Annotated in this window: 186 protein-coding genes, 4 tRNA genes and 2 riboswitches (1 of these 192 cut by a window edge); of the genes, 77 read left to right on the plus strand and 113 right to left on the minus strand. The window is 35.5% G+C overall.

What is annotated here, in order from left to right; all coding sequences use genetic code 11:
- Positions 1 to 168 precede the first annotated feature (168 nt).
- The 3 genes from metH to J8281_RS09430 are packed head-to-tail and all read right to left on the minus strand — an operon-like array spanning position 169 to position 4277.
- Positions 169 to 2907 carry a methionine synthase gene (gene metH, locus J8281_RS09420; protein ID WP_210197579.1) on the minus strand — a complete coding sequence of 913 codons (2739 nt, stop codon included), beginning with the start codon at positions 2905 to 2907 and terminating at the stop codon, positions 169 to 171.
- Entirely contained in the window at positions 2894 to 3262 is a 369-nt protein-coding gene (locus J8281_RS09425; RefSeq protein WP_210197370.1) for a four helix bundle protein, read from the minus strand. The genes metH and J8281_RS09425 overlap by 14 nt, the downstream gene beginning before the upstream one ends.
- Before the next feature lie 10 nt (positions 3263 to 3272).
- The gene (locus tag J8281_RS09430) at positions 3273 to 4277 is read right to left on the minus strand and encodes a homocysteine S-methyltransferase family protein (RefSeq protein WP_210197371.1); all 1005 of its coding nucleotides are present in this window, start codon (positions 4275 to 4277) and stop codon (positions 3273 to 3275) included.
- A 146-nt stretch (positions 4278 to 4423) separates the two neighbouring features.
- Positions 4424 to 4550, minus strand: a riboswitch (SAM riboswitch).
- Positions 4551 to 4986: 436 nt separating this feature from the next.
- On the opposite strand from J8281_RS09430, the gene J8281_RS09435 reads away from it, so the two are divergent.
- Entirely contained in the window at positions 4987 to 5421 is a 435-nt protein-coding gene (locus tag J8281_RS09435) for a cytochrome c oxidase assembly factor Coa1 family protein (RefSeq protein WP_210197372.1), read from the plus strand.
- Here J8281_RS09435 and J8281_RS09440 read toward each other — a convergent pair.
- The 14 genes from J8281_RS09440 to J8281_RS09500 form a co-directional block, all read right to left on the minus strand.
- Positions 5418 to 5738, minus strand: a complete 321-nt coding sequence (locus tag J8281_RS09440; RefSeq protein ID WP_210197373.1) for a 2Fe-2S iron-sulfur cluster-binding protein — start codon at positions 5736 to 5738, stop codon at positions 5418 to 5420. The two genes, J8281_RS09435 and J8281_RS09440, sit on opposite strands and share 4 nt — an antisense overlap.
- Positions 5739 to 5823: 85 nt before the next feature.
- Entirely contained in the window at positions 5824 to 6879 is a 1056-nt protein-coding gene (locus tag J8281_RS09445) for an NAD(P)/FAD-dependent oxidoreductase (protein ID WP_210197374.1), read from the minus strand.
- Between the two features lie 2 nt (positions 6880 to 6881).
- A complete protein-coding gene (locus tag J8281_RS09450) occupies positions 6882 to 7478 on the minus strand; it encodes a bifunctional precorrin-2 dehydrogenase/sirohydrochlorin ferrochelatase (protein WP_210197580.1) in 597 nt (198 codons plus the stop codon).
- A 61-nt stretch (positions 7479 to 7539) separates the two neighbouring features.
- Positions 7540 to 8322 (minus strand): uroporphyrinogen-III C-methyltransferase, encoded by a 783-nt coding sequence (gene cobA / locus J8281_RS09455; RefSeq protein ID WP_210197375.1) that lies wholly within the window; start codon positions 8320 to 8322, stop codon positions 7540 to 7542.
- A gap of 79 nt (positions 8323 to 8401) precedes the next feature.
- Positions 8402 to 10492, minus strand: a complete 2091-nt coding sequence (locus J8281_RS09460; protein ID WP_210197376.1) for a HEPN domain-containing protein — start codon at positions 10490 to 10492, stop codon at positions 8402 to 8404.
- Positions 10493 to 10656: 164 nt separating this feature from the next.
- A complete protein-coding gene (locus J8281_RS09465) occupies positions 10657 to 11904 on the minus strand; it encodes a sulfate adenylyltransferase subunit 1 (protein ID WP_210197377.1) in 1248 nt (415 codons plus the stop codon).
- Positions 11905 to 12045: 141 nt separating this feature from the next.
- The gene (cysD, locus tag J8281_RS09470) at positions 12046 to 12993 is read right to left on the minus strand and encodes a sulfate adenylyltransferase subunit CysD (RefSeq protein WP_210197378.1); all 948 of its coding nucleotides are present in this window, start codon (positions 12991 to 12993) and stop codon (positions 12046 to 12048) included.
- A 15-nt stretch (positions 12994 to 13008) separates the two neighbouring features.
- Entirely contained in the window at positions 13009 to 13638 is a 630-nt protein-coding gene (locus J8281_RS09475; RefSeq protein WP_210197379.1) for a phosphoadenosine phosphosulfate reductase family protein, read from the minus strand.
- A 79-nt stretch (positions 13639 to 13717) separates the two neighbouring features.
- The gene (locus J8281_RS09480) at positions 13718 to 13984 is read right to left on the minus strand and encodes a DUF2061 domain-containing protein (protein WP_210197380.1); all 267 of its coding nucleotides are present in this window, start codon (positions 13982 to 13984) and stop codon (positions 13718 to 13720) included.
- Positions 13985 to 14174: 190 nt separating this feature from the next.
- Positions 14175 to 15353: a PLP-dependent aspartate aminotransferase family protein gene (locus tag J8281_RS09485; RefSeq protein WP_210197381.1), complete on the minus strand. Its 1179-nt coding sequence runs from the start codon at positions 15351 to 15353 to the stop codon at positions 14175 to 14177.
- On the minus strand, positions 15350 to 15775 hold the full coding sequence (locus tag J8281_RS09490) for an OsmC family protein (protein WP_210197382.1): 426 nt from the start codon (positions 15773 to 15775) through the stop codon (positions 15350 to 15352). Before J8281_RS09490 ends, J8281_RS09485 begins: the two co-directional genes overlap by 4 nt.
- Before the next feature lie 114 nt (positions 15776 to 15889).
- Complete coding sequence (gene thrA, locus J8281_RS09495) at positions 15890 to 18322, minus strand: bifunctional aspartate kinase/homoserine dehydrogenase I (RefSeq protein WP_246849060.1); 2433 nt, start codon at positions 18320 to 18322, stop codon at positions 15890 to 15892.
- 21 nt (positions 18323 to 18343) lie between these two features.
- Positions 18344 to 19306: an alpha/beta fold hydrolase gene (locus tag J8281_RS19675; protein ID WP_246849061.1), complete on the minus strand. Its 963-nt coding sequence runs from the start codon at positions 19304 to 19306 to the stop codon at positions 18344 to 18346.
- Positions 19307 to 19333: 27 nt separating this feature from the next.
- Complete coding sequence (locus J8281_RS09500) at positions 19334 to 20623, minus strand: O-acetylhomoserine aminocarboxypropyltransferase/cysteine synthase family protein (protein ID WP_210197383.1); 1290 nt, start codon at positions 20621 to 20623, stop codon at positions 19334 to 19336.
- Positions 20624 to 20793: 170 nt separating this feature from the next.
- Positions 20794 to 20909, minus strand: a riboswitch (SAM riboswitch).
- Between the two features lie 336 nt (positions 20910 to 21245).
- On the opposite strand from J8281_RS09500, the gene metK reads away from it, so the two are divergent.
- A complete protein-coding gene (metK, locus tag J8281_RS09505; protein WP_210197384.1) occupies positions 21246 to 22502 on the plus strand; it encodes a methionine adenosyltransferase in 1257 nt (418 codons plus the stop codon).
- A 387-nt stretch (positions 22503 to 22889) separates the two neighbouring features.
- Positions 22890 to 23258 carry a hypothetical protein gene (locus J8281_RS09510; protein ID WP_210197385.1) on the plus strand — a complete coding sequence of 123 codons (369 nt, stop codon included), beginning with the start codon at positions 22890 to 22892 and terminating at the stop codon, positions 23256 to 23258.
- 64 nt (positions 23259 to 23322) lie between these two features.
- Here J8281_RS09510 and J8281_RS09515 read toward each other — a convergent pair whose 3' ends face one another.
- Positions 23323 to 24513, minus strand: coding sequence for a heparan-alpha-glucosaminide N-acetyltransferase domain-containing protein (locus tag J8281_RS09515; protein ID WP_210197386.1), 1191 nt, complete (start codon positions 24511 to 24513; stop codon positions 23323 to 23325).
- Positions 24514 to 24765: 252 nt separating this feature from the next.
- On the opposite strand from J8281_RS09515, the gene J8281_RS09520 reads away from it, so the two are divergent.
- The 3 genes from J8281_RS09520 to J8281_RS09530 all read left to right on the plus strand — a co-directional run bounded on the left by J8281_RS09520 (position 24766) and on the right by J8281_RS09530 (position 26826).
- A complete protein-coding gene (locus J8281_RS09520; protein ID WP_210197387.1) occupies positions 24766 to 25176 on the plus strand; it encodes a DoxX family membrane protein in 411 nt (136 codons plus the stop codon).
- A gap of 262 nt (positions 25177 to 25438) precedes the next feature.
- Entirely contained in the window at positions 25439 to 26053 is a 615-nt protein-coding gene (locus tag J8281_RS09525) for a deoxynucleoside kinase (RefSeq protein ID WP_210197388.1), read from the plus strand.
- 116 nt (positions 26054 to 26169) lie between these two features.
- On the plus strand, positions 26170 to 26826 hold the full coding sequence (locus tag J8281_RS09530; RefSeq protein ID WP_210197389.1) for a DUF2461 domain-containing protein: 657 nt from the start codon (positions 26170 to 26172) through the stop codon (positions 26824 to 26826).
- A gap of 45 nt (positions 26827 to 26871) precedes the next feature.
- On the opposite strand, the gene J8281_RS09535 is transcribed toward J8281_RS09530, so the two are convergent.
- Positions 26872 to 28122 (minus strand): 3-deoxy-D-manno-octulosonic acid transferase, encoded by a 1251-nt coding sequence (locus tag J8281_RS09535; RefSeq protein ID WP_210197390.1) that lies wholly within the window; start codon positions 28120 to 28122, stop codon positions 26872 to 26874.
- A 108-nt stretch (positions 28123 to 28230) separates the two neighbouring features.
- Between J8281_RS09535 and J8281_RS09540 the strand changes: the two genes are divergently transcribed.
- From J8281_RS09540 to J8281_RS09550, 3 genes are all read left to right on the plus strand, one after another.
- Positions 28231 to 29403, plus strand: coding sequence for a DegT/DnrJ/EryC1/StrS aminotransferase family protein (locus J8281_RS09540; protein ID WP_210197391.1), 1173 nt, complete (start codon positions 28231 to 28233; stop codon positions 29401 to 29403).
- Positions 29404 to 29710: 307 nt separating this feature from the next.
- The gene (locus tag J8281_RS09545; protein WP_210197392.1) at positions 29711 to 32608 is read left to right on the plus strand and encodes a DEAD/DEAH box helicase; all 2898 of its coding nucleotides are present in this window, start codon (positions 29711 to 29713) and stop codon (positions 32606 to 32608) included.
- Positions 32609 to 32685: 77 nt separating this feature from the next.
- A complete protein-coding gene (locus tag J8281_RS09550; RefSeq protein WP_210197393.1) occupies positions 32686 to 33960 on the plus strand; it encodes an amidohydrolase family protein in 1275 nt (424 codons plus the stop codon).
- 281 nt (positions 33961 to 34241) lie between these two features.
- On the opposite strand, the gene fabD is transcribed toward J8281_RS09550, so the two are convergent.
- A complete protein-coding gene (gene fabD, locus J8281_RS09555; protein WP_210197394.1) occupies positions 34242 to 35123 on the minus strand; it encodes an ACP S-malonyltransferase in 882 nt (293 codons plus the stop codon).
- A gap of 172 nt (positions 35124 to 35295) precedes the next feature.
- Positions 35296 to 36234, minus strand: a complete 939-nt coding sequence (locus J8281_RS09560) for a dihydrofolate reductase (RefSeq protein ID WP_210197395.1) — start codon at positions 36232 to 36234, stop codon at positions 35296 to 35298.
- A gap of 65 nt (positions 36235 to 36299) precedes the next feature.
- Here J8281_RS09560 and J8281_RS09565 point away from each other — a divergent pair, with 65 nt between their 5' ends.
- On the plus strand, positions 36300 to 37382 hold the full coding sequence (locus tag J8281_RS09565; protein WP_210197396.1) for an aminotransferase class V-fold PLP-dependent enzyme: 1083 nt from the start codon (positions 36300 to 36302) through the stop codon (positions 37380 to 37382).
- Between the two features lie 23 nt (positions 37383 to 37405).
- On the opposite strand, the gene J8281_RS09570 is transcribed toward J8281_RS09565, so the two are convergent.
- From J8281_RS09570 to J8281_RS09610, 9 genes are all read right to left on the minus strand, one after another.
- A complete protein-coding gene (locus tag J8281_RS09570; protein WP_210197397.1) occupies positions 37406 to 37687 on the minus strand; it encodes a DUF427 domain-containing protein in 282 nt (93 codons plus the stop codon).
- An 11-nt stretch (positions 37688 to 37698) separates the two neighbouring features.
- Complete coding sequence (gene egtD, locus J8281_RS09575) at positions 37699 to 38676, minus strand: L-histidine N(alpha)-methyltransferase (protein WP_210197398.1); 978 nt, start codon at positions 38674 to 38676, stop codon at positions 37699 to 37701.
- Positions 38677 to 38689: 13 nt separating this feature from the next.
- A complete protein-coding gene (gene egtB / locus J8281_RS09580) occupies positions 38690 to 39856 on the minus strand; it encodes an ergothioneine biosynthesis protein EgtB (protein ID WP_210197581.1) in 1167 nt (388 codons plus the stop codon).
- A 101-nt stretch (positions 39857 to 39957) separates the two neighbouring features.
- Complete coding sequence (locus tag J8281_RS09585; RefSeq protein ID WP_210197399.1) at positions 39958 to 40386, minus strand: energy transducer TonB; 429 nt, start codon at positions 40384 to 40386, stop codon at positions 39958 to 39960.
- Between the two features lie 26 nt (positions 40387 to 40412).
- Positions 40413 to 41237 (minus strand): thymidylate synthase, encoded by an 825-nt coding sequence (locus J8281_RS09590; RefSeq protein WP_210197400.1) that lies wholly within the window; start codon positions 41235 to 41237, stop codon positions 40413 to 40415.
- 237 nt (positions 41238 to 41474) lie between these two features.
- Positions 41475 to 43268, minus strand: a complete 1794-nt coding sequence (locus J8281_RS09595) for a NupC/NupG family nucleoside CNT transporter (RefSeq protein WP_246849062.1) — start codon at positions 43266 to 43268, stop codon at positions 41475 to 41477.
- Positions 43269 to 43338: 70 nt separating this feature from the next.
- Positions 43339 to 43956 (minus strand): bifunctional nuclease family protein, encoded by a 618-nt coding sequence (locus J8281_RS09600; protein WP_210197401.1) that lies wholly within the window; start codon positions 43954 to 43956, stop codon positions 43339 to 43341.
- An 86-nt stretch (positions 43957 to 44042) separates the two neighbouring features.
- Positions 44043 to 45011, minus strand: coding sequence for an electron transfer flavoprotein subunit alpha/FixB family protein (locus J8281_RS09605; RefSeq protein WP_210197402.1), 969 nt, complete (start codon positions 45009 to 45011; stop codon positions 44043 to 44045).
- Between the two features lie 13 nt (positions 45012 to 45024).
- The gene (locus tag J8281_RS09610; RefSeq protein ID WP_210197403.1) at positions 45025 to 45771 is read right to left on the minus strand and encodes an electron transfer flavoprotein subunit beta/FixA family protein; all 747 of its coding nucleotides are present in this window, start codon (positions 45769 to 45771) and stop codon (positions 45025 to 45027) included.
- 163 nt (positions 45772 to 45934) lie between these two features.
- Between J8281_RS09610 and J8281_RS09615 the strand changes: the two genes are divergently transcribed.
- From J8281_RS09615 to J8281_RS09635, 5 genes are all read left to right on the plus strand, one after another.
- Entirely contained in the window at positions 45935 to 46912 is a 978-nt protein-coding gene (locus J8281_RS09615; RefSeq protein ID WP_210197404.1) for a pyruvate dehydrogenase complex E1 component subunit beta, read from the plus strand.
- Between the two features lie 113 nt (positions 46913 to 47025).
- Positions 47026 to 49521: a DUF5686 and carboxypeptidase-like regulatory domain-containing protein gene (locus J8281_RS09620; RefSeq protein ID WP_210197405.1), complete on the plus strand. Its 2496-nt coding sequence runs from the start codon at positions 47026 to 47028 to the stop codon at positions 49519 to 49521.
- A gap of 183 nt (positions 49522 to 49704) precedes the next feature.
- Positions 49705 to 50235 (plus strand): inorganic diphosphatase, encoded by a 531-nt coding sequence (locus tag J8281_RS09625; protein ID WP_210197406.1) that lies wholly within the window; start codon positions 49705 to 49707, stop codon positions 50233 to 50235.
- A 112-nt stretch (positions 50236 to 50347) separates the two neighbouring features.
- Positions 50348 to 52633: a sodium-translocating pyrophosphatase gene (locus J8281_RS09630; protein ID WP_210197407.1), complete on the plus strand. Its 2286-nt coding sequence runs from the start codon at positions 50348 to 50350 to the stop codon at positions 52631 to 52633.
- 319 nt (positions 52634 to 52952) lie between these two features.
- Entirely contained in the window at positions 52953 to 53954 is a 1002-nt protein-coding gene (locus J8281_RS09635; protein WP_210197408.1) for an App1 family protein, read from the plus strand.
- Here the strand turns inward: J8281_RS09635 and J8281_RS09640 are convergent.
- Positions 53951 to 54718 (minus strand): XRE family transcriptional regulator, encoded by a 768-nt coding sequence (locus tag J8281_RS09640; RefSeq protein ID WP_210197409.1) that lies wholly within the window; start codon positions 54716 to 54718, stop codon positions 53951 to 53953. The genes J8281_RS09635 and J8281_RS09640 overlap by 4 nt on opposite strands.
- A 212-nt stretch (positions 54719 to 54930) precedes the next feature.
- Between J8281_RS09640 and J8281_RS09645 the strand changes: the two genes are divergently transcribed.
- The 4 genes from J8281_RS09645 to J8281_RS09660 all read left to right on the plus strand — a co-directional run bounded on the left by J8281_RS09645 (position 54931) and on the right by J8281_RS09660 (position 57872).
- Positions 54931 to 55344: an endonuclease domain-containing protein gene (locus tag J8281_RS09645; protein WP_210197410.1), complete on the plus strand. Its 414-nt coding sequence runs from the start codon at positions 54931 to 54933 to the stop codon at positions 55342 to 55344.
- Positions 55334 to 56596, plus strand: coding sequence for a putative DNA modification/repair radical SAM protein (locus J8281_RS09650; RefSeq protein ID WP_210197411.1), 1263 nt, complete (start codon positions 55334 to 55336; stop codon positions 56594 to 56596). The genes J8281_RS09645 and J8281_RS09650 overlap by 11 nt, the downstream gene beginning before the upstream one ends.
- An 11-nt stretch (positions 56597 to 56607) precedes the next feature.
- Positions 56608 to 57381: a TIGR03915 family putative DNA repair protein gene (locus J8281_RS09655; protein ID WP_210197412.1), complete on the plus strand. Its 774-nt coding sequence runs from the start codon at positions 56608 to 56610 to the stop codon at positions 57379 to 57381.
- 158 nt (positions 57382 to 57539) lie between these two features.
- Complete coding sequence (locus J8281_RS09660; protein ID WP_210197413.1) at positions 57540 to 57872, plus strand: hypothetical protein; 333 nt, start codon at positions 57540 to 57542, stop codon at positions 57870 to 57872.
- A 90-nt stretch (positions 57873 to 57962) separates the two neighbouring features.
- Here the strand turns inward: J8281_RS09660 and J8281_RS09665 are convergent, their stop codons facing one another.
- The 8 genes from J8281_RS09665 to mutS all read right to left on the minus strand — a co-directional run bounded on the left by J8281_RS09665 (position 57963) and on the right by mutS (position 66772).
- Positions 57963 to 58541: a nitroreductase gene (locus J8281_RS09665; RefSeq protein ID WP_210197414.1), complete on the minus strand. Its 579-nt coding sequence runs from the start codon at positions 58539 to 58541 to the stop codon at positions 57963 to 57965.
- Positions 58542 to 58687: 146 nt separating this feature from the next.
- Complete coding sequence (locus tag J8281_RS19955; protein WP_210197415.1) at positions 58688 to 59809, minus strand: pentapeptide repeat-containing protein; 1122 nt, start codon at positions 59807 to 59809, stop codon at positions 58688 to 58690.
- A gap of 139 nt (positions 59810 to 59948) precedes the next feature.
- Positions 59949 to 60173: a hypothetical protein gene (locus J8281_RS09675; RefSeq protein WP_210197416.1), complete on the minus strand. Its 225-nt coding sequence runs from the start codon at positions 60171 to 60173 to the stop codon at positions 59949 to 59951.
- Positions 60174 to 60481: 308 nt separating this feature from the next.
- The gene (locus J8281_RS09680) at positions 60482 to 61927 is read right to left on the minus strand and encodes a BLUF domain-containing protein (RefSeq protein WP_210197417.1); all 1446 of its coding nucleotides are present in this window, start codon (positions 61925 to 61927) and stop codon (positions 60482 to 60484) included.
- A 266-nt stretch (positions 61928 to 62193) separates the two neighbouring features.
- Positions 62194 to 63642 carry a BLUF domain-containing protein gene (locus J8281_RS09685; RefSeq protein ID WP_210197418.1) on the minus strand — a complete coding sequence of 483 codons (1449 nt, stop codon included), beginning with the start codon at positions 63640 to 63642 and terminating at the stop codon, positions 62194 to 62196.
- Positions 63643 to 63852: 210 nt separating this feature from the next.
- Positions 63853 to 63937 (minus strand) — tRNA-Leu (locus J8281_RS09690).
- Between the two features lie 19 nt (positions 63938 to 63956).
- Positions 63957 to 64028: transfer RNA gene (locus J8281_RS09695), tRNA-Gly, on the minus strand.
- 116 nt (positions 64029 to 64144) lie between these two features.
- A complete protein-coding gene (mutS, locus tag J8281_RS09700; protein ID WP_210197419.1) occupies positions 64145 to 66772 on the minus strand; it encodes a DNA mismatch repair protein MutS in 2628 nt (875 codons plus the stop codon).
- Positions 66773 to 67011: 239 nt separating this feature from the next.
- Here mutS and J8281_RS09705 point away from each other — a divergent pair, with 239 nt between their 5' ends.
- Both J8281_RS09705 and J8281_RS09710 read left to right on the plus strand, forming a co-directional pair.
- Positions 67012 to 67545: an RNA methyltransferase gene (locus J8281_RS09705; protein ID WP_210197420.1), complete on the plus strand. Its 534-nt coding sequence runs from the start codon at positions 67012 to 67014 to the stop codon at positions 67543 to 67545.
- 135 nt (positions 67546 to 67680) lie between these two features.
- A complete protein-coding gene (locus J8281_RS09710; RefSeq protein ID WP_210197421.1) occupies positions 67681 to 69867 on the plus strand; it encodes a T9SS-dependent choice-of-anchor J family protein in 2187 nt (728 codons plus the stop codon).
- 155 nt (positions 69868 to 70022) lie between these two features.
- On the opposite strand, the gene folK is transcribed toward J8281_RS09710, so the two are convergent.
- Positions 70023 to 71156 (minus strand): 2-amino-4-hydroxy-6-hydroxymethyldihydropteridine diphosphokinase, encoded by a 1134-nt coding sequence (gene folK / locus J8281_RS09715; RefSeq protein ID WP_210197422.1) that lies wholly within the window; start codon positions 71154 to 71156, stop codon positions 70023 to 70025.
- 108 nt (positions 71157 to 71264) lie between these two features.
- Here folK and J8281_RS09720 point away from each other — a divergent pair, with 108 nt between their 5' ends.
- The 6 genes from J8281_RS09720 to J8281_RS09745 all read left to right on the plus strand — a co-directional run bounded on the left by J8281_RS09720 (position 71265) and on the right by J8281_RS09745 (position 80439).
- On the plus strand, positions 71265 to 71972 hold the full coding sequence (locus tag J8281_RS09720) for a queuosine precursor transporter (protein WP_246849063.1): 708 nt from the start codon (positions 71265 to 71267) through the stop codon (positions 71970 to 71972).
- A gap of 195 nt (positions 71973 to 72167) precedes the next feature.
- A complete protein-coding gene (locus J8281_RS09725; RefSeq protein WP_210197423.1) occupies positions 72168 to 74828 on the plus strand; it encodes an AsmA-like C-terminal region-containing protein in 2661 nt (886 codons plus the stop codon).
- A gap of 191 nt (positions 74829 to 75019) precedes the next feature.
- Positions 75020 to 76288, plus strand: a complete 1269-nt coding sequence (locus J8281_RS09730) for a hypothetical protein (protein ID WP_210197424.1) — start codon at positions 75020 to 75022, stop codon at positions 76286 to 76288.
- A gap of 697 nt (positions 76289 to 76985) precedes the next feature.
- Positions 76986 to 78266 (plus strand): hypothetical protein, encoded by a 1281-nt coding sequence (locus J8281_RS09735; RefSeq protein WP_210197425.1) that lies wholly within the window; start codon positions 76986 to 76988, stop codon positions 78264 to 78266.
- A gap of 78 nt (positions 78267 to 78344) precedes the next feature.
- Positions 78345 to 78785, plus strand: coding sequence for a hypothetical protein (locus tag J8281_RS09740; protein WP_210197426.1), 441 nt, complete (start codon positions 78345 to 78347; stop codon positions 78783 to 78785).
- 199 nt (positions 78786 to 78984) lie between these two features.
- Entirely contained in the window at positions 78985 to 80439 is a 1455-nt protein-coding gene (locus J8281_RS09745; RefSeq protein WP_210197427.1) for an aspartate aminotransferase family protein, read from the plus strand.
- An 18-nt stretch (positions 80440 to 80457) separates the two neighbouring features.
- Here the strand turns inward: J8281_RS09745 and J8281_RS09750 are convergent, their stop codons facing one another.
- Positions 80458 to 81252: a DUF2797 domain-containing protein gene (locus J8281_RS09750; protein ID WP_210197428.1), complete on the minus strand. Its 795-nt coding sequence runs from the start codon at positions 81250 to 81252 to the stop codon at positions 80458 to 80460.
- Positions 81253 to 81367: 115 nt separating this feature from the next.
- On the opposite strand from J8281_RS09750, the gene J8281_RS09755 reads away from it, so the two are divergent.
- Together J8281_RS09755 and J8281_RS09760 are read left to right on the plus strand one after the other, a co-directional pair.
- On the plus strand, positions 81368 to 82900 hold the full coding sequence (locus J8281_RS09755) for a GH3 auxin-responsive promoter family protein (protein WP_210197429.1): 1533 nt from the start codon (positions 81368 to 81370) through the stop codon (positions 82898 to 82900).
- 216 nt (positions 82901 to 83116) lie between these two features.
- On the plus strand, positions 83117 to 83443 hold the full coding sequence (locus J8281_RS09760; protein WP_210197430.1) for a hypothetical protein: 327 nt from the start codon (positions 83117 to 83119) through the stop codon (positions 83441 to 83443).
- A gap of 201 nt (positions 83444 to 83644) precedes the next feature.
- Here J8281_RS09760 and clpX read toward each other — a convergent pair whose 3' ends face one another.
- The 8 genes from clpX to J8281_RS09800 all read right to left on the minus strand — a co-directional run bounded on the left by clpX (position 83645) and on the right by J8281_RS09800 (position 92281).
- Positions 83645 to 84877, minus strand: a complete 1233-nt coding sequence (gene clpX / locus J8281_RS09765; protein WP_210197431.1) for an ATP-dependent Clp protease ATP-binding subunit ClpX — start codon at positions 84875 to 84877, stop codon at positions 83645 to 83647.
- A gap of 175 nt (positions 84878 to 85052) precedes the next feature.
- On the minus strand, positions 85053 to 85727 hold the full coding sequence (gene clpP / locus J8281_RS09770; RefSeq protein ID WP_210197432.1) for an ATP-dependent Clp endopeptidase proteolytic subunit ClpP: 675 nt from the start codon (positions 85725 to 85727) through the stop codon (positions 85053 to 85055).
- A gap of 103 nt (positions 85728 to 85830) precedes the next feature.
- The gene (gene tig, locus J8281_RS09775; protein ID WP_210197433.1) at positions 85831 to 87153 is read right to left on the minus strand and encodes a trigger factor; all 1323 of its coding nucleotides are present in this window, start codon (positions 87151 to 87153) and stop codon (positions 85831 to 85833) included.
- Positions 87154 to 87239: 86 nt separating this feature from the next.
- Positions 87240 to 87587: a phage holin family protein gene (locus J8281_RS09780; RefSeq protein ID WP_210197434.1), complete on the minus strand. Its 348-nt coding sequence runs from the start codon at positions 87585 to 87587 to the stop codon at positions 87240 to 87242.
- Positions 87588 to 87808: 221 nt separating this feature from the next.
- Entirely contained in the window at positions 87809 to 89338 is a 1530-nt protein-coding gene (locus tag J8281_RS09785; RefSeq protein WP_371812599.1) for a G-D-S-L family lipolytic protein, read from the minus strand.
- A gap of 3 nt (positions 89339 to 89341) precedes the next feature.
- Positions 89342 to 90592: an OmpP1/FadL family transporter gene (locus tag J8281_RS09790; protein ID WP_210197435.1), complete on the minus strand. Its 1251-nt coding sequence runs from the start codon at positions 90590 to 90592 to the stop codon at positions 89342 to 89344.
- 121 nt (positions 90593 to 90713) lie between these two features.
- Entirely contained in the window at positions 90714 to 91478 is a 765-nt protein-coding gene (locus J8281_RS09795; RefSeq protein ID WP_210197436.1) for an alpha/beta fold hydrolase, read from the minus strand.
- Positions 91479 to 91558: 80 nt separating this feature from the next.
- A complete protein-coding gene (locus J8281_RS09800; RefSeq protein WP_210197437.1) occupies positions 91559 to 92281 on the minus strand; it encodes a pyridoxine 5'-phosphate synthase in 723 nt (240 codons plus the stop codon).
- A 102-nt stretch (positions 92282 to 92383) separates the two neighbouring features.
- Here J8281_RS09800 and J8281_RS09805 point away from each other — a divergent pair, with 102 nt between their 5' ends.
- From J8281_RS09805 to murI, 8 genes are all read left to right on the plus strand, one after another.
- Positions 92384 to 93040: a CBS domain-containing protein gene (locus tag J8281_RS09805; RefSeq protein ID WP_210197438.1), complete on the plus strand. Its 657-nt coding sequence runs from the start codon at positions 92384 to 92386 to the stop codon at positions 93038 to 93040.
- A gap of 235 nt (positions 93041 to 93275) precedes the next feature.
- Entirely contained in the window at positions 93276 to 94160 is an 885-nt protein-coding gene (locus J8281_RS09810) for an NAD kinase (RefSeq protein ID WP_210197439.1), read from the plus strand.
- Between the two features lie 100 nt (positions 94161 to 94260).
- Positions 94261 to 94938 (plus strand): DUF6089 family protein, encoded by a 678-nt coding sequence (locus tag J8281_RS09815; RefSeq protein ID WP_210197440.1) that lies wholly within the window; start codon positions 94261 to 94263, stop codon positions 94936 to 94938.
- 2 nt (positions 94939 to 94940) lie between these two features.
- Positions 94941 to 95678, plus strand: a complete 738-nt coding sequence (locus J8281_RS09820; protein WP_210197441.1) for an isoprenyl transferase — start codon at positions 94941 to 94943, stop codon at positions 95676 to 95678.
- 4 nt (positions 95679 to 95682) lie between these two features.
- Complete coding sequence (locus tag J8281_RS09825) at positions 95683 to 98307, plus strand: outer membrane protein assembly factor (protein ID WP_246849064.1); 2625 nt, start codon at positions 95683 to 95685, stop codon at positions 98305 to 98307.
- Positions 98308 to 98343: 36 nt separating this feature from the next.
- A complete protein-coding gene (locus J8281_RS09830) occupies positions 98344 to 99216 on the plus strand; it encodes an OmpH family outer membrane protein (protein ID WP_210197443.1) in 873 nt (290 codons plus the stop codon).
- Positions 99217 to 99262: 46 nt separating this feature from the next.
- Positions 99263 to 99772, plus strand: a complete 510-nt coding sequence (locus J8281_RS09835; protein WP_210197444.1) for an OmpH family outer membrane protein — start codon at positions 99263 to 99265, stop codon at positions 99770 to 99772.
- 74 nt (positions 99773 to 99846) lie between these two features.
- Positions 99847 to 100635, plus strand: coding sequence for a glutamate racemase (gene murI / locus J8281_RS09840; protein ID WP_210197445.1), 789 nt, complete (start codon positions 99847 to 99849; stop codon positions 100633 to 100635).
- Between the two features lie 39 nt (positions 100636 to 100674).
- Here the strand turns inward: murI and J8281_RS09845 are convergent, their stop codons facing one another.
- Together J8281_RS09845 and J8281_RS09850 are read right to left on the minus strand one after the other, a co-directional pair.
- Positions 100675 to 101406: a LytTR family DNA-binding domain-containing protein gene (locus J8281_RS09845; RefSeq protein WP_210197446.1), complete on the minus strand. Its 732-nt coding sequence runs from the start codon at positions 101404 to 101406 to the stop codon at positions 100675 to 100677.
- Positions 101407 to 101418: 12 nt separating this feature from the next.
- The gene (locus tag J8281_RS09850; RefSeq protein WP_210197447.1) at positions 101419 to 103644 is read right to left on the minus strand and encodes a histidine kinase; all 2226 of its coding nucleotides are present in this window, start codon (positions 103642 to 103644) and stop codon (positions 101419 to 101421) included.
- Positions 103645 to 104027: 383 nt separating this feature from the next.
- On the opposite strand from J8281_RS09850, the gene J8281_RS09855 reads away from it, so the two are divergent.
- On the plus strand, positions 104028 to 105197 hold the full coding sequence (locus J8281_RS09855; protein WP_210197448.1) for a vWA domain-containing protein: 1170 nt from the start codon (positions 104028 to 104030) through the stop codon (positions 105195 to 105197).
- Between the two features lie 119 nt (positions 105198 to 105316).
- Here J8281_RS09855 and J8281_RS09860 read toward each other — a convergent pair whose 3' ends face one another.
- Positions 105317 to 106336 carry a type IX secretion system membrane protein PorP/SprF gene (locus J8281_RS09860; protein ID WP_210197449.1) on the minus strand — a complete coding sequence of 340 codons (1020 nt, stop codon included), beginning with the start codon at positions 106334 to 106336 and terminating at the stop codon, positions 105317 to 105319.
- Positions 106337 to 106586: 250 nt separating this feature from the next.
- Here J8281_RS09860 and J8281_RS09865 point away from each other — a divergent pair, with 250 nt between their 5' ends.
- From J8281_RS09865 to J8281_RS09880, 4 genes are all read left to right on the plus strand, one after another.
- Positions 106587 to 107492, plus strand: coding sequence for a NifU family protein (locus tag J8281_RS09865; protein WP_210197450.1), 906 nt, complete (start codon positions 106587 to 106589; stop codon positions 107490 to 107492).
- A 218-nt stretch (positions 107493 to 107710) separates the two neighbouring features.
- Positions 107711 to 107911, plus strand: a complete 201-nt coding sequence (locus J8281_RS09870; RefSeq protein WP_210197451.1) for a dodecin family protein — start codon at positions 107711 to 107713, stop codon at positions 107909 to 107911.
- 137 nt (positions 107912 to 108048) lie between these two features.
- On the plus strand, positions 108049 to 110154 hold the full coding sequence (locus tag J8281_RS09875; RefSeq protein ID WP_210197452.1) for a thioredoxin domain-containing protein: 2106 nt from the start codon (positions 108049 to 108051) through the stop codon (positions 110152 to 110154).
- 317 nt (positions 110155 to 110471) lie between these two features.
- The gene (locus J8281_RS09880; RefSeq protein ID WP_210197453.1) at positions 110472 to 111167 is read left to right on the plus strand and encodes a hypothetical protein; all 696 of its coding nucleotides are present in this window, start codon (positions 110472 to 110474) and stop codon (positions 111165 to 111167) included.
- Between the two features lie 141 nt (positions 111168 to 111308).
- Here J8281_RS09880 and tsaB read toward each other — a convergent pair whose 3' ends face one another.
- From tsaB to cyoE, 15 genes are all read right to left on the minus strand, one after another.
- Positions 111309 to 111974: a tRNA (adenosine(37)-N6)-threonylcarbamoyltransferase complex dimerization subunit type 1 TsaB gene (tsaB, locus tag J8281_RS09885; protein ID WP_210197454.1), complete on the minus strand. Its 666-nt coding sequence runs from the start codon at positions 111972 to 111974 to the stop codon at positions 111309 to 111311.
- 37 nt (positions 111975 to 112011) lie between these two features.
- On the minus strand, positions 112012 to 113280 hold the full coding sequence (locus J8281_RS09890; RefSeq protein WP_210197455.1) for an efflux RND transporter periplasmic adaptor subunit: 1269 nt from the start codon (positions 113278 to 113280) through the stop codon (positions 112012 to 112014).
- 81 nt (positions 113281 to 113361) lie between these two features.
- Entirely contained in the window at positions 113362 to 114696 is a 1335-nt protein-coding gene (locus J8281_RS09895) for a TolC family protein (RefSeq protein ID WP_210197456.1), read from the minus strand.
- A 155-nt stretch (positions 114697 to 114851) separates the two neighbouring features.
- Positions 114852 to 115961, minus strand: coding sequence for an efflux RND transporter periplasmic adaptor subunit (locus J8281_RS09900; RefSeq protein WP_210197457.1), 1110 nt, complete (start codon positions 115959 to 115961; stop codon positions 114852 to 114854).
- A gap of 66 nt (positions 115962 to 116027) precedes the next feature.
- Entirely contained in the window at positions 116028 to 117293 is a 1266-nt protein-coding gene (locus tag J8281_RS09905) for an ABC transporter permease (RefSeq protein WP_210197458.1), read from the minus strand.
- A gap of 1 nt (position 117294) precedes the next feature.
- On the minus strand, positions 117295 to 118545 hold the full coding sequence (locus J8281_RS09910; protein WP_210197459.1) for an ABC transporter permease: 1251 nt from the start codon (positions 118543 to 118545) through the stop codon (positions 117295 to 117297).
- Positions 118538 to 119239, minus strand: a complete 702-nt coding sequence (locus tag J8281_RS09915; RefSeq protein WP_210197460.1) for an ABC transporter ATP-binding protein — start codon at positions 119237 to 119239, stop codon at positions 118538 to 118540. The genes J8281_RS09910 and J8281_RS09915 overlap by 8 nt, the downstream gene beginning before the upstream one ends.
- A gap of 207 nt (positions 119240 to 119446) precedes the next feature.
- On the minus strand, positions 119447 to 119665 hold the full coding sequence (locus tag J8281_RS09920) for a hypothetical protein (RefSeq protein ID WP_210197461.1): 219 nt from the start codon (positions 119663 to 119665) through the stop codon (positions 119447 to 119449).
- Positions 119666 to 119713: 48 nt separating this feature from the next.
- Positions 119714 to 120256: a DUF420 domain-containing protein gene (locus J8281_RS09925; protein WP_210197462.1), complete on the minus strand. Its 543-nt coding sequence runs from the start codon at positions 120254 to 120256 to the stop codon at positions 119714 to 119716.
- Complete coding sequence (locus J8281_RS09930; RefSeq protein ID WP_210197463.1) at positions 120249 to 120983, minus strand: SCO family protein; 735 nt, start codon at positions 120981 to 120983, stop codon at positions 120249 to 120251. The genes J8281_RS09925 and J8281_RS09930 overlap by 8 nt, the downstream gene beginning before the upstream one ends.
- Before the next feature lie 292 nt (positions 120984 to 121275).
- Positions 121276 to 121941, minus strand: coding sequence for a hypothetical protein (locus tag J8281_RS09935; RefSeq protein WP_210197464.1), 666 nt, complete (start codon positions 121939 to 121941; stop codon positions 121276 to 121278).
- Between the two features lie 88 nt (positions 121942 to 122029).
- Entirely contained in the window at positions 122030 to 122389 is a 360-nt protein-coding gene (locus J8281_RS09940) for a cytochrome C oxidase subunit IV family protein (protein WP_210197465.1), read from the minus strand.
- 20 nt (positions 122390 to 122409) lie between these two features.
- Positions 122410 to 123390, minus strand: a complete 981-nt coding sequence (locus J8281_RS09945) for a cytochrome c oxidase subunit 3 (RefSeq protein WP_210197466.1) — start codon at positions 123388 to 123390, stop codon at positions 122410 to 122412.
- 139 nt (positions 123391 to 123529) lie between these two features.
- Positions 123530 to 124111, minus strand: a complete 582-nt coding sequence (locus J8281_RS09950; RefSeq protein ID WP_210197467.1) for a cytochrome c oxidase subunit 3 — start codon at positions 124109 to 124111, stop codon at positions 123530 to 123532.
- Entirely contained in the window at positions 124102 to 125004 is a 903-nt protein-coding gene (gene cyoE, locus J8281_RS09955) for a heme o synthase (RefSeq protein ID WP_210197468.1), read from the minus strand. Before cyoE ends, J8281_RS09950 begins: the two co-directional genes overlap by 10 nt.
- A 442-nt stretch (positions 125005 to 125446) precedes the next feature.
- On the opposite strand from cyoE, the gene J8281_RS09960 reads away from it, so the two are divergent.
- Positions 125447 to 125986, plus strand: coding sequence for a DUF421 domain-containing protein (locus J8281_RS09960; RefSeq protein ID WP_371812600.1), 540 nt, complete (start codon positions 125447 to 125449; stop codon positions 125984 to 125986).
- An 8-nt stretch (positions 125987 to 125994) separates the two neighbouring features.
- Positions 125995 to 126090: a deoxyribodipyrimidine photo-lyase gene (locus tag J8281_RS19960; RefSeq protein WP_210197469.1), complete on the plus strand. Its 96-nt coding sequence runs from the start codon at positions 125995 to 125997 to the stop codon at positions 126088 to 126090.
- Between the two features lie 261 nt (positions 126091 to 126351).
- Here J8281_RS19960 and J8281_RS09970 read toward each other — a convergent pair whose 3' ends face one another.
- From J8281_RS09970 to J8281_RS10065, 20 genes are all read right to left on the minus strand, one after another.
- On the minus strand, positions 126352 to 127092 hold the full coding sequence (locus J8281_RS09970; RefSeq protein ID WP_210197470.1) for an energy transducer TonB: 741 nt from the start codon (positions 127090 to 127092) through the stop codon (positions 126352 to 126354).
- A 108-nt stretch (positions 127093 to 127200) separates the two neighbouring features.
- A complete protein-coding gene (locus tag J8281_RS09975) occupies positions 127201 to 127926 on the minus strand; it encodes an energy transducer TonB (protein WP_210197471.1) in 726 nt (241 codons plus the stop codon).
- A gap of 142 nt (positions 127927 to 128068) precedes the next feature.
- Positions 128069 to 128491: a VanZ family protein gene (locus tag J8281_RS09980; RefSeq protein ID WP_210197472.1), complete on the minus strand. Its 423-nt coding sequence runs from the start codon at positions 128489 to 128491 to the stop codon at positions 128069 to 128071.
- Positions 128463 to 128843, minus strand: coding sequence for a glycine cleavage system protein GcvH (gene gcvH / locus J8281_RS09985; RefSeq protein WP_210197473.1), 381 nt, complete (start codon positions 128841 to 128843; stop codon positions 128463 to 128465). The genes J8281_RS09980 and gcvH overlap by 29 nt, the downstream gene beginning before the upstream one ends.
- Before the next feature lie 260 nt (positions 128844 to 129103).
- Positions 129104 to 136321: a cell surface protein SprA gene (sprA, locus tag J8281_RS09990; RefSeq protein ID WP_246849065.1), complete on the minus strand. Its 7218-nt coding sequence runs from the start codon at positions 136319 to 136321 to the stop codon at positions 129104 to 129106.
- A 5-nt stretch (positions 136322 to 136326) separates the two neighbouring features.
- Entirely contained in the window at positions 136327 to 136908 is a 582-nt protein-coding gene (ruvA, locus tag J8281_RS09995; RefSeq protein ID WP_210197474.1) for a Holliday junction branch migration protein RuvA, read from the minus strand.
- Between the two features lie 120 nt (positions 136909 to 137028).
- Positions 137029 to 139338 carry an NADP-dependent malic enzyme gene (locus J8281_RS10000; protein ID WP_210197475.1) on the minus strand — a complete coding sequence of 770 codons (2310 nt, stop codon included), beginning with the start codon at positions 139336 to 139338 and terminating at the stop codon, positions 137029 to 137031.
- A gap of 137 nt (positions 139339 to 139475) precedes the next feature.
- Positions 139476 to 141365, minus strand: a complete 1890-nt coding sequence (locus tag J8281_RS10005) for a trehalase family glycosidase (RefSeq protein WP_210197476.1) — start codon at positions 141363 to 141365, stop codon at positions 139476 to 139478.
- Positions 141366 to 141424: 59 nt separating this feature from the next.
- On the minus strand, positions 141425 to 143143 hold the full coding sequence (locus J8281_RS10010) for a sodium:solute symporter (RefSeq protein ID WP_210197477.1): 1719 nt from the start codon (positions 143141 to 143143) through the stop codon (positions 141425 to 141427).
- A 298-nt stretch (positions 143144 to 143441) separates the two neighbouring features.
- Positions 143442 to 144371 carry a tRNA epoxyqueuosine(34) reductase QueG gene (gene queG, locus J8281_RS10015; RefSeq protein ID WP_210197478.1) on the minus strand — a complete coding sequence of 310 codons (930 nt, stop codon included), beginning with the start codon at positions 144369 to 144371 and terminating at the stop codon, positions 143442 to 143444.
- 15 nt (positions 144372 to 144386) lie between these two features.
- Positions 144387 to 145718, minus strand: a complete 1332-nt coding sequence (locus J8281_RS10020) for a cytochrome P450 (protein WP_210197479.1) — start codon at positions 145716 to 145718, stop codon at positions 144387 to 144389.
- Between the two features lie 30 nt (positions 145719 to 145748).
- Positions 145749 to 146771 carry a Holliday junction branch migration DNA helicase RuvB gene (gene ruvB, locus J8281_RS10025; RefSeq protein ID WP_210197480.1) on the minus strand — a complete coding sequence of 341 codons (1023 nt, stop codon included), beginning with the start codon at positions 146769 to 146771 and terminating at the stop codon, positions 145749 to 145751.
- A gap of 174 nt (positions 146772 to 146945) precedes the next feature.
- On the minus strand, positions 146946 to 148763 hold the full coding sequence (locus tag J8281_RS10030; protein ID WP_210197481.1) for a cbb3-type cytochrome c oxidase subunit I: 1818 nt from the start codon (positions 148761 to 148763) through the stop codon (positions 146946 to 146948).
- 51 nt (positions 148764 to 148814) lie between these two features.
- On the minus strand, positions 148815 to 149891 hold the full coding sequence (locus J8281_RS10035) for a cytochrome c oxidase subunit II (protein ID WP_210197482.1): 1077 nt from the start codon (positions 149889 to 149891) through the stop codon (positions 148815 to 148817).
- A gap of 33 nt (positions 149892 to 149924) precedes the next feature.
- Positions 149925 to 151265 (minus strand): quinol:cytochrome C oxidoreductase, encoded by a 1341-nt coding sequence (locus J8281_RS10040; protein WP_210197483.1) that lies wholly within the window; start codon positions 151263 to 151265, stop codon positions 149925 to 149927.
- Between the two features lie 42 nt (positions 151266 to 151307).
- Positions 151308 to 151979, minus strand: a complete 672-nt coding sequence (locus J8281_RS10045) for a cytochrome c (RefSeq protein WP_210197484.1) — start codon at positions 151977 to 151979, stop codon at positions 151308 to 151310.
- Between the two features lie 5 nt (positions 151980 to 151984).
- Positions 151985 to 152524 (minus strand): DUF3341 domain-containing protein, encoded by a 540-nt coding sequence (locus J8281_RS10050; RefSeq protein ID WP_210197485.1) that lies wholly within the window; start codon positions 152522 to 152524, stop codon positions 151985 to 151987.
- A 5-nt stretch (positions 152525 to 152529) separates the two neighbouring features.
- On the minus strand, positions 152530 to 154269 hold the full coding sequence (gene nrfD, locus J8281_RS10055) for an NrfD/PsrC family molybdoenzyme membrane anchor subunit (protein ID WP_210197587.1): 1740 nt from the start codon (positions 154267 to 154269) through the stop codon (positions 152530 to 152532).
- Between the two features lie 35 nt (positions 154270 to 154304).
- Positions 154305 to 157439, minus strand: a complete 3135-nt coding sequence (locus J8281_RS10060; protein ID WP_210197486.1) for a TAT-variant-translocated molybdopterin oxidoreductase — start codon at positions 157437 to 157439, stop codon at positions 154305 to 154307.
- 50 nt (positions 157440 to 157489) lie between these two features.
- The gene (locus J8281_RS10065; RefSeq protein WP_210197487.1) at positions 157490 to 158815 is read right to left on the minus strand and encodes a c-type cytochrome; all 1326 of its coding nucleotides are present in this window, start codon (positions 158813 to 158815) and stop codon (positions 157490 to 157492) included.
- 223 nt (positions 158816 to 159038) lie between these two features.
- Between J8281_RS10065 and J8281_RS10070 the strand changes: the two genes are divergently transcribed.
- A complete protein-coding gene (locus J8281_RS10070) occupies positions 159039 to 159497 on the plus strand; it encodes an SPOR domain-containing protein (RefSeq protein WP_246849068.1) in 459 nt (152 codons plus the stop codon).
- Between the two features lie 317 nt (positions 159498 to 159814).
- Here the strand turns inward: J8281_RS10070 and infB are convergent, their stop codons facing one another.
- The 3 genes from infB to rimP are packed head-to-tail and all read right to left on the minus strand — an operon-like array spanning position 159815 to position 164334.
- Positions 159815 to 162580, minus strand: a complete 2766-nt coding sequence (gene infB / locus J8281_RS10075; protein ID WP_210197488.1) for a translation initiation factor IF-2 — start codon at positions 162578 to 162580, stop codon at positions 159815 to 159817.
- A 44-nt stretch (positions 162581 to 162624) separates the two neighbouring features.
- Complete coding sequence (gene nusA / locus J8281_RS10080; RefSeq protein ID WP_210197489.1) at positions 162625 to 163857, minus strand: transcription termination factor NusA; 1233 nt, start codon at positions 163855 to 163857, stop codon at positions 162625 to 162627.
- A gap of 12 nt (positions 163858 to 163869) precedes the next feature.
- Positions 163870 to 164334, minus strand: a complete 465-nt coding sequence (gene rimP, locus J8281_RS10085; protein WP_210197490.1) for a ribosome assembly cofactor RimP — start codon at positions 164332 to 164334, stop codon at positions 163870 to 163872.
- 343 nt (positions 164335 to 164677) lie between these two features.
- Between rimP and J8281_RS19835 the strand changes: the two genes are divergently transcribed.
- Positions 164678 to 166756 (plus strand): PKD domain-containing protein, encoded by a 2079-nt coding sequence (locus tag J8281_RS19835; protein WP_210197491.1) that lies wholly within the window; start codon positions 164678 to 164680, stop codon positions 166754 to 166756.
- A 55-nt stretch (positions 166757 to 166811) separates the two neighbouring features.
- Here the strand turns inward: J8281_RS19835 and J8281_RS10095 are convergent, their stop codons facing one another.
- Together J8281_RS10095 and J8281_RS10100 are read right to left on the minus strand one after the other, a co-directional pair.
- Positions 166812 to 166967, minus strand: coding sequence for a hypothetical protein (locus J8281_RS10095; protein ID WP_210197492.1), 156 nt, complete (start codon positions 166965 to 166967; stop codon positions 166812 to 166814).
- Between the two features lie 156 nt (positions 166968 to 167123).
- Positions 167124 to 167196: transfer RNA gene (locus J8281_RS10100), tRNA-Gln, on the minus strand.
- 205 nt (positions 167197 to 167401) lie between these two features.
- Here J8281_RS10100 and J8281_RS10105 point away from each other — a divergent pair.
- Together J8281_RS10105 and J8281_RS10110 are read left to right on the plus strand one after the other, a co-directional pair.
- Positions 167402 to 170719 (plus strand): DUF2723 domain-containing protein, encoded by a 3318-nt coding sequence (locus J8281_RS10105; RefSeq protein WP_210197493.1) that lies wholly within the window; start codon positions 167402 to 167404, stop codon positions 170717 to 170719.
- A 48-nt stretch (positions 170720 to 170767) separates the two neighbouring features.
- A complete protein-coding gene (locus tag J8281_RS10110) occupies positions 170768 to 171421 on the plus strand; it encodes a polysaccharide deacetylase family protein (RefSeq protein WP_210197494.1) in 654 nt (217 codons plus the stop codon).
- Here the strand turns inward: J8281_RS10110 and J8281_RS10115 are convergent.
- Both J8281_RS10115 and J8281_RS10120 read right to left on the minus strand, forming a co-directional pair.
- The gene (locus J8281_RS10115; RefSeq protein ID WP_210197495.1) at positions 171418 to 171714 is read right to left on the minus strand and encodes a co-chaperone YbbN; all 297 of its coding nucleotides are present in this window, start codon (positions 171712 to 171714) and stop codon (positions 171418 to 171420) included. The genes J8281_RS10110 and J8281_RS10115 overlap by 4 nt on opposite strands.
- Positions 171715 to 171792: 78 nt before the next feature.
- Positions 171793 to 173031, minus strand: a complete 1239-nt coding sequence (locus J8281_RS10120; protein ID WP_210197496.1) for a metallophosphoesterase — start codon at positions 173029 to 173031, stop codon at positions 171793 to 171795.
- A 394-nt stretch (positions 173032 to 173425) separates the two neighbouring features.
- Between J8281_RS10120 and polA the strand changes: the two genes are divergently transcribed.
- Positions 173426 to 176251, plus strand: coding sequence for a DNA polymerase I (polA, locus tag J8281_RS10125; protein WP_210197589.1), 2826 nt, complete (start codon positions 173426 to 173428; stop codon positions 176249 to 176251).
- A gap of 95 nt (positions 176252 to 176346) precedes the next feature.
- On the opposite strand, the gene J8281_RS10130 is transcribed toward polA, so the two are convergent.
- A complete protein-coding gene (locus J8281_RS10130; protein WP_210197497.1) occupies positions 176347 to 177204 on the minus strand; it encodes a DUF5694 domain-containing protein in 858 nt (285 codons plus the stop codon).
- A 611-nt stretch (positions 177205 to 177815) separates the two neighbouring features.
- Here J8281_RS10130 and J8281_RS10135 point away from each other — a divergent pair.
- Both J8281_RS10135 and J8281_RS10140 read left to right on the plus strand, forming a co-directional pair.
- A complete protein-coding gene (locus J8281_RS10135) occupies positions 177816 to 178424 on the plus strand; it encodes a sensor histidine kinase (RefSeq protein WP_210197498.1) in 609 nt (202 codons plus the stop codon).
- A 321-nt stretch (positions 178425 to 178745) separates the two neighbouring features.
- Positions 178746 to 179456 carry a LytTR family DNA-binding domain-containing protein gene (locus J8281_RS10140; RefSeq protein WP_210197499.1) on the plus strand — a complete coding sequence of 237 codons (711 nt, stop codon included), beginning with the start codon at positions 178746 to 178748 and terminating at the stop codon, positions 179454 to 179456.
- Between the two features lie 63 nt (positions 179457 to 179519).
- Here the strand turns inward: J8281_RS10140 and J8281_RS10145 are convergent, their stop codons facing one another.
- Positions 179520 to 180743 carry a serine hydrolase gene (locus tag J8281_RS10145; protein ID WP_210197500.1) on the minus strand — a complete coding sequence of 408 codons (1224 nt, stop codon included), beginning with the start codon at positions 180741 to 180743 and terminating at the stop codon, positions 179520 to 179522.
- A gap of 523 nt (positions 180744 to 181266) precedes the next feature.
- Here J8281_RS10145 and rplM point away from each other — a divergent pair.
- From rplM to J8281_RS10195, 10 genes are all read left to right on the plus strand, one after another.
- Positions 181267 to 181722 (plus strand): 50S ribosomal protein L13, encoded by a 456-nt coding sequence (rplM, locus tag J8281_RS10150; RefSeq protein ID WP_210197501.1) that lies wholly within the window; start codon positions 181267 to 181269, stop codon positions 181720 to 181722.
- Positions 181722 to 182108 (plus strand): 30S ribosomal protein S9, encoded by a 387-nt coding sequence (rpsI, locus tag J8281_RS10155; RefSeq protein WP_210197502.1) that lies wholly within the window; start codon positions 181722 to 181724, stop codon positions 182106 to 182108. The genes rplM and rpsI overlap by 1 nt, the downstream gene beginning before the upstream one ends.
- A 165-nt stretch (positions 182109 to 182273) precedes the next feature.
- Positions 182274 to 183113, plus strand: a complete 840-nt coding sequence (rpsB, locus tag J8281_RS10160) for a 30S ribosomal protein S2 (RefSeq protein ID WP_210197503.1) — start codon at positions 182274 to 182276, stop codon at positions 183111 to 183113.
- A 162-nt stretch (positions 183114 to 183275) separates the two neighbouring features.
- Positions 183276 to 184097 (plus strand): translation elongation factor Ts, encoded by an 822-nt coding sequence (tsf, locus tag J8281_RS10165; protein WP_210197504.1) that lies wholly within the window; start codon positions 183276 to 183278, stop codon positions 184095 to 184097.
- A 536-nt stretch (positions 184098 to 184633) separates the two neighbouring features.
- Complete coding sequence (gene pyrH, locus J8281_RS10170) at positions 184634 to 185341, plus strand: UMP kinase (RefSeq protein ID WP_210197505.1); 708 nt, start codon at positions 184634 to 184636, stop codon at positions 185339 to 185341.
- Positions 185342 to 185406: 65 nt separating this feature from the next.
- Positions 185407 to 185970, plus strand: coding sequence for a ribosome recycling factor (frr, locus tag J8281_RS10175; protein ID WP_210197506.1), 564 nt, complete (start codon positions 185407 to 185409; stop codon positions 185968 to 185970).
- Between the two features lie 89 nt (positions 185971 to 186059).
- On the plus strand, positions 186060 to 188501 hold the full coding sequence (locus J8281_RS10180) for a DUF5686 family protein (RefSeq protein ID WP_210197507.1): 2442 nt from the start codon (positions 186060 to 186062) through the stop codon (positions 188499 to 188501).
- 179 nt (positions 188502 to 188680) lie between these two features.
- The gene (locus tag J8281_RS10185; protein WP_210197508.1) at positions 188681 to 191080 is read left to right on the plus strand and encodes an RND family transporter; all 2400 of its coding nucleotides are present in this window, start codon (positions 188681 to 188683) and stop codon (positions 191078 to 191080) included.
- 785 nt (positions 191081 to 191865) lie between these two features.
- Positions 191866 to 193305, plus strand: coding sequence for an asparagine--tRNA ligase (gene asnS / locus J8281_RS10190; protein WP_210197509.1), 1440 nt, complete (start codon positions 191866 to 191868; stop codon positions 193303 to 193305).
- Between the two features lie 68 nt (positions 193306 to 193373).
- On the plus strand, positions 193374 to 195923 hold the full coding sequence (locus J8281_RS10195) for a DUF3857 domain-containing protein (protein ID WP_210197510.1): 2550 nt from the start codon (positions 193374 to 193376) through the stop codon (positions 195921 to 195923).
- Here J8281_RS10195 and J8281_RS10200 read toward each other — a convergent pair.
- From J8281_RS10200 to katG, 3 genes are all read right to left on the minus strand, one after another.
- Complete coding sequence (locus J8281_RS10200) at positions 195920 to 196501, minus strand: hypothetical protein (RefSeq protein ID WP_210197511.1); 582 nt, start codon at positions 196499 to 196501, stop codon at positions 195920 to 195922. The two genes, J8281_RS10195 and J8281_RS10200, sit on opposite strands and share 4 nt — an antisense overlap.
- Positions 196498 to 196965, minus strand: coding sequence for an ankyrin repeat domain-containing protein (locus J8281_RS10205; RefSeq protein ID WP_210197512.1), 468 nt, complete (start codon positions 196963 to 196965; stop codon positions 196498 to 196500). The genes J8281_RS10200 and J8281_RS10205 overlap by 4 nt, the downstream gene beginning before the upstream one ends.
- 327 nt (positions 196966 to 197292) lie before the next feature.
- Positions 197293 to 199542, minus strand: coding sequence for a catalase/peroxidase HPI (gene katG, locus J8281_RS10210; RefSeq protein ID WP_210197513.1), 2250 nt, complete (start codon positions 199540 to 199542; stop codon positions 197293 to 197295).
- Between the two features lie 451 nt (positions 199543 to 199993).
- Here katG and J8281_RS10215 point away from each other — a divergent pair, with 451 nt between their 5' ends.
- The 5 genes from J8281_RS10215 to J8281_RS10235 all read left to right on the plus strand — a co-directional run bounded on the left by J8281_RS10215 (position 199994) and on the right by J8281_RS10235 (position 204856).
- Entirely contained in the window at positions 199994 to 200482 is a 489-nt protein-coding gene (locus tag J8281_RS10215; protein ID WP_210197514.1) for a MarR family winged helix-turn-helix transcriptional regulator, read from the plus strand.
- A gap of 42 nt (positions 200483 to 200524) precedes the next feature.
- Positions 200525 to 201016, plus strand: coding sequence for a GNAT family N-acetyltransferase (locus J8281_RS10220; RefSeq protein WP_210197515.1), 492 nt, complete (start codon positions 200525 to 200527; stop codon positions 201014 to 201016).
- Positions 201017 to 201941: 925 nt separating this feature from the next.
- Complete coding sequence (locus J8281_RS10225; RefSeq protein WP_210197516.1) at positions 201942 to 202664, plus strand: hypothetical protein; 723 nt, start codon at positions 201942 to 201944, stop codon at positions 202662 to 202664.
- 765 nt (positions 202665 to 203429) lie between these two features.
- Positions 203430 to 204113, plus strand: coding sequence for a sensor histidine kinase (locus tag J8281_RS10230; RefSeq protein WP_246849072.1), 684 nt, complete (start codon positions 203430 to 203432; stop codon positions 204111 to 204113).
- 104 nt (positions 204114 to 204217) lie between these two features.
- A complete protein-coding gene (locus J8281_RS10235; protein WP_210197518.1) occupies positions 204218 to 204856 on the plus strand; it encodes a response regulator transcription factor in 639 nt (212 codons plus the stop codon).
- A 243-nt stretch (positions 204857 to 205099) separates the two neighbouring features.
- Here the strand turns inward: J8281_RS10235 and J8281_RS10240 are convergent, their stop codons facing one another.
- Together J8281_RS10240 and J8281_RS10245 are read right to left on the minus strand one after the other, a co-directional pair.
- Positions 205100 to 205513 (minus strand): PIN domain-containing protein, encoded by a 414-nt coding sequence (locus J8281_RS10240; protein WP_210197519.1) that lies wholly within the window; start codon positions 205511 to 205513, stop codon positions 205100 to 205102.
- Positions 205510 to 205755, minus strand: coding sequence for a DUF6364 family protein (locus tag J8281_RS10245; protein WP_210197520.1), 246 nt, complete (start codon positions 205753 to 205755; stop codon positions 205510 to 205512). Before J8281_RS10245 ends, J8281_RS10240 begins: the two co-directional genes overlap by 4 nt.
- 252 nt (positions 205756 to 206007) lie before the next feature.
- On the opposite strand from J8281_RS10245, the gene rpoN reads away from it, so the two are divergent.
- Together rpoN and J8281_RS10255 are read left to right on the plus strand one after the other, a co-directional pair.
- Positions 206008 to 207468 (plus strand): RNA polymerase factor sigma-54, encoded by a 1461-nt coding sequence (gene rpoN, locus J8281_RS10250; protein ID WP_210197521.1) that lies wholly within the window; start codon positions 206008 to 206010, stop codon positions 207466 to 207468.
- On the plus strand, positions 207468 to 208073 hold the full coding sequence (locus tag J8281_RS10255) for a hypothetical protein (RefSeq protein ID WP_210197522.1): 606 nt from the start codon (positions 207468 to 207470) through the stop codon (positions 208071 to 208073). Before rpoN ends, J8281_RS10255 begins: the two co-directional genes overlap by 1 nt.
- Here the strand turns inward: J8281_RS10255 and J8281_RS10260 are convergent.
- The 8 genes from J8281_RS10260 to J8281_RS10295 form a co-directional block, all read right to left on the minus strand.
- Complete coding sequence (locus J8281_RS10260) at positions 208068 to 208790, minus strand: porin family protein (protein WP_210197523.1); 723 nt, start codon at positions 208788 to 208790, stop codon at positions 208068 to 208070. The genes J8281_RS10255 and J8281_RS10260 overlap by 6 nt on opposite strands.
- 180 nt (positions 208791 to 208970) lie before the next feature.
- On the minus strand, positions 208971 to 209453 hold the full coding sequence (locus tag J8281_RS10265) for a biopolymer transporter ExbD (RefSeq protein WP_210197524.1): 483 nt from the start codon (positions 209451 to 209453) through the stop codon (positions 208971 to 208973).
- A gap of 23 nt (positions 209454 to 209476) precedes the next feature.
- Entirely contained in the window at positions 209477 to 210085 is a 609-nt protein-coding gene (locus tag J8281_RS10270) for a biopolymer transporter ExbD (protein ID WP_210197525.1), read from the minus strand.
- A gap of 5 nt (positions 210086 to 210090) precedes the next feature.
- Positions 210091 to 210564, minus strand: coding sequence for a hypothetical protein (locus tag J8281_RS10275; protein ID WP_210197526.1), 474 nt, complete (start codon positions 210562 to 210564; stop codon positions 210091 to 210093).
- Between the two features lie 114 nt (positions 210565 to 210678).
- A complete protein-coding gene (locus J8281_RS10280) occupies positions 210679 to 211482 on the minus strand; it encodes a MotA/TolQ/ExbB proton channel family protein (protein WP_210197527.1) in 804 nt (267 codons plus the stop codon).
- Between the two features lie 82 nt (positions 211483 to 211564).
- Positions 211565 to 211652 (minus strand) — tRNA-Ser (locus J8281_RS10285).
- 65 nt (positions 211653 to 211717) lie between these two features.
- On the minus strand, positions 211718 to 212752 hold the full coding sequence (locus tag J8281_RS10290) for an asparaginase (RefSeq protein WP_210197528.1): 1035 nt from the start codon (positions 212750 to 212752) through the stop codon (positions 211718 to 211720).
- 37 nt (positions 212753 to 212789) lie between these two features.
- Complete coding sequence (locus J8281_RS10295) at positions 212790 to 213575, minus strand: TatD family hydrolase (protein ID WP_210197529.1); 786 nt, start codon at positions 213573 to 213575, stop codon at positions 212790 to 212792.
- A 408-nt stretch (positions 213576 to 213983) separates the two neighbouring features.
- Here J8281_RS10295 and J8281_RS10300 point away from each other — a divergent pair, with 408 nt between their 5' ends.
- Positions 213984 to 214421: a TIGR02281 family clan AA aspartic protease gene (locus J8281_RS10300; RefSeq protein WP_210197530.1), complete on the plus strand. Its 438-nt coding sequence runs from the start codon at positions 213984 to 213986 to the stop codon at positions 214419 to 214421.
- A gap of 44 nt (positions 214422 to 214465) precedes the next feature.
- On the opposite strand, the gene J8281_RS10305 is transcribed toward J8281_RS10300, so the two are convergent.
- Positions 214466 to 215719, minus strand: a complete 1254-nt coding sequence (locus J8281_RS10305; RefSeq protein WP_210197531.1) for an ABC transporter permease — start codon at positions 215717 to 215719, stop codon at positions 214466 to 214468.
- Between the two features lie 571 nt (positions 215720 to 216290).
- On the opposite strand from J8281_RS10305, the gene purH reads away from it, so the two are divergent.
- The 6 genes from purH (at position 216291) to rodA (ending at position 223465) form a co-directional block, all read left to right on the plus strand.
- Positions 216291 to 217823 carry a bifunctional phosphoribosylaminoimidazolecarboxamide formyltransferase/IMP cyclohydrolase gene (gene purH, locus J8281_RS10310; RefSeq protein WP_210197532.1) on the plus strand — a complete coding sequence of 511 codons (1533 nt, stop codon included), beginning with the start codon at positions 216291 to 216293 and terminating at the stop codon, positions 217821 to 217823.
- Positions 217824 to 217866: 43 nt separating this feature from the next.
- Positions 217867 to 218895 (plus strand): rod shape-determining protein, encoded by a 1029-nt coding sequence (locus J8281_RS10315; RefSeq protein WP_210197533.1) that lies wholly within the window; start codon positions 217867 to 217869, stop codon positions 218893 to 218895.
- A gap of 127 nt (positions 218896 to 219022) precedes the next feature.
- Positions 219023 to 219841, plus strand: coding sequence for a rod shape-determining protein MreC (gene mreC / locus J8281_RS10320; protein WP_210197534.1), 819 nt, complete (start codon positions 219023 to 219025; stop codon positions 219839 to 219841).
- Positions 219838 to 220344 carry a rod shape-determining protein MreD gene (mreD, locus tag J8281_RS10325; RefSeq protein ID WP_210197535.1) on the plus strand — a complete coding sequence of 169 codons (507 nt, stop codon included), beginning with the start codon at positions 219838 to 219840 and terminating at the stop codon, positions 220342 to 220344. Before mreC ends, mreD begins: the two co-directional genes overlap by 4 nt.
- A complete protein-coding gene (gene mrdA, locus J8281_RS10330; RefSeq protein ID WP_210197536.1) occupies positions 220341 to 222212 on the plus strand; it encodes a penicillin-binding protein 2 in 1872 nt (623 codons plus the stop codon). The genes mreD and mrdA overlap by 4 nt, the downstream gene beginning before the upstream one ends.
- The gene (gene rodA / locus J8281_RS10335) at positions 222212 to 223465 is read left to right on the plus strand and encodes a rod shape-determining protein RodA (RefSeq protein WP_210197537.1); all 1254 of its coding nucleotides are present in this window, start codon (positions 222212 to 222214) and stop codon (positions 223463 to 223465) included. Before mrdA ends, rodA begins: the two co-directional genes overlap by 1 nt.
- Before the next feature lie 13 nt (positions 223466 to 223478).
- Here rodA and J8281_RS10340 read toward each other — a convergent pair whose 3' ends face one another.
- Positions 223479 to 224279 (minus strand): DNA/RNA non-specific endonuclease, encoded by an 801-nt coding sequence (locus tag J8281_RS10340; protein ID WP_210197538.1) that lies wholly within the window; start codon positions 224277 to 224279, stop codon positions 223479 to 223481.
- 913 nt (positions 224280 to 225192) lie between these two features.
- On the opposite strand from J8281_RS10340, the gene J8281_RS10345 reads away from it, so the two are divergent.
- The gene (locus tag J8281_RS10345; RefSeq protein ID WP_210197539.1) at positions 225193 to 226782 is read left to right on the plus strand and encodes a vitamin K epoxide reductase family protein; all 1590 of its coding nucleotides are present in this window, start codon (positions 225193 to 225195) and stop codon (positions 226780 to 226782) included.
- Positions 226783 to 226797: 15 nt separating this feature from the next.
- Here J8281_RS10345 and J8281_RS10350 read toward each other — a convergent pair whose 3' ends face one another.
- Together J8281_RS10350 and J8281_RS10355 are read right to left on the minus strand one after the other, a co-directional pair.
- The gene (locus J8281_RS10350; RefSeq protein WP_210197540.1) at positions 226798 to 227910 is read right to left on the minus strand and encodes an ABC transporter permease; all 1113 of its coding nucleotides are present in this window, start codon (positions 227908 to 227910) and stop codon (positions 226798 to 226800) included.
- A 4-nt stretch (positions 227911 to 227914) separates the two neighbouring features.
- Entirely contained in the window at positions 227915 to 230050 is a 2136-nt protein-coding gene (locus tag J8281_RS10355; RefSeq protein ID WP_210197541.1) for a carboxy terminal-processing peptidase, read from the minus strand.
- Between the two features lie 413 nt (positions 230051 to 230463).
- Here J8281_RS10355 and surE point away from each other — a divergent pair, with 413 nt between their 5' ends.
- A protein-coding gene (gene surE / locus J8281_RS10360) for a 5'/3'-nucleotidase SurE (protein ID WP_210197542.1) crosses the window boundary here: on the plus strand, positions 230464 to 230686 show its beginning. The gene runs 560 nt beyond the window's last position; only the first 223 of its 783 coding nucleotides appear in the window; its start codon is at positions 230464 to 230466; its stop codon lies beyond the right edge, outside the window.

The raw sequence follows: 230686 nt of genomic DNA on the forward strand, positions 1-230686 counted from the left end.
ACCGTCCCGCGCAGGTTTTGTACCGTCCCGCGCAGGTTTTGTACCGTCCCGCGCAGGTTTTGTACCGTCCCGCGCAGGTTTTGTACCGTCCCGCGCAGGTTTTGTACCGTCCCGCGCAGGTTTTGTACCGTCCCGCGCAGGTTTTGGATTTGCAAGCAAATCCAAAACCTAGTCCTCAGCTAAATTAGGTCCCAACCATTTCTTGGCATAGGCCAAATCTATGTTTTTCCGCTCTGCGAAATTCTTGACCTGATCTTCTTTTATTTTTCCTAATCCAAAATATCGGGCTTCCTGATTTCCAAAGTAATATCCCGATACCGAGGCAGCAGGCCACATGGCTAAACTCTCGGTAAGTTCTACTCCGATTTTTTCTTTCACCTGTAATACTTCCCAAATCGTTAGTTTTTCGAGATGATCGGGGCAAGCCGGATACCCTGGGGCCGGTCTAATTCCTTTATACGACTCTTTAATTAATTCTTCGTTGGATAGTGCCTCGGTAGTTGCGTATCCCCAATCCTGTTTACGAACTTTTTCATGCAAATATTCGGCAAAAGCCTCTGCCAGGCGATCTGCAAGTGCTTTAATCATAATCGAATTATAATCATCGTGATCTGCTTCGAAAGCTTTTGCCAGTGCTGCCGTTCCAAAACCTGTAGTTACGCAAAAACAACCCATATAATCCTGGATTTCGCTTTCTTTAGGAGCAATAAAGTCTGACAATGCAAAATTTGGTTTTCCTGCATGTTTTTTTAATTGCTGTCGTAAGGTGCGAAATTTATATTCACCCTGAGGTGTGTTAATAAGAATATCATCATAGTTAACCGTATTGGCTTCAAATAGACCATAAATTGCTTTGGCTTCTAATAGTTTTTCATCAATCACCTTGGCTAATAGTTCTTGAGCATCTGCAAATAAGGAAGTGGCTTGTTCACCAACCACCTCATCAGTCAAAATCGCCGGGTATTTACCATGTAAGTCCCACGACCTAAAAAATGGGGTCCAGTCTATATAGGGTTTTAGGAGAGCCAGGTCAAAATGTTCTATAATTTGTATCCCGAGATGATTGGGTTTTATGATTTCTGAAGCTTTCCAATTAATGCTATATCTATTTTTTCGAGCCGCTGCAATCGACAGGTATTCCTTTTTCTTAGTTCTTTTTAAAAATCCTTCTCTAAAAATGGAATAATCTTCTTTTAGTGCTCCTACATACTTCTGATTGCTTCTTTTATTCAACAAATCACCTACTACCGTAACTGCCCTAGATGCGTCGTTTACATGTACAACCGCATTTTTGTATTGTGGATCAATTTTAACTGCTGTATGGGCTTTAGAAGTGGTTGCCCCACCAATTAACAGCGGAATATTAAAGTTTTTACGCTCCATTTCTTTAGCGAGATATACCATTTCATCTAAAGATGGCGTAATCAAACCACTTAACCCAATAATATCAACCTGTTCATCGATTGCCGTCTGAATTATTTTTTCTGGAGGCACCATAACACCAAGATCTACGATTTCGTAGTTGTTACACCCTAATACCACAGAAACAATGTTTTTTCCGATATCATGAACATCACCTTTTACAGTGGCCATCAAAATTTTACCAGCCCCCCTTGCCCCTTGTTCTGTTGAGTGTTGGGGTGCTTTTTTCTTTTCTTCTTCAATATAAGGAAGCAAATAGGCTACAGCTTTTTTCATCACCCTGGCAGATTTTACAACTTGTGGCAAAAACATCTTACCAGAACCAAAAAGATCGCCTACTACGTTCATGCCTGTCATTAAATGTCCTTCGATCACTTCTATCGGCTGATTTGCTTTCTGCCTTGCTTCTTCAACATCTTCAATAATATACTGGTCAATTCCTTTTACAAGAGCCCTGGTAATTCTATCCTGAAGTGGTTCTGAGCGCCAGGAAAGATCTATAGTTTTCTCTTTGCTTGATCCTACCACTGTTTCGGCAAAATCTAATAGTCTCTCGGTAGCGTCTTCTCTTCTATCTAGAATAACATCTTCTACATAGTCTAAAAGATCTTTGGGGATATCATCGTACACTTCTAACATGGCAGGGTTTACGATACCTATATTCATCCCGGCTTTTATCGCATGAAATAAAAACACAGAGTGCATGGCTTCTCGAACCGCATTATTGCCTCGAAAAGAAAACGATACATTACTTACCCCACCACTCACACTGCAATGCGGTAGATTTTCTCGTACCCAGCGGGTGGCTTCAATAAAATCTATTGCATTTTTACGATGCTCTTCCATTCCCGTAGCCACAGGAAAAATATTTAAATCGAATATGATATCTTCTGGCGGAAACTTTACCTGATTGACCAAAATATCATACGATCGTTTTGAGATTTCTATTCGTCTTTCATAATTATCGGCCTGTCCTACCTCGTCGAACGCCATTACTATAACTGCTGCACCATATCGCTTAATGGCCCTAGCATGCTGAATGAATTCTTTTTCGCCTTCTTTTAAACTAATCGAATTTACAACACATTTTCCCTGCACTACCTGAAGCCCTGCTTCTATGATTTCCCATTTTGAACTATCGATCATGATTGGTACTCTGGCAATATCTGGCTCGGCCATGATCAGGTTTAGAAATTTCACCATGGCGTCTTTACCGTCGATCAACCCATCGTCCATATTAATATCGATGATCTGCGCACCTCCCTCTACCTGATGCCGGGCGATATCTAGAGCTTCATCGAATTTTTCTTCTTTGATTAATCGCAAAAACTTTCTCGAACCTGCTACATTAGTACGCTCTCCTACATTAACAAAATTAGATTCTGGCGTAATTATCAGGGGTTCTAAACCTGATAGTTTCATATATCTGCCAGTTGTTGGTTGATCGTTAATCGTTGAATGTTGTTCTGATTTATTTTCTATCATCTTTTCTTGTTTTGTAATAGTTAATAAATCCATTTAATAACATTTTACACTTTTTAATTTGTGTACGTAATTCTTGATTTTTTCTATCTGTTACGTAATTTTGGTCAACAGCTAAATACACTTGTGTTTCAAGCTCATACAAAGAACCCCGCGAAATATGCAGAAATCGAATAGTATCAGATGATGTTTTCCTCCCGCAACCTTCAGCTATATTTGAAGGTATAGAAATTGAACACCTCCTCATCTGTACTATTAAACCATATAATTCATCGCTAGGAAAAGCTTTGGTAATCTCATAAATAGTATTTACCAATTCTCTTGCTTCTTTCCATACCTCTAAATCCGTATACTCCATTACTTATCAACTAAAAACTTTCAACAAACAACTTTCTTGGTTTGTAATCTTTTACTAAATCGGCAATCGCTTTTATATGTTCTGGGGTGGTCCCACAGCATCCTCCTACTATATTGACCAAATTTTTATCTAAATATTCTTTAATCTGAGACGCCATCTGTGCTGGTGTTTCATCATATTCTCCAAAGGCATTAGGCAATCCTGCATTAGGATGGGCAGAAACAGCGAAAGGCGCTTTTTGAGATAATACTTCAAGATGTGGTGTTAGTTGATTAGCCCCAAGTGCACAATTAAAACCAACAGATAGTAGAGAAATGTGCGCTATAGAAATTAGGAAAGCTTCTGCTGTTTGTCCAGATAACGTTCTGCCGCTGGCATCGGTAATGGTTCCGCTTACCATTACGGGAACCTGGGTGTTTCGCTTCTCTTTTACTTCTTCTATAGCAAAAAGGGCAGCTTTAGCATTTAACGTATCAAAAACTGTTTCTACTAATAAAATATCGGCACCACCATCTAATAGCGCTTCGACTTGTTGCTTGTATGCTATTTTAAGCTCTTCAAAACTGATTGCTCTGTACCCGGGATCATTTACATCAGGAGACATGCTGGCAGTTTTATTAGTAGGCCCGATAGACCCTGCTACAAATCTAGGTTTATGAGGCTCTTTTGCAGTAAATTCGTCTGCCACTTCTTTAGCTATTTTTGCCGATTCATAATTCAATTCGTAGACCAAATCCTCCATTTCATAATCTGCCATCGCTATTGTTGTCCCCGAGAATGTATTGGTTTCAACAATATCGGCTCCAGCCTCAAAATATAATCGATGTACTTGTTTTATGGCTTCGGGTTGGGTAATGCTTAACACATCGTTGTTGCCTTGAATGGGAACAGGCCAATCCTTTAATCTTTCTCCTCTAAAATCTTCTTCAGAAAACTTATGGCGTTGTAACATGGTTCCCATTGCTCCATCAAGTACGAGAATTCTTTCTTCTAAAAGGGTCTTTATATTTTTCATAGCACATTTTATTCTTGTCAAAATTTAGCAAAACAGATACTCGACAATAGTATTTCCTGTCAGGAAAATTTCAGTTTATTATCATTGAACTGGTTTCAACCGGTTCATCAAGAAAACAATGGAAAATATAGTATTACTATGAATTTTCGTTATCTAAACCGTTTTTGACGGATAGAATGTAGCACCTTCTTTAGGATTCTGACAGGCATCAGGATAAATAAAGGGTTGCTAAGGTTTCACAGGGTCTATTCCCTCCACCTTTCTTGATAACAACTAAAAACTAATGAACTAAGTAGCTAAAACTACTAATGTAATTACAAAGAAAAGGCTTAGTGTTTTGTTATGCAAGTTTATTTTACGGTTTTATGAATTTATGGAAAAATCGAATTTTTTTTATCAAAAAAGTAAAGCAGATTTACTAAAAAAAGAGTTGCTTTTTGCAACATACATCTTTAAAAATGTGTCTTTTTTAAGAATCTCAGAAATATGAACTATCAACTAGTTGTGCATTTAGAACTAGTTTTGACCAAAATTTGTCAATTCGAGTACTTCGATCTAGGGAGAAGTGTATCGAGAATAGAATTTCGGATAGAAAAAGGCTATTCTCGATACATTTTGTCTCCGCTTTGCTATGACAAAATACTCGAATTGACGCTTTTTAATACTATTTTTCCTAAATGCACAACGGGTTAACGATAAACAAATAATAATGGAAAGATTACGGCATAAAAACTGGTTTAGTCAAAATCGGAAATGGGCTTTTCCTGTCGCAACAATTGTTCTTTTTATTACTATATTCTTTTATTTTACCGGGGATGCCACTTTTAGATATGGGGCAGTACACTTACAACCTGGATTGATTGAAGAAGCCCGGAATATGGCTAGTAAAAATGAAATGGTGATTGAAAAACTGGGCACTCTACGAAACTATAATTTTCTTCGATTAATTGAAGGCGAAGTTCGATATAGTGACGATGATAACACTGTGCATATTTCTGTCAACCTTTTAGGAAGTAAAAAGAAAGGCAAGCTAGATATCCTGGCGCATAAAAAACAAGGCTCATGGGAGTATCAAAACATTGCAGTGAGAATTAAAAAGCCGAAAAAAGAAACTATAGAAATTTTTGGGAAAGGAGATGACTAAGATTCCGGTGCCAACTCGACCTCCAGACCATCTAATTCTGGTGTAATTGGGATTTGACAACCTAATCTACTATTATCTTCTACATAAAACGCCTCGGCAAGCATCATATCTTCATCATAACTCATCTCTGGAAGTTGATGATCTGATAAAATATAACACTGACATGAAGCACACATAGCCATACCGCCACAGGTACCTTCTACCGGAAGCTCGTAAGCTTTACATACTTCCATAAGATTCATTGCCATATCTGTAGGTGCTTGCACTTCGTGTACTTTACCTTCTCGATCCTTTATTTTAATAGTAACATCTGACATAATTTTCACTTTCGGTTTACAAATATAATCAAAGACCTCACAGATTTTTAAAATCTATGAGGTCTAAACACTATTTTTTGTTTTTTTAAACGATAGCTTTTACGACTTCTTTTTTTGCTTCTTTTTTGGTTCCATCAAATCCTTCTACACCTCCTACGGTGGTATATTTCATTACATATTTCTTATCTGGAAAGATTCTTTGATACGCGCTTTGACACATAATTGCGGCTTCATGGAAACCAGATAGGATCAGTTTTAGCTTTCCTTTATACGTATTTACATCTCCAATCGCATAAATACCAGGAATATTGGTTTGATAATCGTATGAGTTATCTACTTTGATGGCATTTTTTTCGATTTCTAATCCCCAATCGGCAATAGGCCCTAACTTTGGAGATAGTCCGAACAATGGTATGAAATAATCGGTATCTAAATGAATATCACCTTTGGTTTTATGTTTAATACCTACTGCGGTAACATGATCATCTCCTTTGAGTTCTTTTACTTCGGCTTCGGTAATCAAATTTACTTTTCCAAGTTTTGATAACTCTGCCACTCTTTCTACTGAATCTAAAGCGCCTCTAAATTCATTTCTTCGGTGTACCAGGGTAACCTCGCTAGCGACATCAGCCAGGAAGATTGACCAATCTAGTGCAGAATCTCCACCTCCTGCAATAACCACTTTTTTATCCCTATATACTTCTGGGTCACGAATAATATAGGCCACACCTTTATCTTCAAAATCGGCAATATTAGGAATCGGCGGTTTACGCGGCTCAAACGACCCTAAACCACCTGCAATAGCAACGACCGGTGCATTGTGCTGAGTCCCTTTGTTGGTAGTTACCAAAAAGGTATCATCCTCTAATTTTTCTATGGTTTCTGCTCTTTCGCCTAGGGTAAAACCAGGATTAAAAGGTTTTATTTGCTCCATAAGATTATCTACCAGCTGACCTGCAAGAATCTCTGGAAATCCAGGGATATCATAAATTGGTTTTTTAGGATATATCTCTGAACATTGTCCGCCGGGTTGAGGCAACGCATCAATAAGATGTGTTTTCAATTTCAGTAATCCTGCTTCAAAAACAGTAAATAAACCTGTTGGTCCTGCTCCGATAATTAAAATATCAGTCTTTATCATGCTCAACTTCTTTTTTTAGCAATTAATCCTTTGGTGAATTCGTTGAGTGTTTCTACTTTTTCTTCAAAATCACCTTGTATTGTTTTTCTGTATTCGTTTAAATTTTTTACCAAATCGTCTATGTTTTCTGGTAATACTTCTTCAAAAAACTGACGTAGCCGTTTGGCGGTTGTGGGTGACTTTCCGTTAGTCGAAATAGCCACTTTCACATTACCTTTAGTAACGATTCCGCCCATATAAAAATCGCAATATGGAGGGTTATCTGCTACATTGACCAACTTGCTTCTTTTCCTACAATCTTTATACACCTGTATATTCACTTCTGGCACATCAGTAGTAGCTATTACAATATGTTTTCCTTTCAGAAAACGTCTGTGGTACTTTTTGGTAATCCTATCTACTCCAAACTTGTTTGCCAACGCTATGGTATCTTCTCTAAACATCGGCGAAACTATAGTAACCTTGGCATCTGGACTAGATTTTGTTAAGAACGTAAGTTTTTCTTCGGCTACATTTCCTCCCCCAACAATCAGGATTTGAAGGTTTCTAACTTTCAGAAAAACTGGATATAAATTGTTTCTCTGCCCCCCATCCCCCAAAGAGGGAGCGTTATTATCCAAGAGTTTATTTTCGTTATAGGTATTCAAAATACTAATTATTCTATTTATTCACTAGCGAATGACTTTCTTTTACCACTTTTGAAATTACCCTTTTGGGAGTTAGGGGGCATCTTTGGTTTACCACTTCGCCTATTACAATGATAGCGGGAGATGATAATTTTTTATCAGCAACTACCTGCTCTATGTTGTCGATAGTACCAAACCCAAATTGTTCATTATCAGTAGTTCCGTTTTGAATAATAGCTACTGGAATGTTTTGTTTGTTTTCGGCTGCAAAGATACTAACTATTTCACTTAACTTACTCATTCCCATCAAAATTGCAACGGTTGCATTTGATTTAGCCGCTAGGTAAACATCTTGCGACAATTTATGAGACTTTGTTGTACCGGTGATCACCCAAAAGCTTTCGGAAGCTCCTCTTTTCGTAAGAGGAATCCCTTGATATGCTGGAACTGCTAAAGGTGAAGAAATTCCCGGGACCATTTCGGTTTCTATATCGAATTGTTGAGCATAATCCATTTCTTCGGCCCCGCGACCAAAAATAAATGGATCACCTCCTTTTAGTCTCACTACATGTCCGTGGCTTTGGGCTCTACTGACAATCAATTCGTTGATTTGTTCTTGCCTGTACGCGTAACATCCTTTTCGTTTCCCTACGAAAATCTTTTCGGCATTCGGGGCATAATCTAACAAAACTTCATTAATGAGCGCATCATATAACACCACATCAGCCGACTTAAGCGCTTTAATTGCCTTGAGTGTAATCAAATCTGGGTCTCCTGGACCTGCTCCTACGACAGTTAATTTTGGTCTTTTATTCATTATCGGCTATGATTTAAATCATTTTACTTTGATTAATTTTTCTTTGGAATTCAATCAAAGTTATAGTATTAAAGACTTATTAAACGCTCTCTACCTCAGTCATTCTATATTTTTGCACTTTTTGTAAAAACTGGCCTGCTTTTTTGATATAATCTAAAGCAAAATCCTTGCTTGGCGCATTTTGCTGAAGCTGGTATATCAAATCAGCAAAGGTTCCGTCTAGTTCTATTTTTCCATTTACAACAAATTCTTCGTCAAATTGGCGAATAATTCCGGCGTGCGTATTTGTTTTCTTATTCTCTGCCAACAATAACGCTTTGGCCGAATTCACTAATGAACTATAGGCATGGTATACTGCATCAGAATACACTTCGCTTTCGAAAGATTGTTTCGCATTGTCGATCTTTTCTTCGCTTTCCAGGAATAATGTAGCTATCAAATCGATCACAACTCCCGCACATTCTCCAATTCCGATGGCTTTTACATATTCCTCTTTGTTCCCCCAATCAATAAAATCTTGAGGAGTTAAATTATCGACATTAGAAAGATCAGTTAGGAAGTCGTAGAAATACTTTTCACCTTTGTCTGCATAGTAGTCTACAAACTGCTTACCATTTGCATTAGCTTCAAAATCATTTAGTATTCTTCGCAATGCTTCCGGACCTCTTCTACTTGGTATTTTCACTACTTTATCAGCAAAACGACCTCTTCCGTCACCCAGGTTCCCTCCTCCTAGCAATACTTGTAGTGCGGGTGCAACAAGTTTATCTTTGGTACGAACAGACATTCCCTGGAATCCAATATTCGCCATATTGTGTTGCCCGCATGCATTCATACACCCACTTATTTTGATGACCAAACCTTCTTTTTCAAGGTATTGTGGGTATTCGGTTTTGATTACTCGCTCTAACTCTTCAGCAATACCTGTGCTACTGGCAATACCAAGATTACAAGTGTCGGTTCCTGGACAAGCAGTAATATCAACAGCTTTGTTATATCCAGCTTCGGTAAACCCTAGATTACCTAATTCCTGATAGAAAAACGGAACCAAATCTTCTTTTACAAATGGAATCAAAATATTTTGACGTAATGACAATCTTATTTCACCTGCGGCATATTTTTCTACTAAATCAGCCAACAATCTTGCTTTATCTGTATAAAAATCTCCTAACAATACTTTGATACCAATAGCCATAAACCCTTCTTGTTTTTGAGGAATCACATTGGTAGATTTCCATAAATCGAAAGCCTTTTGATCTTTAATCTCAACTATTGGAGTCTCTACCGTCACCGGAACCGAAGCTTTATAGGCCTCTGCATCAATCGGCACAGATTTTTGTACGATTGCCTTTTGCTCAGCCTCTACCAATGCTTTGAATGCTTCTAATCCAATATCTTTGATTAAGAATTTCATTCTGGCTTTAGCTCTACTTTTACGCTCACCATGACGATCAAAAATTCGAAGTACGCCTTCCATTAACGGAATTATTTTATCAGAAGGCAGAAAGCTATACAATTCATCAGCATGTCTGGGTTGAGATCCTAATCCACCACCTAACATTACTTTAAATCCGCGAACTCCATTTTCTATTTTGGCAATAAAACCAAGGTCGTGCATATACGATAATCCAGTATCTTCATCAGATCCAGAAAAAGAAACTTTAAATTTACGTCCCATTTCCTGACAAATTGGATTTCTTAGAAAGAAACGGAACAATGCATCGGCATATGGTGAAACGTCAAATGGTTCTTTTGGATCAATACCCGCTGTTTCTGATGCTGTGACATTACGAACCGTATTACCACACGCCTCTCTTAGCGTTACCTCATCTTTTTCAAGTGCTGCCCAAAGCTCTGGAGTACGATTTAAGTCTACATAATGAATCTGAATATCCTGACGTGTAGTGATATGAAGACGTCCTCTTGAATATTCATCAGACACTTCACAAATACGTCTTAATTGATTACTTAAAACTTTACCATATGGTAATTTAATACGAATCATCTGCACGCCTTCCTGACGTTGCCCGTATACACCACGTGCCAAACGCAGACTACGAAACTTTTCTTCATCAATCTTCCCCTTATGGAATTGCTCAATCTTATTGGCCAATTCGACAATGTCTTTTTCAACAACAGGGTTTTCTATTTCAGTTCTAAAACTTTGCATTCTGAAATTAGTATTAAGTATTGAGTAGTTAGTATTAAGTAGTCAATTTATATTAGGATTAAACTATCTAAATATTATTTACTCTTCTATTAAACATTAATTGGTAAATTTTTACTCTTTAGTTAGTATCAAAAAACTAAATACTTAATACTAACTACTACTATCTAAACTATAAAACCGACTCCCGATGTGTTATTGGTTTGTGAATCGATGAGTATAAAAGAACCTGAAGCCTTGTTATTGCTATAAGAATCAAAGGCCAGGGGTTTGCTTAGTTGTATTTGTACTTTTCCAACCTCGTTTAATTGCAATGCATTTTTGGAGGTATCCTCGCCAGAAAAATCTGTAGCAATAGTCCCACTTATACTTTTTACTTTGGCAAGAATTCGGTTACTGCCGCTTTGTACAAAATAATTAGTCCCCGGATTAAGAGCTGCGCTATCCATCCAACACACAGTTGCGGTGAGTTGTTTTTCTATTTTCGGTTTCTCTGATGATTTTACAATCATATCGCCACGACTTACATTTACATCATCTTCTAAGGTGATCGTGCATGAGCTTCCTCTACCTGCTTTGTCGAACTTTTGATCAAAGAAATAAATCTCTTTTACTTTTGATGTTGTTAATGAAGGTAAAACCGTTACCTCATCTCCAACAGCAAGATCTCCTCCGTACAATTTGCCAGCATATCCTCTAAAATCATGAAAATCGTCGGTCTTAGGACGAATTACTGTCTGAATCGGAAAACGTGCTTGTGATTTTTCATACACATCCTGTGCATCTAATTCTTCTAGATGTTCTAATAATGTCTGTCCGTTATACCAAGGCGTATGTTCAGATTTGTCTACCACATTATCTCCTTGTAAGGCACTTACCGGAATAAAAGTGATGTTTTGTGCAGCATAATCACTTTTTTCGATAAGTTTTTCAAAGTCTGCTTTGATCGCTTCAAATTTTTCTTGTGAAAAATCTACAAGATCCATTTTATTAACAGCTACAATTACATCTTTTACTCTCAACAAATTATTGATAAAGAAATGTCGATACGTTTGTTCTATAACCCCTTTTCGGGCATCCACCAAAATTATAGAAGCTTGTGAAGTCGAAGCGCCGGTTACCATATTTCGGGTGTATTCGATATGTCCCGGGGTATCTGCAATAATGTAACTTTTTGATTTTGTAGAGAAATAGATATGCGCAACATCAATGGTAATCCCTTGCTCTCTTTCTGCGACCAAACCATCTGTGACCAATGAAAAATCGAGATAGTCAAAACCATTCGCTTTGCTTTTGGCTTCTATGGCCTCTAATTTATCTGTGGTTAATGACTTTGTATCATACAAGATTCTACCGATCAAGGTACTTTTCCCGTCATCTACGCTTCCTGCTGTTGCTATTTTTAATACATCCATTTTATTAGTCATTCTTTTCGTCATCTAAACAAAATTACCCCCCTCCGCCTTCGGCACCTCCCCCTCAAAGGGTGAGGAGTTTCGATAATTTTAGATAACTTTTTACTATACTTCTAATTTCGTATTTCTATTTTCTTCATTTTAGAAATACCCTTGTTGTTTTCTTTTTTCCATGGCGGCTTCTGATCGTTTGTCATCGATTCGAGCGCCTCTTTCAGAAATCGTTGACGCTCTAATTTCTGCAACCACCTTATCGATAGTTACGGCATCTGAAAGTACAGCTGCGGTACATGACATATCACCTACGGTACGAAAACGAACCATTCGTTCTTCAACTAGCTCATCTTCTTCTCTATACACCACTTCATCCTGTGCAGACCAGATCATACCATCTCTGATAAATGTCTTGCGTTTATGCGCAAAATAGATCGATGGTATTTCAATTCCTTCTTTTTCGATATAACTCCAAACATCCAATTCTGTCCAATTACTTATCGGAAATACACGAACATTTTGACCTAAATCTATTTTGCCATTAAGGTGATCAAACAATTCTGGGCGTTGGTTTTTTTCGTCCCACTGTCCAAAATCATCTCGTACTGAGAATATTCTTTCTTTAGCTCTTGCTTTTTCTTCATCTCTACGTGCACCACCGATGGCAGCATCAAATTTGAATTCTTCTAAAGCATCTAAAAGTGTAGTCGTTTGTAAACTATTTCTACTCGCATATTTCCCTTTTTCTTCAACCACCTTTCCTTGATCAATAGCATCCTGAACATTACGAACAATCAGCTCTACACCTAGTTCTTCAACCAATCGATCTCTAAATTCGATAGTTTCAGGAAAATTATGCCCTGTATCAATATGTAATAATGGGAAAGGAATTTTACCCGGATAAAATGCTTTTTGAGCTAATCTCACCAAAGTAATAGAATCTTTACCTCCCGAAAAAAGTAACACGGGCTTCTCAAACTGAGCTACTACTTCTCTAAAAATATAAATAGCTTCGCTTTCAAGCGGATTCACTTGAAGAACGGAAGTATGCTCAGAACTATCACTTTGTTCAACTTTCTTTTCTAATATTTCCATATTATTTTTCGTCATTTATGAGTTGGTGTGCAACCCGCATTCTCTATTTTCTAAAACCTTGGTCGGGTCAAAATATTTAAATTCGTTAGGCAAATTGTTTTCAGATAGATAGACATCAAGTTCTGCATCTGAGTAATAGTAGAACGGACTCACTTTTAAAACTCCATCTTTACCCATACTTAAAATATCTAAAGAATCTCTAAGTGCCGTTTGCCCCTTTCTAAGATTGGTAAACCATACATCAGGAGTATACTCAACCATAGCCCTTTTAAAGGGTTCCAATTTTACTTGCTCGGTAAACACTTTATGCATAGGATCATCGATATCAGGAATACCCATGATTACATCTCTATGCGCTGTTGTTTGTTTTGGTACATATAGTTTAATATTCAGGTTTAATAATCCTATCACCTCTTCAGCATGTTTATACGTATTAGGCGTATTATATCCAGAATCACACCATATTACAGGAATATCTGACAATGCTTTTGAACATACATTCAAAATCGCGGCTTCATAAGGTCTGAAATTTGTTGTAACTACAGGTTTTTTAGCATTTAAAACTGCCCATTGAGCAATTTCTAAAGGACTTTTATCTTTTAGCGATGCATTTAAATCTTTAATTTCTTTTTCAGTTAAGACCACACTTATTTTTCTTTTTCTATTCGCAAATTTCTTCCCTTACTGATGAGATCCTGAAACAAATTCAGGAAGACATTATGTGTCATTTTCCCCACTTAATTCGATTCCAAATTCTTTCATGAAAGAAATAAAGAATCATTTTGGTTACAAAATCAATAGATGCTATTGAAGTAGCTAATACAATTTCGCCAGTAAGCAAATAAGAAACTACTAGTGTATCCAGCGTTCCTATTATCCTCCAGCTTATTGCCTTTGCTATACTACGCAAGGGTTTTTCAGAAGATTTATCGGTTGTATAAGATGTCTTCTGAGTCGCTACTTTATCTAATATCATTTGATCTACAATCATAATTTATAAATTCTATTACCCTATCGGATTAGTAGATTATTAAACAAATGTATGATTAATATCCGAAGTAATCCTATGATTCATAATAAAAACGCGTTTTTAAAACAAAAATTATGATATTATCAACAATTACCCTATTAACTTAGTAGATTATTAATGCCTATATAAAAACTCAACCGCTTTTCTTTTACTAAATACTTTTTAAAGCCTGATCAATATCTTTAATAATATCCTCAATATGTTCTAATCCTACAGAGCATCTCACCATTCCATTGGTAATTCCAACCGCTTGCTTATCCTTATCCACTAATTTGCTATGCGTCGTAGAAGCCGGGTGTGTTACGATTGTTCTTGTATCACCAAGATTGGCAGAAAGCGAGCACATTTTTATGCTATCAAAGAAGGTTTTTCCTGCTTCGACACCACCTTTTACTTCAAAAGCAACGATATTACCCCCTAACTTCATCTGTTTTTTGGCAACCTCATATTGTGGATGAGATTTTAAAAATGGGTATTTAACCCAATTTACTTTAGGGTGGGCTTCTAAAAAACTAGCAAGTTTTAGAGCGTTCTCACAATGACGGTCTACTCTTACTGCCAAGGTTTCCAAACTTTTTGACAACACCCAGGCGTTAAAAGAAGATAATGCTGGTCCTGTGTTACGGGAAAACAAATAAATCTCTCGAATCAATTCTTTTTTACCCACCGTTACCCCTCCTAAGACTCTTCCTTGACCATCGATTAATTTGGTTGCAGAATGAATCACCAAATCAGCTCCAAAGGTTATGGGGTTTTGTAGATATGGCGTTGCAAAACAATTATCTATCACCAAAAGCAGGTCGTGTTTTTTTGCAATTTCACCCAACAACTCAAGATCTAATACGTCAACTCCGGGATTTGTTGGAGATTCTGCATAAATTATTTTGGTACTAGGCCTAATTAAGCTTTCAATTTTTTCGACCTCATCTACTTTGAAATAACTGGTTTCAATATTCCATTTTGGAAAATACTTAGTAAACAAGGTATGTGTAGAGCCAAAGACAGATCGTGCAGAAACTATATGATCTCCCGCGTTTAAGAGTGCAGCAAAAGTCGAAAAAACCGCAGCCATTCCGGTAGCAAAAGCATAACCATCTTCTGCTCCTTCGAGCTTGCATATTTTATCCACAAACTCGGTAGTGTTTGGATTGCTAAACCGACTGTAAAGATTACGTTCTTTTTCTTCGGCAAAGGCTGCTCTCATCTCTTCGGCATCTTCAAAAACAAAACCCGACGTTAGATATAGGGGTGTCGAATGCTCTGAAAACTGTGTCTTTTCGGTTTGCGTTCTTACTGCATTCGTTTCGAAATGGTTATTCTGTTTGGTCATACTTCTTCATTATTTACCACCACTTTATAGCTAATTTGAGCGGTTGGTTCGAGTGTTTTAGAAACCGAACAATATTTTTCAAAAGACAATTGTGCTGCTCTTTTCGCTTTTTCAGGTGCAATATCTCCTTCTAAAAACACCGTGACATCAATTTCTTTAAAAGGTTTTGCGCCATCAATTTCGACTCTTGTACCATCAACTTCTGCCCGGTAATCTGTAATCTGTTGTTTCTGTTTTTTTAAAATTGAAATTACATCAATAGCACTGCAGCCTGCTACCCCCATCAACACATACTCCATCGGGCTCGGGGCTAAATCATGTCCGCCTACTTCTGCCTTGCTATCAATATGTGTAATATGGCCTCTTTCGTTTTTTAATTCAAAGTGAAAATCGTTGTCTATTCTTTTTAATTGTACTTTCATATGCCCTTACCCCCGGCTCCTCTCCCAAAAAAAGAGGAGAGCAACTAAACAGGGTTTATTTTAAATTAAACACTAGTTATAAATTATCATTATATCTCTTTACAAACAAGACCCCTATATGCTTCCTTTGGGAGTTAGGGGACTTGCCAATCGCAAAATATCACCAAAAACTCCTCTTGCGGTTACTGCTGCTCCAGCACCTGCACCCTGTATTACAATGGGTTGATCTCCATACGACTCGGTATAAATTTCGAAGATTGAGTCTGATCCTTTTACTTGTCCTAACGCGCTACTTTCGGGAACAGAAACCAACTTTACATCAAGATTTCCTTTCTCTTGTGATAAATCCCCCCAAAGATCGCCAATGTATCGTAAAACGTAACCCGGCTTTTGCGCTTCTTTACTTTTTTGATATGTCGTATCTAACTCTGATAATCGTTCTAAAAATAAAGCAGTTTGTCCCTCTCTTAAGTTTTCCGGAATTAAATTTTCAATAGTTACATCTTCAAACTCGTTACACAAATCTAACTCCCGAGCTAAAATTAATAATTTTCTAGCTACATCATTACCACAAAGGTCTTCTCTGGGATCTGGCTCTGTAAATCCGTTATCAATAGCTTCTTGCAATACTTCGCTAAATTGTCGTTCTTCAGCAGAAAATGTGTTAAACAAATAACTCAAAGATCCCGAAAAAATTCCTTTAATTCTAGTGATGTTTTCGCCAGACAAATGGAGTAATTTGATGGTATCGATTAAGGGTAAACCTGCTCCTACATTAGTTTCATATAGATATTGTTTTTGATTTTCATCTAGTTTTTGTCTTAGTTCTTTATAAAAATCAAAACGCAATGTATTGGCTACTTTGTTTGATGATACCAAATCAAATCCGTTTTCTATCAAATGGATGTAGTTTTGAGTAAAACTTTCACTAGCCGTATTATCAATGGCAATTAGGTTTTCCAGGTGATGATCAGTGGCAAACTGGATAATATCTTCGATTGTGTACGGTTTCCCTTGGTTTTTCATTTCTTCTTTCCAATCTATCCCCGGACTATCTTTTTGTAGCCATACTTTTTTTGAATTCGCAATAGCGAAGATATTCAGGCGAATTTTTTTTCTTTTCTCAATTTGTCGTGCCGACTGCAAAATTTGGTCTATAAGTGTTCCCCCAACCAATCCATGACCAAATATAGCCAGATTAATAGTTTTTGAAATCTCAAAAATTTCACCGTGTATTACATGTAAGGCCTTATGTAATTGTTTTTTCTTAATCACCAAGCTCACGTTTTTACCACTTACTGTATTATTGAATAATAGGGGAACGATTTGATTTCTGATCAATGCATTGTATGGCTTATGAAATGTACTTAATTCTTGCCCGATGATCGATAATACTGCTACATCCTGTTCGATAGAGATCGTACTCATATCCTGTTGATCGAAGTCAATAGCGAACTCTTGCTGTAAAACAGATTTTGCCTTGGTTGCTTTATCGACATCGACTATAAAACTGATACCTCTTTCTGAAGAACCTTGGGAGATGATGCTTATACTTATATTTTTATGAGCCAATGCACTAAAAATTCTGGCGTCTACACCTACTTTACCCAAAAGCCCTCGACCTTCTAGACTAATTAGAGCTATATTATCAAGAACGGAAAGTGACCGTATTCCCTTTTTACTTGCTTGCGAAGTGATTAAAGTACCTTGACCCGATGGATCAAACGTATTTAATATTCTAAGCGGAATATTTTTTTCTATCAGAGGGATGATGGTTTTAGCATGTAAAATATTCGCTCCAAAATGGGCTAATTCGTTAGCTTCACTGAAGGATAGTTTTTCAATTTTTCTGGCACCCGCCACAAGGTCTGGATCTGCGGTATAAATCCCATCAACATGCGTATAATTCTGAAGTTCTTCGGCATCTAAATAATTCGCAAGCAACGATGCAGTGTAATTACTTCCGTTTCTTCCCAAAGTAGTGGTTTCATTTTTGGTATTTGAAGCAATAAAGCCGGTAACGACATTCACAGTTACCCCATTATATTTTTGAAAATGCTGTATTACATTATCTTTTGATAGCGTATGTAGAGGTTGTGCGTTACCAAACTCTCCATCGGTCTTAATAAGCGTTCTGCTATCGGTATACTTCGCTGTAATATTTTGTTCCTGAAGCAACTGAGTTAATAATTTAGCTGAAATTACTTCTCCCTGGGATAGTACTTGATCTTTGATTCGTTTACTATAATCTCCTAATAGTGATACTCCTTCAAAAAGTTTTTCTAAGATTTGGTACTCCTCATCAAACTGTATATTAGGAAAATCTTGAGCTTGTGACTTTTTAAACGCTTCGAATACGTGAATAAAATCTTCGTTACTGCTCGCTTTTTCTAGAATCTCCTCCAATTGATTGGTAGTACTTCCTCGAGCAGAAAGCACAACGGCAAGTTGTTCGCCATTTTGCACTTTGTCTCGAATAATTTTTACGACCGTTTGCACAGCTTTGACATCTGCTAGTGATTTACCACCGAATTTTAAAATTTTCATCAAATTACTTTTAATTCACTTCTAAAAAACATCTTTTAGTAACCTATTCAATTGTTCATATTCAATTAAAAATGCATCATGCCCGTGAATGGAATCGATTATCCCATGGGTTACATTTTGCTTCACCTCCTTAAGTGTAGTGTATGTGATACGATCTTCGGTAAGCGTGAAGAATATATCAGAATTGACACTTATTAAATGTATGTTTGATGTTATGTTTTTGACAACGTCCAAAAAACCTCCACGTTTATAGGTTATATCAATATTAGCTAATATGTAATTAAGTTGTTTGTAAGCTGATAATTCGAATCGAGCATCCAGTTTTTCTCCATGATGTAGAAGCCAACTTTCAATATTAAACATATTTTGCTCATGGTTATAACTTCTCTTAAACCTGGCGCTAAACGACTCTGGAGATCTATATAGTATCATTGCATGTAATCTGGCATCATGTACGGGGTTTTTTGAGTTTAAAAGCAGTTGCTCTTGTATCAAACAATTGGCTTTTAACCAATCTGTAGCTTTCCAATCACAAGCTATCGGAATCAGATGTTCTATAAAATCAGGACGTAATGCTGCCAATTCCCAGGCAATTCCTCCTCCTAACGACCCTCCTATAACAGCGAACAGTTTTTTAATATTTAACGTTTCTAATCCTTTTAAAAAAATATGAGCTATATCTCGTGCTTTAAATATTTTATAATTCTCAAACACCTGTGTTTTAGCTTCGCCATATCCATTACCCGGTATATTAAATGCGAGAACGGTATATTGGTCTGTATCAATACATTTTTCTTTACCAATAAGACTATTCCACCATCCTCTTTCACCACAAACCTTAGAATTGCCAGTTAACGCATGATTTACCAATACAATTGGCGCTTCGAACAAAGGTTTTCCAAAGATTTCATAGGTTAAAGAAATATCTTCTACATGGGCACCTTCTATCGTCGTAAAGTTAGAAATAGATATACGTTGAAGCATAATGGCAGTTTCTATATTACTTTTGGATTACTTTACCGTTTCCCGAACCTTTGAAAAAGCCAATGCTAAATCGTTCTTAAGATCTTCTACATCTTCTAAGCCTACAGACAATCGAATTAAATCCTGGGTAACCCCTGTAGACACTTGCTGCTCGTCGGTAAGTTGTTGATGAGTCGTACTGGCCGGGTGTATAATCAATGATTTTGAATCTCCTATATTTGCCAATAATGAAAAAATAGCAGTTTCATTGGCTATGGTTTTTGCAGCATCAAATCCGCCCTTAACTCCAAATGTAATAATACCGCTTTGCCCTTTTGGCAAATACTCTTTAGCCAAAATGTGATACGTGTCATTTTCTAATCCGGGATACTTAACCCAGTTCACCTCATGTTGTTGTTCTAACCATTTTGCAAGTTCTAAGGCGTTTTCACTGTGCTTTTTGATTCTAATATCGAGTGTTTCTAACCCTTGTAAAATCTGAAATGCATTAAAAGGGCTCAACGCTGCCCCATGATCACGTAAACCTTCGATTCGCACTTTGGCAATAAAAGCCGCAGGACCCAAAGCCTCATGATACACCAGACCATGATACCCTGCCGAAGGCTCTGTAAACTCTGGAAACTTTCCACTTGACCAATCAAAAGTCCCTGCGTCGATAACTACTCCGCCTAAAGAAGTTCCGTTACCGCTAATGTATTTGGTAAGCGAATGGATTACAATGTTTGCCCCATATGTTATAGGATTTAGCAATGCTGGTGTTGCCACTGTATTATCTACAATTAAAGGAAGTTTGTGTGTCTTAGCTTCAGCAGCTATTGCTTTAAGATCTAGCACATCGAGTTTAGGGTTTCCTAAAGATTCAACAAAAAATACTCGAGTGTTTTCCTGTACTGCATTTTTAAAATTGGTGGCATTAGAAGGATCTACAAAAGTTGTTGTGATTCCAAACCTGGGCAATGTTACATTTAAAAGATTGTAGGTTCCGCCATAAAGACTACTTGATGCTACAATATGGTCTCCAGATTTTAATAATGTAAGCAATGTAGTATTGATCGCCGCCGTTCCCGAAGCAGTAACTACTGCGGCTATACCACCTTCCAAAGCTGCTAAACGTTGCTCTAATATATCGTTTGTTGGATTGTTTAGACGTGTGTAAATATAGCCTGTTTCTGATAGATTAAATAAGTTGGCTGCATGATCAGCGTCTTTAAAAACATAAGACGTAGTTTGATAAATCGGAATAGCTCGAGTTCCACCATTTGAGGAGACATCATGTCCCGCATGTAAAGCTTCAGTTGCAAATTTTTTAGTACTCATATTTCTCTTTTTAGGTTCTGGTTGCTTACAGCATACAGATTGATTTGAAATCTTAAGACAATGTCTCAAAATATTTAAAATTCAAATACATCAAACACTACGTTATCTATTTGTGTGCTCAGAAAATTAAAAAGAAAGAAAACTACAATTACGAGAAAGTAATTGCGTTGGAGTTATCTTTTCCCAGTATACCGGGATAGAATTTAGCACCTTCTTTAACTATAAAAACTATAAAGGGTTGCTAAGGTTTCATAGGGTCTACTCCCTCCACCTTTCTTAATAACTGTCCAAAATGTATAAGAAACTTGAAGCAAAACTACTATTATTTTTTGAACCACAATGTTTTTTGGGTAAAAAAATTAAGATGCTGATCTGCTCAATAATTTTTTAGATCTGTGTTTAGAGAATTAATCAAACGTTAAATCCTTTTGTGTATGCTCATTTTTTTTACCTTTGCCAAAATATTTTTTAGGGATAGATTTGACTGATTGCAACCCTGCTCTACTGTTATATTTGGAATAGTTACCAATACAACAAAAATGCTAAAGCAGTTCGATACAAAATACTTATCGAAAATCAACGTCGTCTTATCATTTCTTCCTGTATAACAAAACGATAAAGAATGGCATATTTATTTACTTCGGAAAGTGTTTCTGAAGGACACCCAGATAAAGTAGCAGATCAAATTAGTGATGCATTATTAGACAATTTCTTAGCTTTTGACCCCGACTCTAAAGTAGCCTGTGAAACACTGGTAACGACGGGGCAGGTTGTTCTGGCCGGAGAAGTAAAGTCTCAAACATATCTCGATGTTCAAAACATTGCTAGAGCTGTGATTAACAACATAGGATATACTGAAGGCTCTTATCAATTTAGTGGTGATTCTTGCGGAGTAATATCCTTAATTCACGAGCAATCCCAAGACATTAACCAGGGAGTAGATCGTGAAACAAAAGAAGAACAAGGGGCCGGGGATCAAGGAATGATGTTTGGATATGCCACTAAAGAAACAGCCAACTTTATGCCCTTGGCATTAGATATATCACACAAGATTCTTATCGAACTTGCCAAGTTGAGGCGCGAGGGCAAAGAAATCGAATACTTACGTCCTGATTCTAAAAGTCAGGTTACTATTGAGTATAGCGATGATAATATTCCACAACGAATAGTTGCCATAGTGGTGTCTACCCAACATGATGATTTTGATAGTAATGACGAAGTAATGTTAAGTAAAATCAAAAAAGATATTATTTCAATTTTAATCCCTAGGGTTGTTGCACAATTACCAGAATATGTTCAGCAATTATTTAATGAGGATATATTGTACCATATTAATCCTACTGGAAAATTTGTAATTGGAGGTCCACATGGTGACACTGGTCTTACCGGGAGAAAAATTATCGTAGATACGTATGGAGGAAAAGGTGCCCATGGCGGAGGAGCATTTTCAGGAAAAGACCCAAGTAAAGTAGATCGGTCGGCAGCGTATGCTTCTAGGCATATTGCAAAAAACCTGGTTGCAGCAGGTGTTGCGAACGAAGTGCTTGTTCAGGTTTCGTATGCTATAGGTGTTGTAGAACCTACTTCAATTTTTGTAGATACTTATGGTACCAGCTCACTTAATTTGACCGATGGTGAAATTGCTGAAAAAGTAGGCGAAATTTTTGATATGCGACCAGCAGCAATCGAAAAAAGGCTCAAATTACGGAATCCTATATATCTTGAAACTGCTGCTTACGGACATATGGGTAAGGAGCCGAAAACGATTACCAAAGTATTCGAGAGTCCGTACTCTGGAAAAATAGAAAAAGAAGTAGAGCTTTTCACTTGGGAAAAATTAGACTTTGTCGATAAAGTAAAAAGTGCTTTTAAACTTTAGAATTAAAGCATCGCTTATTGTGCTTTATCTTCAGTTTATCCGATATTATAAACTGTATGTCGATTTTTGAGGAATACCTCGAAAAAATGAGGTTTTTCCGTAGCTTCAAGTCATCTATTATCCTTATTTTTACAATACTAATATTCAGATACATAATGTATCTTATCGGGGAAACGTATTAGTGTTTTAAGAAACTGATTTGTTGTTTTTTACGAAATGAAAGTACTATTTTTTGCATAGTATTGTAAAGAGATCGAGTAAACTACCTTGGGGTAGCTTTAAAGGGTATTCGTTAAAAACAATTTTTCAATTTCGAGGCAAGCCTTGGGGTATTATACTCTTTGGCGGTGCCAATAAAATTGTACACATATCAAAAATTTTAGGGAAATGAAATTAGGTTTTTTATGTATAGTCTCGTTTTTATGTATGAGTAGTATTTCTTCTTTTGGTCAGGATTTTAAAAATGACCTTACTTCAGTAAAAACTATTGACGACAAAATTCAAAAAGAGAAATATAATTCTAATGAAGTCGCTACGGCTGACAGGTTAGTTTTAAGAACCTCTTTAGAAAACATATCAAAAAAAGACAAAGCATTTTTCAGCAAAAAAGAATGGAGAAAAATCAAAAGGCAACTTTCTAAAAACAAAAAAAGATTTACAAAAGTTGAAAATAGTATTCATACGTACAAAACGGTAGATACCATTTTCATTGATACGCCTATACAAACTACAAAATCACGTTTATCGAGTTGGTAATGTTCTATTTTTCTTGTGAACCGGTTGCAGATTTTTTCAATTAACTTGAAAATACTGGTATAAATTATCGTGATTTTTTTGCAGTTCTATACTTATGATATTTTTTAATCATCTGATTTTTAAGTTCAAAGCTTGTTTTTAATATGTGAGGTCGCATAACTTCTTGTAAAGAACCCAATCTTTTATATAATTTAGATTTTATTGATTTTTTGTACTGGTCATAATACAACACCAAAGTACAAATCGCAATCACGAATAGAATAGCACCAATTATAGTCTCTATCAAAGATAAATTGTGGTAGAAAAATCGACTAAGTCCTAATCCAAACCAACTACCGTATAATACAAAAAAATGCACGATATAAATGGAAAGTGTTTGGCTTCCTATCTTGGTTATTAAAGAATGTGAGATATGATTTCTAATACTAATAAAAAAAGCAAAAAGAATACATACATTCCCCAATCGAATGAATAAAAAGTTATTATAAGCTACAGATTTGAAAATTTGAAAACCTGTGGTGGTATGTAACATCATAAATACTTTGGATGAATAGAATATCAAGAATATACCCACCACCGAAAGTGCTAAAATTGCATAACGATACAATTTAGGGTGCTCTTTATATTTGAAAAACAACATCCCTATAAACCCTCCTAAACTTACATAACCAAACCATGGGAATAACGTAAAAATTGATCCATTTTTAGACGTAAAATAATTACTTATCGTTTGTGGTAAAAACGAAAGCATGAATTGATCATAGACTGGTTGTAAAATAAAAATAGCCAGCCCCAGTACTAATAATATATATTGAAATGACTGTATATGATAACGATGTATCATCAAATACAGGCCTATCAATAATAAAAGTGAAGTGCCTATACACTGCAAAACATCAACGTAGAAAAAAGAAGGATTTAATGTTCCTTCGAAAACCGCAAAGAAACTCAAGCGTAACAGATATCCCCAAAATATCACTTTTATTGCTCTTCGTATCCCCTTTAAAACTCTTGGATTTTCAAAACCAGAGTGTTGTTGTCTAACTAATAAATACGTAAAAACAAACCCGGTAATTGTAAAAAATAGCGGGGCCGTAACTCCTCTAAAATACGCCCAGATCGTATAAAAAGTATTACTCTCGACCCGAAAATTATCCCCTAAAAGTGCATGTACAAAATGACCTTGCAACATCATAATGATGGCAAACGCTCGTATAGCATCCAAAAAATACAGTCTTTTCACGGGCTTATTCATGATTATTAACATGTTATCATTCAAACGAATACAAAACTTCTATATTGCTCGTATGACCCGACAAAAGTAGTTTTTTTTAAACTATTTTTTATGGATTGTACATCAATTAGTGTATATCAATTTCTGTAAGATTTTACTTAAGAAATTATCCTTGTAACCCTTACTACTGTTAATTTATAAGGTTTTTACCTTCTAAATTTGATTTTTAATCCTTTTCGCTCTAACAATTTCTTAACTATTAAAACGTTACCTATGAAGTATAAACAACCTAAATATCAATCTATGAATCCGAAAGTTGTCTTGGGAATCAGAATAGTTTTTGGCTTGGCCATTCTATTCTTTGGATGCAATAAATTATTTTACTTTATGGATCCCCCTGCTCCTTCCACAAAAATTGCCGGAAGTTTTTTAAGAGTTTTAGTATCATCCAAAACTATGATGTTGGTCGCTATTGTTGAAATCTGTGCAGGAATAGCCTTACTTGCCAATAGGTTTGTTCCTTTAATGATGGTGATTTTAATGAGTGTATCTGTTAACGCATTTTTATATCACCTCAAACTAGATATCAAACACTGGTACATTGGTGTGGTATTTTTGGGACTCAATATTTTGATGCTTTATATTTACAAGGATCAATATAAGGATCTGCTCAAATCTCAATAGCAGTCACCAAAACGACAAAAAGATGCTCTAAACGGCATCTTTTTTTGTTTTTATTATTTTTATACTAATATCCGATCCGGTATTTAGGTGAATGGGGGCCCCAAGTCAGGACTGTAATATGTGGTTCGCACTTAATATTTATTTTAAGGCAAGCCTTGCAGCGTTTGAATCTTTCAAATTCTTACCAATCCTTTTCTAGTTCCTCATAAAATCCACTATATTTACTCCCTAACTTAAATTCCCCCCAAAAAAACAATCGAATATGCATGTAGCTATAGCTGGAAATATCGGTGCAGGAAAAACCACATTGACCCGATTGCTTGCTAAACATTACAAGTGGGAGGCACATTTTGAAGATGTACTGGAAAATCCTTATCTAGAAGATTTTTATAACAAAATGGAGCGCTGGTCGTTCAATCTTCAAATTTACTTTTTGAATAGTCGATTTAGACAAATTCTTGAGATTCGCAAAAGCGGAAAGGATATCATACAAGATAGAACCATTTATGAGGATGCCTACATTTTTGCACCCAATCTTCATGCTATGGGATTAATGACCAATCGGGATTTTGAAAATTATCGGTCACTTTTTGATCTTATGGAAGATGTAGTAGAAGGGCCTGATTTATTGATTTACCTTAGAAGTAGCATTCCTAACCTGGTGGCTCAAATCCATAAACGCGGACGAGAATATGAAAATACTATTAGTATTGATTATTTAAGCAGACTCAACGAACGCTATGAAGCCTGGGCTCATGATTATGACAAAGGTAATCTTCTTATTGTCGATGTAGACCATGTTAACTTTGTTGATCACCCAGAAGATCTCGGTACTATTATTAATCGCATTGATGCCGAGTTAAACGGACTTTTCTAGAAAATTGTAAGGCATATGTATATATATGTACATTCGTAACAATTGATAATCTTTTCATAAAACCATTCAATTTCACATCTGGTACTACAGAGTTGTAGTATTTTACAGCTAAAAAAATGAGCTTTTATAAACTATACGACTTTCTTAGAGATTTACAAAACAACAATCACAAAGAATGGATGGATACCCATCGAAAAAAATATCACGAAGTGAGAGATTGGTACATAGATTGGTTGGATAAAATGAATGCTCAACTCTCTGAAATAGATGCTGAATATCATGATACTCCCGGAAAAAAAGCAATTAATCGAATCAATAATAATCTTCTGTACCATCCCAATAAGCCCACGTATAAGGATCATTTTGGTGCGGGACTAGATCAAAAAAGTAAACAAGGGGATTTCTACATTCATTTGGGCACGAATGAATCTTTTATCGCAGGCGGATATTGGAAACCTAACTCTAAAATTCTAAACAGTATTCGAGATGCCATTGATTATAATGGTGAAGAATTACTAAAAATACTACATAAAAAGAGCTTCAAAAAAGTGTTTGGAAAACTAGTAGAAACCGACGAAAAACTTACAAATGCGCCAAAAGGATTTTCTGCAGATCATGAGCATATAGACCTATTGCGCCACAAAACTTTTGCAGTAGAACATCAACTTACCCAACGAGAAGTAATGCAAGATGATTTTGATCAAAAAGTGATCGAAATTTACAAAGAAATGCTTCCGTTTAGACGGTATTTAAATCAGGCCGTATCTGTTTGAGCCCTACAAAACAAGTAGCTAAATAGGTTAAACCCGGTTTTTGCATTAAAAATCGGTAAGAAAATTTGTTTCTAAATAATTAAGGATTTTTTGAGTAGCTCCTGTATTGCTGTTGATAAAATGTCCTGAGATCATTCCGGTTTTTTCTCTAAGCTTTTTATCCTCGACTAAGGTATTAAGTATTGCAGTAAATTCTTCAGCAGTAGACACTGAAAATAATCCCGCAAGCTTTTGCAGTTGCTGCGCTTCTCTAAACTTGTCAAAATTCTTTCCGATCACTATGGGAATTCCAAATGTTGCTGGTTCAAGAATATTGTGTAACCCCCCTGTACCCATAGCACCGCCTACATATGCAATGTCTCCGTAACTGTAAACACGCGACAAATAGCCCACAGTATTCATTACAAATACATCATAGTGTTGCAGGTTTTTTTTAGCCTTTTCAGAATACAATACTGTTTTTTTCTTAACTTTTTGTAGTAATGCCTGCATTGCACTACTCTTACATTCGTGGGGTGCGATAATAAAGCACACATGATCGGGTGCTGTATTGATAAACGACACAAAAATTTGTTCATCTTCTGGCCATGTGCTACCCAAGACCACACAAAGTCGATCGTTAACAAATTCTGAAATAAAATCCACTTGATTATCCATTTCAATTTGACGAGAAACGCGATCAAAACGCGTATCCCCACTTAAGGTTACATTGTTAAGTCCTAATAGTTCTGCTAGCTTTTTTGATTGTTCATCCTGCACAAAAAAGTGATGAACCGTCTTTAGTGCTTCACGCATAAACTCTCCATATCCTTTAAAAAAGACCTGATCCTCTCTAAACGATACCGAAATAAATATAGTAGGGATATAGTTAGCATCAAGGGTTTTTAAATAATTAGGCCAAAATTCATATTTTATAAAAATGGCGATTTCGGGTTGTACTACATCTATAAATCGCTCTACATTTTTCTTGGTATCCACGGGTAGATACACCATAACATCGGCGAGAGAACTATTCTTTTTCACCTCATATCCAGATGGTGAGAAAAAAGTAATTAGAATCTTATAGTGTGGATACTTCTCTTTTAAGGCTTCCATTACCGGAACACCCTGCTCGTACTCGCCTAAAGATGCGCAATGAAACCAAATATAGCGCTCATCAGAAATAATTTCGGTCTCTAATACAGAGAAACTATCCCTTCTTCCGTTTGCGAATAATTTTAGTTTTGGCGATATCCACTTGATCATTGGGAGAACGCGATCAAAAATTGAAATAATGCTATTGTATAGAAAATTCAAAGGCCATGATGTTTAAGAACTGCTAAAATACGTTTCTTTTGTTTAAAATTGCATTGACAGAAGTATCTATATTTCGTACTTTCGTGAAGTTACAACGAATGTACGTTTATGAAGAAAATACAAATGGTCGACCTTAAAGGTCAATATGAGCAAATAAAAGAACAAATAGATGCATCAATACTCGAGGTCATTCATTCTACCGCTTTCATTAACGGTCCCGAGGTACATAGCTTCCAAAAAGAATTAGAAGAATATCTAGATGTAAAGCATGTAATCCCTTGTGCCAATGGTACAGATGCGCTACAGATCGCTATGATGGGATTGGGTTTAAAACGCGGAGATGAAGTTATCACGGCTGATTTTACGTTTGCGGCTACAGTAGAAGTTATTGCGTTGTTACAATTGACTCCTGTATTAGTCGATGTTGAACTCGATTCGTTCAATATTGACCCAGAAGCCATAAAAAAAGCCATTACACCTAATACCAAAGCCATTGTACCTGTTCATTTATTTGGTCAAAGTGCCAATATGGATGCCATACTTGCGATTGCCGAAGAACACAATTTATATGTTATTGAAGATAATGCCCAGGGCATTGGGGCAAATTATCAGTTTAAGAATCAAAAAACACAAAAAACGGGTGCTATTGGTCATGTAGCTTCAACTTCATTTTTTCCTTCAAAAAACCTGGGATGTTATGGTGATGGCGGAGCTATATTCACCAATGATGATGATCTGGCTCACACAATTCGAGGCATTGTAAATCACGGTATGTATAAAAGATACCATCATGATGTAGTAGGTGTTAATTCACGTTTGGATGCCATCCAAGCTACTGTTTTGCGTGCAAAATTACCTAAACTCGATCAGTATAATAACGCCAGAAGAACGGCTGCCAGAAAATACAACAAAGCATTTCAAGGTATCGACCATATCATAACACCGCAAGTAAAAGGTAACCAATGCCGTACCGATAAAAGTACGATTTGCGAAACCTGTGATTGCCATGTATTTCATCAATATACTTTACGCGTTACCAATGGAAAACGTGATAATTTGGTGACTCACTTGAATAATCAGGGAATTCCTTGCGGAGTCTATTATCCCATTCCGCTACACAGTCAAAAAGCCTATACACATGATCGATATAATGAGGCTGACTTTTCGATTACCAATCAATTGGTACAAGAAGTAATTTCGCTACCTATGCATACAGAATTAGATGATGAACAAATCGAGTTTATTACCAATACTGTTATCGATTTTATAAAAGACGATTAATACTGCATACGAATATGCTTACCGTATGATGTTTGCTTAGCCGTAACTACCAAAATGTTAAGTGATGAAGAAAAGAGTTCATATAAAGGCATTTAATCTTCACTACTAAGATTTAAAAAGCAGTCATATACCATTTGCAAATTAGTTACGTTTCTAACCTTAGTAAACTACCTCGGGGGCAAGTCCACGAGGCTTTCGTGAAAATAATTTTTCAATTTTGTGGCAAGCCTTTGGGGCATTATACCCTTTTGGCGGTGCCAAAAAAAATATGCTGTAAACGCTGCAGAAATTAACTATTCTAACCATAATGAATTCGTACTGTATCTGTTACAATCTGTATCGGCATCAATTTTCAGAAATACCTCTCCTGCCAGAAGCGTTAATAGTTTCAAACACAGAAATAGGTTTAGGTTATATTCAAAAGCAAGCTATTCCTAATACTCTCAAAAGCTTTGAGATATCCATCGAAGATTCACCCCATCAAGAGCTTCTCGATATTTGTGCAATGTTAAGACCAAATGCGCTTGCACAACGATTTGTTATCAAAAAAGGAAAGTCTATAGATCTTTTAAGATTATTACAAGATCAACAAACAAAAAAGGTTATTTTATCTTTTATAAGTAAAAAATTAGCAACGTTTTATGCACTAATACGCACTCATGAATATCCAATAACCTATCTCGCTCAAAAAAAAGATCCTATCCAAGGCGCTCGGCTTGCTATCACTTATAAATTACTCGAACCCAAACTAGCGTTCACAAAGACAGCGGTAGGAATAGAATATGCTTTTACGTTGGATACTGAAAATAAAACTATTATTCCAAAAGAACATGAGATTGCCATCTTGCTTAATGAACCTTCTTGGATAATTTTGGATCAAACCTTATTTCAAATTAACCATTTAAATGCCAATAAATTAAAGCCCTTTTTTAATAAAGAAAAAATCACTATTCCGAAGAAACACATCAATACGTATTTGGAAAAAGTTATTATTCCGGTACTTAAAAATGTGAATGTAACTGCCAAGGGCTTCAAAATTAATACACATCAAACTATTACCGCATACTGTCTGGAAATTATTCACGATTTTACGCAGCAAAAGTATATTGCAAAAGTTAGCTTTAGCTATACTAATGTTATTTTTGATTATCACAGTCCTAAAACAACTTCTTCTACTATTGTTTATGAAAATGAAGATCAAATCGAGATCATTCAAACAAAACGTAATCCAAAAGCTGAAGAAGAAATTATTAATCTTTTGATCACCAAAGGTCTTCAGCTTACTCCTAGTCTGATGTTAGAAAAAGTAGCTACAGAAGATCCGTTTGAAATCTTTGAATGGCTTATAACTTATCAAGATCAACTACGTAACGAGAAGTTCGCCATCAAATTACCTCAACTCAATACTAAAAGTATCGACCTGTCACCGCATCAAATTACGATTCAAAATCGACAAGAAAACGACTGGTTCGATCTGCATGGAACTGTTACTATTGGTAGCAAAAAGATTCCCTTTTCAAAATTTGTCCCTTATATTAAAAGAAACGATCGACTTTTCCCATTAGGTAAGCAACGCGTTTTTATCATTCCGTTAGAATGGATGTCACGGTATAAAAAACTCGCCAATTTTGGTAAGGTTAAAGACTATAGTATTCTTCTCAACAAAAATAATTATACCTTATTAAAAGAGATCGTCTCTTCAGAAGAAATCCTTCCAGAAAATACAGTAAACACAACCTATACACCATCAACCCGGCTTAAGGCAACACTTCGACCCTATCAGATTGCAGGGGTACAATGGCTGGTACAACACTACAACAATCAACTTGGAGCCTGTTTGGCAGATGATATGGGATTAGGAAAAACGTTGCAAACCATAGCAATGTTGATATATGCTAAAGAACAGATTGAACAGGTTTCGAGTGAAACTCATACAATAGAGCTGGATTTGTTTAGTGATCCTTTGGCAGTAAAAACATGTCTTAAAGCACTAATAGTACTACCTTCTTCTTTGATATTTAACTGGGCGCAGGAAATTCTAAAATTTGCACCTCATTTTTCGGTAGTAAAGTACGTAGGTTCAGATCGAAAAAAGATTTCGGTGTATCTAGAATCGTATGATATTGTTTTAACCACGTATGCACTAGTATCTCGTGATATCTCAATCTTAAAAAAGATAAATTTTACATATTTGATCATAGATGAAAGTCAGCAGATTAAAAATAAAGATTCGAAGATTTTTCAATATATCAATGAAATAAATGCGGTACATAAAATATCACTTAGCGGTACACCTATAGAAAATTCATTGTCAGACTTATGGTCGCAGATGCAATTTATTAATCCTGGAATTCTAGGTAGTTTTTCATTTTTTAAAGAACATTTTAAAATTCCGATAGAAAAACATCAGAACGAAGAGCGCACAAAAGAGCTAAAAACCCTTATCGAACCTTTTATACTAAGGCGAACTAAAGAGCAGGTTGCCAAGGATCTACCCAAATTATCTGAGCAGATTGTGTATACAAAAATGCTTCCGGAGCAGGCAAAACTGTATGAAGCTGAAAAATCTGCTGCCAGAAATCTGCTTTTAGGCTTGGATAATGTCGGTACTAATAAAATTAAGATTATAAATACGCTTACTAAGCTTCGCCAACTAGCAAATCATCCTAAGCTAATAACCCCGGATACAGCAAATCATTCTGGAAAGTTTGAAGATGTGACTTTTTATCTCGAAACGCTTTTAAAATCAAATAAAAAAGTCTTACTGTTTAGTTCTTTCGTGTCGCATCTCAAATTATACGAACAATGGTGCACCACTAAAAAAGTGAATTTTGTATCCCTAACCGGACAAACAAAAAGTATAGATCGCGAGCAGATTGTAAATAGGTTTCAAGAAGATGATACAATTCCCCTATTTTTTATTTCTCTAAAAGCAGGTGGTGTTGGGTTAAATCTCACTAAGGCCTCGTATGTAATTTTATTAGATCCGTGGTGGAATCCCTTTGTTGAAAAACAGGCTATTGCCAGATCCCATCGTATTGGGCAAACACATCCAGTAACCGTAACTCGTTTTATTTCAAAAAATACCATCGAAGAAAAAATCATACAATTGCAAGAAAAGAAACAGGACCTGTCTGATGAAATAATCGACATAAACAAGATGCCAAAATATATAGAAAAAGATTTGACTACTTTACTTGGATAGTTAATAGCATCCTTTTTGGTAACTCGCCCAATTAAGCTATATTTAGCATACATAACTCATAATACTCAAATATTCAAATGAAATACATACTCGCTACCTTAGTAATGCTTTTTTGCAGTACTATGAATGCCCAAGATATCTTTTTACAATGCGGAAAACTAGTAGATACTAAATCCGGTAAAATTCTTACAGAAAAAACAGTCATAGTTTCAGAAAATAAAATTATCAAAATTCAGGATGGTTATGTTTCAGGCAAAAAAGATGATACTACTATCGACCTCAAAAACAAAACCGTAATGCCCGGTTTAATAGATATGCATGTACATCTTGAGAGCGAGACAAACCCTAAAGCTTATTTGCAACAATATACAGATAGTGAAGCTGATGTAGCCTTTGATGCTGTTGGATTTGCCGAAAAAACGTTAATGGCCGGTTTCACTACAGTTCGAGATCTTGGCGGAAGCGGAGTTAATATATCCTTAAAAAAAGCAATTGCAAAGGGGCGTATTATTGGCCCTCGTGTATTTACTGCAGGAAAAGCGCTCGCCACTACCGGTGGGCATGCAGACCCTACCAATGGCAGTAATAGAGAGTTGATCGGAGATCCCGGGCCTAAAGATGGAGTTGTAAATAGTATTGAAGATGCAAAAAAAGCAGTAAGGCAACGCTATAAAAATGGAGCCGATCTTATTAAAATAACTGCTACAGGTGGTGTTTTGAGCGTTGCCAAAAGCAGTTCTAACCCACAATTTACTGTAGAAGAAATCAAGGCTATTTGCGAAACTGCCAAGGATTATGGGTTTCATGTGGCGGCCCATGCGCATGGTGACGAGGGTATGCAGCGAGCCATTCTGGGCGGAGTGAAAACCATAGAACATGGCACCCTGATGAGTGAAAAAACAATGGAGATGATGAAACAATATGATGCATATCTGGTACCCACTATCACTGCCGGAAAAGAAGTGACTGAAAAAGCAGAAATAGATGGATACTATCCTGCTATTATAGTGCCCAAGGCTTTGGAGATCGGACCGAAAATTCAAAATACATTTAAAAAAGCCTATGATCGCGGTGTAGGTATTGCCTTTGGTACCGATGCAGGCGTATTTGAGCACGGGCAAAATGGCAAAGAATTTGGATATATGGTAGAAGCTGGAATGCCCGCTATGGCCGTGTTACAAAGTGCAACACTCACTAATGCTAAAATTTTGAAGATGGAAGATCAACTTGGACAAATTGCTAGCGGATTTCTTGCTGATATAATCGCTGTAAACGATGATCCCTTAAAAAATATTAAAACCATGGAAAACATAGTTTTTGTAATGAAAAATGGGAAGATCTTTAAGCAATAATAATCTAAATCCGTACGACAACTCGTAACCGAAGTGACAGAAGCTAAATCAGATACAAAATTTTGCACAAACATAGCTATTGCATATTCAATTATTTGAATATCCGCTATACATCATAACATTAACTTTAATGTCTGGTCGATCGCAGTAGAGGTCTGATTTATAGAATGTTGTATTTACTAACCTTTCGACTGCGCTCGAGGAGACAGTGTGATATGATTGATTACGGATATTCATTTTCAATTGATATAAAAACGACTCAACCTTTACTTAATTGTAAGTTATATTGAAGCCACAGCAGTTTCTGCAGATCGATCTATTTTCTTTACTAATCCAGACAAAACCTTTCCTGGTCCGACTTCAATAAATGAAGTAGCACCGTCTTTTATCATATGCTGTATACTCTGGGTCCATTTTACCGGCGCGGTAAGTTGCGCTATCACATTCTTTTTGATTTCTTCTGGATTGGTAACCGCAGTTGTAGAAACGTTTTGATAAACAGGACATTGTGGCGTATTAAAAACAGTTTCTTCGATTGCGGCTGCTAGTTCTTCTCTTACTGGCTCCATCAAAGGGGAATGAAACGCACCACCTACTGGTAAAACCAAAGCTCTACGCGCTCCTTTTTCTTTCATCCAATCACATGCTTCATGAACTGCATCTATCTCACCGGATATCACCAATTGACCGGGACAATTATAATTTGCGGCTACCACAATCCCTTCAGTCGCCTCACAACCTTCTTCTACGACATTATCTTCTAACCCTAAAACAGCTGCCATAGTCGACGGTTGCAACTCACATGCTTTCTGCATAGCCAATGCCCTTTTTGAAACCAATTGCAATGCATCCTCAAAATCAAGAGTTCCGTTAGCTACCAGAGCCGAAAACTCCCCCAGAGAATGTCCTGCAACCATATCGGGCTTGAAACGATCACCTAATACTTTACTCAAAATTACCGAATGTAAAAAAATCGCTGGTTGAGTAACTTTGGTCTGTTTCAGTTCGTCAGCCGTACCTTCAAACATAATTTTAGTAATTTCAAAACCTAAAATTTCGTTGGCTTTATGAAAAAGTGCTTTAGCCATTTCAGAGTTTTCATATAAATCGAGCCCCATACCAGAAAATTGAGCGCCTTGACCGGGGAATACGTATGCCTTCATATATAGTTTAATTATATTTTAAAACAAAAGTAAGGATTAAAATTAGTGTTTTCGTATTTAGATAATCGAAACTCATGTAAAACTACACAAGCTTTATTTTGAGATATGTACTGCTAAAATGAACAAGTATAGTAGCTTAAAATTTAAGTCAATTAAGCATTAAATAGAAATCCTATTTTCTTATATATGTTAAATACGTGAATGGATATTTATGCTTCTCATCGGTGTCATGAAACTCTTCCTTTTCTAACTTCCAAACATTCGTATCAATTTCAGGAAAAAATGCATCGGCTTCAAAATTATGATGCACCCTGGTGAGTTCTATACAATTGGCTTTTTCCATACCTATCGCATAAATTTCGCCACCACCAATAATAAAGGGTTGATTATCGCTTTTGGCGACTTGAAGCGCCTCTGCCATAGCATGAACTATAATAGCCCCATCGGCTTTATACTCTTTATTTCGAGTAATCACAACATGTGTACGATCGGGAAGTAATTTAGGAAAAGATTCAAAGGTTTTTCGTCCCATAATAATAAAATGACCCGTAGTAAGTTTTTTAAAACGCTTAAAATCATCGGGTAAATGCCATACCAAATCATTATCTTTTCCCAAAGCATTATTTTCGGCAGCAGCTGCTATCATTGTAATCATAGAATTTGTGTTTACAGTATCTTCTATCGTATCAGACGCCTTTCTAGTAATAAACGCCTCTTTCTTCTTTATTAATTCATCTTTAGGATACATGAGATCAATATCTCTTTGAATAAGTGCTATTTCTTCTTTTTGTTTGGTAATTAATCGCTCCATTTGTCGATCTGTCCATTCTTGACCCATAAAGGTGCTAAACACCCAAACATTACAAAAATGTAGCGCTAAAAAAAATGCCCAGGCCATACTACCAAAAACACACCAATATGCTCCTAGAAAGGTGATCTCTTCACCTAAGCCAAAAAGAATGTTAAGAATGATCATAAATAGTGATCCAACTGCAAAAATTATAAAATGCTGAAAAAGACGCTTTTTTTGTATAATCCTTTTGCGCGCATGTTCATAAAGTTCGCGTTGCTGTGGGTCGATTTGCGATGTTTCTTTCTTTTTTGAAAACATTTTAATGCTAACTTCGTATCGGCAAGTAAATATATAGTTTTTGCCAAAAACCCATAAAGTTACTTATGAAGAATTTAAGAAAAGAATTTCCTGTGGCTACCAGTACTACCTATATTAATACAGCAAGCTCGGGACTACTGTATCATTCGCTTGTAGAATATCGACAGCAACACGACCAGAACTTTTTAACCGGTGGTAGTACATTTAGAGCACAGCAGCAAAATTTTTTAAATACCGTACGAACCACTATTTCAGATTTTTTTGGGAATTCTAAGGGGATGACCGCACTGACGCCTAACTTTTCGCTGGGATTAAATACCATATTACATGGCTTGCATAAGAGTAAGAAAGTACTTGTACTCGAACATGACTATCCCTCGATTCATGTTGCAGTAACCAGTAAAAAATTTGAGGTATACTATGCTAAAGTTGACGGTCGTGTTGAAGAACATATCACAGAGGCGATAAAAAAGCACAAACCTGATATTTTCATATTCAGCCTTGTGCAATACAGCAGTGGTATTAGCGTTGATCTTGCCTATATTAAAGATTTAAAAGTACTCTATCCCGACATGCTCATTATTGCCGATGGTACCCAGTTTTGTGGTACTCGAGCCTTTAATTTTGCCACCTCTGGTATTGATATTCTTGGGTGTAGTGGTTATAAATGGTTATTAGGTGGTTATGGCAACGGTTTCTTTTTGTTTCAGGCTGATATATTGAAGCAGATTACTCCTGAAGCATACCTCGAAGCTTCAAAAAAAGCCGAGTACGATTCGTCATATACAAATCTTACTGCGCGCTTCGAATGCGGACATCTAGATACTTTCAATTTTGGAAGTTTACTTCATTCGCTACGATTTTTAAGCGAAATAGGAGTTTCAAATATCGAACAATACCTTGGTAAATTAGGAGAGTATACAAAAAACGAATTGAACCGTTTACACTTGTTAGACACTACCGTACTTCGTCGTAAAACACACAGTACCATATTTAACATAAAAGGAGATCAAAAATTATTTGAGTATTTGATGAAGCATCATATTATTACATCATTACGAGGTCCGGGAGTACGTATCAGTTTGCATTTCTTCAATACTTTTGAAGATGTAGATCGACTTATAAGTTGTTTATCTTCATACTCATAATGTGCAAAAGAAGTATGTTATAATTATTCTACAACCTCAACACCTTTCCAAAAAGCGACATGTCCTTTTATTTGTTTGGCAAGATCACTTGTTTCAGGGTAGTACCAAGCCGCGTCTTTATTTTCTTTTCCATCTACTTCAAGCGTGTAATATGAGGCAACTCCTTTCCAGGGGCAATTGGTATGTGTATCACTAGGTTTAAAAAACTCTTCTTTTATACTTTCTGGCGGAAAATAATGATTGTTTTCAACGACCTTGGTGTCTTTACTTTCAGCTAGTAGTTGTCCGTTCCAAATTGCTTTCATCGGTATTGATTTTAAATTGTTTTAGTCATTATATAATTTTTGTAATCCGAGTCTTTGTCTGTAAAGAAATCAAGAATTTGAAGGCCTGATTCTTCTGCAAGCCATTCTACGATATCATCGTCGTATTTTTGCGAAATTTCTGTATGAATACTCTCCCAACTCTTAAAATTGACTTGTAATGACAAATCATGTATATGCACCGTTTGCTCTTTTTTACTTACTAGGTAACTCTTGGCTGTTCCGGTCTCAGGGTCATATGTTTCCCAATGCATAAATTGATCAAGATCAAAGTTGGCATTAAATTCTTTATTAATTCGAGTCAACACATTTTTATTAAAAGCAGCAGTTACACCGGTTGGATCGTTGTATGCATCTAAAATTTTCTGAGGATGCTTTTTTTGATCAAAACCCATAAAAAGCAGATCATCTTCGTGCATCGCCTGCCTCAATTTTTGAAGAAATTGAATCGCCCTGGCATGTAGCAAGTTACCAATGTTTGATCCTAATACCATAATCACCTTTTTGCGGTCGCTCATATGGTGTAATCTATCCAAGACCTCAAAATATTCGCCAATTTGACCTTTCACAGCAATACCAGGCATTTCCTGATTCAAATTTTCTACAAGACCATCGATCGCGTTTTGACTAATATCTACTGGCATGTATGTAAAATCATAATGGCTATGTTGCAATTCGTGTAAAAGAATTTTCGTTTTTTTACCATCACCTGCGCCGAGTTCTATCAAATCAAACCCTTCCTGATTTTTATCAAAACTCTGAACAATGGCAGATGCGTTCGTTTTGAATATGTCGTACTCTGCTCGGGTAAGATAATATTCTGGTAACGCCATGATTTTTTGAAAGAGTGCGTCACCTATCTGATCATAAAAATATTTTGATGATAAATATTTGGGAGCGGCTGATAATCCTTGGCATACTTCTTTTCCGAAAGTAGAAATACTTACTTTTTGATCTTCTTTACAATTCATTAAAATAATAGATTTAGCTATCTTTCACCAATCGCAATCCGGTGAATTGCCATCTCAAATACGGGTGAAAAAAATTACGATATGTAGGTCTTGTATGATGTTGTGGTGTTGCTACAGAACCACCACGCAACACCTTTTGATTAACCATGAATTTCCCGTTGTATTCTCCTAAGGCTCCTGCGGCTTTTTTATAGTTAGGATAGGGAGCATAGGCACTTTCTGTCCATTCCCAACGATGTCCCCATTCGAAATGAGATTGAGCAACTTCCCATTCGAACTCTGTGGGTAAGCGCTCTCCTTTCCATTGAGAAAAAGCATAAGCTTCGTAATATGAAATATGAGTAACGGGAGCATTTAGATTTACTTTTTTTAATCCTTGCAATGTGTATTGATGATAGTGGCCTTCAATAAGATGCCAGTAGAGGGGTGTTTTAATTTGTTCTTTGCGCACCCAATCCCACGCTTCGGCATGCCAAAATAAACTATTATCATAGCCTCCATCCTCAATAAAACTAAGATATTCTTTATTAGAAACTAATTTATTCGAGATCGTATATTCTTCAAGATATACCTTATGCACTCCTAATTCATTATCATAACAAAAATCAATGCCTTTATGACCGATATCGTAAACCCCCTCTTCAATAGTTATGTATTTTTTTGGATGATCAGGAGTATGATTTTCAGTAAACGTCTCGTTGTATTTAGGCAATAGCGGATTGTTACCTAGGATGTATTTTATATCGGTAATGAGCAATTCTTGATGTTGTTTTTCATGATGAATACCAATCTCAACCAGTTCTTGTATTTTTTCATCCTCATTATCTTCTAGAAACGCCTGTAAATGCGAGGTTATATAATCTCTATATTCGTACACCTGACTTACGGTAGGTCTGGATAAGTTTCCTCTATCGGTTCGCACCACTCGTTTTCCTACACTTTCGTAGTAGCTATTAAAAACAAAAGCGTATTCGGGATGAAATCTTTGATAGTTAGCAGCGTATTTTGATAGTATAAATTCTTCAAAGAACCAGGTAGTATGACCTAAATGCCATTTTGGTGGTGATACATCTACTATAGGCTGGATTACATAATCTTCTATCTCAAGAGGAGCACAAATTTCTTCTGTATCAGATCGGGTTTTTAGAAAAAGTGTTAGTAAATTATCAGTAATAATCATAAAAAAATATATTCGATTTACGAATATTCTCAAATTTACTGATTTTTTATGGTATTATGCTTTCAGTAAGGTTAATGCAATGTTAAAATACAAAGAGTCCTTTATTTCTGTGGAGGTCTAAATGTAATAGGCACCTCATAAGCGATGGCAATAGGTTTGTTGCCCCATTTACCAGGTTGCATTTTAGGAATAGCTCGAATAATTCGTATGGCTTCTCTTTGCAAATATCGGTGAGCTCCTGTGACATCAATTACTTCTACCTTACCTTTTTTATTAATAATAAATTCTACAGTAACGGTACCTGAAAGTGCTTGATTTATTGCGACCTCTGGATATTCAAAAGTTGATATGATGTGATTTCTTAGTTTTTGATCAAAACATTGGGTTGGTGTCTGCCTGGATCTATCACACTTTGGCCATAAGGGAGTTATTCCTTTTTCGTTTGCATTTTCTTGAGACAATATAATAGCATCTTGAGAAAAAATAATTCCAGATGTTATTAACAGTAGTAATAGTAGTAGTTTTTTCATGTGTACTCATTTTAAATTTGGGGGCGTTAAACCGCGACCTTTCCCTTTATGTGTGGGTGTGGATCATAGCCAACTAATTTAAAATCATCAAAAACGAAGCCAAAAATATTTTTCACTTCAGGATTAATGATCATTTTAGGTAATTTGCGAGGTTCTCTAGATAGCTGAAGCTCTAGTTGTTCTATATGATTATTGTAGATATGAGCATCTCCAAAGGTATGTATAAATTCTCCTGCTTCATATCCACAAACTTGTGCGATCATCATCGTAAAAAGCGCATACGAAGCAATATTGAAAGGCACACCTAAAAAGATATCTGCGCTACGCTGATACAATTGGCAAGATAATTTTCCATTAGCAACATAAAATTGAAAAAATGCATGACAGGGTGGTAAGGCTGCTTTGCCATTGGCCACATTCTCTGAAAAAGGCACCGAAGTATCCGGTAGTACGCTTGGATTCCAAGCAGAAACTAGCATCCTCCTACTATCCGGATTATTTTTAAGGGAGGTGATAACCTCTTTTATTTGATCAATTTCATCACCATTCCAATTGCGCCATTGATATCCGTAAACTGGACCTAAATCGCCATTATCGTTTGCCCATTCATTCCAAATGCGAACCCCATTTTCCTTAAGGTATGCGATATTGGTATCTCCTTTTAGAAACCATAAAAGCTCATGAATGATGGATTTGAGATGCAATTTTTTAGTAGTGACCATAGGAAAACCTTCACTCAGGTCGAAACGCATTTGATAACCAAACACGCTTTTTGTTCCCGTTCCCGTTCGATCTTCCTTCGCATTCCCATTTTCTAAAACATGGCGTACGAGCTCATGATATTGCCTCATAGTATTCCTTACCGTTTGTGTTTATCTTTTAAGTTTGCTTAGTGAACTGATTTAAACTTAACTATTACTGTCACTTTAGAGCCCTTCCTGTTGGTGAAATACAAAAAGTCTAACGATGTTCAGTGCTTTCCAAATATACAAAAAATAGATTTCGACGTACATTTCCTACCAAAGAATGTAGCATCTCCTTTTATCGCTAACAAAAATTATCATATTACTAAAATATAGTCAAAAAAATTATCCAATTATCATTCCTGCAATCGTTGCAGATAATAATGAAGCTATAGTTCCTCCTAAAAGAGCTTTCATTCCAAATTCTGATAATGTTTTACGTTGACCCGGAGCTAAAGAACCAATGCCTCCTATTTGGATACCGATTGAAGCAAAATTTGCAAATCCGCATAACATGTAGGTAGCCATAATTATAGATTTACTATACGTAAGGTGAAGTGGATTTGCCGGATTTTTTAAATCTGCCAGTTGAATATACCCCACAAACTCACTAGCAGCTAATTTGATACCCAGTAATTGCCCCATAAGCATCATATCTTCTTTAGCAACACCAATCAACCACATTAACGGGGCAAATGTAGTCCCCAGAATAACTTCAAGAGAAAATGAATCATACGGTGTATGTTGAGCAATAAAAGAATTGATAGAAGTGATCGTGCCGAACCAGCCTAAAATACCGTTAAGCATTGCAATAAGTGCAACAAATACAAGTAGCATCGCCCCTACGTTGGCAGCTAATTTAAGCCCCTCGGTAGTACCATTTGCAATAGAATCCAGTACATTAGCTCCTATTTTATCTTGAGTTATCTCGATAGTAATATCAAACGCTTCGGTTTGTGGATATAGAATTTTTGAAATTACTACTGCACCGGGCGCAGCCATTACAGATGCGGCTAATAGATGTTTTGCAAAAATCAATTTTAAGGCTTCGTCATCTCCACCTAAAAATCCAATATAAGCAGCCAAAACACCACCAGCAACCGTTGCCATACCCCCAATCATTACTAGTAAAATTTCAGACCGATTCATACGTTCGAGATATGCCTTGATCATTAAAGGAGCTTCTGTTTGGCCCAGAAAAATATTTCCTGCAACGCTCAAACTTTCTGCTCCAGAAATTTTGAGTAATTTGGTAAGAATCCATGCCAACGCCTGAACTATCTTTTGAATCACCCCTAGATAAAATAACAAAGAAGTAAGCGCCGAAAAGAATATGATAGTTGGTAATACCTGAAAAATGAATATAAAACCATAAGAATTAACATCCATAATACCCCCAAGTAAAAACTCGCTTCCGGCCACAGTATAATCCAATATGGCGACAAAGAGGCCTCCAACAAATTCAAAAGCACTTTGTATAAAACTAATTTTAAGTACTCCTATGGCCAATAACAACTGAGCGCCAAGACCGATACCTACAGTTTTCCAGTTTACGTTTTTTCGATCACTGCTACATAGAAATGATATAATTAATAGAACAAGCATTCCTAAAATCCCTCTCCACAAACTATGAAACGAAAAACCCTGACTTGGGATAATAGTGCCTACTGAAGTTTCTAACTGAACGTAAGAAGGGTGGGCATTAGAGATTAAAGTGATGACTTCATTCCCTTTTTTGAGTTTTAATTCATTTGAAGTTTCCATCACAACTTCATAATAAACATCTACAACTTTGGGTACCTTCTGTTTGCAAACAATTAATTTATTATTTTGAAGCCAATACCCGCTGGTATATTTCTTATTTAGTAATGAACTGTATGAACCGTTTTCGTTCAACACTATGAAATCTTTCCCCAGATTAAATGCTTTGTTTTCTGAAATACTATCGGGGTATTTAAAGAAAGAAGTGTATTTTGCAACCTGCCAAAACGAAGATCTTAAAGGAATTTTAGCTGAAACATTTTCAGTTTTATGAGCTATGGTATCCATACGATAATCAACTTCTGAAGGTGAAGATTGGGCGTATGAGACTATAAGAATGAATGATGAAAATAGAAAAGTAAGTAATTCTTTCTTCATAAAAATTAAAAGCGGTTAGAAAAATAGATAGTAATTTTTTGAATCGTGTAACGACGATAACGATAGTATGTTAGGCACGTTTAGAAATTTCATCTCTAATTCGTGCAGCAAGTTCGTAATCTTCATTGTTTACTGCTTGTTCTAACATTTTATTAAGTTCTTCGAGAGATAAATCTTTATAACTGGTTTCTTTTCCTATCATTTCGACATCTTCAGATACCAACTCATCAACCAATAAACTTTCAGGATCCTCGTCATCATCTTTTTTCGGATTAACTTTAAGGTAAATCCCGGCTTGATCTAGGATATTTTTGTACGTAAATATAGGGGCTTGAAAACGTAATGCTAGTGCGATAGCGTCACTAGTTCGTGCATCTATAATCTCTTCAATTTTATCTCTTTCGCAAATCACGCTAGAATAAAACACGCCATCTACTAATTTATGAATGATAACCTGTTTTACTACAATATCAAATCTATCGGCAAAATTTTTGAAAAGATCATGTGTTAATGGTCTAGGAGGTTTGATCTCTTTCTCTAAAGCTATGGCAATGGACTGTGCTTCAAATGCACCAATAACTATCGGTAGCTTTCTCTCTCCATCAACTTCACTCAAAATTAGTGCGTATGCCCCGTTCTGGGTTTGACTGTACGATATTCCTTTTATATTCAGTCGAACTAAACTCATAATGCTCTCAATAAAAAAAGGCTGTTTGAACGCATGGACTTTTACCTAAGTTCAAACAGCCCTTAATTGGGCACAATTTATGAAAATTATGCGTTATTCGACTTAAATTCCTTTAATTTTTCGATAAGTGTAGGTACTACTTCAAAAGCGTCTCCTACGATTCCGTAATCTGCGGCTTTAAAGAATGGAGCCTCAGGATCATTATTGATAACCACCTTTACTTTGCTTGCATTAATACCTGCCAAGTGCTGTATAGCTCCCGAAACTCCGACAGCGATATATAAGTTAGAAGCAACAGGTTTCCCTGTTTGCCCAACGTGCTCCCCATGAGGTCTCCAACCCATATCACTTACAGGTTTTGAGCATGCGGTTGCTGCTCCTAGAACGTCTGCAAGATCCTCAATCATTCCCCAGTTTTCAGGACCTTTTAATCCACGACCACCGGATACTACGATTTCTGCATCTGCAATCGATACCTTATCGGTTGCCTTATCTACGGCAGTTACGTGTACTGCAAAATCTTCATCGTTTAACGAAGGCTCAAAGGCTTCGGCAGCAGCTGCGCCTTCATTTTCTTTTAGTCCAAATGCGTTATTCGATAATCCAATGATTTTACGATCTGTAGACATTTCGGTAATGGTAAACGCCTTATTTGTAAATGCAGTACGCTTTACCTTAAATGGTGAGGTACTTTCTGGCAAGGCTACGACATTTGACGCATACCCTGCATCAAGATGCACTGCCAAAAGAGGTGCCAGAAACTTACTATCGGCAGACGAACTTATGACTACTATGTTAGCCCCTTCTTTCTCTGCCGCTTGTTTTAACGTATCTGCGTATGCTTTTGCATTGAACGTAGTTAATTTATCATCGTTTACTTCTAATACCTTATCTACACCATATGCTGCTAGCGCACTTGCATCGCCACCATGAATGCTAACGGCGCTTACTGTAGTACCAAGCATGTTTGCTACTTCTTTGGCATAAGAAGCCACTTCGAAAGCCGCTTTTTTAAACTTCCCTCCTTCACTTTCTGTGTATACTAAAACTGACATATTATTTTCTTTTTTAAATAGCTTTTGCTTCGTTATGTAATAAATCTATAAGTTCCTGAACGTTATCGGGTGAAACTAACTTTACATCTCCTTTGGGAGCGGGTTTTTCAAATTCAACGGCTTTGGTCTCCTGATTGGCATCTACAGGTTCTACTACCGACAGCGGTTTTTTACGTGCCATCATAATTCCTCTCATGTTTGGGATACGAAGATCACTTTCTTCGACCAAGCCCTTTTGCCCGCCTACAACCAATGGTAATTTTGCCGTTGATGTTTCTTTACCTCCATCTATTTCGCGTATAGCAGTCGCAGTATCCCCTTCTATTTCTAAACCAATACATGTATTCACAAAATTAGCTCCTGTAAGTGCCGCAACCATACCAGGTACCATACCCCCGTTATAATCGATAGATTCTCGACCCCCAATAACCAAGTCATACCCTCCGTCTTGAACGACTTTTGCTAATTGCTTTGCCACAAAAAAACCATCGGTGGCTTCTGCATTTACGCGAATCGCATTATCTGCACCAATAGCAAGAGCCTTTCGCAATGTGGGTTCTGTTTCGGGACCCCCTACATTCACTACGTCTACAGAAGCACCTTGCTTCTCTTTGAACCACATGGCACGTGTTAAGCCAAACTCATCGTTAGGATTGATAACAAATTGAACTCCGTTAGTATCGAATTTTGTATCACCGTCTGTAAAATTAATTTTTGAAGTTGTGTCTGGCACATGGCTTATACAAACTAATATCTTCATTTTATATCGTTATTTTTTGAGAATTTAATAATAAATACGAAGGTACGAATAAAAAGTCTAATTTACTATGCGTGCATAATAAATTTTTTAGTATTCGTCCCTACTCAAAGGGTTTAAATTGCTACTTTTGCCTTTCGTGTAGCACAAAATAATACGTAAATTCATGAAAACGATACAATTTAGAGAAGCCATTTGCGAAGCAATGAGTGAAGAAATGCGACGTGACTCGTCTATTTATCTAATGGGAGAAGAAGTTGCAGAATACAACGGAGCTTACAAAGCAAGTAAAGGTATGTTAGACGAATTTGGTGCCGAACGCGTAATAGACACCCCTATCTCTGAGTTAGGTTTTGCAGGGATTGGTGTAGGAAGTGCCATGAATGGCAATCGACCTATTATAGAGTTTATGACTTTTAATTTCTCGTTGGTTGGAATCGATCAAATTATAAATAACGCGGCCAAGATGCGACAAATGAGTGGGGGTCAGTTTAATATTCCAATTGTGTTTAGAGGACCTACGGCTTCTGCCGGTCAGCTAGGAGCTACACATTCTCAAGCTTTTGAAAACTGGTTTGCCAATACTCCAGGATTAAAAGTTGTAATTCCATCAAACCCAAAAGATGCTAAAGGCTTATTGAAATCAGCTATTAGAGATGACGATCCTGTAATTTTCATGGAAAGTGAACAAATGTACGGCGATAAAGGAGAAGTGCCTGAAGGAGAATTTACAATACCTCTGGGAGTAGCTGAAACAAAAAGAGAAGGAAAGGATGTTACCATTGTTTCATTTGGTAAAATCATAAAAGAAGCTTATAAAGCAGCAGATGAATTATCTAAAGATGATATTTCTTGCGAAATTATAGATCTTAGAACTGTTCGGCCTTTGGATCTTGATGCTATCTTCGCATCGGTTAAAAAAACAAATCGCTTAGTTATTTTGGAAGAAGCATGGCCACTAGCCAACATAGCTTCAGAAATCACCTATCAGGTTCAATCTAATATCTTTGACTATCTTGATGCGCCTATCATCAAAATTAATACGGCAGATACTCCCGCTCCTTATTCACCGGTATTACTAAAAGAATGGCTACCTAATAGTAATGACGTCATTAATGCCGTAAAAAAAGTGATGTACAAATAAAATTAAGCTTTTCTTTTTACGTTGTATCAATTTTAATAGTACATCCTATTTTAACCAACCTAAATCGATATGATTTATGTGACCGCCTTACGTACTAATTTTAATATTTCTAAATGAGAGATCTAATTTTAGGAATATTACTTACACTATTTAGCTGTTCCTATAGTATCTCGCAAACCAAAGTAGGCGGGCAGGTATTTGATAATAACAACCAACCCATACCTTTTGCCAATGTAGTTTTCACAAATTCGACCGTGGGTACCATAACCGATGAAAATGGACGATTTTATATGGAGTCTGATGATAGTCACTCTGTTCTAAAAGTTTCGTTTATTGGTTTTGAAACAAAATCTATAGCGCTTACAAAGCGCGTAACATATGATATGAAAATCGTCCTTGAAGAAGAAGCTGCAGATCTTGATGCCGTATTCATTTTTAAAGGAAAAACCTCGAAAAAAAATAATCCTGCCATAGCTATTCTTCGCAAAATCTGGGATAATAGACGTGAAAACGGTGTAAAAAAATTCAAACAATATCAATACGATAAATACGAGAAACTTGAATTTGATCTAAATACCATAGACAGTGCGCTAATTAATAGCAGAATATTCAATGGTATGGAGTTTATTTTTGACGATGTTGATACTTCTAGAGTTACTGGTAAAACATATTTGCCTATTTTTTTAAACGAAGCCATTTCAAAAGTGTATGGTGATAATACCAACGACGAATTTAAAGAAATACTAAAAGGTAATAAAAATGCCGGATTTAGTGATAACCAGACGTTGATCGCTTTTGTTAAAGATCTATATTCAGATTATGATGTGTACGACAACTACTTAAAGTTTTTTGACAAAAGCTTTACCAGTCCGCTATCCCGAACAGGAATTAATGTATATAATTATGTGCTTACCGACAGTGCGTATATAGGAAACAAATGGTGTTATAATATCGTTTATTATCCTCGTCGAAAGAACGAACTCACTTTTAAAGGAGATTTTTGGGTAAATGATACGACTTGGGCAATTAAAGAAATCAATCTTAAGGTTACCAAAAGTGCAAATATCAACTGGGTAAAAGATCTGTATATCGAACAAGAATTTGATGTGCTCAATGATTCTATTTTTTTAATCACCAAAGATTACTTCCAATCTGATTTTGCATTAAGTAAAAAAGAAAGTTCTAGGGGTGTCTACGGAAAAAGAACCACACTTTTTGATCATTATAAATTTGATATAAAAAAGGACAAAAAGTTTTATCAAAGTCAGGTCGATCCTTATGATCAGGACATTTATCATCGCGAAGATTCTTTTTGGAAAAATGCCCGAATGGAAGAACTCAATAAAGATGAACAAAAAGTATATAAATTACTAGATACACTTCGCACAGTAAAAGCCTTTAAAAGACTCTACAATATAGGCACTATTCTTGCCACCGGTTATATTGAATTTGATGGTTTTGACTTTGGCCCCTTGTTTTCTACAGTTGGTTTTAATGAGATTGAAGGATGGAGGCTACGAGCGGGCGGTAGAACCTATTTTACCGCCAATGACAGATGGCGTATAGAAGGATACGGTGCATACGGTTTTAATGATGACAAGTTCAAATACGGTTTGTCGGGCAAATATCTGGTTGACCGAAAATCAAGACTTATCGTCTCTGCAGGAAACCGAAGAGATGTTGAACAACTGGGAGCCAGCTTAACAAATACAAACGATGTAGAAGGCAGAAGTCTTGCCTCGTCTGCCATCATCGCTACTGGAGATAATGATCGGTTAACTTCTATTAACTTATCAGCTTTATCTTTACAACTAGAGCCTAGAAAGAACTTTACTATTGGTATTACAGGCTCATTTAGAACGCTAAAACCCGCTGACCGTTCCCTATTTAGTCTGGACTATTTAGACCCTGAAACCAACGAGTTAAAAACAAAGATAAAACAAACCGAAATTGCTACTACTCTTGCCTATTTCCCCGGTCGAAAAACCACGGGATATGGAGTAGACAGAAATGTAATAAATGATGGTGATTTTGCGACATTGTTTCTAAACTATGGTGTAGGACTTCAAGATATTATCGAAAGTGATTTTGAATATCAAAAAATACAATTTTTATATCAACAACCCTGGAATATTGGTGGTTTTGGCAGACTCAATAGTACGTTAGAACTAGGTAAAACTTTTGGTGAAGTTCCACTGGGGTTATTAAGCGTTATACCGGGTAACCAAACACTCTTATCGATTTACAATACATTTCCGTTACTTAATTTCTACGAATTTGTTACCGATACATATGTTACCATGCATCTCGAACATAATTTTAACGGGCGAATATTTTCAAGAATACCTTTATTGCGAAAACTAAATCTTAGAGAGTTAGTAGGTTTACGAGGTGCCTGGGGTCAATTATCTGAAGAAAATCTTTTGTTAAGTGCTCCTTCAAATGAAAGTCTAATTGCGCCCGAAGATGAAATATATTGGGAATATAGTCTGGGCGTAGGTAATATTTTTAAGATCTTCAGGATTGATTTTCATTTTAGAGGAAATTATTTTGATAATCCCGACGCCCGTAAATTTGGAGTCACCGGTTCGTTTGGTTTCTATTTCTAGCAAAACCACATACCAACTTCGTTATCGCCTATAGGGCTTTTAAGATTTCCTTTCTACTGAAAACGTTATAGTTTATCTTAACATTAAGATTTGAAAAAAAAAAGAAATAATTTCTTCACATAAATTTTAACTAACCCCTTGTAATACCTATATTTGCCGCCCATTAAATAGAACATAAAAATTATGAGCGCAGCTACAAAGGACAGCTTTGACGTGTTAATTGAAATCCCAAAAGGAAGTCGTAACAAATATGAATACGACTTCGAAATAAAAAAAATACGATACGACCGCATGATATTTTCTTCGATGATGTATCCTGCAGACTATGGCTTTATTCCAGAAACCATGGCGCTAGATGGAGACCCTCTCGATGTTCTGGTACTCGTTACCGAGCCTACATTCCCGGGTTGTGTGATGGAGGTTAAACCCATTGGCGTATTTCATATGGCAGACGAGAAAGGACCTGATGAAAAAATCATATGTGTTCCGGTTTCTGATCCTATAGCCAGCAGATTAGCAGATTTGAAAGAGATGAACTCTCACCTAATTAAAGAAATCGAACATTTTTTTCAGGTATACAAAGATCTAGAAAAGAAAAAAGTTGATGTTGGAGGATGGGGTAATATCGAAGAAGCAAAACAAATTATTAAAGATTGTGTAAAACGTTTCGAAGAGCTCGAAGACAAGCCTAAAGGATTGTTCAGTATTTACTAAACCTAGAGCTAATACGCATAAAAAAGCGCAATGTTTACTATAAAATATTGCGCTTTTTCTATTTAGGGTATTTTTACTACTTTTAGCGACTAATTAACTTAAAATATATTTAATGGAATCAAATATGATCTTTGTGCCAATTGCATTGGCGATTTTGGGGTTACTTTTCATGTTTATCAAAATGGCTTGGGTAAAAAAACAAGCTCCGGGTAATGAAAAAATGCAAGAAATTTCAAAAAGCATTAAAGAAGGCGCCCTTGCCTTTCTTGCTGCAGAATATAGATTGCTCGTACTCTTCGTAATTATAGCATCGTTGGCTCTTTTTGGCATATCCATGTTTGTCCCTACAACGAGCTGGATGATTGTTCCGGCATTTATATTTGGTGCTATATTTTCTGCTCTTGCCGGTAATATAGGTATGCGCATAGCGACCGAGGCAAATGCGAGAACAGCAGAAGCTGCAAAAACCAGTCTTCCGCAGGCGCTTAAGGTATCTTTTGGAGGAGGAACAGTAATGGGGTTAGGTGTTGCCGGTCTTGCAGTATTAGGACTAAGCTTATTTTTTATGTTTTTTACTAGTCAGTTTATGGGCGCAGAAGGTTCTTTCTATACCAATATGACTATTGTATTAGAAGCACTTGCCGGATTTTCGCTAGGTGCAGAATCAATAGCGCTTTTTGCCCGTGTAGGCGGTGGTATTTATACTAAAGCCGCAGACGTAGGTGCAGATCTCGTAGGAAAAGTAGAAGCGGGTATCCCAGAAGATGATCCTCGTAACCCTGCGACTATTGCCGATAACGTGGGAGACAATGTTGGAGATGTAGCCGGGATGGGAGCAGATTTATTTGGTTCTTATGTAGCCACGGTGCTAGCCGCAATGGTACTAGGTAATTATTTGATTAGAGATATGTCGCAAAACACCCCTTTTACCGATGCCTTCGGAAATATGGGACCTATATTACTTCCTATCGTAATTGCTGGGGTTGGTATTTTGGCTTCAATTATAGGAACATTTTTGGTAGGGGTAAAAAATAATGATGCCAAAGAAGCTCAGGTGCAAAAAGCGTTAGATTTAGGAAACTGGGTTGCTATTATCCTAACTATTATAGCGAGTTACTTCCTAATTCAATACATGTTGCCTGAAACATTAATCATGAATTTCTTTGGAGAGGGCGCAAAAGAAGTAGCTGCTATGAACGTATTTTATGCATCTCTTATTGGTCTTGCTGTAGGGGCCCTTATTTCGGTAGTAACCGCATATTACACAAGCTTGGGTAAAAAACCTGTTCTTGATATTGTTCAAAATAGTTCTACCGGTGCGGCCACGAATATTATAGCTGGTCTCGCTGTAGGGATGAAATCTACTTTTTTATCTGTAATTCTTTTTGCTGCGGCTATTTATGGATCATACGAGCTTGCTGGATTTTATGGTGTTGCTTTGGCAGCTTCCGCAATGATGGCTACTACAGCTATGCAATTAGCAATCGACGCTTTTGGACCAATTGCCGACAATGCAGGAGGTGTAGCCGAAATGAGTGAATTAGAAGATCATGTGCGTGAACGTACAGACATTCTTGACTCAGTTGGAAACACTACCGCAGCAGTTGGTAAAGGATTCGCCATTGCTTCCGCAGCACTAACAGCATTAGCATTATTCGCAGCTTATGTTACGTTTACCGGGATCGATGGTATTAATATCTTTAAAGCCGATGTGTTGGCTATGTTATTTGTAGGCGGAATGATCCCTGTTATTTTTTCTGCCCTGGCTATGAAATCTGTGGGTAAAGCCGCTATGGAAATGGTGCAGGAAGTTCGTCGTCAATTTCGAGAAATTCCAGGAATTATGGAAGGTACAGGCACACCCGAATATGCAAAATGCGTTGATATTTCGACAAAAGCCGCTTTAAAAGAAATGATTCTACCCGGATTAATTACGATAATCACTCCCATTATCATAGGCTTGTTGTTTGGTGCAGAACCTCTTGGAGGATATATGGCTGGTGTTTGTGTATCTGGTGTAATGTGGGCGATTTTTCAAAATAATGCAGGAGGAGCTTGGGACAACGCTAAGAAATCGTTTGAAGCAGGGGTCGAAATCGATGGTGAGATGACCTACAAAGGGTCTGATGCGCATAAAGCCGCAGTAACCGGCGACACTGTTGGGGATCCTTTTAAAGATACTTCTGGACCATCTATGAATATTTTAATTAAACTTACCTGTTTGGTGGGCTTGGTGATCGCTCCAATCCTAGGTGGTCATACCGAAGAATCTGTAGCAAACGATCAAAATTTTGAAATTATCAATGGCGATAGTATAACTAAGGATGAAGGGGCTATCGAAATAGTAACTAGCCAACTACTAGAAGAAAAGAAAAATCAAAATCAAACTAAAAATTAAAAATTGAAAGAAGCTGATGCTTTAGTAATGGTATCTTAGTGTAATGTTTAAAATTTCATTACCGTAAAATCTCATAATTGACAACAAACAACCTCTTTCTTTTGATCGAGGTTGTTTATTTTTAACCCGCGCTTTGTGCATTAGAAAATCTATTACGGCTTTAAACTGCTGCAAAACCAAACACTACGTTGTATTTTTAAGTTTCAGCATAGCGATGCTATACTGAAACTTAAAAAACACTTGGTTTTATGGCATTTTCAACCCTCATAACGAAATTCTAATACCTAAAGCGGGTTTAACATAAAATCTGTCTTTACTCATGTTTAGAAAAAAAGCATTACGAATAAATACATACTTAGGATATGGTACTAAAGATAATTTTCATGCGAAAGGCAGAGCACTCGAAGATGAAAATGTAACGTTTGATCTCAATCAAAAGACTTTTAAAACGTTAAAAAACATTTACAAGCAACTAGAAAGTGATGAAATTCGAGATGCACACCTTACATTGAAGCTTTCGAATGGGGAGATTTATAAAACTGTAGGCGATAAAGAAGGATATTATCACTTCGATATTATCGAACAAGACCTAGATGAATTGACAAATGATGAAGGTTGGATACCTTATACCGTATCTTATCAAGAAAAGTATGAATCCCGTAACATTTCTAATAATAATATTTTCCCCGGTAATATGCTCATTCCTTCTAAAAAAGCGGAGTTCGGGGTGATTAGTGATATAGACGATACGATATTACATACTGGCGTAGCCTCATTGTTTAAATGGAGGGTGATTGCTAATACAATATTCAAAAATTTTGACAAAAGATTACCGATAGAGGGAACAGTTCACTTTTATCAAAAATTACGATTAGGAACAAACAATCTACCTGTTAATCCTTTCTTTTATGTGAGTAATAGTCCGTGGAATTTATATGACTACCTTACCGCTTTCTTTGAAAAACATCTTTTCCCACGCGGACCTATATTGTTACGAGATTTGAGAACCCCATTTGATAAAACTCCTAAACCTAAAATACCACATAAGCAATCTGAAATTCTGAATCTTTTACATATGTATTCCGAAATGAACTTTGTTTTAATAGGAGATAGTGGTGAAAAAGATGCCGATATTTATACCAAAATTGCCAAAGAATTTCCAACACGCATTTTAGCTATTTACTTAAGAAATGTAAACCATCGTAAAAAGGAAAGACGAATTAAAAAAATAATACAATCTTTTGATATTGCTCCCATAGTACTCGTTCATAGTTCTGAACAAGCAATCGAGCATGCAAAAAAACACGGATTTATAAACTAACTTTTCATATTTCTAACTTCAGAAGTAAGGGCCACCATAGCTTCTTGCAGTTGTTTAATACTCGCAGTATCAGAATTGGCATCAATATTAAAACTTAATTTACTATTTACTTCCCAAAGTTCAATAACCTGATGCGTTTGAATATTGTATGGTAAATACTCGGCATTTAATGAAATTAAAGTAAGTACCGAAGCATCTTCATTTTTCCTGATTTTTTTAACGACAACGCTATCTTCAAGAACAACAACACAAATTACGTGGTTACCAATTTCAGAAAGATTATTAACAGCTTTGCCAATCACCCATTCTTTAGGTTCTAAAAGAGGCATCATACTATCACCTTCTACTTGAAAACCACGATACGTAGCATTTCTATATTCTGGTAAAGGGATATCAAACGCCGGCAGTTGCTGATACCAATCTACATCCTGAACATTATGAGGATAGCCTGCTGCCGCTTTAATAGTAACCAAAACTATATTCTCGTTATTTTGAGAATCTATAGTGATCACTTTGGGGGATACATCCCCTTGGTACAATTGAATTTTTTTCTGGTTACTCTCACCAAACAACCAAAGCGGATTAACATTAAATTCTTGTAACAATTTGGCTACGACTTTACCAGAAATTTTCGTTTTTCCCCGTTCAATATCTGCAGTAGAATTTTTGATTTGCAGCACTTGGGCAAAATCAGATTGGGTATAATGATTTTCTTCGCGAATTTGTTTAAATCGCTTAATGGTTTGGTCAGTTATAGTATCCATACATTCAGGATTTTTAATTAGTATTTCACCTGTACTTTATTCTGTTCTGTAGTTTGTGCTACTATACTTATTTTTTTTATTCTAACAAGATCGACTTGCTATTTGACACAATTTAAGGATTTGGGATAATCAGTAACAAAGATAAAAGATTTTGGAATATTTCCAATTTTAACATAATTATATTTCAATATATATGGAAAATTTCCATAAATTTGGAAAAATTACAAGATACTTTGTTTCTTATGACCACACAAATACTCCCACTTTATCGTAAAAAACCCGAAGATCGTATAAAACACACTTTGGATAATACTATAAAATCCACCAACCTTCTTGCTACTAAGTTATATCAAAAGGGGTATGAATTTCAAAAAAATCATCATATTGATACTTACAACTTTGATTTTTATTGCCCAAAATTAAAAATAGCGATAGAAATAGATGGATATACTCATGAGTTTGAGGACATTTATAACCTAGATGCTACCAAAAAACTATACATCTCATTTTTGGATATTACTGTGCTTAGATTTTCAGATTATCAAATCCTTGTCGATATTGATCAAGTTCTTAGAACCATAAAGAATCAGGTGTTCATAGCCTCATTATCATCCTATGTCGTTTGACCGTATTAAAGAAAAACTCTCCATCTTAGCCGATGCGGCTAAGTATGATGTTTCATGCGCAAGTAGTGGTGGTAAGCGAGCAAATCATAACAAAGGTCTTGGCACCAATACTGGTATGGGCATCTGCCATAGTTACACAGAGGATGGGCGCTGTGTTTCTTTATTAAAAATCCTTCTTACCAATCATTGTATTTATGATTGCGCATACTGTATTACTCGTAAAAGTAATGACATTAAACGAGCTGCTTTCAAAATTCAAGAAGTTGTAGATCTTACCATTAATTTTTATAGAAGAAATTATATAGAAGGGCTATTTTTAAGTTCAGGTATTTTTAAAAATGCCGATTATACGATGGAACGCCTTGTTTCTGTTGCAAAAAAACTTCGGTTAGAAGAAAACTTTAATGGGTATATTCATCTTAAATCTATTCCAGGAGCTAGTGATGAATTAATGAGAGAAGCTGGGTTGTATGCAGATCGCTTAAGTGTTAATATAGAAATACCAACAGTATCAGGTCTTAAATTATTAGCTCCAGATAAAAAACATGAAGATTTTATCAAACCCATGAAAAAGGTTAAAGATGAAATTATTCAGTATAAAGCTGAAAAAAAAATCATAAAAAGCACACCTAGATTTGCTCCTGCCGGGCAAAGTACACAAATGATTATCGGAGCTACAGGAGAGAGTGATCGAGATATTATGTATTCTGCGTCGTACTACTACAAAGAATTTAATATGAAACGAGTCTACTATTCGGGCTACGTACCTGTACTCGCCGACGATAGATTACCATCATTAGGTACCGAAGTCCCGATCCTTAGGGAAAATAGACTTTATCAAACAGATTGGCTCCTTAGATTTTATGGATTCTCTGTTCATGAAATTTTGAATGAATCGAATAAGTATCTCGAACTTGACATAGATCCCAAATTGAGCTGGGCGCTTCGTAATCTAGATCTATTCCCTATTGATATCAACAAGGCCGATAAACGAATGATAGCACGCGTACCAGGTATAGGTTTGAAATCGGTACACAAAATAGTGCAAGCCAGAACATTTAGAAAATTAGATTGGTCGCATTTAAAAGCTATTGGTATCGCGTTAAATAGAGCCCAGTACTTTATCATATGCAATTCGAAAGATTTTTATAAAAAGGATCATTCTGAAACAATACTTAAAAGACTCATATTAAAAACATCAAACAGTAAATATAAAAAGCATTTTAACCAACAATTAAGCCTATTCTCATAAATTAAGAAGCTATGAATCCACAAACGATTTTACTTTATGATGGAACATTTGATGGATTTTTAACATGTGTTTTTACGGTATATGATCAAAATATTTCAGATGTGGTCATACAGCATTACCATCTTGATCACAATCAATTGTTTTCGGTCATTGAGGATGTGATTACTCAAAAACACCTAGCTCATCGCGTTTGGAAAGGTTTTAAAGAAAAAACGACAAAAAATGAACAAAATGACTTTTTTAAAGCGTTTTTGAGTGAAATTAAAGGTGTCGAGAATACATTATTGAGTTATATGAGATCCATTTTTAATAGAAAATCAATTAAAACTATCGATTTCAGCAATAAAGATATTCTTAAAATAAGTCAGGTAGCTCGCATGGTAGCAAGAGAAAAACATAGAATGGAGGCATTTGTAAGATTTCAACTAACCAAAGATGAAATCTATGTGGCTACCGTTGCTCCCGATTTTAATGTGCTACCCCTAATTATAAAGCATTTTAGGGATCGCTACGCCGATCAAAAGTGGCTTATATTTGATACTTCCAGAAACTATGGAATTTTTTACAACCTAAAAACTGTAGAAATGATACGTTTTGAAGATAAAAAAGGATTGGATCCCAAGTGTATTTCAAAAAACCATAATCTACAAGAATCCAATTTTCAGGAGTTATGGAATGTGTATTACAAAAACGTCAATATTTCATCTCGAAATAATAAAAAATTACATGAACAACATCTTCCTAAACGATATTGGAAATACCTTACTGAAAAAAATGGTATGTAATTACCCATCTCTTTACCATTATAAAAACGCGCTTTTGCAGTACCATATCCTAGCCTATCTCACTTAAAGTGTGGATTTTTTCCCCATTAAATTTTTTAATTAAACGAAATAAAGTCTTATGTTTGACGTTAATAACCAATTAACTATATCTATTTATTATGAAAAAAGTAATTTTAGGAGCTTTGGCTTTAACGTTTGCTATTTCTGTTTCCTCTTGTAGAGAAACTGCCAATAAAGCTGAAGAGGCTGCAGATAATGCTGAAAACGCAATCGAAAATGCAGCTCAAGAAACCGCAGAAGCTACAGAAAATGCTTTAGAAAAAGCTGGAGAAGCAATCAACGAAGCTGGAGAAGCGCTTGAAAACGCTGGCGAACAGGCAGGAGAAGCTGCTGAAAAAGCGGTAGACGAAGCTGACAAAGCTTTAGAAAAAGCAGGAGATGCTCTTGAGAAAGCAGGAAGAGATACCAAAGACGCTATCAAAAAAGATTGATAAATCTTTTTTTGTATAGTTCAAAATTTAAAGCCACTCTTTACGTACAAAGAGTGGCTTTTTTATAAAGTATTGCAGTAAGCCTTTTCTCTAATCTTCTAACCACTTAATTTTATCCTCTATTGATCCGCGTTTTGATGATAATTCTTCTTTTACATCATAATTCCCTAAATAGAAAAATCCTAAACATCGTTCACCTTCTTCAAAATCGAAAAAATCTCCCATATGTTCTATTAATTTAGGACTACTCCAATAACTTCCTACTCCGTGAGCGGTACACAACAACCACATATTTTGAACTGCCATTGCCGTTGCCGCCACTTCTTCCCATTCTGGCACTCTACTTTTGATATCACGTTGCATACAAATAGCAATAATAGCACTTACTGCCTTACAATTGTCTGTAATTTTTTTGTGTTTAAAAGGTGAAAAATCGGCATTAGATGTAATGTCGGTATACGTATCAGCTAAAAATTCTCCAAGTCTATTTTTCGCACCCCCTTGAATTATCTTAAAGCGCCATGGCTGTGTTAACCTATGCGTAGGAGCCCAGTTCGCATGTTCTATTAACAATTGAATAAATTCTTTAGACACAGGAATCGTATTGTATTGAGAAGGAAAAACAGATCTTCTGCTTTTAATAATTTCATGTATATCTGTATGAATCATTATGTTTTTTAACAAAGTTATTACTATTCTATATAAATGATGACAGCAATTATCATTTATTTAACCCATTTAAACCTTAGAAAAGGGATGATCCTTATACCAAATCTACCATAAAATAGCACAAATCTCCTTGTTCATTTTCCCTCCTACTTCTTTAAAACGAGCTTAAACTGCTGTTTTCCTTGTTTTTTAATCATGTAACGATCTCTAATATCATCTGCGCCCTCAAGACCTAATTCATCAATGTATGTTATCCAATCCTGACGGTCTACGATGGCATTATCTAATAGGACATCAGTTAGGATGGCATTGTCTAATTTGGTCGCCCATAATGTTGCTTCAGAAAGATCGGCTCCACTTAAATCTGCACCAAAAAGATTAGCGTTAGTAAGATCTGCACTCAGCAGTTCAGCCATTTTTAAATTGGCATTAGTAAGTCTTGCCCTCTTTAAAATAGCATCAGAGAGGTTGATGCCGCTCATTTGAGCTTCTTTAAGTTCTGCTCTTTCTAGGTTGGCTGCTGGCATTTGCGCTCGGGACAGATCAGAATAGTCTAGTCGGGCATATTTAAGGTTTACACCTCTGCCCAAATTTACTTTCCGAAGATCGGTATATGTAAAGTCTGCCGAGTTTAAGATGTCTCTTGAAGATTCGGTACCTAAATCACTTTGTAATAGACTAAACAAAAGTTGTCCACGTTCAGGACTAATCGGTTTTTCGATTAATGTATTGTTTTCTAAAAATCTATAAGGTTTCATGGCCATGCATAAACTGATAATTCTAGCTTGTAACGTTTTGCTTATGTTTCGACCTCCTGAACCTTTGTATTTTAATTCCTCGTTAAAATCAGACAATACATCACTCATTACAAAAACCAAGGATGATCTACGGTCTGCTTCTACCAGCCTGTTTTGATTTTCAATAAATCTATTTTGATTCATCAACAATTTGGTTTGAAACACTAAAACTGCTGCTGGAATTACTGCTACCAGAAAAGCAAATAACCCAATCCTGGTAAACCGCCAAATCACGCTTGAAGAAACATCTGAAACGGTATCTACAGAAACCGTTTTATATTCTTTATACTCATGAATTGCATTGCTTATGCTATTTTTAAGTTTCTTACCAAAAATCGGAACGCTGGATCTTTTCAATAACCACCATTTTAACCTTCTTTTTTTAAGTTTAGCGGCATTGATTTGATCTAACTTATCCTGAAGTAGTTTGTTCTCTTTTTTTAACCGTTCAATATACGCTTGCTCGTTCACTGTACTATTAGATTTGGATATTAAACGATGAAGATATAAAAATTATTGGGTCTTTAAATACATTAGATTTCTAATCTGGCAGGATATGGGTGTGGTAGCAGACATTCAAAAAATATAAAATAAACTGATCTTATACGGTCTAAATAAGTCCTTTTTTTGTGAGTATATATACTAAAGAAATCAATGTTTTTGCCTCAAAACGTTTTTTCAACGCATTGATTCTATGTTCTATCGATCGAAGACTGTAAGGCTCAATATTATGTTTTTTAAGATATTTCGAAATTTCTACCTGAGTAAAACCGTCTTTCAACTTATTTATTATAAGTCTTTCATATTCATCAAATAGGACATCTTCTTGCTTCATTTCAAATTGTTATTCAAAATGCAAAAATGACAAATTAATCCGTACCGATTTTATGGAAACCCGTAACTTCCTGAAGTTTTTAAAAGTGTCCCATAAAATTTGCTTGCTAATTGTTATATACCGCTGAAGATGAGCTCAAAAAGTGGAATTCAATTTCAATACTACTTAAGATGATATCATTAAACTCTAGTAAATTACCTCGGGGGTAAGCCCACGAAGTATGCGTTAAAAAAATTTTAGCTTCGAGGCAAGTCTAATAAGTAGTATATATAACCTTTGGCGATGCCAATAAAAGTTGTCAAAAATAATTAAGCAGCTAGTTTTAGAATAGTAAGCACCCTTCTCCACAAAATATCAGAAAATACTTCGTGATCCTCTGCTCCTTTCATAATTGGCTCAAGTTCGACAAACGATAAATCACCATCGATCTTTACTCCGGCAGAAATATTACTATTCCCCAGATAGGCCATAGACCAATCACCAAATGTACGTTTCAGTTTAAATCCGGTATAAATAAGGGTAACATCGTAATGACGATCATCATTTTCGATTTCTCTATATAAATCTAGAATGTCCTTTTTATTGCCTTCTACTAATTGAAAAAAACTTTTTTTGAAATATATCAGTGCTCCTGTAATTCCGTTCTTCTTATTCTTTTCTTTTGACGTGGTAAGAATTGCCTCTAAATCATCTCTCTTTAGATTAGGTGCGGCTTTTGAGTGATAGCTCAACTCAAAAATAAGTCCTTGCTTTTCCATATTGAGCCTAAAAATCGAAGGTAAAATACCAAAGTATTCTTGAAATACTTGAGAAAAATAACTTCGACTAATAATACCAATTTTATAACAAACCTCTGACACAGACATGTCTGTAGACTGTAAAAGTTGCCTCGCCCGTTCCATTCGTAAACGCTGTATAAGACCGTTTACAGATTCACCGTACAAAAAATTAAATCCTTCTTGAAGTTTTTTTGGATTTAAACCAGAAAAAGATGAAAGTTGATTGATAGTAATCTTTTTTTCTAAACGATCTTTAATGTAATCTCCTAATTCTATTATTTTATTTAAATCATGACTCGATAGCATTCTTACTCCTTTATTTGATTTAAATTTTTCGTGGTGATGTAGCTGAGAGGCTAACGTATTTAAGATAGCACCTTCAGTAATGATAATCCCCAAAGTATCTACGCGTTTATTTTCGATAAGCACTCTAGAATATTGAGCTGTACTAGGGTCTATTTCTCCAAAATACTTTTCTTTTTTATTCATCGAAAAATATTTTGATAAGTTGTTCATGGTAAGCTCAATACGCTTAGCTTTATCATCATTAACTGACTTTAGTTTTTCGGGACTGAGAAAGATAATACTAATCTTAAGATGCACTTCTGCAGGTAACACAATCTCGTGACCCTCATTAAAACCACCCGAAAGAATCACATTCTGGTTTTGATGAATCTTATGGTGTGCCGGATCTGACGTGAATTTGTGTAGATAGTGCCCTTCTACGCAATAAATAAAATAGGTAGGCGTAATGTCTGTTTCCTTTTTTGTGAATTTAAGCTCCTTTGCCAGGCACACATTATACGTTTTTGCCGTTAAACCAGGAAACATTTGATAGGTTGAAATATACCCCTTTCCATGTTTGTTATCAAAATCTAAACATGCTAAATTGAAATCTTCAATAAAATCAGCTTCAAAATATTTAGACATTTGGCGCAACTGCTCAATTTCATCATTCCTCTCGACGTGTAGCATAATTGTTACTAGTAATTTCGATTAAATTTTGGGATGAAATTAAGGTATTCCCTTAATACAATTAAGAACATTTTTAACACAAATAGAGAAACACTTTATTCGTGAAATGGGTAAAAACGACCTTGAGGTAGTTCACTCTTTTGAGGCACAAATAAATGTTGAAAATTTAAAGATGACTATTGTAATATTATAAGGCGTAATAGATTTTGTAATGCATAATCCAGGTTTAACAATCGCGAGATAATTCGAGTTTAATTCATTTTGTATTAAGCCGCAGGTGTATTTAACAGTGTAAGTATTCTTCTCCATAAAATATCAGACAATATTTCTTGATCCTCTAGACCATCCATGATACGATCAAGATGTGAAGTTGATAAACTACCAACAGCCCCATTAGGTGGTATTATATATTTATTGTCTAAATATGCCATTGACCAATCATTGAATATGCGAGAAGGTTTAAGTCCCGTATATACAAGTTTTACATCATAATGACGCTTATCTGCTCTTATTTTTTTGAATAGTTGGAGCACCACCTCTTTGTTACCTTCTAATAATTGAAAAAATTCTCCTTTAAAATGGATAAGAGCGCCTGTAATTTGATGTTGTGCATTATGATTTCTAGAAGTATCCAAGATAGCTTCTATATCGCTATTTTGCAATTGTGAATTAGCTTTAGAGCGATAACTTAGTTCAAATATCAAACTAGACGTATCTACATTTGCTCTATAATTTGAAGGTAATACCCCGTAATGCTCTTGAAATAATCTTGAAAAGTAACTAAGGCTACTAATCCCAACACTGTAACTAATTTCTGAAATAGAAAGCTCGGTAGATTGAAGAAGTTCTTTGGCTTTTTCCATCCTGAGCCTTTGAATTAAATTTGCTATTGATTCTCCAAATAATGCATTAAAACCTTTTTGAAGTTTTTTTGGATAGATCCCTGATTTTTCGGCTAACTCTTCGATTTTTATTTTTCTGTATATATGCTCCTTAATATATTCTCCAAGTTGTAAGATCTTATCCAAATTATCGTTAGACAATAGTGCTGAAGATTTTTCAGTTTTGCGCTTCTCGTGATTAGTAAGTTGAGAGCCAAGCGTATTTAAAATGGCGCCTTCCGTAATAATAACACCTAACGTATCCAAACGTTTATTTTCTATTAATAATCTCGAAAATTCTGCTGTTCCCGGGTCAATTTCTCCAAAATACTTTTCTTTTTTATCCAACGTAAAAACCTTAGCAAGATCTTGCATTGCAACCTCTATACGTTTTGCCTTTTTATGATGTACCTTTCTAAATTTTTCGGGACTCAAAAAAATAAGGCTGATTTGCAAATCAATCTCTGGAGGAAATACAATTTCGTGCCCCTTGTCTAAGCCCCCAGATAGTATCACATTCTGATTTGTATATATTTTTTTATAGGATTGTTCTCCATAAAACTTATGCATATAGTGACCTTTAACACAATAAATAAAGTATGTAGGTGCAATTCCTTTTTCTTTTTTTGTAAACTTAAACTCTCTTGTTAGTTTAACATTATATGTTTTTGCAACAAGACCAGGAAACATTTTATAGGTAGCGATATAGCCTTTGCCATGCTCATTGTCAAAATCCAAACGTGCCGAATTATACCTTTTATCAAATTTTGCATTGAAAAAATTAGACATTTGACGAAGTTGTTCTAATTCGTCTTTTCGTTCTACGTGAAGCATAACAATTTGATTGCTGTGATTAGAGTATACAATGTACAAAATTTATTGAATGTTATTGAAAAAAAGACGAACCTTAATGCGCACTATTAAATGCTATCATAAATGATCTTTTTAGACAAAATGATTACGAAGATGCTATGAATTTAATCTAAAAGCTCAAAGGTAATATGAATCAAAAAAACCCTCAAAATAAGTAATTTTGAGGGTTTGTACTGAAGGCGGGACTTGAACCCGCACGGCCTAAATGGCCATTGGATTTTAAGTCCAACGTGTCTACCAATTCCACCACTTCAGCGTGGTATGTTTTATCTCAGAGCGAAAGACGGGATTTGAACCCGCGACCCTCACCTTGGCAAGGTGATGCTCTACCCCTGAGCTACTTTCGCGTTATGTAAAGAACTTTGCAATTCTTAAATGCAAGACTAGCTTTTGGCTAGGCAGGTGCAAATTTAAAACAATTCTAATAATACCAAAGTGTTTTTTTAAAAAAGAATAGAAAATTTTACACTTGTGGAGCTTTCTTTCTGGTGAGCATACGCTTAATTTCATTCAGCTTCATTAATGCTTCTACAGGGGTTAATGTATCGATATCAATATCGAGAATTTCATCTTTAATCTCTTCAAGCAAAGGATCATCCAAATTAAAAAAACTGAGCTGCAATTCATCTTCTTCCTGCATTCCTTTGATTTTATCGGTTAATGCAGAGCTACTATGGGATTTTTCGAGCTTTTTAAGCATTTTATTAGCCCTGTGTAAAACTTGTTGAGGCATTCCCGCCATTTTTGCCACATGAATCCCAAAACTATGTTCACTACCACCAGGTATTAGTTTTCGTAAAAACAATACGTTATTCTTTAGCTCTTTTACTGATACATTATAATTTTTTATACGAGTAAAGGTCTCGCACATTTCATTTAGCTCATGATAATGTGTTGCAAAAAGAGTCTTGGGTTTTGCAGGATGTTCGTGCAAAAACTCGCTTATAGCCCAGGCAATCGAAATCCCATCGTACGTACTCGTACCACGACCTATTTCATCTAATAAAACCAAACTTCGATCTGAAATATTATTCAAAATACTAGCAGTTTCATTCATCTCTACCATAAAGGTAGATTCACCCATCGAAATATTATCACTAGCGCCTACTCTTGTAAATATTTTGTCGATTATCCCGATTTTGGCTTCTTCGGCAGGGACAAAACAACCCATCTGGGCTAATAAAACAATTAATGCTGTTTGCCGTAATATTGCCGATTTACCACTCATATTGGGCCCTGTAATCATAATCATCTGTTGATGATCTCTATGTAGTGAAACTGTATTAGCAATATAGTGTTCTCCAGGGGGTAATTGTTTTTCAATAACAGGATGACGCCCATTTTTGATCTCGAGATCAAAAGATTCATCGATCAAAGGTCGTACATATTGATGTTGTTTTGCTAATTGTGCAAAAGAACATAAACAATCCAATTGACCAATTAACGCTGCGTTAAGTTGCACTGGTTTAATATATTCATTCATCCAAAGAACAAGATCGCCAAATAGCTGCTGTTCTAAAGCCAGTATTTTTTCTTCGGCTCCCAAAATTTTGGCTTCATATTCTTTGAGTTCTTCTGTTATATATCGTTCTGCACTTACTAATGTCTGTTTTCTAATCCAGGTATCGGGTACCTTATCTTTATGCGTATTACGCACCTCAATATAATATCCAAAAACATTGTTTGATGCAATTTTTAAAGACGTAATCCCCGTAGCTTCAGTTTCGCGCTCTAGCATTTTGTCAAGATAATCCTTTCCAGAAAAAGCGATCGATCGCAACTCATCGAGCTCTTCTACATATCCATTGGCTATTGTATTCCCTTTTAGCACATTAACGGGTGCTTCTTCATGTAAGGTTTCTTTTATTTTATGACGAAGCACTTCACAATCGTGTAGCGTATCTCCTATAATTTTCAAAGCTTCATTTTGACTTTGAACTGCCAAAGATTTAATGGGTACAATAGCATCCAGAGAATTTTTTAGTTGAATAACCTCTCGCGGATTTACTTTTGCCGTAGCTACTTTAGAAATTAAACGTTCTATATCTCCTATTTGTTTAATTTGATGCTGAATTTTGTGGTGTAATTCTGAGTTATCCATAAAAAATTGAACTACCTCATGACGTTTCTCTATCGCTGAAATATGTTTTAACGGAAGTGCCAACCATCGTTTCAAAGTACGCCCACCCATAGGAGATATGGTTTTATCAATTACATCAAGTAATGTGACGGCATTCATAGCGCTAGACTGATACAGTTCTAAATTGCGAATGGTAAATCGATCCATCCAGATGTACTGATCTTGAGCAATACGCTGAATTGCTGTTATATGCTTTAGCTTATGATGTTGTGTTTCGTTGAGATAATGTAGAATCACCCCAGCTGCAATAATTCCTTCATGTAAATGATCTACACCAAATCCCTTTAGCGAAGCGGTACCAAAATGACTAGTTAAGGTTTCAATAGCGTAATCGATTTTAAAAATCCAGTCCTCGAGAAAGAAAACATGATGATCTTGACCAAAATCTTGGCAAAAAATTTGTTTTTTGGGTTTTGTGATGAGTATTTCGCTTGGATTAAAATTTTGTAGTAATTTATCCATATGAGAAACGTCTCCCTGTGCAGTTAAGAATTCGCCGGTAGAAACATCTAAAAAAGCGATTCCTATTTCTTTTTTGCCGTAATGCAGAGCGCAAAGAAAATTGTTGCTTTTGCTTTGTAGTACTTCATCATTTAATGCAACTCCAGGAGTTACCAACTCGGTCACCCCTCTTTTTACTATGGTTTTTGTTTGCTTGGGATCTTCTAGTTGGTCACAAATCGCTACCCGCTCTCCTGCTTTTACTAATTTTGGTAAATAGGTGTGTAAAGAATGATGAGGGAACCCTGCCAAAGCAGTCTCCATCTCGCTTCCGTTTCCTCTTTTGGTTAAAACGATATTTAAGATACCTGCTGTTTTAATAGCATCTTCGCCAAAAGTTTCATAAAAATCTCCTACTCTAAATAACAACAACGCATCAGGATATTTTGCCTTTATAGCGTTGTACTGTTTCATCAAAGGAGTTACTTTTTTTCCATTCTTTCCTGCCATTCGACATCATATTTAGTCATCTATGCTAAAATACCCAATCCCTCACTGTAATCGAAATATCCAACTAGTGAGTTATTCAATTTTATCCACAATTATTTACCGGGTAGCAGTTAGTGGGTAGTTTGGTAGTTGATATTTGTAAAAAAGTTTCATAAAAGTGTTATCCCCGCGTAGGCGAGAATTTATATTAATAGATTCTGGCCTACTACAGAATGACAATAAATAATACTTTTGCACCAATGGAAAAAAACAGAAAATTAAAAAACAGCGAACTTGATCGCAAAACTATTCACGAGTTTAAAGTTGCAAAGAAAACACCACTTATCATTATTCTTGACAATGTTAGAAGTTTAAACAACATAGGGTCGGTTTTTAGAACAGCAGATGCCTTTTTAATTGAAAAAATATATTTGTGTGGTATTACGGCTACACCGCCTCATAAGGATATTCAAAAAACGGCTCTAGGTGCTACTGACACCATTGCTTGGGAGTATCATGAAGACACGTTATCACTGATTCAAAGTCTAAAAGAACAGCGTATACAAACCCTCGCAATAGAACAGGCCGAAAATGCTATTATGCTTAATGATTTTGTTCCTGAAGCCTCCCAGAAATATGCCATAATTTTTGGTAACGAAGTTAAAGGTGTACAGCAAGAGGTAGTTTCTAAAAGTGACACAGTGATTGAAATTCCGCAATATGGAAGCAAACACTCGTTAAATATATCGGTAAGCGCAGGTATTGTAGTCTGGGATTTATTTAATAAATTATAAAAAAACCTTACAAAATCTCAATTTTTTAACATTATGATTATTTAAATTAATAAAAAAACTGTATTCATACTAGGGCATGTATGTGTTTTTTACGTCTATTTATATAACTACTATAAATAACTAAAAATCAAACTCATGAAATTAAACAAAAAACTTATTGTTTTATGTGCGGTACTATATATTACCGTTCATGAAGGGTTTGCGCAAACAGCAGAATGCGGTGCAGAACCACCAAAAGATTACGGTGCTTTTATGCTTAAAAGACTTGTTACTATCGCCAAGACCAAAAGCCTATCTTCACCAGTCTCATTGCCTGTACAGCATCACGTTTCACGAAACTCTAGCGGAAACAATCCAGCTGTATCTAGTGCAGAGATTCAAAATGTTATGGATGAACTTAATACGACTTATGCACCTATGAACATTTCGTTCTATGCAAATGGTCCTGTACGATTTATCGATAATAGTACGTGGAACTCTTCCTTTAATAAAAGTAATGACAGTGAGCTACGGCAATACGAAATAGCTGAAGCTATTAATATATTTTATTTTAGCCAAGTACGTTCTGGTAGCAGTAGTATCTGCGGATATGCAAAATTTCCTGGTACTGGTAATCGTGCTGTCCTTAAAGCATCTTGCTCTCAAAATGGATCCACTTCTGCTCATGAATTAGGACATTATTTTTCTATACTACACACACATTCTACCTCGAACGGCCGTGAACTCGTACGACGTACGAATTGTAATGGTGCCGGAGATTTTTTTTGTGACACCCCGGCAGATCCAAGACTTAGCAGTAGTTCGGTGAATTCGAGTTGTAACTATACTGGTTCGGCAACAGATACTAACGGAGATAGCTATCAACCTGATACAAGAAACGTAATGTCTTATACCCGTAAAAGCTGTCGTACAGGAGGATTTACAAGTCAGCAACAAAATGCTATTATAGCTTCTCTTCAATCAGACAGAGCTTACCTGCTCAACACAACTGATCCAACACCTTGCACAATCGTCGACAATTTTCCTTATCGACAAAGTTTTGAATCTGGTTTTGGATCATGGTCAAATGCAAGCGGAGATGATATTAATTGGTCAAACAATTCTGGCGGTACGCCATCTAGCGGTACAGGCCCTTCAAATGCAAAAGATGGCTCATCTTATCTCTATACCGAAGCTTCTACAAATGTCGATCCACCAGGAAGCCCAAACAAAACAGCCATTCTTAATAGTCCATGTATTGATCTGAGTTCTTCTTCGAATAAGTCGCTATCATTTGGATATCATATGTTGGGTGCGAATATGGGAACTTTGGAAGTATTGATAAGCACAAACGATGGTGATTCATTTACTTCGATATGGAGTAAAAACGGAGATCAAGGGGATACATGGAATGAAGCCATCGTAGACCTTTCTTCATATTCTGGAATAGTCAAATTTCAGTTTAAAGGAATAACAGGATCAAGCTGGAGAAGTGATATCGCAATTGATGATATTCGTATTAGTTCAGGGACCACCTCCCTTCCTAGTACGTGTGATGGTATTACTAGTTATCCCTATAGAGAAAGTTTCGAGCCTGGTTTTGGTTCATGGATTCAAGAAACCAGTGACGATATTGACTGGACTTTGGATAGTAATACAACTCCGTCTTCAAACACAGGACCTTCGGCACCTTCTAACGGCGATAATTACGCATTTACTGAAGCATCAGGTAATGGAACTGGTTTTCCTAATAAAATTGCATTACTCACCAGTCCCTGTATTGATCTAACTAACGATATAAACTCACAACTCACCTTCGATTATCATATGTATGGTTCAAATATGGGAAGTCTAGAGATACGAATCTCAACTAATGACGGCAATTCTTGGTCAACTATTTGGAGTCAAAACGGAGATCAAGGAGATAATTGGAACACACAAAATATTGATTTGTCGGCTTACAATGGTACCGTTGTTAAATTACAAATTAAAGGAACAACAGGATCTGGTTTTAGAAGTGACATGGCCATTGATAATTTAAATATTAGATCAGATAGTGCTGATAGTGATATCTATGATGCCGAAAGTACTACAGCTACTACTGTCGCGATATTTCCAAATCCAATAGCTTCTGGATTGTTAACTATTCAACATTCAAAAATTGCTAAAAACAATACTCCTGTACAAGTTACAATTACTGATTTTTCAGGAAAAAGAATAGACATTATATCCTCAACTAGAGGATTTACTACCTATGATACAAGCACGCTTAGTAATGGAGTATATTTTGTGATCATAGACAATGGAGATCGTAAAATAACCAAAAAACTCATAAAACAATAAATTTGCTTTTATTTTTTGTAACGCTGTCTAAAAAGTAGTCTTTTGTAATAAAATGAATAGAAGTAAGTTACCACTAGGGTATAGCACATTACTTCAAAATTAAATTTTTAATGACAATTTACGGCCTTTTAGACAGCTCTTTATGCACTACATAATTAAATTGATTCAACCATAGCATCTAAAATAGCGATATAATCGGCTCTGCTCTTTATAAAATCTTTATCAGTTACGTCAATAATACAACTATTAAATGCCGATTTTGATTTTATGAATTGCAAATAGCCCTTATTAATTTTATCAAGATAGGTAGGCGATATATTTTGTTCATATGATCGTCCTCTTTTTTGAATATTTTCCAGAAGACGCTCAGTACTTTGATACAGGTATACGTATAAACCCGGTTTTACGAGATGTTTATACATAATATCGAATACACGCTTATACAAGGTAAACTCCTCTTCTTGCAAGGTTACTTTGGCAAATATTAGGGATTTGAATACATCATAATCACTTATCACCAGATCTTTAAAAAGATCAAATTGCGCAATATCTTCCTGGATTCGCTGGTATCGATCGGCAAGAAAAGACATTTCGAGCGGAAAAGCATACCGTTCCATATCTTCATAAAATTTAGGCAAAAACGGATTATCGGCAAAACGTTCCAAAATCAATTTTCCATTAAACTCTTTTGAAAGTAGTTGGGCAAGACTCGTTTTTCCGGCTCCGATATTACCTTCGATAGTCAAATATTCAAATTGTGATACGTTATACGATGTTTTAGGAGGTGTTAGTGTGAGTTCGGTTTTTCTTATTTCAGAAGTATCAGACGTACGCTTTAGTAATTGGGATACTGTTTTTTTAAAGATGGGGTGTTCTTCAGTAGGTGCTATCTCTACCAGTGGGGTTAAAACAAACCTTCGATCGTGCATTGCAGGATGAGGAACTATTAAATTGGCTGTCTCTATGATTCCTTCCGAAGAAAAAATAATATCCAGATCAATAGTTCTATCCTGATATCCTTTACTATTGACTCTATTTCTTCCCAGATCCTGTTCTATCTGCATAAGTAGATCCAATACTTCTAAGGTGGTATAAAAAGTTTCTACCAAAATGCAAGAATTCAAAAAGTCGCTACTATCAAACCCCCAAGCAGGAGTTTCGTAAACTCCGGATATGAATCGCACATCTCCAATTGTTTTAAAAATTTTGGCAATAGCTTTTTCAATAAATTCAAGACGATTTCCTATATTACTTCCTAATGAAATATAGAGTAGATGCGCTGTTTTCAAAGTTGGATATTTATATTCTGACCAGAACTCCTTATTTTAGAAGCAAATTAAGCAAAACAAAATCACTTCACCTTATATTTTGATGAAGTATTATCAACGAATACTATTTTGAGTACACACCTATTGAATCTTAAAGATCAAAAAGTAGCATATCGAATTTATTTCATTTTAGGATCACTTTTTATATCCTCTTTAGTAGTCTCTAATTTAATTTTTCAGAAATTTTTTTACTGGGATTTTTTTGGCATCTATACGTTTGAAATCTCTGTAGGGATATTGCCCTATCCTATTACCTTTTTAATTACAGATATTATTAGTGAAGTGTATGGAAAAAGAAAAGCCAATCAAATTGTAACGGCAGGAATATTTGCTTCCTTTTTTTCGTTAATTATAGTAAGCGCTTCTGCTTGGGTTCCTGCTACATCGTGGTCGCCTATCGATGACCCTTTGTTCGATACTGTATTTGGGGCTACCGGTATTGCTGTTTTTGCGTCGATGTTGGCTTATCTTTTTGCCCAGTATATCGACATACAGATGTTTCACTTCTGGAAAAAATTAACACGCGGAAGATATCTATGGGTACGAAACAACTTCTCAACCTTCTCTTCACAATTTATAGATACTTTAACGGTTCTTCTGCTTTTATGCATATCTGGTCTTATAGAATGGGAACGTTTTGGTGTCTTATTGCTGAATGGCTTTTTATTTAAAGTTTTGGTGGCAGCTTTGGATACGCCGCTATTATATTTGGCAGTATACCTGTTTAGACGTCGCTTTGGTATGAAACAAAACGGTGAACTTGCTTTAGAAATATGATTGTAACAAATAGTTAACTCAAAAACATTAAAATCCTTTGTAATTTAATTGTTATTTTGCATGATAGCATTTCAATTTAGTAATCTATACGTGTTGCATAAATTCATACGAGAAATTGTGTTGACCATATGAGATGGATTATACATGTAGAGTACATTGAGATATCATTCTACGAGAATATTAAAAACCCTAACCATGAAAAAAGCACTGAAAATCTTCGGTATTATTGTTTTACTTCTTATCATCTCTTTAATTTCTATTCCTTTTTTATTTAAAGGGACTCTACAAGATAAAGTACGACACCTGGTAAATGAGCATGTAAATGCAAAGGTTGATTTCGCCGATATTCATATTAGTTTACTACGAAGTTTCCCTCAAGCGTCAGTTGTAATTGATGATTTGTCTATCATTAATTATGCGCCTTTCGAAGGTGATACCTTGGCGTATTCTAAAACGATTGCTCTGGATATGTCGGTGAACGAGCTTTTTAAAAGTGCTAATGAGGCGATTAGTGTTCAGAAAATAGTTATTGATCAGGCTGTTGTGCATATAAAAATAGACTCCCTTGGTAGTTCAAATTATGATATTACTAAAACATCTGAAACAACACCGCAAAGCAATTCGGTAAATGAAGAAAATGGGGATTTCACTTTTTCTTTAGAACACTATGAAATTAACGATAGTAACATAACCTATAAAGATGAGGGTACCCAAACCCTACTAGAAATGCAACATTTTAATCACAGTGGTGATGGTTCGGTATCTGGCGACAAGGTTATTTTAGATACCCATACAGATACTGATGCTTCTTTTGGATTTGACAATGTTAGGTATCTCGATAAAAACAAACTACAACTGGATGCACAATTAGAATTGGATCTTAAAAATCAAAAATATGCTTTTAAAGAGAATAAAGCTTTACTAAATAGGTTACCCTTACAATTTACCGGTTTTGTTCAGCTATTTGACCAATATACCGATGTTGATCTCAGCTTTGAAACACCCACCTCTGAGTTTAAGAATTTTTTAGCGGTTATTCCTGAGGCTTATGCCAAAAACCTTGACGGAGTGCAAACTACTGGTGATTTCTCTATAGCAGGTTCAATACAAGGGAAAACAGATGAAACTCGTATTCCTACGCTCGATATTGCAATTCAATCTCAAAATGCGTCCTTTAAATATCCCGATTTGCCTAAAGGTGTTTCAAATATTTTGATTGATGTATTCATTAAAAATGAAACCGGACTCGCCAATGATACGTTCATAGCTATAAATCATCTCAATTTTAATATCGGAGAAGATAATTTTGCAGCTCAAGGCACATTAAAAAATCTCATAGAAAACGTATTGGTCGATATGAGGCTTAAGGGACTACTACATCTGGAAAATCTAGAAAAGGCTTATCCTTTGGACCTGGATCAAGAGCTAAACGGCATTGTAACCGCCGATCTTACGTCCAACTTTGATATGCAGTCTTTAGAGAAAGAACGCTATCAAAATGTTAAGAGTAGTGGATCTGCTATGATAAAAGATTTCACATATGCCTCGCCAGAGTTACCCAATACACTTAATGTTTCTACTGCACAGATAAATTTTAAGCCCGGCACAATTTCTTTGGAACAACTAGAAGCTACTACAGGTACGTCTGACATTAGCGCTACAGGGACTATTGCCAACCTGATGGGGTTTTTATTTGCAAAACAAGATCTAAAAGGAAATTTTGATGTACAATCTAATGTCTTCTCTGTAAATGATTTCATGATTGCCGAAACAGAAACCGAACAACCTGAAAATCAAGAAAATAAAAGTAATCCTGCAACACCTGCAACAGCAGCAGATGAGACCATGAGAATCCCATCGTTTCTAGATGCTACCCTTAATTTTGATACTCAAAAAGTAGTTTATGATAATCTACAATTATCAAATACAAAAGGTACTGTTACAATAAAAGATGAAACTGCCTATTTACAAAATGTGACTTCTACCATATTTAATGGAGGTTTAGCATTTAATGGCGATGTATCTACTAAATCTAAGGTGCCTGTTTTTAATATGGCCTTAGATTTAAATCAGATTGATATTGTTCAATCCTTCAACAACCTCGAATTAGTAAAAGGGCTAGCGCCTATCGCCAGAGCGTTGACAGGTAATCTTACCACTCAAATTAATCTTAACGGGCGCCTGAATGAAAATTTAACACCCGTACTCACGTCACTTAAAGGAAAAGCACTTGCAGAAATTCTAAACGCGCAAGTTTCTACCACCAAAACACCTCTTTTATCCAAATTAGACAGTAGGCTTAACTTTATTGACTTAGACAAGTTGAACCTTGAAACTATCAAAACTAATTTGAGTTTTGATGATGGTAAAATCAACGTAACACCTTTTGATTTCGTGGTAAAAGGTATTAAAATTACAGCGGGAGGAAGCCATAGCTTTGATCAAAGTATGAATTATAATGTATCCTTGGATATACCTGCAAAATATTTGGGTAATGAAACTTCTGGATTAATTTCTCAGCTATCTGAACAAGAAGCCAATACGATGACAGTATCTTTGCCCATTGGTATTACCGGTAATTTTACGAACCCAAAAGTAGACCTTGAGCTTGGATCAGCCGTTAAAAATCTCACTCAGCAAATTATAGCTAAACAGAAAGACAAAGCAAAAGATAAAATTAAGGATAAGGGAGGCAAGGTGCTTTCTGATCTTTTAGGATCTTCGACAAAGAAAAACGATTCGGCAACCACTACAAAAACAAAACCCGAAGAAACCCTGAAGAACACAGCCAGGAATATTTTGGGTGGATTTTTGGGTAGGAAAAAGAAAAAAGATTCTACTAAAACCAAAAATTAGCGGTCATTATTTTGATACATATAGTTACGAGAGCACAAACCATGTAAGGCCTACCAAAAGAGTTTATAAATTACGAAAAACACATACAATAAAATAGATAAAGTTAGGTTATTCAAAGACTAACATATTAGTTATCAATAGAATAATTATAATTGATATTGTTAAACTAGTACAAAATAATATAGCTGGCTATGAAATCTAATGTGGTATATTTTATTGTAGTTTTACTAATTTCTGTTTCTTCATATTCGCAAGACGTTATAGATAATCCAGCGTTATGGCTTAAAGGGTGGACAAATTTTAATCCTATCGAAACAGAATATCCTGAACCTGAAAAAAAACTTCAGAATAGTATAGACAAAGACCTCTATTTAAGCAACGAATACACCTATTTATTATCAGGGAATGTATATATTACCAACAATGCCCAACTTACCATACAAGAAGGTACTATTATACGATGCGATACCAAGGGGATGACAAATTTAGTCATTACCAAAGGTGCTAAGTTGGTTGCTAAAGGCAGCAAAGCTTTTCCAATAGTCTTTACGTCAAATAATCGAGCAAAATCCAGAAAATCAGGAGACTGGGGTGGTATTGTCATCGCAGGATCAGGAAAAACCAATGCTTTGGCCGTTTATAAAGTTATCGAAGGGGATTTTTTACCACAATATGCGGTTTATGGCGGAACAGAGGAGAATGAAGCTACCACAGAATTATCATATGTTAGGATAGAATTTGCAGGAAAAAAAGTAAAAGAATCCAAAGGATATAATGCCCTATCACTATATGCTTTGGGAAAAAAGTCTATCCTTAATAATATTATGATAAGCTACTCAGAGAATGATTCTTTTACATGTTTTGGAGGTACGGTAGATCTACAAAATCTTATTTCATATAAAGCCAAAGGTGATGATTATGATTTTACTTTGGGTTATCGCGGTAAGTTAAGTACTATTATGGCAATTCGCCATCCCTATATAACAGACGCCAGCGGATCTTATGCCATAGAGATAGATGGATATACCAAGAATGAAGGGTTTATTTCTTCAGATTTCTTATCAAATGTGAGTATTCAACATGCTTCTTTAATCAATTTATCTACAAAAAGAAATTACATGCATACTACAGCGGCTATATTCACCAAAAACCAAGCTGCTCTTACTATTACTGATTCAAGAATTTCAGGTTTTGCAAATGTCGTAAAATTTGATGCCTCTTATACGTCATTTCAAGATTTAAAACATTATTTTTTATTAGAAAACAGTGTGTACAACGTGCATAATTCTGCCGTTTTAACACATCACCAATCTGCAATAGATAATACTTCACAATTACTACAGTATAATATGTACACCAATAATTTTAAAAATGCCGAAGATTGGTTTACAGACCCATTTAATACAAAAAAACCTAAATTCACGATTAAAGATTCTAATTCTTATACGGTTATGGAATAAATACTATGATCCCCAGTTCGATTATTATCTTGTAGAGTAGTATTCATTTCCTTTCGCAGGTTTGTCGAGCCCTTCGTTAGAGCTCAGGACCGGCTCAATTGATACTTGGTTGATGAACTTAAAAATAACCTTTCGACCTCGCACGAGATGACTGAAACAAAATGGGATTTCTGAACATCAATAGAGTAATAATCAAACTCAGGTCAATACTAACGACCAACTTAACTTCATATAATTACGTCGGGATGTATTGATTAAGCCTGCCCGACATTTTGCGTATTTTTGTTGCCATACACTCAGAATAGTTCAATAAAATTTATACGAATAGTTATCAAATTGACATTTTCAACAGTAATCCGACTTCGAACTTTAATGCAAAATGACGATAGGAAAGATAAAATTATAGGGGAATTCACCCCTTTTTTTGAAGTTTTAGTGAATTTTTAACTATTATGTTTATTCTTTTATACTTAACGATAAACAATACTTAAATTATTGATTATCAAATCATTGTTTTCTAATTTTGTAAGAAATTTACTCATAATTATATTATAATTTTAGTTAAAATATCGGTAAACGTACAAAGTTTACGGTAAAAGCGTAATTAATTTTAACAAAACTCTATTATCTTAGTAATCCCAAAAAAAAGAAACGAGAAATCATTTCTTTTAGAACTTTAACCCCAAAATACAAAACAATGCAAAAAAAACTTTTTGTAACTACTACCCTCATTTTACTTTTTTTACAATTTAACACTAGTCAAGCACAAAATTTTAGCGAAAAAGACAACAGATGGGTCAAAGGATGGACTAATTTTTCTCCTAATAAGACAGATTATCCAGAAGCCGAAGAAAAACTACCTCACATCATATCCAGTCATATGTATCTAAGAAATGATATCGTTTACTTTATGTCTGGTGATGTATATGTAACCAATGAGGCAACATTAACGATACAAGAAGGTACTGTTATACGTTGTGACCATAAAAATCCGGCTAATTTAATAGTAACCAAAGGAGCGAAGTTAATTGCTTTGGGATCAAAAGCCTACCCTATAGTTTTTACTTCTAATAAAGCTCCTAAATCCAGAAATAATGGAGATTGGGGAGGAATCATAATAGCAGGATCAGGTAAAGTCAATACGGTATCTGGTAATGGTTTGATCGATGGTAATTTCCAACCGCAATATGCTATCTACGGAGGCAATCAGTATAACGAAGAAACTACTATACTTAGTCATGTAAGAATAGAGTTTGCCGGTAATACTGTAAAAAGAAAAGAAGGAGCAAACGGTCTATCCCTTTACGGTATAGGATCATCTTCTGTAATTGATCATGTAATGATTAGTTATTCTGGTCAAGATTCGTTCAATTTTCATGGAGGAAGTAACAATATGCAAAATCTAATCTCTTTAAAAGCAAAAGAAAACGATTATAGTATGTCTGAAGGTTTTAAAGGAAACTTAAGCCATGTGATTGCTATACGCCATCCTCTGGTGTCTAGCCCAAAAGGTTCTTATGCCATAGAGATTGATGGGTATAATAAAGAAACGGGATATATAAGACCTGATGATGTAACCGATGTTACTTTTAGCAACGCAGATTTGATAAACCTATCCAATAAAAGTAACTATCAGCATACTACTGCTGCTATTTCTACAACGAATTCTGGATTAACCTATATTCATAACTCTAAAATATCTGGTTTTTCTGATGTAGTAAAATTTGATCGATCCTATACTTCTATAGCTTTAATAAAAAAGTCGTTTATGATGGATAATAGTTTCTTCAATATTCATAGTAAAGGTGTAGACATTGCCAATCAATCTTTATTAAAAGAATCTCTGGATATTCTAAAATACAATAGATTTACTGAAAGTTTTGTTGGCGTCGATGATCTCTTTAGTGATCCAAAAAACAATGTGATACCCAAATTTCAATTAAAAAAGTCTCTTAACACCTACATGGTGATGCAGTAATAGCGATCTGTTAGGGATTCGTATACCGTAAAACCAATTAAAATGATTAGAATATAAATTTAATTACAATAGAATACCATGCCCAAATTAATACTACATTTTATACTTCTTTTTACAATTCATATGGCTTTTGGTCAAAAAACGAATGAGGCTGTATTATTTACCCAGGATAAACAAATTAACAAGTTTCATACGATAGAAGATTTACAGAATTTGAAAAAAGGAGACCTTATCGGTCTTTATAAAGATAGGGTTAGAGAAATAATGACGGTGATTCCACTTTTATCACTTACCAATGAGGCCGGAGTTAAATTAAGCGATATTGGGATCAAAGAGGATTCTCGACATGTAAAAATTCTTAAAAACAACAAAGAAACCATAGAAAAGAGTCTAGTAACCACATACGAAGCTATTGAAGAGCTAGTCGCATATGCCGACACAGAAAAAATAATCTGGACTGTTCTTTATTTTGAAGAGATTATCAAAAAGATGAGAATAGGCGTAAACGGAAGTTTTTAAAAAATTGTAATTTGTATTATTGTTAAATTATCAAATTAACGAGGGTAGAAAGCGGCTAATACCGCTTTCTTTTTTTATGATGATAACAAATTGGTATGCTGCAGCCATACTGATACCATTTTTTAATTAAAATTTACAAGTAAATAACGCTGTTTGATCATTACATTTGTTCCGAAAAGAGAAAAAAAGGAATACCACCATGACGAATAGTAATCAGGATTCGAAATTATTGCTAACCAAAGAAGAAATGAAACAATATGGATACAAGATCATTGACCATATTGTAGCGCATTTTGAAACTCAAGATTCTAAGAAACCCGTTGCTCTTGCAACAAGAGAAGAAATGGATTCACTACTGGCAGAGGGGATTCCTGAGCATCCACAACCCCCTTATGAGGTCTTAGATTTTGTAATGAATCATATTATCCCCAATAGCAATATAGTAACGCATCCAAAGTCATTCTCCTTTGTACCCGGCCCAAGTAATTATATAAGCGTAATGGCCGATACGATTGCAACAGGCTTCAATATATTTTCAGGAGGATGGGCCTCGTCTCCTGCAGCTGCAGAGTTAGAGATTGTAACCATGAATTGGCTATTAGAAATGTTTGGATTTCCTAAGAAAGCAGGTGGCGGAATTTTTACCAGCGGCGGCTCTATGGCTAATCTTACCGCACTAGTTACCGCCCGAAGACTAAAATGTGGCAGTGATTTTTCTAAAGCTACGATCTATCTTTCAGATCAGGCGCATTCTTCTAATATCAAAGCTATAAAGGTAATTGGTTTCAAGAAAGAACAAATTAGAATCATACCCACAGATCTAGAGTTTAAAATAGCCATCAATAAGCTTAAAAATAGTATTGCCAGAGACCGCTTAGAAGGATTACAACCTTTTTGTATTATCGCTTCTGCGGGAACCACAAATACAGGAACGGTTGATCCCTTAGAAGAGATAGCATCGATATGCGAAACCGAAAATTTATGGTTTCATATAGATGGTGCTTATGGTGGAGCTGCCATACTTTCAGAAAAAGGAAAAAAACTATTAAAAGGCATAGAAAAGGCTGACTCGCTTACGGTGGATCCTCATAAATGGTTCTTCCAACCTTACGAAATGGGTTGTTTACTCGTTAAAAATCATAATTGGCTAAGTCATACCTTTACTGAAAAGCCTGAATATTTAAGAGATATTGAAGGAAACGAATCAGAAATTAATTTTTATGATCACGGTATCCAGCTGACACGGCGTTTTAGAGCATTAAAATTATACATGTCGCTTAAAACTTTTGGGTTAGAATCCTTTAAAAAAGCAATTACTTATGCTATTGATAGTACTGAAAAAACAGAAGAGCATTTAAGACAAAGTAAACTTTGGGAAATTACATCACCGGCAACACTAGCGATCATAAACTTCAGGTATAATCCCATAGATCAGCATCTTTCTGAAACACAACTGGATCAAATCAATCAAAGTATTTCTAAAAAGATCATAGATTCTAGAGACGCCTTGTTAGTGACTACCCTTTTAAATGATCAGGTGGTCATAAGAATGTGTCTTATCAATCCCAGAACCACTTTTGAAGATATCACAACCACCTTGAAACAGTGCGAAGGTTATGCAGAAGAAATACTTCTGGAACTAATACCACAATAAAAATATAGTCTAGAACGACTAATTAATAGTAAGCTCAACGACATAGCCCTCACTATTGCGCACATTAAAAACGGTGTGATCTTCAAAAATGAGATATTGTCCTTTTACTCCTTTTAAAATACCTGAAAACTCTGGCGTTTTATCGAGATTAAGGCTCTTTACTGAATTTGGATATTGTAATACCGGAAAATGCAGTGTAGTTTCTTTATTATCTTCAACAAAATAAGGTTTAACCTCTTCGGGAATGTGCGCTTTTAATTTATTTTTATAGACTACCAGATCCTCGTCTTTGATCTCATTTTTAAGCATCGTACGCCAATTCGTTTTATCGGCTACATGCGCTTTAAGAGCAACCTCTGTTATTCCGGCTAGATATCGATTAGGGACCTCAACTATCTCAATAGCTTCATGGGCACCTTGATCTATCCAGCGTGTGGGTACTTGTGATTTGCGGGTCACACCAACTTTTACATTGCTAGAATTTGCAAGATAAACGATATGAGGTTGTAATTGCACTCTTTTTTCAAAAGCCAAATCTCGGTCTTCGACACCAAGATGTGCGGTACTTAATTCTGGTCGCATAATCCAGTCCCCTACTTCTGGTCGGTTAAAAAAATCATCATAGCAGTATCCCTGCCGATATATTTTTTTGTTTTTACCACATGCCAGACATTGATACCCTACAAATCTAATTTGTACCTGTTTATTTAATAATTGATTGACATGTATAAAGTCTGATTCAAACACCAGATAATATTGGATAGGATCACCAATCTCGGTTTGCATTTTGGTAAGCACTCCTTGATACTGCATAAAATTTGGTTCGCTATTATTCTTGCAAAAAGAATGTAATTTTTTTACTATTTTAGTTGACAACAACCAAAAATAGTATGTTACGTACTATTTGAGCATAAAGATACATCAAAAAATGCCAATCCCTTTAGTTAATTCTATTGCCAGCTGGTTTTTAAAAAAACGATTTCATCAAATGGAACTTTTTTTAAAGTATCCTAATGAAGTGCAACACGAATTATTACATATGTTGTTGGAAACAGCAAAAAACACCGAATTTGGAAAAAGGTACGGCTTTGATACTATACATAATTACGAAACTTATAAAGAGCGCGTTCCTGTTCGATCTTATGAAGATTATGAAGCCATGATCGAAAGAAGCCGCCTGGGAGAACATCAAATTTTTTGGCCAACACCCATCAAATGGTTTGCCAAATCCAGTGGTACAACAAGTGCCAAAAGTAAGTTTATTCCGGTAAGTCAAGAATCCCTTGAGGATTGCCATTTTGCTGCGGGCAAAGATCTTTTGTGTATGTATCTTAACAATAACGAAAACTCTCAACTTTTTACGGGTAAAAGCCTTAGACTAGGAGGCAGCAAAGAACTGTATAAAGAAAATGGCACTTCTTTTGGAGACCTATCTGCTATCATTATCGATAATATGCCTTTTTGGGCCGATTTTAGTTCTACACCAAGTAGCGAAGTGTCATTAATGAGTGATTGGGAATTTAAGATGAGGGCTATTGTTAACGAAACGATTCAGGAGAATGTAACCAGCCTGGCTGGTGTTCCTTCGTGGATGTTAGTACTGCTAAATAAAGTACTCGAAACGACAGGCAAAGACCATCTTTTTGAGATATGGAATCATCTGGAAGTATATTTTCACGGGGGTGTCAACTTTGATCCCTATATCGATCAATACGCCAGAATTTTACCTCGAAATAAATTTAAGTATTACGAAATCTACAACGCTTCTGAAGGTTTCTTCGCCATACAAGATCATAATGACTCATCTGAGTTGTTGTTAATGTTAGACTACGGAATCTTTTATGAGTTCATCCCGATGCATACCTATAATACCGACCAAGAAAAAGTAATCCCTTTGAGTGAAGTCGAAGTTGGACAAAATTATGCCGTAATTATTACCACAAATGCCGGTTTATGGAGATATAAAATTGGAGACACCATTCGCTTTACCTCCATCCATCCCTATAGAATTAAAGTTTCTGGTAGAACAAAACATCATATCAACGTTTTTGGTGAAGAACTTATTATAGAAAATACGGAAGAAGCACTAAGAAAAACTGCAAAGATCACCGAAAGTGAAATAGTCGATTATACAGTTGCACCTATTTTTATGGAAGGAAAAGAAAAAGGCGCTCATGAATGGGTAATTGAATTCAAAAAAACACCAAAAGACTTAAATGCCTTTGCCCTAATTCTTGATCAAAATCTCCAAAATGTGAATAGTGATTATGAAGCAAAACGCTATAATGATACGACATTAACTATCCTTAAATTAAGAGTGGCTAGAAAAAATTTGTTCTATGACTGGCTTAAAATGAAAGATAAACTGGGAGGGCAACACAAAATCCCCCGATTATCAAATACGAGAGTATATCTAGAAGAATTACTTACACTTAATCAAGTTACCTCATTCCCTTCATAACAAATCCCAATATACAAGTAAAATAGCTTAAAATGTGCAAAAATTACGGTTTTACCATAAATAATGTATGTAAGAATTATATTTTTTAACAAAAAACAGCGTATTTCATCGTTTAAAAAAGGGGTTTAGTCTAAAAGTTTCCAAATCTCTTTTACGCTTATTTTTTTCATATTAAATTTGATAACAGATAGTTAGAAATTCTTAAAGTCCCAAAATATGAAAATTGTTACTACACTATTTATAACTTTATTTTTTGTCACTGTAACTCGTGCGCAAGACACTCAAGTTAATTCAGAAAACACACATCTCATTGCTGAAACAGAAGTAGTATCTCATCAGGATTCTGCATTGCATGTCTTACATTCGGTACTTTTGAAAGAAGATACTACATGCTATAGTGAAATTTCGAAAGTTACCTTTTACGAAGCACTTTTACGTCAAAATAATTTGGATATTGACCTGAAAGAGAGTGCAAATCTTGCTTTGAAAAATACAGAAGATATGATTCGAATTAACAAAGACCGAGTGTCATATTCTGATTAATAGTGCAAATCATTCTTTTTGGATGTATAAAAACACATTCAAGTATCGCCATTTTAATGTCTAGCTTACAAGACAATCTATAGCGCCAAATTTTTTAATTACGAAGCAAGTCGCAAAGAGTATCATCATATTTTATGATTGTGTTCCAAGAGTAGATCTCAAATCGCCATAACAAAATTAAAGTAATTTCGACTGTATCGATTAAGAAACTGCTTTTAACTTTTTAATCGTAGACTTATTCAATTTCTTCTCTGCATAATCTTTAGTTACTCTAAATTCGGCTTCATCGCTTTCTGGCAACTCGTACATAGCATCTGTAAGTATGGCTTCACAAAGTGATCTAAGTCCGCGAGCACCTAATTTATATTCCATAGCTTTTTCAACGATATACTCTAGCGCACCTTCTGTAATAGAAAATGCGATATTGTCCATTTCGAACAGCTTTTTATATTGCTTAATTATAGCGTTTTTAGGCGCAGTAAGAATGGATCTTAATGTTTCTGCATCCAAGGGATTCATATAAGACAATACAGGTAACCTTCCTATAATTTCCGGAATTAAACCAAAGTCTTTTAGATCTTTCGGAATGATATATTGAAGTAAGTTGTTTTTTTCTATAGCATCTTCAGTTTTAGAAGCACTGTACCCTACGGCTTGCATATTTAAGCGCTTTTGGATCATTTTTTCAATCCCATCAAAAGCACCTCCGGCTATAAACAATATATTTTCGGTATTGACTTCGATAAATTTTTGATCAGGATGTTTACGCCCCCCTTTTGGCGGCACATTCACTATGGTACCTTCTAATAATTTTAATAACGCTTGTTGTACTCCTTCTCCAGAAACATCTCTTGTGATGCTAGGATTATCACTTTTGCGGGCGATTTTATCTATTTCATCGATAAAAACAATACCGCGTTGTGCTTTTTCCAGATTATAGTCTGCCGCCTGGAGTAACCGTGTCAAAATACTTTCTACATCCTCTCCCACATATCCTGCTTCAGTAAGCACAGTTGCATCAACAATAGCCAAAGGCACATTAAGCATTTTTGCAATGGTTTTTGCTATTAAGGTTTTTCCGGTTCCCGTTTGCCCAACCATGATGATATTACTTTTTTGAATTTCTATATCATCTTCAGACTGGGGTTGTAATAATCTTTTATAATGATTGTATACGGCTACAGACATGATCTTTTTGGTAAACTCTTGCCCTATCACATATTCATCCAAAAATTTCTTAATTGCTTTTGGTTTTCGCAACATCAACTCACTGCTTAACTCGCCTGCTTCTTCATCTTTCGCCTCCTCTACTACGATTCCGTGTGCCTGGACGATACATCGATCACAAATATGCGCATCTAGTCCTGCAATAAGCAAGTTGGTTTCCGGCTTTTTTCTCCCACAAAAAGAGCATTCTAAATCTTCTTTGGCCATGATTGTTATTTAGTTTCAGTTTATTCTAATAGGGTTTATTTCAACATATCACCTTTAGAACGTGCATAGTTGATAAAACGAAATTCTTTGTATTTAATTATGTACTGGTAAAACATAATTCTTGTATATAACAAGTCAGAAACAAGAACTCCTCCTTACAAAAGTGTAACTATTATTATTCTCTTTTAAGAATTTCGTCTATCATTCCGTATTCTAGCGCCTTATCTGCTTTCATCCAATAGTCTCTATCACTATCTTCATAAACTTTCTCATAAGTCTGCCCAGAATGTTTTGCAATAATTTTATATAATTCTTCTTTTAAAATTAAAATCTCACGAGCTGTAATTTCAATATCACTTGCCTGTCCCTGAGCCCCTCCCAAAGGTTGATGAATCATAACACGGCTATGTGGTAGTCCAGATCGTTTTCCTTTTTGACCCGCACATAATAAAACTGCTCCCATAGATGCTGCCATCCCAGTACAAATTGTGGCCACGTCTGGTTTTATAAACTGCATGGTGTCATAAATACCAAGACCTGCATATACACTTCCCCCAGGCGAATTGATGTAAATCTGGATATCTTTAGAAGAATCTACACTTTCTAAAAATAGTAATTGTGCCTGAACGATATTTGCTACCTGATCATTAATACCTGTTCCCAGAAATATAATTCGATCCATCATTAATCTGGAAAAAACATCAAAAATCGCGATATTCATTTGCCGTTCTTCAATGATATTGGGTGTCATCCCCATAGGGTGCATACTACTTATAATTTGATCATAGTAATTACTATTGATACCATGATGTTTTGTAGCATATTTTTCAAATTCTTTACCGTAATCCATATTTCTTTTTCTGAAAAAATTATTTATAAAAAATGGCGTTAAACCCAGCTAAGTTTAACGCCTTAAATATAAGTATAAATTCGTTAGTAAATGGTCGCAATTACTATTTGTAAACTTCTTTTATAAATTCGTCAAAGCTCACCTCTTTTGTCTTCAATTTTGCGTTTTCTTTATAATAATTTAGCAATTTTTGACTCATTAATTGCTCAGACATCCTTTTTACCTCTTCCTGGTTAGAAAGTATTCTTGCCGCAATATCGTCAAGCTCTTTGTCTTCAGGAGAATTTTGTCCAAATTGCGCCATTTGCCCTTTGATTAATTCTTTTGCAAATGCCTTAAGTTCTTCAAAAGTAACTTGTAGATCATTATCACTAATAATCTTTCCTTCGATTAATTGATAGCGTAATCCTTTTTCACTTTTTTCAAACTCATCCTTTGCTTCATCTTCAGACAAATTTTGCTCTCCCGTAGCTTGAATCCATTTTTGTAAAAATTCTACAGGTAGATCAAACTTAGTATGTTCTAAAACATTTTCTGTGATGGAATTTAATAATTGTTGATCAGATTGCTGCTCAAACTGCTTTTCAGCATCTTGCTTTATCTTATCTCTAAGCTCAGTTACTGTCTTAATAGTACCTGGTCTATATAACTTATCAAATAACTCCTGATCCAGATCAGCTAATTCTTGCGAATTGATTTCAGAAACTGTAAAGGTAACTTCTATGTCGAGATCCTTAGCTGTATCGGCTTCTATTTTCAGGGCGCTTACCAGATCATGATCATCGGTAAACAAATTTTTCGTTTTTAACGTTATGCTATCTCCTACTTTGGCGCCGATAAACTTATCTAAATTTTTCTTTCCCTTAATTTTTTCAAGTGCTATTGTCGCCGTATTATTAATTTCTTTTTCTTCATTAACGAAAGTACCGGCAATCAAATCATCTTTTTCTGCAGTCTCCTTAGATACTAGTTTTCCATATTGTTTCTGAATGGTTTTGATTTGATTATCGACCATCTCATCATCGGCCACGATTTTATAGTGTGTTATAGCCTTTTTTCCGTTGAGCTTTATGTCAAATTTCGGAGCCAGTCCCAATTCGAATTCAAATGAATAATCATCGGCATCCCAATTAAAATTTTCTTGCTCTTTTGGCAATGGATTTCCTAAAACATCAAGTTTTTCTTCAGTAAGATATTTGTGTAATGCATCTTGTAAAAGCTTATTAACTTCATCTACGAGCACAGCTTTGCCATACTGTTTTTTAACGAGTCCCATAGGCACATGCCCTTTTCTGAAACCGGGTACGTTTGCGTTTTTACGATAATCTTTTAGAATTTTATCTACCTTTTCACTATAATCTTCTTTGGTGATATCAACCGTAACTACCGCATTTAAATCGTCTACTTGCTCTTTTGAAATATTCATGATCAACTACTTTTACTACTAAATTTTGGGTTGCAAAAGTACTACTTTTTTATGTTTGAACAAATTTTTAACTCCTTGAAAAACAGTTAGCTTTTATCTTTTAGTAAAACAGAATGTAATATGGATTGAAATACAGAGAGTAATACACTAAATATCAAAGCCCAAAACCATCCTTGTACCGAAAATCCTGACACAAAATAATCAGCCATTAAAATTATAGCTGCATTAATAATGAGTAAGAATAACCCCAGGGTGATTATCGTTACGGGTAGTGTTAAGATAACTAAAACAGGTTTAACGACGGCGTTCAAAACTGCGATAATAATGGCTACAACCAAAGCACTTACATAATTACTAACAAATGCACCGGGTAGTATTTCTGCCAGTATAATTACTGCGATAGCGTTAAGGACTAATTTCAAAATAAATTTCATACGTTTAAATCTTTTTAATTGTTTGAAAATGAAATAATTAAAAAATTGAGAACGTATGTAACCGCTACGCTCTCACATTAAAAATTTTAAATATCCCCTTTGGTGAAGCAATTTATAAAATTTATTACTGTTCGTTTCATCTGTTTATATTTTTCGAAAGATAAAAAACCTGCTAATCAGCGAATAGCAGGTTTCTCAATTCATACTATGTACTTATTTTTTTAATTTACTTCGTTACTAATGGTTACCGTACCATAATCTGCAACATTAACTTTTGGTACATTTACGCCGTATTTTACGCTAATTACATCAAGAATACCGTTGGTTACTAGCGCATGGCCTCTTGGCGTTGGATGTACTCCATCTAAAGAGAACCCTCCTCCTGCAACGAATTGAGAAGTAATCACTCCACCGTCAAAAGCAATACCTCCATTAGCAGCTTGCGATAAATCGGCAGCAACATCGTAAAAAGCAAGATTATTTGCTTCTGCAAGGGCTTTGATGGTGGCATTGAATGACAATCGTGCATTTTCTACAGCAGCTTGCTCTTGAGGAGTTAATACATATTGATCATCAAGCGGTACACCCACCCCAAGTACCGAAGTAGGATCAGAAGGGTCTACCAGGGTACCTATCAAGGCACTTGACGTTAATACTAATAAATCATCAGGCGTAGCCTGTCTAAAATTGGCCAAATTAGGATTAAGACCCGTTAAATCTGTAAGATCTTCATCTAAAATTACTACGGCATTTTGACCAGGTACAAAATTGATAGTACGCTTTGATGCTTCTTCTGCAGATATCGCTCCAAAAGCAACAGCTTGCTGTAGACCACCATTGTAAGCGGCGTATGCCATATTGGTTGCTCGTGCAGTCACCTCATCCAAAGGAATGGGATTATAAGGTACCGTAGTAAAAAACGGAAGCGAAGTCACATCTGGAAGATTTAGTAAAACTCCTTCAGTTCCTCCTTCAACAAGTTTAGTTACCAACTCAGTATAAGCTCCGGCAAAAACTAGGTTATTCGTAATATCATTTCCAGAATAGGTAGCAGGCACAACATTACCCGTTTCGTTATGATCGACACCTACACCCCCAGATGTGGCATATCCTAAAATATCATTATTACCTATCCAAAGACTAAAAAATGTAGGGTTTTGAGCGACAGCATCATCAATCACTGCGGCATTTGGTGAAGATGCCAATCGTACAAAATACGGATTGGCGACAGGTGGATCAGTTGCTAACCCGGCAGGATTACCATAACCCGCTGCTTCTGTTACCAAATGATATACTCTTGCTCCAGGAATACCCATATTATTGAATGAACCACCCAAATTAGCACCAAACGGTGTAGTAGCTGGCGCACCCGTGTATACCGATGGACCCGAAGGGGTACCATCTGCATTAAAAGCTAATACCAACCTACGCGGAAATCGTTGCTCAACAGCGGGGGTGCCATCAAAACCTCCTGCATTATCTGCCATTAGTGGTTGTGTAAACTCCCCGCCTCCGGCAAAAGCAAACCTGGTTGAAAGTATATTAGGATATGAATTTTCTTGCCCGGTTATGTATAGTGCTCCATCTGCAAATCCTGCTGTAAGAGAGTTCCCTAAGGCCACATAATTACTAAAATCAGCTTGACCACTGGTATACGTTCCTGCATCTTCAATCGGATTATCAAATTCTGGTTCACAAGCTAGTACTCCTAATGCCAGAACTGCTATATATTTTATATTCTTTATCATCATTAATTACATTTTATAAGTTAAACCAAGTCCAGGCGCGAATACGCTTGATTTATACGTACCACCAAAAGACTCCTGAGCCCCGGTAGAACCAGAACCGAAATCATAGGATGCATCAATTTCTTCAAATCTCAAATAGAAGAAGGAAGCATCGATTGCTAGCTTAGAAGTAACGGCAAAGCTAACTCCGCCAGTAAATCCGTCTGAATCATTCCGCGGTGTTTCGGGAGCAAAAAATCCTGGTTGTACAGGAGTTTCATCATGATAATATCCTGCTCTAAGTGCAATTTTTTCAGTAGCCTGATATTGCAATCCAAATCTGTAAGCCGAAGAATTTTTATAGTTACGCGGATTTACAGAAGAAGGTGCTCCGTTTTCAAAGGTAATATCCAGGGATTCGTAAACGTCCCAGAATTGTCTATTGTAATCAAAAGCAAATAACCATTTTTTGTAGGTATACGAAATTCCTACAGAAAGTTCTGCCGGTAACGGCAACTCTGCGTTAAAACCAGTGGTTTCGTTTGGTGGAGCCCCAGGTGAGTTAGGAAAATTGGCGAATGTGGCCGTACCATCTTCAGATTCGAGAATAATTTCACTTCGATAGTTAAACCCTAAATGTAAATCCTCTGTTAGATTTACCATAGCTCCAACACTCCAACCCCAATTGGTTACTCCAGAATCGTCTACGGTAATATTCGATCTATTTCCTTCTAGGTCTGTGGTTGTTCTGGTAGCATTACGATTAAAGTTTACAGAACCTGTAACAAAAATCGGCCCACCACCAATACTAAAATGATCAGAAAGCTTGAAAGACAAGACAGGTTGTATGTAAATAGAAGCCAGATCGATATTATTTACCAATTGTGAGCCTGCCCAATCTGTAGGCCAGCTTACTTCGCTACCATAGGGAGTATACACGCCTAGTCCTACCGACATCCAATCGGTAACTTGATAAGAAGCATAAATATTAAGAGGTGTCCCTACAGAATTGTCGGTTTCTGAAGAGATCCCTAATTCTTCATTTTGAAAAATTACATCGGTAAAAATACCGCTTACTCCAACGCTTACGTTCAGTTTATTTTCTAAATAGACAAGACCTGCCGGATTGAAAAAGACAAGCTCAGCACTATTCACTACCGCTACACCAGTATGCCCCATTGCTATTGCCCTTTGCCCTTGCACACTAACTCTATATCCACCTGCATATGTGACCATGGTCACCGCAATGAATAACACTACTAATAAAAGTTTTCTCATAATTAATTAGGATTGTTTGATTTTAAGGATTTTTAAAAAATAACATTTCAAATTTAGTAGAAAATACCAATTATACAACGAAATGAATAAAATATTATGCATACATAGCATTTTTTATTCATTATCTAACAAATTCTAAGACATTATTTAAAAACTCATCAGGATTTTCAGCATGCAGCCAATGTCCAGCTTTAGAAATTTCGGTAATTTTTGCCTTTGGAAATTGATCTTCAATTCTTACTTTATCTTCTTCAAGAATATAATTAGAGCGTTCTCCTTTTAAAAACAATGCTGCCCCTTCAAACTTTAATCCTTCAGGAAGTGCAGCACCAATTTCTGCAGCGTTTTTAACCAAAGCTTCAAGATTCATTCTAAACCCTAGTACCCCTTTTTCTTTCCAATATAAATTTTTCAACAAAAACATTCTTACCCCCAAATCTGGAACATACGAACTTAATGCCTTATCCACCGCCCCCCTGGATGTAGATATTTCAAAATCTATTGCACTCAAACCATCGAGAATATCCTGATGATGTAAAGGATAATACTTTGGACCAATATCGGCTACAATCAACTTGTGAATCCTGTTTTGATACTTTACAGCAAAAAGCATTGCGGTTTTACCTCCCATCGAATGCCCCAAGAGATACATCTTATCAAAACCTTGTTGATTGCAATACTGTAATACATCCTCGACCATTGTTTCATAATTGAAAAGATCACTATGAAAACTGCGACCGTGGTTGCGTTGATCCAGCAAATGAACTTGAAAACCTTGTTCGGCAATTTTTTTACCCAGGGTTTTCCAGTTATCGCCCATTCCTAAAAAACCGTGTAAGATCACAAAGGGATCTCCTTCTCCAAAAACATTGGCATGTAAATTCATATTTCTTTATACTAATTTGTAAGTAAGATTTTTGGCATACGCTTGCTATTGTATGCAAGAACCAGTTATTGAACGAATTATTATGCTACTGTTATAAGACGATGCAAATACATATTAATCACATTCTCTAATCCCAGATATAGGGATTCGCAGATTAAAGCATGACCGATCGAGACTTCTAATAAGCCAGGAATGTTTTCTTTAAAAAACTTGATGTTATCTAAAGAAAGATCATGACCTGCATTCACCCCGAGATTATAATCTATTGCCAATTGAGCACATTTAGCATAAGCGGTAATTATAGCTGAATTGCCTTTTGCAAATTCGGATGCAAACTCTTCAGTATATAACTCTATTCTATCGGTACCGGTTGTTGCAGCCCCTTCTATCATAGCAGGCACCGGATCTACAAAAATCGAAGTTCTAATGTTATTTCTTTTGAATTCGGTAATTACTTCTGTCAAAAATTCCTTATGTTTTTTGGTGTCCCATCCGGCATTACTCGTTATGGCATCAATAGCATCAGGGACCAATGTAACTTGTGTAGGTTTGATAGACAATACCATATCCACAAATTTAGGGATTGGATTTCCTTCAATATTATATTCGGTAACAACAACTGGTTTTAGATCGTAGGCATCTTGATACTTAATATGTCTCTCATCTGGTCTGGGGTGTATGGTAATTCCCTCGGCACCAAAATTTTGAATATCTCGTGCTACGTTAAGCACATCTGGTGTATTTCCTCCTCTCGAGTTTCTTAATGTCGCTATTTTATTTATGTTTACACTTAATTTTGTCATGGTTTTTGATGTCTTTGCTTAAAAAAGGTAAAAATACGAACTTGAGAATACCTCGATTGTATATTTTTTGATTAATTTGCATACTATTGCTCCATAAAATATATGAAAACAAATTTGTACATAGTCAACGACATAGCTCCGATAGAAATATCGATAAAGGTTAGAGATGCACAATTGCTATTTAATGAACTTACCTATACTCATTTCCCGGTAGTAAAGGATAAAGTGTATCTTGGATGCGTTTCTGAAGCCGATATTCGATGTTTTGAGACTGAAAAAACTTTGGAAGCCTATCAGTACGCGCTCGAAGGTTTTTTTGTGAGAAGAGAAAATAATTGGTTAGATATTTTAGAGGCATTTGCTCAAAAAAAATCAAATATTATGCCTGTACTTGATGATAATAACACGTATCAAGGTTTTTTTGAACTTGGAGATATTATGCATCAGTTTAATGAGACGCCGTTTTTGAGTGAGCCCGGAAATATCTTAATCGTTGAAAAAGGTATTTTAGATTATTCATTCAGCGAAATTGCTCAAATCATAGAATCAAATAATGCCAAAGTTTTGGGATTGTTTATCTCTAATATGGAAAACGATGTAGCGCAGATCACACTTAAAATTAGTGATAGCGACATCAACAATATTGTACAAACATTTAGAAGATATAGTTACAATATTGTATCCAAACACCACGAAGATACGTTTTTGAGTAACCTAAAAGAAAGATCTCGATACCTTGAAAAATACCTTAATATATAGTGAACTGGTTTCAACGTTTTTCAATTTGCTAAAAAAATGCTGTTTTGCGCATATATTTTATAATTTTTGACTTTCTTAGCGCTGCTATAAAGTACAAAAACACTTTAATTGATCGAGAAAATACATTGCCGTCGCGCCATTTGGCCCCTTCCATTCGGTCGGTCTTGCCTACATCGAAAAAGTTTAAATTAATTCAGTATATTTTTTTAATCAATAAACGACAAATCAATGTAACATGAAGATCGGTATATACGGTCAATTTTATCATGAAAACTCTGGAACTTACATTCAGCAGCTATTAGAAACTCTAAATAACAATGATGTAGAAGTAGTCATTGAGAAAAACTTTTTAGAACTTATCAACCTTCATGATCAAATTGATAAAACTTACTCTCATTTTAGTACTTTCGAAGAATTAGATACTACATATGACTTGTTTTTCAGCATCGGGGGCGACGGAACCATACTGAGAACTATTACTTATGTGAGAGATTTAGGAATTCCCATAGCAGGAATAAATACGGGTCGGCTTGGTTTTTTGGCTACCATTCAAAAAGAAGAAATCAAAGAAAGTATCTACCTAATTTTAAATAAGAAGTTTCATATTTCCCCCAGAAGTTTGGTAACCATTGATACCATTCCTGCTACGCAAGAATTTGGGGTACTCAACTTTGCCATGAATGAAATTGCCGTAAGTCGAAGAAATACAACGTCTATGGTGACTGTTCACACAAGTTTGAATGATGAATTTCTTACGTCATATTGGGCAGACGGCTTAATAGTTGCTACACCAACAGGTTCTACAGGGTATTCTCTAAGCTGCGGCGGCCCGGTGATGATGCCCGATGCAGAAAGCATGGTACTCACTCCTATAGCACCTCACAATTTAAACGCAAGACCCTTGGTAATCCCCGACAATCAAGAAATAAAGTTGCAAATTTCAGGTAGAGAAGATTCGTATTTGGTATCATTAGATTCTAGAGTACATACCTTACCTAATGAAACCACAATACATATAAAAAAGGCACCGTTCAAAATTAATATGGTGGTTTTACAGAACGATAGTTTTTTAAAAACATTGCGAAAAAAGATGCTTTGGGGAGAAGATAAACGTAATTAAACAATAAAATCTGCTAAAAAGTGTTTTTTAATTCATACTCTTTTACTCAAATTCTTGTGTAGTAAAGTTAATTGTTATATTTGCAAACTTTTGAAAATCTATGAGATACTTAACATCATTTGTAATCGTTCTGTTTTTTGTACAGTCAATAAAGTCACAAACTTACGAAGTAGGGTTGATGGCTGGGGGAGCCAACTATATAGGTGATGTAGGATCTACGTACTATATTGCGCCTAATGATTTTGCCATTGGTGCTATTGCAAAATGGAACAGAAGTAAACGACATGCTTTTAGGGCTTCTTTTTTATATGCACAAATTAATGCAGATGATCGTAATGGAGACGCCAGGAGAGAACAACGTGGCTTAAGTTTTGATAATTCTATAAAAGAATTATCGATAGGTATGGAGTATAATTTTTGGGACTGGTTTCTTTATGATGGTAAACCCCAATGGACTCCTTACATTTATACCGGGATAACAGGCTTTAATTATGGTGCGCAAGCTATAAATTCTAATAATCAGATCGAGGCCTATGCAGACAAATGGAATTTTGCCATCCCAATGGTAGTTGGAATTAAGAAAACACTTGGTAGAAACTTTGTAATCGGAGCAGAAATAGGAGCTCGATATACATTTACAGATAACCTTGATGGTAGCGATCCTGATCCGAGATTTGGTGAAGGATTTGGAAATTTAAATAACAATGACTGGTATATGTTTACAGGCATAACATTATCTTACACCTGGGGTAGGATACCATGTTATTGTGCGTTCTAAAAATGGTTGACAAAAAACAATTAAATTCTAATATTCCTAAACACGTTGCCATAATTATGGATGGTAACGGCAGGTGGGCCAAAAAACAAGGGCTTTTTAGAGCGATAGGGCATGAAAAAGGCACCAGAGCAGTACGAGAAGCTGTAGAAGGGAGTGCAGAAATGGGAGTAAAATATCTAACCTTATACGCCTTCTCTACAGAAAATTGGAACAGACCAAAATTAGAAGTAGATACACTTATGAAACTTCTGGTCAATTCGCTAAAAAAAGAAATTAAAACACTTCAAGATAATAATATCAAACTCAATGCCATAGGCAACCTTAAATCCTTACCGGAAAAAGCCAGAAAAGAGCTTCTTGAGGTGGTCGAAAAAACGAAAGCTAACAACCACATGACGCTTACATTGGCTCTTAGTTACGGAAGTCGGGAAGAGCTCATAAAAACTATAGAAGAAATAAGTATTAAAGTTAAAAATGGTGTAATTTCGCCACATCTTATAAATGAATCAGTCATTAATGAGCATTTGTATACCAAAAATTTGCCAGATGTAGACTTATTGATACGAACCAGTGGGGAACAACGTATCAGTAATTTCTTGTTGTGGCAAATTGCGTATGCAGAATTATATTTTACAGAGATATTATGGCCCGATTTTAAAAAAACAGATTTGATCGAAGCCGTATTAAATTATCAAAAAAGAGAAAGAAGATTTGGAAAAACTAGTGAGCAGCTCAGTTAAAGAATTGACAAAAAAATTACCCTTCAAGTATTTTACGTTAGTAATAGTATTTATCAACTCGTTATCACTTTCAGGACAAGGCTTACCCGGTGCCAACGGGAAAGAATATATCATAGGAGAAATTAAAGTAACCGGAACAACAAGTTATAATGAAAGTACCGTAGTAACGTTCACCGGTTTACGAAAAGGTGAGCGCATATTTCTACCCGGAGATAAGATTAGCCAGGTGATTAAAAAATTATGGGATCTCGAATTATTTAGTGATATTAACTTTTATATTACCGATATAAAAGGTGAAGTGGCAGATATCGAAATCAATATTCAAGAAGTGCCAGAACTTAATGATACCCGAATAGAAGGGGTTAAAAAGCGTAAAGCCGAAGAACTTATTAAAGATAATGGCCTTAAAAAAGGTGCCAAAGTCACCGAAAACCTAATTACTACAACACGAAATTTCATCTCAAATAAATACAAAAAAGACGGTTTTCTCAATACCAAAGTTGTAATAAACACTACACCGGTAAAAGATACAGTAGCCACTAATAAAGTAAATATGTTGGTTCGAATCGATAAAGGAGATCGCGTTAAAGTCGATGCGATAACCATTAATGGAAACGAACAATTATCAGACGCCAAGATTCGTGGTGCTATGAAAAATACCAAGAAGAAAAAGCCTTTTAGGTTTTGGAAACGGTCTAAATATATCAAGGCAGATTATCAAGAAGATAAAGAGAATATCATTAAAAAATACAAACAAAAAGGATACCGTGATGCTCGAATAGTTTCAGACACCTTGGTAGTAGAAAGTGACAATAGTGTATCTTTAAATCTTGATATTGAAGAAGGTAAACGTTACTATTTTGGAAATATCAACTTTCTAGGGAATAGTGTTTACACCGATCGGCAATTGGCGAGACAGCTGGTAATAAAAAAAGGAGATGTTTATAACGGTATTCTTCTGGAAAAACAAATTTCAGACAACACCAAGCCTGATGCGAATGATTTGACCAACTTATACCAAAACAATGGATACCTCTTTTCTAGTATCGATGCTGTTGAAACCAAGGTATACAATGATACTATCGATTTTGAAATACGCATACGCGAAGGGAAGCTTACCTATTTTGATCATATCACTGTCACCGGAAATGACAAAACTAACGATCATGTGGTGTACAGAATACTTAGAACCAAACCGGGGCAGCGATATAGTAAAGATCTAGTAGTACGAACGGTTCGTGAAATTGGTCAATTAGGTTTTTTCGATCCGGAACAGTTAGAACCTCAGTTTAAAAATGCAAATCCTCAAGCAGGGACTATTGATATAAACTATCCTGTGGTTGAACAAGGATCTAGTCAAATTGAACTTCAGGGAGGTTTTGGTGGAGGTGGTTTTGTCGGGACCTTAGGGCTCGCATTTAACAACTTTTCAATAAAAAACATCTTTAACGGTGAAGCTTACAGTCCTTTACCTATGGGTGACGGACAAACATTAAGACTGAGAGCGCAGGCCAGTAGATTTTTTCAAACATACAGCCTTTCGTTTATAGAACCTTGGTTAGGAGGTAAAAGACCTTACCAATTGTCTACTTCATTCTCGCATACCATACAGTTTTTATTCAATAATAGAAATCGTGATGTAGATAGAGATAGTAAATTCTTAATTACAGGAGGTTCTATAGGTATTGCCAAACGATTAAACTGGCCAGATAATTATTTCACACTATCTCAAGCCATAAGTATTAGAAATTATAACTTAAAAAATTATAATACACGACTATTTACGTTTGGAAATGGATCATCCAACGATTTATCCTACACCATTGGTTTAAATCGAAATAACACCACAGTGAATCCTATTTTTCCTATTGGTGGTTCAGAGTTTAATTTAGTTGCCAAATTGTCATTACCCTACTCATTGTGGGATGGTAATGATTATAGTGCATTAGATGAAGAGCGTAGAACTATCGAAGAAGAAAACCCTGGAATTATTAATAATCGAGGCACTTCTAATCCTGAAGCCTATGAGCGAATTGGTGAAATCGATCAAGAACGTTTTAGATGGCTCGAATATTACAAAATTAAATTCGACGGTACCTGGTATACGCGACTTGTCAATCTTGGCAAACAACCTTTGGTACTTAGAACAAGAGCAGAGTACGGTTTTCTGGGAGCCTATAATAGTGATAGAGGAAATATTCCTTTTGAACGATTTTTCTTGGGTGGAGATGGTTTAGGAGCAACTGCCCTTGATGGCAGAGAGGTTATTGCCTTAAGAGGATACCCAAATCAATCTATTATCCCTTTGAGCAGACCTAATAATCAAGATTTTGACGGTGACGGTGCAACAATTTATAACAAATACTCGTTAGAACTTCGTTATCCTGTTACACTAAAACCGTCGGCATCAATTTATATGCTAGGCTTTGTAGAAGGTGGAGCTTCTTATGACAGTTTTAGAGAATTTAATCCATTTCAATTAAATCGCTCTGCTGGGGTAGGAATACGTATCTTTATGCCAGCTTTTGGATTGTTAGGTGTAGATTGGGGATATGGATTTGATCCTATTCCTGGTACAAGCGAACCCAACGGTTCAGAAGTTCACTTTATTATAGGACAACAGTTTTAAGTTTTGGCACGATTATTTCAATAAATACACAAAATCATGAAAACGAAGGGTCTTTTATTTGTAGTAACCATTAGTTTATTATGTTTAACAAGCACAATACAGGCGCAAAAAGGAATTAGAATTGGCTACATTGATATGGATTATATTCTAGAAAATGTAGCAGAATATAATGAAGCTTCAGCAGATCTTGAAAAGAAGGTACAAAAATGGAAAGTAGAAATCGAAGCCGAACTTAAAAATGTAGATGAAATGCGAAAAGATCTTAATAATGAAAGGGTCTTGCTTACCAAAGAATTGATAGAAGAAAGAGAAGAAGATATTTTTTTTAAAGAAAAAGAAATTTTAGAATACCAGCAAAAACGTTTTGGCCCTAATGGAGATTTGTTCCTTCAGAAAAGAAGATTAGTGCAACCTGTACAGGATCAGGTTTTTGTTGCAGTTCAAGAAATTGCTAAAAACAAAAGATATGATTTTATTTTCGACAAATCGGCAGATATAGTGATGTTATACTCTGCAGATCGATACGATATTAGCGATCAAGTGTTGATGCGATTGAATCGAGCTTCGAAAAGAAAGCAACTTACAACAAAAAAAGAAAAAAAATCTTTAGAAAGAGCAGAACAGCGAAATGCTGAACAAGAAAAAGAAATTAGTGATAGAGAACGTGCCACACAGCAACGAATGACAGAAAGAGAAAGGCTTCTCGAAGAAAGAAAAGCAGAACGCGACTCGATACGTGCTGCTAAGAAAAAAGAATTTGAAGAAAGAAGAGCTCGATTATTAGAATTACAAAAAAGAAAGAAAGACTCTATTAATGCATTGAGGGAGCAAAAAGAAAAATTGAGAACAACCAATACTTCATCTGAGTCTGAAGAAAAGGATACTAAAAATGAAGCGTCAAAAAATTAGCAAAAACGAATAATAAATTTATAACACTTTTTAATATTAATTACAAATGAAACAATTTAGAACATTACTAATAGCTTTTGCACTTACTATAGGAACATCGAGTTTTGTGAATGCCCAATCAAAAGTAGCGCATGTTGCATCGCAAGAGTTAGTAGAATCTATGCCGGCATTTAAAGCTGCTAAAAGCGAAATTGAAAAATTAAATAAAACGTATGATGCCGAAATTAGAAATATGGTGCTAGAGTTACAAAATACGATCAAAAAATATTCTCAAGAAGCTGAAACCAAGACTGATGAAGAAAATCTGAAAAGACAACAAGAAATTCAAGCTACAGAAAAGAGCATCAACGACTATAGACAAAATGCACTTAAAGATCTTCAGAAAAAAGAAATCGAATTGATGAAGCCAATCTATGAGAAAGCACGTACTTCTATTCAAAAAGTGGCCAGAGCACAGGGTTTCCAATATGTACTAGACTCAACCACAGGTACGGGAGTAATTATGGCAGATGGTAAAGATCTTATGGCAGATGTAAAAAAAGATTTAGGAATCTAAGAGAATGCTACTAAAAACTTAAAAAGCAGTAAGAATTTGCTCTTACTGCTTTTTTTTATTTTTGAGTACTTATTATGCAAAAACAGCCTATTGGCATATTTGATTCTGGAGTTGGTGGCACTTCTATATGGCGAGAGATAACAGCTACGCTTCCTAATGAAGATACTATATATCTTGCCGATAGCAAGTATGCTCCATATGGAAAAAGGCCTGCATCTGAGATTATTGAACTTAGTAGTAAGAATACCGAAAAACTCATAGATTTTGGCTGTAAAATTATTGTCGTTGCTTGTAATACAGCTACAACAAATGCGATTAAAGCGTTACGTTTAAAATACAAACTTCCTTTTATCGGTATTGAACCTGCTATTAAACCCGCTGCTATTCGTACACAAACCAAAAAAGTAGGTGTTTTGGCTACCAAAGGTACGCTATCGAGTAAGCTGTTTGCCAAAACTTCAGATTTATATACTGGCAATATCGAGCTTATTGAAGTAATTGGCACAGGTCTAGTAGAATTAATTGAAGAAGGTAAAATCAACAGTCCCGAAATGCACAAACTGCTTTCACTTTACATACAACCTATGGTCAAAAAAAATATTGATTATCTGGTGTTGGGGTGTAGTCATTACCCCTATCTTATCCCTCTTTTACGACAAATGTTACCAAATCATGTTACTATTATAGACTCGGGACAGGCAGTAGCCAGACAAACTAAAGCGATATTACAAAAGTATACTCTTTTGAATCCTGACCGCAAACCAGGCACGCATACCCTTTTTACCAACGGTAATTTGTTTTCTCTACAAGAAATTTTAAAACCAAACTTGGTCGATTATTCTGTAAGTGGGTTACGTTTTTAGAATTTATTAGCCCCACCAAAGGGTTTAACCCAAGGCAGTTTACTTGAAAAAATCTAAAAGATTCCCTTTTTTAGAAGAAGAGACCGACAACTCTTTTCCCGAAGAAAGCAAGATACTCCCTCCTTTTCCTTTTCGGTATCGAACAATTTTATTAACGTTTACCAGATAACTTTTATGAATTCTTGCAAATCCGTTATCAGTTAATGCATCTTCAAAATACTTTAGTGTTTTACTTACTAATTTCTGCCCTTGATTAAGGTATATTTTGGTATAATTATCATCTGCCTGGCAATATAAAATTTCTGCAATCTCAAGCACTTCAAAACCATCTTGTTGTGGTATGGTAATCTTTCCTGTGACATTTTTGACTTTTGGCACCAATACAGCGTCCTGAAGTTCTTTTTCTCGTTGTTTAATATGTGCAACATGATCTACTGCTTTAATAAGGTGATCTATGGCAATAGGTTTTAGCAGATAGTAAGTCGCTTGTGCATTTAAGGCATCAACAGCGTAATGATCATATGCAGTTACAAAAACAATCTCAAAAGAACGATCAGGAAGTTGCTCCAAAAGATCAAAAGCATTGCCATAGGGCATCTCGACATCAAGAAATAGAACATCAGGCTTATTTGTTTCTAGGACTTTTAACGTCTCTTGTACACTCGCAGCCTCATCCATAACCTTTACAGAAGGACAATATTTACCCAAATAGTTTCTTAAGATGACTCTACTATTTGCCTCATCATCTACAATAATTGCAGTCAAACTCATAGGTTTTGATTTTTATGGTTTTTGCTCCTTTTTAAGAATTAGTGCAACTTGCGTTCCTTCATAATTCTCTTTTAGGTCAGAAATAACAACAGCTACTTTATCTTTATACATTTCATTAAGAATAGCAATTCTCTTTTTAATATTCCCCATACCCTTTGATTGTTGTCGTTTTTGATTTTCAGTCTTTAGCGACTTAGATTTTTTACGACCTATACCATCATCTGTGATTCGTATTTCGATATGATGGTCACCCTTACTTTTAAATGTAATTTCTAGCGTTCCTTTTTGTGACTTGTATCTCAAACCATGCCATACCGCATTTTCTACATAGGGCTGTAATAACATGGGCGGAATCATATAGTCTGAAATCTTAATCTCGGGATCAATATTGATAGCGTAGTCAAACTTATCCTGAAATCTAAAATGTTCTAATTGTACATACACCTTTAGCAATTCTATTTCTTTTTCTAACGGAATAAAATCCTGTTCGCTATTCTCTAAAACGGCTCTCATCAATGTAGAAAAATCAGTTAAATATCGATTTGCCGTACGCTCATCGCTAGTAGCTATAAAAGTGTTTACCGAATTTAATGCATTAAAAATAAAATGAGGATTCATTTGTGATCGTAAGGATTTCAAGGCCAGGAGATTATTTGCATATTGCTGTTGCTTCATATTGCGATACATAAGATAGGCCGCAAGTACTAGTAGCGCAGTAAGACCGATTAGAAAATAAATAATAATCTGTTGCCTGAGGCTTTGCTGATTTGCCAATAGCTGTGAGGCAGAGGCCAACTCATAACGAGTTTCGTTAAGTTCACGATCTTTTTCTAAGGTCGCTATACGGTTGGCACTGGTTGCCAATTCTCTTCTAAAACGGGCGGCTTGCGAAATCTCCTGATCTTTTTGTATATAGAGTTTGTCTATAATCACTTCGTACTCTTCGAATGTTTCTGATGCTTTTTTAAGCTCTCCCTTTTCTCTGTATACTTCTCCTAGTTTTCGGGTAGCGTCTTTTTGAACTATTAAATCATTTTGCGATGCAGCTTCTTTTATGCTTTCATCAAGATAAGTGATGGCCTCGTCATATTTCTCTTGCGCTGCGAACGCATTGGCAATCTTATAATTCTGAACTTGTGTTGAAATAGACTTGTCGTCTTCTGCAACACTTACCCCCTCTGTAGTTTTGGGTGCTTCTTTCAATGTTTCAATATCTTCTAATGCCTCTTTACGTAATTGAATTTCTTTATCAAAACTTCTGCTTTTATTATAAAAATCGGCTGCCCGAGTTCGCTGTATTGCTGCTGTTTTTATGTCTTTTCTATCGGCTAATTGCACAGAATTGTCCAGATATTCTTCGGCATCAGAAATATTTCCTTGTTGCTGTAGTAACTCTGCCAATTTTGAGTTTAATGAGATTACTTTATCCTCTAGACCTTTGCGCTCACTTAAAGATAAAGCCTTATTATAATAACTTATCGCCTGAGTATTATTTTGCAATCCCATATAGCAATCTCCCAAACCTTCATAAACCAAAACGCGTTGATTAATATCAAGTTTGGATCGTTGTAACTGATTGAATGTTTGTAATGCTCCCTTATAGTTCTTATCTCCTAGTTGCGCATTACCGAGTTTAATTTTCACATTAGTGGTATACCTATTGTTCAAACTTATCTGATAATTGGTTTCGCCAAGATCATACTGTTTCCAAAAAGCATAAATATCGGCAAGGGTTTCATAAAGTTCTGCTTTTTTAATATTGGCATTGTCATCATTGTCCCGAATAGTTTCGAGGGCCTTTGTAATATATGCTATACTTGTTGTTGCATCTTTTTGCAAAAACCGTTTTGCGGCGTTCAGGTTTTCTTCATAAGTAATTTGATTAGCTTTTTGCGTAGCGCCCCTTCGCTTAGAGATAACCGGCGCATCTTGTACTAATACCTCTATTCTTTGATTATCCTTAATAACGTAGTGCACGGTGGCAAAACTATGATGCTTGATAATCAATTCATCCCCCACCCTCGCCTCGATTTTAAAGTCTCCAAAAACATCGGTAGTTACCGTTTTACCCCCAAATATCGTCACGTCGGCACCTTGTACTGGCTTTCGGGTACTTTTATCTTTAACAGAACCCTTAATGACCATTCTAGAAGTTTGTGTAAAAGCAGGATTTTGTTGTGCGCAAACCAAAAATGGTAATGCACATACGACAACAATTATCAAACCTATCTTTTTCATTTACAGTAGCTATTTGACTCATTCCAACCTTTTTGATCGAGGCGGTACCGCTCAAAAGGAAGCAACCAGGGATGCAATCACAGAAATGTTTTTTATTAATGTAGCCATTTCTCTACACTAAAAAACATAAAAAAAATGAGTTACACCCTTTGGAAACAAACCAGAACGAGTTCATTATCATAGGTTAAACTTACTTTATTTAAGTGGGATAATAAAATAGGCTCGTTGTGATCCTCTTCATTATAGAGAGGATAAGAGCGTTTAAAAGGTACTTCGCTTAGTTATTAGCGACTTTCACTCATTCAAAATGTATTTTGCCTCATTTTTGATTTTTTCTATATAAAGTTGAACTTAATTTCATCCCGAATTAAAATACCGAAATAATGAAAAAAATTATGATTTACAGCATTTTAACTATGCTATCGTATACATCTTGTACTGCTAAAAATAAGTCTCAAAGCGAAGTTCTTTCTGCTCAAAAACGTACGCATACGATTCATACCACAAAAGCAGATCCGAATACACGTAACATTCAAGTTGCACTTTTACTAGATACCAGCAATAGTATGGATGGTTTGATCGATCAGGCAAAAGCGCAATTATGGGAAATAGTCAATGAACTTTCGTATGCAAAATGCGGAACAAATGACATTAAGCTACAAATAGCATTGTACGAATATGGAAACGATAGATTAACAGCAAGTGAAGGGTTTGTGCGCCAGGTATTGCCTTTTTCTGAAGACCTAGATGAGATATCCAAAGAACTTTTTGCATTAACAACGAATGGAGGAAACGAGTATTGTGGTAAAGTAATTCACACCTCGATCAACCAACTCGATTGGGAAAGAAATTACGACCACTTAAAACTTATTTTTATTGCAGGAAATGAACCGTTTACCCAAGGCCCTGTGAATTATACCGATGCTGCTACTGATGCACTCGAGAAGGACGTTACTATCAACACTATTTTTTGTGGTAATTATAACCAAGGGATCAACACTATGTGGAAACACGGTGCAGAAATTACAAAAGGTCAGTATAGTGCCATAGACCATAACAAGACTACTTTGCATATTGCCACACCCTACGATGACATTATTTTGGAACTTAATAATCAGCTAAACGATACATATATCTACTACGGAACCAAAGGTGCACAAAAAAGAGTGGTTCAAAAAGAACAAGATAAAAATGCAGCCTCATACAGTGCTGCCAATGCTGTAAGCCGAACGATAAGTAAAAGTTCTGGATTTTATAAAAATAAAAGCTGGGACCTTATTGACGCTGCCGAAGATGAATCGTTTGAGATTGACAAAGTAGCCAAAGATGATTTACCGCAAGAACTTAAAGAAAAATCTAAAGCAGCACTAAAACAGCATATCGCAGAAAAAAGCAAAAAAAGAAAAGAAATACAGCAAAAAATACAAGAACTTAATAAAAAGCGAGTAGCCTACATCAAAAATAATCGTAAGGTCGAAGCATCTAACCTAGAACAAGCTTTACTTAACGCTATTAAAAAACAAGGTCAAAAAAAGACGTTTACCTGGGAGTAAGATACGATATAATGTATAAGCGAACGTTGGGGCATTCTTATGCGGCTGTATTCAAGAAAACAACATTTTTGTAAAAAGCTCAATACAAAAGATAATCGTACAATACCGTATAACAGCCTCTAATGGGCATTCACCGCAGGGCATTTGCAGTTCCAACGTTCTTTAATTTTACCAAAGTCATACCCCAAAGTAAGCTGATGAAATCCACCATTGCTCAACACTACAGAATTAGATTGATGACTGTACGTGTATCCAACCAGCCATTTTTTATAATTGACTCCTAAAAATGGTGTAAAGTATTGCAATTGTTGATTTTCTACAGAAGTGCCGTCCTGCGAGAATTCGGCTCCGTCTAAACTACGCCTGTATGATAACCCACCCCATATTGTAGTTTTTTCGTTAAGTTCTCTATATACCTTTGCATTAGCATCAATACTACTCTCTTGTGTTTGATCTGTTGCCTGGTACAACAGCGAAGGCTCTAAGCTCCATTTATCATTAAACTCGAATAAACGACCAAACGAAGCCACATATCTACGCTGATTATTAGACTCTTGAATAGGTGTGTTATTGGCAAAAATATCTCTGGTAGTGGGTAAAATATTCTTCACAGTAAAGTGAGCATACCATTCTAGATAATTATACGATACCCCTACATCAATGTTATAATAAGCATCTTTCTGAATACGATCCAAAATAACCGGATCTGGATCTACGGGGTCATCAAGACCTCTTAAATCGACATCAGATTGGATAAATCCTCCACTAACCCCAAAAGAAAGCATATTTAAATCAGTTCTATCTCTCGAAAATAACAAGTGGTATGCAAACGTAACATAAACTCCTGTTTGCGAAAATCTACCATTTTCATCTTTAAAAATAATGCCTCCTAAACCGGTTTTATCGCCTATTCTAAAATTTAAATTTGCAGATTGTAAATTGGGTGCATTATCTACATCAAACCACTGTTTACGAGCAGTAAGTCGTATTTTATTTGCGTTTGCAGCTCCCGCCATCGCAGGATGTACCAGATATAAATTATCAGAAAGATAGTCTGCGTATACGGGGATACCTTCTTGCGCTAGAGCAATACGGGATAGCAACATCAAGAATAGTACATAAGTAGTTTTTAGGTTCATTTGGGCACTGTCTTTAATGGGGACAAACAGAGTTCGCGTATACAACTAAACTATTATAAATAGCCTATATTGTGGGGCTTCGCTATTAGTTTAACAATTTTTTTTGATTCTTTAGAATCTCAAAGATATAAATTTTTGTTAGAAACTAAGACTTTAAATCTATTAAGTAAGAGTTGTTAAAAATTGTTAGGAGCATACTTACAAGCCTAAATATCGCATCGCTTTTAGTAAATTTGTCAAAAATTTATTCATGAAAAAGAATTTTGAAATAAAAATAGAGCATACTTCTAATCCCAATATAGTCAAGTTTGAAGCCAATCATTTTTTAACACAGCACACCAGCTATGAGTTTGAAAATATTGATCAAGCCAAAAATTCACCATTAGCGCAACAACTGTTTTACTTGCCTTTTGTGAAGAGAGTATTCATTGCTCAAAATTTTGTAGCTATAGATAAATATGATATAGTGGAATGGAATGATGTTGAAGAAGAAGTTTCAGAACAAATTGAAAAATACCTCAATAGCGATCAACCTGTAGTTACAGAAACTGAAAACAATCAAAAAATACCTGTTACCATCTATGCCGAAAGCACACCCAACCCTGCTGTACTAAAATTCGTAGCCAACAAAAAACTAGTTACCGCCGGACACGAATTTAAAAACATTGATGATGCCAAAGAATCACCACTAGTGCAAGAACTATTTCATTTACCTTTTGTAAAAGAAGTTTACATTGACGAAAATTACATTTCTATCAGCAAATATGATATGGCCGATTGGAATGATATTACCATTGAAATTCGGGAGTTTTTAAGAAATTATCTAGAGCAAGGTAAAGAAGTATTATCGGCAAACGCAGTAGTGTCAAAAAAAGAAATAGAGAAGCAAGCAGACCTGGATTTTGAGAATCTCGATGATGTGTCAAAAGATATCGTTAATATCATCGAAGAATATATTAAACCAGCAGTCGCTAGTGATGGTGGAAACATCTTGTTCGACTCATATGACCCAAAGAGCAAAGGCGTGAAAGTTATTTTACAGGGAGCTTGTAGTGGCTGTCCCTCGTCTACTTTTACCTTAAAAAATGGAATCGAGAACATGCTGAAAGAGATGTTAAAAGATAAAGTCGAATACGTAGAAGCTTTGAATGGATAAGATAGAGACTCTAGAAACTAGACTTTAGATTTTAGATAGTGAATTACATTAAGGTAAACCCAAGAAGTATTCGTTGAGAACTAATTTTTATTCGAGGGAAACATTCCATGATCTTAAATATTGATTATTGATTGAAAGAATTCTTTTTTTACTTTTTAAAGAGCTTAGTATCTCGTATATTGATGGATATTTGAAAATTAACTTAAAATATTAAAAAAATGGCAATCATCAAGGTAATAGAGGTATTAGCAAATTCAGAAAAAAGTTGGGAAGATGCTACTAATAATGCTATAAAGCATGCAAGTAAAACTGTAAAAAATATCCGTTCTGCATATGTAGCAGAGCATAGTGTAACTGTAGATAATAACCAGGTTTCACAATATAGAGTTAATCTTAAAATTTCATTTCAAATTGATTGAAAATATCTCGTAATTCGTCACAAAAGGCATTCTGATTCAGGATGCTTTTTATATTTTTAAAATAAAGTTAGACCCGGATTATGCATTATAAAATCTATTACGGCTTGAACTACATAATCCGAGTTAAATTGACAATCATGAAATACTGGTTTGTAGTACTTATCATCTTACTCGTTTCCTGTACACGTCAAAAAAAATCTTTAATGGAAGAGCAACATCCCTTTACGAATGATCTAATTCATGAAACGAGTCCGTATTTACTACAGCATGCACATAATCCTGTAGACTGGAAGCCATGGAATCAAAAAGTGCTCGATCAAGCGAAGCAAAATGATCAACTTATCATCATAAGTGTGGGCTACGCTGCCTGCCACTGGTGTCACGTCATGGAGCATGAAAGTTTTGAAGACCCCGAAGTCGCAAAAATAATGAACGGCCAGTATATTTCTATTAAAGTAGACAGAGAAGAACGACCAGATATAGATCAGGTGTATATGAACGCTGTTCAATTAATGACCGGTAGTGGTGGTTGGCCATTAAATGTAGTTGCACTTCCAGATGGGCGACCCGTTTGGGGAGGAACCTATTTTCCAAAAGAAAATTGGATTGATGCACTTCAACAAATCTCAGACCTGTACAAAAAACAACCAGAAAAACTAATCGAATATGCAGAAAAATTAGAAGAAGGTATAAAGGCGGTTGATGTTATAACAGCTAATCCTGACCCAATGAAATTTGATAAAGAATTTCTAGAGGCTGCCGTAAAAAAGTGGAGTGAACAATTTGATCATACTAATGGAGGGACGAAAAGGGTTCCCAAATTTATGATGCCCAATAATTATCATTTCCTTTTGCGATATGCGCATCAAACTGAAAATAGTGAATTGTTATCTTTTGTGTACAAAACGCTTACTCAAATTTCATTTGGTGGTATTTACGATCATATAGGAGGCGGATTTTCTCGGTATGCTACAGATGCTAAATGGCATATCCCCCATTTCGAGAAAATGTTATACGATAATGCGCAACTTGTAAGTGTTTACTGCGATGCATATTTGGTAACCAAAGATGAGTGGTTCAAAACCGTAGTTTTTGAGACGCTAGCATTTGTATCTCGTGAGCTTACCAGCAAAGAGGGTGCATTTTATTCATCTTTGGATGCTGATAGCCTTGCAAAAAATGGCGAGTTAGAAGAAGGCGCTTTTTACATCTGGTCCAAAACAGAGCTTGAAACACTTTTGGGTGATGATTTTATGCTATTTTCGAAATACTATAACATCAATGATTACGGTTTATGGGAAAATCAACAGTATGTATTGATTAGAAGAGATCAGGATGCTAACTTCAGTTTACAGTATGCATTAGGTGATGAAATAGTGTCTGAAAAGGTGAAAGCCTGGAAAAAAAAGCTGTTTGACTATAGAGAACAACGACCAAAACCAAGATTGGATGATAAAACCTTAACTTCTTGGAACGCTTTAATGCTAAAAGCATATCTCGATGCTTACCGCGTTTTTGGAGATCAAAAATTTTTAGATATCGCCTATAAAAATGCTCATTTTATTGAAAAAAATCAATTACAGCGTGACGCTACACTTCTTCATAGCTATAAAAACGGTAAAAGCACAGTTAATGGCTATCTAGAGGACTACGCAACAGTAATTGAAGCATTTCTGCTGTTGTATCAAAATACGTTAGATACCAAATGGCTGGACAATTCAGAAAGATTAGCGGCTTATACGATACGTCACTTTTTCGATACAGAAAAAAATATATTTTATTTCACATCTAATCAAGACCCAAAACTTATTGCTAGAACTATTGAGTCAAGTGATAATGTCATTTCATCATCTAACTCTATCATGGCTAAAAACCTCTTTTTATTATCTCATTATTACGATAAGCCTGAGTATAAAGAAATTAGTCAAAATATGCTGCATACTATAAAGCCGCAGATACAATCATATCCCTCTGGGTATGCCAACTGGTTAGATGTAATGCTTAATTATACCTTTACTTATTATGAAACTGTAGTTGTAGGAGAAGATGCATTGCAAAAAATACAAGAATTACAAAAAAAGTACATTCCTAATCAATTATTAGCAGGTAGCACCGAAGATTCTAAAATGCCACTATTACACAACAGATTCACAAATGAAAAAACATTAATTTATATATGTGTTAATAATGCATGCAAATACCCCGTTGACAATATTGAAGAGGCTATTAAGCTTCTTAAATAATTAACTTTCTTTTAACTATTTCGTGGCGTACACAAGAAGCCGGTCAATTCATAAATCGCTTTATTTTAATCAAGATAATTTCACTTATTAGTTGAAAACTAATAATTTATAGACGTTTTCAACCTAAAAAAGTGAATAAATTACGGTTTTAACGTAAAAATATTATGTTAATTTGTTATTAAAAATGCAGTTTTGCAAATAATATTAAGGTGTTTTGGAATTAATATTGAATAATTCGTAAAAATTATGATAAAATTTAAAATTAATTGTAGGTAAACTTACTTTTTTTTAATTTTATTTCAACCAAATCCCTAAATATGAAAAAATTTTTACTTCTGCTATTTTTAGCAACTACCCCAACGTTATTCGCACAATTACCTAGAGATTTATTAACTTCTACAACAAGAGTTTCAAACTTCGACGATTACAATGGTTCGATTTATATGAAATTTAGCTATAAAGAATCTAGTGTGATTGATGAAAAATCAGGAACATATGATATTAAGTTAAAATATAATGTATTTTCTGATGCCTTAGAATATAAAGTAGACTCAGATTTATTTTCTATTGTAAAAAGACCTACGGTTCATGCTCGAATCGATGGTGATTATTTTTACTATTGTAATTTTAAAACCCAAAGAGGGCTAGAAAGAAATGGATATTTTGTTCTAGTTGAGTTGAACGATAAGTATCGCATCTATAAAAAATTCACACTAAAAATAACAGATCCTATAGATGGTACAGCTACTCAGCTAAAACAACCCGGTGAATTGAGAATGATCACTACATATTATATAGAAGAAGCAGGAATTATCATGGAACTTCCTATGAATAAGAAGGATATGTTAGCCGCATTTAATGATAAAGAAGGAGAACTGAAACAATACTTGAAAAAAGAGAAAATTCGTCTTAAAAAAGAGGAAGATTTGATTAGATTCGTGGCAAGATATAATGCCCTTAAGAGTTCAGGTTCAGAACCATCACAAAGCCTATTAAGCAATCGACGTAACTAAAAATCACTATACATGCTAAACATGAATTTAAGCTTAGCGCTATTTTGATCGAAAATTTAAAGTACTAAAAAGAAAAGGTTATTATTATTTTGGAAAAGTGTCATTTACTTTTGTAGATGACACTTTTCGTATATGCATAATTTAGGATGTGATAAAGTCCTTAAGGTAGAAAGGCTCAAAATAACCTACATCTTCAAAATCGGCCTGCCTAAATTTGAGAAAGCTAAGTTTTGCCATGTCTCTTGCTGAAGGAAATTTATTTTTTAAGAAAATGGCGTTTTGATGTTGAAGAAGAGTAGAAAACTTGTCTGCACCATTGCCCAAAAAATACACCTTTCTAGACGCTACATATTCTGAAAAGGAATGCTCTGTTAAAACCTCGGCTCTGATTTCTCTAACTTCTTCATGCAAATACGAATATACACCAGCATACACTTCCATCCTTCTAGCATCAAGCATTGGAACGATAAGGGCATCTTTATCTTCCAGTTGCACCTGTAAGGATAAAGATTGTAAAGTAGGCACTGATATTAATGGAATATCTAATGCATAGCATAACCCTTTAGCTGCAGAAACCCCAATCCTTAACCCTGTATAAGATCCTGGACCCTTGCTTATAGCCACAGCAGAAATATCTTTTAAACCTATAGTAGCATCATTGATGACTTTGTTAATAAAAACGTGCAATTGTTCTGCATGAGAGTATTGCTTACTTATATCTTCTTCGATCGCAATTACATCTTCATCGTTAGTAAGCGCTACAGAACAATTGGTGGTAGACGTTTCAATACAAAGAATAAAGGCCATTTTAAAAATTTTGGCAAAGATAACCTATTGACAGCTATTAATCAGTTTTTTTTGCTTCGGTGGTTACTTTATCACCTGTTTTGAGTATTTTGGTAACAACGTTATAAGGTCCTACGATAACTTCGTCGTCTATTTCAAGACCTTTTATGATTTCGATATTACTATCGTCTTGAATACCCGTTTCAATTACCTGAAGTTTTGCAACTTCACCCTTTTTAAGAAATACACATTCAAATCTTTTATCGGCATTAGCAAGCTTTTGTTTATTGCCATTTTCTGTAACATTTGAAGTATCACTTTTAATTACAATAGCACTTATAGGAACACCAATAACACTTTCTCTTTTATCGGTTATAACATCTACTGTAGCCGTCATCCCTGGTCGAAATGGAGAATAATTCTCTGGTTTACCTTCGATAATATCTTTGTAAGAATCTTCAAGTATACGAACTTTTACTTTAAAATTTGTTACTTGATCGGCACTTGTAGCACTTTCTGCAGAATTTGCAATTTCGGTAACAAGGCCTTTAAATTCTTTTTTTAGATACGCATCTACCGCTACAAGGGTTGAATCCCCTATGGATACTTTTACGATATCATTTTCATTCACATCTACCTCAACTTCCATATTGTTAAGATTTGCTACGCGAACTATTTCGGTTCCTGCCATTTGCTGCGTACCTACCACTCGTTCACCCAATTCTACAGATAATTTTGAAATAGTCCCACTCATGGGTGCATAAATAGTAGTTCTATTCAAATTGTCTTTGGCTTCGTTTACTGTGGCTTGTGCACTTTTAACATTGTAAAAAGCAGACTGTCTTGCAGCTTTGGCGACTTCGTACGCAGATACCGAGGCATCCCAATCTGCTTTTGAGATGACTCCGCGCTCAAATAATCCTTTATTACGATCATAGTTTAGTTGAGCCTCAGTCAAGCTTGCTTCTGCTTGTTGCAGACCTGCCTTTACGTTTTGTAACGCAGCTTGTGATCGATTTAAACCTGATTGGATAATATCAGGATTAATTCGTACCAAAAGATCTCCTTTTTGAACTTGCTGACCTTCTTTAATAGGAAGATCAATAATTTCTCCTGACACCTCTGACGAGAGTTTTACTTCTACTTCTGGCTGTATTTTACCAGTTGCAGCAACTGTTTCTACAATTCTAATTTTCTCTATGATGGTGGTAGTTACCTCCTCAAAATTTCCGCTATTGCCAAACCATCCTGATTTTTTTCCATAAATAAGCACTACGATGAGTACTATTGAAATAATTAGAAGAAAAAGTAGTTTTTTTCTATTCATAATTTGTATTAGCGTCACTTAGGATATATGAAATTACAATCTTTTTGACAATAGCCAAAAAAAATAGAAAAGCTATTTGATTTATAATTTTATATCTGCGATTTTAATTCCGAAGAAAAGCTCTAAAACCTTCAATTTAAAAATATAATCAAATTTATTCTGAACTTCTTGGCTTTGAGCATTTTCCAATCTAAATTTTGATTGACTAAAATCGAATGCATTGGTCAATCCCACGTCATATCGATCTTTTGCATACTCGTACGCCCGTTCTTGTGCTTTTACAGAAACCAATGAAGCCTCATAAGCCTCTGCAGCACCTCTTGCATCTAAGTAGGCTTGATAAACATTACTATCAAGATCTAATTGCGCCTGCTCTAACTGAAATTCTGCTCGCCTGGTACTCACTTTGCTTCTTTTTACATTAGCCCGTGTGGTAAAACCATTTAACAAGGGAACATTAAGTTGTAACCCATAAGAAAATCCATCGTTTTCATATAATTGTTCTGTAAAACCTCTGGAAAAAAAATCGTTATCAGCCCATCTTGTATTGTATCCAAAAAATGCATTTAAGGTGGGATAATATCCACCTCTGGCTAGTTGCAAATCTTTTTCTGCCAACAACTTATTCTGTTCAGCAATTTGAACTTCATACCTGGCCTCTCGGGCTTCTGTCATTACAACATCAACCGGTTTTTCTAAAATTTCTGCACTGGGCACTAAATATTCTTGTTTAGCAATATCAAAGCTTTCATAATCTTTAATCAGCAACGTTTGTGCTAAACTGATTAATGAGATTTGTACAGCATTTTCTGCTTGTACGATACGTGTTAGTTCATCGGCAGAAGTTGCTTCTATCTCTAATAAATCACCTTGAGGTAATACGCCTGCATCAACTAGATCTTTGGTTCTTTGCAGTTGTTCTAAGGTAATGTCATGTTGCTTTTCTATTACTTTCAAAGATTCTTTATTAAGTAACACTTGCAAATAACTATTCGCTATAAACAAGGAGATATCATCCTTTGATTTTCCTAGATTATACTGACTAAGCAACTTATTTAATTTCGCTCTTTGTAATTGTCGCAAATTACGCAAACCATCAAATAACGTAAGTCCTACATTAACACCTGTCGTGAACGATGTAAAGGTTGCTGTTTCAAAGGCGTTAGTAACCGGATTAATGTTTGCTCCTGTATTTGATGATAACGTTCCATTAGCACTCATACTAGGTATAAAATTGCCTAATGCCGTTAGTTTATCAATACTAGCAGATTCTATATCCAACTCAGATTGTTTTATAGTAATATTATTCTCTAGAGCATATGCCACACACTCGCGCAGTGTCCACTTTTTCTCTTGCGCCTTGGTTCCGAAAATGGATAAGAGTGTAAGTAATGCAATCAAAATTTTTATTCTCATAATGCCTATACGTATATAATTGATCGATGTTGTTACAAAAAAACTAATTTATTTTAAAAGTAAACTACCTCTGGACAACCCCACGACGCATTCGTAGGAAACTGAATTTTTACTTCGAAGCAAGCCTTAGGGTGTTAAACCCCTTGTGGTGCCCATTAATTTGTAAACTCAGGTTTCTTAATGATATTCCATACTTTAAGTTTATCTTCCTCGGTGATGCCGCTTTTAATTTCGACATTGATACCATCACTTATCCCCAGTTCTATATCTCTTTTTTCGAATTGTTGATCGCCAACCTCAATTTCTACAAACGGTTTTTGGGTATCGTCATATTGTATTAACGCTTCTTTTAATGCCATAACACTATCTGCTCGGGCTAGAATTATAGACGCATTGGCACTAAGACCCGCTCTTATAAACGTACTGTCATTTTTCTCTAAAGTTCCTTTGATCTCGAATTGTATAGCGCCATTCTCTTCATTTCCTTTGGGGGCGATATAATCTAAAACAGCATCAAATTTTTTGTTCTCGATTGCGCCAACAGTTATTTCTAAGGGAAGATTCTCCTTTATTTTACCTACTTCACTTTCGTCTACTTTACCTTCAAAAATCATTTCACCAATATCTGCTACTGTAGCAATGGTGGTTCCATCATTAAAATTATTGGCTTCTATTACCTGGTTTCCTGATTTTACAGGAACTTCTAACACCATTCCGGTCACAGTAGACCGTATTAACGTATTAGCTACACTACTTAAACCTCTTGCTGTACCTGTTCTTACTATTTGATAATTTTGTTGAGCAGACTCATACGATTGTTTGGCCTGTTTATAACTTACATCTACCCCGTCAAACTCGTTGGCAGAGATCACCCCTTTATCAAAAAGTTCTTTTTGTCGATTGTAAACTTTTTCTTGATTATTAAGCGCAATTTTTGCAGTTTCTACGGCATTTTGTGCGCTTTGCAATGAAGAAATATTGGGTACTACTCTAATTTTTGCAATAAGATCACCTGATTTAATTTGATCACCAGCTTCAATATAAATTTCTTCAATAATCCCAGAAATATTAGGTTTAATAAGAACTTCTTCCTTTGGCACAATACTTCCTGTAGCTACCGCTTTTTTTATAATTGTTGCTACCGTAGCCTTTTCGGTCTCATAGGTTATAGGATCTTCTTGATTTTTTTTATACAAGTAATACAGGGATCCTACAAATACAGCTGTGATGATAAGCAATATAATAATAGTTACAGTTTTTTTCATTTTTGATATCTAGATTTGTTATACTTTTCTATTTTGAAGAAAAGCTAAATTTGATTGATTAACTTGTTATTCTGATCGCAATGCATCAATTGGTTTCGTTTTGATCGCTACTTGTGCAGGAATCAAACCCGCCAGTAATCCACTGGTAATTAATATCACTAGCGCTACAACTATCACTGACAAATCTACGCTAGGATTGGCAAACATACTATCATCATCTGGGGGTGCCCCCTCTAAAACCTTATTGATAAGAAATATAATTCCTGTAGATACTGCAATACCTGCCATACCCGAAATAATCGTAAGAAATATAGATTCTAATAAGATTTGACCCCGTACTGCCCAAGGAGAAGCTCCTAAAGCTCTACGAATACCTATTTCATTGGTTCTTTCTTTCACTACAATTAACATGATATTACTAATACCAATAATGCCTGATAACAATACGAGAGTACCTACAAAATAGGCAACCCCTTTTAAAGCTAAGAACAGACCGTTAATTTTACTGAACTCGGCAAATAAATCAAAACTCCCTACAGCCCTATTATCTTCGGGGTGTATGCTGTGATTTGTTTTAACGACTTCAATAATATCCTCTTTAAGATTGGTAATCGATTGGTCATCTTGAGCGGTTATTGCCATCCAGCCCACGCGTTCACCATAGTTGAAAGCTTGAGAAAATGAAGTAAACGGCACGTAGATTTCTTTTTGCCCTTCTTCTCCATCACCATTGTTAGATTTTTTGGAATAGGTACCAATTACCATAAAATTGACACCTTGTATTTTGATGTATTCTCCTATAGGTTCTTCTTCTTCTGAAAAGAGTTCTTTTTGCACTCCGCTGCCTATTACAGCCACTTTCCTTCTATTGTCAATATCACCATAATTAATAAATCTTCCTGAAGTAATATTGATAGGATCTTGCTTAATAATTTCGGGATAATCTCCAAACACATTAAATGCCCCTGTATTAAGCCCTCTTACTACATTATTGGATCCTCGAAAGCCTCCTAGTCGATTACGCGGTGAGACATACAATAATCCGGGTACTTCTTCTCTAATTGAAGGAACGTCACCTATTTTAAAATCATATCTTCTTCCTTTTGGCAATCCTTTGTAAGGCTTTGATACGGTTTGAGTCCACATGAACATCGTATTGGTTGCAATATCGCCAAATCCTTGTTTCACACCATTTTCAAGACCTTTACCGGCAGCCAGGAGAATAACCAGAATAAAGATGCCCCAAAAAACACCAAAAGCAGTTAATAATGTTCTAAACCAATTGGCTGTTAATGCTTCGATTATTTCGCTCCAACTATCTTTGTTTATCATGTTATTCGTCTCTAAGTGCAACTATAGGTTTAATTTTAACCGCTCGCCATGCTGGAAAAAAGCCTGCCAAAGCCCCAGCAAAAATGAGAATGAACACTGTAGCAAGCGCCACATTAAAATTTACAGAAGGATTTGAGATAAATTCGGTTTGAATTAACGGTCCTGCCAGTTCTAATAAGGCAAGTCCAAGAATTAAGCCTGTAAAACCTGCTATAGCTGTCACAAAAATTGCTTCTTGCAGAATCATTCCTATAATCGACATGGGTTGTGCTCCCAAAGCTTTTCGAATTCCAATCTCTTTGGTTCGTTCTTTAACAATGATAAGCATGATATTACTCACCCCTACTACCCCAGCAATAATAGTACAAATGCCCACCCACCAAAAGAATGCTTTGATCATAAAGATCAAACTATAAAAGCGCTTGGCATTTTCTAATGTATTATTGACCCCTATTGCTCTATCATCATCTGGAGCGATGATATGCTTTTCTTTAAGGTAATCGGTCATATTTTCAACAAACTTTTCAGATTTTAAAACTGCTGTCTCAAAATTTTCTTCAGGTTTTAAGGTATATGCAAGTCCTTGTAGCTTTTGACCGGTATTAAACATTTGTTGTGCAATAGGAGAAGGTACAAATACTCTATTTTCTTCTCTTTCTTCAGATTTTTCAGCAAATACTCCTACGACTTTAAATAGCATATTATTAATCCTAATAAACTCTCCTATAGGATCTTTGTTTTTATCCTTGAATAAGTCCATTCGAACTTTATTTCCAATAACGGCTACTTTATTTCGTTCTTTGATATCCCTGATATTAATAAAACGTCCTGCAACCATCACCTCGTTTTCTACCATTTGAAACTCTGGAAAAACACCTTCGACGCCATAGCTTCCTGACTCGGTTCCATAATTTACGACTACTCCCCAATTTCTAGCCCGAGAAGACTTATATTCTATGAGGTCTTCGTTTTTTCTATTGATAAAATCATAATCTTGATTGGTCATTTCGATGGGTCTGCCCGGATTTAACCCTTTATATTCGACTGAAGTGCTTCGAGTCCAAACCCAGATACTATTTGAGGCATCACTCTCAAATTCTTGTGCTATTCCGTTCTGCATCCCCTGTCCTACCCCTAGTAGCAGCACTAGAATAAAAATTCCTGACGCTACTGAAACACTCGTTAGAAATGTTCTCAATTTATTTTTGGCAATAGTCTCAAACATCTCTTGCCATCGTTCTAAACTAAACATGGACATTTGCTTTTACCTGTTGTACTACTGTATCATCAATTATTAACCCATCTTTAAGATTAACTATACGTTTGGTCATATTGGCAATATCTGGCTCATGTGTTACAATAAGGATTGTTTTTCCTTCATCGTTAATCCCTTGTATAAGGTCCATGACATCATACGACGTTTTTGTATCCAGGGCTCCTGTGGGTTCGTCTGCCAATAATACTTTAGGTTCTGAAGCTAGCGCTCGAGCGATAGCTACTCGTTGTTTTTGCCCTCCTGATAACTCATTAGGAAGATGTGTAGACCATTCTGCCAATCCAACTTTTTCTAGATAATACATGGCCTTTTCTAACCTTTCTTTTCTCTTAATCCCTTGATAGTATAATGGTAAAGCTACATTATCAACAGCATTTTTGTAAGTAATTAAATTAAAGGACTGAAAAATAAAACCTAAAAACTTGTTTCGATATTGTGCTGCGATTTTTTCATTTAGATTTTTTATGGGTAACCCATCTAGAAAGTAGCTTCCGCTATCTGCTTCATCAAGCATTCCTAAAATGTTAAGCAAGGTAGATTTCCCAGATCCCGAAGATCCCATAATGGCTACCAACTCTCCTTCTTGTACATTAAAATTTATCCCTTTAAGAACGTGAAGCGAATTGCTACCCATTTGGTAGGATTTATGTAAGTCTTTTATTTCTATCATACAACATTAATAAAAATGTGACAGGTGTAAATTCACCTAAATACACTAGAGACTCACTAACAGAAATAATTCAATAATTTAGTTTTCCCCACGAAGACTTTAATAATTGGTTAGTGCCGTCTTTTACATAAGACTAGCTAATTACTGAATTTGTTACAAATAGAAATGTTATGAATATGTTAAATAATCAAGTAAAAGTAAGGCAAATTAACTTTTTGCTGTTGAAGATTTCTTTTTATTTCTATATATGAAATATCCTACTAGCCCGATTAGCAGGTACGGAATAATCATAAGATATACGATCCCATTATTAATGCCTTTGGCTGCTACTTGTCCTTCTTCACTTTCTAAAACAGCCCTGCACATCGCACATTGTGCTTCTGCAACTGAAGAAATTAAAAATAAGATATATACAATTCTTTTCATTACTTAAAAGACATTACGTAGTATTCAAATGTTAATATTTTCAAAATACTAACTATAGTAAGGAGATATCATTACATAAACAACGACACCCGTAATTGCAACATATAACCAAATCGGAAACGTTATTCGAGCTATTTTTTTATGTTTATCAAATCGTTGCGATAATGTACGAACGTAAGTTACCAAAACGAACGGAATTACTACTATAGATAATAGTATATGTGTGATTAAGATGAAATAATAGACATACCGTATAACACCCTCTCCCCCAAATTTGGTAGAATCACTTGTCATATGATAAGCTACATACATTATTAAAAAAAGTACAGAACAAAGGATAGCTATTTTCATCAGTCGTTCGTGTAACTTTATTTTTTTGTTTTTAATAGCCCATAAGGCAAAGATCAAAATAAGTGCAGTCAATCCATTAACTGTAGCATAAATAGGTGGTAAAAAAGTAAGGGGTTCTACATCAAACCCTAATTTTCTCAAATTAACACCAAACAACGCTGCTACCACGAGCGGGACTGCAATAGATAAAACAACAATCCACTTATTATATTTCTGCTCTAACACGGTTGAATTATTCATGGGAATCTAATAATTTTTTAATATCCTCTAATAAAATAGTAATCTGTTCTTCTTCTCCGTTCTTATCTACTTTTTCATCTATTCCTATGGTACCTCTATAATAAATAATTGGGTTGCCGGCAGCATCATATCGTGATCGGATGTATCCATCCTGATCGATTAACGCAAAAAAACCGTTGTGCTCAAAACCACCGGGAACATTAGGATTTTCTGCAGCATAAATATTAAAACCCGTGTTAGCCAGATCATAAATATCTTCGCGATCTCCTGTTAAGAAGTGCCAATCGGGATCTGTTACTTTATAATTTTCTGCATACGTTTTGAGTCTTCTTGGCGTGTCGAACTTAGGATTTATAGTAAACGAAGCTACTCCAAAGTCTGGATACTCTTGTAGTTGATTTTGAAGAAACACCAAATTTTTAGTCATTTTAGGACATATCGTAGGGCAACTGGTGAAAAAGAATTCGGCTACATATACTTTCCCGTTATAATCATGATTTGTAATCAAAATACTGTCTTGATTGAGAAATGCAAATTCTGGTACTTTTTTAGGTTTTCCGTTAATTTTTATATAGGAAAGTTTTTCGTTGGCAATAGGATTATTGGCACTCATCCTATCGTTCTTCACAACAGAAGTATCTTGTACTCGATTTACGATTCTTGGAATAAAGATAATCCCAAAAACGAGAACTATAAAAGAAATACCAACATATGAATATTTTTTCATCTAATTTTTTACACGTTTAGTTGCTGTATAAAATACTAAAAACATTTTTATGAATATCCGTAATTTAACCTAAACGGTTTGCGTCAAGCTGAATACTGAAACGAGTTCAGCACAGGCTCGTTTCAGCTTCTCATCTCAATGTACTGAAAATAAACTTAATGAGATCCTGAAATGAATTCAGGATGACTTCTCAGTTAAATTTTAGGTATAATAACAGACAATCAATGAACATTTTTAATTGATACGAAATTAATAATTAAGCCTATGTAATGGATGCACAACCGACATCTTGCTAATTACTTTTCGCTGTATTGGTACGATCAGCTTTGTATTTTTTGAGTGCCAGACGATATTCTGCCAAAATTACTTTTATATCATCATTCATTACGTTGGCTAGATCGGCTACAGAGCTAGCATCGTATCCATATACAATCGACTCATTTTCTTTAAGCTTACCATCTCTACCTCTTAAACCAACATTTTTATCAATGATGTACACATAGTTTGTACCAAGTCTTTCATCAAGCGTGTGAGGTGTTTTAAGACTATTGAATAATTCTTTTATACGTTCTGGTGTACCAAAAAGAAACTTCCACCCGGATACATTTGCGATAGTATCCAATTCATCCAAAAGTTCTTTTACCTCAGGTTCACTTCCAAAAGGTACTACCATCACAAACTGAAAATCTTGAAATTCATGATTTTTTTTATAAATCTTTTGATTGAGATTAAAAGCATTTCCTTCTTTTTGGTAAAGATCCTTCCCTAAAAAACCAAGAACTGTTATTTTATTTTTAAATGTAATTTGTGTACTATCAAGCGTTTCGAAGTTTTCAATACTTCCTATTGTACTGTTAAGTACAGGAAGCTTAGCAAAATTATGTACTCCTGATGCAAAAAAGAGATAAGCTACTAGTGGTAATATAAAAAGGACGCCTAAAACTAAAAATTTCTTCATAAAGTCATAACTCTAATATGGTACAAAAATAGAAAAAGACGGTCTAAAAAACCGTCTTTTTACAATGCTTTTAACGTATGTTTTAGCCCTAAAAGTCCCAGCTTTTGTAACCTGCTTTGAATACTTCATAGACATAATCTCCTTCTGTAAGCAATATAAAAATTAAATAGCAAACTAAAAATATACCCGTCCAAACTACAGACCTTCTTAAACCTTTTGTTTCACCATCCATGTGCATAAATGCCCAAGTGATGTAATAGGCTTTCCAAATAGTAAGGATAATAAAGATCCAATTCAGGAGCTTCATACTTACTAATGTTGTTTCAATTAGAAATGCTGGCTTAATAATTCCTAAAATAACTTCTACAATGGTAATTACAGATAATAAGAAAAATACTTTCCAAATTTTACCTGTATTTGATTCGTGATGTGCTGTATCGTGTGCCATAAAATGTTAGTCCTATTAATTTAAACCAGATAGAAAAATGTAAATACAAATACCCATACCAGATCTACAAAGTGCCAGTACAGTCCAACTTTTTCTACCATCTCATAATTTTTTCTTCGCTCGTAAGTGCCTAAGATCACATTAATAAAAATTATAATATTAATGATAACACCAGAAAAAACATGAAAACCGTGAAAACCAGTGATAAAGAAGAAAAAATTAGCGAATAGTGGTGTTCCATATTCGTTATGAATTAGGTTTGCACCTTCTACAATACCAATGGCATCTTCTTGAAGTCTCTGCAAAGACTCTTCTCTTGATAGTACAGTTTTCTTTCCGTCTTCGGTAAGTGTTTGTGTTCTGATCAATACATCATTTCTCTCGGCGAATCCCGATCTTATTTCGTCTATAGTATACGTTGGTAGCTCATCTTCTGCTTGATACCATACCCCGTTTTGTTCTAAATGCTGTCGTCTAACATCTGCCTGAGGATTAGCTATTTCATCAAGCCCTACTCTATGCCCTTCTGTATCGACAAACTGTAAAATTTGTCCGCCTTTTGTCTCAACAGCTCCATATTCTCCTTTAATAAAGTTTTTCCATTCCCAAGCCTGTGATCCAACAAAAACTAATCCCCCAATAATCGTCCAGAACATGTAGATGATTACCTTTTTCTGTTTCATTTGATGCCCGGCATCAACCGCCAATACCATAGTTACAGAAGAGAAAATAAGTATAAAGGTCATTAACGCAACATAATACATCGGCGCATCTACACCATGTAAAAACGGAAAGTGATTAAATACCTCATCTGCAATGGGCCATGAGTCGATAAACTTAAATCTTGAAAAGCCATATGCGGCAAGAAAACCTGAGAATGTAAGCGCATCTGATAAGATAAAAAACCACATCATCATTTTACCATAACTCACTTCAAGTGGTTTGTTACCACCACCCCAGAGCTTACCTTCGGTACCTGTTTTAGGAACAGCTGTTTCCATATATAGAATTTGGTATTGTTAAATTTCCCACAAAAATAATCAATTTTATTATTTCACTTGCTCAAATCAGCTTTTTAATTGCTTCAAAGATGAATCTTTTAACGAATCACTTTTTCATAAACCCATTCGTTTATTTTAGCTACCTGATGAAATATAAAAACAAAAAGAGATAAACCCACAGAAAATCAACAAAATGCCAATACATAGCACCTAGTTCTAATCCTAAGGTCTGACCCGATTTATACTTTTGTTTAAAATGATTATAAATTAATACAAAAAGCACCAGAATTCCTCCAACAATATGTGCTAAATGCGTGACCACAATTACAAACATAAAAGTAGAAACGATATTTGATGTTGGTCCGGTAAAATGATACCCCTGGTTAATAATGTCTTTAAAGCCTTCGAACTGCAAAACAATAAAAATGATTCCTAATACCAGAGTTGATAATAATAAACCCGTAGCCGCTTTTCTATTATCTTTTTCTATTGCCTTTTTAACAAAATGAAGTGTAAAACTACTTGCCAGTATGATAATGATACTATACATAAACGGCTCTGGAAAAATCAAATCGGTTTCCCAGTCTTTTCTTGATTTGCTTACCACATAAGCACTGGTAAGACCTGCAAATACCATGGCCATACTCACCATGGCGAACCACATCATGGTTTTTTTGGACCTATTTATTTTTTCTTGTGTAGAACCTTGTGTTAAATCCATATACGAATAAATTTATCTGCAACGTAAACAATCTGTAGTAGCGTTATATATAAAACACTTATTAACATTAGCTGTCTAGCTGTTTTAGCATCTCTCTTATAATACAATTGTATGGCAGATCGCAATAAAAATAATCCTAAAATTAAAACTATAATACCTGATACGGGTGTTAGATATAAATCCCCAGTAACGCCAAAAACAGGAATTATAGATGTGACTAAGGTCCAAACCGTATATAAAATTACCTGAATTGCCGTACCTTGATCTCGTTTACCTGTCGGAAGCATAAAAAAGCCTCCCTTTTTGTAGTCTTCAAACAAAAACCACCCTATGGCCCAAAAATGAGGAAACTGCCAAAAAAACTGAATCATAAAAAGTGTTCCTGGTTCTATTCCAAAATCATTGGTAGCAGCAACCCACCCTAACATAAAAGGTATTGCTCCTGGAATTGCGCCTACAAATACTGAAAGCGGTGTTTTCGTTTTTAGTGGGGTATATAGACTTACATAAATAAAAATTGAAATCGCGCCAAACATGGCCGTTTTTGGATTAATACTATAGAGAACACTAATCCCCATTAACGTAAAAAGAGTAGCAATGGCAAAGGCTGTATTAACAGACATTCTACCTGACGGGATAGGTCTGTTTTTAGTACGATCCATTAATTTATCAAGATCCCTTTCAATGATTTGATTAAAGGCATTAGACGCCCCAACCATACAGTAGCCTCCTATTACCAACAACAACAATGTACTAAAAGAAACTACTTCAACACCTAATAAATAACCAGCTACCGAAGAAAAAACAACGACTAGCGCCAAACGCATTTTTGTAATTTCTTTAAAATCCTGAATAACAGAAACCTTAACAGTTTTGATTTGGGTTACACTCAAATTTTGCACTTTTTCTTATAGCATTTTTAAAAGTGGTGCAAAGATAACCCTAAAATGGAATTTAGGCAACTTTCTATCGATGCATTATCAAGCTTTTAACAACTTCATCCCGTATTCAAAAATCATTTAATACATTTACTTTAACATAAACTGGTTTAAACTTTTTTCAATTTGCTAAACAATATTCAAATCAGTTCGACCCATGCAGTCTAGTTAATATAGTTTCAGTTTTTTCTTTTAAAGGCAAATTTATATCTAATCGTGCTCGTCATACTTAGAAAGCATGCTTACTTTCAGTTACAGAAATTTACGCTAGCTAGATGTAAGCTTTTAGGTTGATGAAGTGATCCCTTATGGTGATCTACAGTTATCTTTGATGCCATGCGCAAATAAATTACACTAACTAACATATATTTTCACGTGTTGAATGTGTTATAAAACTATGCAAATCTTAAAAATGGAAAATTGGATATTTACCTCTCTCGACACTTTAGTAAAAGTTGGTATTACTATCATTGCTATTTTTACGGTAATGATTATTATCACTAGAATTTCCGGATTACGAACATTTGCAAAAATGTCTAGTTTCGATTTTGCATCGACCATTGCCGTAGGGTCTGTTTTAGCGGCAATAGTTCTCAATACCGATCAATCCTTACTCAAAGGCTCGGTTGCATTAGGAGGCATCATACTTTTTCAAACACTCTTTTCTTTTGCTAAAAGAAGATGGAATTGGTTCGATAGTTTGTTCACCAATAAACCTATGTTATTAATGAAGGACGGAAAGTTTATTCATGATAATTTAAAAAAAACTAACGTAGATACTAATGACGTATATGCCAAACTTAGAGAAGCCAATATAAAAGATATGACTGAAGTTCTGGCTGTGGTTCTAGAAAGTACAGGAGATATTTCTGTGATTCATAAAAGTAAAGATGTATCCTTATCCAACGAACTTCTAACCGGAGTGAGAAAGAAATGACGGTGCAGATGAATATTTTCTGGTTCAAAAGAGATGTAAGAGTAGAAGATAATGAAGCACTAAGCCAAGCCTGTAAATCTTCAGAACTATTACTATTACTGTAAATTTTAGAACCATCACGAATTTCTTAGTTTATGATTATAAGATCAACTGGACTTGGGGTGCAGAACTACCGCTAATACAGAACCGTTGGGCTATCAGTATCAAGACCACTCTGCTCTAAGAATCAAGAAACTAGATTATTTTTTGTCTTGGCTCTTGGTGCTAAAAGTCGTAATGTCTATTCTCTACACCCAGTTATACTTAGATTACAAAGAAGCTAGAGAGATGGTCACTCTACCTAGCTTCTTCAAATATAATTGTTCCTAATCTTGAATTTTAAAGACAATAGGCAATTGATACCTAACCGATACCGGTGTATTTCTTTGTTTACCCGGAGTCATTTGAGGAAGTAAATTAATAACTCGTTTTGCCTCTTTTTCTAGTTTTGGATGAGGTGCTCTAATCAAAATATTAGTGATTAAGCCATTTGCATCTACATCAAACTGCGTATAAATCCGTTGTATCCCCGATAAGCCGTATTTTTCCCCTAATCCCGTATTGAATTTTCTAGAAACTATTTTTCCTATTTTTTCAGAGAAACAGGAAGCCCTTTCTTTGTTCGTTTGTAATTTTTCGCAACCAGGAAAAATAGGAACCCACTCTATTTTTGTAAATGGGTAGCTAATAGGTTCATCATCATCGGGATCATCAGGAAGCGCTTGGGGTTCTATGGCAGAAGTTTCAATGGGCTCATTTTTAAACACTTTATCCATATCTCGTATCACAGCATCATTATCTACAACTTCAAAATCCTGAGGATCCTTTACGGGTTGGCGCTGTGTTTTCTCGACAACTTTTTTCTCTGGCTCCTTATATTCGATAAACCGAACATCGGATATATAAGTTGTCGTATCATCTAGAGTTAGTGGTGATGAGGTTTGTATTACCGGTACTTCGGTATATATCTCAAATACTACATAGGTAAATAATAGACTTGCTATAAGTCCAATCTGAAAGTTCACCAATGTACTTTTTCGTACATTAGCATCATGCTTGTTACTCATACTATTTAGTTTTAACGTTACAATTAATCCTAAATCAACAAGCATACCAAAAAAGAATCCCGTTTACAATCTTGTAACGGGATTCTTGAATTTATAAAATACGTTATTTTAGTCTTGTACCTGAAAAACTATAGGTAATGAATACAATACCCCAACAGCTTTACCTCTTTGTTTACCTGGTGTCATTTTAGGCAACATTTTAACTACGCGTTGTGCCTCTTTTTCCAATCTTGGATGCGGTCCTCTTGCTTGTACACCTACAATATTACCACCTCTATCGATTTTAAATCGAACGTATATTCTATTAATTCCTGATAGCCCTAATTCATTACCAAGTTCTGTATTAAACTTACGGTTCACAAATTTCTTAACCTTATCACTCATACATTTCTTTTTGGCTGCATTATTTCCAGCGCCTTCACACCCAGGAAACACAGGTACGTTTTCGATAACTGCAAAAGGTACGTCAGCAATTTCTTCTTCTTCCTCTACGTCTTCTACCTCTTCTACTTCAACGATTTCTTCTTCTTGATTGGTTTCTGTAGATTCGATTATAGTTTCTTCTACTTCTTCTTCATCCTCGACAACATCGATAATCTCTGGAGCCGGTGGTGGCGGTGGTGGTGGCGGTGGTGTATTTAAGTTTTGTGTAATTGGAACGTCTTCTTCTTCTAATTCATCAAGGTTCACCTGGCCAATATCGATATTACTTCTATCATAGGTTTTCCACTCTATTCCTTGCCATGTGATAAAAAGCACTACGATAAGCCCTAACTGAAGGAATAAGGTGCTTCTCTTCGTTAAATCTGCTTTAGGATTTTTCTTCGGTTCCATACTTAATTTATGTTATAGGATTGCTAAAATAGCTAATTTCTTTTGTAATTTCCAAGTAAAGATTGAAATGTAAAACAAAAATTCTGTTTTTTAACTTTTATCAAGAGCATCGTTGCGATTAAAAATTGAACGAATTGCTTACTCATGACAGCGTATGTATTTTATGTTTCAGTACTAATAATTTGCGCTCAAAACCTTTTAGTAGCATAACAACAAAAACTATACCGCTTGTGTTGGCTATCACATCATACCAATCAGGACTTCGATAATTTGTTAAAAACATTTGCAACAATTCCATCAAAGCTCCAAAGAAAAAACATATCACAGAAGATGAAAGTAAGCTCTGTTTAAAATTCTTATTTTTAATTTCTGAAAAAAAGAAAAACAGAAACCAAAGCAGCGTAAATATAAAATATGCTACACAATGTCCGATTTTATCGCTACCCTGCACACCTACCTTAAAAGGAATGATCAATCTGGCCAAAGAGGCCCAAGTTATTATAATAGTATATAGAATTAATAAAGCTAAAAGTACCTTATGCCCCAATAATTTCTTTATAACCATCTGCAGATAATAAATTTTCTATTTGAGACGTATCAGATATTTTAAATTTTACCATCCAGCCTTTTCCATAAGGATCACTATTGACTAATTCTGGATCACTTTCAAGGCTTTCATTAAACTCAAGTATTTCTCCGGTTAAAGGAAGGAATAGGTCTGATACGGTTTTAACCGCTTCTACGGTTCCAAAAACCTCTTCTTGTTCGAGTTCTTCTCCAACGGTTTCAACCTCTACATAAACAATATCACCCAATTCGCCTTGAGCAAAATCGGTAATACCTACCGTAGCAATATCGCCATCAATTTTGATCCACTCGTGATCTTTGGTGTATTTTAATTCTGAAGGAATGTTCATCCGAAAAAAGTATTTTAATAGTTTATTACATTATGAAGGCGAAAATAATTCTATTTTACCAAATTTTGTAAAAACCATTGAAAAATTTACAAAAAAACCAGGTATTGCACTACTGCTATTGAATGTAAGTTGTCTTAACTACTATTGGAACCACGGTTATCTTGACTACGGAAACAGGCTCAAGCCGAGCTTATTTTAGTATTCAGTTTAACCCACTTTGGATAACTTGGTAGACATTCAATACTGCTACTCATCTTTTATTAATTTCCGAAATTATATCGTAATGTAAAGCCTCCTCGAATGGTGGTCTGCGGAAAGGCCGTAGAAATAGAGTATTCAGAAAATGTATGATCATAGAAGAATAATGCGGTTAAATTTTTACTTAGTGCATAATCTGCTGTTAATTTTAGTCCGTAAATATCCTGCCCAGCAGTTACCTGTGTATTCTCAAGATCTAAATATCTAATCAGCGTCTCATTTTGACGCAGGGATAAATCTGCTCTTAAATTAAGATCACTTTTGATAATTTGTTTTCTTCCGGCGATACGGGTGGCAAATGTTATTCCGGATAATCTATATCCCAATCCGATGATATATTCATTCCCCTGTATTTCTGTAAGTAAATTATTATCAAAACTTAATGACAGTGCTCGATCTTTTTTCCATTCGGCCAAAATTTTAATTGAATTCTTCATTTCCATATCAAATCGTACCAAAGGGCTAAACTGTTCGGTAAGATTGATATTTGAGTATAAGAAAGGATTTCTAAAGTTTCCTGATTGATCTACTTCATCTCTATTCGTAAACTCTAAGTTGGTTTGAAATTGATTGATGGTATAATTGGCACGATATCCATGCGCAACAGAAAAACGTTTAAAACGCTTTTTAAACCATTTAAGATTCATTAATCCTGTATACTTTACATCCCAATTGGGTAGCGGCACATCTCGAAACGCTCCTTTTTGAACGTTTTCTGCATCTGCCCCGGTATACGCTGCCAAGAAAGCCGGCAAAAGAACGGCTTGATTGGTTTTACCGAACCCTACAGGGTAACGATAGCCGTTTGGTTCGGCTTCGCTACTTCTAGGCACTTCTGAAGCAGGTAGGCCATAATGCTCTGCTGCCAGACGATCTGCAATGATTTGTCTATTATCTCTAAAGGTTTCAAAAGCTTCAGAACTAAATTCATCACTTTTCTTAAACGCTGTGTTAATGAGCAATGTAGAGATAGTGAAATTACCAAAGGTATTTGGAGTTAGCGACTGGTACTGCAAATCTTCGTCTATTCGATAATTTTCTGTATACGTTTCAGAATAGTTTCTGTTGGCACTAATATCAATTTTTAGATCTTTTAATAAGCCAATAGAAGTTTGTACATTAAGTTGTCGTCCTTCTACCTCTTGATATTGTTCATTAAAATCCTGATATAACGTAAGCCATCCATTGCGGGCAGCAATATCCCTTACTTCTGCCTGACTTCCGAAGGTAAAACCAGCGGTAGGCTTTAACGTTCCTATAAAACCGGGCTCTCGAACATATCCCGGTAAGAAAATCCCATTATCTTGTTGATAATTAATATTTACCTTTTTGATCGCAGTGACAAGACCTATTACGGTATTATATGCTTTGTCGCCAATACTTAGCTTACTTTTTCCTCGCTTTGCCGGAGCTTTTTGAGGTTTTTTACTATCGGTACCTGCCGTTGCATTTTTGTCGTTCTTATCTTTTGCGTCTTTATTTTTTTTGGTTTTTTTGGTTTTTCTTTTTCCAGGTCTTATTTTAGTCAGGCCTACATACTTATATAAGGTATTCATATCCAACGAACCATTTAATGTATGTACATTGGCATTTTGAATGGTGTTCCCCAGATCTGGAATATCGTCTAGAGTTTTTAAGGCTTCACTTCCTTTTACCCACTGAAAATCTGCATTGTACGAATAGGTAGCTCGCATAAATTTGAATAGCGGAATTTTATTAATAGGAAGTTCATAATTTACCTGAAGTTGCTGATTGTGCGTGTTGGCATCTCCAATATCAAAAAAACCACTCCAAAGATCAACGGTATTATCTACTTCGTTATTTTCGTCAATAAAATTCTTTACAATACGATTATTAGCCGACGTAAAACTGAAATTTAATGATTTGCTGAGATTATAATTGATCGCATATTGCCAATCAAACAGGAAATTACGTTGATATAGCGTGGGTAATCCCAAATCATTCTCTCCTAATGTTACATCCCGAAAAATTTGTTCGTTATATTGCCTGGTGATATTAGAACTAACCGCTATACTTGTGGGTAAGAGATTAAAATTAAAATCTTTAAGTAAATCGAAATATTTACTCTTTCCTAATAGTTTGGTTTTTTTAAAAGGTGCTATCTCTTTGGGTTGAAATGCGAAATCATAAGTCCCCCCCAGTCTTACATTTTGGTCTAAAGATTTTTCAATTTCAAAATCACGATGATCGGTTTGATTGTAGGTACCCGAAAAAGTAAAGTTTTCTATATCATAAAGCATAGGTTTTGATTCTCCTGTCCTTTCTTTTCGCAATCCTATTACATTAAAACTTTGTCTTTTGGTATACTCTGTCGACTGTTGCTCAATCCGTTCTCTTTCTTGTGGGTCTGCAATATTATCCAAACGATCTTGAAGTTCTACATCCTGAAACTCTGGATCATATTGCGGTGTAATCAACTCTTCTCCCCTACTGTAATTAAATGGAATCTGAACACCCCATTTTTTGGGTAAAAGCTGTCCCAAATTAACATTAGTTGTAAGATCGTATTGCCTGTGGTCTTCAAGACTACGCTCATTGGGTCCTTGTTCTATACCTCCAAATCCTATCGTACTTATTCTACCAGATGCGCTAAGGTTAGCAAAATCAGCAATATTTGCATCCATATTGGCTACGGCTGCCCAGCCCCCTTGATTTTTAAGATCACTTAGTCGCATTTCGTTAAACCAAACTGTTCCCGATTGACTGCTACCACTGTCATTTTTGATCCCTACCATCATGACTCTTACATCTCCCAGACTAGGGTTTCCTTTGATTCCTACTCTAAGATTGTTAGGACCGTCAAAAAAATTGAGATCAGAAGTACTCAATCCATTACCACTATTGACATCAACATCAATCAAACTAGCTTTGATCTCTTGTAAAAATGATAGAGGAATATTTAATCTATTAGCCTCAGGCCAAATATCACCTACTGCCCGATCACTAAGTGCTGAAACCTGTAGGGGGATCTCAATTTGATAAAAGTTATTGGTAAAATCGTTACCCATTCTTATAAAAGCCTTCAAATCTCCATCTTGAAGATCACCCTGATTAGGTAAGGGTTCGGCATGCAAAAACATTTGAAGATTTTCATATTGACGCATATCAACATTAAAATTTTTGTACACCCCACGAGCGTCACCCGATCGAAGGTTGGTAACACTTAAAGAAAGTGATCTTTCATCCTCCCGAATAATATTATTATTGTTATTAAGCTGTTCTCGAACCACACCCGGTGGTGTTACATAATTAGGTGTTTCTTCTTCACTTACCGAAGTTACAATCACTTCGTTGTCACCAAATACATTAAGACCGCTAGTAGGATCATTTGCTGTATTTCCTATTTGAATGTATCTTCTGTAATCTCCTCGTACGAGATCCAGATTTCCAAATCGCAGTAATACCTGATCATCAAAATCGGTAAGGTACAATCTCATAAATCGAATAGCTCTAAAATCGCTTATTTCTCGTATAGATCGCGTAGGTTCGTATATGGGTACTTTAAAACGCACCCACCTGTACTCAATAGTTCTGCCCGATACTACGGTTTCTTCCTCTCGTATATCGGTAATAAAATCTGTACCGTCATCGTTCCCAATACCCATCCCACTAAAAATCGGAATCTCATACTCAAAATAACTATCTATCGTATTCATGGTATTATCCCTGTTCACGTCTTCTGCGGTTGGGAATGTTGTATTCCCCCGATCATCGTTGGTTACTTCTGTAGGTGAGTTTCCTTCGGTACCGTTGTAGTTTAGATATCGTTCTAGTACTCCCCCTTCGGCCTGTAGGAAATATTGATAATTATCCCCAGAAGGATCATCTAAAGCACTAAACGCCGAAAATTCGGGCTTTGTTCTCTCGTCGGCATCACTTAGTCCATCAAATCCTACATCCTGTTCTGTTCTTGCCTGACCTTCAGAATCGAATGCATAAATTAAAGATTGGTTAACAGGTACCCTTGCAAAATCTGAAGTCGAGGTGTTGGTATTTTCCAAAGAGGTTGGTAAGCCATTTTCATATTGTTTTCTACCATCTTTCAACACGTCTTCACTTATATTCCCTAAATTAAAAACAATAGTACCACTCGTTGTAGTAGTTAAAGGTTCTTGTCCTCCTGTACTACCTCTGTAAAAGGGGTCTAACAGCCAGAACTCAATGAATTCTACGTTTGCCTGCTCAAAATTGGTAGAGGTTAACTGACGGGTGATTCCTGCAAAATTTTCAGTAGGATCAGGTGTATTCGTGCTATTTGATAAAAAAGCTGAATTGAAATTATATTGTCCACGGGTAGTAGGATCATAGTTTAAGTCCAAAGTAAAAAGCGCCAAACTTTGTCCCTGGGCAATATCAGTATCAGGAAAAACCTCGTCGATAAACACTCTTCGTGTAGCATTTGATGCTAAATCCTCGTCACTAATACCACTAGGTCGGTTATTACTATAAAAAATCGGATCAATCGTATACCATGCTAGTTTTGCTCTTTTGTAGCCATTAGACAATACGTCGTTATACCCTGCAGCATTATTAGCATTTTGAGGATTCGTATCAAAACCAATAGGAACACTCGACAGCTCCCAAGAAAGAGGTGAACTTACATCTATCCTAGTTTGTGCCCCCTCAAAATCATCGATATACGTAGTTACTTTACCATCAAAATCTGCTCCTTTTGGTGCTCCGGCAATAAGGTAAGCACCTTCTGCTCTTACTGAAATATTTGACGGCACATCGGTGTCTATATTTGGTAATTTGTTTACCATTCTGGTTAAAAAAGGCACCTCTGTTGCGTAGCTCGTATTTAACCCGAGGATGGTATTATTAATAGGTTCAAAGTCGTAGTTTGCTTTTTGTGTAATAGGTCGTTCATTCAAATTCAAAAATGTTCCGCCTACGATAAAATCATCACTAAATTTATGCTCTATATTTAAACCCGTAAAACGTTTTGTTTGTTGCCCAAAAACAGCATTATTTTCTGTAGACACCTGGATTGGCGTATTCGAAGCTTTTAAAGATTCATCCAGGATGGTTACTCGACCCAATTGATAATTAACCGTATAATCGACACCTTCTTGTAAGATCCTACCTCCTGCGGTTACAGTAACCGACCCTTGCGGAACATTAAATGCCCCCAAAGGAATACCATCTTGTCCAGAAGATTTGTATCGCCCTTTTAATTGAAAATAGTTTTTATCGGCAGATCTTTGCTCGGCAATTACTTTAGTTTGCGTATACAGATCTCTAAATACATATTGCGCCTGGTTAGGATTATAAGAATCGGGGTTGGTGTACGAAGCACCAGCAGGCCCATTATCTAACTCGTCAAAAAGATGCTCACCAAACGGTTCTATTGTAGTAAATATAATACGCCCGTTTTCTGAATCGATGGTAATTCCTGGCACATAATCGAAGAAACCATCTCCTCCCTGTACCGGGTCATTATTCGGATTAAGTCGGTCTAAATTAAATACCCGCAGTAATGGTGTTTGTTCTACATCCTCGGGCAGAGCCAAGTCAGATCCTTCTGCAGCGGTAATATAATTGATCGGCGACGGATTTGAGTATAGAATATTTAGCCTGAAATCATTTTGTTCTAATCTAAAAGCCCCGGTACTGTAGATGTTTTTCATCATCAAATCCCATATTGGGAGATTAACATTAAGTATCGGACTTTTCAACATTTTAACGACCAAGCTTTGACTTGATCCTACTTGTGCATCGTTTCCGGTGGTATCACCTACGGTAGCATCTACGCCGTCGTTGGCAAATTCCCCTACCTGATAAACTTGGCCACCTACAGTATATTGAAATGCTACCCCTAGTACCTCATCATTATTTAATCTTTGATTTAAAGAAATATACCCCAACTGCATGTTTAATGTATACTCGCTTGGGTTTAGCTGACGAGCATTTTCTAAAATAGCATAATCGAACCCTTCATTAAAGTTAGCAATCGGGCCGGTGAATCCTTGTTGTACCGTTGCAATCTCACGTACTGCTTCGGTAATAGGGCCTTCGGGTCCAATATCGAAAGGATCCAAATCATTATTAGTATTGGCAGGAAAAGCATTGGGAACGGTATTAAATAAACTTTCAGGAATTGTAAAATTTCCCTCGACCGGTGCTTCTCCCAAATCCTGTAATGCCACGATATTTCTGGCATCGGTTAAGGTTTGAGCACTTGTAGCCCGATTGGTCACCCAAATTTCGATTCTGGTGATTTGTATATTGTTATTGATAAAAGGATAGTTGGCGAGTGTTCTATCATAATTGTCTCTAAAATAATGTGAGAGAAAGTAATGTCGATTATCATCATAATCCAAAGCAAATAGTTCGAAATCTTCGACGGTTCCCCCTCCTTGAACATTTACAGATCTCGTTTCTGATCGTTGTTCAGAAAATACACCTGTTACTGTAGTTCTACCAAATTGCAATCCCATTTTAACACCGAATAAGCTTTGTGCTCCCTGGATAAGCGAACTGTTTAAAGGCATATTAACGTTACCCACCTCTATGCTTTGTATGATATCGTCTTCTGTAGGGGTATATTCTAATTTCAATTGGTTCTGAAAGTCAAAAGTCGATTCTGTATCGTAGTTGGCCGTTATTTGCAGTCGAGTTCCTATTTTTCCCAACAAACTCAAACTAATTCTTTGGTCAAAATCAAATGTAAAATTACTACGATTACGAGGAGAAAATGCGGGATTATCTTGCTTGGTAAATAACAAACCTAAATCCATCTCTACTGATCCCTGCGGAATGATTTCTATTTCATTACCCCCAAAGACAGATTCGAAAAATCCTGAATTTACATAAAAAATCGGGAGCAGATTTTTACGCTTTTCTTCGCTTCCGTCTTTTTTGCCACTAAATGCCTCTATTTTTTCTTTGAAATAGGCCCGTCTTTGTTCTTCTTCGACAAGGGCTTCAAATTCTTCTGGTGTGAGAAATAAAGGATATTTAACATTAAAATCTCCTAGCATTTCCCGATAAATATATCGATTGGTGATAGGATCGTATTCGTATTGAGTTACAATGCTGTTGGGGTTGGGTAAGGCAATCTTACCCATAGAAAATGTGGTACTTGTAGAATCACGAATAGTTTCGTTTTCTTGACTATACAATACTCCGCTAGAAAGTAGTATGAAGCATCCTATAATTTTATAAAAATTGAAGCGTAAGTAATTCGAAGAACCCAATGTTTTTATAAGTTTTTTAGTGCTTGTTTAATTATATCTTCAACAGTTTCTTTTGGGGATTGTTTCAAAACTCGATCTACAGCTTTTTCTGCTAACTTTCTGTTAAATCCTAGAGTTTCTAAAGCTGATAACGCTTCATCTTTGTTAGTATTGCTTTGTGAGACAGAAACTTCGTCTATATTGTAAACTTTAAGAATTTTATCTTTTAAATCAAGAATAACACGTTGAGCAGTTTTGGCACCAATACCTTTTATAGATTGGATGGTCGCAACATCATTAGAAGCAATAGCTTCTTTAATTTGATCAGGATGTAGTGAAGACAACATCGTTCTGGCCGTACTTGCTCCAATACCAGAAACCGAAATGAGGAGTCTAAAAATTTCGCGTTCAGATTTTTCTACAAAACCAAACAAGGTGTGAGCATCTTCTTTTACCTGAAGATGTGTAAATAACTGAAGTACTTCACCTTCTGGAAGTAGTGAATACGTATGTAGTGAAATGTGTAAAAGATACCCTACTCCGGCACAGTCAATAACAACATCGGTAGGATTTTTTTCAATAAGCCTCCCTTTGATATGTGTGATCATTAGTTAAGTTGATGTTAAAAGGATTCAAATGTAATAAAATTCTATTCAAAATAGATAAAAAAACACCCTTTAACATTGGCGTTTTAAAGGGTGTATCTTATAATTGTACTATAAATTTATTCAGACATTTTTGGATATCAATGACAACTGAGTATCTCTTTTTTCCTTTTCCTGAGCATCAATTACTGCTACGGCTGCCATATTGATCATTTCTTCAACACTGGCACCTAATTGAAGGATATGCACCGGTTTTGCCATACCCATCATAATCGGACCTATGGATTCTGCATTATTCAACTCACTTAACAGTTTGTAATTACTATTAGCAGAGTCAAGATTAGGAAATACCAATGTATTTACCTTTTGTTCATTCAACTTAGAAAACGGAAATTTATCTTTTCGTAATTTTCTATTTAATGCAAAATTCATTTGTAACTCTCCATCAACCACCATATCCGGGTAATAGCGGTGTAAATATGCCACAGCATCTCTTACCTTTCTGGCATTTGGATGCTTAGAAGAACCAAAATTACCATAAGAAACCATAGCTACTACAGGCTTGATCCCGAACATTTCTACGGTTTTGGCCGTCATTTGTGCGATTTTTGCCAGCTCTTTAGAAGATGGGTCGATATTAATAGATGAATCACTAATAAACAAAGGACCTTTGGTAGTCATCATAACATTTACGGTTGCGATTCGAGCTGCACCCTTAGCGAGACCAATAAGATCCATCATGGGTTTTACAACTGTAGGAAAGCTTCTGGAGTATCCTGATAGCAACGCATCTGCATCACCCTCGTTCACCATCATAGCCGCAAAATAATTGCGTTCTCTCAATAAACGTTCTGCATCATATAGCGTAATTCCCTTACGTTTATTGACCTCCCAATATTTTCTGGCATATTTGTTTTTACGATCACTTTCTTGATCTGCCTTAGGGTCTATAATAGTTACATCGTCGGGATCAAAATCAATTTCTTTCATCAATTCTAAAATGACGTCTCTTCTACCCAATAAAATCGGAATAGCTATACCTTCTTCCTTAACAGTTTGAGCTGCTTTTAATACGTCTAGATGATCTGCTTCGGCAAAGATTACTCTTTTAGGATTGGTACGCGCTCTATCTAGTAATAAACGCACCAATTTGTTATCGTTGCCCATTCTTTCTAACAATTCATCTTCATATTTTTTCCAATCGGTAATCGGCTCTGTGGCGACTCCGCTTTCTATGGCTGCTTTGGCAACTGCTGGTGGTACTTTAGCAATTAATCTTGGGTCAAAAGGCTTTGGGATGATATATTCTCTACCAAAGTTTAGTCGAGTTTCCCCATAAGCAATATTTACTTGTTCTGGCACAGGCTCTTTGGCGAGATCTGCCAATGCTTTTACTGCTGCCATTTTCATTTCTTCATTGATTCCGGTTGCTCTAACATCTAAAGCCCCACGAAAAATAAATGGGAATCCCAATACATTGTTTACTTGATTTGGATGATCGCTCCTACCTGTTGCCATGATTACGTCTTGACGTGTTTTTAAAGCGACATCATAGTTAATCTCGGGATCTGGATTGGCCATAGCAAAAACAATAGGATGCGCTGCCATGGATAACAACATTTCTGGGGAAACCAAATTAGCCATCGATAATCCTATGAATACATCTGCTTCGCGCATCGCATCTTCTAATTCATATACATCCCTACCCGTAGCAAATTCAGCCTTTTCTTTGGTAAGATTGTCTCTATCCTTTCTGATTACACCTTTACTATCGGTCATCACAATATTTTCGGCCTTGGCACCAAAAGCTTTGTAAAGACGAGTACATGAAACAGCAGCCGCTCCCGCGCCACTTACTACAATCTTTACATCTTCTATTTTTTTATCTGCAAGTTCTAATGCATTTAATAAGGCAGCGGCCGAAATTATTGCCGTACCATGTTGATCATCATGCATTACAGGAATATCGAGTTCCTCTTTTAAGCGTCGTTCGATTTCGAAGGCTTCCGGAGCTTTAATATCTTCGAGATTAATCCCTCCAAAAGTGGGTGCAATGTTTTTTACAGTTTCTATAAAGGCGTCGACGTCTTTGGTGTCTACTTCAATATCAAACACATCGATATCTGCAAATATTTTGAAAAGTAATCCTTTACCCTCCATCACAGGTTTAGAGGCTTCCGGACCGATATCCCCCAATCCTAGAACTGCAGTACCATTGGATATCACAGCGACCAAATTTCCTTTTGCAGTGTAACGATATACGTTGGACTTTTCTTTTTCAATTTCCAAACAAGGCTCTGCAACACCAGGAGAATAGGCCAACGACAAATCTCGCTGCGTAGCGTATTTCTTAGTAGGGATAACTTTAATTTTTCCAGGGGTGGGTTTTGCGTGATATATTAAAGCTTCACGTCTTTTACTTTCGATGCTCATACTAAATTAGAATAATTGTGCAATACAAAGGTACAAGTCTACATGAGATGCAGAAATTAATCGCTGGTAAACTTCAAAAAAATCAAAAAAGTCTTGCGAAACTTAGTTATTTCATTACTTTTTTGTTGATTTCATACCTATTTTGCCTTTTTTGCAAATAATTCGTCAGGATCGATCAATTGATTGAGTTTCTTCTTATACGTATTGGTTAATAAACTTAATCCTAATTGATAAGATGCATTCATCCATCCAAAACCACTCGGGGTGATGTAATCAAACTCGGTTCCTACATTTCCATATTCGGCATATACTTTATGAGTGCACTTTACGACATCATACTTTTCTGGAATTGTACCATTGTAATCTACAGCATTTTTGGTAATCATCCACAACCATCGATATATAAGCTCTTGTGCTTCATCATTATAGCCGTAATTTAGAAGACCTCTCCAAATCGTCATTTGATGAGGCGCCCAGCCATTAGGATAATCCCATTGTCGTTGTGGAGCCTCTGGACTGGTTTTATCGCTAATATCGGTAGTACCGGCTACTCCACCTTTTTGAACGAGGTTGGTGAATAAATTATCAATCATTCTTTTAGCCTGCTTATCAGAACTTATGCCTACCCAAAGTGGATAATAATTGGTAGCCGATTCAATTTTTTGAGGTTGTTTGGTTTTGAAATTATAGTCGTAGTATCCTCCCAGTTCATCATCCCACATAAGCCTGTTCATGAGATCTTTTCTCTTTTTTGCTTTAGATAGCCATTGTGCAGCATTTTGCCCATTAAAATCATTATTGAAAACTTTTTCTATTAAAAATGCAATGTCAACTTCGTATTTGTAGAGCAAACTGTTTAAACCCACCGTATTGAGATGAGCACATATCATATCCAATCGATTAGACGTATCATGTCCGCTCTCGCGCATAGAGCGATCATGGATAAAGTATTGATCTAATTGCGCATCCTGAATTTTACCATCCTGATACATTTTTTTAAAAGATTCGAAGTCTGGCTTATGCTTTTTTGCATACTTTTTTAATACGTAATCAAAATGTCCTTCTTCAGTTTCGGGTGGTATTTTAATGCCTTCTCCATAAAAACGATTCAATCCATTGTTTGTAAGCCTAACTCCTTTTTGCATCCAAACGGTTTCATATTCCTGTATCACCATCTCGAGATTGCTAGCTAACCATTCTCTAGACATATTAGGATGTTTTATATAAATTTCCTTTAGTAACGAACTAAAAAACGGAGGTTGTGTTCTGGTTAAATAGTAACTTCGGTTAGCGTTCAAAATCTTACCGTAATACTTGATTTGATAAGCAAAATTATCTGCCATAGCCATAGCTAAATCTTCACGATCGTCGATAAGTAAACCTACCGATTCAAAATAACTGTCCCAACCGTACATTTCATTAAATCTCCCCCCCGGAACCACGAAGGGTTTGCCAATGTATCGACCCTCTTTCTTATCGTGTGCCAAATTGAGAATTCCAGAACGGTTGTTTAGGGTTTTTACGTACACTGGTGTGATTTCCTTCGGAAGAACAACTACGTTTAAATTTGGAAAATCGGTTTCTAAAGATTGAAAATAGGATATGGCCTCTTTATCTTCATAAGGAACATACAATCTCAAAGTATCTGTAGTGGCTTTGGTATCACTTACTACTTTTGCCAATCCTTTTTTATCAATAGATCGTGTTAAATTGTCCCAATACCTTGTTTTTATCAATCTTGAAATTCTATCTGAAGGAGCCTCGGTGATGTTACCTATTGCTATAGTATCCTGATCATTGGCCATTGCCAGTTCTTGTAATAAATTTGACAAATGATACGTTCCCTCTACGAGATGACGCTTTCCTGTGGCGTTGGTAAACTCGAATTTTTTTGGCCCTTTATCTTCAATGGTGATTTTTTTATCGCCGTCGGTATCTTCTTGAGCGATCAATTTATCGAGTTCCTTCTTGATAGAGAAAACTTCTCTGGATTTTTCTTGACATCCTATGACAAGAAATAAACCCATAACGAAAAAAACGTATGAAAATCGAAGTTGATATTGTCTCATGATAGTTACAGTTGTTGTTACCAGAATAATCCCACGACGATAGCCGTAATACATAAAAGAATGACAGATAATGTTCTATAATTTTTATACCAGGGTACGCTGGATAATTCTTTAGATTCTTCAATAAACATTTCCTTCTTATAAGTATATTCTTTGATTTGTTGCTGGGATTGCGGTTTTGATGCTAAACTTACTAGTATATGAATAAGCACACAAATAACAAATAACCACGTTGCTTTTGCAAGAAAATGAAGTTCATTTATCGCTGGTATCCATTCAAAAGTTTGTGAAACTATCATGAGAACCGCTAATGAAAAACCAGTTAACAAACTAACTATCGAACCTGTACCATTAGCTCGTTTCCAAAATAAACCGAGTATAAAAGTGGAAACTGCGGGCGGACAAGTATAAGCAATAACCAATTGTAAATACGTCCATAAAGAATCACTTACGCTTTCGATAAACGGCACCCAAGAAATTGCTAAAACTACCAAAATTATGGTCGTGATCTGCCCTACACGCACCAATTGTTTACTCGTGAGATCAGGTCGAATTTGTTTAACAAAATCCATAGTAACCAATGTTGAAGCAGAATTAAATGTGGCCGAAACCGATGACATCATTGCTGCCATTAATCCAGCAACTACAAGTCCCAGTACTCCTACTGGCAGCAGTTGAAATAATAGTACCGGATACGTTAGGTTAGGACAATCTGATAGTTGGGTACATATTTCTCCATTTGTAAGTGTATAATGTAATGCGCCGATATCTAAGGTGCTAAATAGAAGCAATGCCAGTACACCAGGAACTACCATGATAAAAATTACTGGTAATTTTAAAAGTCCGGCAAAAAGTGCCCCCCATCTGCCGTGGTTCAAATTTTTGGCCCCAAGTACGCGTTGTACCATAAATTGATTATTTGCCCAGAAGTAAAAACCCAATAACGGCACCCCTGTTAATAATCCCCACCAGGGCATAAACTCATCATTACTTGGTCGTACCAAACTAAATACCTCGTCTGCATTTTGAGGGATAAATGCGCCTTTGGCAGCTCTGTCATCAAAGTTTATACTACCATTTGATAATAGGGTATCCAATTTTGCCATCATGCCAGACCATCCCCCTCCTAATTGGTCAAAGGCAAAATAGGTGAGTAAACAAGAGCCTACTATTAATAAAATTGCCTGAATAACTTCAGTTTGGATAACAGAATTTAACCCCCCGGGAATAGTATATGCTGCCGCCGCAACGGCAAGAATAATTAAGATGAATGTCGAATCTAATGCTGGAAACAAAAGCGTTAATACGATTTTACCCACATACAATCCTGCAGCTGTATCGACTAGAATATTGCCGACTACAGTAATAAAAGAAAAATAATATCTCGACCTGTTATCATATCGTCTTTCCAGAAACTCGGGCATGGTATATACGCCTGATCTAAGATAAAAGGGAAGAAAAAATACTGAAAAGAAGATCAATACTACTACTGCAAACCATTCGTAATTGTAAACATTAATATTGGTTTGATACGCATCTGATGCTAGCCCCACCAAAGTTGAACTCGAAATATTTGCTGAAAAAAGTGCAATACCAACGATCGGCCAGCTCATGGTTCGCCCACCTAGAAAATAATCTTCAGAGCTGCCTCTTTTTGATTTTGATATCCCGTAGATGATAATTCCTATTAAATAAACTACAATGACAATAATGTCGATATACGATAATTCGTTCATGTGTGAAGTATTAAACTAAACCAAAATTGATCGTTTTTTAAGCTCAAGGCGGAAGAAACCTAAAAAGTAAACTACCCAGGAACAAGTCCGCGAGACATTTGTTGGACACAATTGTTAAGTTTGAAGGCAAACCTAGGGATGTTCTACCTTTTGGTGGTGTCTATAAAAATCTCTATTTTTTGTTAAAAAACTTGTTGAATATACAAGATTTTGATAAAAATAGTATGTTTTTGTTATTAGAAATGTTTAGAATCCTAATGTAACCGTTTGTATTATTAATTTTTGATACTTCCTACGTTCAGTTATCTTCAAGGAATTGAATATTTCGTTGTAAACCGGAAAATTTTGTTCTTTTTACAGCAGACTTCTGAAAAATTTCTGAAAACACTTCTTTTGTAATTTCTTGCCATTCTTTTTTAGACATTTTCAAAAGTTGTGGCTTCGGATTAAAAAGAGGCTCATTATGTGGCTTCGAAAATCGATTCCAAGGGCATACATCCTGGCATATATCACAGCCAAACATCCAGTTCTCAAACTGTCCTTTAAAGCTTGTTGGTAATTCTTCTTTAAGTTCTATAGTGAAATACGAAATGCACTTACTTCCATCTACCACATATGGCTCAACGATCGCCTGGGTAGGACATGCATCAATACATGCAGTACATGTACCACAATGATCGGTAACGGGGGTGTCATACTCGAGATCCAAATCTACGATTAACTCTGCTATAAAATAAAACGAACCCACTTGTTGCGTAAGCAGGTTACTATTTTTACCTATCCATCCTAATCCGCTTTTTGCTGCCCAAGCTTTATCCAGTACCGGAGCTGAATCTACAAATGCCCGACCATGAACATCTCCGATTTCATTTTGTATAAAATACAATAATTCTTTAAGTTTACTTTTGATCACCCAGTGATAATCGGTACCATACGCATATTTTGAAATTTTTGGAGCGTCGGGATCTTCCTGGGTCTGTTCTGGATAATAATTAAGCAGTAAAGAAATCACACTTTTAGACCCCTCGACAAGCTTTGTAGGATCCAAACGTTTATCGAAATGATTTTCCATATAGTTCATTTCGCCGTGCATATTTTGTGTAAGCCAATTTTCTAATCGTGGTGCTTCTTCTTCAAGAAACGCTGCTTTGCTGATACCACACGATAAGAAACCAAGTCTTTTGGCTTCAGCTTTAATTTGTTGCGCATGTGTCGTTTTGGGTATCATACCAGTAAATAGCCCTTATCTTTTTTCAAATACCAATCGAGACGCTGCCGGTTTTAAAGTAATTAAAGGTTTAATTTCAATTTCTTTGGAAACTGCAGTTATTTTATAGTTTCTAACCAATTCACTAATCGCCAGAATCATTTCGTACATCGCAAAGTTATTACCAATGCACATTCTCGGACCGGCACCAAACGGAAAATAAATGTCTGCGTATGCTTTCTTATCTTTTTCTGGATGAAACCGATCAGGATTAAATTGTAATGGATTTTCCCATAAGTCTAGATGCCTATGTATTTCAAAAAATGAAATCAGGATTGTTGTTCCTTTTTTCAACGTAAAATCATTGTACTTGTCATTTTGAATAGCAACTCTATCTGAAAAATAAACGGGTGGGTACAAACGCATAGATTCTTCTATACATTGTTTGGTATATGTATACGCTGCTACTTCTTCTAGGGGTGTAGCGTTAACAACCTTAGGATTTGCAACTTCTTGATATACTTTTTCTTGTAGTTCTAGATGATTTGCTAATAATAATAAAGTAAATGTTAACGCATTCGATGTAGTTTCATGCCCTGCAGTAAATAGAATTAAGATTTCATCAATTAATTGCTCGTTATCCATTGCACTTCCATCTTCATAACGTGCTTCTAGTAGCATATCTAGCAAATCGTGATGGCGTTTGTTTGAATTTTTGCGATCATCAATAATGGTATTCAAAAGATCCCGAGCCTCTTGCGTTAATCGATGAGTGCGTCTTATTTTCCCGTTAAGATGAAACCACCAACGTTTATAAGGCTGTCTAATTTCTTTAATCAGAAATTGTTGAGCCGCTTGTGTAATATGCTGAAGACGTGCAATGGTATTATGAGTATCGGTGTAACTAAATAAAGATTTAGCCACTACTTTAAAAGCCAGATCGCTCATTAGAGGATAGACATCAAAGGGTTGCCCGAGTTGAACTTTACACGACTCTTCTACGATAACATTTTTGATCGTTTGAACGAGATCTTCTAGCTTTTTTTTATGAAAAGCAGGCTGAATAAGTCTTCGCTGTTTTAACCATTTATCTCCTTCTGCCGTTAATAATCCTTCACCGATGTACTTGGCTAAATCTTCTGTTTGCAGTGAGGATTTTTGATAATTTCTATGATTTTTCTGAAGTGTATGTTTAGCAAGACCTGCATCTCGAGTAAAAACGACACTATTGCCAAAACCTAATTCTACCCTAAAAAGATCTCCATGCCTTCTAAAGTTTTTATGATGAAAAGGAAGTGGATTTTTAAGAATACGATTTGCATTCTTAAGTACTTCAAAAAAAGACACGGTGGGGATGGTAGTACTCATAGTATTGCTATTTGAGAAATTTTAGATAAGTCAAAATAATCCTCCTTGTATTCCTCCTTTAATTCGACCCAAATGCTTATATGCTGCCTCGGTAACCTCTCTACCTCTGGGAGTACGCATGATAAATCCTTGCTGTATTAAAAAAGGTTCGTAAACTTCTTCTATGGTTTCTGCGCTTTCACTTACAGCTGTGGCCAGAGTTGTAATACCTACAGGACCACCTTTAAATTTATCAATCAAAGTAGTGAGAATTTTATTATCCATTTCATCAAGACCGTGAGCATCTACATTAAGGGCTTTTAATGCAAATTTAGAGATTTCGATATCTATCTTCCCGTTTCCTTTGATTTGAGCAAAATCGCGCACCCTTCGCAACAATGCATTAGCAATACGTGGGGTGCCCCTACTTCTACCGGCAATTTCTATGGCGGCCTCCATAGAGATTGGCACTTTTAAGATATATGCGCTTCGTTGTACTATAGTTGCTAGCAATTCTGTCGTATAATATTGTAATCGTGATTGTATCCCGAATCGCGCTCTCATAGGAGCGGTTAATAAGCCTGAACGGGTTGTAGCTCCAATTAAAGTAAATGAACTCAGGTTAATTTGAACAGTTCGTGCATTGGGTCCGCTTTCTATCATGATGTCAATTTTATAATCTTCCATAGCAGAGTATAAATACTCTTCTACTATCGGACTTAATCTATGAATTTCATCAATAAAAAGAACGTCTCTCTCTTCTAGATTTGTAAGTAATCCAGCCAAATCGCCTGGTTTATCTAACACAGGGCCCGATGTAACTTTAATACTTACTCCCAATTCGTTTGCTAAAATATGTGCTAGAGTAGTTTTACCCAATCCGGGCGGACCGTGAAAAAGGGTATGATCTAATGCATCTTCACGTAAATTGGCGGCTTGCACAAAGATCTTTAAATTTTCTAACACTTGATCCTGCCCTGCAAAATCTTCAAAATTGAGAGGCCTTAACGCTCTCTCGACATCAAGATCTTCGTTAGAAAAATTATCGTTTGTTGGATTTAGATTTTCATTCATAAATATGAAATACTATTACATCTGTTTTAATACCACTTTCACTTTAACATTGCTCAAATAAGAATTGAGATTGAAGATTGTACATCAAATTTCATATGTTTTAAACAAAGATACTAGAAAAAGAAAAAGCCTTTTCATAAAAACGAAAAGGCTTTTGATATTTTAAAAGAGTCTTTAATGATGTAATTCTTCTTCACCTTCTTGAAGAGGAGTAATCTGTGAAACAAAATCTTGCCCTGCAATTACATACTCACCATTTTCTTTGGTTTTACTATAGTCATAGGGCCATCTATATACATTAGGTATTGCACCTGGCCAATTTCCATGGATGTGTTCAACAGGTGTAGTCCATTCTAAAGTGTTAGACTTCCAGGGATTTTGAACAGCTTTTTTACCATAGAACATAGAAACCACAAAATTATACAAGAATACCAATTGTGCTGCTGCTGTTATTAATGCGAATACCGTGATTAATACATTAGTATCTGCCAAATCATCAAAATATGGAAAATTAGAATTCGTATAGTAACGACGTGGTAATCCAGCCATACCAATAAAATGCATAGGGAAGAAAACCCCATAGGCTCCTATTGCGGTAACCCAGAAATGCACATAGCCAAGATTCTTATTCATCATTTTACCAAACATTTTTGGAAACCAGTGATACACCCCGGCAAATAAACCATATAATGCTGAAATACCCATCACCAAATGGAAATGCGCTACTACGAAGTACGTATCATGTACATTAATGTCTAAGGTACTATCACCAAGAATTATTCCTGTTAGTCCACCAGTTATGAAAGTAGATACTAATCCTATCGAAAACAACATTGCAGGGTTAAGCTGTAAGTTACCCTTCCATAGCGTTGTGATATAATTAAAAGCTTTTACAGCTGAAGGAATCGCAATTAGAAGTGTTGTAAATGTAAATACAGATCCTAAAAATGGATTCATTCCAGAAACAAACATATGGTGTCCCCAAACGATTGTAGAAAGAAAAGCAATGGCTAAAATTGATGCTACCATAGCCCGATAACCAAATATAGGTTTACGCGCGTTTGTCGCAATAATTTCAGAGGTAATTCCTAATGCCGGTAATAATACGATGTATACTTCCGGATGTCCCAAAAACCAAAATAAGTGTTCGAACAGTACAGGAGATCCACCCTGGTTATGTAATACTTCACCCTGAATATAAATATCACTCAGATAAAATGAAGTACCAAAACTTCTATCCATTATCAATAAAAGAGCCGCAGATAACAAAACAGGAAATGATACAATACCTATAATTGCCGTAACAAAAAACGCCCAAATAGTTAGTGGCATTCTTGTCATCGACATTCCTTTGGTACGTAAATTAATTACCGTTACTACATAATTTAATGAACCAAGCAATGAAGATGCTATAAATATTGCCATAGAAACCAACCACAATGTCATACCCGTCCCCGAACCACCAATAGCCTGGGGTAGCGCACTTAATGGAGGATATATGGTCCATCCTGCAGATGCAGGACCTGCTTCGGCAAACAGCGACAATACCATGATCACACTACTAATAAAGAATAACCAATATGAGACCATGTTCAAAAACCCTGAAGCCATATCTCGTGCGCCTATTTGTAACGGAATAAGTAAATTACTAAATGTACCACTAAGACCGGCGGTAAGCACGAAAAATACCATTATGGTACCATGAATCGTCACTAGCGCCAAATAAATACTAGGATCCATTACTCCATCTTCACCAAACTTACCCAAGAATATTTCGTATACTGTAAATTTATGATCTGGCCATGCCAATTGCATTCTAAAAAGTAATGACATAGCAATACCAATAATACCCATAATCAGACCAGTAATCAAGTACTGTTTTGAAATCATTTTATGATCCTGACTAAAGATATACTTAGTAATAAACGTCTCCTTATGGTGATGGCCATGGTCATCGTGAGCATGATCATCTACGTGTGCTATTGCTGACATATCGCTATTTTTTTAGTAAATATTAATCTTTCTTTTTCTTTTTCTTCTTCTTTAATTGCTAGCCTGTGCAGATAATTGTTCGCTAAATGTCTGTTGCGTCTTTAACCATTCTTGGTATTCTTCTTCAGACTCAACGATAATTTTCATCTGCATATTATAGTGAGAGGCTCCACAAATCTTATTACATAACAAATAATAATCAAACTCGTAGGTCTCTAAAGCTTCGTCTCCTGCCGCTACAAGAGCCTTACTCTTTTCTTTTCTGATTTTATTAATCGTAGCCACCTTTTCTATCATAAACTCACTGTTTCTCATTTCTTCAGTGGTTTTGGTAGGTGTATATGCGAATTCAGTAATCATACCAGGTACGACATTCATCTGAGCTCTAAAGAAAGGCATGTATGCCGAGTGCAACACGTCTTGTGATCTCATTTTAAATATTACCTTTCGATTTACAGGCAAATGCAGCTCATTAGTGACTTTGTCATCTTTTGAATAGCCATCTGATGCATCGATTCCTAATGTATTAATACCTTCTATAAAACGTACGTTAGCTTTTCCTAATACATTATCTTCACCAGAATAACGTGCTCTCCAGTCAAATTGATAAGCGTATAATTCGATAATTAATGGATCACCTTCTTCTTCATCTATATTCATGATATCGGTCCAGGTGAATAATCCATAGATGATCAATCCTGCCAACACAATAACTGGTATGATTGTCCAAATAAATTCTAATTTATCATTATCAGCAAAGAATAAAGCCTTGTTTCCTTTTTTTCCTCGGTATTTGTAGGCAAAATAATGTAACAATCCTTGTGTAATAATCTGTACAAACATAATCAAGACCATAGAAATGAACATTAACTGATCATAATCTACACCATGTTCTGAAGCAGATTCTGGCAAGAAAAAGCTATGATATTGAACAAAACAAAATATAGTTAATAAGTAAATGAATATTACAAATCCAAGCATCAGCTTACCTTGCATATTATTATCCTTATCATTAGCTACTTGAGAATCATCTGCATTTTTGAGCTGTGACAATTTCAAAATCTTTGACATTTGCCATAATGTGATTCCAAAAAGTGCTATAATTACTATGGTTAAAAATACAGTCATTTTTATCTATCTTCTTTTTTACAATTCAATTTTTTAATAATGAAAGTGTTTACTTTCTTCTATAAAAGGATTTCCTTTAGCGAGTAAAGGAGCTTTGGTAAGTGCTCTAAACACGATGAACAAAAACAATCCTAAAAATAGTAAAACCGCACTTATTTCGCTAATACCAATTGACCAAGAGGCACCAACTGTAGCAGGCATTACCATATTATAAACATCAATATAATGACCACAAAGAATCACTACTCCAGCCATCACTACAAACCAATTTACTCTTTTAAAATCACTATTCATTAATACTAATAGTGGAAATATAAAGTTCATCACAAGCATTCCGAAGAAAGGTAACTTATAATCTTCTATTCGGGTGATGAAATATGTCACCTCTTCAGGAATATTAGAATACCATATTAACATAAACTGAGAGAACCATAAATACGTCCAAAAAATACTAATCCCGAACATGAATTTAGCCAAATCGTGAATATGGCTATCATTTACGAAATCCAAATAGCCTCTAGATTTAAGATAAATAGTCATTAATGCAATAGTAGTGATACCTGAGACAAATAAACTAGCAAAGACATACCACCCAAATAAGGTACTGAACCAATGTGGATCAAAACTCATGATCCAGTCCCAGGACATCATTGATTCGGTATATATAAAGAACACTAAAAAACCTGCGGCTATTTTAAAACTTTTCTTATACCACTTATTCCCTTGAGGCTCATCGTCTTGTTTTCTAGAATACTTAATTGCAAAATGTCTATATAAGAACCAACCCGCTAGAAATATAGCAGCTCTAATAATAAACCCAGTACCATTTAACCATCCTGATTTGCCTTGGATTAACTTATCGTGTGCTACTACTTCAGGATCTGCCCATACAAATAAGTGATTTACATGAAATCCCGATAAAGCCAATATGACAAAAAGAATGATTCCGCCCGGAACTAAATAGGCTGTAATGGCTTCCATCACTCGAAATAAAACCGGTGACCATCCTGCTTGTGCCGCAAACTGAATCGCATAAAAAGCTAATACCCCTAAAGCAATCATAAAAAAGAAAAATGCTGCCACATATAAAGATGCCCAGGGTTTATTTTGCAATTGATGTAAGATATGCAGGTAGTGGTCATCTCCACTATGTTTATCTTTATCCAGGTCATGCTCTGCATGTACTGTATTACCGCTATATGTTTCTGTGGTTTCATGACCATGATCTCCTCCATGAGCATCGTGCGCTGCCATCATTTCTTTTACATCTTCTATAGATCCCGGACTACTTGCAAAGCCAATTATAAGACCTACAAGACCCACAACCATAAAAATGATAGAAAATAATCTTAATCTATTGGATAGCGTATACATATCTTTATTATATCGTTGTTTCTTAACTTTTTAACTATGCACTTACTGTGCGTTATTTTGACTGTTGGTTGCTTGATATTCTTCTTCCTCTGGTCTTTGATTAACAGCAGGGATCAAGCTAGCCTGTGTATCACTTTCGGGATCTATTCTTGGTGTTTTTCCTTCGAGTTCTGCTTTCAATTTTTGTACATATTGTACAATCTGCCAGCGTTCATGTTCGCTTGTTTGAGATGCATAAGATCCCATAGAATTAATTCCGTAATACATTACGTGATATATACTTCCTTCAGTAATTGCTCTTCCTGCATCATCATAACTAGGCACACCCAGTATTTTTTCACGTTCTACCAAATACCCTTTTCCCTTTCCATTATCTCCGTGACAGATAGCGCAATATATGGTATATAGTTGCATTCCTGCCGCTTCATTCTCCTGTGTATACCTAATCGGATTTTTAAGCGAATCTTTAGCAAGTTGATATCCTTCATTGGAGTTTTCAAAATCATAAGGCATCCAACCTCTAGGAATTGACCCTTCTACAGGTAATTTAGCCTCTTGTTCGTTTTCAAAAATAGGATATTCTCCATAGGTTTCATAACCCACAGATTCATACATGTTGGGCATGTATTGATAGTTGGGTTTCGAATCTTTTTGACAAGACACCATACTAATCACAATGGCTAAAAAGGCTAATATTTTTATAGTATTCTTCATTATTACTAATGGTTATCTTCTTGCTTATCAATTATTTTAATTTCTACCGCTCCAGTATCTCCTAAGAAATTCGAGAGTTTTTCAACATCATGATTACCGGCATCAACTTCCATCAAAAAGTGGTCATCTGTAGTCCTTACATCAGGATTTTCGGCTTTTTTGAATGGCCACAATCTACTTCTCATATAGAAAGTAATCACCATAAGGTGTGCAGCAAAAAATACAGTAAGTTCGAACATAATAGGAACAAAAGCCGGCATATTTTCTATGTAACTGAAGCTGGGTTTCCCACCTATATCCTGTGGCCAGTCTTCTATCATAATATAGTTCATCATTAATATCGCAACGGTTAACCCTACACAACCGTAAAGAAACGATGTTATGGCCAAACGTGTATGAGGCATACCCATGGCTTTATCTAAACCGTGAACGGGAAATGGGCAAAACACCTCTTCTATATGATAATGTTCTGATCGAACTTTTTTTACTGCGTCCATAAGGACATCATCATCTGTATATAATGCATGTATAACTTTTGATGCCATACTTTCTAATTATTTTTAAGTTTTTCGGCCTGTCCTGCCCAGTCATCGCGCTGTGCTCTTCCTGGGAAAGATCCTGTAATATTATCTAGTAAATCATATTCGCGCTCTGTCATTCTACTTACCTGATCAAACGTAAAGATTCCTATTTCGTTTAATTTTTTCTCCATAACAGGACCTATACCGTTTACTTTTTTCAGATCATCGGCAGTTTGAGTAGCAGGATCAAAGGTTCCTAAATTTTCGAGTAAGTCATCTAGCTGCTCGCTGGTTGCGGTAATTACATTTGTAGTTTTTACATCCTTTTCTATAGTATCAGACGAAACTTTAACTCCAGCTTTTGGAAGTTGGTCTCTATGATCAATGCCCGCTTCTCTAAGTTTTTTATACTTTTCACCAGAAGACTTCAAAATGGTTTTTACCTCGGCCTGTGCAATTACCGGGAACGTTCGAGCATATAATAAAAATAGCACGAAAAAGAAACCAATAGTACCTATAAAAATCCCAATGTCTACAAAAGTTGGAGAGAACATCGTCCATGAAGATGGTAAGTAATCCCTATGTAATGAGGTAACAATGATAACAAAACGCTCAAACCACATTCCAATATTTACTACAATAGAGATGATAAAAGAGAACATGATACTTCTTCTTAATTTTGGAAACCACATAAATTGCGGAGAGAATACATTACAGCTCATCATCGCCCAATATGCCCACCAATAGGGACCCGTTGCTCTATTTAAAAATGCGTATTGTTCATATTCTACCCCAGAATACCATGCGATAAAAAGCTCGGTAATATAGGCAACCCCCACAATAGAACCTGTGATCATGATTACAATGTTCATTAATTCTATATGTTGGATCGTAATATAATTTTCGAGGTTAGAAACTTTCCTCATAATAATAAGCAATGTATTTACCATAGCAAATCCAGAGAAAATAGCACCTGCCACAAAATAAGGTGGGAAAATCGTGGTATGCCAACCAGGAATTACCGATGTCGCAAAGTCAAAAGATACGATAGTATGTACAGAAAGTACAAGTGGTGTAGCCAAACCTGCTAAAACCAGAGATACCTCTTCGAAACGCTGCCAATCTTTTGCTCTACCGCTCCAACCAAATGACAAAATACCATATATCTTTTTATTGAAAGGTGTAATAGCCCTATCTCTTATCATAGCAAAATCAGGTAACAAACCAGTCCACCAAAATACTAAGGATACAGAAAGATAAGTAGATATCGCAAATACATCCCAAAGTAAAGGAGAATTAAAGTTAACCCAAAGAGATCCAAACTGATTGGGTATAGGGAGCACCCAATAGGCTAACCAGGGACGCCCCATGTGAATAATAGGAAACAATCCCGCCTGGATAACCGAAAAGATAGTCATCGCCTCGGCAGATCGGTTAATCGCCATTCTCCACTTTTGGCGAAATAGTAATAATACAGCAGATATAAGTGTTCCTGCGTGTCCTATACCTACCCACCATACAAAGTTGGTAATATCCCAGGCCCAACCTACTGTTTTATTTAATCCCCAGGTACCTATACCCGTAGAAACTGTATATGTAATACAGCCTATTCCCCATAGAAAAGCAATAAGCGCGATAGAAAAAACAATCCACCATGATTTATTGGCTTTACCTTCAACCGGTGCAGCCACATCGATAGTTACATCGTGATATGTTTTATCCCCGGTTACTAAAGGTTTTCTAATAGGTGCTTCGTAATGAGACATAATCCTTTATATATTGAATTAATTCTTTATTTAGTTAATTAGGCTTCTGTAGTATTTCTTACTTTGGTTTGATACATTACATTGGGTTTTGTACCTACGTGCTCAAGTAAGTGATACATACGGTTATCTTCTTTAAGTTGTGCTACTTCACTGTCTTTATCATTAATATCTCCAAATACTATTGCACCCGAAGAACATGCAGAAGAACAAGCCGTTTTAAATTCGCCGTCTTTAATCACTCTACCTTCTCGCTTGGCATCCAAAATAGTCTTTTGAGTCATTTGAATACACATCGAACATTTTTCCATAACCCCTCTTGAACGCACTGTAACGTCAGGATTAATTACCATTCTGCCCAAATCATTATTCATATGGTAGTCGAACTCGTCATTATTATTGTATAAGAACCAGTTGAATCTACGAACTTTGTACGGACAGTTGTTTGCGCAGTATCTTGTTCCTACGCAACGATTGTATGCCATGTGATTTTGTCCCTGTCTACTGTGTGAAGAGGCTGCAACTGGGCATACTGTCTCACAAGGCGCATGATTACAATGCTGGCACATAACAGGCTGGAAGACAACTTGTGGATTATCAGCCGGAGTTTCCATTTTACCGAATTCTGATAATGAACTTCCTAATCCTGAAATATTATCTTTTTTATTATTGTCTGATTCAAAACTATCTTGTGAAGAATAGTAACGGTCGATACGCAACCAATGCATATCGCGCGATCTACGTATTTCAGTCTTACCTACTACCGGTACATTATTTTCTGCATGGCAGGCAATTACACAAGCGCCACACCCTGTACAAGCATTTAAATCTATAGAAAGATTGAAATGATGCCCTACAGAGCGATCAAATCCTTCCCAAAGATCTACTTCTGGAGAAGTAACTTCATATTCAATATGATTTTTACTTACTTCGGGAACTGCATTCCATTCGTGTTTATCTTTGGTATTAAAGATTTCTAATGTAGTCTCTTTTACGATATCACCACGACCCATTAATGTATTGTGCAACTGCACACAAGCAAATTCATGAACCCCTTCTACTGCAGCTACTGAAACATTTTGAATTGCGTTAAAGTTCTGATATAAAGGATAGGCATTCACACCTACAATCATTTCTTCTTTAAGGCCTTTTGATTTACCATATCCTAATGCTAAACCTACTGAACCTTTGGCCTGACCCGGTTGTATGATTACAGGAACTACTACTTCTTTATCACCTACCGTTACTTTAGCATAACTTCCATTTAACGCTCCGTTAGCTACATTTTCATTCATCAATCCTAAGACCTCTGCATCTGCTGCAGAAACAGTTAAATAATTGTCCCAGGATGTTCTAGTGATAGGATCTGGCATTTCTTGCAACCAGGGATTACTAGCTTGCTGCCCATCGCCTAAAGAGACTTTGGTATATAAACTTAATTCTAATCCATTTGTTTTTGCGATAGAAAGTCTTCTCGCTGCAGCTCCTACATTGGGTCTCACTACCGTATTTATAGCCGCAGGCTCTGCACTAGTAGCATCACCTTCTGGCGCTTCTATAGTTTCTTCTAATTCTTGTTTTGGAAATACAGGTTTCACTAACACTCCATCATGTAATGCCTGATTCCAAGAAGTCCCTCCTAGAACACTTGTCCATGTATTTTCTATATAATCATGATATGATGATGAATTATTCGTCCACTTTAATAAGGTTTCTTGAAACTGACGTGTATCAAATAGTGGTCTGATCGTGGGTTGCATCAAGCTATAACTTCCTTTTTTCAACTCTACATCTCCCCAGGATTCTAAGTAATGAGGTGTAGTCGCAACATATTGACATAAAGCCGAAGTTTCATCATCATGCATACTAAAAGCAACAGAAACTCCTGAACCGTTTATTTTGTCTAAGCCTGTTTTAAACTCTTCAGCATTTGGCAAAGAATACATAGGGTTTACACCTGCAATTAACAAACCACCAATGCGACCAGCATTCATATCTTTTACAAGTTGAGCAACAGCTTTGGCGTCTCCTTGTCTAATCATTCGAGGCGTGTCCTCGTTGAAGGCCTTACTTCTAATAGCTTTATTTATAGCAAGTACTACGAGTTGAGCATCTACATCCTGAATACCAGAAACAACTACCGCGTTACTACCTGCTTTTCTAATATGCTCTGAAGCTTTAATTACTTTTGCATCCAAATCTGCACCTAAAGAACTTTTAGATCCAGAACCGGTTACATATGCATACAAGGCCGCAAGTACTTGTTTCTGTTCTGATGGAGTAATTGCAATTCTGGTATCAGCATTAGCTCCGGTAAGGGACATATTAGATTCAAACTGTATATGCTTAGACATCTTTCCGTTTTTCGGAATACGTCCTTTTGCATAACCACTATCATAACCTCCACCTTGCCAATCTCCCAAAAAGTCTGCTCCTACACTTACAATAGTATTTACCTTAGAAAAATCGTAATCGGCTAAAGCTCGCTCTCCGTACATTTTCTCGTATGCATCTAACGCTTCGCTTTGTGAAACTGCATCATAAACAACGTGAGCTACATTTGAATACTTAGCTTTAAATTCATTAATCAATTTTGATGTAGAAGGGCTTGCAAATGTTTGCGTAAGTACTACTATTTTTTTCCCTCCTAGAGATCTGAGTTTTGCACCTACTTCTTTATCTAAGTCTTTCCAACTAATATCTTCGCCAGCTTTTTTCGGTCCTTGAAGACGAGAATTATCATACAAAGACAACACAGAAGCATGTACTCTTGCATTCGCATGACCATTAGAAGTAGCAAGATTATTGTTCTCTATCTTTATAGGCCTGCCCTCTCTTGTTCTAATTAGAACACTTGCAAAATCAAAACCATCAGCAATTGTAGTTGCGTAATAGTTTGCAACCCCAGGAATTATTCTTTCTGGCTGCACTACGTAAGGAATAGATTTTTTTACAGGTCCTTCACATGCAGCCAATGTGGCTGCTGCGGTACTAAAACCTACATATTTAAGAAAATCACGTCTGGAGGTTGAAGAACTCTCTAGCGATGATTTATTCCCTAAAAACTCATCTGTTGGAATTTCCTGAACAAATTCGTTTTGTTGTAGCGTCTCAACAATAGAGCTGTTATCGTTTAGCTCTTCAACACTTTTCCAGTATTTCTTGTTTGATGACATATATAATTGATATTAGCTTCTTACTAGTTTCCGAAATCGGATAATTGTTATTAATAGTGGCACTTACCACATTCTAAACCACCCATTTGAGCAGCAGTTAACTGGTCGACGCCGTATTTCTTTGAAAGTTCTTTATGAATTTTTTCATAATATTCATTACCAGCAACCTTGATATTTGTCTCTCTATGACAATTGATACACCATCCCATGGTTAGCGGAGCGTGTTGATACATAATTTCCATCTCTTCTACAGGACCATGACAGGTTTGACATGCTACTCCAGCCACACTAACATGTTGAGAATGGTTGAAATAAGCAAAGTCAGGTAAGTTATGAATTCGAACCCATTTTACTGGTTCTGTTTCTCCTGTATAGGACTGTGTATTTTGATCCCAACCTACTGCCTTATACAATTTTTGAATTTCACCATCGTAGAATTCTTTTGAATATTCTTCAGTCGCTGTTGATTCAGCAACCTCAGCAATAGCTTTATGACAGTTCATACAAACGTTTAAAGACGGTATCCCAGAATGTTTTGAAACTCTGGCAGAAGAGTGACAGTATTTACATTCTATTTTATTCGCTCCTGCGTGAATTTTGTGAGAGTAATGTATAGGTTGAATAGGAGCATATCCCTGATCAATACCAACCTGCATAAAATAACCATATACAAAATATCCACTGGCTAATAACAGCAATATCACTGTTACCAGTACCAAAAATTGATTCTGAACAAAAGCCTTCCAGATAGGCGTTCTAGGTTCTGGCTCTGGCAATACCACGTTATTAGCTGCTGCAAAACTTCTTAGTGTTTTATTCACTAAGAAAAGTACAACCATGAGCATCAAGAATACAAGTGCTAGTACTACTAAGATAACATCAATAGAAACACCACTACCTGAAGCACTTCCACCATCACCAGTTGTAGTAGTGGCTGCCGTTGCAGGAGGATCTGCTTTTGGCACCATCACATATGCCAATATATTATCAATATCGGTATTGGACAGCTGTGGAAAAGCATTCATAGCTGTTTTGTTATACTCTTCATAGATAGCCACTGCTCGAGGATCACCAGAGGCAATCATTGCTGCACTATTTTTTATCCAAGAATATAACCACTCTCTCTCATATTTATCTGCTACCCCAAATAATGCCGGACCAACAGCTCTTTTATAACGTTTATGACAAGCCGCGCAAAGTGATTTGAACAACTCTTCTCCTTTCGCAACATCTCCTCCAGATGAAGCCTCTTCTGCTACAGCAACCTCAGTTGTCGCTTCTTCCTGTCCAAAAACAGGAGTAAGTAGCGTAAATAAAAAAACAGTTCCTAGAAATAGGATTTTGAAGGCTGAATTTCGGTATTGAACCTGTTTCATATGATTACGTAGAATTATCGTCTTAACTTTGGTATGGTTTTTTCTATTTTTGTGAACTAAAAACATAAAAACCGACACTTTTAATTCGACAGCAAAAGTACTATAATAAGTCGATTTTAGAAATGCTACAGAAGCGTTAACAGGTAATTTATAATAATTCTAAATAATAATTTTTGATAATTTTGAGTTATTAAACTTTACCTTTACACCAAATTAATTTGTAATGAGAATGTTAAACATTAAATCTCTTATTTTTAGTACTATTTTTTACGCAACCGGCATTTTTTTTGTGGCTGCACAGAGTCCTTCAAATTCTTCTGATACATTACTTGACGGAAGCAATTTTACACCAATAACATACACCAAACAACCCGAGGCCTTTGTAACCGTTAATCAAGACCCTAGAATTAAAATATTGCTTAATCTGAAATCCAAGATGGATAAAGAGGGAGAATTTAGTGACCGCTATAAAATTCAACTCTATTATGGCAATTTGAAACAGGCTAATGAGATTATGACATCGTCTAAAGAGGCTTTTCCTCAATGGGATGCTACCATAAGATGGGAAACCCCTAATTACAAAGTCTGGATTGGAAATTACCGTACAAGACTAGAAGCAGATAGAGCTCTTAAAGAAATACATACGAAATTTCCCAGCGCTTTTATTTTCAAACCTGAATAACAAAACTGATTACATCATTTCTGGTTCAACGATTATTACGTCAATTTCAACTTTTCCTTATTGCTTCACTTGAGTTGTATTGTTAATCTATTAATTTTTAGAAATCTTGTTTTGTTTCAGTCATCTTATGCAAGGTTGAAGGATTATTTTTAGGTTCATGAGTCAAGTCTCAACTTCGCTCAACCACACTGTAGTACTATAATATCTTGTCTCGATAGGCAGCTAACTACTGACCTCTAATTCTTTAAATCAGTTCACCATTAATCCAAAAAAAGCCATGAAAATCAAGGCTTTTTTTGGATTGTGAAAAATTCTCACTATAGTTTTTTCTTAACAGCTACTTCTTGATAAGCTTCTACGATATCTCCTTCTTTAACGTCATTATAATTTTTGATTTGCAGACCACAATCATAACCTTTACTTACTTCCTTTACATCGTCTTTAAATCGCTTTAGAGAAGCTAATTCTCCTGTATAAACTACTACACCTTCTCTTATCAAACGAATTCCAGAATTTCTGAAAATCTTACCGGTTTGCACCATACATCCTGCTATTGTTCCTACTTTAGAAATCTTAAACGTTTCTCTAATTTCTGCAGTACCTGTAATCTCTTCTTTCATTTCTGGAGAAAGCATCCCCTCCATAGCATCTTTGAGATCATTAATAGCATCATAGATGATTGAGTATGTTCTGATGTCTATTTCTTCTTTATCAGCAACTTGTCTTGCGTTACCCGCAGGTCTAACATTAAATCCAATAATAATTGCATCAGATGCAGAAGCTAGTAAAACATCGCTTTCTGTAATGGCTCCAACAGCCTTATGAATAATATTAACATGTATCTCTTCTGTCGATAATTTTTGGAATGAGTCTGTTAACGCTTCTACAGAACCATCAACATCTCCTTTGAGAATAATATTTAATTCTTTAAAATCTCCTAAAGCAATTCTTCTACCGATCTCATCTAGCGTAATATGTCGTTGTGTACGAACAGACTGTTCTCTATGTAATTGTGCACGTTTGGATGCTATATCCTTGGCTTCACGCTCGTCTTCTAGCACATTAAACTTATCTCCTGCTTGAGGCGCCCCATCTAATCCCAGAATGGAAACTGGCGTCGACGGACCTGCTTCTTTTACGTCTTTTCCACGTTCGTCTTGCATTGCCTTTATCTTACCGCTATTTTTACCAGCCAGCACATAGTCTCCAATACGTAATGTCCCCGCTTGCACTAAGATAGTAGATACATATCCCCGACCTTTATCCAAAAAAGCCTCGACTACGGTACCCGTGGCTAAACGATCAGGGTTTGCCTTGAGCTCGAGGATTTCAGCTTCTAATAACACTTTTTCAAGTAATTCTTTCACCCCGGTTCCAGTTTTTGCGGATATATCATGAGACTGAATTTTTCCTCCCCAATCTTCTACAAGTAAATTCATAGAAGCTAACTTTTCCTTAATTTTTTCAGGATTTGCTTCTGGCCTATCTACTTTATTGATTGCAAATACAATAGGTACCCCTGCTGCTTGCGCATGACTAATGGCTTCTTTAGTTTGTGGCATTACATCATCATCTGCTGCGATAACAATTATCGCTAAATCTGTAACCTGAGCACCACGCGCTCGCATTGCGGTAAAGGCTTCGTGACCCGGTGTATCCAGAAATGCGATTTTTTGACCGCTATCTAGCTGTACTCCGTATGCGCCAATATGCTGAGTAATACCACCACTCTCTCCGGCAATAACATTTTCTTCTCTTATATAGTCAAGTAACGAAGTTTTACCATGATCTACATGACCCATTACAGTTACGATAGGCGCTCTAGAGACCATGTCTTCTGGATCATCGATAACCTCTTCTATAGATTCTTCGATATCTGCAGTAACAAAATTAACTTCGTATCCAAATTCTTCAGCTACGATAGATAATGTTTCTGCATCTAAACGCTGATTCATGGTTACCATGATGCCCAAAGACATACACGCAGATATTACCTCGGTTGTAGAAACACTCATCATTGTAGCTACTTCAGAAACTGTAACAAACTCTGTAACCTTAAGTACTTTACTTTCCTGTTCTTGCTGTGCTACATCATCTTCTGCTTTTTGACGGTGTTGATCTCTTTTATCCCTACGGTATTTGGCTGCTTTAGACTTGTTAGATTTACCCTGTAATTTCTCTAAAGTCTCTCTAACTTGTTTTTGTACTTCTTCTTCGCTTGGTTCTTCTTTTACGATAGGAGGTCTTTTTCCTTTTGCCGGTCCACGACCTCGACCACCTTGACCACGGTTTCCGCCCCCTGGTCTTCCGCCTCCGCCTTGAACTCCGCCGCTATCTTTACTAATTCTTCTGCGACGTTTCTTAGCATCAGTTCCTGCACCTGTCTTTTTATCAGACTTGTCGTCCTTCTTTTTTGACGGTTTTTTAAACTGTGTTAGATCTATTTTTTGACCAGTAAAGTTAGGGCCATCTAATTTCTTGTATTGTGTTTTTACGGTATCTGTTTCTGTAGCATCTTCTACCTTGGTAGCTTTTGGTTCTTCTTTTTTGGAAACAGTTTCAACCGGCTTTTCATGTTTTTCTTCCCTTGGAGGGGCTGGTTTGGTAATTTTGATTCCCTTTTTGACCGGTCGATTAGATATTGTCTCGGGTTGTTTATCTTTTACCACCTCTTTTTTAGCAGTCGCATCGATTTTTTCTTCGGGCTGTGATGCTTTTTCTGCTTTTTTCCTATTTAGCTCTATTTTTCCTACCTGCTTAGGACCACTTAATTGAGCTTTGGCTTTTACGACTTCACGAGCTTCGGCTTGCTTACGCTTCTCTTCCTGTTCATGCTCGATCTGCACACGTAGCGCTTCTTTCTCCTTTCTTTTCTCTTCTCCAACCTCTTTTGAAGCTACTTTTTTACTCTTGTCTGTTTGAAATTCATCGTACAGGAGCTGATAAATATCTTCAGAAATTTTTGTGGTAGGACGTGCATCAATATCATGACCTTTTGAACTCAAAAAGTCAACAGCCCGATCTAGCGAGATATTGAATTCACGTAATACCTTATTTAATCTCATTGTTTTTGCTTCAGCCATAAATGCCTTTTATTTTATGCTCAAATATAATTTAATTGAGTTTATTAATCCTCAAATTCTGATTTTAATATTTTGATTACTTCGCTTACAGTTTCTTCCTCTAAATCTGTTCTTTTTACCAAATCATCCAGATCTTGCTCTAAAATACTTTTGGCAGTATCTAATCCTATTTTAGAAAACTCCTCGATTATCCAAGAATCGATTTCATCTGTAAATTCAGTAAGTTCTACATCTTCTTCTACTCCTTCTCTAAACACATCTATCTCATAGCCAGTTAATTGACCGGCTAATCTAATATTATGACCTCCCCGACCTATTGCTTTTGACACTTCTTCAGGTCTCAACATTACTTCGGCACGACCACCCTCTTCATCCATCTTTATCGAGGTTACTTTTGCAGGACTTAGCGCTCTTGTAATATATAATTGTAAGTTATTGGTGTAATTGATTACATCAATATTTTCATTCCCTAATTCTCTTACGATACCATGTATACGCGAACCTTTCATCCCGACACAAGCTCCCACAGGATCAATTCTATCATCATAAGAATCTACTGCCACTTTTGCTTTTTCTCCCGGGATTCTAACCACCTTTTTAACGGTAATCAGCCCATCGAAGACTTCTGGTATTTCAGATTCGAACAATTTTTCTAAAAATAGAGGTGATGTTCTAGACATGATGATGGCAGGTTTATTCCCTTTAAGCTCAACAGATTCGATAACCCCTCTAACATTCTCTCCTTTACGAAAAAAATCTGAAGGGATCTGTCTGTCTTTTGGTAAAATAATCTCGTTTCCTTCATCATCCAACATAATGATTGCTCTATGCCTGATATGATGAACCTCTGCTGTGTAAATTTCTCCTTCTAATTCTTTAAATTGTTTATATATATTGGTGTTATCGTGCTCGTGAATCTTGGAAATCAGATTTTGACGCAGTGCTAAAATGGATCGTCTTCCCAGATCAATAAGTTTTACTTCTTCAGAAACATCTTCACCCACTTCAAAATCAGGCTCAATCTTGCGGGCGGCTGTTAATGAAATTTCCTGGTTGTCGTCCTCAACTTCACCATCTGCGACTACAACACGGTTTCTCCAAATTTCTAAATCCCCTTTATCGGGATTTATAATGATATCGAAATTATCATCACTACCAAATTTCTTTTTAAGAGCATTTCTAAATACATCTTCTAAGATAGACATCAACGTCACCCGATCTATAAACTTATCATCCTTAAATTCTGAAAATGATTCTATTAATGCGATATTTTCCATATCAATTTTGAATTAAAATGTTATCATAACTTTTGCTTCCACAATATTTTTATATGCAATTACAGCCTCTTTTGTGACTGTCACTTTACCTTTTCCAATGGGTTTGGGCTCTCTAGCCTTCCAGATTAAGGTAATATCTGTATCGGTGGCTGAAATTAATTCTCCTTCGATTGTTTCTTCGCCAGCTTTTACCTTAAGTTTCCTACCCGTATTTTTTTTATATTGACGAATATGCTTTAGACCTTCTGAAACTCCTGCAGACATTACTTGCAGCGAAAAGTCTTCTTCTTCTCTGTCCAAATTATGCTCAATAGCCCTACTTATAGCTATACAATCTTCAACCTTAACCCCCTGATCTCCGTCTATAATAACCTCGATACTATGATCTGGACTAATTTTATAATCAATTAAAAACAGAGAAGGATGCTGCTGCAGTGCTTCTTGTAACAATTTTTGAGCCTTATCTTTTAATGACATAAATAGATAAAAAGAGGGGACTTTTTGTCCCCTCCATCTGGTTTTTTAATTTCAACGGTGCAAAGATAGTAATAATATCTTTTATTAAAAAATATCGATCGTTAGGATTTTAACAAGCTATACATAAAATTGAATTTTAAAACACCTCTCGCTCTATTTCCCAATCTTTGTTCATTCCTTCAAAGATTGGAATTTGGATTTTTCTTATCTTTAAATAAGATACTTCGGCATAAGTTTTTGAGTTATAGAAACGAAAACAATACTTTCTTTTATAGTTTAAATTTGCTAGTAATAATTTTACTATCATTACGTTATTCATTATCTAACCCCTAAAATATATCCAATGAAATCGAAATTTATTTTTCCTTTATTATTTACGGTTCTTGTTTGTGGAACATTTTCTTGTTCTTCTGAAGATGATACTTCTGGAGATGATCCGAGCGCGACCAAGTCTTGCTTTGAAATTGTAAATCAAACCGACTATTCGGTTGGATTAGGAATTGCATTTGATTCCGGATGCTCTGCAAACGCAATCAGTTATTCTTGGGATTTTGGAGATGGAAACTTCTCTTCAGAAGAAAATCCATCTCATTCGTATCGCGAAGAAGGAACTTATGTCATTATACTTACCGTAAAAGATGAACTTCAAAATGAATATACTGCTCGAGAAACGATTACTATCGGACCCTCAAAATTTATTGAACATGCCGGGTATATTGATGACGATCAAATTTGGGAAAAAGGGCAACATCTTATTCGTGCCAATGTTACTATCAGGCATGGTTCGCTAACTATACAACCGGGTGCAGAAATTTTTGTCAATGCTGAGGAATCACTGATCATTGGACATAGAGATACTAATAAAGAGGGAGGAGCCCTTCTTACCGCTATTGGCACCAAGGAAGAGCCCATTCAATTTAAACCTGCTTCTGGAATAGAACAACCAGGAGAGTGGGGAAATATTATTTTTATGAATGAAGCTTCAGATGCTTCTATTTTGAAATATTGCAAGATAATGCATGGAGGTAAAGCCGATTCTTTTACCTATCCCGGTGTGAGTACATTTTTCAATTCGCATGGTTTTATTGATATTAATGAATCCAAAGTGGCGATAGAAGACTGTGAAATTCTGGGTGCTATCAATTGGGGAATACGAGTAACAGATAGAGCCAGATTCTCCTCTTTTACAAATAACAAAATAGATCAATTTAAGGAGTATCCACTTCATCTAGATATTGGTGCAGTACATACGATTGGTGAGGGAAATGATTTGGGAACTTCAGGAAAAGCTATAATCGTAACAAATAATTATATTGATAAAGAGGATCCAGATATTTTGTGGAGAAATATGGGGCTTCCCTATTGGTTTTCTTATGGAGGTGCGAGAATTTCTCTTTCGGGTAATTCAGGAGTCCTAAAAGTTACCATCGAACCGGGAACCACGTTGGCTTTTTTAAAAAATACTGACTTTTCATGTGGTGTTGATTGTACATTAATTGCAGAAGGTACTCCAGATAACCCCATAATTTTTACAAGCCAGGAAGAAGTAAAAGAGCCTGGACAATGGGGAGCCCTTAGAATAGGTGCTAATGATAGGGTTAAAAATTGTATTATAGAATATGGAGGTGTAGCAAGTACCACAGCAGCTGCCGTATATCTGTCTAGCGGGACAAATACTTTTTCTGATAATATTATTCGAGAATCTGAACGTGAAGGATTAAATATTGCTACAAACTACGAAACTAGCTTGTCTACAACTTTATTAGAAAACAATAAAATAATGAATTGTAAAGGATATGGTATTTCTGTATATAGTTATCATGCGCACTTAGTACCACTTTCAAATACGTTGGAGAATACACTTGGTTTTCATGTCTCAGATCAAGGAATACGAGGAGAAGTTACATGGCCAGTGAGACCTGATCCTTACATAGTTCGGAGTTTAATTATTAGAGATAATTCTTCGGTTAAGGCAAAACTTACCTTACCACCGGGAACCCGTATAGAATTTCCGTTTTATGGTTATATTGAGGTAGGATATAGTCTCAATTCGGCAGGTGTATTGATCGCTGAAGGAACTCCAGAAAATCCAATAGTGTTTACCAAGGCATCTTTTGCAACTTCTGAAGGGTTAGGCAATTGGGGAAGCATTCGATTTGGAGATAATGAAGGCGTCGAACCCTCTAAAATTACTAATTGTATTATAGAATACGGAGGGAACAACAAATTCAGTTCTAATTCTGATGCTATGGTAGTTTTTGGTTTTAGAACAGATCGACCTATGGCGAATCCCCCTGTATTTCAAAATAATACGATTAAAAATTCTGAAACTTTTGGAGTTTATGTGACCAATGATATCTATGATGTTTCCAATAATACGTTTGAAAATAATACCTTAGGTGATATAGATATCAAAAAATAATACATTATATCCCTATTCTTACAAACAAAACCAAATTATTGGCAATAAGGGCAATTTATTGCTTTGTTTTTAACCTGTTATAGTATCCGTCTTCATATGAATGGAGGCGGTTTTTGATGTTGATCTGTGCTACGGCAGAAAGGCTAGGGCTTTCTTCGACTTGTTCTTTGATCAACATAAACTTCTCGCCCATAAACAGATCTCTCTTCAAAAAAAAGGAACAACTTTAAAATTTGTTGTTCCTTCTTATGTTGGTCAACTAGGGCTCACTTCGACTATTGCTCAGCATAAACTTCTCCCCCCATTAAGCACATTTCTTTTCAAAATAAAAAAGGAACAACTTTAAAATTTGTTGTTCCTTCTTAAGTTGGTCTACTAGGGCTCGAACCTAGACTCTTCTGGACCAAAACCAGACGTGTTGCCAGTTACACCATAGACCAATGTTTCAATGCGGGTGCAAATTTAAAACTTTCTTTTGGGTATGCAAAGATTTTTTAAAAATTTCTTCTATTTACGAAGAAAAATAATATCGTACTTTACAAATAACAACGTATACGATAAACTTCTGTTAAGCGTTTGCTAAAAAAAACAAACTGAAAGTTTTTTTATTACTAAATTCGCCAAATGTTATAATCACACATATTTATGAACGCATTCAACTTTACCAAGTGGAATAAAATAACAGGATGGATTGTATTTGCAATAGCACTATGTGTTTACTCGATGACTGTAGAGCCAACTGCCAGTTTTTGGGATGCTGGTGAGTACATTGCTACATCGTCAAAATTACAAGTTGGACACCCTCCCGGGGCACCATTATTTCAAATGATAGGGGCATTTGCCTCTGTTTTTGCATCTGATCCTACACAAATTGCACTTATGGTAAATATGACCTCTGCATTTGCAAGCGCGTTTACCATACTATTTATGTTTTGGTCGATTACCATTCTTGTAAAAAAACTAATTACCAAAGATGAAGAATTTACTCAAAACAAAGCAGTTGCCATTCTTGGCAGTGGTATAGTTGGTTCACTGGCTTTTACGTTTACCGATAGTTTTTGGTTCAATGCCGTAGAAGCAGAGGTTTATGCCATGGCCACCTGCATACTAGCGGTGCTCTTTTACTTAGGACTGTTATGGGAACGTGATATGCACGAACCCAGAGGTAATAAATGGCTTATTCTCATTTCATTTGTCGTTGGATTATCATTTGGTGTTCATTTTATGGGGTTATTATCTATCCCGGCGATCGGACTTTTATACTATTTTAAGAATTATAAAGAAATTACGATTAGAAATTTTATAATAGCAAATATCACGGTTGTAGCGATATTGTTATTCATCTTTAAATTACTACTTCCTTCTACTCTTAAGTTTTTTGGATTTGCAGAAGTATTTTTTGTAAACTCCATAGGACTTCCTTTTAACTCGGGGACTATTATTGCAGGTTTAGCAATTATTGCAACGTTTTATTATGCAATTCGATACACTCGTAAAAAAGAATATGTACAAATTAATACCTTGCTTCTTTGTATCGTTTTTATTCTCGTAGGATTCTCGAGCTGGGTTATGCTACCTATTCGTGCTAATGCAGGAACTGTAATCAACGAAAATAATCCAAATAATGCAAGAGAGTTGCTTGCCTATTACAACCTAGAACAATATCCAGAAACTCATTTATTTTACGGCCCTCAGTTTACAGAAATTTATGCCGGTTTGGATCAGGATGATCCATATGAAGATGATAAACCCAAATATGAGAAAGACCTAAAATCGGGTAAGTATGTTATTGTGAACGATTGGGAGAACGCAAAACAAAACCTAGATGATGGGCATAAGGCATTGTTACCACGAATGTGGAGTACCGAGCACATCGCTAATTATATGGAGTTTACCGGACCTATAAGTTTTACCATAAAACCCGAGTATCAAAACGAACAAGAACTTTTAAATGCAGTTACTCAATTTAGAAGAGATTACGCTAGCGGAAAACTGGATAATAATGACTATCATAAATTTTTACAGTCATTTGGAAATTACATCGATGTAGAAAAGCCATCTTTTTGGGACAACGTATACTATATGTTTGATTATCAAATGGGCTACATGTATTGGAGGTATTTTATGTGGAATTTTGTAGGAAGACAAGATGATAATCAAGGAAACCTTACTGATCTAGAGGGAAATTGGCTTAGTGGCATCAAATTTATTGATGAAATGCGTTTGGGTTCACAAGATAACTTGCCTAGTGATGCTCTTCAAAACAAAGCTCGAAACACCTACTATTTTTTACCTTTACTTCTAGGTCTTATAGGGTTTGTATTCATGTTTCAAAAAGATAAAAAGAATTTCTGGGTTTTACTTATTTTTTTCTTATTTACGGGTCTCGCCTTAAAAATATATCTAAATGAACGCCCGTTTGAACCTAGAGAACGCGATTATGCCCTGGTTGGTTCTTTTTACGTATTTGCAATTTGGATTGGTTTTGGCGTGTATGCACTATTCGATTTGTTAAAGGAGTATATAAAACCAAAGCTGGTAGCACCTATAATCACCGCCATTTGCCTATTAGCTGTACCTGTGGTTCTGGCATCTCAAAACTGGGATGATCACGATCGATCAAATCGTTACACGGCACAGGCAATGGCCAAAATGTACTTGCAATCTTGCCAAGAAAATGCGATACTTTTTACTATAGGTGACAATGATACATTTGCATTATGGTATGCACAAGAAATTGAAGGCTATAGAACAGATGTTCGTACAGTAAATACAAGTCTTTTTGCCACAGATTGGTACATAGATCAAATGAAGAGAGCAGCTTATGATGGTAAACCTATCCCCTCGCAACTTACACATGACTTCTATAAATGGGGAAATAATGATGCTATTTATTTTAAGCCGGTAACCAAAGACACCATGTTAATCAAAAACTGGATGCGATGGATAGAAACTGATGACCCTCGAACTAAAGGTGATTTGCAAAGTGGTAAAAAGGTGAATACCTTTCCGTCGAAGCATATCAGGATTCCTGTAGACAAGGAAGCCGTGCTTAGAAATGGTATCGTAAAACCCGAAGATGCCGATCTCATCGTACCCTACATAGACATTCATCTTAAAGGTGATCTATTATTTAAAAATCGTTTGTTGATGCTTGATATTATTGCTAACAATAACTGGGAGAGACCCATTTATTTTACCGGAGGAAGCTATGGCGATGATGATTTTTTATGGATGAAAGATTATCTCCAACTAGATGGTGTTACTTACAAATTAGTACCTATTAAAACAAAAATGGATCCAAGAAATCCTTTTGAGATGGGTCGAATCGATTCTGACTTAATGTACAGAAATGTAACTAGTTGGGACTGGGGGAACAGCAATGATCCTAACATTTATCACGATCCAGAAACCAGAAAAAATGCAATTACGTATAGAAGCAATCTCGCCAGGTTAGTAGAAACGCTTATACAGGAAGATAAGAAAGATAAAGCCAAAGAAATTATCGATTTGGCTATGGATAAAATGCCTATAGAATACTACGAATACTACACTTTACTAGAACCCTATGTAACTGGTTATTATCAAGTAGGAGAAAAACAAAAAGCTAGAGAACTATGGAATAAAATTGCCAAAAAGTATCAGGAAAAACTAACCTATTTTGGTAGCTTAGAACTAAAAGAGCAGTATCGATATGCTGAAGAAATAGTGACCAATGTTGAACGTTATCGAAGCGTGGTTGATTTGCTTTTACGCAATCAGGATCGAGAGATGATTGAAGAAAAAGCAGAAGAATTCAATACATATATCGGATTGTTTACAAGATTATATAGTGAGGATGAAGGATATAGTGAAGAAGAGCTTCGCAAACAGGAAGAAGAGTTAATCAAAGAGTTTCAGGAGCAGGATACGCTCTCTAGGGACTCTTTGCAAACTGTTCTTAATGACACTGTAACACCATAATATTAATGAAATGAGTCCCTTTTATCAGGGCTCATTTCTCTTTTAACCATGTCGTATTTTATTCCGTCTAAAACTCCTCAAGTACTTAAGCAGTTTTTCACTACGTATACTTGGGATCTTCCTAGCAAACACGAGAAGAAAATATACCTTACCTTTGATGACGGTCCAACACCCGAAGTAACAGAATTTGTGCTAGGGCAACTGCACCAATTTGATGCAAAAGCCACATTTTTTTGTATTGGAAAGAATATTGAAAAACATCCCTCAATATTCAAAAAAATTATAAAAGGTAATCACGCTATTGGCAATCATACAATGAATCACCTTAAATCTTGGAAAAGCGATAGTGAGACGTATCTTAAAAACATAGAGGACTGCGAAAACATAATTTCAACATATGGCTATCAGACCTCTTCAAAAAAAATGTTTAGACCTCCGTACGGACAAATAAGTTATACCCGATTTAAAAAACTGCAAGAACAAAATTATGAAATCGTGCTATGGGATGTTTTATCCAAAGATTGGGAAATACAAATGTCTAAGGAAGAATGCTTAAAAAACGTCCTGAACCATACCGAACATGGCAGTATCGTAGTTTTTCATGATAGTGTAAAAGCTTTTAATAAATTGAGTTTTGCTTTACCTAGAGTGTTACACCATTTTTCGGCTTTGGGATTTGATTTTGATAAGATCAGACTCTAGACATATTCTTTCATAAGCCCTATAAGCGTATTAGCATCTTGTTCGCCACTCTGTCTCCACACCATTTCTCCTTCTTTGTAAATCATTAATGTAGGCAAGCCCTTTATACGCAATGCAGTAGCCAGTTCTTCATTTTTATCTACATCAATCTTTATGACTTTCCCTTTGTCCCCTAGTGCTGCGGCTACATCTTTCAAAACCGGATGCATTGCAATGGACGGTTCATTCCATTCTGTATAAAAATCTAGCAAAACCGGAATACCAGTACTAATTATATCTCCAAACTTTGACATTTCAACAACTTTTATAGTGCAGCTACTTTTACAGTTAATTCGCCGCTTATCTATTGTAAATATAATACTTTCTATAAATTATGCCGGTTTCGAACCTTTTCGTAATTCGATTACCGTAATCTCTGGCCAAATCCCAACTCTACCTGGAAAGGCATGAAATCCAAATCCGCGGTTCACATTAAGATAACGACCCATTTCATGATACATACCTGCCCATTGTTTGTACACATATTGTACCGGGCTCCACTTTAAAAACCCTGGAATTTCTATTCCGAATTGAAAGCCATGGGTATGACCGCTTAAAGTGAGATGAAAGTGATGATCATGATGTTTTACCTCATACTCCCAATGTGATGGATCATGACTAAGCAAAATTTTAAAATCTGCTTGGTCCACCTGTTGAGTAGCCTTGGTTAAATCTCCTGCTTTTTTAAAATTATGTCCCCAATTTTCAACCCCTATTATGGCTATCCTTTCTCCTTCCTTCTCGACAAAAACACTTTCATTAAGTAACAGATTAAAATCTATTTTATTATGAACATCTTTTATCGCTTGAAAATTCGCTTCTTTGGCCTCTTGACTTTCCCAGGTCACGTACTCTCCGTAGTCATGATTTCCCAAAACAGAATACTTGCCAAACACCGGAGTTTGTATTCTTTTAAATGTATCGATCCAATCATCCATTTCTTGGGCTACGGTATTTACAATATCACCAGTAAATATGATAAGATCGGTTTGTTGTTCATTAATTAAATCTATGGCGTATTCAATTTTTGCTGCATCATCAAAACTTCCAGAATGTATGTCTGAAATTTGAGTTAAACGAAATCCATCAAAGCCACTTGGTAAATCTTCATAGTAGAGCACATGGGTAATCACTTTAAAATTATACTTCCCTTTAAAAATACCATATAATAGCCCAGCAAAAGGAATAGCCGCTACCCCCAATGCTATTTGGCTTACAAACTTTCTTCGGTCTGGTAAATATTGAGTAGCCGTTCGCTCATAAATCGTATCGGTAAGATACGTATACCCAGCAATGCATATTCGAATAATATCTTCACCAAACATAAAAAGAACTACTATTAATTTAGGCACTATAGATAATAGCATCAGACCACTTGCTCGTAATGTGTATTTTGTTGGGCCTACACTGCGATCATAATTGGCAAAAATGTAAAGTACATAACTCAAAACCAAAATTGAAAGTACGATGTATCCAAGATGTATAATTTGATTTTTGGATAAGGTTTTTATAGCCTGAAATGCATAGAATTCAAGTAATAAGTATAAAATAATAGGAATTAACCAACGCATAATTGATTCTTACTTGTTAACATCGCAAAACTATCTCTCCTGTTTGATTTGTCGCTATTTTTAAGTAAAAATTAACGGTAATAAATACCAAAACACAAAAAGAGTTAAAAGGATGCCTTTTTAAAGATAGAAATCTTGTGAATTTCTTTTAGAACTAAAATTTTTATTTGTACCTTCGAGCAATAATTCCTAGGGATTTTCAGTTTTTATAAAAAAGAAGTAATATTCATAAATTTATACTACAATATTTATAGCAGTTGATACATTGTTATCAATTTTATTTTGGGGCGAAATGCCGTCAGATCTGACGGCATTTCTTTTTTTACGAATTCTAAAGTTTCCCAATTAATTGATCAATCTTATTTTTATATTGCATTGCTAAAATTTTTCTCGTATCATGTCACAAAAACGTCTTTTTCTATTAGATGCCTATGCCCTAATTTTTCGTGGATATTATGCACTTATTAAAAATCCTAGAATTAATTCAAAAGGTCAAGATACCTCTGCTATTATGGGCTTTGTCAACTCTCTATTTGATGTAATAAAAAGAGAAAAACCTGATCATTTGGCGGTGGCTTTTGACAAAGAAGGCAGCAAAGATCGCGTTGAGCTTTTTCCCGAATACAAAGCCAATCGAGATGAAACACCCGAGGCGATACGTATAGCGATACCTATTATTCAGGATATTTTGAAAGCCATGCATATTCCCATCATAGAAAGAGCAGGTGTTGAAGCCGATGACCTGATAGGCACCATAGCCAAACAAGCCGAAAAAGAAGGGTTTCAAACTTTTATGGTAACACCTGATAAAGACTATGCGCAATTGGTTTCTGAAAATATTTTCATGTACCGCCCCGCGAGAATGGGCAACGGTATCGAAATATGGGGCATTCCTGAAGTACAAAAGAGATTTGAAGTAGAAAAACCAGAACAAGTAATTGATTATCTGGGGATGATGGGGGATGCAGTTGATAATATCCCCGGATTACCAGGTGTAGGCGATAAAACAGCTAAAAAGTTTATCGCAGCATATGGCTCTATGGAGGGTCTATTAGCTAACATCGACCAGCTTAAAGGAAAAATGAAAGAAAAAGTAGCAGCGAATGCCGAACTAGGGTTACTATCAAAAAAATTAGCTACGATTATTGTAGATTGTGATGTTGCTTTTGATGCTTCAGATTATGAACTTTCTGAGCCTGATGCCCAAAAGGTGCAAGAAATTTTTGAAGAACTTGAATTTAGAAGATTAAAAGATCAGTTTATTAAAATTTTTTCTGGGGAAGATACCAATTCGACCCAGGTAACTAGCACTCCGACAGCAAAAAAACAAGCAAAACAAGCCGGTGCAGGACAGTTTTCTCTATTTGGAGGAGATCAGGAGAATGAAGTCGATTCATACTCTAGCAAAATGTCGATAGATACTACCGAACATTTTTATCAAAGTGTAGCTCCCGGAATGAGCATGAAACTGTTTTTACAAAACCTCTTGAAACAAGAATATGTGTGTTTTGATACCGAAACTACAGGTCTAGATCCTTTGGTTGCAGAATTGGTTGGTATTGCTTTTTCTTGGGAAGCCTCTAAAGGATTCTATATCCCCTTTCCCGAAGATCGCAATGAAGCACAAGAACTTATTGAACAACTTCGCCCTTTCTTTGAAGCCGAAAATAGTACTAAAATAGGTCAGAACCTAAAATATGATATCAAGGTTTTATCAAAATACGATATTGAAGTTAAAGGTAAGCTGTTTGATACGATGCTTGCCCATTATCTTATTAATCCGGATATGCGTCATAATATGGATGTTCTCGCAGAAACGTATCTCAATTATACTCCTGTTTCAATTACAGAACTTATTGGCAAAAAAGGAAAAAATCAGCTTTCTTTTAGACAAGTACCTGTTGAGAAACAAACGGAATATGCTGTCGAAGATGCAGATATTACATTTCAGTTAAAAGAACATTTTGAACCAGAATTAAAAGAGGCTAAAACCGTTTCGTTGTTTGAAGATATTGAGATCCCTTTGCTTAAGGTGCTGGCAGCTATGGAAATTGAAGGTATTAATTTGGATACTGCCTTTTTAACTTCATTATCCAAAGAATTAGATAACGATATTAAAACTCTTGAGCAAAAAATTTATACCGAAGCTGGTGAAAAATTTAATATTGCTTCGCCAAAACAACTGGGTGTTATTCTTTTTGAAAAATTACAATTAGTAGACAAACCCAAAAAGACCAAAACAGGCCAATATTCTACCGCCGAAGATGTTTTGTCATACTTGGCAAAAGATCATGAAATTATTCAGAATATTTTAGCGTATCGCGGCCTATCAAAATTAAAAAGTACATATGTTGATGCTTTACCTAATCAAGTAAACCAAGCTACAGGAAGAGTGCATACAGATTATATGCAAACCGTTGCGGCTACCGGGCGCCTAAGCTCTAATAACCCTAACTTACAAAACATCCCTATTAGAACCGAGCGCGGAAGACAGGTACGTAAAGCTTTTATTCCGAGAAGTAATGAGTATACCTTGCTTGCTGCCGATTATTCTCAAATAGAATTACGAATAATTGCTGCGTTAAGTGAAGAGGAAACCATGATCGAAGCTTTTAAGAATGGGGAAGATATTCATGCCGCTACCGCAGCAAGGGTTTTCAATATTCCTATTGAAGAAGTAAGCCGTGAACAACGTAGTAATGCCAAAACCGTAAATTTTGGTATTATTTACGGGGTTTCTGCTTTTGGATTAAGTAACCAAACGAGTCTTTCTCGAAGCGAAGCCAAAGAATTGATTGATACGTATTACAAAACATATCCTAAACTACGCAGTTATATGAGCGATCAGGTAGACTTTGCCAGAGAAAATGGGTATGTTCAAACTGTATTGGGCCGACGTCGATATTTAAAAGACATCAACTCGGCTAATGCAGTTGTACGTGGTGCGGCAGAACGAAATGCGGTAAATGCTCCTATACAAGGTAGTGCGGCAGATATCATTAAAATAGCAATGATTGCCATTCATCAAAAACTGAAACAGGGCAATTATAAAACCAAAATGCTATTGCAGGTACATGATGAATTGGTATTCGATGTCTTCAAACCAGAACTTGAAGACATCAAAACATTGATTAAAAACGAAATGGAAAACGCATATAAACTTACAGTACCTCTAGATGTTGATCTAGGATTAGGTGATAATTGGTTAGAGGCGCATTAAGTCATAAACGCTATCATTTCTATGTTTACAATAGATGCTATCGTGTTTTATTTTGAGTTGCATTCTAAATTCATAGTAATCGGTTAGTCATCAGACTATTTCATGATATCTTTTAATTCTACAGCTTGCCAATCGCGATTATAAGCAATTAAATTTTCAAAAACTGCTATGTGGCTCGCTCCCATTACCACCATAATTCGTTCATCGCTAGCATTTGTATATTTTTGCATCATGCTGTATGAATATATATTTCGCTTTACCCATTCTGAAGCCAAAAATGCTCCTACATGATTTTGGATATCTCCTGCCAGGGTAGCTTGGCTTATATACCAGCCCAAATCAAATTTTCTTCGCTCTTTATCATTCAAATAATATAAAATATCTTTAAGAGGTGTTTTGCTAGAAACAAAGGCATTATATTCGTTTTCATATTTTTGAATGTCTTTTTCAAATTCTGAAATTAAAGCCTCTTGTTTTGCAGCTTTCATTACAGTGATCAAACTATCAAAAGGAAACGAAGTTTTTCTATAATCTATACCGTATACCCGATCATGATTTAGTTTTTTGGCTACCTTAAATCCTAACTGTATGATTTCATTTCTCTTTTTCTTACCCCAATCTGAAGTTTTATATAACGTATAAATAGAATCTAGTTTGGGTTGATATTTAGTAACTCTTTCAACAAAAATTTTTGTGGGTTTAAACTCAACAATTTTGGCTACTATTTCATCGAGTTCGCGTTGATATTGATCAGATAAAATATCTATTTCGTCTGCCTGAGCTACATCAAGATCGGCTTTTTGATAATTATCCCAATGCGACGTACCCACCAATAATACCTGTACTTTTGAAGGCTTTTTTTCTTCTTTTTGATTATTGTTTTTGGTTTCAGTAGTAGATTGTGCGTTGCATGAAGTAAATAGTATACTTAAGATAAAAAATAACATTCTCATAATACGTGTATTAAAACTTAATAATACTCAAATATCTGTAGTAGATATGTGTAAAAATTAACTTTTAGATAGTATAAGACCTTTACTGGATGAATTTATAAATGCACCTTACCAAGAATTTCGTCATTAGAAAAAGGGTATTGATATGATAAAAAAGGCATTTTATCCTAAAACAAGAAATTAATCGATTAAAAGAATACTTTTATACTATGTTTTTAAAAAAAGAATGGAAATATCATTTAGTACTCGCGTTAATTCTTTTATGCTTAGACATTTTGAAGATAGTAAATACTTCAGATGTAGAGATTAAAAAAAACTTTGAACCCATATTTGTTGGTTTAAGAGTAACATTCATTATGACGAGTACCGTAATATATTTCGTGAATTTCAAATTCGTATGCCCCAGATTTTTAAAAAAAAACAGCTTATCTCAATTTTTTATTCTGATACCGTTTCTTGTTTTATTGTTCGCAGCAATTCGCTTCGTACTTGAAGAAATCATTTTTTTCGAAATTACCGGTTTACATAATTACTATGATGAGACTAGAAGGTTCTGGTATTACATTATAGACAACTCTTATTTTGCCTTACCTCCGATCCTTTACAGCACAATGGTTTATCTCGTCTTACAACTAATCGAAGATAAAGACCTCAACAAAGCAGAACTAGATTTACTAAAATCGCAAATAAGTCCGCATTTTTTGTTTAATACTTTAAATGCATTTTACGTAGAATTGTTAGATGACAAGCCCAAAGTAGCAAAAGATATACTTAGGTTATCAGAACTACTTCGGTATGTAACTTATGACTCCAAACAAGATTTTATTTCTTTACAAAGTGAAGTACATTTTCTAAAAGACTATATTCATTTTTTTAACAAACGATTTGAAAAAGAACTTTCTATTCAATTTTTGATTACAGGAAACATTCAAAATCAACGCATACCCTCTTTGGTACTCATTCATTTTGTCGAAAACTTATTTAAACATGGTGTTGTTAATGACAAAAACAATCCTGCTCAAATACTTCTTACAATTACCGATAAACAGCTAACTTTGAAAACTAAAAACAAGATTTTATCTTCAGAAAAATATATGGACTCTGGCATAGGTACAGAAAATATAAAAAGAAGATTAAATGCAATGTTTAACACGGGGTATACTATGAACAGTAAAACCGAGAAAAATTACTTTACGACATATTTAAAAATACCTATATGAAACGAATAGTAATAAAATTGATTGTCCGTTATTATACCTAAAATTCAACTGAGAAGTCATCCTAAATTCATTTCAGGATCTCATTAAGTTTGTTTTCAGTACTTTGAGATGAGAAGCTGAAACAAGCCTGTGCTGAACTCGTTTCAGTGTTCAGCTTGACGCAAACCGTTTAGGTTAAATTTCGGATATTCATGTAATAAATTTTAAAAATTGCTTTACCAAAGGGAATGTTTAAAATTTTTAATGTGAGAGCGTAATGCCTACATACGTTCTCAATTTTTTAATTATTTCGTTTTCAAACAACTAAAAAGATTTAAACGTATGAATACATCTATTAAATGTGTAATTGTAGACGACGAACCGCCCGCAATACGTTTATTAAAAAAATATATTGAAAAAGTAGCATTTCTCGAATTAGTAGCTACAACGACTAATCCATTAGAAGCACTGCAAATTCTTGAACAAAAAGATGTTGATTTGGTATTTTTGGATATTCAAATGCCAAATCTTACCGGAATCCAGCTTTCAAAGATTATTAAGAAACATATTAAAATTATCTTTACCACAGCATATCCGCAATTTGCCTTAGAAAGCTATGATCTTAATGCTACAGATTACTTATTAAAACCTTTTGATTTTGAACGGTTCTACAAAGCATTAAAAAAGATTACTTTAGATCAAAAATCTGTCGTGAATCAAAGTATCATTAACGATTTTGTCTTTGTCAAAACCGATGGCAGAAATAATTTGAAGAAGATAAAGATTAGCGAAATCTTATATATCGAGGGATTAAAAAATTACATCGCGTTACATCTAAAGAATACTCAAATAATAACTTACAATACGTTAAAAGGTATTAAAAACAGTTTACCAGATACAAATTTTGTGCAGATTCATAAATCATTCATTATTTCAATACGCCATATTGAGAAAACGACTTCGTCTACTATCATGATTAACGGTAAAGAGTTACCTATTGGCGATACTTACAAAGTAAAGCTATTTGAATTACTGAACAACCACAAACTATAATCAGCTCATCTGGGATTCTTAATGAATGTAATTTTGTATGCATGATACCCTGATTTTTGGTAGCTAGTCCTTTGATGTCGTATCTAAATAAAAATCATAGTAATTCAAAAATGTAGGAATTACCGGTCCGTTAAATGGGTTTGGACCATTAAACAATACGCACATAGCAATTTTGTTATCTGGATCAACTACCAGTTGCGTTTTATATTGATTTACATTACCTCCATGATACATAATTCTACGTCCGCGATACTCCAGGACTCGCCACCCCATGGCATAGTACGAATCACTTACACCGTCCCATAAGTTAACATAGGTGTCATCACTGCTGGTACATATTATCGGATTAAAAATTTTCTTCAAGCTTAATGAAGATATAATGTCTGGTCGATTACCTAAGAGTATTTTCAAATACTCGCCCATATCTGAAATAGAAGCATTAATACCACCTGCTGCAGCCACATTGTAATAATTTTTGTGCAACCTATCTAATTTATATTTTTTTGAATAATGATTATAAGAATGAGGTAGAGCCACGTTGTTATTCGCCTTGATTTCTTCGTAGGTACTTGAAGCATTCAGCATAGTGGCGGGTGTAAAAATTCTTTCCTTTAATAGACTATCAAATGATTTTTCTACCTGATTTTCTATAACCTTTTCAATAACCGAAAAAATAGCATTTTGATAACCGTAGCTCACCCCTTCTTTAGAAACGACACCTTTTCTTCTAAATCTTTTTATAATTTGATCCAGGGAGAATCCATTTTGGATAAGTCTTGTATATGTATAAGGATATAATCCGGTTGTATGCGATAATAAGTGTTTCACCCGAAGTCGACCCGCCTGATCTCGATCTTTTAAACTGAAAGAAGGAACAGACGCTTTCACATATTGATTCCACTCTAATTCATGACGATCCACAAGGTTTCCGGCAAGAATGGCAGTCATACCTTTGGACAAGCTCGCTATCCTAAAAACAGAATGCACATCTACAGAATCCTGCGTACCTATTTTTTTTACGCCAAAACCTTTCTTGTACACAACTGTCGAATCCTTTACAATAACAACAGCAGCCCCAGGACATTCTGAAACATTAAAATTAGTCGCAAAAAACTTTTCATAATGTGCTAAAAAAAAGTCCAGCGAATCTTGTTTAGAAACTTTGGGTGCTTTTTCTTCAATTTCTACGTTTTTAATAGGTGCCGAAGTGTTGCAAGATAGTAGCAAAAGTACACTACAAAATATGTAAAAAGTATTCTTCAAATCAAAAAATCTAGGTGATTGCAAAATACATTTAAATTTTAAAGATGTATACAACTTTTATAACAAACTTGAAATAATAGCGGTTTATGAACTTTGAGTATCCTTGTGTTTTATAGTTTACATTCTCTACTACATTTTAACTCGAATTATGTATCAGAATTTCGTTATGAAGGGTAAAATAACAATACAAGAAAGTGTTTTCTCAATTTCATCGTAGCACTTCCTACGGTGATATTGAAAAATACAGTGCAGCATTTGTTTTTGAAGGTATTTCAAGGCGTAATACCTGCCCGCCTTTTTCTAATAAAGTGGCAGGCGGGGATTTTATACTGCATACTCTGGATATAATCAAAAATTAGCACAACACCCTGTTGGTAATCAAAATATGAATAACAAGGATTTCATAACTCTTCATCTTTCTGAAAACCAACGAATCATACTTTACAAATAATATCAATTTGCGGTTTGCTATATAAATTTATAATCGTACATTTGCACGCCTATTTTATATAGGAAAAGGAATGTTTAATACGTAAAATTAGTTAGTGTGGACACATTAAGTTACAAAACAGCATCGGCTAACAAAGCAACCGTTACCAAAGATTGGGTGCATGTAGATGCTGAAGGACAGACTTTAGGGCGTCTTTCTTCTGTAGTAGCTATACTACTTAGAGGTAAGCACAAGCCTAACTTTACCCCACACGTTGATTGCGGCGATAACGTTATTGTTACTAATGCCGAAAAAATCAACTTAACAGGAAAAAAGTGGACAGATAAATCATATATCCGTCATACTGGATATCCTGGAGGGCAAAGAAGTCTTACTGCTCAGGAATTGTTTGACAAAAATCCAGAGCGTTTAATCGAAAAAGCGGTAAAAGGAATGCTGCCTAAAAACAAATTAGGAGCAGCTTTATTCCGCAATTTAAAGGTTTATTCGGGTGCAGAACACAATCAAGATGCTCAAAAACCTAAAACTATTAACTTAAAAGAATTTAAGTAATGGAAGTTATTCATAAAATAGGTCGTCGAAAAACTGCTGTGGCAAGAGTCTACCTTAAAGATGGTTCAGGAAAGATCACAGTAAACAAGAAAGATCTTAATGACTATTTCACTACCGCTACTTTACAATACAAAGTAAATCAGCCTCTTACTTTAACAAGTAACGAAGATAAATACGATGTAAGCGTAAACGTATACGGTGGGGGTGTTACTGGTCAGGCAGAAGCAGTACGCTTAGCAATATCCAGAGCAATGTGTGAGATAGACGCAGAAAACAGATCAATTCTTAAACCAGAAGGTTTATTGACCAGAGACCCAAGAATGGTAGAGCGTAAAAAATTCGGTCAGAAGAAAGCGCGTAAGAAATTCCAGTTCTCTAAACGTTAATGCTGAACTCGTTTCAGTATCTGCTGAAAGCATAATTTAAAACTAAAAAATGTATTTGTTGTTACCTCTTTGATGAGGGTTAGTTTAGCATCTAAATGCGCAAGGCCTTACAAAATGTAGCCACTTGAGCATTGCTAATTCAACAGAACGTAAACTATTACAAAAATGGCAAACAATATCGAAGTAAAAGAATTACTTGATGCAGGTGTGCATTTTGGACACCTGACAAGAAGATGGGATCCTAATATGGCTCCATATATTTATATGGAACGTAACGGTATTCACATCATCAACTTATATAAAACTGCTGCAAAAATTGAAGAGTCAAGCGAAGCCTTGAAAAAAATCGCTGCATCTGGCAGAAAAATCCTTTTTGTCGCAACCAAAAAACAAGCTAAAGAAATCGTAGCCGAAAAGGCAAGCAAAGCTAACCAGCCCTATATCACAGAAAGATGGCCTGGTGGAATGCTTACTAACTTTGTTACCATCCGTAAAGCCGTTAAAAAAATGGCTTCTATTGATAGAATGAAGAAAGACGGCACCTTTAATACATTATCAAAAAAAGAACGTCTGCAAGTAGATCGTTTACGTGCAAAATTAGAAAAGAACCTGGGTTCGATCTCTGATATGACGCGTTTACCCGGAGCATTATTTGTTGTAGATATTACTCGAGAACACATCGCAGTAAAAGAAGCACAGAAATTAAACATTCCTATTTTCGCTATGGTAGATACCAATTCTGATCCACGTCAGGTTGACTATTTAATTCCAGCGAACGACGATGCTTCAAAATCTATAGACAAAGTAATGACCTATGTTTCTGATGCTATTATTGAAGGCTTGAACGAAAGAAAAGCTTCTAAAGACGCACCTAAAAAAGACGATAGTACAGCAAAAGCTGAAAGCAAACCAAAAGCGAAAGAAGCTCCGGCAAAAGCCGATAAAGCAGTAACTAAGTCTGAAGAACCTGTAGCTGCAGAAGTAGCAAAGCAAGAGGAAGAATAAACAGATTGGCCACAAAACAATCTACCGTTAGTGCTAAAGTTATAGCAATAGAAAGTTTAACACTAGCATAAAATTGAAGAGTCGTTTAGTTCTTTACTTGTGAAATAGTAACTAAACGACTCTTTTGATAAAAAAACACGACAACATTTAATATTTAAAGATATGGCAAAGATAACAGCCGCAGAAGTAAATAAATTAAGAAAAGCTACCGGTGCAGGAATGATGGATTGCAAAAAAGCACTTGTAGAAGCTGATGGAGATTTTGATAAAGCAATCGAAATTTTAAGAAAAAAAGGACAAAAGGTTGCTGCAAACAGAGCCGATAGAGAATCTACAGAAGGTGCCGTTATTGCAAAAGTAAATGATGCTAAAAATAAAGGTGTGATCGTTTCTCTAAATTGTGAAACTGATTTTGTAGGTAAAAATGAAACTTTCGTTTCTTTGGCACATGAGTTGGCTGAATTGGCTTTGACCGCCTCATCCAAAGAAGATTTATTAGCAAAGGATTTTAACGGTATATCTGTTCAAGATAAATTAACCGAACAAACTGGAGTTATCGGTGAAAAGATTGAAATTGGTGATTTTAGAGTTTTAGAGGCTCCTTTTGTAGGCTCTTACATTCATGCTGGCAATAAAATAGGGGTTTTAACCGGTCTTTCGGGCTCAACAGATGGAGCCGAAGCGGTTGCCAAAGACGTGGCTATGCAAGCTGCAGCCATGAATCCGGTAGCGCTTAACGAAGACGGTGTTGATCAATCGATTATAGAAAAAGAGATCGAGATCGCTAAAGATCAGTTACGACAAGAAGGAAAACCAGAGGCTATGCTAGATAATATTGCCAAAGGTAAAATAAAGCGTTTTTTCAAAGATAATACACTGGTTAACCAAGCATTTATTAAAGACAATAAGCAAAGTGTAGCAGATTATGTAAAAACATTAGGTGACGTATCTGTTGTTGCTTTTGAAAGAGTGGCGTTAGGATAACCTAATACCGAATAGAATAGTGATACCATCACTATTAAAAATTAAAAACCGCTTCTGTATCCAGAAGCGGTTTTTTCTTCTTCATTTTTCAAAATATTGTTTGACGTGGTTTTCCACAATACAAAACTTTGAATTACCTCAAAGCCTTGCTCCCAAAATAAAGACTAACTCCCCAATTAGTCTAAACAACTGTGCAAGTCCTATTTCAAAAATATTTCTCATCCCCCTCATTTTTTTGTTTTCCACATCACAAACCTATAACATTATTTACAACAAACCAATACACTGCATAGGGGAAAAGACCCCATTTTTTATAAGGCTTTATCGCCACTGCAGCATTTTAAATATCTAAAGCAAGTTATCAAAAACCGGCAAGTTACCCCAAATTACACTATGGTTTTAGGCTGTTTAATCCATGCTCTTGAGACTATAGGAATATAAGGCTTTTACTAAACCACAATTTTGATTACTATTATACCTCCTATATTTTGTAAATTAAGAATATCATTATATTTGTATCACCGTTACACTTTGCAATGAAATACAAAAGAATATTATTAAAACTATCAGGCGAAGCTCTTATGGGGGAACGCCAATATGGTATCGATCCTAACAGATTAGCCGAATATGCACATGAAATCAAACAAATTACTAATAAAGGAGTTGAAGTAGCTATAGTTATCGGAGGAGGCAATATTTTTAGAGGGGTTGCCGGTGCAAGTAAAGGGATGGATAGAGTACAGGCAGACCACATGGGTATGCTTGCTACCGTTATCAATGGTCTTGCACTTCAAAGCGCCTTAGAAGATGCCGAAATTCCTACGAGGTTACAATCTGCAATAAAAATAAACGAAGTAGCAGAGCCTTTTATAAAAAGAAGAGCGTTGCGACATCTTGAAAAAGGTAGAGTCGTTATTTTTGGAGGAGGAACTGGTAATCCTTACTTCACAACAGATTCTGCTGCTGTGTTGCGAGCAATAGAGATCAATGCCGATGTGATTTTAAAGGGAACTCGAGTTGATGGTATTTACACCTCTGATCCCGAAAAAAATGCTGATGCTACCAAATTCGATTTTATATCCTTTGATGATGTATTGCGTAAAGGATTAAAAGTTATGGATACTACTGCATTTACATTGAGCCAGGAAAATGAATTACCCATTATTGTTTTCGACATGAACAAAGCCGGTAATTTATTTAAGGTAGTTTCAGGAGAGTCAGTAGGTACTCGGGTAAATCTTTAATCCTAACGTTATCTCTAGAGATCACAAAAATTGGTAATTCGTTAAAACAGAAAAGAATTAAAAAAATGAACGAAGAAGTTAACTTTATTCTAGATTCAACTAAAGAGGCAATGCAAAATGCCATTACTCATTTAGAAAAAAAATTACTTAATATTAGAGCAGGAAAAGCTTCGCCAGCAATGCTCGGGGGTGTGATGGTCGAGTATTATGGCTCCCCTACTCCTTTAAATCAAGTGGGTAATGTAACTACTCCAGATGCACGTACAATAACTATTCAACCTTTTGAAAAATCTCTAATTTCAGAAATCGAAAAAGGTATACAAACGGCCAATCTTGGGTTTAACCCCATGAATAATGGTGAGAGCGTAATTATTAATGTTCCTCCTTTAACAGAAGAACGACGTAGAGAACTGGTAAAGCAGGCAAAATCTGAAGCCGAAGATGCTAAAGTAGGAGTTCGAAACGATCGCAAAAGTGCTAACAATGAAATTAAGAAATTAGAAAAGGAAGGATTATCTGAGGACATGGCAAAAAATACCGAAGTTGATATTCAAGAACTTACAGATTCCTTTATTCATAAAATAGACGAAATGTTTACCGTAAAAGAAAAAGAAATAATGACGGTTTAACATTTTCTAAATACATATTTACCTTAAAAAAGCGTTTTCTTTGTGGAAACGCTTTTTTGTACCTTCAGTTTTTGAATTTTGTTAGTCTAATGCGGAACCCATTATTTTGTGTATTCTTTTGTTTTCCTTTTATCTTACTATCACAGGTTTCGATTAGCGGTGTGGTCATTGACGCAAGTACTGATAAACCACTTCCATTTGCCACGGTAAAAACCAGTAGTTCATCATACGCTCTTAGCTCTTCAGAAGGAGAATTTACAATCCGATGCAATCAACAACCTATCGATCTTATCTTTAGTTACGTTGGATACAAAACCAAAACCTTACAAATTAAAGAAAGTTCTGATAAAAAAATTAAGGTTTTCTTATCACCTAGCGAAGAAAAATTACCCGCGGTAAATCTTAAAACCACTCAAAATATCGCAAGTAACATTATAAAAGAAGCCATAAAAAGAAAGAATGATAATAACTCAAATACATCGTTAACTAGCTACAGGTATAAAAGCTATCATAAATTTAAAATTACTGAAGATAACGAGGCCAAATTAGATACTCCTGATACTACGAATGTAGCTATAGAAAGAATTATCAACGAATCTCATTCATTTTTATCAGAGAAGGTAAGCGAACATCTTTTCAGTAAAAAAACCGGAAAAAAAGAAACCGTATTAGCTTCTAGAATGACAGGTTTCAAAAAACCAGTCTACGATGTGCTCGCTATAAAAATACAGTCAAGTTCTCTCTATACAGAAGATTATACCATTTTCAATAATAAATATGTAGGGCCCTTATCTAATCGCGCTTTAAAAAATTACTACTATAAAGTTCTGGATACAACACAAAGCCCAAATCCGGCTTTTGTTATACTTTTTCAGCCTAGAAAAACTAAGAAATATGCAAGTCTGGAAGGCGTGCTATACATAGATAGAGAAACGTTGGCCATTCAAAAAGCAATTATTGAACTACGAGGAGAGCTTGATGTCATGGCAATGCATGATTTCAAATATATGACTAATCAAAAAATCTGGTTTCCCAGTCGGCAAGAAATTTCGATACGACCTGGGATCGGAAGGCAAAAAGTTAGTCTCTTTGGAGGTCAAATATCAGTAGGAAGTTTAGCCAAAAACCAAAAAACATTTACAGGTAACAATAACTTTTTAATCTCAACTACCGATGTATTTGATCTTCAAATTAATCCAGCATTAAAAATAAAACAAGGAGCAGCAGCTATCCAGATATCCCCAGAGGCTACGACCAGGTCTGAGAAATTTTGGAATCAATATCGAACAAGCGCCATGACTGAAAAAGATATCAATTCTTTTGGTGTGGTAGATAGTATTGTAAAAGCTCAAAATATTGAACGTAAAATTAAAGTTCTACAAAGTTTTGGCCTGGGATATTTTCCGGTTGGTTTTTTTAATTTTGATCTTACCTACCCCATTAAATATAACAATTACGAGGGAGTACGAATTGGCGTGGGAGGAATGACGAACACTAATTTTTCTAGAAGATTGAGGTTAGAGGGGTATCTAGCCTATGGTTTTAGAGACTCAAGATCAAAATTTGGACTAGGGGGCGGTATTCTTTTAAGAAAAAAATCGAACTCCTGGCTTAATATTAACTATACCGATGATATAAGTGAAGTAGGTAGCTTTCAATATCTAACAGATAGAAGAGTGTACTCCCTGTTTGAACCGCGTTTGGTGAATATTGATTTTTATTATAAACATCGAACGTGGAGAACCGGGCTGCAACATCAGATTTTTCCGAAACTTTTATCAGAAACCGAACTATCGGTAAGTAATATTAACCAAACGAGTAGCTATAGATTTTTAAATGAAGGGAACGCATTTTCTGCCTATAAAATAGCTGAAGCTACACTAGCTCTGCGATGGAGTCCGTTTAGCAAGTTTTTAAAAACCCCAAAGGGCATACAAGAAATTCAAGAAGGATATCCCAAAGTAACAGCACAATACACTCGTGGTTTGAAAGGAATATTTGATAGCAATTTTAATTATAATAAATTGGGTATCAAGGCCGAATATGTTATTAATCGCATCAACCTGTCAAAAACAAGCCTTCTTTTTGAAGCCGACCTGGCGATAGGTGATGTACCATTAACTCATTTATACCATGCATATCCTAACGCCCCAACCAAAGAAACCGTCTTGCAGCGATTTTCAGTAGCAGGTCGCCGTACTTTTGAAACTATGTTTTTTGGTGAATTTTTTAGTGATAAGCTTGCTACTCTTCAAATAAAACATGCTATACCCCCAGTACAGATAGCCCATTGGCTCAAACCAGAATTGGTATTCATTTCGCGATATGCAGTTGGTGATATAGAAAATGTTGAAAATCATCAAGGGGTGACTTTTAATTCTCTACAACAGTTGTATCAAGAATCAGGTATTGAAATTAACAAACTATTTGCAGGTTTCGGATTAAGCTTTGCCTATAGATATGGGGCCTATCACCTCTCTACCTTTGCAGATAATCTCTCTTTTAAATTTACATTTTATTTAAAACTGTAAAGACCTGTGATTAATATGTTTTTATTATGTAAATTAAGCGTTAGTCTTTCTTCAAATCGTTACATTTGCAACAGGAATATAAACGGCTTCATGGTAATACCTCGAGGCATTAGTTGATTAACAACTTTAATATCGGGACAAGCTTAAAAGGCAACACATCTCGATTATTGAGTAAAGGAATGACAAAATTATTCACTTTTGGATTTTGGAATGCTCTGGCCGGTATCATACTTCGTAATAGGGCGATCATATTCTTAACCATCATAGGGGTTACCATTTATCTGGCCTTTCAATGGAAAAATATGAAGTTTTCTCACTCTGAAGCTAATCTGCTTCCAGATGATCACGAAATAAATATTCAATATCAAAAATTTTTAGACAAGTTTGGTGAAGAAGGGAATTTAATCGTAATGGCTGTCAAAGATAGCTCGCTTTTTACACCCGAAAAGTTCAGCGCATGGAATGATTTCAATAATTCGCTTAAAAAATATAAAGAAATAGATTTGGTGATCTCGCTCGCCGATCTAAAAACCCTCGAAAAAAAAGACAATCCTGCCAGGTTCGAACTTGTACCTTTTATAAAAGACACCAGCTATTCTAAAGCTGAAGTTGCGCGATATGAAAATGAACTTTTTAATAATCTACCATTTTACGAAGGATTAGTATACAGCAAAAAATCCCATACCATACAAAGTGCTTTGTACTTAAAAAAGGATATTGTAAACACCAAATTACGAAAAACGTTTATCCAAGATGTTTTACAGCCTGCTGTAGAAGCATTCGAAATTGAGAATGATCTCGATGTAAAAGTTTCTGGAATGCCATATATCAGAACGTTGAATTCTCAAAATATCATGGATGAGATTTCTATTTTTATTCTGGCTGCCTTATTAGTGACATCACTAATATTTTTTTTATTTTTTAGATCGGTACGTGCTACTTTTATCTCGATGACGGCTGTTATTATCGGGGTCATGTGGGCTTTTGGGCTCTTGGGACTTTTGGAGTATGAAATCACGGTACTAACGGCGATTATTCCTCCCTTGGTCATTGTTATTGGTATACCTAATTGTATTTTCCTGATTAACAAATATCAACAAGAAATTAAAAAACATGGGAACAAAGCCAAATCACTACAACGGGTTATTACCAAAGTCGGCAATGCAACCTTAATGACTAATGTCACTACAGCATCAGGATTTGCAACCTTTGCCTTAACAGAAAGTAAACTTTTAAAAGAGTTTGGCATTGTAGCTTCATTAAATATCATCGCTCTTTTTATACTTTGTCTTTTGGTGATTACTATTATTTATAGCTACATGCCACAACCAAAAGAAAGGCATCTGGAACATTTGGGTAAGGCCTGGATGGAAAAATTAGTAAACTGGATGGAAAATATGGTAAAAACCAGGCGAGTTACCATATATTTTTCTTCAGTAATTATATTAATTGTTAGCATTATTGGGATCTATACCATCAAGGTTTCAGGTAGTTTACTGGAAGATATGCCCAAAACAGCTGATTTCTATAAAGACATTGTTTTTTTCGAAAAAGAATTTGATGGCATAATGCCCTTAGAAATTTTTATAGATACCAAGCGAAAACAAGGGGTATTGAAACTAGCTACACTTAAACGTATGGAACAACTTCAGGAATTACTTGAAGAAACACCCGAATTATCAAAACCCATCTCTATCGTTAGCCTTGTAAAATATTCGAAGCAAGCATTTTACAATGGAAATCCTAAATATTATCAAATCCCGACGAGTCAGGAGCGAAATTTTATATTACCCTATATCAAAAATTTTGAATCGCAAGATGGTGTTATGCAAAGCTATGTAGATTCTACAGATCAATATGCCAGAATCACCACATTTATGAAAGATGTAGGTACCGATGAGATGGATCGTATCGAAGCTGCACTTGCACCTAAATTAGAAAAAATTTTCCCCAAAGATCGATATGATGTTTCCTTTACAGGAAAAGCGCTTATTTTTCAAAAAGGCACAAAATATCTAGTTTGGAATCTAACCCTGTCTCTCGGTCTTGCTGTACTTTTAATCGCATTATTTATGGCCTGGATGTTCAGGTCGTGGAAAATGATAGTGATTTCATTAATTCCAAATTTATTACCTCTATTGATGACCGCCGGCCTTATGGGATATCTTGGCGTACCTATAAAACCCTCTACAATATTGGTATTTAGTATTGCTTTTGGAATCTCTGTAGATGATACCATACATTTCCTTGCAAAGTACCGGCAAGAGCTAAAATCAAATCACTGGCGAATCAAAAAATCGGTGCTTTCCTCTTTGCGTGAGACTGGGGTGAGCATGTTTTATACATCAACAGTTCTATTTTTTGGTTTTTCAGTATTTATGATTTCTAGTTTCGGAGGCACAAAAGCTTTAGGTGGTTTGGTATCAACAACTTTGCTGTTCGCTATGCTTGCTAATCTATTACTACTCCCCTCTTTATTACTTTCGTTAGAACGCAGCATTGCTAATAAAAAAACGCTAAAAGAGCCTACGCTTAAGATTATTCCTAATGAAGAAGAAATAGAAAATTCTGAAAAGTAAATTGCCTGAGAGCAAGCCCGTAACGCATTAGTTGAAAACTAATTTTGTTTAGAGATAAACCTAGGCTTATTTAAATCTTAAGTATCGAGTATTATCAAAATGATGAATATAAAATAAAAGCCCCGTTAACATTCTAACGGGACTTATGTAAGATAGATTACCCCAAAACCTATCGAACTAAACTTAACGTAAACACAATCGTTATAATTGCAAAAGCAAGATACTATCCCTTTTTATATTATGAAATAGCTGTTAGGGGGGAAAAATCCCCTTTTTTTAATTATAGTCAGAATTTAACACATTTTAATATATCAACGTAGGCGTTATAACTATTTAAAATAATGATAGTCAACTAATTACATTAAAAAAGTATTCGATCAGAAACATATATTTTACATCAAAAACCTTAAAAAATTTGATGTTTTGCTATTCTAATACTTCATTTTACGGTTTTTCGCATAGAATCATATTTTCAAAAAACGTCAAATTTCAAGATGTAATCCATTTTCTGACGCACAAAACGAGTCTAAACTATAATTATCAGATAAAGCTTGAATATTTAAATTTTGAATTCGCCAAAGTATGTTTCAATCAGATTAAAAAATTATCTTTACAGCTTCAAATTTTTAAGAGTTGGATTTTTATTGAATTCAAGTCATAAACTAACTCGGGATAAGCCTGCGAGGTAGTTGTAAGAAACTGAATTATAATTTTGAGGCAGGTCCCAGAGGGAGTATTAGACCCTTTGGCAATGCCAATAAAGCTATTGCAAAACACAGTATATAATGAAGCATTCTAAAATAGTAGAAGTACTGCAAAGTGATCAACTATTACAACCTGTAACTGTAAAAGGATGGGTTCGATCTTTTCGAAATGATCGTTTTATCGCGGTCAACGATGGATCTACTATCAATAATATTCAATGTGTATTAGATGATGATACTATTGATGAATCTATAAAAAACAGAATCAATATTGGAGCTGCAATAGCGGTTATCGGTACATTGGTAGAAAGTCAGGGTAAGGGGCAACGGGTAGAGATACAAGTTACTCAGGTTTATATCGAAGGGGATGCTGATCCTGAAGAACTAAAATTAACGATTCTATCTCCCAAAAGGCATACTTTAGAAAAGTTAAGAGAACAGGCGCATTTAAGAGTACGTACAAATACCTTTGGTGCTATTATGCGGGTACGATCAAAATTATCATTCGCTATACATGAATATTTTCAAAAAAATGACTTTTACCATGTACATACTCCTATTATTACCAAAAGTGATGCTGAAGGTGCAGGAGAAGCTTTCAAAGTAACAAATCTAGATCTAAATCACGTTCCCTTAAAAGATGGGGCAGTAGACTACAAAGAGGATTTTTTTGGCAGCGAAACCAATCTTACCGTGTCGGGTCAATTAGAGGCAGAGACCTATGCTATGGGATTAGGGCAAGTATATACTTTTGGCCCCACGTTTAGAGCAGAGAATTCGAATACATCTCGTCATTTGGCAGAATTTTGGATGGTTGAACCCGAAATGGCTTTTTGTGATCTTGATGGAAATATGGATCTGGCTGAAGATTTTATTAAATATGTGATTCAATATATTCTGGAACATTGCCAGGATGACTTAGCATTTTTAGAAAATCGCTTGGTGCAAGAAGATAAACAGAAGCCACAAGCAGAGCGAGCAGAAATGCTTTTAAGAGACAAGTTAAAATTCATACTTGAAAATAATTTTAAGAGAGTAAGTTATACCGAGGCTATCGACATTTTGAAGAATTCTAAACCTAATAAAAAGAAAAAATTTAAATTTCTTATTGAAGGTTGGGGAGCTGATCTGCAAAGTGAACATGAACGGTTTTTAGTTGAAAAACATTTTAAATGCCCTGTAATTCTATTTGATTATCCTGCAGACATCAAATCGTTTTATATGCGGTTAAACGAAGATGGTAAAACAGTAAGAGCCATGGATATTCTTTTCCCGGGAATAGGCGAAATTGTTGGAGGTTCACAGCGAGAAGAGCGTTTAGATGTTTTAAAAGAAAAAATGGCAGATCTCAACATTCCTGAAGAAGAATTATGGTGGTATTTGGATACACGTCGTTTTGGAACCTGTACACATAGTGGTTTCGGACTCGGTTTTGAGCGTTTGGTACTATTTGTTACCGGAATGAGTAATATTCGCGACGTTATCCCTTATCCTAGAACTCCGTTAAATGCAGAGTTTTAAATTTTAAATATACATTTTCTTTTGAAAGAGCCCCAACTTTCTTTCAAGAGGTATAAAAATCAATTTTTATGAAAAGATTTGTACTTCTTTCCTTGATGACAATAACATATTTAAACATTCTAGGGCAAAAGAAAGACATTGTTATTGCCCCGACACCTAATTGGATAGAATCCGTAGAAAATCTTAATACTAATATTTCTCAATCAAGTTATGGTAACTCTGGATATTACTACCATCTAATAGATTTTCAGACCAATATAGATAATCAAAGTTTTTTCTCGCATTATACTGTCGAGATATTGAATAATGAAGGTATTCAGCAAATTTCGGATTTAAATGTAGATTTTGACCCATCTTACCAGAAGCTAATATTTCATAGAATCGATGTCATTAGAAACAGAAACTTAATAAATAAGTTGGACAAAAAAGATATCAAAACTGTCCAGAGGGAAAGTAATATGGAAAGATTTCTGTATGACGGTACGATTACAGCTTTCATAAACCTCACCGATGTAAGAAAAGGGGATATTATTGATTATTCTTATACAATCATAGGTTCTAATCCAGTATATGAGAATAAATATCATGGTAAAATTTACTTTCAACATGTAATTCCCGTGGGCTTATTACATCACAAATTGCACATAAACAAAGACAGGAAGTTAAACTTTAAATATTTTAATAGTTCGCCTGAAGCTAATGTTAGAAAAGATGGAAATATAATTACATATCAATGGAAACTTACTAATTTAGAATCTATAATTTATGATAAAAATACGCCCTCTTGGTATGATCCTATACCAAACGTTTCCATATCAGAATATGATACTTGGAAAAAAGTTATTAATCAATATAATAAGCATTATAGAATTAACCAAAAGAATAAAAAGCTATTAAAAAGAAAAGTAGAAAAACTGTTTGAAAATGTTCCAAAGGACTCGATATTAGAAAAAATAAGAATTTTTGTTCAGGATGATATCAGATATCTTGGATTTGAAGGCGGTTTTAATTCGCACATACCAACATGCCCAAATCAAGTTTTCGATCAAAGGTATGGGGACTGTAAATCGAAATCATTTTTATTAGCCGAGACCTTAAAAATGTTCGGAATTGAAGCAAACCCTATCTTAGTTCATTCGTATAACGGCAAGAATATACCTGAAGAGCTACCTTCTCCTAATATTTTTAATCATTGTATAGTGCAAGTAGTAAAAAACGAAATTACGTACTACATTGACCCTACAATTAGTAATCAAGGAGGAACTATTGAAAATCTATACACCCCTGATTATAAAGTAGGTCTTTTACTCGAAGAGGGAGCGCAAGATCTAACAAAAATAAATTTCTCTGCTAATAATAATGTTAAAATACTAGAAGAATACGACATTGATAAAATTGGCGGCACGGCTTACGTTTATATTACGACTAAATATTCTGGAGCAAGCGCAGATGAACAAAGAGAGTTTTTTGCAAAACGTGATAGAAATAAAATTTCGAAAGAATATTTAAACTTTTATAGTGCGCTTTATCCAAGTATTCGAGAATTTTCTAAAATTGAGTTTATAGATCATAGATCTAATAAAAATGAAATAACCGTTAAAGAAGCTTATTTTATTGATTCTCTATGGATAAAGTCACAAGAAGACGAGCATGTACTTTATAGTGAATTTTATCCTTTAAACTTAGAATCTCATATTAATGTGGATAAGTCACCAGAAAGAACTATGCCATATTATATAAGATATCCAGTAGATTTAGAACATAAAATTGTTATTAATTTGCCCGAGGATTGGAATGTGACACCAGAAAGATCAGTAATAGAAGATGAAAATTTTAGGTATACTTATAATGTAGAATACTTATATAGAAAAATAAATCTAAATCATACATACAAAACATTTAAAAATTATATATATCCTGAAACTACATCAAACTTTATAGCTAACCACGAAAAAATACGAAAAAATCTTTCCTATATTTTAACCTACAATACTAATGCTGTCGCAGAGAATAATACCACTAGCTGGATTTTAATACTATTGGCTATTGTTTCTCTTGGTATATTTGTTTTTTTTGCGATCAGAATCTTCACCTCTTATAATATACAAGGGCAAAATTCCAAAAATGAAAGTCAAAAAATCGGAGGCTGGCTTATTCTTGTCGCAATAGGTATTACAATAACTCCAATTCGTACAATTTTAGAACTTTACAGAGAGTTCGATAACTTTTTTAGTACTTCGACTTGGATGTATATTATCAAAGATCATAGCAGCTTTAATGAGTTATTCAATTCATTATTGATAATTGTAGAGATTATATATAACTCAGCATTTTTAGTATTTTCCATTTTAATAATAGTGTTATTCTATTTTCGAAGAACTATTTTACCTAGACTTTTTATTATTTTTTATGTTGCTACTTTCATTTTCATCTTAACGGATACAATTTTGGCTCTTATTTTAAATAAGGCTATGTACTCTGAAGTTGAAAAAATGCAGCTATATCAAGAAATAGGAAGATCTTTTATATCTATGGCAATTTGGGTACCCTATTTTTTAATCTCTAAACGAGTAAAATCTACTTTTACAGAAGTTTATACTGGAAAAAAAATATTTTAATTATAACGACTCTTTAATAAAATCTCAGAAATTAAACTTTTGATCAATGACTTATCAAGACGCGTTCTATGTAATTTATCGTTAGCGCTTTTGATTTTTTCTGAATGTGGTAGATTATCTGTGTCTTCTAATATCCTAAGCACTTCTTCAAAAAAGCTGGTGAGAACAGGTATAATATACGTGCTCGCGCTATGTTTGTTTTTAATATGAATAAATTTCTTAGTGTATGCCAAAAAAAGCTGTGGATATTTTGCAAACGTTAATAATGCTTCATAAAAACTTTGATAAACTTTTGATCTGTTGTTATTATTTCTAAATTTTAATTTGGCGGGATCAACTCGTTTTAAAGTATATAATAAAACACTTTCTTTTATAAAATTACCATAATCATTACTAGAATGGTAGTACACTTCAATTCCGATATTGGTATTTACCACTAAAACCTCATCTTTAATGGTATCTTTTAAAAAGGATTCAAAAGTTTGAACTTCAGAAGAAGATATCAATAATCGCCTATTAATGGCAATCGATCTGATCGTGACAGATTTAATAGCTACTATGTTTTCTGGCAGATTCACAAAGAAAGGTTAGCTAATTCTGGAATTTCTAACCCTTGGTTTTTGGCATGCGTATCTGCAGTACGCCCTGTACTATCCTTTGCAGAAATATCTGCTCCGTGTTCAAGTAATAACATAATAATATCTTTATGTGCAAATGTAGCTGCATAAATTAATGCTGTGGCATTATTAAAATTTGTTTCGTTTACGTTTGCTCCTGCTTGTAAGAGCAACTTTGCAATAGCATAATTACCCTTAAAACTAACTCCCATAAGCGCTGTATTACCAGAGCTATCTTTTGCATTCACATCAGGATGGTAACTCAAAATGCATTTGGTAATGTCTTCAAAACCGTAATATGTTGCTAATACTAATAGGCTAAAACCCCTTTCATCTTTGTGGTGAACAAGCTCTGGGTTATGTTGTAATATACTTTTTACGTTATCGATGTTACCAGATCTGATGGCGTCGAAAATAGAATTCATAAGTGTGTTTTATTTTTGTGAATGTATTATATACTTATCTTAATTTAGCCTATTGCATACTATTTAATCCGCTTTATGTATTAGAAAATCTATTACGGCTTGAAACTACTGCAAAACCAAGCACTACGTTGCATTTTTAAGTGTCACCATAGCGGTGCTATGCTGAAACTTAGAAAATACTTTCAACGCTAAATCTCGCCCAAAGCAATGCTTTGTCGTGGCATTTTCAAACCTCATAACGAAATTCTAATACATAAACCGGATCCAATTAAAGGGTGATTTTTAATGAAATCACCCTATGAATACTTTTACTATTGTACAAAACTACTACACTTCGAAGCGATCGAGATTCATAACTTTAGACCAGGCTTTTATAAAGTGCCTTACAAACTTTTCTTCTGCATCTTGACTGGCATATACTTCTGCCAGCGCTCGCAATTCAGAATTTGATCCAAATATGAGATCTACCCTAGTACCCGTCCATACAAGCTCACCTGTTGTGCGATTACGACCTTCGAATATCGTATCAGACTCAGAAGCTGCTCTCCAGGTGGTACTCAAATCTAGTAAATTCACAAAGAAATCATTAGTAAGTGATGCTTTTCGATTTGTAAACACTCCGTGTTGAGAATGATCGGCATTAGTACCCAGAACTCGCATACCCCCTATTAGAACCGTCATTTCTGGCGCAGTAAGTGTTAATAATTGTGCTTTGTCTATAAGCATCTCCTCGGCAGAAATATCATAATCACCTTTTACGTAATTACGAAAACCATCAGCCTTGGGTTCAAGCACGGCAAATGATTCTACATCTGTTTGTTGTTGAGACGCATCGGTTCTTCCGGCAGTAAAAGGTACTGTAACATGATATCCAGCATTTTTCGCAGCCTGTTCGATAGCAGCGCATCCACCCAATACGATGACATCTGCTAATGAGATTTTTTTAGTTCCGGATGTATTGTTATTAAAATCTTGTTGAATATTTTCGAGAAGCCCTATCACTTTTGAAAGCTGATCAGGGGTATTGATTTCCCAACTCTTCTGAGGCTCGAGACGAATACGGGCTCCATTGGCTCCTCCTCGTTTATCCGAATCGCGATATGTCGATGCCGAAGCCCAAGCAGTCATTACCAGTTCAGAAATAGATAATTCTGAAGCAAGTATATTGCCTTTTAAATGCTCAATATCTTGATCGTTTACCAGCTCATGATTTACTTCCGGAATTGGGTCTTGCCAAATTAACTCTTCTTGTGGTACGTCTGGTCCTAGATAACGAGAAACCGGACCCATATCACGATGGGTAAGTTTATACCAGGCTCTGGCAAAAGCATCTGCAAACTCATCTGGGTTTTGATGAAAATGTCGGGCAATCTTCTCGTAGTTTGGATCCATTTTGAGCCCCATATCTGCAGTAGTCATCATTAAATCTTGAGTTTTTGAAGAATCATGTGCCCTTGGAGCCATTTTTGCTTTTGATGCCGCTGTAGGTTTCCACTGGTGTGCTCCCGCAGGACTTTTGGTGAGTTCCCATTCATAGCCAAACAATACATCAAAATATTCGTTGTTCCATTGCGTAGGTTTTGTAGTCCAGGCTCCTTCTATACCACTGGTAATCGTATGGTCTCCAAAACCACTTTCGAACGTATTTTTCCAACCTAATCCTTGTTCTTCAATACTCGCACCGGCTGGTTCTCTTCCTACATATTGATTGGGGTCTGCTGCGCCATGTGCTTTTCCGAATGTATGACCACCAGCCACTAGCGCAACAGTTTCATAATCGTTCATCGCCATTCTACCAAAAGTTTCTCGTATATCTCTGGCCGATGCTACCGGATCAGGGTTTCCATTAGGTCCTTCCGGATTGACATATATCAATCCCATTTGCACTGCGCCTAAGGGATTTTCAAGCTCTCTGTCTCCTTCGTATCGTTTGTCTCCTAACCATTCGGTTTCAGACCCCCAATAAATATCTTCTTCAGGTTCCCAGATATCTTCACGCCCACCTGCAAAACCAAAGGTTTTAAAACCCATGGATTCTAAAGCTATATTTCCTGCAAGAATCATTAGATCTGCCCATGAAATTTTCTTGCCGTACTTCTGCTTAATAGGCCACAAAAGCAATCTAGCCTTATCGAGATTACCGTTATCGGGCCAGCTGTTTAGCGGTGCAAAACGTTGACTTCCTGAGCCAGAGCCCCCTCGACCATCGGCAATACGATAGGTACCCGCACTATGCCAAGCCATTCGAATAAAAAATGGGCCATAGTGACCATAATCTGCCGGCCACCAATCTTGAGAATCGGTCATTAATTCATGAAGATCTGTTTTTACAGCCTCAAGATCAAGACTTTTAAATGCTGAAGCGTAGTTAAAATCTGCATCCATAGGGTCTGATAGTGCTGAATGCTGTCTCAAAATATTCAATTTAAGCTGATTGGGCCACCAGTCTCTATTTGATGTACCCCCACCCGCACTTTGTTTGTGCGATCCGTTTAAAAAAGGACATGAAGCCATGCTATCATTAATATCCCATACGTTACCTTTTGGTGATGATTCTGTGCGATTATCTCTATCCATACCGAAAATTTAAAAGATTTGTATTTTTTAATTATTTCGAAAGTACAATAATTATTAACTATAGTTATTTATTTTATAATAATTAATATCTATTTAACTATGTTGTACTCCTATAAATTGCATTGCTACAGAAGTTATGTCGTCCTATTACATAATATGGTATTTCGAGTCTAGTGAACTATTTCGGAACAAGCTCACAGAACACTGGTTGAAAATAAATTTTCAATTTCAAAGCTGCCCTCGGGGGTAATGTGCCTTTTAACAGTATCAATAAAGATAATAACTAAAAGTATAGCAGGAATACAATTTTCATAATTGTTAACAAAGCGAGAAAACATAAATTTTCTCATCTTACTTGGCGACTAAGGGATTACAAATACTTCAAAAGTTAAAATACCCCTTACATTAAAATTAAATTATTATTTTTACATAGGTACTTATATAAATACTTATGCAAGATAAATTACAGGAATATGGTGAATTAGGATTAGGTTCAAGGTTTAAAAGACTTAGTGATCTAATGATGAAAGAAATCCAGATTGTATATGATGCCCATCAAATAGATTTTGATCCCTATCTGTTTCCGATATTCAAGGTAGTTATAGATCAAGGGTATGCGACAACTACCGATATTCAGGAAGCACTGCGTTATACGCAACCCGCCATTACACAATCATTAAAAAAGTTATCAGATAGAAAGCTGGTTACGTATACTGTAGACACTGTGGATAAGCGGAAAAAAATATTCAAACTTACTCCGAAAGGAAAAAAATTACTTCAGCAATTACTTCCTCTTTGGAAAGTTATCGACGAACAGGTAAAATGGCTCACCGAAGCCAGTGCTACAAGCCTGACGCGCCATTTGACTTATCTCGAAAATCAGCTTGCACATAAATCGTTGAGTACACGTATACTCGAAAAATATAATCAAAACATATAGTTTATATATAATTCGTTTCAACTTTAAATTACACACTCAAACATGAATAAAGCATTACAACTATCGCAACACAAGCCTATAGAGATTATTCCTTTTGAACCTAAATATGCGAATGATTTTGCACAGCTTAATATAACCTGGTTAGAAAAATTTTTTGTGGTAGAGCCCGTAGATAAAATCTTACTTGAGCAATGCAAAGAGACCGTCGTTGACCAAGGAGGATATATTTTCTTTGCCAAAATTAATGAAGACATCGTGGGTACTTTTGCTTTAATTCCTGTTACCGATACCATATATGAATTGGGAAAAATGGCCGTATCACCGAAGTACCAAGGCCACAAAATAGGACAACAGTTGTTACAGTTTTGTATTCAATTTTCTACCGAACAAGGGTGGCATAAACTCATCCTGTATTCGAACAGGATTCTCGAAAATGCAATATACATCTATAGAAAATATGGCTTTAAGGAAATCCCTATGGAAAAAGACCCTCTTTACAAGCGCAGCAATATTAAAATGGAACATTTACTTTGAAAATCTGATTTTGCTACACGAAACAAAAGAGAATATAATTACATACCCCTTGTCTTTATCTCACTATCCTGATATTTTATTATTTTTCCTATAATTATTATCCTACTAGTCTTGATCTCAAAAGCTATAAATAACAACATATTCGACGTTCTGAACATCGGGAAGAAGGCTATTTTAGGTTTATTTTTTTGAAAATCAGAAATTGTATAACGAGTTTTGGAAAAATATCTCCCTAAATCCCTCTTCAAAGAGGGACTTTTTTAGCTCCCTTCCTTTGAAGGAAGGGTTGGGGATGGATGTTCTACAAAAACAAAATAAAAATTAAATCTCAAATGAGAAATTGCAATACATCCTTCTAAATCTCCCTTCAAAGGGAGACTTTTTTGCCCCCTTCCTTTTGAAGACGATGGCGCAGTAGCGACAGGCGAGATAGAGCGCAGGAAAAGGGATGGATGTGAGCAGTTTATAAAGCAATTCGAGAATACTACAACTATTACCAATCGAAAATAGCACTACTTAAGAAAAATAAGAGATTGAAGATAGTACGCCTATTTGGCTCTTAGTAAAATTACTAAAGGTTTACTTTACAGAGCCCAACAACTAAGGAATCAAATTTGAAATCTAAAAACTCCCTATGGTTTACAAATCATAGGGAGTTTTTAATCAGAAAAAATTTATAGAAACAATAGCTATCTCCCTACTTTGCATAGGGGTGTTTACCCCTTTTTTTAGTGATGCTATACTGGTCTTATAGTATGTAATTCTTTTAAAACCTCCTATTATACAAGGGATTACCTTATTCATTCTTTTACAAAGTATTGGTTCATTTGTTTAGAACTAGAGAATAATAGTATTTTTAAAAAGAATTAATCACAATACATCTGGCAAAAGCCAAAACATCACTAATAGCTAAACTATCTATATCATGGAAAACGAATTTAACGAAGATGAACAAAAAACTAATTTTTTTGACCGTATTAAAAGATATCCATTAGAGTACATTGGTATTGCCTTTGTAGGTGCTGTGGCGACTTTCTTAATTATCGGAAAGCCAGCACCCAGCATCAATCCTTTTCCACCTAGTGGAGCACCTGTTGAAACATTAACCTTTGATGAAATCCTGGAATTTTATCATAATTTTGACGAACTAGACGAGACCATACAACGCTATACGCGAAGAACAACCGGGGATTCTACATTTATAGCGTCAAGAGCTGTTTCATTTGACTATCAAGAATTTATCGATTATCTAAATTTCATTCAGGATAACGCCAAGGAGGCTAAAATTGAAATTTCACAGTTACGATTTTATTTTGGCCAATATAAAGATGTAAAACAAAAAAATAAAAACTATAGACAAACCCTCTTTTTTAATCCTACTACAAAATTTAAAACAGGAAAAAAACGCGGGGATTTATCATATGCCATCTTACGGTCTAATGACTCGACTAAGGCAGTGCCTTTAAGCAGTGTTCTGGACAGTATTAACGATAAAGAAATAGGGCATTTAAAATTAAATCAAACAGATATCCAGCAAGAGGCTTCCATACTTTCTATACTATCTGTTAATCCAATGATGTTGTATGAAGCTCAATCACAGGCTCGTAATTCAGGACAAATTAGTCCACCACCCTCAGATATAGAATAAAACAGTTTTCATTATGCATATTGATGAGTTCATATTATTCTTAAGAGATTTCTCTACACTTTTTATAGAACTCTTAACAGCAATAATTGCAACTATTTTTTACGGTAAGTACAAGGATTCCTTATTAAAAAACTTCTTGTTTTATTTATGGCTTATAGTAATGTGTGAATATTCCGCTTATATAATTAGAGAATACTTCGAAGTAAAACACAATGCATGGATCTTTAATATTTTTTATCTGATAAGCTTCCCATATTTATTTAATTTATATCGGAAAACAATTAAGCATGCGGCCAGGAAAAAAGCTATAAAGTATTTTAACATCTTTTATTTTATAATTTTTTCTGGAAATAGTTTTTTCGAAAATTATATTAAAGAATCGCAAACTTTACCATTTATTGTAGCATCTGGGTTGCTAATTATTTCTATTATATTTTATTTTTTAGAAATTTTAGGAACTGAAAAGGTACTACATGTTAAAAAAAATCTATTATTTTGGATAAGTACTGGACTGCTCCTGTTTTATGTTGGTATTATACCATTTAGAATTACATTAAATTATTATGCAGATGTCATTCGTAAACATAGTCCATTATTCTCTATCTTATTTATATTGATTATAGTTTCAAACATTTGTTACATTATAGGTTTTATATGGAGCGACAAGAAACAGTTATACTGATCGCAAGCTGCATATTAATCATGCTCATTGCTATTATCATTTTTCTTTTTCTCATATTTCTAAAAAGAAAAAATACCTTGCTGATGCAGCAACAAGAAGCTCAAAAAAAGTTCGAAACCGCAATTGCCGAAACACAGATCGAGATTAGAGAAGAAACGTTGCGCAATATCAGTTGGGAGCTGCATGATAATATTGGTCAGCTGCTTACCCTAGCCAAAATACAGGTGAGTATGGCACAGGATGATCCCGAAAAACTGCAAGAAGTAACTCATACCATCACCAAAAGCCTTATAGAGCTGCGATCGCTATCAAAGTTAATTAACCCAGATGCGATTAAAAGCCTAAGCCTTACCGAGGCCATTACTTTGGAGATCGAACGATTTAACAGAATGCAGTTTATAAATGCCTCAATAAGCAGTAATCACGAAATCTATGCACTCGATGATAAAATTGAAATTATCATCTTTAGAATATTACAGGAATTTTTTACCAATACCATTAAGCATTCTAAAGCTTCAAACCTTTGCGTTGATGTATTGTATGATAAAGAAAAGCTAAGAATACATGCAAAAGACGACGGTATTGGTTTCAATAGTGATGATACCGATATACATCGAGGCATTGGGCTCGGTAATATTCAAAACAGATGTAAATTAATAGGTGCAGAAGTATCAATTACTTCTACTCACTGTAAAGGAACCGAAATGCACCTCACCTACTTTTATAAAAAAGAAAATATGAATGCAACACCTAACGAAGTTAACTAACTTTGTAAACCTGAACTCGTATGCAGTTATATACATAACCTAATCGCCGGTAAGGCAAGTTTTATGCTTAAATTATAAGCTAGTAATTACGAAAATTTAAACGTATGAAATATTCAGTAGTCATTGTAGAAGATCACATTTTACTGTCGCAGGCATTATCTGGATTGGTTAATGGATTTGATAAATTCAAAATATTGTATATCTGTAAAAATGGTAAAGAGTTACTCACTCGTTTTAAAGATCCGAAGAATATTCCTGATATCGTACTTATGGATATCAATATGCCCATTATGAATGGAATTGAAACTACGGCTGCCCTTAAAAAAGAATATCCACAGGTTAAGGTACTTGCGCTATCTGTAGAAGAAGATGAAAGTACGATCTTAAAAATGTTGCGAGCAGGTGCTAAAGGATATTTACTTAAAGATACTGAAAAAACCATTCTCGAAAGTGCATTAATACAAGTACAAGAAACGGGATTTTATCATACCAAAGATGTAACCAATCTTTTGTTAGGCTCTCTTCACCCAAAAGAAGAGAAAAAAGTGTTACTTAAAGAGCGAGAAGTAGAATTTATCAAACATGCGTGTACTGAAAAGACCTATAAAGAAATTGCTAATGAAATGTGCCTAAGCCCAAAAACTATTGAAGGGTATAGAGATGCTGTTTTTGAAAAACTGCAACTTAAAAACAGAACCGGATTGGTTATTTATGCCATTAAAAGCAAAATCTTTACTCCGTAAAATACTTTAAACCCGGTTTATGCATTAGAATTTCGTTATGAGGGTTGAAAATGCCATAAAACTAAGTGTTTTCTAAGTTTCAGCATAGCATCGCTACGGTGAAACTTAAAAATACAACGTAGTGCTTGGTTTTGCAGCAGTTTAAAGCCGTAATAGATTTTCTAATGCATAAAGCGGGTTAAACCTCATGCACTACCGCGCTCGTACACTACAAACCTAAAATTCTGAACGCGCACTGGCATGTTATAGCGTCGACAGGTATTCTTTAGCTGTTAATACTGGTACTTTAGAATTTTTAAAATCTTTTTTGTTCCGGGTCAAGATTAAATTCACACTGTTTTCTAATGCAGAATAATACTGAAGCCCGTCCTCAAAATCAGAAAACTCGTCGTTGCCTAGCGCGAGATCAATTATTTTATCATCTAAAGTTACTATTTCAACTAAAACCCTGAATTTCCTTAAGATCTCCCTAGCTTCCCTTGCCGATTTTAGCTTAGATAGAATATAGTTTGTGTTGGCGAAAGTCAATGAGGAAATAGACAATTTAATTTTATTCTTATCAGAAAGTGAAAAAAGTTCTGCTGCTTCTGCATAAAAATTAGCTCGCTTTGCTAAAAGGTCAATAACAATATTGGTGTCTACTAAAATCCTATTCATTTATACTTATCCATTAGATATCCGTAATAGGCTTCTTTTTCATCAAAGTCTGAAGGTAGCTCTATAACGCCACTTAAACTTTTTACTAAGGGTGTGATTTCAGACTTTTTCTTTGTTTCTTTTGTGAGAGTCGCCAAATAGGATTCAATCAGTTTTGATAAACTGGTATTATTCGATTTGGCATAAATCTTAGCATTTTCTATAATACTTTGATTCAGGCTTAACGTTAATTTTTTATCCATTGTATTTTTACGTGTAAAAATATAAATTTAATACGTGACATACAAGTACTTAATCCTTGTGGTTAAAATACATGAAAAAAAACAGCAATAACACTATAGCAATTACATACCAGGATAATTTATACAAAGAATACTAGATCGAAATACCTCATTCTCAAGTCTACATGGTTATTGTATAAACTAACCCCGTAATACTTTTATAAAACCAGTGTTTTTTGTTTATTTTTGTGAGAAGAAGAATATCAACTTTTTATGCTAAAGCAACAATTAAATTTTAAGCTTTCTCAAAAGCTATCACCGCAACAAATTCAACTCATGAAGTTGATTCAACTTCCTACACAGGCATTTGAGCAACGTTTGAAGCAAGAGATGGAAGAAAATCCGGCGTTAGATAGTGGTAAAGAAAAAGCTGATGATTATGAAGATACCTTTAGCAACGAAAATAGCACAGAGGATGACTACGGGAATGAAAAAATCGAAACCGAAATTAATGTCGACGAGTATTTAAGCGATGATGAGATCCCCAGCTACCGATTAAGTTCTAATAATTACAGTGCCGATGATGAAGACAAGAGTGTGCCTTACGCATCAGGCACTACATTTCATCAACACCTGGTGAATCAATTAAATACCTATAGGTTTGACGAAGAAGAACGTGAGATTGCCGAATTTTTGGTAGGTAGTGTTGATGAGAGTGGCTATATACGAAGAACTATTCCCGATATTTTAGACGATCTGGCCTTCACTCAGAATGTTTATACTACAGAAGAAAAAATAGAACGTGTGCTAGCAACCGTTCATCAACTGGATCCTGCAGGTGTAGGAGCACGAAGTTTGCAGGAGTGCCTATGGCTGCAACTAGATCGAAAAGAAACTACGATTCCTATAAAACTAGCATCAGAAATCCTGAAGAAAGCGTTTGATCATTTCAGCAAGAAGCATTACGAAAAACTTCTGGTTAAATTTGATGTAACCGAAGAACAACTAAAAGAAGCTATCAACGAAATTGAAAACCTAAACCCCAAACCCGGCGGCGCCTATGCCGGTAATACTCGAATCATAGAACATGTGGTACCCGATTTTACGATACGTATTGTAGATGGAGAATTAGAGCTTACTTTAAATGGTAGAAATGCTCCCGAACTTCATGTTTCTAGAGAATATAACAATATGCTTCAAGGGTATAAAGCAAGTAAAGAAAAATCCAAATCCCAAAAGGATGCAGTACTCTTTATTAAACAAAAATTAGATGCTGCAAAATGGTTTATCGAGGCGGTAAAACAAAGACAGCAAACACTTTTTATCACAATGAGTGCAATAATGCACTACCAAAAAAGTTATTTTCTAAGTGGAGATGAACGCAATCTCAAACCTATGATTTTGAAAGATATTGCAGACGAGATTGATATGGATGTAAGTACAGTATCTAGAGTTGCGAATAGTAAATACGTAGATACTCCTTATGGCACAAAATTGATTAAGGAATTCTTCTCAGAATCGATGACCAATGATCAGGGAGAAGAAGTATCTACCCGAGAAATTAAAAAGATACTAGAAATAACAATTGGTGAAGAGGACAAGAAAAAGCCTTTAACAGACGAGAAGCTTGCAAAAATCCTTAAACAAAAAGGATATCCGATCGCTAGAAGAACAGTAGCCAAGTACCGGGAACAACTCGAAATTCCAGTAGCTCGGTTACGAAAAAGGATATAATGAACTTTTTTTTAAGAAGTATTTCATACGTTTTACACCCACTTCTAATGCCACTACTTGGGGCTATTATATATTTTGCTGCAGCACCTCGATTTATCCCAGAAAATATAATAAAAGCGAAAATCATTGGTCTTACGATACTCACAGTTTTTGTACCTGTCTTACTCTATTTCTTTCTTAAAAATATGGGGGCAGTTTCTTCGATTCATCTCGATCATGTCAAACAGCGTAGACTACCGTTGGTTTTACAGTCAATTCTATTGATTCTTGTAATAAAGATCATTATCGATGCCTATCATTATCCCGAACTGTATTTTTTCTTTTTAGGGATTTTGCTATCGATCCTTAGCTGTATTTTTATGGTTTTATTCAATATTAAGGCCAGTCTGCATATGATAGGTATTGGCGCAGTGACTATGTTTACTATTGCGCTAAGTATACATTTTGGAATGAATTTGATAGTACTCATTTCTAGCTTGATGATCGCCAACGGTCTCGTGGCAACCTCTCGCCTGCACTGTAAAGCACATAGCAATCTTGAACTTATTTTAGGTTTTCTACTAGGTGTGATTCCGCAACTAACCCTGGTGAACTTCTGGTTATAGAATATAAAAAATCAAACCAATCTTAGCGGGGTTCAACGCTATGGTTTCTCCGGCAACCTGAGCATCATCAGTAAATAAAGAATTAAGGCTGTAATAAAAATGAAAGTTGAACGTATTCCACCCGAACGTAAAAGTGGCCCCCACTTGCCATCTATTGAGCTCATTAACCTTGGTTTGCCTAATTTGCAAGTCAGGTTGTTTAAAATTAGTATTGAAATGGTATAAGTACCCTATTCTGAAGCCCGTATAAATCCTGTAAAACTTATGACTTTCTGGAGTAGAAGTACGCCATCTAAACTCTAAAGGAGCTTCTAACAAGTGGGTTGTAAATCTATTGGTATCAAAATTTTCATCATCTAATATCAAAAAAACACTTTGTTCTGTACCCTCTTCTTCCCCTATAAATAAATTTTGATTGTACATATTAATAGAGTAACCCAAACCGAGACCAATTGCCAAATTACGTCTTTTGTTAATCGGCATATCTCTGGTAAACCCTAAGTGTACACCGATCGAAAATCCTGATTGACTAACATTCTCAGGTCTATTAAATAATAAATTATACGTAAAACCGACATAAAATTGATCTTCTCGATAAAGAGAATCAACGATTTTACTAGGCTCCGGATTTAGTTTAGGCACCGATTTAGCATCAATTTCCTGTCCGAAAGTCATACTTACGCTACAACACCAAAAAAGTACGATAAGCTTCTTCATATCAATCACTAAAATAAATCTATTTCTTTAAAAGTAAGATGCTGATCAAACAAATTTTTAAACAAACGCTTCGATGTCTGGAGTTGAAAAGTATAGAACATGTATTCATAAAAAAATCCCACCGTGACTATACGGTGGGATCATTGTTATATAAGAAACGAGTACTTAAACTATTTAATATTATTGGAAATTTTGTGCTGCATCTCCTTGTCTAGTAGTATAATTAATTTTCAAAGCTTCTACATCACGTAATTCCTTTTTAATATCACCTACAAGTCCCATATTCGTATCACCGTCTACTTTTAGTGCCGTGGTTAGATAAGGTACTTCTTCTTCTCTCTTAGAAGCTCTTTCAGCGAGTATAAAGGCTTTGATATCTTCTACAGCAGCAAATTTATCATTTAATTGTATTCTAGGTTGACTACCTGCGCTAGTTCGATATCTGGAACTAGGTTTCCCTGCATAAATATACATAACCAGATTTTTCTTATCTAACTTTTCAATCTGATCAGCATAAGGTAATTTATTCTCGATCATCAGCGTATTTTGTCGCATTACGGTAGCAACCATAAAAAAGAAAAGTAGCATAAATACAATATCTGGTAAAGAAGCTGTAGAAATAGCCGGTAATTCACCACTTTTTTTCTTTTTAAACTTTGACATACAAATTATGTTTTACGTTACTATTATTTTCTTGGTTCTGCCTCAGAGAGTTTCTCAGGAAACAAAAATTGTATCTTTTTGATATCTTCTTTTAAAGCTTCTTTGTTTCCGGGATAATTAACGTCTTTAAGATCTTTTTCCATTTGTTCAAAAGATTTCCCAAATAAACGCTGTGCTTCTCTATTACGTAATGTAGTATATGCTGCCACCAATTCATTTTGAACTGCAATGTAGGTCGCATAATTGGTTTCTCTGTTATTACGTAAAGAAATTACCGCTTTTGTTGGATTATCAGATGATGAAGGATCTCTATCCCCTTGACAATAATCACATTTATCTTCGCCTGTACCACCACCATTATCCAAAAACTTCATTGCTGCTTCACGAAGTTCTCCTAATTCCATAGGAGCTTCTTCGACCAACAAATCATTATTTTTATTCACCTCAACAACAAATATATTTTTTTGTTTAAGTATGGGTGGCTCTACATTATCTTCTTGCGGTGGAGGAAGTTTTCGACTAATACCGCTATCTGTTTCGATAGTAGTTGTAACCAGGAAGAATATAAGAAGTAAGAAAGCAATATCTGCCATTGATCCTGCATTAACTTCTGGTGCTGCTCTTCTTGCCATAATTATTATTTACCTATTAATTTTCTAATTCCAGATAAGAACATTAAACCAACTGCTACCGCAGCTAAAATATAAAATGCATATAATCCGGTTCCTACCCATTTTGACCCACTCTCAGAAAGTATCTCTCCGTCTTTCATAGGAGTTTCAACGCCCTCTGCCAAGACAAATCCAATTCCTACGACGATAACGAAAGCAACGATACCTATTAAAGTATTTTTAAGGCCAGAAGGATTTTTCGCTAACGTAGAAAATACGGTTATCAGGGTAGCAACTATAGTGATTACAAAAATTATTAATGTAAGACTATATAAAGGGCTTACCAAAGGTGCTGCATCATCTAAAGGAAGCTCTCTCGCTTCTGAAACACCATTTTGGTCCATCAAATCACCAATTGAACTACTCATTACATACCAAAGAATCGCGCCTATGATACCTATTGCCAGTACAACATATGATAATATTTTAGAAATTTTCATGTGCTTATTTTTTTGTTTGAAATGCTTACCGCACTGTAATTACATATTAAGATTAATCGCTGTTTTGAAAGCTCTTAAAAGTTAAGATCATTCAAAACTTTATACAGTGCCTACCTATTTTTTGTTTTTGTAAGCAACCAACATATCAATCAATGTGATCGAAGCATCTTCCATATCGTTAACAATTCTATCAATTTTGGCTACAATGTAGTTATAGAATATTTGTAGAATGATCGCAACAATAAGTCCGAATACTGTAGTAAGAAGTGCTACCTTAATACCTCCTGCTACAAGAGAAGGCTGCATATCTCCCGCGGCTTCGATTTTATCAAAGGCTTGAATCATACCGATTACTGTACCCATGAAACCAAGCATTGGCGCTAGCGCAATAAATAAAGAAACCCACGAAACGTTTTTCTCTAACTGTCCCATTTGAACTCCTCCGTAAGCAACAACTGCCTTTTCTGCGGCATCGATGCTTTCATCTGCTCTATCAAGACCTTGATAATAAATAGAAGCAACTGGTCCCTTTGTATTTCTACAAACTTCTTTCGCTGCTTCTACACCACCACTATTTAAAGCATCTTCAACATTTTGTTGTAATTTTTTGGTATTGGTGGTAGAAAGATTTAAAAAGATAATTCTTTCGATTGCAATCGCTAGTCCTAGGATCAAACATAAAAGTACAATTCCCATGAATTCAGGACCACCTTCTATAAAACGCTTTTTAAGGTTTTGGTGGAAGGATAACTCTTCAGTTTCATTAGAAGCTACCTCTTCTTGTAGTATTGTCGTCGTTGTAGGAGCAATTAATAATTGCATATTTGCCGTTAATAACTGGGCAGGTGCAGTAGCTGCTTGTAAATTTCCAAAAGCCATTACCGCTACGATTGCCAGAATAGAAAATAATCTTTTCATTGCGCTGATTCTTAATTTTAATTAGTTAAAGGGTTAAAGATATAAAAATATTATAAAATCTTTCAATTATTTACATTTAATGCAGAGAGGAAGGGATTCGAACCCTCGATACGCTTTTGACGTATACACACTTTCCAGGCGTGCGCCTTCGACCACTCGGCCACCTCTCTAAAATTTCCCAAAAAATGGGAGGAGCAAATAACAAAAAAAATGTTAAGTACTAAAATTTGAGGCGTTAATTTTCTAACATTTCCCCTCGCAATGAGGTTTCGTAGATGGTTTTGAGAACTTTAAGCGGTAAATTTTCCCCCAATAAATACATCAATTTGGCAACAGCTGCTTCGGTTGTTATGTCTTTTCCAGAAATAACTCCTATCTTTTTTAAAGCTACACTGGTATCATATTTACCCATTTCTACACTTCCGCCAGAACATTGCGTCACATTAATAATAGGAACACCTCTTTTGATTGCCTGTGCCAACATGCTAATAAACCAACTCTTTGTTGTTGTGTTTCCCGCTCCATAGGTCTCCAAAATTATACCTTTAATAACTTCTGAAGAAAACACGTGTTGCAAGATTTCTTGATTAATACCCGGAAACATCTTAACAATAAGAATATTATTATCAAAATGCGTGTGGTATACCATCTTTTTTCTTCTATTTACAGACCGCAAACTAGATGTGTTAATTTTAAGATGAACTCCTGAAACAGCAAGTGGAGGGTAATTTAAGGATTGAAATGCTTCAAAGTGCTCTGCATTGATCTTGGTTGTTCTATTGGCTCTCAGCAATTTATATTCGAAGTATAACCCTACTTCGGTAATCACCGGTTTTCCTTTTTTTTGTAACGCAGCAATTTGTACTGCCGTAATCAAATTTTCTTTAGCATCTGTTCTTAAATCACCTATAGGTAACTGCGATCCTGTAAATATGATGGGCTTCGTGAGGTTTTCAAACATAAAACTAACAGCTGATGCGGTATAGGACATGGTATCACTACCATGCAGCACCACGAAACCATCATAATCATCGTAATGCGTATAAATGCTATCGCCTAACGCTCTCCATCGTTCTACATTCATATCTGAAGAATCGATTGGTTCATCAAAACTTATAGTATCTATAGAGCAATCCAATTGCTGTAGTTCTGGAATCTTCAGTACTAATTGATCAAAATCAAAAGCGACTAAAGCTCCGGTTTCAAAATTCTTAACCATCCCAATAGTTCCTCCTGTGTAAATCAGTAGTATGTTTGGCGAATCATTCATAACGATAAACGAACAAATTTTAAATGATAACTATACGCTAAATGTCGAAAATTTCTTTAGAATTAGTGGTAGTAATAGCTGCTATTTCGCTGACAGGGATCTTATAAATCTCGGCTAATCTATTTAAAATATTGATCAAATAGGCACTTTCATTACGTTTACCTCTATAGGGTGTAGGGGCTAGATAAGGAGCGTCAGTTTCTACCACCACATGTTCTAACGGGATTTGATGCAAAAACTGGTCAATTTTCCCATTTTTAAAAGTAACCACACCTCCAATTCCTAATTTCATATTGTAACCAATCGCCCGATGAGCATCTTCTAATGTGCCTGTAAAACAATGAAAAATACCATACAAATCTTCTCCTTTTTCAGATTCGAGTACCTCAAAAATTTCTTTGAACGCCTCTCGGCAGTGAATTACAATTGGAAGTTGATGCTGTTTTGCCAATTTGATCTGATATCTAAATGCTTCTATCTGGGCCCCTATTGTTGATGTATCCCAATATAAATCGATACCTATTTCGCCCACAGCATAAAAATTCTTTGCATGCTGATCAGACCTTTTTTGAAGTTCGGCTTCAACATGGGCAAGCTCTTCTTGATAATTCTCTTTTACATGAGTAGGATGTAAACCCATCATAAGAAACACATTTTCGGGGTATCGAGACTCGATATCGTACATGGCTTTAGTGTAACTGGCATCAATCGCAGGAACAAAAAAGCGTTGTACTCCATTTGCGATAGCACGTTGCATCATTTCATCTTGATCTTCATCAAAAGCTTCGCTATAAATATGCGTATGGGTATCGGTAAGTATCATGTGGTAAAAGTAACCAAAATACATTTTTATCTGTTCAGAATAGTTTAGATTTTAAAGCAGTATTGTCCGGTTGAAGAAAATAGACCGCTGCGCTGCTAGAAAATAGAACAAAGACTTATTTATAAATACTTGTCTATTAAGGTTTTTGAAATAAAGGCGATTCAGTTTCAAAAAAAGTTGTCTAAATTTTAAAAAAGCAAGGTGTCTTTTCTATAAACTCATAACTTCTTAATGGTAATAGAGGTCTTCATAGCTTATCAACTTTTTTATCGGACAACAATGATTTTAAAGCTACACCAAAAACCTTGCAGCAAACTGATTTTGATTTTTTTAGTTTCTCTATATGATAAGGACTATTTTATTCTTGTGAATTGTACTACTTTTACGCCAGTATCTTCAATACAAAACATGAATACACTTAGGCGATTTTTAACTAGCAAACACTATCATCGTATACCATTAGAACTTACAAGAACGAATCATTTTGAAGTTAAGGCATCAATCAATAGCATACAAGGTAGATTTATTGTCGATACAGGAGCTTCTAACTCTTGTGTCGGATTTGAAGCAGTAGAGAAATTTAGTCTTTTTGCTGAAGATAGTGACGTAAAGGCAGCCGGAGCCGGAGCTACAGATATGCTAACGCAACTTTCAAAAAATAATACCTTACAGATTGAAACTTGGTCTAAAAGTAGAATATCTCTGGTTTTGTTTGATCTTACCCATGTTAATGAAGCCCTTGTAGCACACGAAGCTACGCCGGTCGATGGTATTATTGGTGCAGACCTTTTGAAAAGGGGAAAAGCCGTTATCGATTACGATCGAAAATGTTTGTATTTGAAATGAACCCAACCTACGGCAAGAAAAATGTGAAGATACTAAAAGCGCTATCACATTCCCGTCCTAATGGCTTCGACAGGATCTAATCTTGATGCAGAAACTGCAGGTAAAATTCCTGCAATCAATCCTATAAGGGTAGAAGAAAACATGCCCCAAAACATATTAGAACCTGAGAGTACAAATTGAAAATCTCCTGTAAAGTTTGAAACTAATATAGAAATTGCCCATACCAAAAACAATCCTACCAACCCCCCTATTATTGCCAAAATCACCGCTTCAAACAAAAACTGGAATAGTATAAATTTTCTTTTGGCACCTAAAGCTTTTTGTATCCCAATCAGGTTTGTGCGTTCTTTTACACTCACAAACATAATATTAGCAATACCAAATCCCCCGACTAATAGTGAAAACATCCCTATAAATCCACCTATGGTAGACATGGTACTTGTAATATTATCTATAAAATCTGCAAAACCCTGTAATTGGTTTATAAAAAAGTTGTCTATTTCGTCAGGTTTTACGCCTCGATAAGCCCTTATTTTTTGCGTTAACATGGCTACAAACTCAGGCACATCGATTCCTGATTCGGGTTTGATTATAATAGCAGGAAATGAGGCTTTATTATGATCCCCAAAAAGTTTTCTCACAAAATTAACAGGCACCATAACCATAGTATCTTTAGACTCGCCAAATAATCCACTCCCTTCTTTTTGAAGTACACCAATAACGGTAAATTTTCTACCATACAATCGTACCTTCTTGCCAATAGGGCCAACACTCCCAAATAAGCTGTTAGCTATTTCATCTCCTATAACCATCACCGGTGCCCCAGAAATAGATTCTTGCTCATTATAAAACCTTCCGTTGACTACCTGTAAGGCTTCGATATCATAATAATCATGAGTAACCGGTGTAATTTGTACATTACTCACCGTTTCATTTTCATATTTTAAAGTTTCGGGAGTTACATTTAGTGAAAAACTAGCGGCTTTAAGATCGGGCATCGTTTTTTTAATATATTGGTATTCTTCATAGGTAACATCGGGAAATTGCTCTCTTTTCCATTTAGGTATATCTGTAGGAGCAAATGAAAAACGCATCACATAGATAGTGCTATTGTCTAGCGAACTTATACTGCCTTTTATTTCTTGTTTTAATGAATCTACCGCTGCAAGCACGCCTATAATTGAAAAAATTCCAATGGTAACTCCGAGTAACGACAAAAATGTACGTAATTTATTAGTACGAAGGGCGTTTATAGCAAAGTTGAAACTTTCTTTAAGTACTCTAAGATAGATTAGCATGCTTACTTTTTATGCACAATGTATGAATCATCTAAAGATAAGACGTTTTCTCGATAATTTTCGTTACAATTTCTTTTGAAGTTTTTTTGAGTATGCGTGTCGTGCGAAAATCAGCTAAGTTCGCTTCGGCTAGGTAGTTCAAAAAATAGGGCCCAAAGTAGCATCAAAAATACTACACTTTATGTCTACACCTATAAAAATTGAGTCTACCGCATGTTAACCCCTTTGTAATATTTATATACCTCTTCAAAAAAATCGTGTCTTACAACTAAAATTCAACGATATTTAGATGGCGTTACACCACTTACTCTTGCACGTATCATATACATAGAACTTCACAACAAGACTTTCAATTGCTCGAAAAAGCAACGCTTTGGGCGAGATGTGGCATTAGAAATGCGTCCTCAATTTTAGCATAGCACCACCAAGGTTATCATAATAAACATAGCGCAGCGAGAACCTACTACCTTAATCTATTCATCCACTCAAAGACTTATAAAACTCACCTGCGTAAAACACTATAAAAACGGTTTAAATTACTACTTTTGCGTTTTATTAACTAAAATTTCTCATGAGCACTTCAAAAACTGCGAAATCTGCATTAATTTCAGTATTCAATAAGGATGGATTGGCACCTATTGTAAAAAAATTGGATGAACTTGGTATTACCATATATTCTACCGGTGGGACCGAAAAATTTATTAAAGATCTTGGAGTAGGCGTAATTCCGGTAGAAGATGTTACCTCGTATCCATCGATTTTGGGTGGTCGGGTAAAAACGTTACATCCAAAGGTGTTTGGGGGTATTCTGAATCGCCAGAATAACGATAGTGATGTTGCAGAATTAGAACAGTATGAAATTCCGCAGATCGACATCGTTATTGTAGATTTGTATCCTTTTGAGAAAACAGTAGCTTCGGGAGCTTCAGAACAAGATATTATTGAAAAAATTGATATTGGAGGCATTTCTTTAATTCGTGCCGCAGCCAAAAACTTTGCAGATGTTACCTGTATTGCATCAGTAGATGACTATCAGGATTTTTTAACTAAAATTTCTGAAGGGAACGGCAATATTTCTATGGCAGACAGAAAGCGTTTTGCCGCCAAGGCTTTTAATGTATCATCTCATTATGATAGTGCTATTTTCAATTATTTTAATAGTGACCAACAAATACATTCATTAAAAATAAGCGAAACCACTGGAAAAGAATTGCGCTACGGCGAAAATCCACATCAAAAAGGATTCTTTTACGGGGATTTTGAGGGTATGTTTGACCAGCTACACGGTAAAGAACTATCTTACAATAACCTGTTGGATGTTGATGCTGCAGTCAATCTGATGAACGAGTTTACAGGTGAGGCACCTACATTTGCTATCCTAAAACATAACAATGCCTGCGGATTGGCACAACGAGATACGGTACTTCAATCGTATGTAGATGCATTAGCCGGCGATCCGGTTTCTGCATTTGGAGGAATTTTAATAAGCAATACCGAAATAGATGAGGCAACGGCAGAAGAGATTCACAACTTATTTTGTGAGGTCGTTATTGCGCCTTCTTTTAGCACCGAAGCTCTTGCTATTTTAAAAGGGAAGAAAAATAGAATCCTGTTAAAACAAAATAATATAGAATTACCAAAAACACAAGTGCGTTCTTGTCTTAATGGCATTCTTTTACAGGATAAAGATCTTAAAACAGATGCAGCAACCGATTTGAATACTGTAACCAAGGTATCGCCAACTCGCGAGCAAATTGACGATCTTTTGTTTGCTTCAAAAATTTGTAAACACACCAAATCCAATACCATTGTTTTTACCAAAGGAAAACAATTATTGGCCAGCGGGACGGGACAAACCTCTAGAGTCGATGCTTTGAAACAAGCTATAGAAAAAGCAACTTCATTTCAATTTGATCTTAACGGGGCGGTAATGGCGAGTGATGCCTTCTTCCCATTTCCTGATTGTGTCGAGATTGCAGATAAGGCAGGAATTACAGCAGTAATACAACCCGGTGGTTCTATAAAGGATGAATTGAGTATAGCGTATTGTGATCAAAACGGAATTGCAATGGTTATGACCGGAACACGTCATTTTAAACATTAATTTTAGTACATTTACGGAATTTTAACCCCTTTTTTCGACTTTTATGGGATTTTTTGACTTCTTTACCGAAGAAATTGCGATAGATTTAGGTACTGCGAATACCTTAGTTATTCATAACGACAAAGTAGTGGTAGATAGTCCTTCTATCGTTGCCCGGGATATCATGAATGGCAAAATTATAGCTGCCGGTAAAGAGGCCGCGATGATGCAAGGAAAAACTCACGAAAATATTAAGACGATTCGTCCTCTCAAAGACGGAGTTATTGCAGATTTTGATGCTAGCGAAAAGATGATCAGTATGTTTATCAAAGATATCCCTGCATTGAAAAAAAAGCTATTCGCCCCTGCCCTACGTATGGTGATTTGTATTCCTTCAGGTATTACAGAAGTTGAAATGCGTGCGGTAAAAGAAAGTGCTGAACGTGTTAATGGAAAAGAAGTATATCTCATACATGAACCCATGGCAGCAGCTATTGGTATCGGGGTTGATATTATGCAACCCAAAGGCAACATGATTGTTGATATAGGAGGAGGTACAACTGAAATCGCCGTTATAGCTTTGGGCGGAATTGTATGTGACAAATCGGTAAAAATTGCAGGTGATGTTTTTACCAATGATATCATATACTATATGCGTACGCAACACAATCTTTATGTTGGAGAACGTACCGCAGAGAAAATCAAAATTCAAATTGGTGCTGCTACCGAAGACCTAGAGTTACCTCCAGAAGAAATGAACGTACAGGGGCGTGATTTACTCACCGGAAAACCTAAACAGGTTCAAATATCGTATCGGGAGATGGCCAAAGCATTAGATAAATCCATACTACGTATTGAAGATGCTGTAATGGAGACTTTATCTCAAACTCCACCAGAACTAGCTGCTGACATCTATAATACAGGAATATATCTTGCCGGAGGAGGTTCGATGTTACGTGGTTTGGATAAGAGATTATCGCAAAAAACCGATTTGCCGGTTTACATCGCAGAGGATCCTTTACGAGCGGTAGTTCGGGGAACGGGAATTACTTTAAAAAACATCAATAGATACAAAAGTGTACTTATTAAATAATACGTTAAAAAATAATACGGTGAGTATATACCTTATCTAAGGTTTTGTCGTTATTCTGCATTAATACGTTATCAAAACTATATACGTATTGTTATAGTATACTATTTAACTCAAGAAATAATAATACATGCAGCAGATTATTAACTTTATCATACGAAACAAACATGCTCTGCTATTTCTTGTTCTTTTATTCATATCTCTGGCGTTCACTATCCAATCACATTCTTACCACAGAAGTAAATTTGTAAGCTCGACAAATTTTTTTAGTGGCGGAGTTTATGAATGGCAACATGCGATAAGCGATTATTTTAATCTCAAAGGTGAAAATGAAAGATTACTAGAAGAAAATGAAAGATTATATAATATAATAGGTGCTATAAATGTAGATTCTATAGCTACTATGCTAGCAGATACGACTGCATCAAAACCTTTTATTTACTCAAAAGCCAGAGTGATCAAAAATGATTACAGTAAAGTTGATAATTACATTCTTATAAACAAAGGAGAAAAAGATAGTGTTTTCCCAGATATGGGAGTAATCACAGATAAAGGAATAGTTGGTATTATAGAAAATACTTCGGAAAATTATAGCCGAGTGATTTCTATACTCAATAGTAATTCCCGTATCAATGCCGGTCTTAAAAATTCAAATCAATATGGCTCTTTGATCTGGAATGGTGAAGATCCCAATATTGTACAATTAGAAACTGTTCCCAGACAGGCGATACTTAAAGAGGGGGATACCATAATTACTCATGGAAGATCTACTATTTTCCCACGAGGTATTGGCATTGGTACGATACAGAAGTACACGCTAGATCAAAATAAAAGCTATTACCTAATAGATGTAAAGCTATTTAACGATATGACCAATATTGGTTTTGTGTATACCATTAAGAATACCAATGCCGAAGAAATTAAAAGTTTAGAAAATCTGGATTTATGAATAGAGATGCACTACTACATGTCGGGAGATTCGTTATCCTAATTCTGGTTCAGGTATTCGTTCTCAATCATATTAACTTTATGGGTGATTTAAACCCGTACATTTATATAATTTTTATCCTCTTGGCACCTATTAACATCAATAAAAGTCTTTTTCTTTTTGTTAGTTTTATATTGGGCCTTACCATGGATATGTTTGGAGACTCTGGAGGAGTGCACGCTGCCGCCTGTCTTATCATTGCATTTTTTAGACCTGTGGCATTGAGAACCGTTTTTGGACTAAGTTATGAGTTTCAAACAGTGAAACTTGGTAATATAGCCTTTGGCGAAAAACTAGCGTATGTAACCCTTATGGTTTTAACACATCACCTTATACTTTTTTCATTAGAAATTTTTAACTTCTCTCACATACTATTAATTATCAAAAAAACGTTATTTTCCAGTTTATTTACGATTGTTGTTACTACGCTCGTTCTATTTGTATTTAGAAGAAGGGATTCATGAGAAAATTGTTACTATATCTTATCATCGTTACTACGGGTCTTGTCTTTGTTGCAAGGCTTTTCTATTTACAAATTTATAATACCTCATTCGCTTCTCTTTCAGAAGATAACGCAATAAAAGTTATTTATGATTATCCGCAACGTGGCGCTATTTATGATAGGAATGCACGGTTAATGGTAGCCAATCAACCTTCATACGATGTTATGGTTATCCCAAGAGAACTAAAACCGTTCGATACCTTAGAGTTTTGTTCTATTCTTAATATCACAAAAGAGAAACTGGTTAAACGACTACGAAAAGCAAGAGTTTATTCGCCCAGAGTTCCTTCTATTGTCATTCCGCAGTTAACAAAAGATGAATACGCGTATCTACAAGAAAAAATGAGGAAATTTGAAGGATTTTACATTCAAAAGCGTTCCTTAAGAGATTATCAAACTACGCATGCCGCTAATGTTTTAGGGTACATAGGCGAAGTAAATGAAGCTTTAATAAAAAAAGATCCCTATTATCTTTCTGGTGATTTGATAGGTATCGACGGAGTAGAAAAAATATATGAAAAAGAACTTAGAGGTATCAAAGGCGTTAAACGAATTCAAAAAGATAGATTCAACAGAGATATTGGTCCTTATAAAAATGGAAAGTTTGACACACTACCCGTAAATGGAAAAGATCTTACAATTACCATAGATGCACGATTGCAAGCGTATGGGCAAACGCTAATGAAAAACAAACGCGGAGGTATAATAGCCTTAGAACCCTCGACAGGCGAAATTCTGGCTATGGTAACAGCACCTACCTACAAACCAGAATTATTAGTAGGTAGAAAAAGATCTCCAAATTTTACGAAGTTGGTATACGATACCATTGCCAATCCCCTTTTTGATAGAGGTATTATTGGCGAATACCCTCCCGGATCACCATTTAAAACAATTAATGCCCTAATCGGATTACAAGAAGATGTTATCGATACCAAAGAGCGAATTTCTTGTAGAATGGGATACTACTACGGCAAAAGAGGACAAAAATTAGGTTGCCATTTTCATCGAAGCCCCTTAAGTATGATTCCTGGTATCGCAAATTCGTGTAACGCTTATTTTGCGACAGTGTATAGAAGGATTATAGAAAAATATGAAACTCCGCAAAAAGGGATTGATACCTGGAGAAAACATGTGCAAAGTTTTGGATTGGGGAAATATTTAGGAAACGACCTAGCTACTGGAAAGCGAGGTAAAGTTCCCAATGCCGAGTATTATAATAAAATATATCAATTCCCTACTTATAAATGGTATGCCACTGCAACATTATCCAATGCCATAGGTCAGGGCGAAGTGCTGGCAACTCCCATTCAACTCGCAAATATGACTGCTGCCATCGCTAACAAAGGCTTTTATTTTACACCACATATCTTAAAAGCAGTGAATGGTATACCCATAGAGAATGAAAATTATACAAAACCTAAGATCACTACTATTGATAAAGAACATTTTGAGCCGGTAATAGAAGGAATGCATGAGGTATATACCAAAGGAACCGCAAGTTTTTTGCAAGTTGAAGGGATCGATATCTGTGGAAAAACAGGAACTGCAGAAAATTTCACTAAAATCGACGGAGTTAAAACACAGCTTACCGATCATTCGGTATTTGTAGCTTTTGCTCCAAAAGATAATCCTAAAATAGCATTAGCCGTTTTTGTTGAAAATGGATATTGGGGGGCTCGCTACGCCGGGAGAATTGCTTCATTAATGATAGAAAAATATCTTAGAGGTGCTATAACCCGACGAGATCTCGAGGATTGGGTGCTTACCCACAGTTTGGAAGAAGAATATGCGAAACCCTATAGCGGTAAACCTTTTAAAATTAATCAATAATGGCAAAATCGAGCGTTGCAGCTATTGATTGGATAACCGTACTCTTATTTCTAACATTAGTAGGGTTTGGTTGGGGAAATATTTATTCTGCATCTTATGAAGGTGAAGCGTTTTCTTTTTCAGACCTATCACAAGTTTATGTAAAGCAGGGGTATTGGATCGTGTTAAGTATTGTACTTATAATAATTATACAAGCTGTCGAGACCAAATTTTATGAACGATTTGCCGGACTTATTTATGTCATCGCTATACTATCATTGCTTGGACTTTTCGTTTTTGGCAAAACCATTTCGGGAGCAACTTCGTGGTATGCTATAGGTTCATTTAGAATACAACCATCAGAATTTGCAAAAGCATGTACGGCACTGGCACTTGCCAAGTTTTTAAGTGATATGCAAACAAATATTGGCTATATTAATCACCAATTAAAAGCTTTTTTAATAATTGTATTGCCAGCATTGCTTATCGTACCTCAACCCGATCCCGGAAGCGCTTTGGTCTATGCAGCATTTTTCTTTCCACTATACAGAGAAGGATTAGCAGCAATTTATCTTGTCGTAGGGGTCTCTGCGGCTGCCTTATTCGTTCTTACATTGCTTTTCTCACCCTTTTGGATCGTTGTTACCATTGCGGGAATCATGATGATTTTCCTGATTCGAACTAGAAAACAAAAACCTAAATACTCTCGATACCTATTAGCACTCATAGTTATTACAGGATTCTGTTTCTCTGTAAATTATATTTTTAATCATGTATTTGAACAACGACACAGAGATCGATTTAATATTGTGTTAGGAAAAGAAGTAGATGCCAAAGGAATAGGGTACAATACAAATCAAAGCCAAATAGCCATAGGTAGTGGCAGTTGGACGGGTAAAGGTTGGAAAGAGGGTACACAAACAAAAGGAGGTTTTGTACCAGAACAACATACCGATTATATTTTTAGCACGGTGGGAGAAGAATGGGGGTTCCTTGGGGCTACCACTGTTATTATTCTGTTCATTTTACTTTTGATACGGCTTATCCATTTGGCAGAACGACAAAAATCTCAATTTAGTCGAGTATACGGGTATAGTGTTGTTGGCATTTTATTTATTCATTTTACTATCAATATTGGTATGGTAACCGGTTTGATACCCACCATAGGGATTCCTTTACCGTTCTTTAGTTATGGAGGATCCAGCCTTTGGGGGTTTACCGTTTTACTTTTTATTTTTATTAAGCTGGATTCAAATAGGGTTAATGAGTGGTAAAATCTAGCAATTGTTAAAATTTCCAATTTTCCGTTATTAATGAACTTTCCAATCTTTCCTGCTCTGTATCTTCCATTTTAGAGAAAAAATCAATTCCGGTGAGGCGTTCTATCTCATCTACCGAAACTACAAATTCTTCTAAGGATCGGTTGGTATTTTTATGCGGAATCAAAAATGCAATCATCTTTGGGTGTTTAGCAGTCGTATCGAGTATAATTTTATAAAAATACTTAGGTATAGAGACTGCCTCATATCCTATAGTTTCGAGATCGTCTGATAAAACACCTCCTGTAACCACATATACTCCGTTATAAATATTTGCCCAGTGCCTAACTTTTTTTTCTAAAGAATTCCAGATACGACTATTAAATTCGTGATCCTGTGGGGTGACATTTGAAGTTAGAAACGTTTCTTCAAAAGCTTTATAACTAAACCTTCTATCTCCCGCAGGGCATAGATGCCCACGATCATACCCCGAATTTTTATAATTTCTCCAATCAGCAGAAGACGAATGTATCTTTTTATCCTGTTCGAAGTAAGGACGTTTAAAATTATTTTTTGACAGATGTTCTTTTTTGAGTTGATACGCTACCCACTCTGCTTGCTCATGCTTTTCAGAATATGAAAGTGAATAATACGTATGCATAATGATTGTACCTGTCGTAGAGGTAGGTAAATAATAAAAACTGGTATTGCTTTCATTATTTATATGCTCTTCAGAAGCTATCCAATTGCCATCTTGGTATTCTTCAATATAATAAAATCCTATCGTAATACTAATGATAAGTATCGGATACAAATATTTTCTTCTCAAAGTAATGTATTTATGGTATCTTCAAAAAACAAAAATCGAGGTCGATAGATATATACTTACGAATCATTTCAAATAAAACTAATTATCTGTTTGAGTAGCGTCTAGAACTTTTCATCTTTGCGAGGTAGATTTCGACTCCGTTCAACCAGACGGTAGCTCTCATTTGTGTTACTGTCATAAGTAACTAACTACTGACCTTTGAACAAAAATATAAATTATGGGTAAATAGATATAAAGTGACATAAAAGATTTTAAAATATAGAGCTATGCAAGGCGCTCAAACTTTTGAAGTAGAAAATGCTCACACTTGGTACGACTGGATTGCAGCTTAGTATTTTAGCATAAACTTAGAATAGCATCGCTACGGTTGCTTTTTATGTTGAAGTATAAACGGAAAAGGACCATTTTTATAAAGTGGAAGTAGTATTACTTCAAAATTTAACATATAATATCTGATTTATATACTGTCAATCTTTAAATTAGAGATATTACGAAAACCGACTTATAAATATGTATGAAATAAGCCATAACAATGAGGATGATACTCACCGATATGATTAACCCGCTTTATGCATTAGAAAATCTATTACGGCTTTAAACTGCTGCAAAACCAATCACTAGGTTGTATTTTTAAGTTTCACCGTAGCGATGCTATGCTGAAACTCAGAAAACACTTGGTTTTATGGCATTTTCAAACCTCATAACAAAATTCTAAAGCATAAACCGGGTTAAATGGCGATTCCATCTGACCATTAAAACAATAAAATAAACAGATGAAACGAGCATTAATAAATTTTAAAAATTACTTCACAAAAGGGAATGTTTAAAATTTTTAATGTGAGAGCGTAGCGCTTACATACGTTCTCAATTTTTTAATTATTTCGTTTCCAAACAATTAAAAAGATTTAAACGTATGAAAAATAATATCGAAAAAATAGTGGAAACTCTTCTTATCAAAAACCGAATAGGTAATTATGATAAAAAAGACTTAGAACTCCAGCTACAAATACATCCAAACTATCCCAGTTTTCAATCTATTACAGATACTTTAGATTATTTCGATATAGAGAATATAGCGGTAGAAGTGCCTAAAGATGCTTTAGAGCAACTGCCTTCTAGTTTTATTTCGCTTATTTCTAAAGAAGGCCATGAAGAGATTGTTGTGGTACTTAGAAAAAAGAACAGTATTGAGTTAAAACATACAAGCCTTTCTAAAACTTCATATAGCATTGAAGAATTCAATACCATATGGGTGCCTAAAGTTATTGCTGTAGATTATAACGCTAACAAAACCCGAGTTAATCATAGATCTTTTGTACAACGTTTTCTTGGTATAATGGTATTGGTATCTCTAATTGCTGTTTTTGCGATGAGATCTTGGAGCTTATATGAAATTTTATTCTTGATATTGTCTATCACTGGCGCTACTTTGAGTATTCTTGCCCTTCGGGAGAGCATAGGGATACAATCTCAAACCATTCATCAATTTTGTACGACAGTGGGAAACACCAACTGTGGTGATGTAATCAATAACAATAGCGGAAAATTATTTAAAGGCTTTACTCTTGCTGATGCAGGAATAGCTTTTTTTGGTTCTATTTTACTGTATCAGATTTTCTTTGGCTACACTAGTGTGTTACTAATTCCGACCGCATTAGGTATTCCTTTTGTTATATATTCTATCTACTCCCAGGGAGTTATTATTAAGAAATGGTGTGCGATTTGTATGGCGATGGGCCTGGTTTCGATCGCTCTTGCTAGTATTGCTATCATTAGTTTACCATTGCTTATTGATATACGAATGTTACCGGAACTGTTGTTACTCTCTTCTTTATTTACTGTTACATATCTTTTTACGAAAGAGCATCTGGTCTCTAGCCAAAGTTTAAAAAATGATAACAGGAAACTAAACCAGTTTAAGAGAGATGGACAAATTTTTGATCATTTACTAGGTACATCGCAGCAAGTTATGGATACTGCTACGTTTACGAATGAAATTATTTTAGGTAATCCCGACTCACATTTTAAAATCATAAGTTATACCAACCCAATGTGTGGTTATTGTAAAGAAGCTTTTGAAGCCTATGCGCGTGTTATTAGAACTATGGGGGATAAACTTCAAATTGTGATTCGCCTGGGGGTGAAATTAGATGATCAAAATGCCCAACCTACACAAATTGCCTTACGCCTTTTAGAAATATATCACCAACAAGGACAGGAAAATTGTATAGCTGCATATGCTGATTGGTTTGCAGATAGAACATATTCAAAATGGATTAAAAAATATAACAAACCTTCTAATAGCCCTTTACATAAAGAAGTGTTGCACAAACAATTAGAATGGTCTAAAAAAAATGGTATTGCTTACACTCCGGCTACCATCATTAACACACGAAGCTATCCTAAAAAATACAGTTATGAAGAGTTTTTTCATTTTATAAGCGTACAGCTTGATGATTATCTCGAGTCAACTTCAGAAAAAGGAAATACGGTAGAGGCATAGATGTGACGCTATATATTACCCTTTCACATCCAACGTATCCCTAAGGGCATTGCCAACTAGCATAAAAGACATCACTAAACTCATAATACCAAGCCCAGGTATAATTGCCAAATAAGCTTTTCCTAAAATAATATATGAATAATGATCTTTAATCATGGCACCCCAACTGGCAGTTGGTGGTTGTGCCCCTATCCCCAGAAAGCTAAGACCACTCTCTATAAGGATGGCAGCTGCAAAATTAGCAGCCGAAATTACGATTACCGGGGCTAAGCTATTAGGTAAAATATGTTTTGTTATAATTCTTAAATGAGTGAAACCCAAAGCTTTTGCCGCAGTAACATACTGCATTTGTTTTACACTTAGTACCTGACCTCGTACTACTCGAGCTACTTCAACCCACATCGTTAAACCTACTGCAATAAACACTTGCCAAAACCCTTTTCCAAGTGCTAATGTAATTGCAATTACCAAAAGTAACGTTGGTATAGACCAGGTAACATTGATTAACCACATAATTGCTGTATCTATACGACCTCCAAAATATCCGGCAATGGCTCCTAGAGATATTCCCAAAACTAATGAAATTAATACGGCTACAAACCCTATAGAAAACGAAATACGCAGTCCGACAAGCATACGACTAAGCAAATCTCTTCCATATTTATCGGTACCTAATATAAAAGTTTGATCTCGTATATAGGTACGAGTAATTTCATCCTTAGTTAAATCTTGTGGAAAGACCTGTAATGCAATTTTTTTTTTAATATCAATTAGTTCTCCCTCGCTGTAAGGAACGATTAATAATGCATCATCTTTAAAAGTATACCTTTCTATAGGAATTTCGGTATCTGTATTTTTTTCTCCAAAAAAAAGTGTGTTAAAAAAAGATTGATCATATGAGTTTTGAGAAGGTATGGTCAACATAGTAACCGTAAATCCCGGTGACTTTGAATGAATAGACAAATGCATCTGATTTGCATTTCGAGAATTATCTGGCGCCAGAATATATGCAAAAATGGCAATAAGAGCGCAAAGTAGTATAAAGCAAAAACTCAAAACGCCCCAAAAATTTTTTTTAAACTTTTGGAGCGCTACTGTACTTAAAGAGTTCGATGTTGTCGTACGCATTAATCTAATTCTTCAGTGTAAGAGAATTTTTAGATCGACGTATATTGTTAATTTTCATATCTTCGAGTACGCTAATTGCTTCTTCTACATACACATCTTTGCTTAGCGTTTCGTGCCATCTTTCTCGCTTTTCTTCTAAAACAGAATCTTTTTTCATAAGCGCCACTTCGTATGGTAGTGACTCAAAACTAAGATCTGTTTTATAGTCACTAATAGCATCAAATCGCTCTGCTTGCTTCTCGTTCAATGCAATATTTGCCTTATATTTATCGTATTGTAAAGAGTAGACATTTACATCTCTTTTTTGTCGTACCCACTTCGCATTTTCTTCAATAAGCTTTAGTTGATCGTTTTGAGCCATTCTAACCTTACTATTGGTTATGGTTTGATCAAAATCTATATATCCATCCCATTTTGAGTACTCTGCCGCAGGAATTTTATCCCAAGGTAAAGGATTCTCTTGATCTTTTTCTCCAATATCGATATAACTATAACGATCAGGAACGACTACATCGCTTTTTACACCTTCTAACTGTGTCGATCCTCCATTCACTCTATAGAACTTTTGAGTAGTAAGCTTAAGAGCTCCTAAATCTCCAAAATCGTTACTTCTCATCCACCGATTAAGATCCATTACATTCTGTACAGTACCTTTTCCGTAAGTTTGCTTACTCCCGATAATAATAGCTCGTTTATAATCCTGCATAGCCGCTGCCAAAATTTCAGAGGCTGAGGCAGATAATTCATTAACCAAAATCACCAGTGGACCATCCCAAAGAACATTTCTGTCTTTATCACTTAATACCTCAGGTGTTTCACCTTTGGTTCTTACTTGCACTATTGGCCCCTTCTCGATAAAAAGACCGGCAATATCAACAACGGTTTGTAATGATCCCCCTCCATTATCTCGAAGATCTATTACTAACCCATCCATTTTCTGCTCTTTTAAACGCACAATTTCCTGTCGTACGTCTTTTGCTGCATTTCGTTGATTATAGTCCTGCATATTGAAATAGAACTTTGGTAAATTAACGATTCCAAATGTTTTATCGTTTTTCTTCACTACTGAAGATTTGGCATATGTTTCTTCTAGCTCTACAACATCTCTTACAATATCAATCACCTCGGTAGTACCGTCAACTTTTTTAACTGTTAGTGAAACTTTAGTTCCTTTAGGACCTTTAATTAAACTTACCGCATCATCAAGACGCATACCTACCACACTTACAGCTTCTTGCTCATCTTCTTGTTTTACTTTCATGATCAAATCGCCTACTTCTACTTTATTACCTCTCCAGGCTGGACCTCCTGAAATGATTTCAATAATTTTGACATTATCGTTTTTCTTTTGTAGTCGCGCTCCGATACCTTCAAGTTTTCCAGACATGGCGATATCAAATCTATCTTTATCTTGCGGTGCAAAATAGTAAGTATGTGGGTCAAATTCTTCAACAATAGAGTTGATGTAAATCGTAAACCAATCTTTGCGTTCCAGATCGTCTGCAAATTCAAAATACTCTTTTAGCGAACCTTTTGTAATCTCTCGAGATTCTTCTTCGAGTGTAGTTGCAGTTTTTCTTTTGTAGTCTTTGTTTGCGGTGACAGAATCTAATTGTTCTTCTACTTTATCGTAATAGCTGGAAAGTGCATTAAATTTTAATTGCTTTCTCCAACGATCTTTCATTTCTTTTTTGTTCTTTGCGTAGGGCAAATTATCATAATCAGTACTTATATTTTCGTCTTTCTGAAAATCGAAAGGCGTATCAAGAATCTCTTGATACAGCGAACGGGCTTGCGCCATTCGTTGTTGTAAACGGGTATACGTTAAATCAAAAAACGTAATTTCTTTATTTCTGATTTCATCATCTATACGTTTTTCAAACTCCTTAAACTCATCAATATCGCTTTGATAGAAATAGCGTTTAAGAGGATCTAACGCATCTACATAATCTGCGAAAACTTCTTTTGAGAAATCATCATTAATATCCTTCGCATCATAATGTCCTTTACCCAGAACATAACTTATCAAATCAATGAGTAGTTTATCTTTATCTGGTCCACCTTCAACCTTGGTGGTAAAACTACAAGAAGCAACCGAAACGATCACGGTAAGCATCAAAATCAAAAAACTCTTTTTCATACGCTCAAATAAAATTAGGGGTTTTACTTAGAACTCGTTTACATTTTTTTCAATTGACTACAAAATAATCTTAGTGGTCTACTTATTGTAATTTTTTAGTTGCGTAATCAATACTATACGACAAAAAAATATTTCAATTGAACAATTAATCTTTCGCAATCGCACCATCTGGTACCTTCCTATCGGTCGGTCTTGCTTCAATCAAAAAGTGTAAACGAGTTCTCAGCAAATTACATTAAAAATCGTGCCAATAACCTGTAATATTACTAAATTTTTCTTAAATGAGCTAATATTCTATACTCCTCTTTTTTTGAGCACTTCAAAGCTTAAAAAAGTGTATTTTTATCCTTGAACTGGTTTACTTTTTTCAACTTGCTAAAAATGTAAACCAGTTCTTTATAAAATTACTTTTTATGTCACAAAAAAAACCTTTGATTCTTGTTACTAACGACGATGGTATTACCGCGCCGGGTATACGTGCACTAATCGGTATTATGAATGAAATCGGCGATGTTTTTGTCGTAGCTCCAGATAGCCCACAAAGCGGTATGGGGCATGCCATTACAGTAAATAACACAATTTTTTGCGATCCCATTGTTATTGATGAAGAAGCACCTCAGCAAGAATATAGTTGTT

Origin of the sequence: Aquimarina sp. U1-2, from assembly GCF_017897595.1 — a bacterium.
Taxonomy (GTDB): Bacteria; Bacteroidota; Bacteroidia; order Flavobacteriales; family Flavobacteriaceae; genus Aquimarina.

What these genes read in the sequence shown, in the direction of transcription:
- metH (WP_210197579.1), bottom strand. Translation starts at nt 2,907, where the DNA reads ATGATAGAAAATAAATCAGAACAACATTCAACGATTAACGATCAACCA.
- J8281_RS09425 (WP_210197370.1), bottom strand. Translation starts at nt 3,262, where the DNA reads ATGGAGTATACGGATTTAGAGGTATGGAAAGAAGCAAGAGAATTGGTA.
- J8281_RS09430 (WP_210197371.1), bottom strand. Translation starts at nt 4,277, where the DNA reads ATGAAAAATATAAAGACCCTTTTAGAAGAAAGAATTCTCGTACTTGAT.
- J8281_RS09435 (WP_210197372.1), top strand. Translation starts at nt 4,987, where the DNA reads ATGGAAAGATTACGGCATAAAAACTGGTTTAGTCAAAATCGGAAATGG.
- J8281_RS09440 (WP_210197373.1), bottom strand. Translation starts at nt 5,738, where the DNA reads ATGTCAGATGTTACTATTAAAATAAAGGATCGAGAAGGTAAAGTACAC.
- J8281_RS09445 (WP_210197374.1), bottom strand. Translation starts at nt 6,879, where the DNA reads ATGATAAAGACTGATATTTTAATTATCGGAGCAGGACCAACAGGTTTA.
- cobA (WP_210197375.1), bottom strand. Translation starts at nt 8,322, where the DNA reads ATGAATAAAAGACCAAAATTAACTGTCGTAGGAGCAGGTCCAGGAGAC.
- J8281_RS09460 (WP_210197376.1), bottom strand. Translation starts at nt 10,492, where the DNA reads ATGCAAAGTTTTAGAACTGAAATAGAAAACCCTGTTGTTGAAAAAGAC.
- J8281_RS09465 (WP_210197377.1), bottom strand. Translation starts at nt 11,904, where the DNA reads ATGGATGTATTAAAAATAGCAACAGCAGGAAGCGTAGATGACGGGAAA.
- cysD (WP_210197378.1), bottom strand. Translation starts at nt 12,993, where the DNA reads ATGGAAATATTAGAAAAGAAAGTTGAACAAAGTGATAGTTCTGAGCAT.
- J8281_RS09480 (WP_210197380.1), bottom strand. Translation starts at nt 13,984, where the DNA reads ATGATTGTAGATCAAATGATATTAGATAAAGTAGCGACTCAGAAGACA.
- J8281_RS09485 (WP_210197381.1), bottom strand. Translation starts at nt 15,353, where the DNA reads ATGACCAAACAGAATAACCATTTCGAAACGAATGCAGTAAGAACGCAA.
- J8281_RS09490 (WP_210197382.1), bottom strand. Translation starts at nt 15,775, where the DNA reads ATGAAAGTACAATTAAAAAGAATAGACAACGATTTTCACTTTGAATTA.
- thrA (WP_246849060.1), bottom strand. Translation starts at nt 18,322, where the DNA reads ATGAAAATTTTAAAATTCGGTGGTAAATCACTAGCAGATGTCAAAGCT.
- J8281_RS19675 (WP_246849061.1), bottom strand. Translation starts at nt 19,306, where the DNA reads ATGCTTCAACGTATATCTATTTCTAACTTTACGACGATAGAAGGTGCC.
- J8281_RS09500 (WP_210197383.1), bottom strand. Translation starts at nt 20,623, where the DNA reads ATGAGTACTAAAAAATTTGCAACTGAAGCTTTACATGCGGGACATGAT.
- metK (WP_210197384.1), top strand. Translation starts at nt 21,246, where the DNA reads ATGGCATATTTATTTACTTCGGAAAGTGTTTCTGAAGGACACCCAGAT.
- J8281_RS09510 (WP_210197385.1), top strand. Translation starts at nt 22,890, where the DNA reads ATGAAATTAGGTTTTTTATGTATAGTCTCGTTTTTATGTATGAGTAGT.
- J8281_RS09515 (WP_210197386.1), bottom strand. Translation starts at nt 24,513, where the DNA reads ATGAATAAGCCCGTGAAAAGACTGTATTTTTTGGATGCTATACGAGCG.
- J8281_RS09520 (WP_210197387.1), top strand. Translation starts at nt 24,766, where the DNA reads ATGAAGTATAAACAACCTAAATATCAATCTATGAATCCGAAAGTTGTC.
- J8281_RS09525 (WP_210197388.1), top strand. Translation starts at nt 25,439, where the DNA reads ATGCATGTAGCTATAGCTGGAAATATCGGTGCAGGAAAAACCACATTG.
- J8281_RS09530 (WP_210197389.1), top strand. Translation starts at nt 26,170, where the DNA reads ATGAGCTTTTATAAACTATACGACTTTCTTAGAGATTTACAAAACAAC.
- J8281_RS09540 (WP_210197391.1), top strand. Translation starts at nt 28,231, where the DNA reads ATGAAGAAAATACAAATGGTCGACCTTAAAGGTCAATATGAGCAAATA.
- J8281_RS09545 (WP_210197392.1), top strand. Translation starts at nt 29,711, where the DNA reads ATGAATTCGTACTGTATCTGTTACAATCTGTATCGGCATCAATTTTCA.
- J8281_RS09550 (WP_210197393.1), top strand. Translation starts at nt 32,686, where the DNA reads ATGAAATACATACTCGCTACCTTAGTAATGCTTTTTTGCAGTACTATG.
- fabD (WP_210197394.1), bottom strand. Translation starts at nt 35,123, where the DNA reads ATGAAGGCATACGTATTCCCCGGTCAAGGCGCTCAATTTTCTGGTATG.
- J8281_RS09560 (WP_210197395.1), bottom strand. Translation starts at nt 36,234, where the DNA reads ATGTTTTCAAAAAAGAAAGAAACATCGCAAATCGACCCACAGCAACGC.
- J8281_RS09565 (WP_210197396.1), top strand. Translation starts at nt 36,300, where the DNA reads ATGAAGAATTTAAGAAAAGAATTTCCTGTGGCTACCAGTACTACCTAT.
- J8281_RS09570 (WP_210197397.1), bottom strand. Translation starts at nt 37,687, where the DNA reads ATGAAAGCAATTTGGAACGGACAACTACTAGCTGAAAGTAAAGACACC.
- egtD (WP_210197398.1), bottom strand. Translation starts at nt 38,676, where the DNA reads ATGAATTGTAAAGAAGATCAAAAAGTAAGTATTTCTACTTTCGGAAAA.
- egtB (WP_210197581.1), bottom strand. Translation starts at nt 39,856, where the DNA reads ATGATTATTACTGATAATTTACTAACACTTTTTCTAAAAACCCGATCT.
- J8281_RS09585 (WP_210197399.1), bottom strand. Translation starts at nt 40,386, where the DNA reads ATGAAAAAACTACTACTATTACTACTGTTAATAACATCTGGAATTATT.
- J8281_RS09590 (WP_210197400.1), bottom strand. Translation starts at nt 41,237, where the DNA reads ATGAGGCAATATCATGAGCTCGTACGCCATGTTTTAGAAAATGGGAAT.
- J8281_RS09595 (WP_246849062.1), bottom strand. Translation starts at nt 43,268, where the DNA reads ATGAAGAAAGAATTACTTACTTTTCTATTTTCATCATTCATTCTTATA.
- J8281_RS09600 (WP_210197401.1), bottom strand. Translation starts at nt 43,956, where the DNA reads ATGAGTTTAGTTCGACTGAATATAAAAGGAATATCGTACAGTCAAACC.
- J8281_RS09605 (WP_210197402.1), bottom strand. Translation starts at nt 45,011, where the DNA reads ATGTCAGTTTTAGTATACACAGAAAGTGAAGGAGGGAAGTTTAAAAAA.
- J8281_RS09610 (WP_210197403.1), bottom strand. Translation starts at nt 45,771, where the DNA reads ATGAAGATATTAGTTTGTATAAGCCATGTGCCAGACACAACTTCAAAA.
- J8281_RS09615 (WP_210197404.1), top strand. Translation starts at nt 45,935, where the DNA reads ATGAAAACGATACAATTTAGAGAAGCCATTTGCGAAGCAATGAGTGAA.
- J8281_RS09620 (WP_210197405.1), top strand. Translation starts at nt 47,026, where the DNA reads ATGAGAGATCTAATTTTAGGAATATTACTTACACTATTTAGCTGTTCC.
- J8281_RS09625 (WP_210197406.1), top strand. Translation starts at nt 49,705, where the DNA reads ATGAGCGCAGCTACAAAGGACAGCTTTGACGTGTTAATTGAAATCCCA.
- J8281_RS09630 (WP_210197407.1), top strand. Translation starts at nt 50,348, where the DNA reads ATGGAATCAAATATGATCTTTGTGCCAATTGCATTGGCGATTTTGGGG.
- J8281_RS09635 (WP_210197408.1), top strand. Translation starts at nt 52,953, where the DNA reads ATGTTTAGAAAAAAAGCATTACGAATAAATACATACTTAGGATATGGT.
- J8281_RS09640 (WP_210197409.1), bottom strand. Translation starts at nt 54,718, where the DNA reads ATGGATACTATAACTGACCAAACCATTAAGCGATTTAAACAAATTCGC.
- J8281_RS09650 (WP_210197411.1), top strand. Translation starts at nt 55,334, where the DNA reads ATGTCGTTTGACCGTATTAAAGAAAAACTCTCCATCTTAGCCGATGCG.
- J8281_RS09655 (WP_210197412.1), top strand. Translation starts at nt 56,608, where the DNA reads ATGAATCCACAAACGATTTTACTTTATGATGGAACATTTGATGGATTT.
- J8281_RS09660 (WP_210197413.1), top strand. Translation starts at nt 57,540, where the DNA reads ATGAAAAAAGTAATTTTAGGAGCTTTGGCTTTAACGTTTGCTATTTCT.
- J8281_RS09665 (WP_210197414.1), bottom strand. Translation starts at nt 58,541, where the DNA reads ATGATTCATACAGATATACATGAAATTATTAAAAGCAGAAGATCTGTT.
- J8281_RS09675 (WP_210197416.1), bottom strand. Translation starts at nt 60,173, where the DNA reads ATGAAGCAAGAAGATGTCCTATTTGATGAATATGAAAGACTTATAATA.
- J8281_RS09680 (WP_210197417.1), bottom strand. Translation starts at nt 61,927, where the DNA reads ATGCTACACGTCGAGAGGAATGATGAAATTGAGCAGTTGCGCCAAATG.
- J8281_RS09685 (WP_210197418.1), bottom strand. Translation starts at nt 63,642, where the DNA reads ATGCTTCACGTAGAACGAAAAGACGAATTAGAACAACTTCGTCAAATG.
- mutS (WP_210197419.1), bottom strand. Translation starts at nt 66,772, where the DNA reads ATGGCAGGAAAGAATGGAAAAAAAGTAACTCCTTTGATGAAACAGTAC.
- J8281_RS09705 (WP_210197420.1), top strand. Translation starts at nt 67,012, where the DNA reads ATGGAAAAAAACAGAAAATTAAAAAACAGCGAACTTGATCGCAAAACT.
- J8281_RS09710 (WP_210197421.1), top strand. Translation starts at nt 67,681, where the DNA reads ATGAAATTAAACAAAAAACTTATTGTTTTATGTGCGGTACTATATATT.
- J8281_RS09725 (WP_210197423.1), top strand. Translation starts at nt 72,168, where the DNA reads ATGAAAAAAGCACTGAAAATCTTCGGTATTATTGTTTTACTTCTTATC.
- J8281_RS09730 (WP_210197424.1), top strand. Translation starts at nt 75,020, where the DNA reads ATGAAATCTAATGTGGTATATTTTATTGTAGTTTTACTAATTTCTGTT.
- J8281_RS09735 (WP_210197425.1), top strand. Translation starts at nt 76,986, where the DNA reads ATGCAAAAAAAACTTTTTGTAACTACTACCCTCATTTTACTTTTTTTA.
- J8281_RS09740 (WP_210197426.1), top strand. Translation starts at nt 78,345, where the DNA reads ATGCCCAAATTAATACTACATTTTATACTTCTTTTTACAATTCATATG.
- J8281_RS09745 (WP_210197427.1), top strand. Translation starts at nt 78,985, where the DNA reads ATGACGAATAGTAATCAGGATTCGAAATTATTGCTAACCAAAGAAGAA.
- J8281_RS09750 (WP_210197428.1), bottom strand. Translation starts at nt 81,252, where the DNA reads ATGCAGTATCAAGGAGTGCTTACCAAAATGCAAACCGAGATTGGTGAT.
- J8281_RS09755 (WP_210197429.1), top strand. Translation starts at nt 81,368, where the DNA reads ATGCCAATCCCTTTAGTTAATTCTATTGCCAGCTGGTTTTTAAAAAAA.
- J8281_RS09760 (WP_210197430.1), top strand. Translation starts at nt 83,117, where the DNA reads ATGAAAATTGTTACTACACTATTTATAACTTTATTTTTTGTCACTGTA.
- clpX (WP_210197431.1), bottom strand. Translation starts at nt 84,877, where the DNA reads ATGGCCAAAGAAGATTTAGAATGCTCTTTTTGTGGGAGAAAAAAGCCG.
- clpP (WP_210197432.1), bottom strand. Translation starts at nt 85,727, where the DNA reads ATGGATTACGGTAAAGAATTTGAAAAATATGCTACAAAACATCATGGT.
- tig (WP_210197433.1), bottom strand. Translation starts at nt 87,153, where the DNA reads ATGAATATTTCAAAAGAGCAAGTAGACGATTTAAATGCGGTAGTTACG.
- J8281_RS09780 (WP_210197434.1), bottom strand. Translation starts at nt 87,587, where the DNA reads ATGAAATTTATTTTGAAATTAGTCCTTAACGCTATCGCAGTAATTATA.
- J8281_RS09785 (WP_371812599.1), bottom strand. Translation starts at nt 89,338, where the DNA reads ATGATGATAAAGAATATAAAATATATAGCAGTTCTGGCATTAGGAGTA.
- J8281_RS09790 (WP_210197435.1), bottom strand. Translation starts at nt 90,592, where the DNA reads ATGAGAAAACTTTTATTAGTAGTGTTATTCATTGCGGTGACCATGGTC.
- J8281_RS09795 (WP_210197436.1), bottom strand. Translation starts at nt 91,478, where the DNA reads ATGAATTTACATGCCAATGTTTTTGGAGAAGGAGATCCCTTTGTGATC.
- J8281_RS09800 (WP_210197437.1), bottom strand. Translation starts at nt 92,281, where the DNA reads ATGACAAAATTAAGTGTAAACATAAATAAAATAGCGACATTAAGAAAC.
- J8281_RS09805 (WP_210197438.1), top strand. Translation starts at nt 92,384, where the DNA reads ATGAAAACAAATTTGTACATAGTCAACGACATAGCTCCGATAGAAATA.
- J8281_RS09810 (WP_210197439.1), top strand. Translation starts at nt 93,276, where the DNA reads ATGAAGATCGGTATATACGGTCAATTTTATCATGAAAACTCTGGAACT.
- J8281_RS09815 (WP_210197440.1), top strand. Translation starts at nt 94,261, where the DNA reads ATGAGATACTTAACATCATTTGTAATCGTTCTGTTTTTTGTACAGTCA.
- J8281_RS09820 (WP_210197441.1), top strand. Translation starts at nt 94,941, where the DNA reads ATGGTTGACAAAAAACAATTAAATTCTAATATTCCTAAACACGTTGCC.
- J8281_RS09830 (WP_210197443.1), top strand. Translation starts at nt 98,344, where the DNA reads ATGAAAACGAAGGGTCTTTTATTTGTAGTAACCATTAGTTTATTATGT.
- J8281_RS09835 (WP_210197444.1), top strand. Translation starts at nt 99,263, where the DNA reads ATGAAACAATTTAGAACATTACTAATAGCTTTTGCACTTACTATAGGA.
- murI (WP_210197445.1), top strand. Translation starts at nt 99,847, where the DNA reads ATGCAAAAACAGCCTATTGGCATATTTGATTCTGGAGTTGGTGGCACT.
- J8281_RS09845 (WP_210197446.1), bottom strand. Translation starts at nt 101,406, where the DNA reads ATGAGTTTGACTGCAATTATTGTAGATGATGAGGCAAATAGTAGAGTC.
- J8281_RS09850 (WP_210197447.1), bottom strand. Translation starts at nt 103,644, where the DNA reads ATGAAAAAGATAGGTTTGATAATTGTTGTCGTATGTGCATTACCATTT.
- J8281_RS09855 (WP_210197448.1), top strand. Translation starts at nt 104,028, where the DNA reads ATGAAAAAAATTATGATTTACAGCATTTTAACTATGCTATCGTATACA.
- J8281_RS09860 (WP_210197449.1), bottom strand. Translation starts at nt 106,336, where the DNA reads ATGAACCTAAAAACTACTTATGTACTATTCTTGATGTTGCTATCCCGT.
- J8281_RS09865 (WP_210197450.1), top strand. Translation starts at nt 106,587, where the DNA reads ATGAAAAAGAATTTTGAAATAAAAATAGAGCATACTTCTAATCCCAAT.
- J8281_RS09870 (WP_210197451.1), top strand. Translation starts at nt 107,711, where the DNA reads ATGGCAATCATCAAGGTAATAGAGGTATTAGCAAATTCAGAAAAAAGT.
- J8281_RS09875 (WP_210197452.1), top strand. Translation starts at nt 108,049, where the DNA reads ATGAAATACTGGTTTGTAGTACTTATCATCTTACTCGTTTCCTGTACA.
- J8281_RS09880 (WP_210197453.1), top strand. Translation starts at nt 110,472, where the DNA reads ATGAAAAAATTTTTACTTCTGCTATTTTTAGCAACTACCCCAACGTTA.
- tsaB (WP_210197454.1), bottom strand. Translation starts at nt 111,974, where the DNA reads ATGGCCTTTATTCTTTGTATTGAAACGTCTACCACCAATTGTTCTGTA.
- J8281_RS09890 (WP_210197455.1), bottom strand. Translation starts at nt 113,280, where the DNA reads ATGAATAGAAAAAAACTACTTTTTCTTCTAATTATTTCAATAGTACTC.
- J8281_RS09895 (WP_210197456.1), bottom strand. Translation starts at nt 114,696, where the DNA reads ATGAGAATAAAAATTTTGATTGCATTACTTACACTCTTATCCATTTTC.
- J8281_RS09900 (WP_210197457.1), bottom strand. Translation starts at nt 115,961, where the DNA reads ATGAAAAAAACTGTAACTATTATTATATTGCTTATCATCACAGCTGTA.
- J8281_RS09905 (WP_210197458.1), bottom strand. Translation starts at nt 117,293, where the DNA reads ATGATAAACAAAGATAGTTGGAGCGAAATAATCGAAGCATTAACAGCC.
- J8281_RS09910 (WP_210197459.1), bottom strand. Translation starts at nt 118,545, where the DNA reads ATGTTTAGTTTAGAACGATGGCAAGAGATGTTTGAGACTATTGCCAAA.
- J8281_RS09915 (WP_210197460.1), bottom strand. Translation starts at nt 119,239, where the DNA reads ATGATAGAAATAAAAGACTTACATAAATCCTACCAAATGGGTAGCAAT.
- J8281_RS09920 (WP_210197461.1), bottom strand. Translation starts at nt 119,665, where the DNA reads ATGAAAAGAATTGTATATATCTTATTTTTAATTTCTTCAGTTGCAGAA.
- J8281_RS09925 (WP_210197462.1), bottom strand. Translation starts at nt 120,256, where the DNA reads ATGAATAATTCAACCGTGTTAGAGCAGAAATATAATAAGTGGATTGTT.
- J8281_RS09930 (WP_210197463.1), bottom strand. Translation starts at nt 120,983, where the DNA reads ATGAAAAAATATTCATATGTTGGTATTTCTTTTATAGTTCTCGTTTTT.
- J8281_RS09935 (WP_210197464.1), bottom strand. Translation starts at nt 121,941, where the DNA reads ATGAAGAAATTTTTAGTTTTAGGCGTCCTTTTTATATTACCACTAGTA.
- J8281_RS09940 (WP_210197465.1), bottom strand. Translation starts at nt 122,389, where the DNA reads ATGGCACACGATACAGCACATCACGAATCAAATACAGGTAAAATTTGG.
- J8281_RS09945 (WP_210197466.1), bottom strand. Translation starts at nt 123,390, where the DNA reads ATGGAAACAGCTGTTCCTAAAACAGGTACCGAAGGTAAGCTCTGGGGT.
- J8281_RS09950 (WP_210197467.1), bottom strand. Translation starts at nt 124,111, where the DNA reads ATGGATTTAACACAAGGTTCTACACAAGAAAAAATAAATAGGTCCAAA.
- J8281_RS09960 (WP_371812600.1), top strand. Translation starts at nt 125,447, where the DNA reads ATGCAAATCTTAAAAATGGAAAATTGGATATTTACCTCTCTCGACACT.
- J8281_RS19960 (WP_210197469.1), top strand. Translation starts at nt 125,995, where the DNA reads ATGAATATTTTCTGGTTCAAAAGAGATGTAAGAGTAGAAGATAATGAA.
- J8281_RS09970 (WP_210197470.1), bottom strand. Translation starts at nt 127,092, where the DNA reads ATGAGTAACAAGCATGATGCTAATGTACGAAAAAGTACATTGGTGAAC.
- J8281_RS09975 (WP_210197471.1), bottom strand. Translation starts at nt 127,926, where the DNA reads ATGGAACCGAAGAAAAATCCTAAAGCAGATTTAACGAAGAGAAGCACC.
- J8281_RS09980 (WP_210197472.1), bottom strand. Translation starts at nt 128,491, where the DNA reads ATGGTTATAAAGAAATTATTGGGGCATAAGGTACTTTTAGCTTTATTA.
- gcvH (WP_210197473.1), bottom strand. Translation starts at nt 128,843, where the DNA reads ATGAACATTCCTTCAGAATTAAAATACACCAAAGATCACGAGTGGATC.
- ruvA (WP_210197474.1), bottom strand. Translation starts at nt 136,908, where the DNA reads ATGATCACACATATCAAAGGGAGGCTTATTGAAAAAAATCCTACCGAT.
- J8281_RS10000 (WP_210197475.1), bottom strand. Translation starts at nt 139,338, where the DNA reads ATGAGCATCGAAAGTAAAAGACGTGAAGCTTTAATATATCACGCAAAA.
- J8281_RS10005 (WP_210197476.1), bottom strand. Translation starts at nt 141,365, where the DNA reads ATGGGTTTATTTCTTGTCATAGGATGTCAAGAAAAATCCAGAGAAGTT.
- J8281_RS10010 (WP_210197477.1), bottom strand. Translation starts at nt 143,143, where the DNA reads ATGAACGAATTATCGTATATCGACATTATTGTCATTGTAGTTTATTTA.
- queG (WP_210197478.1), bottom strand. Translation starts at nt 144,371, where the DNA reads ATGATACCCAAAACGACACATGCGCAACAAATTAAAGCTGAAGCCAAA.
- J8281_RS10020 (WP_210197479.1), bottom strand. Translation starts at nt 145,718, where the DNA reads ATGAGTACTACCATCCCCACCGTGTCTTTTTTTGAAGTACTTAAGAAT.
- ruvB (WP_210197480.1), bottom strand. Translation starts at nt 146,771, where the DNA reads ATGAATGAAAATCTAAATCCAACAAACGATAATTTTTCTAACGAAGAT.
- J8281_RS10030 (WP_210197481.1), bottom strand. Translation starts at nt 148,763, where the DNA reads ATGTCAGCAATAGCACACGTAGATGATCATGCTCACGATGACCATGGC.
- J8281_RS10035 (WP_210197482.1), bottom strand. Translation starts at nt 149,891, where the DNA reads ATGACTGTATTTTTAACCATAGTAATTATAGCACTTTTTGGAATCACA.
- J8281_RS10040 (WP_210197483.1), bottom strand. Translation starts at nt 151,265, where the DNA reads ATGTATACGCTATCCAATAGATTAAGATTATTTTCTATCATTTTTATG.
- J8281_RS10045 (WP_210197484.1), bottom strand. Translation starts at nt 151,979, where the DNA reads ATGAAGAATACTATAAAAATATTAGCCTTTTTAGCCATTGTGATTAGT.
- J8281_RS10050 (WP_210197485.1), bottom strand. Translation starts at nt 152,524, where the DNA reads ATGGCATCAAAAGTTATACATGCATTATATACAGATGATGATGTCCTT.
- J8281_RS10060 (WP_210197486.1), bottom strand. Translation starts at nt 157,439, where the DNA reads ATGTCATCAAACAAGAAATACTGGAAAAGTGTTGAAGAGCTAAACGAT.
- J8281_RS10065 (WP_210197487.1), bottom strand. Translation starts at nt 158,815, where the DNA reads ATGAAACAGGTTCAATACCGAAATTCAGCCTTCAAAATCCTATTTCTA.
- J8281_RS10070 (WP_246849068.1), top strand. Translation starts at nt 159,039, where the DNA reads ATGAGAATGTTAAACATTAAATCTCTTATTTTTAGTACTATTTTTTAC.
- infB (WP_210197488.1), bottom strand. Translation starts at nt 162,580, where the DNA reads ATGGCTGAAGCAAAAACAATGAGATTAAATAAGGTATTACGTGAATTC.
- nusA (WP_210197489.1), bottom strand. Translation starts at nt 163,857, where the DNA reads ATGGAAAATATCGCATTAATAGAATCATTTTCAGAATTTAAGGATGAT.
- rimP (WP_210197490.1), bottom strand. Translation starts at nt 164,334, where the DNA reads ATGTCATTAAAAGATAAGGCTCAAAAATTGTTACAAGAAGCACTGCAG.
- J8281_RS19835 (WP_210197491.1), top strand. Translation starts at nt 164,678, where the DNA reads ATGAAATCGAAATTTATTTTTCCTTTATTATTTACGGTTCTTGTTTGT.
- J8281_RS10105 (WP_210197493.1), top strand. Translation starts at nt 167,402, where the DNA reads ATGAACGCATTCAACTTTACCAAGTGGAATAAAATAACAGGATGGATT.
- J8281_RS10110 (WP_210197494.1), top strand. Translation starts at nt 170,768, where the DNA reads ATGTCGTATTTTATTCCGTCTAAAACTCCTCAAGTACTTAAGCAGTTT.
- J8281_RS10115 (WP_210197495.1), bottom strand. Translation starts at nt 171,714, where the DNA reads ATGTCAAAGTTTGGAGATATAATTAGTACTGGTATTCCGGTTTTGCTA.
- J8281_RS10120 (WP_210197496.1), bottom strand. Translation starts at nt 173,031, where the DNA reads ATGCGTTGGTTAATTCCTATTATTTTATACTTATTACTTGAATTCTAT.
- J8281_RS10130 (WP_210197497.1), bottom strand. Translation starts at nt 177,204, where the DNA reads ATGAGAATGTTATTTTTTATCTTAAGTATACTATTTACTTCATGCAAC.
- J8281_RS10135 (WP_210197498.1), top strand. Translation starts at nt 177,816, where the DNA reads ATGGTTTATCTCGTCTTACAACTAATCGAAGATAAAGACCTCAACAAA.
- J8281_RS10140 (WP_210197499.1), top strand. Translation starts at nt 178,746, where the DNA reads ATGAATACATCTATTAAATGTGTAATTGTAGACGACGAACCGCCCGCA.
- rpsI (WP_210197502.1), top strand. Translation starts at nt 181,722, where the DNA reads ATGGAAGTTATTCATAAAATAGGTCGTCGAAAAACTGCTGTGGCAAGA.
- rpsB (WP_210197503.1), top strand. Translation starts at nt 182,274, where the DNA reads ATGGCAAACAATATCGAAGTAAAAGAATTACTTGATGCAGGTGTGCAT.
- tsf (WP_210197504.1), top strand. Translation starts at nt 183,276, where the DNA reads ATGGCAAAGATAACAGCCGCAGAAGTAAATAAATTAAGAAAAGCTACC.
- pyrH (WP_210197505.1), top strand. Translation starts at nt 184,634, where the DNA reads ATGAAATACAAAAGAATATTATTAAAACTATCAGGCGAAGCTCTTATG.
- frr (WP_210197506.1), top strand. Translation starts at nt 185,407, where the DNA reads ATGAACGAAGAAGTTAACTTTATTCTAGATTCAACTAAAGAGGCAATG.
- J8281_RS10180 (WP_210197507.1), top strand. Translation starts at nt 186,060, where the DNA reads ATGCGGAACCCATTATTTTGTGTATTCTTTTGTTTTCCTTTTATCTTA.
- J8281_RS10185 (WP_210197508.1), top strand. Translation starts at nt 188,681, where the DNA reads ATGACAAAATTATTCACTTTTGGATTTTGGAATGCTCTGGCCGGTATC.
- asnS (WP_210197509.1), top strand. Translation starts at nt 191,866, where the DNA reads ATGAAGCATTCTAAAATAGTAGAAGTACTGCAAAGTGATCAACTATTA.
- J8281_RS10195 (WP_210197510.1), top strand. Translation starts at nt 193,374, where the DNA reads ATGAAAAGATTTGTACTTCTTTCCTTGATGACAATAACATATTTAAAC.
- J8281_RS10205 (WP_210197512.1), bottom strand. Translation starts at nt 196,965, where the DNA reads ATGAATTCTATTTTCGACGCCATCAGATCTGGTAACATCGATAACGTA.
- katG (WP_210197513.1), bottom strand. Translation starts at nt 199,542, where the DNA reads ATGGATAGAGATAATCGCACAGAATCATCACCAAAAGGTAACGTATGG.
- J8281_RS10215 (WP_210197514.1), top strand. Translation starts at nt 199,994, where the DNA reads ATGCAAGATAAATTACAGGAATATGGTGAATTAGGATTAGGTTCAAGG.
- J8281_RS10220 (WP_210197515.1), top strand. Translation starts at nt 200,525, where the DNA reads ATGAATAAAGCATTACAACTATCGCAACACAAGCCTATAGAGATTATT.
- J8281_RS10225 (WP_210197516.1), top strand. Translation starts at nt 201,942, where the DNA reads ATGGAAAACGAATTTAACGAAGATGAACAAAAAACTAATTTTTTTGAC.
- J8281_RS10230 (WP_246849072.1), top strand. Translation starts at nt 203,430, where the DNA reads ATGCAGCAACAAGAAGCTCAAAAAAAGTTCGAAACCGCAATTGCCGAA.
- J8281_RS10235 (WP_210197518.1), top strand. Translation starts at nt 204,218, where the DNA reads ATGAAATATTCAGTAGTCATTGTAGAAGATCACATTTTACTGTCGCAG.
- J8281_RS10240 (WP_210197519.1), bottom strand. Translation starts at nt 205,513, where the DNA reads ATGAATAGGATTTTAGTAGACACCAATATTGTTATTGACCTTTTAGCA.
- J8281_RS10245 (WP_210197520.1), bottom strand. Translation starts at nt 205,755, where the DNA reads ATGGATAAAAAATTAACGTTAAGCCTGAATCAAAGTATTATAGAAAAT.
- rpoN (WP_210197521.1), top strand. Translation starts at nt 206,008, where the DNA reads ATGCTAAAGCAACAATTAAATTTTAAGCTTTCTCAAAAGCTATCACCG.
- J8281_RS10255 (WP_210197522.1), top strand. Translation starts at nt 207,468, where the DNA reads ATGAACTTTTTTTTAAGAAGTATTTCATACGTTTTACACCCACTTCTA.
- J8281_RS10260 (WP_210197523.1), bottom strand. Translation starts at nt 208,790, where the DNA reads ATGAAGAAGCTTATCGTACTTTTTTGGTGTTGTAGCGTAAGTATGACT.
- J8281_RS10265 (WP_210197524.1), bottom strand. Translation starts at nt 209,453, where the DNA reads ATGTCAAAGTTTAAAAAGAAAAAAAGTGGTGAATTACCGGCTATTTCT.
- J8281_RS10270 (WP_210197525.1), bottom strand. Translation starts at nt 210,085, where the DNA reads ATGGCAAGAAGAGCAGCACCAGAAGTTAATGCAGGATCAATGGCAGAT.
- J8281_RS10275 (WP_210197526.1), bottom strand. Translation starts at nt 210,564, where the DNA reads ATGAAAATTTCTAAAATATTATCATATGTTGTACTGGCAATAGGTATC.
- J8281_RS10280 (WP_210197527.1), bottom strand. Translation starts at nt 211,482, where the DNA reads ATGAAAAGATTATTTTCTATTCTGGCAATCGTAGCGGTAATGGCTTTT.
- J8281_RS10290 (WP_210197528.1), bottom strand. Translation starts at nt 212,752, where the DNA reads ATGAATGATTCGCCAAACATACTACTGATTTACACAGGAGGAACTATT.
- J8281_RS10295 (WP_210197529.1), bottom strand. Translation starts at nt 213,575, where the DNA reads ATGATACTTACCGATACCCATACGCATATTTATAGCGAAGCTTTTGAT.
- J8281_RS10300 (WP_210197530.1), top strand. Translation starts at nt 213,984, where the DNA reads ATGAATACACTTAGGCGATTTTTAACTAGCAAACACTATCATCGTATA.
- J8281_RS10305 (WP_210197531.1), bottom strand. Translation starts at nt 215,719, where the DNA reads ATGCTAATCTATCTTAGAGTACTTAAAGAAAGTTTCAACTTTGCTATA.
- purH (WP_210197532.1), top strand. Translation starts at nt 216,291, where the DNA reads ATGAGCACTTCAAAAACTGCGAAATCTGCATTAATTTCAGTATTCAAT.
- J8281_RS10315 (WP_210197533.1), top strand. Translation starts at nt 217,867, where the DNA reads ATGGGATTTTTTGACTTCTTTACCGAAGAAATTGCGATAGATTTAGGT.
- mreC (WP_210197534.1), top strand. Translation starts at nt 219,023, where the DNA reads ATGCAGCAGATTATTAACTTTATCATACGAAACAAACATGCTCTGCTA.
- mreD (WP_210197535.1), top strand. Translation starts at nt 219,838, where the DNA reads ATGAATAGAGATGCACTACTACATGTCGGGAGATTCGTTATCCTAATT.
- mrdA (WP_210197536.1), top strand. Translation starts at nt 220,341, where the DNA reads ATGAGAAAATTGTTACTATATCTTATCATCGTTACTACGGGTCTTGTC.
- rodA (WP_210197537.1), top strand. Translation starts at nt 222,212, where the DNA reads ATGGCAAAATCGAGCGTTGCAGCTATTGATTGGATAACCGTACTCTTA.
- J8281_RS10345 (WP_210197539.1), top strand. Translation starts at nt 225,193, where the DNA reads ATGAAAAATAATATCGAAAAAATAGTGGAAACTCTTCTTATCAAAAAC.
- J8281_RS10350 (WP_210197540.1), bottom strand. Translation starts at nt 227,910, where the DNA reads ATGCGTACGACAACATCGAACTCTTTAAGTACAGTAGCGCTCCAAAAG.
- J8281_RS10355 (WP_210197541.1), bottom strand. Translation starts at nt 230,050, where the DNA reads ATGAAAAAGAGTTTTTTGATTTTGATGCTTACCGTGATCGTTTCGGTT.